The 227,914-nt window shown below is 71.5% G+C and carries 214 protein-coding genes and 3 riboswitches (1 of these 217 cut by a window edge); of the genes, 78 read left to right on the top strand and 136 right to left on the bottom strand.

Going from position 1 to position 227,914, the window contains the following annotated elements:
• On the bottom strand, positions 1-309 hold the 5' portion of the coding sequence (gene lspA, locus ABZX61_RS05525; RefSeq protein ID WP_350729231.1) for a signal peptidase II. It extends 219 nt beyond the left edge of the window; only the first 309 of its 528 coding nucleotides appear in the window; it begins with the start codon at positions 307-309; its stop codon lies off the left edge, out of view.
• Between the two features lie 35 nt (positions 310-344).
• Complete coding sequence (locus ABZX61_RS05520) at positions 345-734, bottom strand: TraR/DksA C4-type zinc finger protein (protein WP_350729195.1); 390 nt, start codon at positions 732-734, stop codon at positions 345-347.
• A 454-nt stretch (positions 735-1,188) separates the two neighbouring features.
• Here ABZX61_RS05520 and ileS point away from each other — a divergent pair, with 454 nt between their 5' ends.
• The gene (gene ileS, locus ABZX61_RS05515) at positions 1,189-4,335 is read left to right on the top strand and encodes an isoleucine--tRNA ligase (protein ID WP_355192694.1); all 3,147 of its coding nucleotides are present in this window, start codon (positions 1,189-1,191) and stop codon (positions 4,333-4,335) included.
• 480 nt (positions 4,336-4,815) lie between these two features.
• Here ileS and ABZX61_RS05510 read toward each other — a convergent pair whose 3' ends face one another.
• The 22 genes from ABZX61_RS05510 to mraZ form a co-directional block, all read right to left on the bottom strand.
• Entirely contained in the window at positions 4,816-5,142 is a 327-nt protein-coding gene (locus tag ABZX61_RS05510; RefSeq protein ID WP_355191745.1) for a DUF1048 domain-containing protein, read from the bottom strand.
• 1 nt (position 5,143) lies between these two features.
• The gene (locus ABZX61_RS05505) at positions 5,144-5,500 is read right to left on the bottom strand and encodes a DUF1048 domain-containing protein (RefSeq protein ID WP_355191743.1); all 357 of its coding nucleotides are present in this window, start codon (positions 5,498-5,500) and stop codon (positions 5,144-5,146) included.
• A complete protein-coding gene (locus ABZX61_RS05500; protein ID WP_350729188.1) occupies positions 5,497-5,823 on the bottom strand; it encodes a PadR family transcriptional regulator in 327 nt (108 codons plus the stop codon). Before ABZX61_RS05500 ends, ABZX61_RS05505 begins: the two co-directional genes overlap by 4 nt.
• 549 nt (positions 5,824-6,372) lie before the next feature.
• Positions 6,373-6,792 carry a hypothetical protein gene (locus ABZX61_RS05495; protein ID WP_355192692.1) on the bottom strand — a complete coding sequence of 140 codons (420 nt, stop codon included), beginning with the start codon at positions 6,790-6,792 and terminating at the stop codon, positions 6,373-6,375.
• Between the two features lie 116 nt (positions 6,793-6,908).
• On the bottom strand, positions 6,909-8,903 hold the full coding sequence (locus ABZX61_RS05490; RefSeq protein WP_355191741.1) for a hypothetical protein: 1,995 nt from the start codon (positions 8,901-8,903) through the stop codon (positions 6,909-6,911).
• A 41-nt stretch (positions 8,904-8,944) separates the two neighbouring features.
• On the bottom strand, positions 8,945-9,814 hold the full coding sequence (locus ABZX61_RS05485; RefSeq protein ID WP_350729183.1) for a DivIVA domain-containing protein: 870 nt from the start codon (positions 9,812-9,814) through the stop codon (positions 8,945-8,947).
• A 106-nt stretch (positions 9,815-9,920) separates the two neighbouring features.
• Positions 9,921-10,208 carry a YggT family protein gene (locus ABZX61_RS05480; protein WP_350729181.1) on the bottom strand — a complete coding sequence of 96 codons (288 nt, stop codon included), beginning with the start codon at positions 10,206-10,208 and terminating at the stop codon, positions 9,921-9,923.
• 80 nt (positions 10,209-10,288) lie between these two features.
• Positions 10,289-10,789: a cell division protein SepF gene (sepF, locus tag ABZX61_RS05475; RefSeq protein WP_350729179.1), complete on the bottom strand. Its 501-nt coding sequence runs from the start codon at positions 10,787-10,789 to the stop codon at positions 10,289-10,291.
• A 139-nt stretch (positions 10,790-10,928) separates the two neighbouring features.
• The gene (locus tag ABZX61_RS05470; protein WP_355191738.1) at positions 10,929-11,621 is read right to left on the bottom strand and encodes a YggS family pyridoxal phosphate-dependent enzyme; all 693 of its coding nucleotides are present in this window, start codon (positions 11,619-11,621) and stop codon (positions 10,929-10,931) included.
• 96 nt (positions 11,622-11,717) lie between these two features.
• Positions 11,718-13,205 (bottom strand): cell division protein FtsZ, encoded by a 1,488-nt coding sequence (gene ftsZ, locus ABZX61_RS05465; RefSeq protein ID WP_355191736.1) that lies wholly within the window; start codon positions 13,203-13,205, stop codon positions 11,718-11,720.
• Positions 13,206-13,529: 324 nt separating this feature from the next.
• A complete protein-coding gene (locus tag ABZX61_RS05460; protein ID WP_350729174.1) occupies positions 13,530-14,195 on the bottom strand; it encodes an FtsQ-type POTRA domain-containing protein in 666 nt (221 codons plus the stop codon).
• Between the two features lie 157 nt (positions 14,196-14,352).
• The gene (murC, locus tag ABZX61_RS05455; protein WP_355191734.1) at positions 14,353-15,750 is read right to left on the bottom strand and encodes a UDP-N-acetylmuramate--L-alanine ligase; all 1,398 of its coding nucleotides are present in this window, start codon (positions 15,748-15,750) and stop codon (positions 14,353-14,355) included.
• Entirely contained in the window at positions 15,747-16,823 is a 1,077-nt protein-coding gene (gene murG / locus ABZX61_RS05450; RefSeq protein WP_350729170.1) for an undecaprenyldiphospho-muramoylpentapeptide beta-N-acetylglucosaminyltransferase, read from the bottom strand. Before murG ends, murC begins: the two co-directional genes overlap by 4 nt.
• A gap of 12 nt (positions 16,824-16,835) precedes the next feature.
• Positions 16,836-18,110 carry a putative lipid II flippase FtsW gene (gene ftsW / locus ABZX61_RS05445; RefSeq protein WP_350729169.1) on the bottom strand — a complete coding sequence of 425 codons (1,275 nt, stop codon included), beginning with the start codon at positions 18,108-18,110 and terminating at the stop codon, positions 16,836-16,838.
• Positions 18,094-19,470 carry a UDP-N-acetylmuramoyl-L-alanine--D-glutamate ligase gene (gene murD, locus ABZX61_RS05440; RefSeq protein ID WP_355191731.1) on the bottom strand — a complete coding sequence of 459 codons (1,377 nt, stop codon included), beginning with the start codon at positions 19,468-19,470 and terminating at the stop codon, positions 18,094-18,096. The genes ftsW and murD overlap by 17 nt, the downstream gene beginning before the upstream one ends.
• A complete protein-coding gene (gene mraY / locus ABZX61_RS05435; protein WP_350729166.1) occupies positions 19,467-20,525 on the bottom strand; it encodes a phospho-N-acetylmuramoyl-pentapeptide-transferase in 1,059 nt (352 codons plus the stop codon). Before mraY ends, murD begins: the two co-directional genes overlap by 4 nt.
• On the bottom strand, positions 20,522-22,375 hold the full coding sequence (gene murF, locus ABZX61_RS05430) for a UDP-N-acetylmuramoyl-tripeptide--D-alanyl-D-alanine ligase (protein ID WP_355191729.1): 1,854 nt from the start codon (positions 22,373-22,375) through the stop codon (positions 20,522-20,524). The genes mraY and murF overlap by 4 nt, the downstream gene beginning before the upstream one ends.
• Positions 22,375-23,913, bottom strand: coding sequence for a UDP-N-acetylmuramoyl-L-alanyl-D-glutamate--2,6-diaminopimelate ligase (locus ABZX61_RS05425; protein WP_355191727.1), 1,539 nt, complete (start codon positions 23,911-23,913; stop codon positions 22,375-22,377). Before ABZX61_RS05425 ends, murF begins: the two co-directional genes overlap by 1 nt.
• 40 nt (positions 23,914-23,953) lie before the next feature.
• Entirely contained in the window at positions 23,954-26,677 is a 2,724-nt protein-coding gene (locus ABZX61_RS05420) for a penicillin-binding transpeptidase domain-containing protein (RefSeq protein ID WP_355191725.1), read from the bottom strand.
• Complete coding sequence (locus ABZX61_RS05415; protein WP_350729160.1) at positions 26,674-27,288, bottom strand: hypothetical protein; 615 nt, start codon at positions 27,286-27,288, stop codon at positions 26,674-26,676. Before ABZX61_RS05415 ends, ABZX61_RS05420 begins: the two co-directional genes overlap by 4 nt.
• Positions 27,278-28,243 carry a 16S rRNA (cytosine(1402)-N(4))-methyltransferase RsmH gene (gene rsmH / locus ABZX61_RS05410; protein WP_355191723.1) on the bottom strand — a complete coding sequence of 322 codons (966 nt, stop codon included), beginning with the start codon at positions 28,241-28,243 and terminating at the stop codon, positions 27,278-27,280. The genes ABZX61_RS05415 and rsmH overlap by 11 nt, the downstream gene beginning before the upstream one ends.
• A 219-nt stretch (positions 28,244-28,462) precedes the next feature.
• A complete protein-coding gene (gene mraZ / locus ABZX61_RS05405; RefSeq protein ID WP_090930667.1) occupies positions 28,463-28,894 on the bottom strand; it encodes a division/cell wall cluster transcriptional repressor MraZ in 432 nt (143 codons plus the stop codon).
• Positions 28,895-29,365: 471 nt separating this feature from the next.
• Here mraZ and ABZX61_RS05400 point away from each other — a divergent pair, with 471 nt between their 5' ends.
• Genes ABZX61_RS05400 through ABZX61_RS05390 form a run of 3 tightly spaced genes read left to right on the top strand, consistent with a single transcriptional unit; the run spans position 29,366 to position 34,028 of the window.
• Entirely contained in the window at positions 29,366-30,343 is a 978-nt protein-coding gene (locus ABZX61_RS05400) for a MoxR family ATPase (RefSeq protein WP_350729156.1), read from the top strand.
• Positions 30,340-31,602: a DUF58 domain-containing protein gene (locus tag ABZX61_RS05395; protein WP_350729155.1), complete on the top strand. Its 1,263-nt coding sequence runs from the start codon at positions 30,340-30,342 to the stop codon at positions 31,600-31,602. The genes ABZX61_RS05400 and ABZX61_RS05395 overlap by 4 nt, the downstream gene beginning before the upstream one ends.
• Positions 31,599-34,028 carry a DUF3488 and transglutaminase-like domain-containing protein gene (locus ABZX61_RS05390; RefSeq protein ID WP_355191720.1) on the top strand — a complete coding sequence of 810 codons (2,430 nt, stop codon included), beginning with the start codon at positions 31,599-31,601 and terminating at the stop codon, positions 34,026-34,028. The genes ABZX61_RS05395 and ABZX61_RS05390 overlap by 4 nt, the downstream gene beginning before the upstream one ends.
• Before the next feature lie 228 nt (positions 34,029-34,256).
• Here the strand turns inward: ABZX61_RS05390 and ABZX61_RS05385 are convergent, their stop codons facing one another.
• The 11 genes from ABZX61_RS05385 to ABZX61_RS05335 form a co-directional block, all read right to left on the bottom strand.
• On the bottom strand, positions 34,257-34,664 hold the full coding sequence (locus ABZX61_RS05385) for a DUF3040 domain-containing protein (protein ID WP_350729151.1): 408 nt from the start codon (positions 34,662-34,664) through the stop codon (positions 34,257-34,259).
• Between the two features lie 229 nt (positions 34,665-34,893).
• Complete coding sequence (dinB, locus tag ABZX61_RS05380; protein ID WP_355191718.1) at positions 34,894-36,135, bottom strand: DNA polymerase IV; 1,242 nt, start codon at positions 36,133-36,135, stop codon at positions 34,894-34,896.
• Between the two features lie 47 nt (positions 36,136-36,182).
• Entirely contained in the window at positions 36,183-36,935 is a 753-nt protein-coding gene (locus tag ABZX61_RS05375) for a methyltransferase domain-containing protein (protein WP_355191716.1), read from the bottom strand.
• 253 nt (positions 36,936-37,188) lie between these two features.
• Positions 37,189-37,527: an MmcQ/YjbR family DNA-binding protein gene (locus ABZX61_RS05370; RefSeq protein WP_355191714.1), complete on the bottom strand. Its 339-nt coding sequence runs from the start codon at positions 37,525-37,527 to the stop codon at positions 37,189-37,191.
• A gap of 269 nt (positions 37,528-37,796) precedes the next feature.
• On the bottom strand, positions 37,797-38,207 hold the full coding sequence (gene nusB / locus ABZX61_RS05365; RefSeq protein ID WP_350729145.1) for a transcription antitermination factor NusB: 411 nt from the start codon (positions 38,205-38,207) through the stop codon (positions 37,797-37,799).
• A gap of 1 nt (position 38,208) precedes the next feature.
• On the bottom strand, positions 38,209-38,769 hold the full coding sequence (gene efp, locus ABZX61_RS05360) for an elongation factor P (protein ID WP_350729143.1): 561 nt from the start codon (positions 38,767-38,769) through the stop codon (positions 38,209-38,211).
• Between the two features lie 26 nt (positions 38,770-38,795).
• Positions 38,796-39,833 (bottom strand): aminopeptidase P family protein, encoded by a 1,038-nt coding sequence (locus tag ABZX61_RS05355; protein WP_355191712.1) that lies wholly within the window; start codon positions 39,831-39,833, stop codon positions 38,796-38,798.
• A 70-nt stretch (positions 39,834-39,903) separates the two neighbouring features.
• A complete protein-coding gene (locus tag ABZX61_RS05350; RefSeq protein ID WP_355191710.1) occupies positions 39,904-41,604 on the bottom strand; it encodes a serine/threonine-protein kinase in 1,701 nt (566 codons plus the stop codon).
• Positions 41,605-41,728: 124 nt separating this feature from the next.
• Entirely contained in the window at positions 41,729-43,018 is a 1,290-nt protein-coding gene (locus tag ABZX61_RS05345; protein WP_355191708.1) for a dicarboxylate/amino acid:cation symporter, read from the bottom strand.
• Between the two features lie 91 nt (positions 43,019-43,109).
• A complete protein-coding gene (locus ABZX61_RS05340; protein ID WP_350729229.1) occupies positions 43,110-43,172 on the bottom strand; it encodes a putative leader peptide in 63 nt (20 codons plus the stop codon).
• Between the two features lie 72 nt (positions 43,173-43,244).
• A complete protein-coding gene (locus ABZX61_RS05335) occupies positions 43,245-44,285 on the bottom strand; it encodes an LLM class F420-dependent oxidoreductase (RefSeq protein WP_350729135.1) in 1,041 nt (346 codons plus the stop codon).
• Between the two features lie 94 nt (positions 44,286-44,379).
• On the opposite strand from ABZX61_RS05335, the gene ABZX61_RS05330 reads away from it, so the two are divergent.
• Complete coding sequence (locus ABZX61_RS05330; protein ID WP_355191706.1) at positions 44,380-45,267, top strand: endonuclease/exonuclease/phosphatase family protein; 888 nt, start codon at positions 44,380-44,382, stop codon at positions 45,265-45,267.
• Here the strand turns inward: ABZX61_RS05330 and ABZX61_RS05325 are convergent.
• The 32 genes from ABZX61_RS05325 to pyrR all read right to left on the bottom strand — a co-directional run bounded on the left by ABZX61_RS05325 (position 45,253) and on the right by pyrR (position 78,934).
• Positions 45,253-45,831, bottom strand: coding sequence for a nucleotidyltransferase family protein (locus ABZX61_RS05325; protein WP_355191704.1), 579 nt, complete (start codon positions 45,829-45,831; stop codon positions 45,253-45,255). The genes ABZX61_RS05330 and ABZX61_RS05325 overlap by 15 nt on opposite strands.
• Positions 45,828-46,919 (bottom strand): XdhC/CoxI family protein, encoded by a 1,092-nt coding sequence (locus ABZX61_RS05320; protein WP_355191702.1) that lies wholly within the window; start codon positions 46,917-46,919, stop codon positions 45,828-45,830. Before ABZX61_RS05320 ends, ABZX61_RS05325 begins: the two co-directional genes overlap by 4 nt.
• The gene (locus ABZX61_RS05315) at positions 46,912-47,988 is read right to left on the bottom strand and encodes a VWA domain-containing protein (protein WP_355191700.1); all 1,077 of its coding nucleotides are present in this window, start codon (positions 47,986-47,988) and stop codon (positions 46,912-46,914) included. The genes ABZX61_RS05320 and ABZX61_RS05315 overlap by 8 nt, the downstream gene beginning before the upstream one ends.
• Positions 47,981-48,847 (bottom strand): MoxR family ATPase, encoded by an 867-nt coding sequence (locus ABZX61_RS05310; protein WP_355191698.1) that lies wholly within the window; start codon positions 48,845-48,847, stop codon positions 47,981-47,983. The genes ABZX61_RS05315 and ABZX61_RS05310 overlap by 8 nt, the downstream gene beginning before the upstream one ends.
• 95 nt (positions 48,848-48,942) lie before the next feature.
• The gene (locus ABZX61_RS05305; protein ID WP_355191696.1) at positions 48,943-49,395 is read right to left on the bottom strand and encodes a PH domain-containing protein; all 453 of its coding nucleotides are present in this window, start codon (positions 49,393-49,395) and stop codon (positions 48,943-48,945) included.
• Positions 49,396-49,414: 19 nt separating this feature from the next.
• Positions 49,415-49,882, bottom strand: coding sequence for a 6,7-dimethyl-8-ribityllumazine synthase (gene ribH / locus ABZX61_RS05300; RefSeq protein ID WP_192792225.1), 468 nt, complete (start codon positions 49,880-49,882; stop codon positions 49,415-49,417).
• A 67-nt stretch (positions 49,883-49,949) separates the two neighbouring features.
• Complete coding sequence (locus tag ABZX61_RS05295) at positions 49,950-51,167, bottom strand: bifunctional 3,4-dihydroxy-2-butanone-4-phosphate synthase/GTP cyclohydrolase II (RefSeq protein ID WP_355191694.1); 1,218 nt, start codon at positions 51,165-51,167, stop codon at positions 49,950-49,952.
• Positions 51,164-51,823 (bottom strand): nicotinamide mononucleotide transporter family protein, encoded by a 660-nt coding sequence (locus ABZX61_RS05290; RefSeq protein ID WP_350729123.1) that lies wholly within the window; start codon positions 51,821-51,823, stop codon positions 51,164-51,166. Before ABZX61_RS05290 ends, ABZX61_RS05295 begins: the two co-directional genes overlap by 4 nt.
• Positions 51,820-52,410 carry a riboflavin synthase gene (locus tag ABZX61_RS05285; protein ID WP_355191692.1) on the bottom strand — a complete coding sequence of 197 codons (591 nt, stop codon included), beginning with the start codon at positions 52,408-52,410 and terminating at the stop codon, positions 51,820-51,822. Before ABZX61_RS05285 ends, ABZX61_RS05290 begins: the two co-directional genes overlap by 4 nt.
• On the bottom strand, positions 52,410-53,711 hold the full coding sequence (gene ribD, locus ABZX61_RS05280; RefSeq protein ID WP_355191690.1) for a bifunctional diaminohydroxyphosphoribosylaminopyrimidine deaminase/5-amino-6-(5-phosphoribosylamino)uracil reductase RibD: 1,302 nt from the start codon (positions 53,709-53,711) through the stop codon (positions 52,410-52,412). The genes ABZX61_RS05285 and ribD overlap by 1 nt, the downstream gene beginning before the upstream one ends.
• Before the next feature lie 111 nt (positions 53,712-53,822).
• Positions 53,823-53,953, bottom strand: a riboswitch (FMN riboswitch).
• A 75-nt stretch (positions 53,954-54,028) separates the two neighbouring features.
• Positions 54,029-54,838 carry an oxygenase MpaB family protein gene (locus ABZX61_RS05275; protein ID WP_355191688.1) on the bottom strand — a complete coding sequence of 270 codons (810 nt, stop codon included), beginning with the start codon at positions 54,836-54,838 and terminating at the stop codon, positions 54,029-54,031.
• 30 nt (positions 54,839-54,868) lie between these two features.
• Entirely contained in the window at positions 54,869-55,531 is a 663-nt protein-coding gene (gene rpe, locus ABZX61_RS05270; protein WP_355191686.1) for a ribulose-phosphate 3-epimerase, read from the bottom strand.
• 62 nt (positions 55,532-55,593) lie between these two features.
• Positions 55,594-57,072, bottom strand: coding sequence for a transcription antitermination factor NusB (locus ABZX61_RS05265; RefSeq protein WP_355191685.1), 1,479 nt, complete (start codon positions 57,070-57,072; stop codon positions 55,594-55,596).
• 42 nt (positions 57,073-57,114) lie between these two features.
• A complete protein-coding gene (fmt, locus tag ABZX61_RS05260; protein WP_355191683.1) occupies positions 57,115-58,041 on the bottom strand; it encodes a methionyl-tRNA formyltransferase in 927 nt (308 codons plus the stop codon).
• A 4-nt stretch (positions 58,042-58,045) separates the two neighbouring features.
• Positions 58,046-58,594, bottom strand: a complete 549-nt coding sequence (gene def / locus ABZX61_RS05255) for a peptide deformylase (RefSeq protein ID WP_350729109.1) — start codon at positions 58,592-58,594, stop codon at positions 58,046-58,048.
• 28 nt (positions 58,595-58,622) lie between these two features.
• On the bottom strand, positions 58,623-59,957 hold the full coding sequence (locus ABZX61_RS05250) for a hypothetical protein (RefSeq protein WP_355191681.1): 1,335 nt from the start codon (positions 59,955-59,957) through the stop codon (positions 58,623-58,625).
• A 37-nt stretch (positions 59,958-59,994) separates the two neighbouring features.
• Positions 59,995-61,428, bottom strand: a complete 1,434-nt coding sequence (locus ABZX61_RS05245; protein WP_355191679.1) for a hypothetical protein — start codon at positions 61,426-61,428, stop codon at positions 59,995-59,997.
• Between the two features lie 49 nt (positions 61,429-61,477).
• The gene (locus tag ABZX61_RS05240; protein WP_355191677.1) at positions 61,478-63,601 is read right to left on the bottom strand and encodes a primosomal protein N'; all 2,124 of its coding nucleotides are present in this window, start codon (positions 63,599-63,601) and stop codon (positions 61,478-61,480) included.
• 256 nt (positions 63,602-63,857) lie between these two features.
• Entirely contained in the window at positions 63,858-65,045 is a 1,188-nt protein-coding gene (gene metK, locus ABZX61_RS05235; protein ID WP_350729101.1) for a methionine adenosyltransferase, read from the bottom strand.
• A 128-nt stretch (positions 65,046-65,173) separates the two neighbouring features.
• A complete protein-coding gene (locus tag ABZX61_RS05230) occupies positions 65,174-65,497 on the bottom strand; it encodes a hypothetical protein (protein ID WP_350729099.1) in 324 nt (107 codons plus the stop codon).
• A gap of 180 nt (positions 65,498-65,677) precedes the next feature.
• Entirely contained in the window at positions 65,678-66,985 is a 1,308-nt protein-coding gene (gene coaBC, locus ABZX61_RS05225; protein WP_355191674.1) for a bifunctional phosphopantothenoylcysteine decarboxylase/phosphopantothenate--cysteine ligase CoaBC, read from the bottom strand.
• 8 nt (positions 66,986-66,993) lie between these two features.
• Positions 66,994-67,263, bottom strand: coding sequence for a DNA-directed RNA polymerase subunit omega (gene rpoZ / locus ABZX61_RS05220; protein WP_043638590.1), 270 nt, complete (start codon positions 67,261-67,263; stop codon positions 66,994-66,996).
• Between the two features lie 5 nt (positions 67,264-67,268).
• Positions 67,269-67,862 (bottom strand): guanylate kinase, encoded by a 594-nt coding sequence (gene gmk / locus ABZX61_RS05215; protein ID WP_185072975.1) that lies wholly within the window; start codon positions 67,860-67,862, stop codon positions 67,269-67,271.
• 116 nt (positions 67,863-67,978) lie between these two features.
• Positions 67,979-68,302 (bottom strand): integration host factor, actinobacterial type, encoded by a 324-nt coding sequence (gene mihF, locus ABZX61_RS05210; RefSeq protein WP_020541698.1) that lies wholly within the window; start codon positions 68,300-68,302, stop codon positions 67,979-67,981.
• A gap of 910 nt (positions 68,303-69,212) precedes the next feature.
• A complete protein-coding gene (gene pyrF, locus ABZX61_RS05205) occupies positions 69,213-69,908 on the bottom strand; it encodes an orotidine-5'-phosphate decarboxylase (protein ID WP_350729227.1) in 696 nt (231 codons plus the stop codon).
• A gap of 49 nt (positions 69,909-69,957) precedes the next feature.
• Positions 69,958-70,935 (bottom strand): dihydroorotate dehydrogenase, encoded by a 978-nt coding sequence (locus tag ABZX61_RS05200; RefSeq protein ID WP_355191671.1) that lies wholly within the window; start codon positions 70,933-70,935, stop codon positions 69,958-69,960.
• Positions 70,925-71,791 carry a dihydroorotate dehydrogenase electron transfer subunit gene (locus tag ABZX61_RS05195; RefSeq protein WP_355192689.1) on the bottom strand — a complete coding sequence of 289 codons (867 nt, stop codon included), beginning with the start codon at positions 71,789-71,791 and terminating at the stop codon, positions 70,925-70,927. The genes ABZX61_RS05200 and ABZX61_RS05195 overlap by 11 nt, the downstream gene beginning before the upstream one ends.
• Positions 71,792-71,814: 23 nt before the next feature.
• Positions 71,815-75,102, bottom strand: coding sequence for a carbamoyl-phosphate synthase large subunit (gene carB, locus ABZX61_RS05190; protein WP_355191669.1), 3,288 nt, complete (start codon positions 75,100-75,102; stop codon positions 71,815-71,817).
• Complete coding sequence (carA, locus tag ABZX61_RS05185) at positions 75,089-76,195, bottom strand: glutamine-hydrolyzing carbamoyl-phosphate synthase small subunit (RefSeq protein ID WP_355191667.1); 1,107 nt, start codon at positions 76,193-76,195, stop codon at positions 75,089-75,091. The genes carB and carA overlap by 14 nt, the downstream gene beginning before the upstream one ends.
• Entirely contained in the window at positions 76,192-77,478 is a 1,287-nt protein-coding gene (locus ABZX61_RS05180; protein ID WP_350729085.1) for a dihydroorotase, read from the bottom strand. Before ABZX61_RS05180 ends, carA begins: the two co-directional genes overlap by 4 nt.
• Entirely contained in the window at positions 77,475-78,392 is a 918-nt protein-coding gene (locus ABZX61_RS05175) for an aspartate carbamoyltransferase catalytic subunit (RefSeq protein WP_350729083.1), read from the bottom strand. Before ABZX61_RS05175 ends, ABZX61_RS05180 begins: the two co-directional genes overlap by 4 nt.
• Positions 78,389-78,934: a bifunctional pyr operon transcriptional regulator/uracil phosphoribosyltransferase PyrR gene (gene pyrR / locus ABZX61_RS05170; RefSeq protein ID WP_185072969.1), complete on the bottom strand. Its 546-nt coding sequence runs from the start codon at positions 78,932-78,934 to the stop codon at positions 78,389-78,391. The genes ABZX61_RS05175 and pyrR overlap by 4 nt, the downstream gene beginning before the upstream one ends.
• Before the next feature lie 205 nt (positions 78,935-79,139).
• Between pyrR and ABZX61_RS05165 the strand changes: the two genes are divergently transcribed.
• From ABZX61_RS05165 to ABZX61_RS05145, 5 genes are all read left to right on the top strand, one after another.
• Positions 79,140-80,384 (top strand): arginine deiminase, encoded by a 1,245-nt coding sequence (locus ABZX61_RS05165; RefSeq protein WP_355191664.1) that lies wholly within the window; start codon positions 79,140-79,142, stop codon positions 80,382-80,384.
• Between the two features lie 11 nt (positions 80,385-80,395).
• Positions 80,396-81,331: a carbamate kinase gene (arcC, locus tag ABZX61_RS05160; protein ID WP_355191662.1), complete on the top strand. Its 936-nt coding sequence runs from the start codon at positions 80,396-80,398 to the stop codon at positions 81,329-81,331.
• Positions 81,332-81,341: 10 nt separating this feature from the next.
• Positions 81,342-82,763: an amino acid permease gene (locus tag ABZX61_RS05155; protein ID WP_355191660.1), complete on the top strand. Its 1,422-nt coding sequence runs from the start codon at positions 81,342-81,344 to the stop codon at positions 82,761-82,763.
• Entirely contained in the window at positions 82,764-83,621 is an 858-nt protein-coding gene (locus ABZX61_RS05150) for a universal stress protein (protein ID WP_355191658.1), read from the top strand.
• A 299-nt stretch (positions 83,622-83,920) separates the two neighbouring features.
• Complete coding sequence (locus tag ABZX61_RS05145) at positions 83,921-84,415, top strand: transcriptional regulator (protein ID WP_026214021.1); 495 nt, start codon at positions 83,921-83,923, stop codon at positions 84,413-84,415.
• Positions 84,416-85,293: 878 nt separating this feature from the next.
• On the opposite strand, the gene ABZX61_RS05140 is transcribed toward ABZX61_RS05145, so the two are convergent.
• The 3 genes from ABZX61_RS05140 to ABZX61_RS05130 form a co-directional block, all read right to left on the bottom strand.
• The gene (locus ABZX61_RS05140) at positions 85,294-85,680 is read right to left on the bottom strand and encodes an SAV_6107 family HEPN domain-containing protein (RefSeq protein ID WP_355191656.1); all 387 of its coding nucleotides are present in this window, start codon (positions 85,678-85,680) and stop codon (positions 85,294-85,296) included.
• Between the two features lie 473 nt (positions 85,681-86,153).
• Positions 86,154-86,345, bottom strand: coding sequence for a ferredoxin (locus ABZX61_RS05135; protein WP_185072964.1), 192 nt, complete (start codon positions 86,343-86,345; stop codon positions 86,154-86,156).
• A gap of 6 nt (positions 86,346-86,351) precedes the next feature.
• A complete protein-coding gene (locus ABZX61_RS05130; RefSeq protein WP_350729073.1) occupies positions 86,352-87,545 on the bottom strand; it encodes a cytochrome P450 in 1,194 nt (397 codons plus the stop codon).
• A 96-nt stretch (positions 87,546-87,641) separates the two neighbouring features.
• Here ABZX61_RS05130 and ABZX61_RS05125 point away from each other — a divergent pair, with 96 nt between their 5' ends.
• On the top strand, positions 87,642-88,259 hold the full coding sequence (locus ABZX61_RS05125) for a TetR family transcriptional regulator (RefSeq protein WP_350729071.1): 618 nt from the start codon (positions 87,642-87,644) through the stop codon (positions 88,257-88,259).
• Between the two features lie 50 nt (positions 88,260-88,309).
• Positions 88,310-88,828 (top strand): hypothetical protein, encoded by a 519-nt coding sequence (locus tag ABZX61_RS05120; RefSeq protein WP_355191654.1) that lies wholly within the window; start codon positions 88,310-88,312, stop codon positions 88,826-88,828.
• 66 nt (positions 88,829-88,894) lie between these two features.
• On the opposite strand, the gene ABZX61_RS05115 is transcribed toward ABZX61_RS05120, so the two are convergent.
• Together ABZX61_RS05115 and ABZX61_RS05110 are read right to left on the bottom strand one after the other, a co-directional pair.
• The gene (locus tag ABZX61_RS05115; protein WP_355191652.1) at positions 88,895-90,628 is read right to left on the bottom strand and encodes a hypothetical protein; all 1,734 of its coding nucleotides are present in this window, start codon (positions 90,626-90,628) and stop codon (positions 88,895-88,897) included.
• Between the two features lie 123 nt (positions 90,629-90,751).
• Entirely contained in the window at positions 90,752-91,480 is a 729-nt protein-coding gene (locus ABZX61_RS05110) for a L,D-transpeptidase family protein (protein WP_355191650.1), read from the bottom strand.
• A gap of 199 nt (positions 91,481-91,679) precedes the next feature.
• On the opposite strand from ABZX61_RS05110, the gene ABZX61_RS05105 reads away from it, so the two are divergent.
• Positions 91,680-92,156, top strand: a complete 477-nt coding sequence (locus tag ABZX61_RS05105; protein WP_350729065.1) for a YbaK/EbsC family protein — start codon at positions 91,680-91,682, stop codon at positions 92,154-92,156.
• A gap of 10 nt (positions 92,157-92,166) precedes the next feature.
• Entirely contained in the window at positions 92,167-92,727 is a 561-nt protein-coding gene (locus ABZX61_RS05100) for a GNAT family N-acetyltransferase (protein ID WP_355191648.1), read from the top strand.
• 754 nt (positions 92,728-93,481) lie between these two features.
• On the opposite strand, the gene metF is transcribed toward ABZX61_RS05100, so the two are convergent.
• On the bottom strand, positions 93,482-94,402 hold the full coding sequence (metF, locus tag ABZX61_RS05095; protein WP_355191646.1) for a methylenetetrahydrofolate reductase [NAD(P)H]: 921 nt from the start codon (positions 94,400-94,402) through the stop codon (positions 93,482-93,484).
• 169 nt (positions 94,403-94,571) lie between these two features.
• Between metF and ABZX61_RS05090 the strand changes: the two genes are divergently transcribed.
• A complete protein-coding gene (locus tag ABZX61_RS05090; protein ID WP_350729061.1) occupies positions 94,572-95,639 on the top strand; it encodes a polyprenyl synthetase family protein in 1,068 nt (355 codons plus the stop codon).
• Positions 95,640-95,822: 183 nt separating this feature from the next.
• Here ABZX61_RS05090 and thiE read toward each other — a convergent pair whose 3' ends face one another.
• Genes thiE through ABZX61_RS05075 form a run of 3 tightly spaced genes read right to left on the bottom strand, consistent with a single transcriptional unit; the run spans position 95,823 to position 98,013 of the window.
• Positions 95,823-96,461 (bottom strand): thiamine phosphate synthase, encoded by a 639-nt coding sequence (thiE, locus tag ABZX61_RS05085; protein WP_350729060.1) that lies wholly within the window; start codon positions 96,459-96,461, stop codon positions 95,823-95,825.
• Positions 96,439-96,813 carry an Rv2175c family DNA-binding protein gene (locus ABZX61_RS05080; RefSeq protein WP_355191643.1) on the bottom strand — a complete coding sequence of 125 codons (375 nt, stop codon included), beginning with the start codon at positions 96,811-96,813 and terminating at the stop codon, positions 96,439-96,441. The genes thiE and ABZX61_RS05080 overlap by 23 nt, the downstream gene beginning before the upstream one ends.
• Positions 96,814-96,843: 30 nt before the next feature.
• A complete protein-coding gene (locus tag ABZX61_RS05075; protein ID WP_355191641.1) occupies positions 96,844-98,013 on the bottom strand; it encodes an FAD-dependent oxidoreductase in 1,170 nt (389 codons plus the stop codon).
• Positions 98,014-98,066: 53 nt separating this feature from the next.
• A riboswitch (TPP riboswitch) is annotated at positions 98,067-98,184 on the top strand.
• On the opposite strand from ABZX61_RS05075, the gene thiO reads away from it, so the two are divergent.
• The 4 genes from thiO (at position 98,174) to pknB (ending at position 102,357) form a co-directional block, all read left to right on the top strand.
• Positions 98,174-99,289, top strand: a complete 1,116-nt coding sequence (gene thiO, locus ABZX61_RS05070) for a glycine oxidase ThiO (protein ID WP_355191639.1) — start codon at positions 98,174-98,176, stop codon at positions 99,287-99,289. (Overlaps the previous riboswitch by 11 nt.)
• The gene (thiS, locus tag ABZX61_RS05065) at positions 99,286-99,486 is read left to right on the top strand and encodes a sulfur carrier protein ThiS (protein ID WP_350729053.1); all 201 of its coding nucleotides are present in this window, start codon (positions 99,286-99,288) and stop codon (positions 99,484-99,486) included. Before thiO ends, thiS begins: the two co-directional genes overlap by 4 nt.
• Entirely contained in the window at positions 99,479-100,234 is a 756-nt protein-coding gene (locus ABZX61_RS05060) for a thiazole synthase (protein ID WP_355191637.1), read from the top strand. Before thiS ends, ABZX61_RS05060 begins: the two co-directional genes overlap by 8 nt.
• 218 nt (positions 100,235-100,452) lie before the next feature.
• Positions 100,453-102,357 (top strand): Stk1 family PASTA domain-containing Ser/Thr kinase, encoded by a 1,905-nt coding sequence (pknB, locus tag ABZX61_RS05055; protein ID WP_355191635.1) that lies wholly within the window; start codon positions 100,453-100,455, stop codon positions 102,355-102,357.
• Positions 102,358-102,489: 132 nt separating this feature from the next.
• Here the strand turns inward: pknB and alc are convergent, their stop codons facing one another.
• Genes alc through ABZX61_RS05040 form a run of 3 tightly spaced genes read right to left on the bottom strand, consistent with a single transcriptional unit; the run spans position 102,490 to position 105,901 of the window.
• Positions 102,490-103,440: an allantoicase gene (gene alc, locus ABZX61_RS05050; RefSeq protein ID WP_350729049.1), complete on the bottom strand. Its 951-nt coding sequence runs from the start codon at positions 103,438-103,440 to the stop codon at positions 102,490-102,492.
• 1 nt (position 103,441) lies between these two features.
• Positions 103,442-104,746, bottom strand: a complete 1,305-nt coding sequence (gene allB / locus ABZX61_RS05045) for an allantoinase AllB (RefSeq protein WP_355191633.1) — start codon at positions 104,744-104,746, stop codon at positions 103,442-103,444.
• On the bottom strand, positions 104,747-105,901 hold the full coding sequence (locus ABZX61_RS05040; protein WP_355191631.1) for a glycerate kinase: 1,155 nt from the start codon (positions 105,899-105,901) through the stop codon (positions 104,747-104,749).
• Between the two features lie 290 nt (positions 105,902-106,191).
• Here ABZX61_RS05040 and ppk2 point away from each other — a divergent pair, with 290 nt between their 5' ends.
• On the top strand, positions 106,192-107,076 hold the full coding sequence (gene ppk2, locus ABZX61_RS05035; protein WP_355191629.1) for a polyphosphate kinase 2: 885 nt from the start codon (positions 106,192-106,194) through the stop codon (positions 107,074-107,076).
• A 56-nt stretch (positions 107,077-107,132) separates the two neighbouring features.
• On the opposite strand, the gene ABZX61_RS05030 is transcribed toward ppk2, so the two are convergent.
• The 7 genes from ABZX61_RS05030 to uraD are packed head-to-tail and all read right to left on the bottom strand — an operon-like array spanning position 107,133 to position 111,766.
• The gene (locus ABZX61_RS05030) at positions 107,133-107,345 is read right to left on the bottom strand and encodes an EF-hand domain-containing protein (RefSeq protein WP_350729043.1); all 213 of its coding nucleotides are present in this window, start codon (positions 107,343-107,345) and stop codon (positions 107,133-107,135) included.
• A 48-nt stretch (positions 107,346-107,393) separates the two neighbouring features.
• On the bottom strand, positions 107,394-108,773 hold the full coding sequence (locus tag ABZX61_RS05025) for an 8-oxoguanine deaminase (protein ID WP_355191627.1): 1,380 nt from the start codon (positions 108,771-108,773) through the stop codon (positions 107,394-107,396).
• A complete protein-coding gene (locus ABZX61_RS05020; protein WP_350729040.1) occupies positions 108,770-109,243 on the bottom strand; it encodes a (2Fe-2S)-binding protein in 474 nt (157 codons plus the stop codon). Before ABZX61_RS05020 ends, ABZX61_RS05025 begins: the two co-directional genes overlap by 4 nt.
• On the bottom strand, positions 109,243-110,103 hold the full coding sequence (locus ABZX61_RS05015) for a xanthine dehydrogenase family protein subunit M (protein WP_350729038.1): 861 nt from the start codon (positions 110,101-110,103) through the stop codon (positions 109,243-109,245). Before ABZX61_RS05015 ends, ABZX61_RS05020 begins: the two co-directional genes overlap by 1 nt.
• Before the next feature lie 5 nt (positions 110,104-110,108).
• Entirely contained in the window at positions 110,109-110,969 is an 861-nt protein-coding gene (gene pucL, locus ABZX61_RS05010; protein ID WP_355191624.1) for a factor-independent urate hydroxylase, read from the bottom strand.
• The gene (uraH, locus tag ABZX61_RS05005) at positions 110,970-111,269 is read right to left on the bottom strand and encodes a hydroxyisourate hydrolase (protein WP_185072939.1); all 300 of its coding nucleotides are present in this window, start codon (positions 111,267-111,269) and stop codon (positions 110,970-110,972) included.
• Positions 111,266-111,766: a 2-oxo-4-hydroxy-4-carboxy-5-ureidoimidazoline decarboxylase gene (gene uraD / locus ABZX61_RS05000; protein ID WP_355191621.1), complete on the bottom strand. Its 501-nt coding sequence runs from the start codon at positions 111,764-111,766 to the stop codon at positions 111,266-111,268. The genes uraH and uraD overlap by 4 nt, the downstream gene beginning before the upstream one ends.
• Before the next feature lie 167 nt (positions 111,767-111,933).
• Between uraD and ABZX61_RS04995 the strand changes: the two genes are divergently transcribed.
• Entirely contained in the window at positions 111,934-112,773 is an 840-nt protein-coding gene (locus ABZX61_RS04995; protein ID WP_350729033.1) for a deoxyribonuclease IV, read from the top strand.
• Between the two features lie 338 nt (positions 112,774-113,111).
• Here ABZX61_RS04995 and ABZX61_RS04990 read toward each other — a convergent pair whose 3' ends face one another.
• The 5 genes from ABZX61_RS04990 to ABZX61_RS04970 form a co-directional block, all read right to left on the bottom strand.
• Positions 113,112-114,602: a cation acetate symporter gene (locus ABZX61_RS04990; protein WP_355191619.1), complete on the bottom strand. Its 1,491-nt coding sequence runs from the start codon at positions 114,600-114,602 to the stop codon at positions 113,112-113,114.
• Positions 114,603-114,662: 60 nt separating this feature from the next.
• Entirely contained in the window at positions 114,663-114,956 is a 294-nt protein-coding gene (locus tag ABZX61_RS04985) for a hypothetical protein (RefSeq protein ID WP_350729031.1), read from the bottom strand.
• Complete coding sequence (locus tag ABZX61_RS04980) at positions 114,953-115,693, bottom strand: LytTR family DNA-binding domain-containing protein (protein ID WP_350729030.1); 741 nt, start codon at positions 115,691-115,693, stop codon at positions 114,953-114,955. Before ABZX61_RS04980 ends, ABZX61_RS04985 begins: the two co-directional genes overlap by 4 nt.
• 66 nt (positions 115,694-115,759) lie before the next feature.
• Entirely contained in the window at positions 115,760-116,917 is a 1,158-nt protein-coding gene (locus tag ABZX61_RS04975; RefSeq protein ID WP_355191617.1) for a histidine kinase, read from the bottom strand.
• Positions 116,918-116,971: 54 nt separating this feature from the next.
• Positions 116,972-117,568 carry a molybdopterin-dependent oxidoreductase gene (locus ABZX61_RS04970; protein ID WP_355191615.1) on the bottom strand — a complete coding sequence of 199 codons (597 nt, stop codon included), beginning with the start codon at positions 117,566-117,568 and terminating at the stop codon, positions 116,972-116,974.
• A 239-nt stretch (positions 117,569-117,807) separates the two neighbouring features.
• Here ABZX61_RS04970 and aroF point away from each other — a divergent pair, with 239 nt between their 5' ends.
• Entirely contained in the window at positions 117,808-118,839 is a 1,032-nt protein-coding gene (gene aroF / locus ABZX61_RS04965; protein WP_350729024.1) for a 3-deoxy-7-phosphoheptulonate synthase, read from the top strand.
• A 156-nt stretch (positions 118,840-118,995) separates the two neighbouring features.
• The gene (locus ABZX61_RS04960; RefSeq protein ID WP_350729023.1) at positions 118,996-119,283 is read left to right on the top strand and encodes a YiaA/YiaB family inner membrane protein; all 288 of its coding nucleotides are present in this window, start codon (positions 118,996-118,998) and stop codon (positions 119,281-119,283) included.
• Between the two features lie 6 nt (positions 119,284-119,289).
• On the opposite strand, the gene thiI is transcribed toward ABZX61_RS04960, so the two are convergent.
• The 3 genes from thiI to ABZX61_RS04945 all read right to left on the bottom strand — a co-directional run bounded on the left by thiI (position 119,290) and on the right by ABZX61_RS04945 (position 122,349).
• Positions 119,290-120,489, bottom strand: coding sequence for a tRNA uracil 4-sulfurtransferase ThiI (gene thiI, locus ABZX61_RS04955; RefSeq protein WP_350729021.1), 1,200 nt, complete (start codon positions 120,487-120,489; stop codon positions 119,290-119,292).
• Between the two features lie 63 nt (positions 120,490-120,552).
• Complete coding sequence (locus tag ABZX61_RS04950; protein WP_319710515.1) at positions 120,553-121,194, bottom strand: response regulator transcription factor; 642 nt, start codon at positions 121,192-121,194, stop codon at positions 120,553-120,555.
• Between the two features lie 9 nt (positions 121,195-121,203).
• Positions 121,204-122,349 carry a DUF5931 domain-containing protein gene (locus ABZX61_RS04945; RefSeq protein ID WP_355191612.1) on the bottom strand — a complete coding sequence of 382 codons (1,146 nt, stop codon included), beginning with the start codon at positions 122,347-122,349 and terminating at the stop codon, positions 121,204-121,206.
• 111 nt (positions 122,350-122,460) lie between these two features.
• On the opposite strand from ABZX61_RS04945, the gene ABZX61_RS04940 reads away from it, so the two are divergent.
• Together ABZX61_RS04940 and ABZX61_RS04935 are read left to right on the top strand one after the other, a co-directional pair.
• Entirely contained in the window at positions 122,461-123,327 is an 867-nt protein-coding gene (locus ABZX61_RS04940; RefSeq protein WP_350729018.1) for an MHYT domain-containing protein, read from the top strand.
• A gap of 107 nt (positions 123,328-123,434) precedes the next feature.
• Positions 123,435-124,208 carry an MHYT domain-containing protein gene (locus ABZX61_RS04935; RefSeq protein ID WP_355191610.1) on the top strand — a complete coding sequence of 258 codons (774 nt, stop codon included), beginning with the start codon at positions 123,435-123,437 and terminating at the stop codon, positions 124,206-124,208.
• Between the two features lie 142 nt (positions 124,209-124,350).
• Here ABZX61_RS04935 and ABZX61_RS04930 read toward each other — a convergent pair whose 3' ends face one another.
• Positions 124,351-125,376, bottom strand: coding sequence for a 6-phosphofructokinase (locus tag ABZX61_RS04930; RefSeq protein WP_355191608.1), 1,026 nt, complete (start codon positions 125,374-125,376; stop codon positions 124,351-124,353).
• A 111-nt stretch (positions 125,377-125,487) separates the two neighbouring features.
• On the opposite strand from ABZX61_RS04930, the gene ABZX61_RS04925 reads away from it, so the two are divergent.
• A complete protein-coding gene (locus ABZX61_RS04925; RefSeq protein WP_350729013.1) occupies positions 125,488-126,945 on the top strand; it encodes a glycerol kinase in 1,458 nt (485 codons plus the stop codon).
• Between the two features lie 32 nt (positions 126,946-126,977).
• The gene (locus tag ABZX61_RS04920; RefSeq protein WP_355191606.1) at positions 126,978-127,151 is read left to right on the top strand and encodes a hypothetical protein; all 174 of its coding nucleotides are present in this window, start codon (positions 126,978-126,980) and stop codon (positions 127,149-127,151) included.
• 29 nt (positions 127,152-127,180) lie between these two features.
• Here the strand turns inward: ABZX61_RS04920 and ABZX61_RS04915 are convergent, their stop codons facing one another.
• Together ABZX61_RS04915 and ABZX61_RS04910 are read right to left on the bottom strand one after the other, a co-directional pair.
• Positions 127,181-128,530: a N,N-dimethylformamidase beta subunit family domain-containing protein gene (locus tag ABZX61_RS04915; protein ID WP_355191604.1), complete on the bottom strand. Its 1,350-nt coding sequence runs from the start codon at positions 128,528-128,530 to the stop codon at positions 127,181-127,183.
• Positions 128,531-128,582: 52 nt separating this feature from the next.
• Entirely contained in the window at positions 128,583-129,488 is a 906-nt protein-coding gene (locus ABZX61_RS04910) for a beta-propeller fold lactonase family protein (RefSeq protein ID WP_355191603.1), read from the bottom strand.
• A gap of 94 nt (positions 129,489-129,582) precedes the next feature.
• Here ABZX61_RS04910 and ABZX61_RS04905 point away from each other — a divergent pair, with 94 nt between their 5' ends.
• Entirely contained in the window at positions 129,583-130,431 is an 849-nt protein-coding gene (locus ABZX61_RS04905) for a helix-turn-helix domain-containing GNAT family N-acetyltransferase (protein WP_355191601.1), read from the top strand.
• On the opposite strand, the gene ABZX61_RS04900 is transcribed toward ABZX61_RS04905, so the two are convergent.
• A complete protein-coding gene (locus ABZX61_RS04900) occupies positions 130,400-132,583 on the bottom strand; it encodes an MMPL family transporter (protein WP_355191599.1) in 2,184 nt (727 codons plus the stop codon). The two genes, ABZX61_RS04905 and ABZX61_RS04900, sit on opposite strands and share 32 nt — an antisense overlap.
• A 97-nt stretch (positions 132,584-132,680) precedes the next feature.
• Here ABZX61_RS04900 and ABZX61_RS04895 point away from each other — a divergent pair, with 97 nt between their 5' ends.
• Positions 132,681-133,274, top strand: a complete 594-nt coding sequence (locus tag ABZX61_RS04895; RefSeq protein WP_355191597.1) for a TetR/AcrR family transcriptional regulator — start codon at positions 132,681-132,683, stop codon at positions 133,272-133,274.
• Between the two features lie 98 nt (positions 133,275-133,372).
• On the opposite strand, the gene ABZX61_RS04890 is transcribed toward ABZX61_RS04895, so the two are convergent.
• Both ABZX61_RS04890 and ABZX61_RS04885 read right to left on the bottom strand, forming a co-directional pair.
• Positions 133,373-134,395: an alkaline phosphatase PhoX gene (locus ABZX61_RS04890; RefSeq protein ID WP_355191596.1), complete on the bottom strand. Its 1,023-nt coding sequence runs from the start codon at positions 134,393-134,395 to the stop codon at positions 133,373-133,375.
• A gap of 235 nt (positions 134,396-134,630) precedes the next feature.
• Positions 134,631-135,098: a DNA starvation/stationary phase protection protein gene (locus ABZX61_RS04885; RefSeq protein WP_350728998.1), complete on the bottom strand. Its 468-nt coding sequence runs from the start codon at positions 135,096-135,098 to the stop codon at positions 134,631-134,633.
• A 108-nt stretch (positions 135,099-135,206) separates the two neighbouring features.
• Here ABZX61_RS04885 and ABZX61_RS04880 point away from each other — a divergent pair, with 108 nt between their 5' ends.
• The 4 genes from ABZX61_RS04880 (at position 135,207) to mmuM (ending at position 140,540) form a co-directional block, all read left to right on the top strand.
• Complete coding sequence (locus ABZX61_RS04880) at positions 135,207-136,199, top strand: MerR family transcriptional regulator (protein WP_355191594.1); 993 nt, start codon at positions 135,207-135,209, stop codon at positions 136,197-136,199.
• On the top strand, positions 136,196-138,544 hold the full coding sequence (locus ABZX61_RS04875; RefSeq protein ID WP_355191592.1) for a VIT domain-containing protein: 2,349 nt from the start codon (positions 136,196-136,198) through the stop codon (positions 138,542-138,544). Before ABZX61_RS04880 ends, ABZX61_RS04875 begins: the two co-directional genes overlap by 4 nt.
• 250 nt (positions 138,545-138,794) lie before the next feature.
• On the top strand, positions 138,795-139,634 hold the full coding sequence (otsB, locus tag ABZX61_RS04870; protein ID WP_355191591.1) for a trehalose-phosphatase: 840 nt from the start codon (positions 138,795-138,797) through the stop codon (positions 139,632-139,634).
• Between the two features lie 39 nt (positions 139,635-139,673).
• Positions 139,674-140,540 (top strand): homocysteine S-methyltransferase, encoded by an 867-nt coding sequence (gene mmuM / locus ABZX61_RS04865; RefSeq protein WP_350728992.1) that lies wholly within the window; start codon positions 139,674-139,676, stop codon positions 140,538-140,540.
• A gap of 88 nt (positions 140,541-140,628) precedes the next feature.
• On the opposite strand, the gene ABZX61_RS04860 is transcribed toward mmuM, so the two are convergent.
• Complete coding sequence (locus tag ABZX61_RS04860) at positions 140,629-141,054, bottom strand: DoxX family protein (protein ID WP_350728991.1); 426 nt, start codon at positions 141,052-141,054, stop codon at positions 140,629-140,631.
• 82 nt (positions 141,055-141,136) lie between these two features.
• Here ABZX61_RS04860 and ABZX61_RS04855 point away from each other — a divergent pair, with 82 nt between their 5' ends.
• Positions 141,137-141,598, top strand: a complete 462-nt coding sequence (locus ABZX61_RS04855) for a MarR family transcriptional regulator (protein WP_350728989.1) — start codon at positions 141,137-141,139, stop codon at positions 141,596-141,598.
• 2 nt (positions 141,599-141,600) lie between these two features.
• Here the strand turns inward: ABZX61_RS04855 and ABZX61_RS04850 are convergent, their stop codons facing one another.
• Positions 141,601-142,305, bottom strand: coding sequence for a lysophospholipid acyltransferase family protein (locus ABZX61_RS04850; protein WP_350728988.1), 705 nt, complete (start codon positions 142,303-142,305; stop codon positions 141,601-141,603).
• Between the two features lie 162 nt (positions 142,306-142,467).
• On the opposite strand from ABZX61_RS04850, the gene ABZX61_RS04845 reads away from it, so the two are divergent.
• A complete protein-coding gene (locus ABZX61_RS04845) occupies positions 142,468-143,226 on the top strand; it encodes an alpha/beta fold hydrolase (protein WP_350728987.1) in 759 nt (252 codons plus the stop codon).
• Between the two features lie 46 nt (positions 143,227-143,272).
• Positions 143,273-143,731, top strand: a complete 459-nt coding sequence (locus ABZX61_RS04840; RefSeq protein WP_350728985.1) for a hypothetical protein — start codon at positions 143,273-143,275, stop codon at positions 143,729-143,731.
• Between the two features lie 10 nt (positions 143,732-143,741).
• Here ABZX61_RS04840 and ABZX61_RS04835 read toward each other — a convergent pair whose 3' ends face one another.
• The 7 genes from ABZX61_RS04835 to ABZX61_RS04805 all read right to left on the bottom strand — a co-directional run bounded on the left by ABZX61_RS04835 (position 143,742) and on the right by ABZX61_RS04805 (position 149,465).
• On the bottom strand, positions 143,742-144,887 hold the full coding sequence (locus tag ABZX61_RS04835; RefSeq protein WP_355191586.1) for a hypothetical protein: 1,146 nt from the start codon (positions 144,885-144,887) through the stop codon (positions 143,742-143,744).
• 37 nt (positions 144,888-144,924) lie between these two features.
• Positions 144,925-145,572 carry an endonuclease/exonuclease/phosphatase family protein gene (locus ABZX61_RS04830; RefSeq protein ID WP_355191584.1) on the bottom strand — a complete coding sequence of 216 codons (648 nt, stop codon included), beginning with the start codon at positions 145,570-145,572 and terminating at the stop codon, positions 144,925-144,927.
• A gap of 44 nt (positions 145,573-145,616) precedes the next feature.
• A complete protein-coding gene (locus tag ABZX61_RS04825; protein ID WP_355191582.1) occupies positions 145,617-146,549 on the bottom strand; it encodes an ROK family glucokinase in 933 nt (310 codons plus the stop codon).
• 15 nt (positions 146,550-146,564) lie between these two features.
• Positions 146,565-146,990 (bottom strand): DUF5304 family protein, encoded by a 426-nt coding sequence (locus ABZX61_RS04820; protein ID WP_350728979.1) that lies wholly within the window; start codon positions 146,988-146,990, stop codon positions 146,565-146,567.
• A gap of 42 nt (positions 146,991-147,032) precedes the next feature.
• Positions 147,033-148,193 carry an ArsA family ATPase gene (locus ABZX61_RS04815; RefSeq protein ID WP_350728977.1) on the bottom strand — a complete coding sequence of 387 codons (1,161 nt, stop codon included), beginning with the start codon at positions 148,191-148,193 and terminating at the stop codon, positions 147,033-147,035.
• Between the two features lies 1 nt (position 148,194).
• Positions 148,195-148,629 carry an SRPBCC family protein gene (locus ABZX61_RS04810; RefSeq protein ID WP_350728975.1) on the bottom strand — a complete coding sequence of 145 codons (435 nt, stop codon included), beginning with the start codon at positions 148,627-148,629 and terminating at the stop codon, positions 148,195-148,197.
• A 68-nt stretch (positions 148,630-148,697) separates the two neighbouring features.
• Entirely contained in the window at positions 148,698-149,465 is a 768-nt protein-coding gene (locus ABZX61_RS04805) for a metallophosphoesterase (RefSeq protein WP_350728974.1), read from the bottom strand.
• A 103-nt stretch (positions 149,466-149,568) separates the two neighbouring features.
• Here ABZX61_RS04805 and ABZX61_RS04800 point away from each other — a divergent pair, with 103 nt between their 5' ends.
• Positions 149,569-151,317: an AMP-dependent synthetase/ligase gene (locus tag ABZX61_RS04800; protein WP_355191579.1), complete on the top strand. Its 1,749-nt coding sequence runs from the start codon at positions 149,569-149,571 to the stop codon at positions 151,315-151,317.
• Positions 151,318-151,337: 20 nt separating this feature from the next.
• On the opposite strand, the gene ABZX61_RS04795 is transcribed toward ABZX61_RS04800, so the two are convergent.
• Entirely contained in the window at positions 151,338-152,117 is a 780-nt protein-coding gene (locus ABZX61_RS04795) for a DeoR/GlpR family DNA-binding transcription regulator (RefSeq protein WP_355191577.1), read from the bottom strand.
• A 174-nt stretch (positions 152,118-152,291) separates the two neighbouring features.
• Here ABZX61_RS04795 and ABZX61_RS04790 point away from each other — a divergent pair, with 174 nt between their 5' ends.
• From ABZX61_RS04790 to ABZX61_RS04780, 3 genes are read left to right on the top strand one after another with little or no spacing between them, the layout of a single operon-like run.
• A complete protein-coding gene (locus ABZX61_RS04790) occupies positions 152,292-153,578 on the top strand; it encodes an ABC transporter substrate-binding protein (protein ID WP_355191575.1) in 1,287 nt (428 codons plus the stop codon).
• The gene (locus ABZX61_RS04785) at positions 153,578-154,450 is read left to right on the top strand and encodes a sugar ABC transporter permease (RefSeq protein ID WP_355191573.1); all 873 of its coding nucleotides are present in this window, start codon (positions 153,578-153,580) and stop codon (positions 154,448-154,450) included. The genes ABZX61_RS04790 and ABZX61_RS04785 overlap by 1 nt, the downstream gene beginning before the upstream one ends.
• Positions 154,447-155,364, top strand: a complete 918-nt coding sequence (locus ABZX61_RS04780) for a carbohydrate ABC transporter permease (protein ID WP_355191571.1) — start codon at positions 154,447-154,449, stop codon at positions 155,362-155,364. The genes ABZX61_RS04785 and ABZX61_RS04780 overlap by 4 nt, the downstream gene beginning before the upstream one ends.
• Here ABZX61_RS04780 and ABZX61_RS04775 read toward each other — a convergent pair.
• The 6 genes from ABZX61_RS04775 to ABZX61_RS04750 all read right to left on the bottom strand — a co-directional run bounded on the left by ABZX61_RS04775 (position 155,361) and on the right by ABZX61_RS04750 (position 162,854).
• Positions 155,361-156,470: a glycosyltransferase family 4 protein gene (locus ABZX61_RS04775; RefSeq protein WP_355191569.1), complete on the bottom strand. Its 1,110-nt coding sequence runs from the start codon at positions 156,468-156,470 to the stop codon at positions 155,361-155,363. The two genes, ABZX61_RS04780 and ABZX61_RS04775, sit on opposite strands and share 4 nt — an antisense overlap.
• 20 nt (positions 156,471-156,490) lie before the next feature.
• Positions 156,491-157,762 (bottom strand): M48 family metallopeptidase, encoded by a 1,272-nt coding sequence (locus tag ABZX61_RS04770; protein ID WP_355191568.1) that lies wholly within the window; start codon positions 157,760-157,762, stop codon positions 156,491-156,493.
• Between the two features lie 314 nt (positions 157,763-158,076).
• Positions 158,077-158,895 (bottom strand): hypothetical protein, encoded by an 819-nt coding sequence (locus ABZX61_RS04765; RefSeq protein WP_355191566.1) that lies wholly within the window; start codon positions 158,893-158,895, stop codon positions 158,077-158,079.
• A 382-nt stretch (positions 158,896-159,277) separates the two neighbouring features.
• Positions 159,278-159,793, bottom strand: coding sequence for a C40 family peptidase (locus ABZX61_RS04760; RefSeq protein ID WP_355191565.1), 516 nt, complete (start codon positions 159,791-159,793; stop codon positions 159,278-159,280).
• A 73-nt stretch (positions 159,794-159,866) separates the two neighbouring features.
• A riboswitch (cyclic di-AMP (ydaO/yuaA leader) is annotated at positions 159,867-160,031 on the bottom strand.
• Positions 160,032-160,425: 394 nt separating this feature from the next.
• On the bottom strand, positions 160,426-161,400 hold the full coding sequence (locus ABZX61_RS04755; RefSeq protein ID WP_355191563.1) for an NlpC/P60 family protein: 975 nt from the start codon (positions 161,398-161,400) through the stop codon (positions 160,426-160,428).
• A 131-nt stretch (positions 161,401-161,531) separates the two neighbouring features.
• Positions 161,532-162,854, bottom strand: a complete 1,323-nt coding sequence (locus tag ABZX61_RS04750) for an NYN domain-containing protein (protein ID WP_355191561.1) — start codon at positions 162,852-162,854, stop codon at positions 161,532-161,534.
• Between the two features lie 144 nt (positions 162,855-162,998).
• On the opposite strand from ABZX61_RS04750, the gene ABZX61_RS04745 reads away from it, so the two are divergent.
• A complete protein-coding gene (locus ABZX61_RS04745; RefSeq protein WP_355191559.1) occupies positions 162,999-164,060 on the top strand; it encodes a phosphotransferase family protein in 1,062 nt (353 codons plus the stop codon).
• Here ABZX61_RS04745 and ABZX61_RS04740 read toward each other — a convergent pair whose 3' ends face one another.
• Together ABZX61_RS04740 and ABZX61_RS04735 are read right to left on the bottom strand one after the other, a co-directional pair.
• Positions 164,061-164,708 (bottom strand): response regulator transcription factor, encoded by a 648-nt coding sequence (locus ABZX61_RS04740; RefSeq protein ID WP_355191557.1) that lies wholly within the window; start codon positions 164,706-164,708, stop codon positions 164,061-164,063.
• Complete coding sequence (locus ABZX61_RS04735; RefSeq protein WP_355191555.1) at positions 164,705-165,910, bottom strand: histidine kinase; 1,206 nt, start codon at positions 165,908-165,910, stop codon at positions 164,705-164,707. Before ABZX61_RS04735 ends, ABZX61_RS04740 begins: the two co-directional genes overlap by 4 nt.
• A 111-nt stretch (positions 165,911-166,021) precedes the next feature.
• Here ABZX61_RS04735 and ABZX61_RS04730 point away from each other — a divergent pair, with 111 nt between their 5' ends.
• The 3 genes from ABZX61_RS04730 to ABZX61_RS04720 are packed head-to-tail and all read left to right on the top strand — an operon-like array spanning position 166,022 to position 168,386.
• A complete protein-coding gene (locus ABZX61_RS04730; protein ID WP_355191553.1) occupies positions 166,022-166,249 on the top strand; it encodes a hypothetical protein in 228 nt (75 codons plus the stop codon).
• On the top strand, positions 166,246-166,746 hold the full coding sequence (locus tag ABZX61_RS04725; protein WP_355191551.1) for a PH domain-containing protein: 501 nt from the start codon (positions 166,246-166,248) through the stop codon (positions 166,744-166,746). The genes ABZX61_RS04730 and ABZX61_RS04725 overlap by 4 nt, the downstream gene beginning before the upstream one ends.
• Positions 166,743-168,386 carry a PH domain-containing protein gene (locus ABZX61_RS04720; RefSeq protein WP_355191550.1) on the top strand — a complete coding sequence of 548 codons (1,644 nt, stop codon included), beginning with the start codon at positions 166,743-166,745 and terminating at the stop codon, positions 168,384-168,386. The genes ABZX61_RS04725 and ABZX61_RS04720 overlap by 4 nt, the downstream gene beginning before the upstream one ends.
• Positions 168,387-168,596: 210 nt before the next feature.
• Here the strand turns inward: ABZX61_RS04720 and ABZX61_RS04715 are convergent, their stop codons facing one another.
• The 3 genes from ABZX61_RS04715 to ABZX61_RS04705 form a co-directional block, all read right to left on the bottom strand.
• On the bottom strand, positions 168,597-170,159 hold the full coding sequence (locus ABZX61_RS04715; protein WP_355191548.1) for a hypothetical protein: 1,563 nt from the start codon (positions 170,157-170,159) through the stop codon (positions 168,597-168,599).
• Between the two features lie 141 nt (positions 170,160-170,300).
• Positions 170,301-171,740 (bottom strand): serine/threonine-protein kinase, encoded by a 1,440-nt coding sequence (locus ABZX61_RS04710; RefSeq protein ID WP_355191546.1) that lies wholly within the window; start codon positions 171,738-171,740, stop codon positions 170,301-170,303.
• A complete protein-coding gene (locus ABZX61_RS04705; RefSeq protein ID WP_355191544.1) occupies positions 171,730-173,235 on the bottom strand; it encodes a serine/threonine-protein kinase in 1,506 nt (501 codons plus the stop codon). The genes ABZX61_RS04710 and ABZX61_RS04705 overlap by 11 nt, the downstream gene beginning before the upstream one ends.
• A 75-nt stretch (positions 173,236-173,310) precedes the next feature.
• Here ABZX61_RS04705 and ABZX61_RS04700 point away from each other — a divergent pair, with 75 nt between their 5' ends.
• Both ABZX61_RS04700 and ABZX61_RS04695 read left to right on the top strand, forming a co-directional pair.
• Entirely contained in the window at positions 173,311-175,035 is a 1,725-nt protein-coding gene (locus tag ABZX61_RS04700; RefSeq protein WP_355191542.1) for a DEDD exonuclease domain-containing protein, read from the top strand.
• A 17-nt stretch (positions 175,036-175,052) separates the two neighbouring features.
• A complete protein-coding gene (locus tag ABZX61_RS04695) occupies positions 175,053-175,340 on the top strand; it encodes an Lrp/AsnC ligand binding domain-containing protein (RefSeq protein WP_080041188.1) in 288 nt (95 codons plus the stop codon).
• 451 nt (positions 175,341-175,791) lie between these two features.
• Here the strand turns inward: ABZX61_RS04695 and ABZX61_RS04690 are convergent, their stop codons facing one another.
• Genes ABZX61_RS04690 through ABZX61_RS04675 form a run of 4 tightly spaced genes read right to left on the bottom strand, consistent with a single transcriptional unit; the run spans position 175,792 to position 180,033 of the window.
• Positions 175,792-177,450, bottom strand: a complete 1,659-nt coding sequence (locus ABZX61_RS04690) for a ubiquinol-cytochrome c reductase cytochrome b subunit (protein WP_355191541.1) — start codon at positions 177,448-177,450, stop codon at positions 175,792-175,794.
• A complete protein-coding gene (locus tag ABZX61_RS04685) occupies positions 177,447-178,559 on the bottom strand; it encodes a Rieske 2Fe-2S domain-containing protein (protein ID WP_350728937.1) in 1,113 nt (370 codons plus the stop codon). The genes ABZX61_RS04690 and ABZX61_RS04685 overlap by 4 nt, the downstream gene beginning before the upstream one ends.
• Positions 178,556-179,365, bottom strand: coding sequence for a c-type cytochrome (locus tag ABZX61_RS04680; RefSeq protein ID WP_350728936.1), 810 nt, complete (start codon positions 179,363-179,365; stop codon positions 178,556-178,558). Before ABZX61_RS04680 ends, ABZX61_RS04685 begins: the two co-directional genes overlap by 4 nt.
• A gap of 14 nt (positions 179,366-179,379) precedes the next feature.
• Positions 179,380-180,033 (bottom strand): heme-copper oxidase subunit III, encoded by a 654-nt coding sequence (locus ABZX61_RS04675; protein WP_350728934.1) that lies wholly within the window; start codon positions 180,031-180,033, stop codon positions 179,380-179,382.
• 210 nt (positions 180,034-180,243) lie between these two features.
• Between ABZX61_RS04675 and ABZX61_RS04670 the strand changes: the two genes are divergently transcribed.
• Both ABZX61_RS04670 and trpD read left to right on the top strand, forming a co-directional pair.
• Positions 180,244-180,642 carry a hypothetical protein gene (locus tag ABZX61_RS04670; RefSeq protein ID WP_355192687.1) on the top strand — a complete coding sequence of 133 codons (399 nt, stop codon included), beginning with the start codon at positions 180,244-180,246 and terminating at the stop codon, positions 180,640-180,642.
• A gap of 6 nt (positions 180,643-180,648) precedes the next feature.
• Complete coding sequence (gene trpD / locus ABZX61_RS04665) at positions 180,649-181,695, top strand: anthranilate phosphoribosyltransferase (protein WP_355191538.1); 1,047 nt, start codon at positions 180,649-180,651, stop codon at positions 181,693-181,695.
• 600 nt (positions 181,696-182,295) lie between these two features.
• Here trpD and ABZX61_RS04660 read toward each other — a convergent pair.
• From ABZX61_RS04660 to ABZX61_RS04645, 4 genes are all read right to left on the bottom strand, one after another.
• Positions 182,296-183,498: an Ig-like domain-containing protein gene (locus tag ABZX61_RS04660; RefSeq protein ID WP_355191537.1), complete on the bottom strand. Its 1,203-nt coding sequence runs from the start codon at positions 183,496-183,498 to the stop codon at positions 182,296-182,298.
• Positions 183,499-183,697: 199 nt separating this feature from the next.
• A complete protein-coding gene (locus ABZX61_RS04655; RefSeq protein WP_350728931.1) occupies positions 183,698-184,111 on the bottom strand; it encodes a cytochrome c oxidase subunit 4 in 414 nt (137 codons plus the stop codon).
• A complete protein-coding gene (gene ctaD, locus ABZX61_RS04650) occupies positions 184,111-185,775 on the bottom strand; it encodes a cytochrome c oxidase subunit I (RefSeq protein ID WP_350728929.1) in 1,665 nt (554 codons plus the stop codon). The genes ABZX61_RS04655 and ctaD overlap by 1 nt, the downstream gene beginning before the upstream one ends.
• On the bottom strand, positions 185,772-186,434 hold the full coding sequence (locus tag ABZX61_RS04645; protein WP_355191534.1) for a cytochrome c oxidase subunit II: 663 nt from the start codon (positions 186,432-186,434) through the stop codon (positions 185,772-185,774). The genes ctaD and ABZX61_RS04645 overlap by 4 nt, the downstream gene beginning before the upstream one ends.
• Positions 186,435-186,744: 310 nt before the next feature.
• Between ABZX61_RS04645 and ABZX61_RS04640 the strand changes: the two genes are divergently transcribed.
• The 3 genes from ABZX61_RS04640 to ABZX61_RS04630 all read left to right on the top strand — a co-directional run bounded on the left by ABZX61_RS04640 (position 186,745) and on the right by ABZX61_RS04630 (position 188,627).
• Positions 186,745-187,887, top strand: coding sequence for a cysteine desulfurase family protein (locus ABZX61_RS04640; RefSeq protein ID WP_355191532.1), 1,143 nt, complete (start codon positions 186,745-186,747; stop codon positions 187,885-187,887).
• Positions 187,884-188,129 carry a sulfurtransferase TusA family protein gene (locus ABZX61_RS04635; RefSeq protein WP_043638353.1) on the top strand — a complete coding sequence of 82 codons (246 nt, stop codon included), beginning with the start codon at positions 187,884-187,886 and terminating at the stop codon, positions 188,127-188,129. Before ABZX61_RS04640 ends, ABZX61_RS04635 begins: the two co-directional genes overlap by 4 nt.
• A 63-nt stretch (positions 188,130-188,192) precedes the next feature.
• A complete protein-coding gene (locus ABZX61_RS04630; RefSeq protein ID WP_350728925.1) occupies positions 188,193-188,627 on the top strand; it encodes a CBS domain-containing protein in 435 nt (144 codons plus the stop codon).
• A 55-nt stretch (positions 188,628-188,682) separates the two neighbouring features.
• On the opposite strand, the gene ABZX61_RS04625 is transcribed toward ABZX61_RS04630, so the two are convergent.
• Both ABZX61_RS04625 and erpA read right to left on the bottom strand, forming a co-directional pair.
• Positions 188,683-189,669 (bottom strand): carbohydrate kinase family protein, encoded by a 987-nt coding sequence (locus ABZX61_RS04625; protein WP_355191529.1) that lies wholly within the window; start codon positions 189,667-189,669, stop codon positions 188,683-188,685.
• Between the two features lie 98 nt (positions 189,670-189,767).
• Positions 189,768-190,121, bottom strand: a complete 354-nt coding sequence (erpA, locus tag ABZX61_RS04620; RefSeq protein WP_192792115.1) for an iron-sulfur cluster insertion protein ErpA — start codon at positions 190,119-190,121, stop codon at positions 189,768-189,770.
• Between the two features lie 166 nt (positions 190,122-190,287).
• Here erpA and nadA point away from each other — a divergent pair, with 166 nt between their 5' ends.
• Complete coding sequence (nadA, locus tag ABZX61_RS04615) at positions 190,288-191,439, top strand: quinolinate synthase NadA (protein ID WP_355191527.1); 1,152 nt, start codon at positions 190,288-190,290, stop codon at positions 191,437-191,439.
• Positions 191,440-191,446: 7 nt separating this feature from the next.
• Here the strand turns inward: nadA and ABZX61_RS04610 are convergent, their stop codons facing one another.
• Both ABZX61_RS04610 and ABZX61_RS04605 read right to left on the bottom strand, forming a co-directional pair.
• The gene (locus tag ABZX61_RS04610) at positions 191,447-192,292 is read right to left on the bottom strand and encodes an alpha/beta hydrolase (protein WP_355191525.1); all 846 of its coding nucleotides are present in this window, start codon (positions 192,290-192,292) and stop codon (positions 191,447-191,449) included.
• Between the two features lie 28 nt (positions 192,293-192,320).
• The gene (locus ABZX61_RS04605; protein WP_355191523.1) at positions 192,321-193,157 is read right to left on the bottom strand and encodes an NAD(P)H-binding protein; all 837 of its coding nucleotides are present in this window, start codon (positions 193,155-193,157) and stop codon (positions 192,321-192,323) included.
• An 80-nt stretch (positions 193,158-193,237) separates the two neighbouring features.
• Between ABZX61_RS04605 and ABZX61_RS04600 the strand changes: the two genes are divergently transcribed.
• From ABZX61_RS04600 to ABZX61_RS04570, 7 genes are all read left to right on the top strand, one after another.
• Complete coding sequence (locus ABZX61_RS04600; protein WP_355191521.1) at positions 193,238-193,840, top strand: TetR/AcrR family transcriptional regulator; 603 nt, start codon at positions 193,238-193,240, stop codon at positions 193,838-193,840.
• Between the two features lie 197 nt (positions 193,841-194,037).
• Positions 194,038-195,657 (top strand): BBE domain-containing protein, encoded by a 1,620-nt coding sequence (locus ABZX61_RS04595; protein WP_355191519.1) that lies wholly within the window; start codon positions 194,038-194,040, stop codon positions 195,655-195,657.
• A gap of 120 nt (positions 195,658-195,777) precedes the next feature.
• Positions 195,778-196,470, top strand: coding sequence for an EthD domain-containing protein (locus tag ABZX61_RS04590; protein ID WP_355191517.1), 693 nt, complete (start codon positions 195,778-195,780; stop codon positions 196,468-196,470).
• On the top strand, positions 196,470-197,981 hold the full coding sequence (locus tag ABZX61_RS04585; protein WP_355191515.1) for a GMC family oxidoreductase N-terminal domain-containing protein: 1,512 nt from the start codon (positions 196,470-196,472) through the stop codon (positions 197,979-197,981). The genes ABZX61_RS04590 and ABZX61_RS04585 overlap by 1 nt, the downstream gene beginning before the upstream one ends.
• 11 nt (positions 197,982-197,992) lie before the next feature.
• A complete protein-coding gene (locus tag ABZX61_RS04580) occupies positions 197,993-199,573 on the top strand; it encodes a GMC family oxidoreductase N-terminal domain-containing protein (protein WP_355191513.1) in 1,581 nt (526 codons plus the stop codon).
• 127 nt (positions 199,574-199,700) lie between these two features.
• Complete coding sequence (locus tag ABZX61_RS04575; RefSeq protein WP_355191511.1) at positions 199,701-200,789, top strand: transposase; 1,089 nt, start codon at positions 199,701-199,703, stop codon at positions 200,787-200,789.
• Positions 200,768-202,174, top strand: coding sequence for an ATP-binding protein (locus ABZX61_RS04570; RefSeq protein ID WP_355191509.1), 1,407 nt, complete (start codon positions 200,768-200,770; stop codon positions 202,172-202,174). Before ABZX61_RS04575 ends, ABZX61_RS04570 begins: the two co-directional genes overlap by 22 nt.
• A gap of 5 nt (positions 202,175-202,179) precedes the next feature.
• Here ABZX61_RS04570 and ABZX61_RS04565 read toward each other — a convergent pair whose 3' ends face one another.
• Positions 202,180-203,808, bottom strand: a complete 1,629-nt coding sequence (locus ABZX61_RS04565; RefSeq protein ID WP_355191507.1) for an FAD-dependent oxidoreductase — start codon at positions 203,806-203,808, stop codon at positions 202,180-202,182.
• A gap of 152 nt (positions 203,809-203,960) precedes the next feature.
• Between ABZX61_RS04565 and ABZX61_RS04560 the strand changes: the two genes are divergently transcribed.
• The 8 genes from ABZX61_RS04560 to ABZX61_RS04525 are packed head-to-tail and all read left to right on the top strand — an operon-like array spanning position 203,961 to position 213,126.
• Positions 203,961-204,785: a type 1 glutamine amidotransferase domain-containing protein gene (locus ABZX61_RS04560; RefSeq protein ID WP_350728903.1), complete on the top strand. Its 825-nt coding sequence runs from the start codon at positions 203,961-203,963 to the stop codon at positions 204,783-204,785.
• Positions 204,786-204,787: 2 nt separating this feature from the next.
• On the top strand, positions 204,788-206,389 hold the full coding sequence (locus ABZX61_RS04555; RefSeq protein WP_350728901.1) for a thiamine pyrophosphate-binding protein: 1,602 nt from the start codon (positions 204,788-204,790) through the stop codon (positions 206,387-206,389).
• Between the two features lie 10 nt (positions 206,390-206,399).
• On the top strand, positions 206,400-208,796 hold the full coding sequence (locus ABZX61_RS04550; RefSeq protein ID WP_355191504.1) for an AGE family epimerase/isomerase: 2,397 nt from the start codon (positions 206,400-206,402) through the stop codon (positions 208,794-208,796).
• A 7-nt stretch (positions 208,797-208,803) separates the two neighbouring features.
• Positions 208,804-209,139 carry an STAS domain-containing protein gene (locus ABZX61_RS04545; protein WP_355191502.1) on the top strand — a complete coding sequence of 112 codons (336 nt, stop codon included), beginning with the start codon at positions 208,804-208,806 and terminating at the stop codon, positions 209,137-209,139.
• Positions 209,136-211,151, top strand: a complete 2,016-nt coding sequence (locus ABZX61_RS04540; protein WP_350728895.1) for an alpha-amylase family glycosyl hydrolase — start codon at positions 209,136-209,138, stop codon at positions 211,149-211,151. Before ABZX61_RS04545 ends, ABZX61_RS04540 begins: the two co-directional genes overlap by 4 nt.
• 16 nt (positions 211,152-211,167) lie before the next feature.
• The gene (locus tag ABZX61_RS04535) at positions 211,168-211,473 is read left to right on the top strand and encodes an STAS domain-containing protein (RefSeq protein ID WP_350728893.1); all 306 of its coding nucleotides are present in this window, start codon (positions 211,168-211,170) and stop codon (positions 211,471-211,473) included.
• Positions 211,473-211,931 (top strand): ATP-binding protein, encoded by a 459-nt coding sequence (locus ABZX61_RS04530; RefSeq protein WP_355192685.1) that lies wholly within the window; start codon positions 211,473-211,475, stop codon positions 211,929-211,931. The genes ABZX61_RS04535 and ABZX61_RS04530 overlap by 1 nt, the downstream gene beginning before the upstream one ends.
• Positions 211,897-213,126, top strand: coding sequence for a SpoIIE family protein phosphatase (locus ABZX61_RS04525; RefSeq protein WP_355191500.1), 1,230 nt, complete (start codon positions 211,897-211,899; stop codon positions 213,124-213,126). The genes ABZX61_RS04530 and ABZX61_RS04525 overlap by 35 nt, the downstream gene beginning before the upstream one ends.
• Positions 213,127-213,170: 44 nt before the next feature.
• Here ABZX61_RS04525 and ABZX61_RS04520 read toward each other — a convergent pair whose 3' ends face one another.
• Positions 213,171-214,499 (bottom strand): hypothetical protein, encoded by a 1,329-nt coding sequence (locus tag ABZX61_RS04520; RefSeq protein WP_355191498.1) that lies wholly within the window; start codon positions 214,497-214,499, stop codon positions 213,171-213,173.
• Between the two features lie 173 nt (positions 214,500-214,672).
• Between ABZX61_RS04520 and ABZX61_RS04515 the strand changes: the two genes are divergently transcribed.
• From ABZX61_RS04515 to ABZX61_RS04505, 3 genes are all read left to right on the top strand, one after another.
• Positions 214,673-215,479: a helix-turn-helix transcriptional regulator gene (locus ABZX61_RS04515; protein ID WP_355191496.1), complete on the top strand. Its 807-nt coding sequence runs from the start codon at positions 214,673-214,675 to the stop codon at positions 215,477-215,479.
• A gap of 152 nt (positions 215,480-215,631) precedes the next feature.
• A complete protein-coding gene (locus ABZX61_RS04510) occupies positions 215,632-218,622 on the top strand; it encodes a type I polyketide synthase (protein ID WP_355191494.1) in 2,991 nt (996 codons plus the stop codon).
• Between the two features lie 134 nt (positions 218,623-218,756).
• Positions 218,757-219,692, top strand: a complete 936-nt coding sequence (locus ABZX61_RS04505; protein ID WP_355191492.1) for a hypothetical protein — start codon at positions 218,757-218,759, stop codon at positions 219,690-219,692.
• On the opposite strand, the gene ABZX61_RS04500 is transcribed toward ABZX61_RS04505, so the two are convergent.
• A complete protein-coding gene (locus tag ABZX61_RS04500) occupies positions 219,653-220,942 on the bottom strand; it encodes an NDP-sugar synthase (RefSeq protein ID WP_355191490.1) in 1,290 nt (429 codons plus the stop codon). The two genes, ABZX61_RS04505 and ABZX61_RS04500, sit on opposite strands and share 40 nt — an antisense overlap.
• A 202-nt stretch (positions 220,943-221,144) precedes the next feature.
• On the opposite strand from ABZX61_RS04500, the gene ABZX61_RS04495 reads away from it, so the two are divergent.
• From ABZX61_RS04495 to ABZX61_RS04460, 8 genes are all read left to right on the top strand, one after another.
• Positions 221,145-222,143 carry an alcohol dehydrogenase catalytic domain-containing protein gene (locus tag ABZX61_RS04495; protein ID WP_355191488.1) on the top strand — a complete coding sequence of 333 codons (999 nt, stop codon included), beginning with the start codon at positions 221,145-221,147 and terminating at the stop codon, positions 222,141-222,143.
• Positions 222,144-222,156: 13 nt separating this feature from the next.
• Complete coding sequence (locus tag ABZX61_RS04490) at positions 222,157-223,440, top strand: ferritin-like protein (protein WP_355191486.1); 1,284 nt, start codon at positions 222,157-222,159, stop codon at positions 223,438-223,440.
• A gap of 106 nt (positions 223,441-223,546) precedes the next feature.
• On the top strand, positions 223,547-224,206 hold the full coding sequence (locus tag ABZX61_RS04485) for a hypothetical protein (protein WP_355191484.1): 660 nt from the start codon (positions 223,547-223,549) through the stop codon (positions 224,204-224,206).
• Positions 224,203-225,312: an NAD(P)-dependent alcohol dehydrogenase gene (locus ABZX61_RS04480; RefSeq protein ID WP_355191482.1), complete on the top strand. Its 1,110-nt coding sequence runs from the start codon at positions 224,203-224,205 to the stop codon at positions 225,310-225,312. Before ABZX61_RS04485 ends, ABZX61_RS04480 begins: the two co-directional genes overlap by 4 nt.
• A gap of 19 nt (positions 225,313-225,331) precedes the next feature.
• Positions 225,332-226,327, top strand: coding sequence for an alpha/beta fold hydrolase (locus ABZX61_RS04475; protein WP_350728878.1), 996 nt, complete (start codon positions 225,332-225,334; stop codon positions 226,325-226,327).
• Between the two features lie 2 nt (positions 226,328-226,329).
• Positions 226,330-226,632: a Nif11-like leader peptide family natural product precursor gene (locus ABZX61_RS04470; RefSeq protein ID WP_350728876.1), complete on the top strand. Its 303-nt coding sequence runs from the start codon at positions 226,330-226,332 to the stop codon at positions 226,630-226,632.
• Entirely contained in the window at positions 226,629-226,949 is a 321-nt protein-coding gene (locus ABZX61_RS04465) for a Nif11 family protein (RefSeq protein WP_355191480.1), read from the top strand. Before ABZX61_RS04470 ends, ABZX61_RS04465 begins: the two co-directional genes overlap by 4 nt.
• On the top strand, positions 226,946-227,914 hold a 969-nt coding region (locus tag ABZX61_RS04460; protein WP_355191478.1), incomplete at its 3' end, for an alpha/beta hydrolase. The genes ABZX61_RS04465 and ABZX61_RS04460, both read left to right, overlap by 4 nt.

Raw genomic sequence — 227,914 nt, 5'->3', positions numbered from 1 at the left:
CGAGGGATAGCGCAGCAGCCGGTCGGTGAGGTTGCCGAGCGCGCCGCCGAGCAGCAGCCCCAGCGTGACCGCCCAGGCCCGGCTGCCGAGCTTGCGGGCGGTGCGCACGATGGCGACGACCACGCCCGCGGCGATGAAGGTGAAGACGAAGGTCATTCCGGTGCCGAGGCTGAACGCGGCACCGGAATTGAAGATCACCCGGAACTGCAGCACGTCCTGGAGGACGACGAGCGGCGCCTGACCCTCGAGCGTGCGAAGCACCACCGTCTTGGTGATGAGGTCGGCCGCGTAGACCACGGCCGCCAGCACGACGAGGACGGCGACCAGACGCCCGCGGGGGCGGCCTACCGGCGCTCCTCCTTCTGCTTGCAGGCCACGCACAGCGTCGCCCTCGGGAACGCCTGAAGGCGTTCCTTGCCGATCGGCTTGTGGCACGATTCGCACACTCCATAGGTCCCGGCGTCGATCCTGGCGATCGCACGTTCGTTCTGCGCGACCAGATCGCGCGCATTCAGGGTAAGGGCGATCTCGCGTTCGCGCTCGTACGTCTTCGCGCCGGCGTCCGCCTGGTCGTCGCCCGCCCCCTGAGTGACGTCTCCAGAGGCTATCTCCGTCTCGTGGCGGTGGATGTCCGCGTTGAGCTGGTCGATCTCGCTCTGGAGCCTGCCGCGTACCTCGGCCAGCTCCTCTTCCGACCACATCGAAGGTGTAGCGGTCTGCGTGACTGCCGCCATGGCTGCCTCCATTGCTGATCAAGGCCGTAAATGGTGCGGGCAGCTTAGGGATCCACATAACGGAACGGCAAACGACCCGCCGGACGGTTTACCTCCCCCGTACTATCCCGCCTCGCGCATTAAACTCCTCCACAGGGGCGTCCATTCCCGCAACTTTGTCGGTTGCGTACCGACGGCCCCTCGGGCGGCTCGCCCTGAGAAAGCAGGAAGCCTTCGGCCCCACTCTGCGTTATGGTTTGAGACTGCAAGGCGTTGATGGGGCCCGACTGTGAGGGATATCACCCCGGAGCCGCCGGAAGAACGGCTCGCGAGAGCTCATTAGACCCGGCCGCAGATCAAACGAAGAGGGCCTCGCCCGCGTGCGAGGTCAAGAAGGGTGGTACCGCGGGGCCGCATGGCTTCGTCCCTTCACGCTCGCCCTACCGGCCGATCAAGCGTGGAGGTCACACCCGAAATGTCTTCGCCATCTTTCCGCTCTCTTCCCGCGCAGGTTGACCTGCCCGCGCTCGAGCGCGAGGTCCTGGACCGCTGGCGGGACGGGAAGATCTTCGAGCGCTCCGTGGAGCAGAACTCCGGAAACCCGTCCTGGGTCTTCTACGAGGGCCCGCCCACCGCGAACGGCCTGCCCGGCGTGCACCACGTCGAGGCGCGGGTGTTCAAGGACCTGTTCCCGCGCTACAAGTCCATGCGCGGATTCAGCGTCCCGCGTAAGGCCGGATGGGACTGCCACGGCCTGCCCGTCGAGGTCGGCGTGGAGCGCGAGCTGGGCCTGACCGGCAAGAAGGACATCGAGGAATACGGCATCGCCGAGTTCAACGCCAAGTGCCGCGAGTCGGTGCTGCGCCACGTCGACGCCTTCGAGCAGCTGACCGAGCGCATGGGCTACTGGATCGACCTGTCCCAGGCGTACCGGACCATGGACCCCTCCTACATCGAGTCGGTCTGGTGGTCGCTGAAGGTCATCTGGGACAAGGGGCTGCTGTTCCGCGACTTCCGCATCACGCCGTACTGCCCGCGCTGCGGCACGGGGCTGTCCGACCACGAGCTGGGCCAGCCCGGCGGCTACGAGACCGTCTCCAGCCCGTCGGTCTACGTCCGCATGCCGGTGACCGCCGGGCCGCTGGCCGAGCTGGGCGCCGCGCTGCTCGTATGGACGACCACGCCGTGGACCCTCGTGTCCAACACGGCCGTCGCCGTGCACCCCGACGTGACGTACGTCGCGGCCCGCACCGCGGACGGCGAGGTCCTGGTGGTCGCCGAGCCGCTGCTGTCGGTCCTCGGCGAGGGCGCGACCGAGGTGGCCCGCTATACCGGTCGCGAGCTGGAGCACACCGCGTACTCCCGCCCGTTCGACCTGGTCGACATCCCCGGCGCCCACTACGTCGTGCTCGGCGAGTACGTCACGGTCGAGGACGGCACCGGCCTGGTCCACCAGGCGCCGGCCTTCGGCGCCGACGACATGGCCGTGATCAGGCAGTACGACATGCCCGTCGTCAACCCGATCGGCCCCGACGGCCGCTTCCTCGACGACGTGCCCATGGTCGGCGGCCGGTTCTTCAAGGACGCCGACGAGGAGCTGACCGAGGACCTGCGCGCCCGCGGGCTGCTTTACCGCGGCGGCCACTTCGAGCACAGCTACCCGCACTGCTGGCGCTGCCACACCCCGCTGCTCTACTACGCGCTCCCGTCCTGGTACATCCGCACCACCGCGGTCAAGGACAAGATGCTGTCCGAGAACGCCGGCACCAACTGGTACCCCGAGACGATCAAGTGGGGCCGGTTCGGCGAGTGGCTGCGCAACAACGTCGACTGGTCGCTGTCGCGCTCGCGCTACTGGGGCACGCCGCTGCCGCTGTGGGTGTGCTCGGCGGACGAGTCCCACGTGACGTGCGTCGGCTCGCTGGAGGAGCTGGGCGGGCTGGCGGGGCAGGACATCTCGGCGCTCGACCCGCACCGCCCGTTCGTGGACGACGTGACCTTCGACTGCCCGTCGTGCGGCGCCCTCGCGCGCCGCGTGCCGGACGTCATCGACGCCTGGTACGACTCCGGCTCCATGCCGTTCGCCCAGTGGGGCGAGCGCGGCAAGCCGGAGGGCGTCTACCCGGCGCAGTTCATCTGCGAGGCCACCGACCAGACGCGCGGCTGGTTCTACTCGCTGATGGCCGTCGGCACGCTGGTCTTCGGCCAATCCTCCTACGAGAACGTGCTCTGCCTCGGCCTCATCCTGGCCGAGGACGGCCGCAAGATGAGCAAGCACCTGGGCAACATCCTCGAGCCGATCCCGCTGATGGACCAGCACGGGGCCGACGCGCTGCGGTGGTTCATGGCCTGCTCGGGCTCGCCCTGGGCGTCGCGCCGGGTGGGGCACAACACCCTCGAGGAGATCGTCCGCAAGGTCCTGCTGACGCTCTGGAACACCTCGTCGTTCTTCACCCTCTACGCCAACGCCGAGTCCTGGTCGCCGGCCATGCTCGCGCAGGCCACGCCCGCGGCCGAGCGCCCGCTGCTCGACCGCTGGGTGCTGGCCGAGCTGCACAGAACGGTGGCCGACGTCACGGCGTCGCTGGACGAGTACGACACCCAGCGCGCCGGCCGCCGCCTGGCGGACTTCCTCGACGACCTGTCCAACTGGTACGTGCGCCGCTCGCGCCGCCGGTTCTGGCAGGGGTCGCCGGAGGCGTTCGCGACGCTCTACGAGTGCCTGGAGACGGTGACGCGGCTGATGGCCCCCGTCACGCCGTTCATCACCGACTACCTCTGGGACGTACTGCGCTCCTCCGACGCGCCCTCCTCGGTGCACCTGGCCGACTGGCCGGAGGTGCGCGAGGACCTGCTGGACCCGGTGCTGTCCGACCAGATGGCCCTCGTCCGCCGCCTGGTGGAGCTGGGCCGCTCGGCCCGCGCCTCGTCGGGCGTCAAGACCCGCCAGCCGCTCCGCCGCGCCCTGGTGGGGGCACACGGCTGGCCGTCGCTGCCCGGCGAGCTCCGGGGTCTGGTGGCGGACGAGCTGAACGTCCACACCCTCGAAGACATGTCCGGATTTAGCGCCGATCTCGTGACTTACTCGGTCAAGCCCAACTTCCGGGCCCTGGGCAAGCGCTTCGGCTCCCAGACCAAGCTCGTCGCGGCCGCCGTGGCCGCCGCCGACGCCACCCGCGTGGCCCGGGCCCTCCGCTCGGGATCCACGGTCATGGTGGAGGCGGACGAGCTGGGCGAGATCATGCTCGGCCCGGACGACGTGATCGTCAACGAGCAGCCCCGCTCGGGCTGGGCGGTGGAGACGGGCGCCATCGGCACCGGCACGGGCGAGACGGTGGCCCTGGACCTGGAGCTCACCGACGAGCTGCGCCGCGCCGGTCTCCTGCGCGAGGTCATCCGCCTGGTCCAGGACGCCCGCAAGTCGACCGGCCTGTCGATCACGGACCGCATCGACCTGTGGTGGACCACGTCCTCCCCCGAGCTCGCCACGGCCCTGCGCACCGAGGGGCATGTGGTGGCGGAGGAGGTCCTGGCGACGACGGTCACGGAGGGCACGGCGACAGACCTCCCGTCCCACACGGACGAGGACCTGTCCCTGACCTTCCACCTCCGCCGCGCCTGACACGCACTACGGCGGTGGGGCGCCCGCCCCACCGCCACCCACCCCTGTGCTGGAACGCCCCGCCCCCTGACACCCACCCCCGATGGGCCGCCTCATCGCAGCCCACCACCCTCCCCTGAAGCACGCCCCCGGCGCTGTCCGCGCGGGACCCGCAGCCGGGGCGTCGTCGCGCAGGGTTGCACCGTGGTTGCCGGGGATCTTCGCGTGATCTTGATGTTCGGATTGCGCTCGACCACCTGAGTGAGGCTGGTCGACGACGATGTCGCCGCTGGGCGAGTTCACCCGGCAGGTCGCCGGCGGCCTCGCCGATTGGGGGTATCCGCCGGAGTTCATCGATGGCCCCGCAGGCGCCGGTGGAGATATCGACGGGCCGCGCCGGTGAGCGGGCCGATGAGGGGCCGGCGTTCAGATCGAAGATGATCGAGGCCGCGCCGGAGGCACCGACCGAGCAGCTCGTGTTCAAGGCCGGGTCGACGGGTGCTACTTCTCGGCCGTGCCGGATTCCCCGCTGATGGACTCCTGATAGATGTCCGCGAAGGTGCGCGAGTCCTTGATCAGGTCGTCGCAGAAGGCAGCGACGTCGTCGCCGATGAGTTCCAGGACTCCCTTGCCGGCCGCGACACCCTCCTCGAAGAAGTCGACGATCCCTGAGAGCAGGGGCCCGTCAAGCAAGTCGATCGGTCCAACCTTGAAGAAGTACCTCTGAATCTCCTTGTAGACGATCTGGTAGTCCGGCGGGAGCGCCTTGACCCGCGCCACGTGCGCCCGCCACTGCTTCTTGCCCTCGATGATGTCCTGGATGCCCACGTCAGCCTCCTAGCCGGCCCAGTTTCCTTGCGACGTTCCTGTTCAACTGCTCGCGCCACCTGTCGCGATGGCTCCGGGCCCCTTTTCCGCCTGCCAGCGCCGCGCAGAAGCCCCCGATGTCGTCCCCCAGCACCTCGTGAATGCTCCGCCCATCGGCCGCCGTCCCTTCGAGCAGCCCCAGAGCGCCGTCGAGAATCGGCATCAGGTTCCGACCTGTGAAGTCCCCGTAGGGAAAAAGATGACCCTTGATCTCTTCCCACGCCGCCCGGTAGTCGGCCGGCAATGCCTCGGCCCGAGCTTCGAACGCCTTCCATTCCCTGGTGAGATCGCTGCCTGTCATGGTCTCCCAGAAGTTCATCTCCCGCCCTCCTTGAGCTTGTCGATCCGCGATGTGATGTACTCCCATTTCGCCCAGAACGTCGCGAGTTCTTCGCGCCCCGCGTCGTTGAGCTCATAGAACTTGCGCGGCGGACCCAGGCCGGACGGTCGTTTCGTCACCTGGACGAGCCCGTTCTTCTCCAGCCGCAACAGGATGGTGTAAACCGTCCCCTCGACGACGTCGGCGAAGCCCAGCTCGTTCAGCCGACGCGTGATGGCGTACCCGTAGGTCTCCTCGCTGCCGATGATTTCCAGCACGCAGCCCTCAAGCGTGCCCTTCAGCATCTCTGTCAGGCCGTCCATCGTGGGTCCTCTTCCGCCTTCCCCTGGTACTCGGTGCTACCGAGTACCAGTACACGGTAGCACGGAGTAGCGGACCATGCCGCGCACGCGGCGAGCACGGACCACGGAGGGGATTCGAATCATCGGCGCCGCGCTTACACGAGTGCTCGACCCCGCCAATGACCTTCCGGGAGCGCCTTGCAGGAGGAGGCGTCGGCGCAGGTGAGGGCGGTTTGCGCCGAAGGCGGTACGAGCCGGCCAAAGGTCGCGAAGGCGTCAGCGCGGCCGCGCCACGCCGAGGAGGAACTCCAACGTCCGACACGCCGCCCGGGGATGATCGAGCGTAAAGAAGACCGCGCCGCCAGTGCCGCCAGTGCCGCCAGTGCCGCCAGTGCCGCCAGTGCCGCCAGTGCCGCCGAGGACGGATACACCGAGGTCGGCCGCGCCCCGGAGGAAGCCCATCGCTCGCCTGGCGCGGGTTGTCGATGATGACGCCGTCCGGCCTGGGCCGCAGTGCCAGTACCTGCCGCGCCCCGAGATAGCCGCCCTGCTCGGTGGCCTCGACGTAGATCAGCATCTGCGGGTCGTCCCCGTCGATGCCGCGTTCACCAAGCGCGCGCGTGACCCCGAGCACGCGCTGCTGGATGAAGGAGTATCGCGGCGCACCCCGACACACGAGTGATTCTCCGGCGGCCATGCCCGGCCAGGTGGGAGGCGGCCGCCGCGCCTTCCTCGACGGCGAAGGGGCGATCCAGCACCAGCATGGGCACCCCGACGGCTGCGGCCCAGGAGGAATTGGAACGGCTCCACGCTGATCAGGATCACACCGCTTACCCGTCGTCGCGCAAGCTCGGCGACGTGCTCCCGCTCGACCTCCACATCGCCGTTGGACGTCGCCACGTTCACGCTCAGCTGGTGCCGGCGAGCCGCGTCGGTGATCTGTTGGGTCAGTCCCGCGAAATAGGACGGCGTGATCTCAGGCAACACCAGCCCGGCCGAGTCGGTACTGCCCGTCTTCCTGGCTCGCGCCGGTAACCGAGATCACGTCGAGCACCCGTTGCCGAGTAGCCGGTGCGGCCTGACCAGGAACGTCGGTCAGCGGGCTCTCAGCTGACCGTCTCGCGGTCGTGCTGGCACACCGAGCAGCTCGTCAGCCCGGCCGCCTCCGCCGCGGCGAGCGTCATCGTCTCCACGCCCGACTCCCCCGCGCCCCTGATCAACGGGCACGCGGTGCTGTGGTAGCGGCGGGTGCCGATGATGACCTTCACCGTGCCGGAACGCTCGTCCTTGCCCTCAGCGCCGCCCGAGGAGCCGGTGGACTTGTCAGTGGCTTTGGCGGAGCTGGAGGCCTCAGGCTTGGCGGTCGCAGCCGGGGTGCCGGGCTTGGGCGTCGAGCCGCTCCCCTCGCCCTTGAAGACATCTGGCTTGGTGGAAGTGGCGTCGTCCTTGGAGCCCGTACTGGGTGTGCCGGACTTCGCCCCCGAGCCGGCAGGCCCGCCGGTGCCGGAGGTCCCGGGCTTCGGGCTGGCGCCGCCGGACGTACCCGCCTTGGCCGGGCCACTCGCCGCAGAGGGCCGCCCAGACGCGGACGGGCGGTCAGAGGCAGACGGCCGATCCGAGGCTGACGGGCGGTCTGAGGCAGATGGCCGATCGGAGGCCGACGGGCGGTCGGGGCCGGACTTTTCCGTTGTCGAAGGCTTGGTGGCCGGGCTCGGGCCGGAAGGGCGTCCGGCGCTCGCGCCGGGGCCTGGGGGCAGCGGGCCCTTGGGCTTGGCCTCCGACTCGGCGGAGGACGCGGGCCGCTCCGGCACCGTCGCGCTCTCTCCCGCCGCAGCAGGCGTCTTGGCGGCCCCGGAAGGACGCTGTGACGGCCCGGAGGCCCCACCCGAGGGCCCAGGGCGGACCGGCGTCCCGGAAGAGGTCACGCGCGGCTGCGGTGCCGTGGCGGGTCCCGAGGAATCGTCCTCGTCGGTCGCCTTCGAAGGGGTCTCACCGGCGGGCTGTCCCAGCCGGGCACCGGTCGATCCCGGCTTCGACGACGGGCCGCCGGTCTGCCCCGGCTTGTCGCCAGGCCGGCCGGGCTTGGTGCCGGGTTGCTCGGGCGAGCCGGTGGACTGGCCGGGCTGGCCGGGCTTGGTGCCGGACGGACGGGGTGCGTCCGTGGAACCGCCGGGCTTGGGGCCGGGCTGTTCCGGTGAGCCGGTGCGCTGCGAAGGCTTGGCCGCGGGTGCTCCGGCCTTGCCGGGGGCTCCCGTGGCGGGACCTTCCGGAGTGGCGGAGGGCGAGCCGGGCCTGCGCGCGGAAGGCGGCGGCCGGAAATATGAAGTCTCCGCGTCCGCCTGATCGTCATCCGATTCGGCGGCGGAGGAGGTGGACGGGCGGCCGAACCACGCGGTGGCGCCTTCCTCGCGGGAGGCGGGCTCCGGGTCGGGGGTGGAAGCCTTCGCGGCAGGCTTCGGCGGGGCGACCGGCGGACGTACGTCGCGGGTCTCCGCGGCGTCTTCCGCCCGGCTCGCCGCCGTGACGGCGGTGCCGGGGGCGACGACGGGCTCGGGGTCGGCGGCAGGCGGCAGCTGCCGTCCGCCGAGCGCGGCGTCAGGCAGGCACGCCGTGCAGGGCGTGAAGCCCTCCTCGCGTGCCTCCTCGTACGTGAGCTCCTCGGTGTCCCGGCCGCTCAGCTGTCGGCAGCCGGACACGTGGTAGCGCTTGCGTCCGGGGATCACCAACACGATCGCATCCGGCGAGATGCCGCTCGCCGCGGGGCGGCGGGGTGCGGCGGCGGGAACGGTCGCCGTCCGCTGCGGTGTCTGCGGATGCGGATGGGGTCGCGGTGGGGGCTGGTGACCCATGGGGCCGGTCTGACTGTACGGCGAGCCGGGGCCCGGCGGCATGAGCCCTTTCGGGGGGGTGGCCGGCGCAGCGGCCTGCCCACCACCGGGAAAAAGCTCGTTTCGCCGCAGGAACGCCCCGATCACGAGGAACAGCGCGGACAGCACGCTGACCACGATGGACCACATGATCAGGAACGGCTTAGCCAGTACGAAGCCCGCGATCAGCAACACGACCGCCGCGAGCACCAAACCAGCACTGATAAGGATCACAGGGGGCTCTTTCGAGTGACAGGTCCTAGTGACCCGCTACTTTACCGGCGGTCGTTGTGGGGACCGTCACCGCCGGGGAAGACACCCTGGGGAGCCTCGCCGCCGAACGGGCTGGGACCACCGGGAAGCGGAGGCTGGCCCTGCGACACGGCGTGCGACATCGCGGGAGCCTGACCCGCCGGACCACCGGACATCACCGGGAACCCACCGCTGCCCTCAGCGGAGACGTTGAGCTCGGCGAGCTGGTTTTCCAGGTAGAGCTTGAGCCTGCTGCGGTATTCGCGCTCGAAGCTGCGCAGCTCCTCGACCTTGCGCTCGAGCTCGTCGCGGGTCTGCACCAGCGAGCCCATCGCCTGACGGTGGCGCTCCTGCGCGTCGCGCTCGAGCGTCTCGGCGCGGGCGCGGGCGTCGCCGATGACCTGCTCGGCCTGGCGGCGTGCCTTGGTGAGGATCTCGTCGGCCTCGCGGCGGGCGCGGGTGACCGTCTCGTCCGCCTCCCGGCGGGCGTCGGAGATCGCCTGGTCGGCGGTCTGCTGGGCGAGGGCGAGCACGCGGGCCGCCGTGTCCATGTTGTCCTCGGCGGGAGGCATGTTCATGACGGGGACCGGCTGCTGCACAGGCGGCGGCTCGGGGGCGCGCATGGGCTCCGGCTGGGGCGGCGGAGCCATCATCTCGGGCTTGGGCTGCTCCTGGACCGGGGCGGAGGCCATGGGCATGTTCATGCCGCCCGGCACCTTCCCCCGCAGGCACTCGGCCAGCTTGGCGCGGAGCTCTTCGTTCTCTTGGATCAGACGGTCGAGCTCAGCCTCCACCTCGTCGAGGAAGGCGTCGACCTCTTCCTCGTCGTAGCCCGGCCGCAGCCGGGTGGTACTGAACTGCTTGTTCCGCACATCAGCGGGCGTCAGCGGCATTTTTTGGTCTCCTTGGCGCGCTTTGGAGTCTGTCCGGAGGGACGGTAACCCGAATCACTTCAGCGCGGACACGAGTTGGATCACGACCTGCGCCACACCGCCCCCGTCATCGCAGCATCCCCACGATCTGGATCAGCAGCAGCACGGCGATGAACAGGACAGTGAAGCTTAGGTCAAAGGCCACCGTACCCAACCGGAGCGGGGGAATGAAACGGCGGAGGAACTTGAGAGGTGGGTCGGTTGCGGTGTAAGTGGCTTCGGCCAGCACCAGGACGATGCCGGAGGGGCGCCACTGACGGGCGAAAGCCTGCACCGTCTCGAAGATCATTCTGCCGATGAGCAGCACCAGGTAGAGAGACAGGACTACGACCAAGATCTGGCTTACGATCCCCACGGCCCGGCCGCGCCTCCACTCCCGATGTGCCCTCCCGGTCTCGGCGAGACCCGGTTGGGTGCGATAGACATACAGAGACTCTAACTCTGATTGAAGAACCCGCGTTCCGCGATTCGGGCCTTGTCCTCGGCGGTCACCTCGACATTGGCAGGGGACAACAGGAACACCTTGTTGGTAACACGTTCAATGCTGCCATGTAGGCCAAAGACCAGACCTGCCGCGAAATCGACTAGACGCTTGGCGTCACTGTCAACCATCTCCGTCAGGTTCATGATGACCGGGGTGCCGTCTCGGAAGTGCTCTCCGATGGTACGCGCCTCGTTGTACGTCCGGGGGTGGAGTGTCGTGATGCGGGCCAGATCGGTCGTGCGGCGCTCCAGGATCGTCGTGGCGGGCCTGGGCGCGGGCACCCCCGCCTCGGGCTCCTCGTCGCGTTCCTGGACGGCTACGGGCCGCTCGTCGCCGGGCCGCTGCACCTCGTCCTCGTAGGCGTAGTCGTCCGGGTAGGTTTCGTACCTCTCGTAGCGGTCGTCCTCCACGAGACCGAGGTAGACCGCCATCTTGCGCATCGCGCCGGCCATCGCTACGTCGTCCTCCTGCTCACGGTCGCACTCGCTCGAGCCCGACACCGGATCCCGAGGCGGTAGCCGTACCCCCTTGGAGCTCACCGCTGATCGACCTCTACTTGGTCATGGGCCTGAAGACCCACTTGAGGGGACATTACCTGACGAAGGGCTTGCGACGACCGAGCAACGCCGTACCGACCCGCACGTGTGTCGCGCCGTACGCGATGGCTTCGGCGAGGTCCTCGCTCATACCGGCCGAAATCATCGTGGCGCGCGGGTGCTGCTCCTCCAGGCGCGTGGCCACGTCACGCAACCTGGCGAACGCCTTGGCGGGCTCCTCCCCCAGCGGCGCCACGGCCATGATGCCGCCCAGCCACAGCCCCTCGGCCAGCGCCACCTCGTCGGCCAGCTCCAGCACGTCCGCGGCGCGGGCGCCGCCCCTTTCGGGGTCGTCGTCGAGCGCGACCTGGATGAGACAGCCGACCCTGCGGCCCTGGCGGACCGCCTCCTTGCTGATCGCCTCCACCAGCCGGAGCCGGTCGACGGAGTGGATCACGTCGGCGTACGCGACGACCGAGCGGACCTTGTTCGTCTGGAGCTGGCCGACGAAATGCCAGGTCAGCGCCAGGTCCTCAAGCTCGTGCGCCTTGGGCGCGGCCTCCTGGTCCCGGTTCTCGCCGACGTCGCGCACGCCCAGCTCGGCCAGAATGCGCACGTCCGCGGCCGGGCGGGTCTTGGTGACGGCGATCAGCGTGACCTCGCCCCGGTCACGACCCACCGCGCGGCAGGCCGCCGCGATGCGCGTGTCGACCTCGGCGAGCCCGGCCGCGATCTCGTCCCTTCTCACGTGGCCCTCCCTTTCACTACACGCCCGTGCGGTACGCCTCGCGCACGACGGCGCCGCTCCCGGATCCCTGCCGGGGAGCGGCGTCAGGCTACCGGGCTATTTGAGGAAGTCGGGGACGTCGAGCTCCTCTTCCTGTTCCTCGAAGATCACCCGAGGACGTTTGGCGGGCTCCGACATGCGGGAGGTGATGGGCGTGGGCGGGTTGGCGGGCTCGGGCGTGGGCCGGGGGATGGAGACGGGGCCGGACGGCTCGTCGGCCAGCGGCTCGTCGTCGACGGACCCGGGGATCTGCGCCGACTCCACCGGGCGCACCGGCTCCGGGCGCGACGGCTCGGGACGGGGCTCCGGGCGGGGATCCGCCCTGAACTCCGCGCGCGGCTCCGGCCGGGGGTCGGCCCTGAACTCGGCCCGCGGCTCCGGACGGGGCTCAGGACGGAACTCGGCCCGCGGCTCGGGCCGGAAGTCCGTACGCGGCTCCGGACGTGCCTCAGCGCGCGGCTCAGGGCGCAGCCCGGGCTGCTCCGACTTCACGCTGGGGGACGCGACGCTCGGCCGCACAGGGGACGACACGGGCGGCGCGGCCGGCGGGGCGGCGGGACGGCTCGCCGGGCGGGGCAGCGGCTTCTCCACCGGAGGCGGCACGTCGTCGAACCCGGCCGCGATCACCGTCACGCGGACCTCGTCGCCGAGCGCGTCGTCGATGACCGTACCGAAGATGATGTTGGCGTCCGGCGCGGCCGCCATGGACACGAGCTGCGCGGCCTCGTTGATCTCGAACAGACCGAGGTCGGAGCCGCCTGCGATCGACAGCAGCACGCCGTGGGCGCCGTCGATGCTGGCCTCCAGCAGCGGGCTGGAGACCGCCATCTCGGCCGCGGCCACCGAACGGTCGTCGCCGCGGGCGTGGCCGATGCCCATGAGGGCGGAACCGGCGCCCGACATGACCGACTTGACGTCGGCGAAGTCGAGGTTGATCAGACCAGGGGTGGTGATCAGGTCGGTGATGCCCTGGACACCGGACAGCAGCACCTGGTCCGCCGCCTTGAACGCGTCGAGCACGCTCACCTGCCGGTCGGAGATCGACAGCAGACGGTCGTTGGGGATCACGATCAGCGTGTCGACCTCGTCGCGCAGCGTCTCGATGCCGGCCTCGGCCTGCATGGCCCTGCGCCGTCCCTCGAAGCTGAACGGCCTGGTCACGACACCGATGGTGAGCGCGCCGAGCGACCGGGCGATGTTGGCCACGACGGGCGCGCCGCCCGTGCCGGTGCCACCACCCTCGCCGGCCGTGACGAAGACCATGTCGGCCCCCTTGAGGACCTCCTCGATCTCCTCGCGGTGGTCCTCGGCCGCCTTGCGCCCCACGTCGGGGTTGGCGCCCGCGCCCAGTCCGCGCGTGAGCTCACGGCCCACGTCGAGTTTCACATCGGCGTCACTCATCAGCAGCGCCTGGGCGTCGGTGTTTATCGCGATGAACTCGACGCCCTTGAGTCCCTCCTCGATCATCCGGTTGACGGCGTTGACTCCGCCGCCGCCGATGCCGACGACCTTGATGACCGCGAGGTAGTTCTGCGGTGCTGCCACGACGAGGGGCCTTTCCGCTCGTTGACTTGCCATTTCGGTGCGGATTGTCTCCGCTTTTTGTCACTTCGGGTAACTCTCAACCTCAGGTTGAGATTTAGATTTATGTCAACCTGAGGATTGATACGGACAGTAGGAGTCCCCTACCTGGCGGGTCAACTAACCGCGCCGCAAGCACGTCCGGCGTGTCGCGGGCTGTCCGTTTCGCTCCGAAGTCGCGCCTGGTCGGGGGCTCCTGGCCCGACGTACGACTTAAGGCTCTCACGCCGCGACCCCCACCTCGCACAAGCTGGGCGATGCCGTTGCCGCGCACTTGCCCAGTCTTGATCACTTCAGCGTCACCACGTCCGGGGAGCTGACGTCGTACACCGTGGCTTTTTCTCGTTTGAGCAGTGATGTAAGAATGCGCGCCTTCTCCTTGGGACGGTCGGCGCCGCCCCAGATGACGGTGCGCCCGTCGGACAGCAGCAGGGTCACGCCCTCGGCCGTGCCCGCGCGGACCTCCCGGACCTTGGGCGCCAGCACGCCCGGGACCGCCTGGATGACCTGCAGCGCCGCCATCATGGCCGGGTCACCGACGGCGGGGTTGTCGACCTTGAGCACCGGCAGCATGGGCGGCGCCGCGGACTTGACCTCGATCACCACGCCCTGCTTGTCGACGATCGCCACCTTGCCGCCCGCGGGGATCGCGGCGACGGGCTCGCGCTCGACCACTTCGATCTTGAGCGTGCCCGGCCAGATCCGGTCCACCTTCGCCTTGGCGAGCTGTCTGATGCCGAGCACGCGGGTCTCGACGTCGGCGAGGTTGACGGTGGCGAGGGGATGGAGGTCCGGCACGCCGGCCTGCTGTTTGATGCGCTCGCTCGGCACTGTGAGATTTCCCACGATCTCGATCGAGCGCACGCCCAGCACGGGTGAGAAGAACACCAGCCAGGCGGCCGTGCCCACCACTCCCGCCGTCAGCAGCCCCAGGAACGCGGTCCTCGCCTTCATCGCCCTCCCCATGTCGGCCCCCGGGGTTTCCGGCCCCCGAGCGTCGGCACAGAACCTACGCCGACACGCCCCACGGCACCGCGCGCCACGCCCAAACGCCCCCCAACGGGACGCACCGCGCTCCCGTCGGTGCTCGCGCGTCAGCCCGCAGGGGGTGTCAGGAGAGGCGGGCCACGATCTGGGGACCGAGCTCCGTGACGTCGCCCGCGCCCATGGTGAGCACGATGTCGCCGGGCCGCGCCCGCTCGGCCACCATCGCGGGCACCAGGGCCCGGTCGGGCGCGTACGCGACCCGCTCCGGAGGCAGCGGCACCTTCCCGGCCACCATCGCGCCCGAGACGCCCGGCTCGGGATCCTCGCGGGCCCCGTAGACGTCGAGCACGATGGCCTCGTCGGCCAGCGCGAGCGCCGCGCCGAACTCGTCGGCGAAGAACCGGGTGCGCGAGTAGAGGTGCGGCTGGAAGATCGCGATGACCCGGCCGTGGCCGGAGTAGGAGGCGACCACGTCGCGGGCGGCCTTCAGGTCGGCGGTGAGCTCGGTCGGGTGGTGCGCGTAGCTGTCGAAGACCGCGATGCCGCCGGCCTCGCCCTTGGCCTCGAAGCGCCGCTTGGCCCCCGTGAAAGCCCCCAGCCCCTCTCTGATCTCCTCGAAGGGCAGCCCCAGCTCGTCGGCCACGGCGATCACCGCGGTGGCGTTGAGCGCGTTGTGCGCCCCGGGGACGGCCAGCCGGACCTCGCCTCTGCCCTCGATGGCGAAGACCGTGCCGAACCCGTCGGGCCTGATCCCGCTCACGCGGTAGTCCTCGCCCTCGGCCCCGTACGTCTTGACCCGCAGCCCCCGCTCGCGCGCCCGGAGCGCCAGCTCGGCCGCGCCCGGGTCGTCGGCGCACGCGATCAGCAGCGAGCCCACCCGCTCGGCGAAGCGGGCGAAGCTGGCGTGCACGGCCCCCGGGTCGCCGTAGTTGTCGAGGTGGTCGGCCTCGACGTTGGTCACCACGGCGATGTCGGGAGCGAGCATGAGGAAGGAGCCGTCGCTCTCGTCGGCCTCGGCCACGAACACCTGGCCCTGCCCCTCGTCGGCGCCGAGCCCGGTGGTGACGAGCTGCCCGCCCACGCAGTAGGACGGGTCGGCGCCGCACTTCTGCAGGGCCACGGTCAGCATCGAGCTGGTGGTGGTCTTGCCGTGGGTGCCCGCGATGGCCACGGCGGTGCGCCCGGCCATGACGGAGGCCAGCGCGGCGGCCCGCGGGATGATCCGCAGCCCCTGCTTGAGCGCCTCGCCCAGCTCGGGGTTGGAGTCACGGATGGCGGTGGAGACGACCACGGTGTCGACGTCCTTGATGTGCGAGGCGGCGTGGCCGATGTGGACCGTGGCGCCCAGCTCGCGCAGCTCGGTGATCAGCTCGGAGCTGCGCGCGTCGCTGCCGGACACCCGCACGCCGCGCTTGAGGAGGATGCGGGCGATGCCCGACATGCCCGCGCCGCCGATGCCGATGAAGTGCACCCGCCCCAGATCCGCTACGGCAATGGGATCGACCAGCTTGACGAGACTCATCGGGCTATCTCCAACACTTTCCGGGCAAGCATGATATCGGCGTCCTTCCGGCCAAGTCTGGAGGCGGCCTCCGACATGGCCGCGACCCGCTCGGGGTCACGGAGGATGGGCAGCACGTTGTGGATGATCCATTCGGGTGTCAGTTGGGCGTCGTCGACCATCAGGCCGCCGCCGCCCCGGGCGATGCGCCCGGCGTTGATGGCCTGCTCGCCGTTGCCGTGCGGCAGCGGCACGTACGCGGCCGGCAGCCCCACCGCGGTCAGCTCCGCGCACGACAGCGCGCCGGCGCGGCACAGCGCGAAGTCGGCAGCCGCGTAGGCGACGTCCATGCGGTCGACGTAGGGCAGCAGCACGTACTGCGGGTCGCCCGGCGGCGGCTCGCGGTCGACGGTGTTGTTCGGGCCGAGCACGTGGAGCACCTGCACGCCCGCGCTGCGCAGCACGGGCGCGGCGGCGAGCGCGGCCTGGTTGAGCGACCTGGCGCCCTGCGAGCCGCCGAAGACCAGCAGCGTCGGCCGGTCGTTCTCCAGCCCGAACCAGGAGCGCGCCTTGTCGCCCGCCGACAGCCGGTCGAGCGTGACGATCTCGCGGCGCAGCGGGGTGCCGATGTATTCGGCCTTGGGCATCGCGGCCTCGGGGAAGCCGGTGAAGACGTGCTCGGTGAGCCGGGCTCCCAGCCGGTTGGCCAGGCCGGGGCGCGGATTGGCCTCGTGCACGACGATCGGCACGCCGCGCCGCTTGGCCGCCAGGTAGGCGGGGGTCGCGACGTAGCCGCCGAAGCCCACGAGGACGTCGGCCTGGACCCGGTCGAGTATGCCGGCCGCGGCGTTGATCGCCCCGGCCAGCCGGCCCGGCACGGTGAGCAGGCTCGGAGTGATCGCCCTTGGCAGCGGCACGGCCGGCACCAGCGCCAGCTCGTAGCCCCTGGCGGGCACCAGCCTCGTCTCCAAACCGCGCTCGGTGCCCATGCAGGTGATGCCGACGCTCCGGTCAAGATGGCGCAGCGCGTCCGCAAGGGCGAGCGCGGGCTCGATGTGCCCGGCCGTCCCACCACCGGCGAGGACCACCCTCATCTCGGTCACTCCCTAACGTGTCGCTCGGCCTCTGGTCGTACCCCCCAGGCCAAGCCAGCTTAGGGCCCGGGCGGCCGGTCCGGGGCCACGAGCTTTCAAGGCCTCCCTCGCGCCGGGCTCGCGTTTGGCGAACGACAGCAGCATGCCGAGCGCGGCGAGCGTGGGCAGCAACGAGGAGCCGCCGTACGAGACCAGCGGCAGGGGGATGCCGGTGATCGGCAGGACGCCGAGCACGGCGCCCATGTTGACGGTCGCCTGCCCGACGATCCAGGCCACCATGGCGGCGGCGGCGAGCCTGGTGAAGGCGTCGTTGACGCGGACGGCGACGCGCAGCCCGGCGTACCCGAGCAGCCCGAACAGCGCCACCACCATCAGCGTGCCCATCAGCCCGAGCTCCTCGCCGAGGATGGCGAAGATGAAGTCGCTCTCGCCGTGGGGCAGCCAGTTCCACTTCTGCCGGCTGCTGCCGAGCCCGAGCCCGAACCAGCTGCCCGAGCCCATCGCGATCTGGCCCTGCACGGCCTGGTATCCGTCGCCCTGCGCGTCGGCCCACGGGTTGAGATAGGCCCCGATGCGCGCCATCCGGTACGGCTCCACCTTGATCATGATGACCGCGGCGAGCACCGCCAGCGACAGGATGCCGCCGAACAGCTTGATCGGCGCCCCCACCACCCACAGCAGCGCCAGGAAGATCATGAACAGCACCAGCGTGGTGCCCAGGTCGCGGCCGAGCATGACCATGACGGCCAGGATCGCGGTGCCGGGCATGAGCGGGATCAGCAGCTGCCGCCACTCGATGCGGCCCTGCCGCGCCCGCCTGGACAGCAGGTCGGCCCCCCACAGCACGAGCCCGAGCTTGGCCGGTTCGGACGGCTGGAGGGTGAACGGGCCGATGTAGATCCACCGCTGCGCGCCCAGCTCGGACGAGCCGATGAACAGCACCATGACCAGCGCCAGGATCGACAGCGCCATCATGGGATAGCCGGCCCAGCGGAAGAACTTGGCCGGCAGCCGTGAGCAGGCCCACATCACCGGCAGGCCCACCGCGGCCGACAGCGACTGCTTGAAGAACCACGAGAACGGGCTGCCGGTCTTCTGCAGCGCCTCGACGCTGGAGGCCGACAGCACCATCATCAGGCCGAGCGCGAGCAGCAGCGCGCTGCACATGATGATCAGGTAGTACGTCGTCAGCGGCTTGTCGAGCAGCTCCTTCAGCGACCCGAGCTGCTCCCGCGCCCAGCCGCCCGGCCCCTCGACGGCGCGCGGCTCCTCAGCGCTCGCGCTCACGTCGCAGCCTCAGCCCGCGTACGGCGCGCGCGAAGGCCTCCCCCCGCGCCGGGTAGTTGGCGAACATGTCGAGCGAGGCCCCCGCCGGGGAGAGCAGCACGGTGTCCCCGGGCGAGGCCAGCCGGGCGGCTTCGGTGACGACTCTTTCCATCGCACCAGTGTCCCGATCAGCGATGTCCACGACGGGGACATTCGGCGCGTGTCGCGCGATGGCTTCGGCGATCCTGTCCCGATCTGCCCCGAGCAGCACCGCTCCGCGCAGTCTGGGGGCCGCCTGGCGCACCAGGTCGTCGACGTCCGCGCCCTTGAGCTGCCCGCCCGCGACCCACACGATCGAGGGGTACGAGGCCAGCGCCGCGGCGGCGGCGTGCGGGTTGGTCGCCTTGGAATCGTCGATGTAGTCGACCTCGCCGACCCGGTCGACGTGGGCGAGGCGGTGAGGGTCGGGCACGAAGTCGCGCAGCCCCTGGCGCACCGCCTCCGACGGCACGCCGAGCGAGCGGGCCAGGGCGGCGGCGGCCAGCGCGTTGGCCACGTTGTGCGGTGCGAAGGGCCGGACGTCCTCCAGCGTCGCCAGCTCCTCGGCCGCCTCCACGGGATCGGCCACGAACGCCCGGTCGACCAGCAGGTCCTCCACGACGCCGATCTCGCCGCGCCTGGGCACCCGCAGCGTGAACCCGACCGCTCCCGGATAGGGCGCGGCCAGCCTCGTGGCCTCGGGATCGTCGGCGTTGTAGATCACGTGCGCGGCCCGCTCGAAGATGCGGCCCTTGGCGGCGGCGTACTCCTCCATGGAGCCGTGCCAGTCGAGGTGGTCGGGGGCCACGTTGAGGATGGCCGCGGCGTGCGGGGCCAGCGTGCTGGACCAGTGGAGCTGGAAGCTGGACAGCTCGACGGCCAGCGCGTCGTACGGCTCGGCGACGGCCCGCACCACGGGGACGCCCACGTTCCCGACGGCCAGGGCCTTGTGCCCGGCGGCCAGCAGGATCGAGGTCAGCATGCGTACGGCGGTGGTCTTGCCGTTGGTGCCGGTCAGCGCGAGCCACGGGGCCGCCTGCGCCGGACGCAGCCGCCAGGCCAGCTCCACCTCCCCCACGACCTCGACGCCCGCCTCGAGTGCGGCGGCGATCAGCGGGTGGTGCGGCGCCCAGCCGGTGGTGACCAGGCGGGTCACGCCCTCCGGGATCTCCATGGCGCCGAAGCGGGTCTCCACGCCGGCCGCGGCCAGCTCGGCGGCGGCGGCGAGCTGGCGCTCGCCCTCCACCGCCTCCACGACCACGACGCGCTCGCCGCGCTCGGCCAGCACCCGTGCCACGGCGGTGCCGGACACGCCGAGCCCGGCCACGCACGTGACACTCATGGCTTGGGCATCCACTCGACGTAGAACAGCCCGAGCCCGAGGGCCGAGCAGAGCATCGCGACCAGCCAGAACCTGACCACGATCGTGGTCTCGGCCCAGCCCTTCAGCTCGAAGTGGTGCTGCAACGGCGCCATCCTGAACACCCGTTTCCCGGTCATCTTGAAGAACCCGACCTGGATGATGACCGACAGGGTGATGATCACGCACAGGCCGGCCAGGATGATCAGCAGGAGCTGGGTGCGGGTGGCGATGGCCAGGCCGGCCAGCACGCCGCCCAGGGCCAGCGAGCCGGTGTCGCCCATGAAGATGCGGGCGGGCGGGGCGTTCCACCACAGGAACCCGATCAGCGCCCCGAGCACGGCCGCGGCCACCACGGCCAGGTCGAGCGGGTCGCGCACCCAGTAGCAGTTGGGGCCGAGCTGGTCGATGCAGTTGTTGCGCAGCTGCCAGTTGCCGATCAGCACGTACGCGGCCAGCACGACGCCGGTCGCGCCACTGGCCAGGCCGTCGAGGCCGTCGGTGAGGTTCACCGCGTTGGAGAACCCGACGATCATGAAGAGCACCCAGATGGTGAACCCGACGATGCCGATCGACGGGCCGATGTCCCGCAGGAACGACACCCGGGTCTCGGCGGGGGTGATGCCGTAGATGTTCGGCTGGCGGACCACCAGGAACGCGAAGACCGCGCCGACGACGAGCTGGCCGAGCGCCTTGGCGCCGCTGCGGAGGCCGAGGCTGCGCTGCTTGTAGATCTTGATGAAGTCGTCGAGGAACCCGACCGCGCCGAGCCCCGTCATCAGGAACAGCACCAGCATGCCCGACACGGTGGGCGCGGCGAAGGTGGCCAGGTGGGAGGCGCCGTAGGCGAGCAGCGAGGCCAGCACGAACACGATGCCGCCCATCGTGGGGGTACCCCGCTTGCCGAGGTGGGCCTGCACGCCGTCCTCACGGATCTCCTGGCCGTAGCCGCGCCGCGACAACAGCCGGATCGCCAGCGGGGTGCCCAGCATCGAGAGGATCAGGCCCACCGCACCGGCGATGATGATTTCGGTCACTGAGCGGCACCTCCGAGCACGAGCTCGGCCGTCCGTTCCAGACCCATGGCTCTCGGTCCCTTCACCAGCACCGCGTCACCCGGCCGCAGCCATCCGGCCAGCTCGGCCGCGGCCGCCTCGGCATCGGGCACGTGCACAATTCGCATCGCCTGCGCAGGATACGCGGCCCCGCCACCGGGCGGCGCCCCGGCCACCGGTCCGCCCAGGTGAGGCCCGCCCGCGGGCGGGCCGGCGGGCACTCCGCCGAAGGGAGCCGCGCCCATGGGAGGCCCGCCCACCGGCGGCTGTCCTGGCATGGGTCCACCCGCCGGAGGCGCCTGCCATCCCTGCGGCGGTACGCCACCGGCGTCCGGCGCCTGCCAGCCGGGCTGCGGGACCCCCTGCTCGGGGGACGGCCCGTGCCAGCCCTGGTCCTGAGCGGGTCCGTGCCAGCCTTGGTCCTGAGCGGGTCCGTGCCAGCCCTGGTCCTGGGCAGGTCCATGCCAGCCCTGGTCGGGGGAAGGCCCGTGCCAGCCCTGAGGCGCGTCCTGATGAGGGACGGGCGCCTGCGGGACCCCGGCCGCGGCGTGGGCCGCCGCCTGGGCGTCCAGGGCCGCCTGAGCGGCCGCCTGGGCCTCCGCCGCGGCGGCGCTCGCCCCTTCCAGCACCGGGCCCGCGTCGGGGCCGGCCACGATGAGCCCGGCCAGGCCGGAGCCGCCGGCCAGCCGGCCCAGCTCCGCGTTGAGCGCGGGGCCCTCCTCGCCCAGCTCGCGCAGCGCCGCGATGACGGCGAAGCGCCGCCGTCCCCGGCCCAGCACCTCGAACGCCGCGAACGCCGCCCGCATCGAGTCGGGATTGGCGTTGTACGCGTCGTTGACGACCGTCACCCCGTCGGCCCGGTCCGTGACCTCCATCCGCCACCGGCTGAGCGGCGTGGCCTGCGACAGCTCGGCGGCGATGGTCGCCACCGGCAGGCCCAGCTCGTAACCGGCCGCGGCGGCGGCCAGGGCGTTCTCGACGGCGTGCTCCCCGAACAGCTGGAGCGACACGGGCGCGGACCCCGAGGGCGTGCGCAGCGTGAAGGAGGCCCGCCCGCGGGCGTCGACCGTGACGCCCTCGGCCCGGATGGAGGCGGACTCGCCCCGGCCGAAGAACGTGACCCGCGCGTCCGTGCGCGAGGCCATGGCCCGCACCAGCGGGTCGTCGGCGTTCAGGACGGCCACGCCAGTGCGCGGCAGCGCCTCGACCAGCTCGCCCTTGGCCTTGGCGATGGCCTCCTTGCCGCCGAAGACGCCGAGGTGCGCGGTGCCGACGTTGAGCACCACGCCGATCTCCGGCGGCGCGATGCGGGTCAGGTCCTTGATGTGGCCGATGTTGCGAGCGGCCAGCTCCAGCACCATGAAGCGGGTGTCGAGGTCGGCCCGCAGCACGGTCAGCGGGTGTCCGAGCTCGTTGTTGAAGCTGCCGACGGGGGCGATCGTGGGCCCGACGCGGGCGGTGAGCCGCGCCAGCAGGTCCTTGGTGCTGGTCTTGCCCGCCGAGCCGGTCACGCCGATCACGGTGACCTTGGGCAGCGCGGCCGCCTGGGCGGTGGCCAGCTCGGCCAGCGCGGCGGCGGCGTCGGGCACGATCACCGCGGGTCCCTCGACCGGCCTGGTGGCCAGCACGGCGACGGCTCCGGCCCTGATCGCCTGCGCGGCGTAGTCGTGGCCGTCGACGCGCGCGCCCTTGATGGCCACGAACAGCGATCCCGGTTCTACGGCCCGCGAGTCGATCACGACGGGCCCGCGGACGACCGCGCGGGGATCGGCCATGCCCGTCAGGGCGCCCGAGGTTATCTCGGCGATCCTGGCCAGAGGCAAGGGGATCATCAGTGCTTCCTGCTTTCCGTGCTTTCCTCGCGTGCGGCGATCGCCTCCGCGACCACCTCACGGTCGTCGAAGGGGATCACTTCGCCTGAAATGTACTGACCCTGCTCATGACCCTTGCCGGCCACGACGATCACGTCGCCTTGCCCGGCCCGGGCGATCGCCAGGCCGATGGCGGCCGCGCGGTCGGGCTCAATGATCACATGAGCGCGGTCGTGCTGCGGAACGCGGAGCGCTCCCTCCATCATCGTCACGAGAATGGCCAGCGGATCCTCCGAGCGCGGATTGTCGCTCGTGAAAATGGCCACATCCGCCAGCTGGGCGGCGAGCTCGCCCATGACGGGCCGTTTGCCCTTGTCGCGGTCGCCGCCGCAGCCGAGCACGATCGTCAGCGTGCCCGCCGTGACGGACCGCAGCGAGCGCAGCACCGACTCCACGGCGCCGGGTTTGTGGGAGTAGTCCACGACGGCCTGGAACTCGTCTCCCGCGGCCGTGATCCGCTGCATGCGCCCCGGAACCCCGGTGAGCGTGCCCACGCCGTGCACGGCGGTGTGCAGTGGCACCCCGGCCTCGACGAGCGTGACGATGGAGCCGAGCGCGTTGGCGACGTTGAACGGCCCCGGCAGCGCGATCTGCGCGTCCGCCTCGACCCCGCCGGGCCCCACGACCCTGAACGCGCTGCCGTCGGCGCCCAGCCGGGCGTCCAGCGCCCGCCACTCGGCCTCCGGGTCGCCCAGCGCCGAGTACGTGGTCATCGGCACCTTCGCCAGGTCGAGCAGCTCCCGCCCGTAGCGGTCGTCGATGTTGGTCACGCCGACCCGGCTCAGCTCCGGCTGGAACAGCCGCACCTTGGTCGCGAAGTAGTCCTCGAAGTCCTTATGGAAGTCGAGGTGGTCCTGGGAGAGGTTGGTGAACAGGGCGACGTCGTAGAAGATCCCGTCGACCCGGCCGAGCGCCAGGGCGTGGCTGGAGACCTCCATGACGGCCGCGCTGACGCCTTCCTCGCGCATCAGGGCGAACAGGCCGTGCAGCTGCGGCGCCTCGGGCGTGGTGAGCGTGGGCTGGAAGCGCGCCTCGCCGGCGCGGATCTCGACGCCGCCCACCAGGCCGGCCCGGTGCCCGGCCGCCCGCAGGCCGGCCTCGATCATGAACGTGGTGGTGGACTTGCCGCTGGTGCCGGTGACTCCGAGGATCTGGATGTCGTGGGCCGGCTGCCCGTACACCCAGGAGGAGATCTGCCCGAGCAGGGCGCGCGGGTCGGGCACGATCAGCACCGGCAGCCCGGTCGCGACGGCCTCGTCGCGGCCGGCGCGGTCGGTGAGCACCGCCACCGCTCCCTTCGCCATCGCCTCGGCGGCGAAGGCGGCTCCGTGGGCCTGTTTGCCGGGCAACGCCACGTAGAGATCTCCGCGACTGACGTCGCGCGAGTCGATGGTGACGCCGGTCAGGGCGGCATGAGGCGACCGCGACGTGCCTGAGTCGGCGTCGAGCATGGTCGCGAGCCCGGTCAGCGGGCGGGGCGGGCTGGTCGTAGGACGCATAGACGACGGGGGACGCACGGCGAGAGCGTACCTTCCCTGGTCACTGTCCCGCGCGCATCCGCACCGGCGGCGCGGCGGAGCCTGTGGGAGGAATCTTCTTGCTCTTGATGGCGAACGTCATCACATCCTTGAACACGGGGGCCGCCAACTGCCCGCCGAAGTGGCCGTTCTTCGGGTTCTGCAGCACCGACAGCACCACCAGCCGGGGCTTGTCGGCGGGCGCGAACCCGACGAACGAGGCCGTGTAGCCCTCGTACCGGCCGAGCTTCGCATCGTAGCGGTTGGCCGTGCCCGTCTTGCCCGCCACCCGGTAGCCGGGGATGGCCGCGAGCTCTCCCGTGCCCTCCGCGCTCACCGCGGTCTCCAGCATCGTCGTGATCTCCTTCGCCGTCGTCGCGCTCACCACTCTGGTCTGCTTACCTGCGGGAGCGGGAACGAACCTGCCGGACGTGTCCGTCGTGCCGGCCACGATCCGCGGCTCGATCTTGACGCCGCCGTTGGCGATGGTCTGGTAGACGCTGGCCATCTGCAGCGCGGTCACCGAAACGCCCTGCCCGTAGGCGACGGTGCAGCTCTGGCTGCCCGACCAGTTCTTGTAGTCGGGCAGCAGCCCGGCCTCCGCGCTCGGCACGCCGCCACCCGGCCGCGTGCCGAACCCGAACGCCTTCAGCATCCGGAAGAGGCGCTCGCTGCCGACCTTGCGGGCGGCCATGATCGTGGCCACGTTGCTGGACTCGGCCACGGCCTGGCGGAACGTCATCGACTCGGCCTTGTGCGGGTGCGCGTCGCGCAGCACCTGGTCGGCGCACTTGATCCGGTCGGGGACCTGGAACACCGTGTCGGGCGTCACCGCGCCGGCCTCGATCGCGGCGGCGGCCGTGATCACCTTGTTGGTGCTGCCGGGCTCGAACACGTCGGCGGCGGCCTTGTTGACGTACGCGGACGCGGGGGCCTTGCGCCAGTTGTTCAGGTCGAGCTCGGGGGCGTTGGCCATGGCGATGATCTGGGCGCTCTGCACGTCCATGACGATCACGGTGCCGCTGTCGGCGCCGGCCTTCTCGACCTGCTCGGCGATCGACTCCTGGGCGGCCCACTGGATGTCGCGGTCGATCGTCAGCCGCACGTCCTGGCCGTTGACGGGGGCGGTGTGCTGGCTGCTGGTCATCGGGATGCGCAGGCCGTCGCGGCCCGTCTCGACGCGCTGCTCGCCGTCCTGGCCGGCCAGCAGGGTGTTCCTGGCCTGCTCGATGCCGCCCAGCCCGGCTCCCTCGTCACCGACGAACCCGATGAGGCTGCCCGCCAGGTCGCCCGCCGGGTAGAGCCTGCGGTAGGTCTTCTTCGCCGCCAGCGCGGGCACCCCGGCCTGCTGCAGGCGGGTGGCCACGACCGGGTCGACGTCCGTGGCCAGGCGCTGGTAGCGGGTGTTGGTCCTGGCCAGCTTGGCGGAGATCTCCTGCTCGCTCTTGCCGAGCTGCTGGGCCAGGAGGGCGGCCCACTTGGCCCGGGTCTGGGGGGTGACCTTGGACGGGTCGATGGACAGCTCGCGCGCCTCGACGGTGATGGCCAGGCCGTGGCCGTTGACGTCGGTGATCGAGCCGCGCTCGGCGGGGATCTGCTCGGTGTGTGTGCGCTGGCCCACCGCCGCGGCCTCGTACACCTTGGAGTCGAGGCCCTGCATCTGGATCAGCCGCCCGGCGAAGATCGACAGCACGAACGTCATGCCGATCAGGCCGATGTTGATGCGCCTGCGCGGGTTGCCCAGCCGCAGCACCAGCGGCGGCCTGGGCGGGCGCGGCGGCGGACGGCGCGGCCCTCTGGGCGGGGGCACCTCCCCGCCGCGGCGCGCCGCCACCCGCTCGCTGCCCCGTGCCGCCTCCGGCCTGGCGGCCTGCGGCCTCGGGCCACCCGCCTGGGGACGCCGCAGCGCGCCGTCCTCCCTGGCCCGGCTCCGGAGGTCGTCCTCCTGCCGGCCGCGGCGCGGCGCGTCGTCCTCCTGCCGGCCTCGGGCTCGCTCGTCGCCGCCCTGGACGCGCCCGCGGAGCCGGTCGGCCTCGTCGCGTCCCTGGGGAGCGCGCCCTCTGGGCCGGTCGCCCTCGTCGCGGCCCCGCCCCGCGCTGTTCCTCGGGCGGTCGTCGTCATCGCGGCCGCGCCCGGCACCGCCCCTCGGGCGGTCGTCCTCGTCACGGCCTCGTCCCGCGCCACCCCTCGGCCGGTCGTCGTCATCGCGACTCCGTCCCGTGCCGCTCCGGGGGCGGTCGTCCTCGTCGCGCGGGCGCCTGCGGGTGCCGTCCGCGGCGTCGCCGCGCGAGCGGCCGCGCCCCGAACCGCCCGAACGGCCGCGGTCCGGGCCGCTCTGGCGGGTGCCGTCGCGGCGGGCACGGTCGGGGCCGCTCTGGCGGCTGCCGCCGGAGCGGGGACGGCCGGTCTCACCCGGGTCGGCGCGGTCGGCGTCGTCGCGGCGGGAACGGCCGCGCGGCTCGTCGCCGGACTCGCTCGGCGGACGGCCCCGTGGCGGGTCGCCCGGGCCGAACGGCAGGTCGAGCGGGTCCGGCGGGCGCTTGCGCGGCTGGCGTGGCGGGTTCTCCGGCGACGCCGGGCGGCCCGACCCGTCGGAACGGCCCCCGTCAGAACGTGCGGAGCCGCCCTGCCGCCCCGCCCGTCCCGGACCTCCCGGCGTACGACGAGCGGCGCCGGGCCCTCCTTGAGAGCCGGCGCCGCCAGCGCCGCGGCCGGGTCCCTGCCCCCTGCCGCCTGAGTTGCTCACCGTTCCCTGTCCGCCTGACCGCTCTGGCCGTCGGTGCCCGCGCCGCTCCAGCTGTCGACGTTGTCCCAGTTGCGGTGCTCGCCCTGGTTCTCGGCCATCGTGGCGAGGACGTCGGGCTGCGTCTTGAGCTGGTATTCCAGCTCGATCTTCTCCTTCTCCTGACGCGCCACCGCGATCTCGTCGCGCAGGTCGGCGTCGGTGATGGCGTCCTTGGCCAGCATGGTGTTGAGCAGCAGCAGGCTCACCAGGCCGCCGCAGAGCAGCCCGACGACGAGCAGCACGAACGGCGCGCGCTGGCTGCGCGCGGGCCGGCGCCGCGCCATCGGCCGCCTGATCTGCGCGCTCACCGAGGCGATCCGCTTGCCGGCGGTGCCGGCGCCCGTACGGGTGCCCGGACGCACGCGGGTGGCGCCGTCGGCGCGCTCCCGCTCGGCGCCGGGCCGCTTGCCGTCGAGGTCGAGGCGTGCCCGCTCGGCCGCCGACAGCTTGCTCTCGACGTCAGGACGGGGCCGCGGCTTGGACTGGTGCGGCGCCCCGAGCCGGCGCGTGCCCGTCTTGGGGGTCGCGCGGCGGACGGGCGCTCCCCGGCCGGTCTCCTGCTCAGTCGTCAACACGGATCCTCTCTGCCGCCCGTAGCCGGGCCGAGGCCGCCCGCGGGTTGCGGGCGAGCTCTTCTTCGCTTGGGAGCTCGGCTCCCCTCGTCAGGAGGCGGAACCTCGGCTGGTGAGCCGGCAGGGGGACGGGCAGCCCGGGGGGGCTGGTGTCCCTGGTTCGCGCCGTGAGGGCCTGCTTGGTGAGCCGGTCCTCGAGCGAGTGGTACGAGAGCACGACGACTCGCCCACCCAGCGCCAGCGCGTCGAGTGCCGCGGGCAACGCCGCCTCCAGGGCGGACAGCTCCGCGTTCACCTCGATGCGCAGCGCTTGGAAAGTCCTCTTGGCGGGGTTTCCCCCGGTGCGCCGGGTCGCGGCGGGAATCGCCTCACGCACGATGTCCGCAAGCCGCTTAGTCGAGGTTATGGCCTCTTTGGCCCGTTCCTTGATGATCAGGCCCGCGACACGCGGAGCGAATCGTTCTTCTCCGTAATCGCGCAGAATGCGGATCAGCTCCGGGGCGGAGTAGGTGTTGACCACCAGCTCCGCCGTCAGCTCCTGGTCGGTGTCCATCCGCATGTCGAGCGGCGCGTCGTAGGAATAGGCGAACCCGCGCTCCGCCTCGTCGAGCTGCGGCGAGGAGACCCCCAGGTCGAACAGGGCTCCGTTGATCGTGGTGCGCCCCGCGCGGGCGAGCACCTCGGCCAGGTCACCGGAGGAGGCGTGGACCAGGGTGATCCGGTCCGCGTACGGGCTCAGCCGGCGGGTCGAGAAGTCGATCGCGAAAGGGTCGCGGTCGATCCCGATCAGATGAAGTGAAGGATAGGCGGCGAGCAGGGCCTCCGAGTGGCCACCGAGGCCGAGGTTGGCGTCGACGACGACCGGCTCGCTGCCGGCCAGCGAAGGCCCGAGCAGCTCCAGAACGCGTTCGAGCATCACCGGAACGTGACCGCCCGTGCCAGCGTTGTCCTGCATCTCCAACCCCCCTCTCGCGCCCTTGCCCGCGGATGACGCGTATAGATCGATCGTCGGCCACCTCTGAGTCCCCACCCGGCGCCGCCCGGCCAGGTCCCCATCCGCACCCTCTTCGTGGACGCCTGTCATCTGACACCGGGGAAGGTGCATCAGCTGACCGGCAGTGGTTGCGGGTGGAGACCTCGCCGAACGACAACACCGACGGATCGACCGTGGTCACTACAAGATCCCTGGCAGCACCTCCTCCGACAGATCGGCGAACGCCTGCTCCTGCGCGCTGAGATAGGTGTCCCAGGCCTGCGCGTCCCAGATCTCCAGCCGGGTGTTGGCCCCGATGACGACGCAGTCACGCTCCAAACCCGCGTACTGACGCAGGCTCTGCGGGATCGTGATACGCCCTTGCTTGTCTGGCTTCTCGTCGGACGCACTGGCGAAGAAGACGCGGCTGTAGTCGCGCACCGCCTTGGCGGTGACCGGGGCGGTGCTGAGAGCCTCGGTAATGCGCTGGAACTCCTCCACGGGAAAGACGTAGAGGCATCGCTCCTGGCCTTTGGTGATCACAAGACCCTCCGCCAGCTCCTCACGGTACTTAGCCGGCAGGAACAGCCGTCCCTTGTCGTCCAGACGCGGTTGATGGGTGCCGAGGAACACCGGCCCCACCTCCCGTGCCTCGTGAAGCGCTCAGCGCTGGTGCACCGGGCCCTCCACTGCGCACCACCATACTCCACTTCTCCCCACCGTCAACTGATTCGAACCGTCTTCATCATCGGTTTCCGTTGCGTTACCGCAGGTCAGAGCGATGGAGCGGGGTGGAGGGGGGTGACCGGGCGGTCAACCCTCATGGGCGTGTCGAGGGTTCAAAAGGCCGCGGAAATAGGGGCTCGGCTCGTTCGGGAAGCCCTCAGTGGAGGAAAGTGGAGCGCCCGGTGGGGTGTCGTGTCACGGGATTCGTACTGCTATGCGACAAGAACAGGAACATCACCGGTGTTCCCTGGAATATCCACAAATGTCGCCCGAGAACCCACAGCGTCGTAGGGTCGTACACACAATGGAAAAGGAATGGCATGGCTCCCGCAAAGGCACCCTACGGGACAGCCGTCGCACTTCTCTCATGGAGGCCCGGTGGCAGTAACCCATGATGTCCCTCCCCAGCTCGACGAGCTGGTCTCCACCGCGCATCGGATTCGGAACGCCATCGAATCGGTGATCGAGGGCAAGGGCGACGCCGTCCGCATCATGCTCACCGTCCTGCTCGCGGAGGGCCACCTCCTGATCGAGGACGTTCCAGGGGTCGGCAAGACCATGCTGGCCAAGGCGCTGGCGCGCTCCATCGACTGTCCGGTGCGCCGCGTGCAGTTCACTCCTGACCTGCTGCCCAGTGACATCACCGGGGTCAGCGCGTACAACCAGCAGACCCGGGAGTTCGAGTTCAAGCCCGGCCCGGTGTTCGCGAACATCGTGGTCGGCGACGAGATCAACCGCGCCTCTCCGAAGACGCAGTCCGCGCTGCTGGAGTGCATGGAAGAGCAGCAGGTGACGGTGGACGGCGAGACGTACCAGCTGGACACGCCGTTCATGGTGATCGCCACCCAGAACCCCATCGAGATGGAAGGCACCTATCCCCTTCCCGAGGCGCAGCGCGACCGTTTCACCGCGCGCATCGCGATGGGCTACCCCGAGCCGCACGCCGAGCTGGAGATGCTCGACGTGCACGGCCAGACCTCGCCGCTGGACAAGCTGGAGCCGGTGGCGACGACGGCCGAGGTGCGCGCCCTCATCGAGGCCGTACGCGGCGTCTACGTCTCGCAGGCGGTCAAGAAGTACGCCATCGACCTCGTCGTGGCCACCCGCCACTCCCCCGACCTGCGGCTGGGCGCGTCGCCCCGGTCCACGCTGCAGCTCGTACGGGCCGCCAGGGCGCACGCCGCGCTGGCCGGTCGCGACTACGTCATCCCCGACGACCTGCAGGACCTGGCCATCCCCGTGCTGGCGCACCGGCTGCTGCCCAGCGTCGAGGCCCAGGGTCAGCGCCGCCTGCCCGAGCAGGTGGTGACCGATCTGATCAGGCGCGTACCGGTGCCGGAGGCCAGGGCGTCGTGAGGGCCGGACTGCGGGCGCTGACCTCCAGGGGCAGGTCGTTCCTCGCCTCCGGCATCGCGGCGCTGCTGATGGCCGTCATCCTGGGCGAGAACGACCTGTTCAGGATCGGCGTCCTGGTGACGGCGCTGCCGCTGCTGGCGGCCATGGTGGTGGCGCGCACGCGCTACCGGCTGAGCTGCGCCAGACGCCTCGACCCGCCGCGGGCGGAGGTCGGCGGCGAGGCCACCGTGACCCTGCGGCTGGAGAACGTCACCAGGCTCCCGACCGGGCTGCTGCTCATCGAGGACACCGTTCCTTATGCGCTGGGCGTGCGGCCCCGGTTCGTGCTGGACCGGGTCGAGTCGCGGGGCGTTCGGGAGATCGACTACCGGGTGCGCTCGGACCTGCGCGGCCGTTACACGATCGGCCCGCTGTCGGTCCGCATCGCCGACCCGTTCGGGCTCGTCGAGCTGACCCGCTCGTTCACGATCAGCGACACGCTCGTGGTGACGCCGCACGTCGCGGCGCTCCCCCACGTGCGGCTGTCGGGTGAGTGGACGGGCGGCGGCGACAGCCGTACCAGGAGCGTGGCCGCGGCCGGCGACGACGACGTGGCGCCACGCGAATACCGGCAGGGCGACGACCTGCGCCGGGTGCACTGGCGCTCGACGGCCCGCCGCGGCGAGCTGATGGTGCGCCGCGAGGAGCAGCAGTGGCAGAGCCGTGGCGCGCTCCTGCTGGACACCCGCAGGTATGCGCACCGCGGCGAGGGCCCGCGCTCGTCGTTCGAGGTGGCGGTCTCGGCCGCGGCCTCGATCGGCGTGCACCTGGCCCGCGAGGGCCTCGGCCTGCGACTGGTGACCGACCAGGGCGCCGAGCACCTGACCGACACCGGACTGAGCTGGTCGCTGCTCGACACCCTCGCCGTGGTGCGCCACAGCCCGGCCCGCTCCCTGGAGATGGGCGTCTCGGCCCTGCGCCAGGGCGGGGGCGACGGGCTGATCGTGGCCGTGCTCGGCGACCTCGACCCGGAGGAGGCGAGAGAGCTGGCCAGGCTGAGGCACAGCGGCATCACCGCGGTGGCGGTGATGCTGGACGTGAGCACGTGGGACGGCGGGGACCGCGCGGCCGCCGAGAACCACCAGGCCGTGCAGACGGTCCTGGCCGGGTACGGCTGGCGCATCGTGCGCCTGCCCGCGGGCACCTCGATCGCCTCCGTCTGGCAGAACGCCGCCAACCGCGACAGATACGCGCTCAACCCGGCGGGAGGCGCGGCATGAGGCTGACCGTCGCCTCCGGCGTGGCCGCGTTCGCCGCGGCGTTCCTGCTCTACCCGCTCTTCCAGGGCGGCTCCTGGTTCTGGTCGTCGCTGGGCGCCGTGCTCGCCGTGATGGCCGCGGGCCTGCTGAGCAGCCGCCTGTCGCTGCCCGCGTGGGCGGCGCCGCTGGTCGCGCTGCTCGCGGTGTGGGTCTACCTGACCGCGGCGTTCGCCTCCGCCAAGGCGTGGGCGCTGGTGGTGCCGACCCGCGGGTCGGTGGTGGAACTGGGCAGGCTGCTGGGGGTCGGCTGGGCCGACATCCAGCGCTTCGCCGCTCCCGTGCCGGAGACCGAGGGCATCACGCTGCTGACCGCCGGCGGCGTGGCGCTGATCGCGATCGCCGTCGACCTGCTGGCCGCGCGGCTGCGCAAGGCGGCGCTGGCCGGGCTGCCGCTGCTGGCGCTGGCCACCGTGCCGGCGACGATCCTGCCCGACCCGATCAGCTGGCCGGCGTTCATCCTGGCCGCGCTCGGGTTCATCGGCCTGCTGATCGCCGACGGGCGCGAGCGGGTGGGCCACTGGGGCAGGGCGGTGCTGGTACGGCGGACGACCCGCGCCACGTCCTCCCGGCCCGAGGCCCGCACCTCGGCGGACACCAGCGGGCTGCGGCTGTCGGGCAAGCGCATCGGGTTCGCCGCGATCGTGCTGGCGGTGCTGGTGCCCGCCCTGCTGCCGGCCATGGAGCCGGTGTCGTTCTTCACGTTCGGCGTGGGCGGCAGCGGCTCGGGCCGGGGCAACTCGATCAGCATCCCCAGCCCCATCGCGAGCCTGAAGGGCCAGCTGGAGCTGCCGGAACGGCGCGTGGTCCTCACTTACGCCAACAACGACGACAAACCCCGCTATCTGCGGATCTACGCGCTCGACACGTTCGACGGCCAGCAGTTCGGCATGACGGAGCCCAAGGGGGCCCCGCAGAACCGGACGGACAACGGCCCCCTCCCGGCGCCGCCCGGTCTCGGCTCCGAGCCGAAGGTCAAGACCGTGACCACGGACATCCGGATCAGCGACGAGATCACGAAGCTGCAGTTCCTGCCGCTGCCGTACCCGCCGCGACAGATCCAGATCGACGGCGACTGGCGGGCGGACGTGGACACGCTCATGGTCTTCTCCACCCGCGACGAGGCCTCCGGCGCCGAGTACGAGGTGACCACGAGCGAGCCGGAGCCCACGCCGGACCTGCTGGACTCGCTCAGCGAGACCCGGCCCAGCGTCGATCCCCGCTTCCTGAGGCTGCCGGACAACCTCCCGCCCGAGATCGCCGAACTGGCGACCACGCTGACCGCGAACGCCAAGACGGACTACGACGCGGCGGTGAAGCTGCAGGAGTTCTTCACCGGCGGCGACTTCACCTACACCCTGAGCACGCAGGGGCACGGCAACTCGGCGCTGCGGGACTTCCTGCTGCGCGACCGTGCGGGCTACTGCGAGCAGTTCGCCGCGTCGATGGCGGTGCTGGCCAGGCTGGTGGGCATCCCGTCGCGGGTGGCCATCGGCTACACGGGCGGCACGAAGGTCGGCGACCGGTGGCAGGTCGGCACGAACGACTCCCACTCCTGGCCCGAGCTGTATTTCGAGGGTGTGGGCTGGCTGCCGTTCGAGCCGACTCCCGCGGGCTCGGCCGGCCAGGGCAGCGCGCGGGTGCCCGAGTACACCCAGCCCCGGCCGGAGGCGACCGGGGAGGCGTCGACGCCGACGCCGGGTTCGACGAGTTCGTCCGCTGACGAGCCGGTCGACCCGCAGGCCCGGCGCAACCCTCGCGAGCTGGACCGCGAGGGCGTGGTCGCCACCGGCGGGCTGCCGACGGACGACTCGATGCCGCTGATCGGCCAGATCGGCATCGGCGCGGCGGCGCTGCTGCTGGTGCTGCTGATCCCCGCGGGCCTGCGTCTGATCACCAGGAACCGGCGCGTGCGCACCCTGGGCTGGAAGGTCTCGGAGCCGTCCGACGATCTGACGGCCCGGATCGCGTCGAAGTCGGGGGGCGGCCATCCGTCGGTCGCCGCCGCGTGGGCGGAGCTGGACGACGTGCTGTACGACTACGGCATGGCCCGCCAGCTCAGCGAGACCCCGCGGGCGCTGGCACGGCGGCTGACCCAGCAGTACGAGTTCGACGCCGACTCGGCGGCGGCCATCACGGCCATCGCGTCCGCGGTGGAGCGGGTGCTGTTCGCCAGGGATCCGGGACAGATCGGGCCACTGCGCAAGGACCTGCGTCAGGTGCGCCAGGCGCTGGCGGCCACGGTGTCACGCGGGCGCCGGCTGCGGGCGGTGCTGCTGCCGCCGTCCACGCTGCGGCGGCTGCGGGGGCTGGGCGAGCGCCTGCTCGACGGGTTCGATCTGCTGGAGAACATCAGGCTGCGGCGGACGTCCGCCCAGAAGGGCTCCTGACCGACCGACGCGACCGGCCGTCCCCCTCGTCGAGGGGGACGGCCGGTTTCGTCTTCGGCAGCGGGAACGCCGGCGCCTGGCCGGGCTCACCTTGGGGGCAGGGGACGGGCGGCCACCGGTTGCGCCGTCGCGCGCCTGGGCGGACGAGCGCACGACGGGACCCGGAAGGGCCGCCTCCCACACGAGGGCCGCCCGGACGCGTGTCCGGGCGGCTCCGCAGGTCAGCGGTCAGCGCTCATCGTTGCGGCGGCGCCAGCGCTCTTCCATGCGCTCCATGAACGTCCCCCGGCGCGGCCGACGGGCTTGCTTGCCCGGAGGAGGGGCCGAGCCCGAGGCGGGCGCGGAGTCACCGAACCCGTTCATGCGTTTCCAACTGGACAGGCCCCACAGACACGCGGCGAGCATGACCACGAAACCGCCGACGCCGAGAGGGATCAGGGCACTGCCACTCATCACCACGCCGACCATCATGATGACGACGCCGAGAGCAAAGCCGATGGAGGCCTTGATCAGACGACGCTTGTAATGGCTGCGCGGGTCACTGATCCTTACGGTGTTGGCCCACTTCGGGTCCTCGGCGTAGAGGGCCTGCTCGATCTGGTCGAGCAAGCGCTGCTCGTGCTCAGAGAGCGGCACGGCGCCTCCCAAGGACAGCCCCAGGACGGGGAAGACGGCAACGGACGACACGGGGTGTCCGAACCTCGCGGTCGGTTATCCCCAGAATACGAGGCTGTAGACGTAGGCGAAAGCAAACGTCCAACGCAGACCAAACCGGAGGTGTCGTCATGGCTCCATTGTGGCCCATCTCGCCCCCCTTCCCCCAAAATCGCGACACCGATGCCCCATAAAAATCCGGACATCTGCGTCATGTCTCTACATCATCAAGCTTGCCACGTACGAGCGATGCTGGGAGCACCGCATCGGGACCGAATCGCCGGATCGCCTTGTCCATGGCCTGTTCGGCCTCGCGCCAGCCGGTCTCCCGCTCTCCGATGCCGAGTTGGTGGGTGGCCTCGCCTGCGGGGCGCAGGTTTTCCATCCGCACGCCGACCAGGCGCAGCCGCACGCGCTGGAGGCCGGCCGCCTCGAACAGCTCGCAGGCTGTGGCATAGATCACCTGGGCCACGTCGGTCGCCTCGCGCAGTGTGCGCGAGCGGTTGATCGTCGTGAAATCAGCGCGGCGGAGCTTCACACTTACAGTCCTTCCCACGTATCCGCCCTTACGCATCCTGGCGGCCACCCGCTCGGAAAGACGCAGCAACTCCCGCTTGATCACCTCGGGATCGTCCACGTCGGCCGCGAACGTCTCCTCGTTGCCGATGCTCTTGTCGGGCACGTGGGCGCTCACCGCCCGCTCGTCACGGCCCCAGGCCAGCGCCGCCAGGTGGCCGCCCACGGCCTGCCCGAGCTCGCGCTGGAGGGTGGCGGGCGGCACCCTGGCCAGGTCGCCGACCGTGCGGATGCCGAGGCGTACGAGAGACTGCTCGGTGCGCTCGCCGACGCCCCACAGCGCCGAGACCGGCAGCGGGTGGAGGAAGTCGACGACCTGGTCGGCGGGCACCACCAGCAGCCCGTCGGGCTTGCACTGCTTGCTGGCCAGCTTCGCCACGAACTTGCTGCTCGCCACACCGACCGAGCACGTGATGCCGTAGCGGTCGAGGACCTGCTCCCTGATCATGGCGGCGATGACGGCGGGCGGGCCGAGTCGGCGCCTGGCGCCCCCGACGTCGAGGAACGCCTCGTCGGACGCGATGGGCTCGACCATCGGGGTGATCGTGTGGAAGATCTCCATGACGCCCTTGGAGACCTCGGAGTATTTGCCGTGGCTGGGCGGGATGATCGTGGCCTGCGGGCAGAGCCGGCGCGCCCTGCTCATCGGCATGGCGGAGTGCACGCCGTGGGCCCTGGCCTCGTACGTGGCGCTGAGCACGACGCCGCGCCCCGCGGGCGAGCCCACGATCACCGGGCGGCCGCGCAGCTCGGGACGCTCGAGCAGCTCGACGCTGGCGAAGAAGGCGTCCATGTCGACGTGCAGGATCGGGCAGCCGCTGTCGTCGGCCCCGGTGCGTGGAGCGGGGCCGATGCCGGTGATCTGCTTGCGAGACACGCCGCCGATTCTATCCGAACATGCGTTCTATACCCAGTGCCGGCGCCTCATGACCTGTGCGCGAGCACGTGCAGCTGAGTAGCGATGTCGCGCAGCACGGGGTGGGTGGCGGCGACCTGCTCGAGGGCGACGAGCGCCTCGGCGGCGCCGGGCTCGCCGTCGACGAGCCTGCTCGGGACCAGGTCGGCGAAGACCCGCACGCCGTGGACGGCGCCGACGGCAAACCCGGTCGCGGCCAGCAGCTCGGAGAGCGTCTCGGCGCCGAAGCGCCTCGGGGTGGGGTCGCGGTCGCCCCAGGTGCCCCGCGGGTCGTCGAGCACGGCCCGCGCCTCGTCGAACTGCCCCGCGAGCGCCCGGTGGATGGCGCTGCCGACGGGGTTGGCGGTCAGCACGCTCACCGCGCCGCCCCTGCGCAGCACGCCCGCGACGGCGGTCAGCGCGCTGATCGGGTCTTCGACGTATTCGAGCACGCTGTGGCAGAGCACCAGGTCGGCGCTGTCGCGGCTGAGCAGCTCGCCCAGGTCGGCGGCGTCGCCCTGCAGGGACCGCACGCGCACGCCCTTCTCCTTGGTGCGGCGCTCGAGCGCGGCCAGCGAGTCGGGGCTCGGATCCACGACGGTCACGGCGTGACCCAGCGCCGCCAGCGGCACGGCGAACCCGCCGGTGCCGCCCCCGGCATCGACGATGTCGAGTCCCTCCCGGCCGGTCGCCGCCGTCCGTTCGGCCAGCGCGGACCGCAACGCGTCCCAGACGACGGCGGTCCGCACCGCCGGGGTCCTCGTGACGCCTTCAGCACGCAACGTCGGCTCGCCTCCCTCTCCCCTCGCGACGGCCCGCGCTCCGGGCCCTCGCGATCGCGCACATCGTGAACTGCGCTTCTTCGCGGTCGGGCCCCAGCCTACGCCGTGCGCCGGTCCCCCGCTCGCCGTCACCGGCACCAGCCCGCTCCCGGGTCGCGCACGCCGCCCGGGCGGATCGTCGTCGATGCCGGGGTAGCGGGGCCAGGTGGCGGGGCCAAGTCGCGGGGCCAGGTGGCGAGGCCAGGTGGCGGGGTCAGGCGTCGAAGCCGGCGGCCGGCCGCTTGGGCGCCCGCAGCCGCCAGGCGTCGGTCAGCAGCTCGCCCATCTCCTCGGCGTCCACGACCCCGAGCCGCACCAGCACGGCGGCGGACCCGTCGTAGTGCGGGGTCGTGAAGAACGTGGCCGGTTCGGCCGCGATCAGCCCCGCCTTCTCCTCCTCGGAGCCCACCGGCAGCACCAGCACGTCGCCCTCCTCACGCACCCGGGCGAACCACTTGCCGCGGACGTAGAAGGCGGGCGTGCCGTACATGGTCTTCTCGACGGTCCCGGGCAGCGCCAGGGCGAGCCGGCGTACGTCGTCCTCGGTCACCATGCCCACACGATACGCACCGCCGGACGAGCGGCAAGGGGCGCGTCGCGGCTGGTGACGCGCCACTTGTCCGCACGCCCCTGGCCACACGTCAGGCTTGCGCGCATAGGCGCCCGGCCGTGTGACAACGCACGGCCCTCGTCTCGGCGAGCCGTGCGGGCAGGCGTCGTTTGTGTCTTCGGACCCTTGTTTTTGGAAGGTACGCCTTATTTCTTTGGAAGGTACGCCTTGTTGCTTTGGAACGTACCCCGAACTCACCCTTTTGACGGTGTCTAAAGGGTGAGGCTTGGCTTGAGCTGCTTGAAGCGGGCCAGCAGCCCGTTCACGAACTGCGGCGACTCGTCCGTGGACAGCTCAGCCGCCAGGTGCACCCACTCGCTGATCACCACGCCCTCGGGCACGCCGGGCATCCAGAGCAGCTCGTACGTGCCCCCGCGCAGCAGGTTGCGGTCGACGGCGGGCATCCGGTCGAGGGTCCAGCCCTCGGCGTAGGTGGTGATCAGCTCGTCGATGCGCGCGTGGTGTCTGGCGACGCCCTCGACGATGGTCGAGGTGTATTCGTTCACCGGGGGCTCCTGCCGCTCCACGCGTTCGGCGAGGATCTTCAGCGGATCCTCGCTGCGCAGCTCGGCCTCGAAGAGGATGTCAAGCGCCCGCCGGCGTGCTTTGCCGCGTGCCGACACCTCAGGCCCGGCCGAGGTAATCGCCGCTGCGGGTGTCGACCTTGACCTTCTCGCCGGTGGTGATGAACAGCGGCACCTTGATCTCGGCGCCGGTCTCCAGCGTGGCGGGCTTGGTGCCGCCGGTGGAGCGGTCGCCCTGCAGGCCGGGCTCGGTTTCGGCGATGGTCAGCTCGACCGCGGCGGGCAGGTCGACGTAGAGGGCCGAGCCCTCGTTGAACGCGACCGTGGCCAGAGTGTTCTCCAGCATGTAGTTGGCGGCGGTGCCGACGGTGTTGTTGGGCACGTTGACCATGTCGTAGGTCTCGGTGTCCATGAACACGAAGTCGTCGCCGTCCTTGTACGAGTACTGCATCTCGCGCTTGTCGACGTTGGCCACGTCGACCTTCACGCCGGCGTTGAAGGTCTTGTCGACGACCTTGCCGGAGAGGACGTTCTTGAGCTTGGTGCGCACGAACGCGCCACCCTTGCCCGGCTTGACGTGCTGGAACTCGACCACGGCCCAGAGCTCACCGCCCTCGAGCTTCAGCACCATGCCGTTCTTGAGGTCGTTGGTCGTCGCCACTCGTTCTTCTCCCGGGTGCGGCCGCTCTAAAGGACGAGCAGCTCCTTGGTCGTCTTCGTGAAAAGTTCCGGCCCGCCCTCACGTGTCACCAGGGTGTCCTCGATGCGAACCCCGCCCCGGCCCGGGAGATAGACCCCGGGCTCGACGGTGATCGGAACTCGATCCTCTAGTCTACCGGTCCGCGAAGGGCCGAGGAACGGCTCCTCGTGGATCTCCAGGCCGACTCCGTGTCCCAGCCCGTGCCGGAAGCGGCTCCCGTACCCCGCGTCCTCGATGACGGTACGGGCCGCCGCGTCCACCTCCCTGGCCCCCGCGCCCGGCGCGAGCGCATGCCGGCCGGCCCGCTGCGCCTCGGCGACCAGGTCGTAGATCTCGCGCTGCCAGTCCGTCGGCGGGCCCAGGCAGACCGTCCTGGTCATGTCGGCGTGGTAGCCCTGGTAGCGGGCGCCGAAGTCGATGGTGACCAGGTCGCCGGAGCGCAGCTCCCTGCCGGAGGGGGCGTGGTGCGGGATCGCGCCGTTCTCGCCTGCGGCCACGATCGTGTCGAACGCGGGCTTGTCGGCGCCCAGCTCGGTCATGCGGTTGTCGAGGAGGCGGGCGAGGTCGCGCTCGGTGATCCCCGGGACGATTTTCCCTGAAATATCGGCAAATGCCTGGTCGGTGATCTCGCAGGCCGTACGGAGGAGCTCCAGCTCCCCGTCGTCCTTGACCGCCCGCAGCCGCTCCACCACCGGCTCCAGCGGCACCAGCCCCCCGCCCAGGCGCCGGTACGTGGCCACGCTCATCCACGCCGCCTCGATCCCGGCCCCCGGCTCCACCAGCGCGCTCTCCACGTCGTACGCCTCGACCGACGGCACGTCCAGCGTGCGGGCCACCTCGATGTAGCGGTTGTCGGTGGCCAGCAGCGCGGTGCCGTCGGCCCTGACCAGGACGGCGGCGTTCGAGCTGACCAGCCCGGTGAGGTAGCGGACGTTCACGGGCGAGGTGACGAGCAGGGCGGTCACCTCACGGGCGGGCAGCAACCCGGCGAGGCGGGCCCGGCGTGCCACGTAGTCGACGCTCATGGCGCCAATGTACGTGTTCCGCCCCTGGCGTCACTATCGCCCGCCACCCGGCCGAGCCCGCCCGGAGCTCCTAGTCGTCGGGCAGCCGCCAGTCGTTCATGACCTGCGCCGCCGGACCGGCGCCCATGTCGCCCTTCTCCTGCGCCCGCCTCAGGTCGTGGTAGACGCCGGCGATCTGGTCGATCCCCGAGTCGATGCGGCCCTCCTCGAACTTCCTGGCCGCCTTCCTGATCTTGTCGCGGGCCTTGCCGGCGACCTTGGGGTCGATCGCGCCCATGGCCTGCTGGGCCATCAGCGCCTCGTCGAACTCCGACAGCCACTTGCGCCAGCCGCCCGGCGGCATCGCCTCGCCCAGGGTGGCCTTGGGCTGGACCGTCTCGCGCAGCGAGGTCGGTCCCAGGGTGCTCACCAGGCCGGGCGTGGCGTCCGGCGTGGGCTCCTCGGTGGGGAGCGTGGTCGGCAGCGTGCTCGGCAGCGTGCTCGGTTCGGCGGTCGGGGTGGAGGCGGTCAGCGGCTCCTCCTTCCTCGCGCCCGCCCACATCACCATGACGACGGTCACCACCGCGATGACCACCACGGCGGCGCCGAGCTGGAGGATGAGCTTGCGGTTCGACGCCGGGGCGGGCTCGAGGTCGCCCGCCTGGTAGACGGCGGTGTCACCGGCCCTCGGAGGAGGCCCGCCGTGCCCGGGGACCTGGAAGACCTCGGTCGATCCGTCGCCCCCGAACGTCCCGGCCCCGGGCGCGCCACCCGGCCCACTGGACGGCCCACTGGACGGCACGCCGCCGTCCCGGAAGGAAACGCCCGTCACGGGCATGGCCGCCCCAGGCGGAGGTGACCCGGCGGGAGCCGCCCCAGGGTGGGGCGCCCCGGGGTGGGTCGCCCCAGGGTGAAGCGACCCGGCGGGAGCCTGCCCGGGCCCGGGCGGCATGGGTGGCGCCCCGGTGGGCGGTGCGGTGGGCGGTGCGGCCGGGTTGGCGCGCGGCCGCGCGATGGCGGCCAGCGCCCGCCGGATCGCCTCACCGCTGCCGGGCCGCTGCGCGGGATCCTCGGCGATCATGGCCAGCACGAGCCGATCCAGCTCCGCGGACACCTCGGCCCTAGACGCGCTCGGCGGAGCGGGCACACCCCGCCCGGAAGCGCCCCCGGAATCATCCCCCGCCTCGTCGCCGAAGGGCGGGCGGCCGCACAGGAGCTCGTAGCAGACGCACCCCAGCGCGTACAGGTCCCCGGCGGCCGCGGCCTCCTGCCCCGCCGCCCGCTCGGGCGCCACGTACCGCGGGTCCCCCGGCACCCGGTCGTCCATCCCGAACCCGACGACCTTCAGCACCCCGCTCCCGGCCATCCGGAAGCTGTGCGGGGCGACGTGCCCGTGCACGACCCCCGCCCGGTGCGCGGCGTCGAGCCCGGCCGCGGCCTGCCCGATGAGGTCGCACACCTCGACGATCGGCAGCGGACCGCGCGCGGCCAGCTCCTCGCCCAGGCTGGGGCCGGTGAGGAACTCCATCACCAGGAACGGCGCCCCGTCGTGGTCGCCGACGTCCAGCACCATGGCCACGTTCGGATGGATGACCCGGGCCACGGCCTGGGCGTGCTGCCTGAGCACCTCCCGGGTCGCGCCCCCCGCCACCCGGGCGCCGAGCACCTTCACGGCCACGACCCAGTCGGCCCGCGTGTCGTACCCTCGCCACACCTCACCCATCGGCCCGCTGCTGATGCGCTCGTCGAGCCGATACCGGTCAGCGACCAAGGACGGCGTCGCGTCGGACATATCCCCGCCAATTACTCGAAAATCAGGATTTCCGACCACCATAGGGCCCCGCAGACACTGCCGCCCCATCATCCCGCCGGGCGGGATGATGGGGCGGGATGATGGGGCGGGCCGGGCGGTGAGGTCAGGCCGCCGCGGGCTGCGGCACGCGGCCCACCGGCGCGGCGACGTCCAGCGGCTGGGGCGGCGCGTTGAAGACGGCCTCGTCCAGACGGCCCTCCGAGCGCGCCACCAGGACGGGGACGACGAGCTGCCCCGCGACGTTGGTGGCGGTGCGGATCATGTCGAGGATCGGGTCGATGGCCAGCAGCAGGCCGACGCCCTCAAGGGGCAGCCCCAGCGTGCTGAGCGTGAGCGTCAGCATGACGGTCGCGCCGGTCAGGCCCGCCGTGGCGGCCGAGCCGACCACCGACACGAACGCGATCAGCAGGTAGTCGCCGAACCCGAGGGGCACGCCGAACACCTGGGCCACGAAGATCGCGGCCAGCGCCGGGTAGACCGAGGCGCACCCGTCCATCTTGGTGGTGGCGCCGAACGGCACGGCGAAGGAGGCGTAGTCGCGGTCCACGCCGTTGCGCTCGACGGTGACCCGCTGCGTCAGCGGCAGCGTGCCGACGGACGAGCGGGAGACGAAGGCCAGCTCGATCGCGGGCCACGCGTTGCGGAAGAACTGGACGGGGTTGACCTTGCCCCACACGGCCAGCACCGTCGGGTAGACGGCCAGCAGCACGATGAAGCAGCCGATGTACACCCCGGCGCTGAACTTGGCCAGCGGCGCCAGCAGGTCCCACCCGTACGTGGACACGGCCTTGCCGATCAGGCCCGCGGTGCCGAGGGGAGCCAGGCGGATGACCCACCACAGCGCCTTCTGGACCAGCTCCAGGACGGAGCGGGCGAGGTTCAGGAACGGTTCGGCCTTCTCGCCGGCCGCCAGGGCCGCCGCGCCGAGCACGACCCCCAGGAAGACGATCTGCAGGACCTTCACCTCGGTGAAGGCGGTGACGATGTTGGTGGGCAGGATGCCGGTGACGAAGTCGAGCCAGGTGCCCGCGCCCTCGGTGTCCACGGCCTTGGCGGCGGCGGTGTCGAGGGTGACGCCCTGGCCGGGGTTGATGAGCAGGCCGAGGCCGATCGCGAGCGCCACCGAGACGAACGCGGTGACGAGGAACCACAGCAGCGTCTTGGAGGCGAGCCTGGCCGCGCCGTTGACGTTGCGCAGGTTGGCCACGCTGACCAGCACGGCGGTGAAGACCAGGGGCGGCACGGCGAGCTTGAGCAGCTGGACGAAGATCTGCCCGATCCGGGTCAGCGTCTCGGCCAGCCAGGCCACGTCCCAGATCTTGGCGACGAAGCCCAGCGCGATGCCGGCCGCGAGGCCGGCCAGCAGTTGCAGGGAGAAGGAGAATCTCTTCATGGGTGGGGGAAGCTCCCGGGGAAAGGGCATGCCGGCCCGCCGCGCGAGCGGGCATGCCAGGTGAGGAAGGGGTGATCGAGGCTGACGCGGTTCAGCGACAGAGCGATCCGTGCAACCGGCACAGATCGATGTGCAGCCGCTCGACGAGCCACACGAACACCAGGGAGAACCTCACGAGCTCCCACAACACCCGTTAAAACGGACGTATTCCACTAAAGAGTGTGACTCACCCCACAATGTCCTTGATCAGCTCAATCAGCCGCACCCGCTCCTCGTGCGTCCTGCCGAGCGGCGCCACGTTCAGCGTGGTCACCCCGGACTCCTTCATCGCCTGGACGCGGTCGCGCACGAACCCCTCGCTGCCGATCAGCGACATGCTCTCCAGCAGCTCGCCGGGCACCAGGGCGGCCGCCTCGTCCTTCTTGCCCTCGAGGTAGAGGTCCTGGATCCGCTCGGCCTCCTTCTCGTAGCCGTAGCGCCTGGCCAGGTCGTTGTAGAAGTTGCGGCCCTTGGCGCCCATGCCGCCGATGTAGAGGGCCGCCATCGGCCGCCCGAACTCCAGCAGCCCGGCCACGTCGTCGCCGATCGCCAGGGACGCCTGCGCGATCACGTCCAGCTCGCCCAGCTCGGGGTCGCGCTTCTCCTTGCCGGCGGCCAGCGACCGGCCCCACACGTCGGCGGCCTTCTCGGGCACGTAGAAGATCGGCTCCCAGCCCTCGGCCAGCTCGGCCGCGAGCTCGACGTTCTTGGGCCCGATGGCGGCGATCACGATCGGGATGCGGGGCCGTACCGGGTGGTTGATGAGCTTCAGCGCCTTGCCCAGGCCCGTGCCCTGGTCGGGCGGGAGCGGCAGCGTGTAGTGCTTGCCCTCGTGCACCAGGCGCTCGCGCCGCCACACCTGGCGGCAGATCTCGATGACCTCCCTGGTACGCCCGAGCGGCGCCGTGTACGGCACCCCGTGGAAGCCCTCGATCACCTGCGGCCCCGACGCGCCGAGGCCGAGCGTGAAGCGCCCGTCGGAGACGTAGTCCAGGCCCGCGGCCGTCATGGCCAGCAGCGTCGGCGTGCGGGAGTAGATCGGCAGGATGCCGGAGGCGATCTCCAGCCGCTCGGTCCTGGCCGCGATGTACCCCATCTGGCTGACGGCGTCGAAGCTGTAGGCCTCGGCCACGAAGACGATGTCGAGCCCGGCCTTCTCGTAGTCCGCCAGCTCGGCCACCGTCTCCTTGAAGCCGCCCGAGTAGTTGAGTGCCATACCGATGCGCATGCCGGGCTCCCGATGAAACCGAATGATATTCCGTTGCGACGCGAACAGGCTATCGCGTCGGCGTGGCGGGCAGGGAGCCACTAGCCTGGATCAGGTGCTGAGTCGGCTGGTCGTCATCGTGTCCGCCGTGGTCGCCGTGGCCATGGCCGGACACCAGCTGATTCCTGCGCTCGGCGGGTTCACGCCGGTGATGGAGAGCCTGCTGCCCTGGCTGGGGGTGACCGTCCCGCTGCTGCTCCTGGCCGCCGCGCTGGCACGCTCCAGGGCGGCCGTGATCGCGGCGCTGGTGCCCGGGGTGGTGTGGGCGGCGATGTTCGGCTCCACGCTGCTGCGCACGCCGCCGGGCGGCCCGAGCGACCTGGCCGTCGGCACGGTCAACGTGGGCGTGACCAACAACGCCTCGGGCGAGGCCGTCCGCATGATCGCCAAGGACCTCGACCTGCTGGCCGCCCAGGAGCTGACCAGCGGCGGCCCCGCGGCCAAGCAGCTCAACAAGATGTTCAAGTACCACTATCCGGTCAGCACGGTCGGCCTGTGGAGCCGCTACCCGATCAGCGAGACCAAGCCGCTCGACATCGGCCTGGGCTGGCCGCGGGCGCTGCGCGCGGTGGTCGCCACCCCCAAGGGCAAGGTGACCGTCTACGTCATGCACCTGGCCTCGGCCCGGCCCGGGGAGACCGCCTCGCGCGACGTCTCTCTCGCGCACGCGCGACGGCTCATCGACGACGACCCGAGCAAGCGCATCCTGCTGCTCGGCGACCTCAACACCGCCACCACCGACCGGGGCATGCGGGGGCTGACCCCGCCGCTGAGCGACGCGCAGATCGTGGCGGGCGACGGGTTCGGGTTCACCTGGCCGTCCGAGTTCCCGATCACCCGGCCCGACCACATCCTGTTCAAGGGCATGACGGCGACCAAGGCGGGCGTCGCCCCCGCGACCGGCAGCGACCACCGCGCCGCGATCGCCTCACTGCGACTCTAGGTGCGGCTCCAGCAGCCGCAGGTCCTGGGGCGTGTCGATGTCGGCCGGGTCCCCGTGCTCGTCGCACGGCACCTCGGTGACCAGCTCGGGGTGCGCCTTCATGAACGGCCGCGCCCCCACGTCCCCCACGGCCAGCTCCGCCACCTCGGCGAAGTGCTCGCGGGCGATCAGCACCGGGTTCCTGCGCCTCCCCTCGTAGGTGGCGACCGCCAGCCCGGCGCCCGAGGCGATCAGCGCCCGTACCGCGCCCGGGCCGATGAACGGCTGGTCGACCAGCGCGATCACCACGGACTCGGCCTCCTGCGGCAGCGCGGCGAGCCCGACCCGCAGGGACGAGCCCATGCCGGACGCCCAGTCCGGGTTGCGCACGGTCACCGCGCCGCGCACCTGCACGGTGGCCGCGCCGAGCACGACCACGACGGGATGGCAGCCGCCCTCCTCCAGCAGCCGCACGCCGCGGTCGACCAGGCGCTCGCCCGCGTACTCGACCAGCGCCTTGGGCGTGCCCAGCCGGGCGCCCTCCCCCGCGGCCAGCAGCAGCCCGGCCACCTTCGCGCTCTTCATGCGCCCTCGTGATGAATGCGGCCCTCGGTGCTGGACAGCGGGCGGCCCGAGCCGCCCCAGCGGAGCTGGATCAGCTCGGCGGCGATCGACACGGCCGTCTCCTCGGGGGTGCGCGCGCCGAGGTCGAGCCCGATGGGCGAGCGCAGCCTGGCCAGCTCCGCGTCGGTGAGCCCGGACTCGCGCAGCCGGGCGAGCCGGTCCTCGTGGGTGCGGCGCGAGCCCATGGCGCCCACATACCCGGCGTCGGTGCGCAGGGCCACCTCCAGCAGCGGCACGTCGAACTTGGGGTCGTGGGTGAGCACGCAGATCACCGTGCGCTGGTCCACCTGGACGGAGGCCAGGTAGTCGTGGGGCCACTTGACCACGACCTCGTCGGCGTCGGGGAAGCGCTTGGCGGTGGCGAAGATCGGGCGCGCGTCGCAGACCGTGACGTGGTAGCCGAGGAACTTGCCCACCCTGGCCACCGCCGCCGCGAAGTCGATCGCCCCGAACACCAGCATGCGCGGCGGCGGCGCGAACGACTGCACGAACACCGCCAGGTCGTCCAGGCGCCGCTCCCCCTCGCCGCCGTAGTGCCTGATGCCGGTCAGGCCCTGGGCGAGCATGCCGCGCGCGTCGTCGTCCACGGCCTCGTCGAGCCGGTCGAGCCCGAGCGTGCCGGACGAGCGGTCCGGCCAGATGACCCGGCGGGCGCCGATCTGCCCGGGGCCGGAGACGATGGTGGCGACGGCCACCGGCTCGTGCGCGTCCACGGACATCGCGATCTCCCCCAGTTCGGGGAAGGTCTCGATCGAGATCGGCTCGACGAGGATGTCGATGATGCCGCCGCAGGTGAGCCCGACCGCGAACGCGTCGTCGTCGCTCACGCCGTACCGCTGCAGGACGGCCTCGTCGACCTCGGCGGCCAGCTCGAACACCGCGCCCTCGACGCACCCGCCGGACACGCTGCCGACCACCTCGTCGCCGCGCACCGCCATGGCCGCGCCCGGCGGCCTGGGCGCGCTGCTGAACGTGCTCACCACCGTCGCCAGCCCGAACTTGAGCCCCGACCTCCACCACCTCATGATCTCCGGCAGCACGTCACGCATGGGCCAGCCTTTCGCTGAGTCGCTCGTAGGCGGCCAGGCTGTGCCCGGCCACCAGGTCGTCCACGTACGGCAGGGCGGCCCGCATACCGCCCGTGAGAGGCTGGTAGTCCTCATACCCCTTGTGCGGGTTGACCCAGATCACCCGGTGCGCCTGCCTGGCCAGCCTGGCCATCTGCGCCCCCAGCAGAGCGGGGTCGCCGCGCTCCCACCCGTCCGAGGCGATCACGGCGGTCGCCCCGCGCGCGCTGTAGCGGGACAGGTACTCCTTGAGCTCGTCGCCCAGCCGGGTCCCGCCGCTCCAGTCGGGGATGGCCTTGGAGACCTCGTTCAGGGCGGTGCCGGGGTCGCGGTGGCGCAGCTCGGCGGTGATCGAGGTGAGCCTGGTGCCGACCGAGTAGACCTTGGTGGCCCGGGGCTCGCTCCTGACCAGCGCGTGGGCGAAGCGCAGCAGGGTCTCGGCGTACGGGGCCATCGAGCCGCTGACGTCCACGAACAGGACGACGGTGCGCGGACGGGTGGTGTGCCTCTTGTGCCGGAGCCGGGCGATGTCGCCCTTCCTGAGCGCGTCGCGGATGGTGCGGCGCGGGTCGAGCACGCCCCGGTGGGCGCCCTCGAAGCGGCGCGAGCGCCGTCGCTCGCGGCCGCACCTCAGCATGGCCAGCATCCGGTGCACCTCGGCCCGCTCGGCCTCGGTCAGCCGGGCCACGTCGCGGTGCCGCAGCACCTCGGCCCGGCTCGCCGTCGCGGGCGCGGCCGTCCCCTCGTCGCCGCCGTCCGCCTCGCCGCGCGTCTCGGCCGCCAGGTGCCGGGTGACGCTGGTCGTGCTCGTACGGGCGACGCTCGCCCGTACGCCGCCGAAATACGCGGCGAAGCACCGGTCGTAGCGGGGCAGGTCGTCGGGTGTGGCGCAGAGCGTGAGCCGCCCGGCCCAGTAGACCTCGCCGGAGTCGGCCACGTCGAGGTGGTCGAGCGCCCTGAGCATGTTCTGGGTCCGCTCGTGGTCGGCGGCCACCCCGGCCGCACGCAGCGTCCTGGCGAACGCCGTCATCGTGGCGACCAGCTCATCCATGGGGCAGCAGCCCGTTGCCGAGCACGTTCGAGACGTCCTCCCGGTATTTCAGGGCCGCCCCCAGGGTCGCCGCGGCCAGGGCGGGATCGAGCTCCTTGGCCCCCAGCGTCAGCAGCGCCTCGGTCCAGTCGAGCGTCTCGGCCACGCCCGGCGGCTTGACCAGGTCCGCCTGCCGTAGCCGCTCGGCCGCCCGCGCCACCTGCACGGCCAGCGTCTCGGTGCAGTCGGGCAGCCGGCGCAGCAGGATGGCGACCTCGCGGTCGAAGCTGGGGTGTTCGAGCCAGTGGTAGAGGCAGCGCCGCTTGAGCGCGTCGTGCACCTCGCGCGTCCTGTTGGAGGTGACCACGACCACCGGCGGCTTCGTGGCCTTGACGGTACCGAGCTCGGGGATGGAGATCGTGAAGTCGGAGAGCACTTCGAGCAGGAACGCCTCGAACTCGTCGTCGGCCCGGTCGATCTCGTCCACGAGCAGCACGCTCGGCTGCGTCTCGATGGCCTTGAGCAGGGGCCGCGCGATCAGGAACCGCCTGTCGTAGATCTCCCCCTCCAGCCGGCCCACGTCGGTGACGCCCGCGGCCTCCGCGGCCTTCAGGTGGAGCAGCTGGCGCGCGAAGTCCCAGTCGTACAGCGCCTGGGCGGCGTCCAGCCCCTCGTAGCACTGGAGCCTGATGAGGGGCGCCTTGAGCAGCGTCGCCAGCGCCTTGGCGAGCTCGGTCTTGCCGACTCCCGCCTCTCCTTCGAGGAAGAGCGGCCGGCCCATCCTCAGCGCCAGGAAGGCCGCCGTGGCCAGCCCTTCGTCCGCCAGGTAGGCATGCCGGTCGAGGAGCTCGATGAGCTTGGCCGGCGACTCGATGTCCATTGCCCTGATTGTCCGCCGCAGCACTCCTTCAGGCTACGTCGACACCCGGTCCGGCGATATTCGCCCGCCGACCATGACACGGGGTCATCGACCGGCTACTTCTCGCGAGCCTCGCCGCGCTCCCGGATCAGGGCCTCCAGCTCGGCCGTGGCCCGGATGGCGCGGGCCTTCTCCGAGCCCTGGATGCCCATGGCCCCGATGGTGCGCCCGTCGGAGGTGTCGATCTTCGGCCAGGGGTCGCCCACCAGCAGCGTGACCTCCAGGATCTCCGGCCACGAGTAGCGGTGGGTGCGGGCGGCGTTGACGATGGTGACACCCTCGTCGTCCGCCTCCACCCGCACCCGCCCCAGCATGTGCAGCACGAACGCCACCGCGCACCCGAACGCCACGATCGCCAGCCGGTCGGGCAGCTTGAACGGCTCGGCGATGAAGACCGCCATGATCACCGACCCGAGCACGATCACGGCGGCGGAGCCGTACGCGACGATCCGCGGTCTGCTGGGACGCCAGGTGACGGGTAGGGATGGTGGAGTGATCGGCTCGGGCACGAAGGAAACCTACCGCAGGCTAGTGGAGGTCCCGCAGGAGGAGGGCGGTCTCCAGCGCGGCGACGGCCGACTCGTATCCCTTGTCCTCCTTGCTGCCCGGCAGGCCCGACCGATCGAGGGCCTGGTCCAGGGTCTCGCAGGTGAGGACGCCGTTGCCGACGGGCGTCTCCTCGTCCAGCGAGATCCGGGTCAGGCCCGCGGTCACCGAGTCGCAGACGTAGTCGAAATGGGCGGTCTCACCCTTGATGACCGCACCCAGCGCCACCACCGCGTCGCAGCGGCGGGCCAGCGCCTGGGCGACCACCGGGATCTCCAGCGAGCCCGGCACCCGCACCACGGTCGCCGTGGCGCCGCTGTCGTCGCAGGCCTGCAGGGCCCGCGCCACCAGCTGATCGGTGATCTTGGCGTGCCAGCTGGCCGCCACCACCCCCACGCTCAGCCCCGAGGCGTCGGGCGCCGCGACGCCCGGCCTACCTTCGCCGCTCATGCGGCCTCCTCCGTCGGCCGCATGAGCGGCACCCGGCTGTGTCTGATTGGTCGCTCGCTACGCTCGCTCACGATGCCTCCGAGATGTGATGGCCGAGGCGGTCGCGCTTGGCCGTGAGGTAACGCTCGTTGTGCGGGTTCATGGCCACGGGCAGGGGCTCGCGGCCGAGGACCTTGATGCCGTACCCGTCCATGCCCTTGAGCTTGGCCGGGTTGTTGGTGAGCAGCCGCACCGACCTGACGCCGAGGTCGGCCAGGATCTGCCCCGCGTTGGAGAACTCCCGCGCGTCCACCGGCAGCCCCAGCTCCACGTTGGCGTCGACGGTGTCGCTGCCGTTGTCCTGCAGGTTGTACGCCTTGAGCTTGGCCAGCAGGCCGATGCCCCGGCCCTCGTGGCCGCGCAGGTAGACGACCACGCCGCGGCCCTCCTGGGCGATGGCCGACATCGCGTTGCCGAGCTGCACCCCGCAGTCGCAGCGCAGCGAGCCGAACACGTCGCCGGTCAGGCACTCGGAGTGGGCCCGGACCAGGATGTTCTCGCCGTCGGACAGGTCGCCGAAGACGAGCGCGACGTGCTCGCCGCCGTCGAGCGCGCTGGCGTAGCCGTAGACCCGCCACATCCCGTACGCGTTCGGCAGCCGCGTCTCGGCCACCCGCGTGACCATGCTCTCGGCCCGGCGGCGGTAGTCGACGAGATCCTCGATGGAAACCAGCGCCAGGTCGTGCTCGTCGGCGAAGCGGCGCAGCTCGGGCAGCCTGGCCATGGTGCCGTCGTCGTTGACCACCTCGGCCAGCGCGCCCGCGGCCGACAGGCCCGCGAGCCGGGCCAGGTCCACGGCCGCCTCGGTGTGGCCGCGCCTGGCCAGCACGCCGCCCTCGTGGTAGCGCAGCGGGAAGACGTGCCCGGGGCGCACCAGCTCGTTGGGCTCGGTCGCGGAGTCGGCGAGCGTGCGGATGGTCTGCGCCCGGTCGGCCGCGGAGATGCCCGTGGTGACGCCGTCGCGGGCGTCCACGGTGATCGTGTACGCCGTGCGCATGCGCTCCTTGTTGTGCACCACCATGAGGGGCAGCCCGAGCCGGTCGAGCTCCTTGCCCTCCATGGCCACGCAGATCATCCCGCTGGTGTGCCTGATCGTGAACGTGCACAGGTCCACCGTGGCCTTGGCCGCGGCGAAGATGAGGTCGCCCTCGTTCTCCCTGCTCTCGTCGTCGACCACGACGACGGGCCGGCCGTTGCGGATGTCGTCGATGGCCCGCTCGATGGGGTCCAGCTTGATGTCGCTCATCGCGCCACCGCCACGCCGACCTCGGCCGCCCGGTATTCACGCAGCCACTTCACGAACCCGATCACCACCAGAACGAAGAAGATGCCGTACACCCACCCGGAGACCACCAGCCCCGAGCTGAACGCCAGCGGCACGCCCACCAGGTCGACGGCCACCCACACGATCCAGAAGTCCACCAGCGCCCGGCCCTGCGCCCAGGTGGCCATCGCGCTGCCGACGAAGATGTAGGCGTCGGCGGCCACCAGGAAGGCGCCCTTCGGCAGCGGCACCTGCGCGCCCCACGACAGGCCGGTGACGAAGAACAGCAGGCCGACCAGGGCCGTGCCCAGCAGCATCCCGCCGATCAGCAGCGACCGCTCCCACCACGCGGCGGGGCGGACGCGCAACTGCTTGCCGTCCTGCGTGCCGCGCCGCCACGCCCACCACCCGTAGACCGCCAGGCCCGCGAACAGGGCCTGCTTGAGCGCGTTCCCGGTGATGTGCGCGTTGATCGAGGCGATGAACAACAGCACCGAACCGGCGAACTGCACCGGCCAGGTCCACATCGACTTGCGCATGGCGAGCAGGACCGTCGACAGGGCGGCGATGTTGCCGATCAGGTCCGTCCAGAGCACATGGGTGCCGAATACATCGAATCCGGCGTCGGCCCAGTTCACTGCCTGACCACCAGCCTTTCCACATACTTCGCGATCACGTCGACCTCGATGTTCACGGTGTCGCCCACCTGGCGCTCGCCCATGGTCGTGAGCTTGAGCGTGGTGGGGATCAGGCTCACACCGAAGCTGTCGTCATCAACCGTGGTCACCGTCAGGCTGATTCCGTCGATCGCGATCGAGCCCTTCTCCGCCACGTACGGGCTCAGCGCCTCGGGGAGCGAGAACCGCACGTCGTCCCAGCTCTCGCCGGGTTCCCTGGACAGCAGCACGGCGGTGCCGTCCACGTGGCCCTGCACGATGTGGCCGCCGAGGCGCTGGTCGGCGCGTATGGCCCGCTCCAGGTTCACGGGGGAGCCCTGCTTCAGCCCGCCGAGGGAGCTGCGGTCGAGCGACTCCCTCATCACGTCCACGGTGAACACGCCGTCCTCGACCTCGACGACGGTGAGGCACACGCCGTTGACCGCGATCGAGTCGCCGTGCTTGGCGTCGGAGGTGACGACCGGGCCGCGCACCGACAGCACGGCCCCGCCGCCCGCCTGGTCGATGGCCACCACTTCGCCCTTTTCCTCAATGATTCCGGTGAACATCACTGCTCCCTGCCTGGTTGGGTGGCAGGCCGGGCGATCAATCGCACATCCGGCCCTATGGGGGAAATTTCGTCAAAAGTCAGGCGGTGCATCTCGCCGATCGTCCCCACCCCGGCCGCGCCGAGCGCGGCCCTCCCGGAGCCGAGCAACGCGGGGGCCAGGTACGCGACCACGCGATCCACCAGGCCCCGCCGCAGGAACTCCCCGGCGAGCGTGGGGCCGCCCTCCAGGAACACGCTGACGACCTCGCGCGCGGCCAGCTCCTTGAGGAGGGCTTCGAGGTCGAGACCGCGGCCGTCGCGGGGCAGGCGGAGGAGGTCGGCCTTGAGCCCGGTGTCGGCGTCCTCGGCGACGGCGACGAGCGTGGGGGCGCTGTCGTCGAGCACCCGGGCGTCCTGCGGCGTCCTGCCCCGCGTGTCGACCACGACCCGCAACGGCCGCCGCCTGCCCGCTTCCCCACCTCCCGCCCCGCTGCCGGGACGCGTCTCCGATGCGGGGGCCACCCGGCCGACGCGCGCCTCCGAACCGCGACCGGCCGACGCGGGAACGGCCGACGCGGGAACGACCGACGCGGGAACGACCGACGCGGGAACGACCGACGCGGGAACGGCCGACGCGGGAACGGCCGACGCGGGAACGACCGACGCGGGGTCGTTCGGGGGGCCGGGGCGGGCCGTGAGGTGGGGGTCGTCGGCGAGGACGGTGCCGATCCCGGCGACGATCGCGTCCGCGGCGGCCCGCAGCCGGTGCACGTCCGCCCTGGCCGCGGGCGAGGTGATCCACTGGCTGGTCCCGTCCTCGGCCGCCGACCGCCCGTCGAGCGTGGCCGCGAACTTCCAGGTCACGTGCGATCGCCCGAGCCGCGCGTACGTCAGCCACTCCTCGTTGACCCGCTCCGCCTCGGCGCCCAGCACCCCGGACGTCACCGAGACCCCGTGCGCCCGCAGCCGGGCAGCGCCGCCGGCCGCCTTGAGGTTCGGGTCCGGCACCGCGATCACCACCCGCGCGACCCCCGCCGCCAGCAGCGCCAGGCTGCACGGCCCCGTCCGGCCGGTGTGGTCGCAGGGCTCGAGGGTCACGTACGCGGTGCCGCCCCGCGCCCGCTCCCCCGCCTGCGCCAGCGCCACGACCTCGGCGTGCGGCCCGCCCGCGTACGCGTGGAAGCCCTCGCCCGCCACCTGGCCGCCGGCGTCGAGCACGACGCAGCCCACGACGGGGTTGGGGCTGGTGGTGCCGTGTCCGTGCCCGGCCAGTTCGACGGCGCGCGCCATGTGCGCGGCGTCCTGCGCGGGTATCTCCACCCCGGGGTACTCCTACTCGCCAGTAGCTCCAAGCCACGGCGGGCCCCGGGGGATTTCGGCCCTGATCCTGCTGTGCATCAGGGCAGGCGCCCGGCTGGGACACCGGACACCTCGCGCGCTTCCTCCCATCCGGACTTTAACCGTCGGTCCCGGAATTTCACCAGGTCAACCGGCCGATGGCATCGGCCGGGTCGCGGACTATAACCGCCGGTTCGGAATTACACCGACCCCGGAGCACGCTAGCTCTCTTGGCTACCAGTGTGCCATGCCCGAATTGCCCTGCGCGACCGGCCCGGCATATTTGACCAAGCGCTAGGTCAAGCGGCCATGAGCCGGCGCGCCCGCCGGGCGGCGGGGCTGTAGAGGACGTCCCCCGGGACCAGGCCGATCCCGGTCTGCAGGGTGCGCAGGGTCGCCGTGGCCCACAGATCGCCGACCGGAGTGGCGGGCAGCCCGTACAGCCGTCTCGCCCAGCGCGGCAGCGTGGCGAACGACAGCAGCGTCAGCGCGGGCAGCGCGGGCTTGAGCGGGGTCAGCATGCGCGGGAGCGGGGCGTTCAGCGACAGGCGCAGCGGGTGGGCCGCCTCGGGGACGAACCGCAGCCCCGGCCGCGCGGCGTCGATGTAGTCGCGCAACTCGGCCACCGACCCCGGAACGTCCTCCGCCTTCAGCCCCACCACCTCGGCCGCCCGCCGCCACTCCGCCACGAACGCGTCGGCCTCGGCGTCCGTCAGCCGCACCCCGGCCCGCCGGGCGACCGACAGGTAGGAGTCGACCTCGCCGACGTGGACCCAGCGCAGGGCGTCCGGCTCGTCCAGGTGGAAGGTGACGCCGGTGTCGGGGTCGTAGGCGGTCAGGTTGGTGTGGATCTTGCGGACGCGCCGCCCCGCCCGTTCGACCTCGGCATCGGTCCCGTACGTACGCACGCGTACGAACTCGGTGGTCCGCACGAACCGCGACCAGGCCTCATGGGGATCCATGAGCGCGGAGTTCTGCAGCACCCCGCGCATCGCCCGCGGATGCAGGCCCTGCATCAGCAGCGCCCGGATGCCGCCCACCAGCAGGATCGGCTCGCCCATCACCCGCCACGTCACCGAGCGGGGCCCGAAGATCCCATGGTCGCCCATAAGTGAATGGTTACCCAGGCGATGGGTGATTTATGCGCTTTTGAGGGTGGCGGCGGCCCGGAGAGCGTCAACGGCGGCGCTCGGGTCGGAGGCGCCGTAGACGGCGCTGCCCGCCACGAACACGTCGGCGCCCGCATCCGCGCACCGCTCGATCGTGCCCGCGTCGACTCCCCCGTCGACCTGCAGCCAGACCCGCCCGCCGTGCCGCTCGATCAGCTGCCGCGCCCGCCGGACCTTGGACAGCACCCCGTCGAGGAACTTCTGCCCGCCGAACCCCGGCTCCACGGTCATCAGCAGCAGCATGTCGACCTCGGCCAGCAGGTCTTCGTACGGCTCGACGGGCGTGGCCGGGTTGAGCGCGAGACCGGCCCTGGCGCCGAGCGAGCGGATCTCGCGCAGCGTCCTGATCGGCCCCTTGGCCGCCTCGGCGTGGATGGTCACGCTGCCCGCCCCCGCCTCCGCGTACTGCGGCGCCCAGCGGTCGGGGTCGTCGATCATGAGATGGCAGTCGAGCGGCGTCGGGGTCGCCTTGCGCAACGCCTCGACCACGGGCAACCCGATGGTGAGGTTGGGCACGAAGTGGTAGTCCATGACGTCGACGTGCAGCCAGTCGGCATTGGGCACGGCGGCGGCCTCGTCGGCGAGCCTGGCGAAGTCGGCGGCGAGGATGCTGGGCGAGATCTGTACGGCCATGATTCGGTAAGTCTAGTGAACGGCCCGCGCCCTGCTCCCATCAGTCCGGCGGGCCGATCGGATCACGCCTGGGGCCGCTTGCGGAGCAGGGCCAGGAACATGGCGTCGGTGCCGTGCCGGTGCGGCCAGAACTGGACGTGCGGGCCGTCGCCCAGGTCGTCGGCCTCGGGCAGGTAGGCGCGGGCGTCGAGCTGTTCGACGTCGTCCCGGCGCGCCACCACGTCTCCGACCACGACCCGGGTCTCGGCCAGATGCGGGGAGCACGTGACGTACGCCACGACACCGCCGGGGCGTACGGCGTCCAGCGCGGTGCCGAGCAGCCGCCGCTGCAGCTTGCCCAGCTCGGCGATCCCGTGCGGATCCCGCCGCCAGCGCGCCTCCGGCCGCCGCCGCAGCGCTCCCAGACCGGTGCAGGGGGCGTCGAGCATCACGCGGTCGAACACCCCTGGCCGCCACGCGGGCTCGGTGCCGTCCGCCGTGAGCACGGTCGCGTCCCTGGTCGTCTGCCAGACCAGCCGCGCCCGGTGCTGCTGCAGGTCGGCCGCCACCAGCCGGGCGCCCCCGGGGAAGGCCGTCGGGCCGGTGCCGGCGGCCGGGGCGTGGGCGCGGTCCCTGGCCTCCTTGCTCAGCCCCGCGAGGTCCCCATGGGTGGCGATGGCGTCGAGCAGGCCCGCCTTGCCGCCGGGACCCGCGCACATGTCGAGCCACAGCTCGTCGCCGTCCCCCTCCAGGGGGACGCGGGTCAGGGCGAGCGCCACCAGCTGGCTGGCCTCGTCCTGGACGGCGGCGCGGGTCTCCGCCACGGCCTCGATCTGGCCGGGATCGCCCTCGCGCAGATAGGCCGCGTACGGCGAATAACGGGCGGGGAGGGCGCCCACGGCCTCGAGCTCCTCCACCGAGCTGCGCCCCGGCCGCGCCACCAGCGTCACCAGGGGGCGGGCGTTGTCGGCGTCGAGCAGGTCAGGCATCTCGTCGGGCCCGCCGAGCGCGTCGCGGAAGGCGGAGACGATCCAGCGGGGGTGGCCGTAGGCGATCGCCAGATGGCCGACCGGGTCGTCGGCCGGGTCGGGCGCGACGATGGGCACCCACTCTTCGATCGTCCTGGAGCCGATCTTGCGGAGCACCGCGTTGACGAACTTGGCCGCCCCGGCGCCGATGCGCAGGCGTACGAGATCGACGGTGGTGCCGACGGCCGCGTGCGGCGGGACGCGCATGCGCAGCAGCTGGTGCGCGCCCAGCCGCAGCGCGTCGCGCACGTCCGGGTCGGGCACGCGGTCGCTGCACATCTCGATGACGGCGTCGTAGGTGCCGAGCCCGCGCAGCGTCCCGTAGGCGAGCTCGGTCGCCAGCGCCGCGTCGCGCCCCCTGATGCCACGATCGCGCAGGAGCCGTGGCAGCAGCAGGTTGGCGTACGCGTCGCGCTCGTCGACCGCGCGTACGACGTCGAAGGCCGCATTGCGGGCGTGGTCGCGCGTCGGCCTCGGCGGCCTGCGCGTCCCGCCGCCCCTGCCTCCGGCGCCCTGGTCCCCCCTCGTCCTCATCCCCTCAGACTTCCCTCACGCCTCGTGCGCCGGCCCGCCGGATCACTTGAAGATCTCTTTACTCTCCGGGCGAACCCCGCGGGCCCACTCCACGGCCCCCATGAGCCGCTTGCCCTGCGGCTGCACCTCACCCAGCTCCACCGCGTCGGTGGCCGTCCCGACCAGCACCCTCGCCTTGGAGGCGGCGATCTCGCCCTCGGGCAGCCGCTCGCCGGGCACCATCCGCACGGGCCCCAGCTTCACCCGCTGCCCCCGGAACTCGCTCCACGCCCCGGGCGCCGGGCTGCAGGCCCGGATCCGGCGATCGACGTGCATGGCGGGCTTGGTCCAGTCGATCCGGGCGTCGACCACAGTGATCTTGGGGGCGACGGTCACGCCTTCGGCGGGCTGCGGCCGGGCCTCCAGGCTGCCGTCCTCGACGCCGTCGAGGGTGGCGGCCAGCAGCCCCGCCCCCGACACCGACAGCCGCTCCAGCAGCGACCCGCTGGTGTCGTCCGGGCGGATCTCCTCGGTCACCACGCCGTAGACGGGCCCGGCGTCCAACTCCTTGACGATCTGGAACGTCGTGGCCCCGCCGATCTCGTCGCCGTGCAGGATCGAGTGCTGCACGGGGGCGGCCCCGCGCCAGGCGGGCAGGATCGAGAAGTGCAGGTTGATCCACCCTTGGCGAGGGATGTCCAGCGCCGACTGCGGCAGCAGGGCCCCGTACGCGACCACCGGGCAGCAGTCGGGCTCCAGCGCGCGCAGCCGGTCGAGGAACTCCGGGTCGCCGACCTTGGCCGGGCGGAGCACCTCGATGCCCGCCTCTTCCGCGAGCTCGGCCACCGGCGAGGGATGGACCTTGCGCCCGCGCCCGGACTGGGCGTCGGGGCGGGTGACGACCGCGACGACTTCGTGGCGCGGCGAGTCGATCAGGGCGCGCAGCGACGGCAGCGCCGTCTCCGGCGTGCCCGCGAAGACGAGACGCATGCTCTCAGAGCGCCCTTCCGCCGGTGGCGTGCGGCGAGACCTTGATCACAGGGGCGGACAGGCCGCTCCACTCGGCCTCGCGCACGGCCTTCATGGCCAGCTTGCGCTGCTTGGGGTCCATGCGGTCGATGAACAGGATGCCGTCGAGGTGGTCGGTCTCGTGCTGGAAGCAGCGGGCCATCAGGTCGGTGCCCTCCAGCGTGACGGGCTCGCCGTGCATGTTGAAGCCCTTGGCGACGGCGCGGATGGCGCGCGGCGTCGGGTAGGACAGGCCGGGGAAGGACAGGCAGCCCTCCTCGCCCTCCTCGTCCAGCTCCGAGGACAGGTCGAGGTCGGGGTTGATCACGTGGCCGAGCTGCTCGTCCACGTAGTAGGTGAACACCCGCAGCCCGACCCCGATCTGCGGGGCCGCCAGGCCGGCGCCCGGCGCGTCCATCATCGTGTCGGTGAGGTCTTTGACCAGCTTGCGGAGCTCCTTGTCGAAGTCGACGACCGGGGCCGCCGGGGTGCGCAGCACCGGGTCTCCGAACAGCCGGATCGACTGGATCGCCAAGGGGGTTACTCCGTTTCTCGTCTGTGGATCAACCCAGTTTAGTGCTCTCCAGGGAGCGCGCCTTCATCGCCGCCTTGCGCGCCGCCTTGACCACGGCCTGGTCGTCGTGGGCGGAGGCCAGCATGTCGAGCACGGCGATCGTGTCGGGGTGGTCCACCGCGGTCATCTCGCCGACCAGCTTGATCAGGTCCTCACCCGGCTCGGGCGTGTCGAGCCGGCCCGCGGCCGGGCCCGACAGGTGCATGAGGGCGGCCAGGGAGTCGACCGCGATCCAGGTGTGGTCCTCGGGGCTGAGCGTGGGCGCCTCGAGGTCGCGGATGTGCAGCCAGGAGGCGGCGTAGCGGCGCATCAGCGGATTTCCGAGCGCCTGCCTGACGGGCCCCTCGGCCTCCGGCCCCAGCTCCTCGAGGATGGCGCCGACCGCGCCGCGCTGCCCGGCGGTGCCGGACGCGGCGATCTCGATCAGGTCGCGGGCCGCGGCCTCCGGCTCGCGGCGCTCCAGCCACCCGGCGACGGCGCTCTGCGTGGCCGAACCCTTGACCAGCTCCGCCACCAGCTCGGCCGCCGACAGGTCGGCGAACACCTCCACCTCGGCCGCCGTCGGCGCGTCGTGGCCCTCGCGCAGCAGGTCGCGGCGGATGGCCCAGACGCCGAGCGGGGTGAGCGCGGTGCGGCCGGCCGCGGTCTGCTCGACGAGCCCGCAGTACGTCAGCAGCGACAGCGCCTCCAGCAGCTCGGCGGGCAGCGCCGCGGCCAGCCGGCGCATCTCGACCGGGCCGGGCGCGCAGGCGACCTCGTGGGACTGGAGGATGCCCCTGGCGAGGTTGGCGGTCGCCACGCCGGAGCGCACGGAGTAGATCGTGGCGAGCATCTCGGCCAGGTGGCCGTCGACCACGGCGGAGCCCGTCAGGCCCTCGTCGGCGCGGTCGAGCACGTCCATGACCACGCCGTCCCAGAACTCCAGGATGGCCTCCACCGTGAGCTGCATCGACAGCGGCCCTCGCGAAACGCGGCCGCCGAGGATCTGCAGCAGCCCGGTGTTGACGGCGACGATCCAGATCAGGCGCAGCCGGGCGGCGGGCAGGCCGAGCTCCTGGGCGGCCGCCTCGGCGTCCGACTCGCTCAGGTGCCCCTGCGGGGTGACCTGGCGGCTGCCCGTCCACGTGGTGAGCCTGATGGCGTCGGCGACGATCGGCACCCCGGGCACCGCCGCGGCCAGCTCGGCGTCGGGCGCGAGCAGGACCGGCGGGAACGTCAGCGCTTCGTGCTCCACGGGAGTCTCCTCAGGAGGCCGTGGGGGCACGGCGGCCTGCTCATCGATCAGCTTGCGCAGCTCGGCGAGGTCGAAGACGTTGTTTGCCACCCACGAAACTTACTGCACAGGAGTCACATGGGCGTACTCAACGGATGGCGCGGGACCGGGCTTTGAAGGCCGCCTTGCGTGCCGCCTTCGCGACCGTGCCGTCGGGGATGGAGCGTCCCAGCAGCTCCAGGACCTCGACGACGTCGGGGTGGTCGACCCGCCACATCTCCTCGATCATATGGGCGGGCGGGCCCGAGGCGGCCATGTTCTCGGCGAAGATCTCGGGATCCTCCTCGGCCGCGGGCATCGCGAGCGCCAGCATGTCGACGCTGACCCAGAGCAGCTCCTCCTGGGTGAGCTGGGGCGCGGGCAGCCCTCTGGCGGCCAGCCAGTGGATGGCGTGCGGGCGCAGCTCCTGGTCGTCGAGGTGGTCGCGGACCTGGCTCTCGGCCTCGGCGCCCAGCCGGTCGACGATGGTGATCGCGATGCCGCGGGCCACGGCGGGCGCGCCGGAGGCGGCGGCCAGCAGCTCGGCGGCGGCCTCGCCGGAGGCCCGGCCGCTCAGCCAGCGGTTGATGTCCTGCTCGGCGAGCTCGGCGGGCACGCCGTCGAGCAGCCCTTCGATGAGCCCGAGCGCGTCGGCCTCGGCCAGGTCGGGGGCCTCGGGCGCGTCGAGGTCGAGCGACAGGTAGTGCTCGCGCAGCCCCCAGACGGCCAGCGGGGTGAGCTCCGCGGTGTCGTCCGTGACCTGGATCATGCCGCACCACGACAGCCGGTCGAGCGTGCCGGCCAGGTCGGCCTCGCCGTCCTCGGCGATCTCGTCGAGGTAGTCGCCGATCACGGTGACGGGCACCCGCATCTGAAGCCGGTAGAGCATGTCGAACAGGTCGTAATGGCCCTCGTGCCGCTCGACCAGGTCGGCGACGCGCGCCGCCCAGGTCTCCAGCGGGTCGCCGGTGTCGGGCAGCGGGTCCTCGGCCAGCAGGGGCACGCTCTCCAGCGCCGCGACGAGGTCCTCCCGCGCGGCCAGCCGGGCCGCGGGCAGCGGGGTGCACCCGGGACAGTCGCAGGGCGCCTCGCCCAGGTCGGGCACCTCGCCGGAGGGGATGGCGACCGCCTGCTCGAGCGACTCGGGGCCGATGGAGCTGAAGAGGCTCTTGGCCATGCCGAAGTTCGCGGGGTCGGCGAGGGCCTCGGGCATGCGCGGCGCGATGTCGTCGAGCCTGTCGCGCATGAGCACCGCCGTCGGCTCGGGGACCGCGCCCGCCTCGCTGAGGTAGTCGACGAAGGTGCGGGCGGCGGCGACGGTCTCCGGAGCGCTCTCCGGCGGGGCGATGACCTTGCGCGGGTAGATGGACAGCAGCAGCTCGTCGAAGGTCTCCGGGCTGAAGTCGCCCAGTTCGTTGACGTTGAGATAGTCGCTGGCGTAGTCGCAGAGCAGGCGGACCTCGTCCGCGTCCACCTCGACTTCCCGCGCGTGTCCCCAAGCGCGCAGGTCGTCGATGGCCTGGTTCACCCATTCGATCGACACATGGGCACGCTAACGGCTGGCCTTCAGATGAGCGAATCGGGGAAATGGTCTAAATCAGGTCGAGCGGGTCGACACTCACCTTCACGACATCGGGCGTCTTACGCGCCGCACGCACCCCACTGGCCCCTTTGAGCGCGGCTGCCAGGGCCGCCCCACCGGACCTCCGTACCCGGATCATGGCGCGTTCCTGGCCGGCCTCGTCCACGGGGACGGGGCCGAGCACCTCGGCGTCGGGCGGCAGGCGTACCTCGTCGAGCATCTGCCTGACCGCGCTCGCCACGCCGGTGAGCGTGGCCATCCGCACCGCCGGCGGGAAGCCCAGCTCGGCGCGGTCGCCCAGCTCGCGCTCGGCGTGGGTGACGGGGTCCCACCTCAGCAGGGCCTGAACGGCGGGCAGCGCGGCGTCGCCGAGCACCACCAGCTCGGCGGCGGGGCGGAGCAGGGCGGCGGCGTTCATCCACCTGCGCACCGCCTCCTCGCCCGCCCTCAGATCGGCCCTGCCCAGGAGCGCCCAGCCGTCGAGCAGCACGGCCGCCGCGTAGCCGCCCTCCGCCACGGGCTCCGCGCCCGGCGTGGCGACGACCAGCGCACGGGTGGCGGGGACGGTGGCCAGGACGCCGTCGCGGCCCGACGTGCGCACCGGCACGGAGGGGAAGGCCCTGCCGAGCTCCTCCGCGGTGCGCCGGGCGCCGGTGACCACGGCGCGGAGCCTGGGGCTGCCGCAGGACGAGCAGCGCCAGTCGGCGTCCACCCGGCCGCACCAGCGGCAGTAGGGGGCCGCGTGGCCGCCTCGGAGGGCGAGCGGCCCGTGGCACAGGTGACCGGCCTCCGCCGGGGCCTCCGGCATCGGGAAGGCCGTGCCGGCGTGCGGGTCCGGCGGCACCGCCGTCCTCCGCGTGGGGGGCCGTGTGGGGGGCAGGGCGCAACGGGCGGGAGTACGGCAGTGCCGGCAGGCCAGGGCGGGCAGATAGCCGCGCCTGGGCACCTGTACCAGCACGGGCCCGCTGTCCAGGCCGTGGCGCAGGGCCCGCCAGGCGAGGCTGGGCAGCCTGGCCTGGCGGGCCGCCTGGTCCTTGGCCAGCTCGGCGTCCTCGCCCGCGGGGCGCACCCGGGGGCCCAGGCCCCTGATCATCGTGCGGGCGGCCACGATCGGCCTGGCCCAGCCGGAGGCGACGAGCTGGGTGGCCTCGGCGGTGCGCGCGTATCCGCCGATGAGCATCGCGGCGCCGGTCCTGTGGGCGCGCAGGCCGAGAACCTCGCGGGCGTGCGGATACGGCGCCAGGCGCTCGGCGTGAAGGTCGTCACCGTCGTCCCAGATGGCCACCAGGCCGAGATCGGCGACGGGGGCGAACATCGCGGCCCTGGTGCCGACGACGGCCCGCACCTGGCCTCTCAGCAGCTTCAGCCACCGGCGGTAGCGCTCGGCCGGGCCGAGGTCGGCGGTGAGCGCCACGTGCCTGCCCGGCCCCAGCACCCGGGTGAACTCGCCGTCGGCCAGCGCCACGTCCTTCCCGTCGGGCACCACGACGACCGCTCCCCTGCCACCGTCCAGCGTCGCCCGCACGGCCTCGGCCGTCGCCCCCGCCCATCCCCTGGCGCCCGGCAGGGCGGACCACACGGCGCGGGGCGCGCGCCCGTCGCGCAGCGCGCCGAGGAAGGAGGGGCCGGTCGGGTACGCGTTCCATGCGCTTTCGGTCTGGGACGGCTCCGCGGGCGGCAGGTCCTGCTTGGCGGGCTCCTCCGACTCGGCCTTGGCGTGGCGGGGCGGGACGGCCAGGCGAAGCACGTCGGTCAGGGTGCCCGCGTACCGGTCGGCGACCGCCCTGGCCAGCCCGGCGATCTCGGGGGTGAGCACGCGTTCGGGGGACACCACGCGTTCGAGCGGCATGAGCCTGCCATCGTGGTCGCTCTCGTCCGCCCGTTCCAGCAGGAACCCGTCGACCAGCTTGCCCGCGAACCGCACCCGCACCCGCACGCCCGGCCCGGCCGTCTCATGCATGGAGTCGGGCACCAGGTAGTCGAAGGGGCGGTCGAGGTGCGGCAGCGGGCTGTCCACCACGACCCTCGCCACGGGGCGCTCAGGGGCGGGCGCGGGGGCCCCTTTGGTGTCCTTCGACGACGCTGGGGGCCGCACGGCGTCGAGCGGCAGAAGGGCGTCGTCGGAGTCGGTCACGCATAACGTCTACCAGACCGTTCGCCGTGACCGAGCGAGAGCGGAACGGTTGCCGGGGCCACTTGCCCCCAGCGGTGACGGGCACGCAGGAAGGCCGCGTCAACCCAGGTGGGCCGGTCGCCGAGCACGCCGCGCGTCCCCGGACCTCAAGGCCGCGAGGGCCGCCTTCCGGAGCCGCGCCGGCTCCGGGGCGCGCCTGACACGCCCAGGGGCGCCGCACACCAAGGCGGCGCCCCTGGAGCTCGGACGGCGTGGGTCAGAGGCCGGCGGCGGTGCGCAGGGCCTCGGCGCGGTCCGTGGACTCCCAGGAGAAGCCCTCACGGCCGAAGTGGCCGTAGGCGGCGGTCTCCGAGTAGATCGGGCGCAGCAGGTCGAGGTCGCGGATGATGGCGGCCGGGCGCAGGTCGAAGACCTGGAGGACGGCATCCTGGATCTTCTCGACCGGTAGCTTCTCGGTGCCGAAGCACTCCACGAACAGACCCACCGGCTGCGCCTTGCCGATCGCGTACGCGACCTGGACCTCGCACCGGTCGGCCAGGCCGGCGGCGACGACGTTCTTGGCCACCCAGCGCATGGCGTAAGCCGCCGAGCGGTCGACCTTGGACGGGTCCTTGCCGGAGAAGGCGCCGCCACCGTGGCGGGCCATGCCGCCGTAGGTGTCGATGATGATCTTGCGGCCGGTCAGGCCGGCGTCGCCCATGGGGCCGCCGATCTCGAAGCGACCGGTCGGGTTGACCAGCAGGCGGTAGCCCTCGGTGTCGAGGTCGAGGCCGGCCAGCACGGGGTCGACCACGTGCTCCTTGATGTCCGGCGTCAGCATCTCCTTGAGGTCGATCTCCGCCGCGTGCTGCGTGGAGACCACCACGGTGTCGAGGCGGACGGGCGTGTCGCCGTCGTACTCGATCGTCACCTGCGTCTTGCCGTCGGGACGGAGGTAGGGCACCGTGCCGCTCTTGCGCACCTCCGACAGCCGCTGCGCCAGCCGGTGGGCCAGGGTGATCGGCAGCGGCATGAGCTCGGGGGTCTCGCGGCAGGCATAGCCGAACATGAGGCCCTGGTCGCCCGCGCCCTGGCGGTCCAGCTCGTCCTCGGCCTGGTCGACCCGGCTCTCGTAGGCGTCGTTGACGCCCTGGGCGATGTCGGGGGACTGGGCGCCGATGGACACCGACACACCGCACGAAGCGCCGTCGAAGCCCTTGTGGGAGGCGTCGTAGCCGATCTCGAGGATCTTCTCCCGGATGAGGGCCGGGATGTCGATGTAGGTCTCGGTGGTGACCTCGCCTGCGACATGGACCTGGCCGGTAGTGATCAGCGTCTCGACCGCGACCCGGCTCTTGGGGTCGTCCTTGAGCATGGCGTCGAGAATCGCGTCACTGATCTGGTCAGCGATCTTGTCCGGGTGGCCTTCGGTGACCGACTCGGAGGTGAACAGGCGACGTGACAACTCAGTGGCTCCTCATGCAGCGGCTGCTGACGGATTTAAGGCCCGGGACGCATGGGCATACCTGGGCCTCGCCGAAGTCTAGCCCCACCCGGCGCCAGGGCGCGAAACCGTCCACGCTCCCGTTTCCGTCACAGCTCGGGCAGGGGGTCGGGCGGCAGGGTCTCCGGCGCGAAGATCTCCGCGTCGGCGGCCGCCACCACCGCGGCGTACTCCTCATCGAACTCGAACACCATGGAGTCCAGCTCGATGACCGGTCCAGGCAGGATGGGGCCGAGCCTGGTGTGTCGCGGGAACTCCGCGAACACCGCGACCGGCCGATCGCTCCTGAGCGTCCTGGTGGCCAGCACCGATATCGAGGAAGCGGTGACCACGATCAGGAAATTCCCCGTCCCGCCCGGTCCCGCCGACACCGCCGGAAAGACGTAGCGGATCTCCCCCTGGTCGCCGAGCAATGTTCTACAACGGTCTCTGACAGCAGAACCCACCGGCATTCCATCCCCCTTCGCCCCAAGTATCCGCAGGCGATAGGGGTGGAGCAATAGGTGATCGGGTAATCGCTCTTGCACGATTCGAACGGTCCAACGCCGGGTACGAGCACCGGATACGCACATCCCGGAAGGGGCGGGGCCACGCTAGGGAAGGCGGGCCGCCACGAGGTCCCACACGACGTCGGCGAGGGCCTCCTTGGGCCCGAACGGCACCTCGACCGGGTCGCCGCCCGCCACCAGCACGGTGGCCGCGTTGTCGGGCGTGCCGAACGCCAGCCCCTCCCCCACCTGGTTGACGACCAGCAGGTCGCACCCCTTGCGGGCGAGTTTGGCCTGACCGTTGGCGAGCACGTCGTGCGTCTCGGCGGCGAACCCGACGATCACCTCGGGGTAGGCCCCACGCTCCCGGCGCGGCACGACACCACCCGGCTCAAGCCCGGCGACGACAGGATCCGGATCCGCGGCGGCCGGGAGGGGCTGGGCCGCGGCTGCGGGGCGCGTGTGCGCGGCGCGGGCCTCGCGGCGGAGGGTGCCGAGCTCGGCGAGGATGTCGGGATTCTTGGCCAGGAAGATCGGCTCCGGCTCGCCGTCCGTCTTCTTGATCTTCGCCTCGTGCCGCGTGGCGGGCCGGAAGTCGGCCACCGCGGCGGCCATGACCACCGCGTCGGCGTCGGCCGCGGCGGCGAGCACCGCATCGCGCAGCTCGGACGCCGACTCCACCCGTACGACCTTGGCCCCGGCGGGGTCGGGCAGCGTGACATTGGCCGCCACCAGCGTCACCTCGGCCCCCCGGGCGACGGCCGTGCGCGCCAGCGCGTAGCCCTGCCGCCCCGAGGAGCGGTTGCCGAGGTAGCGGACCGGGTCGATCGCCTCCCGCGTGCCTCCGGCGGAGACGACGACCTTGCGCCCGGCCAGGTCGCGGGGCCGGCCGCGCAGCACCCGCAGGCAGACCTCGAAGATCTCCGCGGGGTCGGGCAGGCGCCCGGGGCCGGTGTCGGCGCCGGTGAGGCGCCCGACGGCGGGGTCGATCACGACGGCGCCCCGCTCGCGCAGCGTCTCGACGTTGGCGCGGGTGGCGGGGTGCTGCCACATCTCGGTGTGCATCGCGGGCGCGAACACGACCGGACAGGTGGCCGTCAGCAGCGTGTTGGTGAGCAGGTCGCCGGCCAGCCCGTGGGCCGCCCTGGCGAGCACGTCGGCGGTCGCGGGCGCCACCACGACGAGATCGGCCTGCTTGCCGATCCGCACGTGGGGCACCTCGTGAACGTCGTCCCAGACCTCGGCGGACACGGGGTTGCCGGACAGGGCGGCCCAGGTGGGCGCGCCCACGAACTTCAGCGCCTCGCGGGTCGGCACGACCCGCACCTCGTGCCCCGACTCGGTGAACAGGCGCAGCAGCTCGCACGCCTTGTACGCGGCGATGCCGCCGCTGACGCCCAGGACGACCTTCATCGAAGGAGTCAGACCGCGCCTTCGATGGGCTCGGCGTTGAGCAGGCCCTCGGAGACCTCGCGCAGCGCGATGGACAGCGGCTTTTCCTGCGCGTGCGTCTCGACCAGCGGGCCGACGTACTCCAGCAGGCCCTCGCCGAGCTGGGAGTAGTAAGCGTTGATCTGGCGGGCGCGCTTGGCGCCCATGATCACCAGGGAGTATTTGCTGTCGACGATGTCGAGCAGCGCGTCGATCGGCGGGTTGGTGATGCCCTCCGCGGCCGGGGTGGTGCCTGCCACGATTGTCAGACCTCTCGGTTGGTGGTTGTCGTGACCCCCTGAGGGTCAGTCATCAAGGCTATCAGCCGGCGGCACACGTCTTGGACGCTTGTGTTCACGAGTGTCAAGTCGAACTCCTGCTCCGCGGCCATCTCGACCCGCCCCGCCTCCAGGCGGCGCGCGATGACGTCCTCGGGCTCGGTGCCACGGCCACGCAGCCGCTTCTCCAGCTCCTCCCAGGTGGGCGGGGCCAGGAACACCAGCAGGGCCTCGGGCATGCTCCTGCGCACCTGCCTGGCGCCTTCGAGGTCGATCTCGAGCAGGGTGGGGACCCCGTCGGCGAGCTTCTTCAGCACCGGCTCGCGCGGCGTGCCGTAGCGGTTTCCCGCGAACTCCGCCCACTCGAGCAGCTCCCCGGCCGTCACCAGCCGGTCGAACTCCTCGCCGTCGACGAAGTAGTAGTGGACCCCGTTCACCTCACCGGGACGGGGCCTCCTGGTGGTCACCGAGACCGACAGCCACACCGCTGGGTGTGCCCGCCGGAGCTCGGCGACGACCGTGGACTTTCCGACGCCCGACGGCCCTGAAAGGACCGTCAGCCGCCGTTCGCTCAAGGGCAAGAATCCGACCTCCGCGCCGGGCCCGAATGCCTCGTAGGCACTGACTTCGCCGGACCAGGACCTGTCGGTCACTTTCCTACCCCCCGTTGAACCTGCGCTTTCTTGTGGAACAGAGATTAGCTCTCGTTGCCACCGAACTCGCGCTCGAGGGAGGCCCTCTGGTTCGCGCCGAGACCCCGCACGCGGCGGGACTCGGCGATGGCAAGCCGCTCCATGAGCTGCTTGGCGCGGACCTTGCCGACGCCAGGGAGCGATTCCAACAGAGCCGACACCTTCATCTTGCCGATGACGTCGTCGGTCTGCCCATCCTTGAGCACCTCAGCCAGAGAAACCGCGCCATGCTTGAGCCGGTTCTTGACCTCGGCACGCTCTTTACGGGCCTTGGCAGCCTTCTCCAGGGCTGCGGCGCGCTGCTCAGGGGTCAGTGGAGGAAGAGCCACGCCGGGTCACCTCGAATTTCTGTCGATGTACTCGGACGGGAAGGGAAACTAGCTGGTCATCGCCCCCTAAGCAACGTCAAGCGCCGTTTCTCTCCTCACAAAATCCACTTCATCACTCTGCGTGATCGTAAAATCACATTGTGCTGATCAAATCGCCCTCACTTCCCGGTTCGCGCGTCGGCCCGCGACGGTGTCGCGAAACGCAACGATGATCGCATTCCAGCCACCCACCGATGTCCGAAATCCCGCCCAGACCAGGGCCGAAACCCATTCCGAAGATCGCGTGCGCAGGCCCCGCGGATGCATTACGATCTTGCCAGGCGCCCCGGCACGGCATGATCCACAATCCCCGCCGCCCACCCCACGGACGGCACCCCGCGCCAAGGGACCCACCACCCGGATCCGAGCCCGCGGATCACCCACCCACCGCGCCACGCGATCACCCGCGTCGCGCACCCGGCCGCGCCACGTCGAGCACCGTGACGGCGAGCCTGAAGGGCGATCGGCCCCCAGGCGGGGCTGGGATGCTGGCGGGCGATCGACTACCGGCCGGGGCGGAGAGGCCGGGCTGGGCCAAGCTGAGAGGCTGGGCTAAGGGACCGGTCGCCCACCCGATCGGGGCGATCGCTCAGGCGGGCGGAACGGCAGGCGTCGGCCGGCTGAGGGGGCCGGCTAGCTGAGGGTGCGGGCGCGATGGGCCGGCGATTCGCCACGGAGCCGGTCAAGAGTGCGCGTCGTCACGGCGACCGGCCCGTGAGCCTTCACGACCGGCCATGACAGACGGCCACGGGCGTCGGCGCGTGCGGCCCACCATGCGCAGCCGTAAAGGATGGGCTTGAAGATCGGCGCGCGGCCCACCGTGCGCAGCCGTAAAAGATGGGCTTGAACGGCGCGCAGCCGCAGAAGTGGGTTAAGAGGCGCGGCGGAGAGAAGAGGCTATGGCGGCGGCGGCTGCGCCCGGGTCGGGGGAGGCGGTGATGGGGCGGCCGATGACGAGGAGGTCGGCGCCGTCGGCGAGGGCCTGTTCGGGCGTGGCGACCCGCGCCTGGTCCTGCGTGTCGGCCCCCGCGGGCCGCACCCCCGGCGTGATGAGCGTGATCCCCTCCCCCACCTCCGCCCGCACCGCGGACACCTCGTTGGGCGAGCACACCAGCCCCTTGGCGCCCGACTCCACCGACAGGGCGGCCAGGCGGCGCACGGCGTCGTCGGCGGGCCCCTCGAGCCCGATGCGCGCCAGGTCGGCCTCCGACAGCGAGGTGAGGATCGTCACCGCGGCGATCTGGGTCTGCGGGTCGGCGGCCTCCACGGCGGCGCGGATCATGGCGGGGCCCCCGGCGGCGTGCACGGTGAGGATGGCCGGGCGCAGCCGGGAGACGGCGCGGGAGGCGCCGGCGACGGTGTTGGGGATGTCGTGGAGCTTGAGGTCGAGGAACACCTGCACGCCGCTGGCTCCCCGCACCGAGGCGATCACGTCGGGGCCGTAGCGGAGGTAGAGCTCCAGGCCCACCTTGACCGTGCTGACGTGCGGCGTCACCAGGGCCGCCCACTGGGCGGCGGTCTCCAGGTCCGGGGCGTCCAGGGCGACGGCGATGGGCGCGGGAGTCAGGAGCGGGGCGGGACTCAAGACGAACTCTCCTCGATACGGCAGCTGATGATCATGATGTGCTCTCTTCGGAGTCGACGAGCAGGTGGCGGGGGGCGCTCCCCGGCGGGCGGTGGGCGAGGCCGACGGCGTCGGCCAGGCGCTGGAAACCGCGGGCCCTCAGAAGGTCCTCAAGCTCGCGTTCGATGCGCAGGCAGGCGTAGGGGTCGTGGAACAGCGCCGTGCCCACTCCGACCACACAGGCGCCCGCCAGGACCAGCTGGAAGGCGTCCCTGCCGCTCATCACGCCACCGATGCCGATGAGGGGCACCCCGGGCAGGGCGGCGTGGACCTGCCACACGCACCGTACGGCGAGCGGCAGGATCGCGGGCCCCGACAGCCCTCCGGTCACGGCGGCGAGCGAGGGCCGCAGCGCCTCGGTGTCGATGGCCATGCCCAGCGGGTTGTTGATCATGGACAGCGCGTCGGCCCCCGCGTCCACGCAGGCCCGCGCGACCGACACGATGTCGGCGACGTCGGGGGCCAGCTTGGCCACGACCGGCACGTCGTAGCGCATGATCGAGCGGACCGAGGCGATCACCTCGGCCGCGGCGCTGCCCTCGCGGGCGAAGACGCGGCCGCGGTCCTCCATGTTCGGGCAGGAGAGATTGACCTCGAGAGCGGTGACCCCGGGCGCGTCGGCGAGCCTGCGGGCCAGCTCGGAGTATTCGGCGACGGTGCCGCCGCCGATCGAGACGATGGTCTTGATGCCCCGCTGCGCGAGCCAGGGCAGCTCGCGCTCCAGGAACGCGTCGATGCCCGGCCCCTGCAGGCCGACCGCGTTGAGCATGCCCGAGGGCGTCTCGGCCATGCGCGGCGTGGGCCGCCCGGCGCGCGGGGCCATGGTGATCGAGCGGGTGGTCAGCGCCCCGAGCCGGTGCAGGTCGAAGAACTGGGCCAGCTCCCGCCCGGACGCGGCGCATCCGGCGGCCGTGGTGATCGGGTTCGCGAGCTCCACATGCGCCAGAAATGTCCGCATATCAACTGACATGTCGTGCACCGCCTCCGGGGGCGCCGAGCGCGTCGAACGGGATCGTTCCCACGTCCTCGAAGCGCACCCGCTCCCCCCGGAACACCGGTCCTTCCGCGCATGCCCGCACCATCCTGGTCACCCCGTCATCCCCGATGACGGGCAGCACGCACGTCATGCACACCCCGATGCCGCAGGCCATCGACTCCTCGACGGCCACCTGCACCGGGATGTCGAACTCCATCGACACCGCCGTCACGGCCCGCAGCGTCTCCATCGGAGCGCAGGCGTAGACCGCGTCGGCCCGCGTGTCGGCGATCACCGAGGGTAGCGCGTCGGTGACCTTGCCGCGAAGCCCGAGCGAGCCGTCCTCGGTGGTCAGCGTGGTGGTCTCGGCGATGCGGCGGGCCCGCATGGCACCGAACACCCGCTCGGCCCCGGCCCCGCCCAGCACGAAGTCGACCCGGCAGCCCCGCGCCAACAGCGCGTCGGCCAGCGGGAACAGCAACGCGGAGCCGTACTCGGCGCCGACCAGCACGCAGTGCACCGGGTCGCGCGGCAGCGGAAAGGGCCGGCCGAGCGGCCCGACCAGGTCGAGCGTGTCGCGGGCGCGCCGCTCGGCCAGCCAGGCCGTGCCGGGGCCACGGGCGGTGAAGACCAGCTCGACCGTGCCGCCGTAGTCGGACTTGACGTCATGGATGGACAGCGCGCGGCGCGTCACCATCGACGTCTGGCCCCCGCCGACCGCGACAGAGACGAAGTGACCGGGGCGGTAGCGCTCGGCTATGCCGGGCGCCACCACCGTCAGCGCATGGTAGGCGTCGACCCGGCGCGTGGTCAGCACCGTGCCCGTCACCTGCACCGGAGTGCCGGCCAGTCGTCTTCACCTCCCGTGCGGGGTCAGCCCCGGAGTGCCTGTGCGTGCTCCTGGAGCGACCGTACGCCGACATCGCCGCGCACGATCGCCTGGATGCCCGCCGCCGCCGCGGCGAGCCCTGAGACCGTGGTGATGCACGGGATGCCGCGCAGCACCGCGGCGGTGCGGATCTCGTAGCCGTCGAGCCGCGGCCCCGACTGCCCGGGGCTGCCGAACGGCGTGTTGACGATCAGGTCGACCTCGCCGTCGAGAATGGCCTGCACGCTCGTGCGCTCACCTCCGGGACCGGGACCCTCGCTCTGCTTGCGCACGATCTTGGCATGGACGCCGTTGCGGCGCAGCACCTCGGCGGTCCCCTCGGTGGCCAGGATCTCGAATCCGAGATCCGCGAGCGCCTTCACAGGGAAGATCATGGCACGCTTGTCCCGGTTGGCCACCGACACGAACGCGCGTCCCTTGGTCGGCAGCTCGCCGTAGGCGCCCGCCTGGGACTTGGCGTACGCGATCCCGAAGAACTCGTCGATGCCCATGACCTCGCCCGTGGAGCGCATCTCGGGCCCCAGCACGATGTCCACGCCCCGGAAGCGGTTGAACGGCAGCACCGCCTCCTTGACCGCGATCGAGGCGTCCAGCGGCAGCGTCCCGCCGTCGCCGGTCGCGGGCAGCATGCCCTCCTCGCGCAGCGAGGCGATCGACGCGCCGAGCATCACCCGGGCCGCCGCCTTGGCCAGCGGCGCCGCCGTGGCCTTGGACACGAACGGCACGGTGCGGCTGGCCCGCGGGTTGGCCTCCAGGACGTAGAGGACGCCGGCCGACATCGCGTACTGGACGTTCAGCAGCCCGCGCACGCCCACCCCGGCGGCGATGGCCTCGGTGGCGGCGCGGATGCGCTTGATGTCGTGGCTGCCGAGCGTGATGGGCGGCAGCGCGCACGCCGAGTCGCCGGAGTGGATCCCGGCCTCCTCGATGTGCTCCATGACACCGCCGAGATAGAGCTCCGAGCCGTCGTAGAGGGCGTCGACGTCGATCTCGATGGCCTCGTCCAGGAACTTGTCCACCAGCACCGGATGGCCGCCCTCCTGGGCCGCCATGTACGTCGTCAGCGTCTCGTCGTCGTACACGATGGCCATGCCGGCGCCGCCGAGCACGTAGGACGGCCGGACGAGCACGGGGTAGCCGATCTCCTCGGCGATCTCCCGGGCCTCGGCGACGGTGAGCGCGGTGCCGTGCTTGGGCGCGGGCAGCCCCGCCTCGGCCAGCACCCGCCCGAACGCGCCGCGCTCCTCGGCCAGGTGGATCGACTCCGGCGAGGTGCCGACCACGGGCACGCCCGCGTCCTTGAGCGCCTGCGCCAGCCCCAGCGGCGTCTGGCCGCCGAGCTGCACGATCACGCCCGCGACCGGGCCGGTCTGCTGCTCGGCGTGGACGACCTCCAGCACGTCCTCCAGGGTGAGCGGCTCGAAGTAGAGCCGGTCGGAGGTGTCGTAGTCGGTCGAAACGGTCTCCGGGTTGCAGTTGACCATGACGGTCTCGAACCCGGCCCTGGACAGCTCGAACGAGGCGTGCACGCACGCGTAGTCGAACTCGATGCCCTGCCCGATGCGGTTGGGCCCGGAGCCGAGGATGATGACCTTCTCGCGCTCGCCGTAGGGGACCTCGTTCTCCTCGTCGTAGGTGGAGTAGAGGTACGGCGTCTTCGCGGCGAACTCGGCGGCGCAGGTGTCGACGGTGTTGTAGACCGGGCGCAGCCCCAGCGCGTGGCGCAGGTCGCGGACCCGGGCCTCGTCGATGCCGCGGATCTCGCCGATCTGCGCGTCGCTGAACCCGTGCCGCTTGGCCCGCTCGAGCACCTCGGAGGTCAGCTCGGCGGCGGCGGCGACCTCCCCGGCCTCCTCGTGGAGCAGGAAGAGCTGGTCGACGAACCACGGGTCGACGCTGGTCGCCTCGAACACCTCCTCGGGCGTGGCGCCCGCCCTGATGGCCTGCTGCATCGTGCGCAGCCGCCCGTCGTGCGGGGTGCGGCAGCGCTCGAGCAGCTCGGCCTTGTCGCCGCTCTCGCCTGCCCAGGTGAAGGCGGACTCCTTCTTCTCCAGCGACCGCAGCGCCTTCTGCAGCGCCTCGGGGAAGGAGCGGCCGATGGCCATGGCCTCGCCCACGGACTTCATGTGCGTGGTGAGCGTCTGGTCGGCGCCCTTGAACTTCTCGAACGCGAACCTCGGCACCTTCACCACGATGTAGTCGAGCGTCGGCTCGAAGGAGGCCGGGGTCTCCTTGGTGATGTCGTTGGGGATCTCGTCGAGGGTGTAGCCGATGGCCAGCTTGGCCGCGATCTTCGCGATCGGGAACCCGGTGGCCTTGGAGGCCAGGGCGCTCGATCGGGACACGCGCGGGTTCATCTCGATGACGATCATGCGGCCGGTGCGCGGGTCGACCGCGAACTGGATGTTGCAGCCGCCGGTGTCGACGCCGACCTCGCGGATGACGGCGATGGCGACGTCGCGCATGTTCTGGTATTCGCGGTCGGTCAGGGTCAGCGCGGGCGCGACGGTGACGCTGTCGCCGGTGTGGACGCCCATCGGGTCGATGTTCTCGATGGAGCAGACGATGACGACGTTGTCGTGCTTGTCGCGCATGACCTCCAGCTCGTACTCCTTCCAGCCGAGGATCGACTCCTCCAGGAGCACCTCGGTGGTCGGAGAGGCGTCGAGCCCGGCGCCGCCGATGCGGCGCAGGTCGGTCTCGTCGTAGGCGAAGCCGGAGCCGGCCCCGCCCATGGTGAACGACGGCCTGACCACGACCGGGTAGCCCAGCTCGCCCGCGGCGGCCAGGCACTCCTCCATCGTGTGGCAGATGGCCGACCTGGCCGACTCGGCGTTGAGCCCGCGCTCGCGGGCGACCTTGGCGACGATCTCCTTGAACCGCTCGCGGTTCTCCCCCGCCTGGATCGCGTCGAAGTCGGCGCCGATCAGCTCGACGCCGTACTTCTCCAGCACGCCCGACTCGTGCAGCGCGACCGCGGTGTTGAGCGCGGTCTGCCCGCCCAGGGTCGGCAGCAGCGCGTCGGGCCGCTCCTTGGCGATGATCTTCTCGACGAACTCGGGGGTGATCGGCTCGACGTACGTGGCGTCGGCGAACTCGGGGTCCGTCATGATCGTCGCCGGGTTGCTGTTGACCAGGACGACGCGGAACCCCTCGGCCCGCAGCACGCGGCACGCCTGGGTGCCGGAGTAGTCGAACTCGCACGCCTGGCCGATCACGATCGGCCCCGAGCCGATCACCAGGACGGACCTGATGTCCTCACGCTTGGGCACGGCTCATGACCTCACAGAACTCGTCGAAAAGGTAGGCGGCGTCGTGGGGGCCCGCGGCGGCCTCCGGGTGGTACTGGACGCTGAAGGCCCGCCCGTCGAGCAGGCGCAGCCCCTCCACGCAGCGGTCGTTGAGGTTGACGTGGCTGACCTCGGCCTGACCGTACGGGGTCTCGAACGGCGCGTCGAGCGGTGCCCGCACGGCGAACCCGTGGTTGTGCGCCGAGATCTCGACCTTGCCGGTGCGCACGTCCTGGACGGGCTGGTTGACGCCCCGGTGCCCGTAACGCAGCTTGTAGGTGGAAAGGCCCAGGGCCCGCCCGAAGAGCTGGTTGCCGAAGCAGATCCCGAAGAACGGGACCCTGGCCTCCAGGACCCCCCGCAGCGCGCTCACGTCCGCCGTGGCGGGGTCGCCGGGCCCGTTGGAGAAGAAGACCCCGTCCGGCTCGACCGCCATGATCTGCTCGTACGTGGCCGTCGCGGACAGCACGTGCACCTCGCAGCCGCGCTCGGCCATCCGGTGCGGCGTCATGCCCTTGATGCCGAGGTCGACGGCCGCGACCGTGAACCTCTTCTCGCCGATCGCCGGCACGACGTACGGCTCGTCGGTGGCCACCTCGGCGGCCAGGTCGGCGCCCTCCATGCGGGGCGACTGCCGCACGCGCTCGACCAGCTCCTCGACCGGCACGGTGGGCGCGGTGAAGATGCCGGCGCGCATGGCGCCGCGCTCGCGCAGATGGCGGGTGAGCGCGCGGGTGCCGGAGATGGCGATCCCGACGACGCCCTGCTCCTTGAGGTAGTCGTCGAGCGAGCGGTTGGCCCGCCAGTTGGAGACGACCCTGGACGGCTCGCGCACGACGTAGCCGGCGACCCAGACGCGCCCGGACTCGGGGTCCTCGTCGTTGACGCCGGTGTTGCCGATGTGGGGCGCCGTCATGGCGACGATCTGCCGATGGTAGGACGGATCCGTGAGGGTCTCCTGGTAGCCGGTCATGCCGGTGTTGAAGACCATCTCGCCGAACGTCTCGCCCTCGGCGCCGTACGGACGTCCCTGGAAGACGCGGCCGTCTTCCAGGACGAGCACCGATGTGTTCAAACCAGCTTCCCTTCGAGAACGGTCGCCCTGCCGCGCAGGAACGTGGCCACCACCCGGCCGGGCAGCGTCATCCCCTCGTACGGGGTGTTCCTGCTCTTCGACGCGAATGCGGACGGATCCACCTCGGTGCGCACGGACGGGTCGTACAGCGTGATGTTGGCCGGGGCGCCCACTTCCAGCGGCTGCCCCTGGCCGCCGAGCCGGCCGATGCGGGCCGGGACGGCGGACATGCGCTGGGCGACGCCCGCCCAGTCGAGCAGCCCGGTCTCGACCATGGCCTCCTGGACCACGCTGAGCGCCGTCTCCAGGCCCACCATGCCCATGGCCGCGGCCGACCACTCGGTCTCCTTGTCCTCGACCGGATGGGGGGCGTGGTCGGTGGCGACGATGTCGATCGTGCCGTCGGCCAGCGCGGCCCGCAGCGCCTCGACGTCCGCGCGGGTGCGCAGCGGCGGGTTGACCTTGTAGATCGGGTTGTAGGCGCCCACCGGGGACTCCTCGACCAGGTCGTCGGTGAGCAGGAGGTGGTGCGGGGTGACCTCGCAGGTGACGTTCCAGCCCTTGGACTTGGCCCAGCGGATGATCTCGACCGAGCCGGCCGTGGAGACGTGGCAGATGTGCAGCCTGGAACCGACGTGGGCGGCCAGGAGGCAGTCGCGGGCGATGATCGCCTCTTCGGCGACCGCGGGCCAGCCGGTCAGGCCGAGCCTGCCGGAGATCACACCCTCGTTCATCTGGGCCCCGGAGGTGAGCCTGGGCTCCTGGGCGTGCTGGGCGATGACGCCGTCGAACGCCTTGACGTACTCCAGGGCACGGCGCATCAGCACGGCGTCGTCCACGCACTTGCCGTCGTCGGAGAAGACCCGCACGCGGGCGGCCGAGTCGGCCATCGCGCCCAGCTCGGCGAGCTGCTTGCCCTCCAGGCCGACGGTGACGGCGCCGACGGGGTGGACGTCGCAGTGCGCGAACTCGCGCCCGAGCCGCCACACCTGCTCGACGACCCCCGCGGTGTCGGCGACCGGCGAGGTGTTGGCCATGGCGTGCACTGCGGTGTAACCGCCCCGGGCGGCCGACTGGGTGCCGGTCTGCACGGTCTCGGCGTCCTCGCGGCCGGGCTCGCGCAGGTGGGTGTGCAGGTCCACGAGGCCGGGCAGCGCGATCGCGCCGCCGCCGTCGACGGTCTCGGGCCCCTCCAGGCCCGGCCCGATCTCGGCGATCATCCCGTCGGCGACGCGGATGTCGACGGGCTCGCCACCCAGAATCCTGACATTGCGAATAATCACGCGCTCTCTCCCCCCAGCAGCAGGTACAGCACCGCCATGCGAATGGTCACACCGTTGGCGACCTGCTCGACGATCGTGGAGCGCGCCGAGTCGGCCACCTCCGCGGCGATCTCCATGCCCCGGTTCATCGGCCCGGGGTGCATCACGATGGCGTCTTCGGGCATCTTGGCGAACCGGTCCCGGTCCAGGCCGTACCGGCGTGAGTACTCCCGCTCGCTGGGGAAGTAGGCGGCGTTCATCCGCTCCTTCTGCACCCGCAGCATCATCACCACGTCCGACTTCGGCAGCACCGCGTCCAGGTCGTAGGAGACCTCGCACGGCCAGGAGCCGACGGAGACGGGCAGCAGCGTCGGCGGCGCCACCAGCGTGACGTCGGCGCCGAGCGTGTCGAGCAGCAGCACGTTGGAGCGGGCGACCCGGCTGTGCAGCACGTCGCCGACGATCGTGACCTTGCGCCCTTCGAGGCTGCCCAGACGGCGGCGCATCGAGAAGGCGTCGAGCAGCGCCTGCGTGGGGTGCTCGTGGGTGCCGTCGCCGGCGTTGACGACGCTGCCGCGCACCCAGTTGGCCAGGCGGTGCGGCGCGCCGGAGGCGCCGTGGCGGATGACGACCGCGTCGGCGCCCATGGCCTCGAGGGTGAGCGCGGTGTCCTTGAGCGACTCGCCCTTGGACACGCTCGACCCCTTGGCCGAGAAGTTGATCACGTCGGCGGACAGCCGCTTGGCCGCCGCCTCGAACGAGATGCGCGTGCGGGTGGAGTCCTCGAAGAACAGGTTGACCACGGTGCGCCCGCGCAGCGTGGGCAGCTTCTTGATGGAACGTTCCGAGACCCTCGCCAGCTCCTCGGCGGTGTCGAGGATGAGGAGCGCGTCGTCCTTGGTGAGGTCGCCCGCGGAGATCAGGTGGCGGTTCACTTGGCGTCCCCCTTCATGAGGAGCACGGCGTCGCGGCCGTCGATCTCCTGCAGGTAGACCTTGACCTTCTCGCTCTTGGCCGTCGGGAGGTTCTTGCCGACGTAGTCGGCGCGGATGGGCAGCTCGCGGTGGCCGCGGTCGACCAGCGTGGCCAGCTGCACCGCGGTGGGCCGGCCGAGGTCGTTGAGCGCGTCGAGCGCGGCGCGCACGGTGCGGCCGGAGTAGAGGACGTCGTCCACGAGCACGACGACCCTGCCGTCGATGCCGTCCGGCGGCAGCTCGGTGCGGCCGAGCGGCCTGGCGGGCTTGAGCCGCAGGTCGTCGCGGTACATCGTGATGTCGATGGAGCCGACCGGGATCTTGACGCCTTCGAACTGCTCGATGCGGTCGCCGAGCCTGCGGGCCAGCGTGGCGCCGCGGGTCGGGATGCCGAGGAGCACGACGTCGTCGGCGCCCTTGGTGCGCTCGAGGATCTCGTGCGCTATGCGGGTAAGGGCCCGGTGGATGTCAGGGGCCTCGAGGACAGCCCTGGAATCGGACATGGCGAATCTCACCACCTTTCCCGCCTCACGGGACGGGTCTTAAAAGGGTGTTGGTCGGCACACACAGTACCAGGGGCTACCAGGAACAACGCGAGAGGGCTCCCGTGGCGTCACGAAGCTTCATCGGGGTACGGATGGCGTACCGGCTTCCTCGGGGAGACGCTGATACTGCCCGGGGAAGCCGCCAGGAGGGGATGCTGCGAAGATGGCCTTTCACGTCGATTCCGAGGTCGGACGCCTGCGCCAGGTGCTCGTTCACGGGCCGGACCGGGCGCTCAGACGGCTGACCCCGTCCAACAAGGACGCGTTCCTCTTCGACGACGTGCTGTGGGTCCAGCGCGCGATGGAGGAGCACGCGGAGTTCCAGCGGGTGCTGACCGGCCGCGGCATCACGGTCCACCTGCTGGCCGACCTGCTCAGGGAGACCGTCGACATCCCCGAGGCGCGCAAGCACATCCTCGACGCCGTCATCGACGAGCGCTGGCTCGGCCCCGGCGCCACCGACGACGTCCGCAACATCCTCGACGGCATGGACTCCGCGACGCTGCAGGTCTACCTGACCGGCGGCATCACCAAGGGCGAGCTGCTCGAGAGGGGCTGCGGCCCCGGCTCCGTGACCTTCCACACCATGCGCGACGACGACTTCATCCTGCCGCCGCTGCCCAACCACCTCTTCACCCGCGACACGTCCTGCTGGATCTACGACGGCGTGTCGATCAACGCGATGAAGAAGAAGGCCCGCATGCGCGAGACGGTCAACATGGAGGCCGTCTACATGTACCACCCGACGTTCGCCGACGGCTTCAACCGGCCGGGGCAGGGCGGCTTCCACTGCTGGATGCCGGGCCAGCCGGTCGCGCCGGCGACCATCGAGGGCGGCGACGTGCTGGTCCTCGGCAGGGGCGCGGTGCTGATCGGCATGAGCGAGCGCACCCAGCCGCAGGCGGTGGAGATGCTGGCGCAGCGGCTGTTCGCGGCCGGCTCCGCGCGGAGGATCGTGGCGCTCGACATGCCGAAGGCGCGGGCGTTCATGCACCTCGACACCGTGATGACGATGCTGGACGTGGGCGTGTTCACCCAGTACGCGGGTCTCGGGATGCTGCCCGCGTACACCATCGAGCCCGGCGAGACGCGCAAGGAGCTCAAGGTCACCGACCACCCGCCGCAGGACATGCACCGGGCCATCGCCCACGCCATCGACCTGCCCGCCATCACGGTCCTGACGCCCACGCAGGACCTCCACGCGGCCGAACGGGAGCAGTGGGACGACGGCTGCAACGGGCTGGCGCTGGAGCCCGGCGTGGTCGTCGCCTACGAGCGCAACACCACCACCAACGCCTACCTGCGCGACAACGGCATCGAGGTCATCACGATCAGGGGCAGCGAGCTCGGCCGGGGGCGCGGCGGCCCGCGCTGCATGAGCTGCCCGCTCGAACGCGACGGAGTCTGAGGAGGGGCCGGATGCGGGTCATCGTCGCTCTGGGCGGCAACGCGGTGCTCAGGCGCGGCCAGGCGCCGGACGCGGACGTCCAGCGGGCCAACGTCCGCACGGCCGTCAAGACGCTCGCCCGGCTCGCCGACCGGCACGAGCTGGTCATCACCCACGGGAACGGCCCGCAGGTCGGCCTGCTGGCCCTGGAGAGCGCCGCGGACCCCAACCTGACCAGGCCGTACCCGTTCGACACGCTCGGCGCGCAGACGCAGGGCATGATCGGCTACTGGATGCAGCAGGCCCTGCAGAACGCCCTGCCCGGCCGTCAGGTCCTGGCCATGGTCACACAGACGCTGGTGACGGCCGTCGATCCCGCGTTCGAGCACCCGACCAAGTTCGTCGGCCAGGTCTACGAGCGCGAGGAGGCCGAGAAGCTGGCCGCCGAGTACGGCTGGACGGTCCGGCGGGACGGCGACCACTGGCGGCGCGTCGTGCCGTCGCCGACCCCGCGCCGCATCGTCGAGACCCGGCTGATCCACCAGATGATCCGCGAGGGCGTCATCGTGGTGTGCGCGGGCGGGGGCGGCATCCCGGTCGTCCGCGACGAGCGCGGCCGGCTCACCGGCGTGGAGGCGGTCATCGACAAGGACCTCACCGCGTCGATGCTGGCCGAGGCCCTGGAGTGCGACGCGTTCCTCATTCTCACCGACGTGCCGCGCGTCATGCGGGGCTTCGGCACGCCGCACCAGACGGAGATCGCCCACACCACGCCGCACGAGCTGCGCGCCCTGGAGTTCCCCGCGGGGTCGATGGGGCCGAAGGTGGAGGCGGTGTGCCGGTTCGTGGAGACGACCGGCGACATGGCCGCGATCGGAAAACTCGACGAGGCCGAGCGCATACTCGACGGCACAGCGGGAACGATCGTGACACCCAACGGCAGGTGGCCGCTGACGAGCACGCTGTAGGGGGTGTCCCGTGACAGTGGCCCAACGGCTCTTCCGCACCAAGCCCACGGAGCGCATCATCGCGGAGGGCGGTCACGGCGAGGGGGGCGAGCTGCGGCGCACCATGTCGCTCTGGCAGCTGACACTGTTCAGCGTGGGCGCCACGCTCGGCACCGGCATCTTCGTCATCCTGGGGCAGGCGGTGCCCAAGGCGGGGCCGGCGGTGGTGGTGTCGTTCGTGCTGGCGGCGATCACGGCGCTGTTCTCGGCGCTGTCGTACGCCGAGCTGGCCGGGACGATCCCGGTGTCCGGCTCGTCCTACTCCTACGCGTACGCGACGCTGGGCGAGCTCGTGGCGTGGATCTGCGGCTGGTGCCTCATGCTGGAGTACGCCGTGTCCGTGGCGGCGGTGGCCGTCGGCTGGGGCGAATACCTCAACTCGTTCCTGCGCTCCCTGTTCGGCTTCACGCTGCCCGCGGCGATCACCCGCTCCCCCGGCCAGGACGGCGGCGTGATCAACATCACCGCGATCGTCATCGTCCTGCTCGCCACGTGGCTGCTGCTGTACGGGGCCTCGGAGAGCGCCACGGCGAACGCGATCTTCGTGATGATCAAGGTCGTGGTGCTGCTCTTCTTCTGCGTGGTGGCGTTCACCGCCTTCCAGGCCAAGAACTTCACGCCCTTCGCCCCCCTGGGGGTGGCCGGCATCACCGCGGCGGCCTCGCAGGTGTTCTTCTCCTACATCGGCTTCGACGCCGCCTCCACCGCGGGCGAGGAGGCCAAGAACCCCAAGCGCGACCTGCCCCTGGCGATCCTCCTGTCACTGGTCATCGTGACGGCCATCTACGTGCTCGTCGCGATGGCCGCCATCGGCGCGATGCCGTGGACGCAGTTCGACGCCAAGCACACCGAGGCGAGCCTGTCCTACATCGCCGACCTGGCCGTCGGCGCCACCTGGCCGGGCCTCATCGTCTCGTTCGGGGCGGTCATCGCCATCGCCAGCGTCGTGCTCACCGTCATCTTCGGCCAGACCCGCATCCTGTTCGCCATGTCCCGCGACGGGCTGATCCCGCGCGTCTTCCAGCGGGTGGACATGCGCCACCAGGTCCCCGTCGCGAACACCCTCATCGTCGCCGCGTTCATCTCCGTGCTGGCCGGCCTGGTGCCGCTCGGCCAGCTCGCCGAGGCGACCAGCATCGGCACCCTGTTCGCCTTCGCCATCGTGAACGTCGGCGTGCTCGTCCTGCGCTACCGCAGCCCCGAGCTGCCGCGCACCTTCCGCACGCCGCTGTTCCCCGCCACGCCGGTGCTCGGCGCCGTCTTCTGCCTCATCGTGATGGCGGGCCTGGCCGGGGTCACCTGGGTGGCGTTCGGGCTGTGGATGCTGGTGGGGCTGATCTGCTACTTCCTGTACGGCTACGGCCACTCGCGGCTGAATGCCGAGGTGGGCTGAATGAAGCTCGAGAACGTGCTGGCCGGCTACATCCCGGAGCCCAGGGGCAGGGACGGGCTGGCGCTGGGCGCGCTGGTCAAGGAACAGGTGCACGGGCATCTGACGGTGGCCTACGTGCAGCCGCCCGCGTGGTCCGCGCCCGGCCCGGCCAGGGCCGAGGAGAGCGCGTGGCGCGCCTACCTGATGGAGCAGGCCGACGCGACCCTCTGGCAGGCGCGCGAGCTGGCCGGCGACGACGCCGACTACGTGGTCCACACCCACAAGGGCAGCGGGCGCGGGCTGGTGGAGCTGGCGCGCAGGCGCGGCGCCGACGTCGTGGTGATCGGCTCGGCCGCCGGCGGCGGCAAGGGCCGCATCACCGTCGGCAGCACCGCCGACCAGCTCCTGCACTCGTCCTCCGTTCCCGTGCTGCTCGCCCCGCGCGGCTACGGCGACAAGCCCCCCGCCGCCTTCGAACGCCTCACCGTCGCCTACCGGCGCAGCCCCGGCTGCGACGCGGCGGTCAAGGACGCGGCGGCGGTGGCCGCGTCGCTGGACGTGCCCCTGCGGCTGGTCACGCTGGTGATCAGCAACGGCAGGCGCGCCAGGATCGAGGAGGAGATGCTCGTCCGCCTGCGCGACGAGGCGGCCTCCAACCTGCGGGCGGCGGCCCACGGACGGCCACGCGTGGAGGTGGAGGTGCTGGAGGGCCGCAACGTCGCGCAGGCACTCGGCGCGACCTCGTGGCTCCCCGGCGAGATGATCATATGCGCTTCCAGCGCCACCGGGCCACTCAGGCGGGTCTTCCTCGGAGACACCTCGATCAAGATCGTACGGGCCGCGACCTGCCCTGTCATGATTCTCACGCGGCAGACCTAGCGCGGGGAAATTTCTCGTCAAACTCTGACGAAGTAGCGTTACCACTGGGACATGAGGGGCGATTGCGGCGATCCCTACCGGATCGGATTCGGCATCTTTTTTCCAATCAGCTTGACCTCAGGCGTCCGCCCCTTTACCGTCACTGTGCGTAACCACACCTCGCGGCGTTCTGGGGTAAACCTGGGGCCATGGCTACCGATGGTGCCGGGCTTGGCACCAGACCCCCCGGTGGCTAGGGCATACGCCGCAAGGGAGCACAATCTACTGAGAGCGATACATACAAGACCGGGGGCCACACAATGCCGTCTGAGTACGCAAAGTCGCTGGGCGCACGACTCCGCGCCATACGCACCCAGCAGGGCCTGTCCCTGCATGGAGTCGAGGAAAAGTCGCGTGGCAGGTGGAAAGCCGTGGTCGTGGGCTCGTACGAGCGTGGCGACCGTGCGGTGACCGTACAGAAGCTTGCCGAGCTTGCCGACTTCTACGGGGTGCCCGTATCCGAGCTGCTGCCGGGCGGAGCCGCGCCCAGCCCGCTCGGACCGACACCCAAGCTTGTGATCGACCTGGAGCGCCTGGCCACGCTGCCGAAGGAGAAGGCGGGGGCACTCGCCCGCTACGCCGCCACCATCCAGAGCCAGCGCGGTGACTACAACGGCAAGGTGCTGTCGATCCGCCAGGAGGACCTGCGCTCGCTTGCCGTGATCTACGACAAGTCGCCCAGTGAGCTGACCGAGGAGCTGATCAGCTGGGGCGTTCTCGACGCCGAGGCCCGCCGCGCCGTCGAGTCGTTCTGAGGCCGTCCCTCTCCCCTGAGGTCGCCCCCTCCCTCCGAGGCCGTCTCACCCCGCTCTGAGGCCGCCTCGCGCGCCTGAGGGCTCGCCACCGCCACGCGGCCGGCGAGCCACCCGGCATCGAGCGCCCTTCCCTGGCCCGCCGCGCTTTCCGAGCTGCATGGAGCCTGGTTTCGCGCCACCGTGGACACATTCCGCCCCCGCACAGGGCGGCCGTCCCGGAAAGCGCTTACTGGCGTGTGGGGGTCCACGTCGGAGCACCACCGAGCGAGCGGGATCGGTGGTGTGCGCCGATGTACGTCCCGGTCAAGGGCGCACATCGGCGCTCAGCCGCACGGAAGCCCCGCTCCGGCACGACCGCCAGGGCGGGGCGAACCGAGGCCGGCCCGCCGAAGGGGCGGACGCGCGAACTGAGGTCCACTCGCTGAGCGACGACCCGCCGGGCTGAGGTCCACTCACTGAGGGACCACCCGCCGGGCTGAGGTCCGCCTGCTGGGGCGCCCACCGGGACAGGACGGGCCGAGGTCAGCCGTCAGGGGACGCCCGCCGGGGCTGGGTCGGGCGGGCACGCCGCGCAGGCGCGCGGCTGCGGCTCGGCCGGAAGCTCGTCGGCGGCCGGCCGCGTCACGGCGCGGCAAGAGCCGATGGGCCGCCAAGGGGACATCCACCGGGGCCGTATCGTCGGTGCCCGGCCGCGCGAAAGCCGCGTTCGAGCGCGGTGCAGCGACCTCGGAACCCGGCGTACCCGGACGCCGCGGTCAGCCCGGCGCATCCAGGGCTGGGACCAGCCCGGTGCACCAAGGGCTGGGATCGGCCCGGTGACGGGAACGTCCACCCGGACCATGAAGGTGAGATCAGCCCGGTGAAGGGACGTCGGAGGGTCAGCCTGCCAGCGGGACGTTGACCGGCAGTTGGGGCTGGGCCGGCATGCCGAGCAGGTCCTCCACCGTGGTGACGAACGTCTCCGCCTCGGCCAGGAGCTCGTCGGCGTCGGCCGCGCTGACCCGGCTGACCATGCCCGCCTCGGCGGCGGCGCGCTTGGCGGCGCTCACCGAGAAGTAGGCGGCCCACTCGGCCAGGCGCGGCTCTGCCTCGGGCAGCAGCTCCCAGGCGCTCCGCAGGCGGCGCCTGCGGCCTTCCATGGGACGGGGACGGGCGGCCAGGATCGCCGCCGCCGCCCGAAGAGCTGCCAGGTGGGCGGCCACGTATCGGGATGCCGGAGTGCGAGCGCCGGTCGCCTCCGCCAGGCAGGAACGAGAATCGGTCAAGTGTGCCCGAACCGCAGGCGACAGCCGGGGCCCGGGCGTTTCTCTAGGCCGTGGTGCCATCTTGCGCGCCTCCTTGGAGTCGTGGGCGGCCGCCGGCGTCTCCGCCGGTGGTGCCAACAATCGCAGACCCCACCGACATTTCCACCGGGCTGGCCGGACGTGGAGCTTCCCCACTCCCCGTCCGGCCAGGGCACGCCCACTCGTCTCCGCCGACGACGAGGACGTGCCCTTCGCCCATGGAGCCTGGCCGCGGGGGAACGCTTGGGGAAGCGAACGGCCCGCGACCAGGTCCTGGTGACGTTGAGCCGCGAGCCCCACCGTCACTACGTCGAACATAATTTCGATCACGCTCGGTGTCAACTGATTCCACGAACATAGGTTCGAGCAGCATGAGTCCGAGGGCGCGAAAAAGCCGTCGCCGCGGGGAGCTTGCGGCGACGGCCGGGTGGTTCAGGAGGACGAAAGGACGGTCGTCAGACGACCGAGATGGCGCCCGACGGGCAGAGGGTCACGGCGCGACGGACGCCGTCCTCCAGCTCCGCGGGAGGCACCTTCTGCAGGAGCACCACCGTGCCCTCGTCCTCGCTCTGGTCGAACACTTCCGGCACCGTCAGCGCGCACATGCCCGCCCCGATGCACACCGTCGTATCTGCCTTGATTTCCATGGTGACCTACCAAGTGACTGGGAGGCGGTGCACTCCATAGATGCTCATGTCCGAGCGCATCGGCACCTCCTCGGGTGTTACGGCCAAGCGTAGACCTGGGAAGCGGCGCAGCAGCGCAGGGTACCCGATGCGCATCTCGATGCGGGCGAGCTGCTGCCCCAGGCACTGGTGGATGCCGTGGCCGAAGGTCAGGTGCCCGCCCGCGGGCCTGGCGACGTCGAGCCGGTCGCCGTCGGGGAAGCGGGACGAGTCGCGGTTGACGGTGGGCAGGTGGAGCGCCACGCACTCGCCCGCCTTGATGAGGTTGCCCTCGATCTCGACGTCCTCCAGCGCGGTGCGCATCGGGCCGAGGTGGATGATCGTGAGGTAGCGCAGCAGCTCCTCGACCCCGTTCTCCACCACCGACGGGTCGTCGCGCATGGCGGCGAGCTGCGCGGGGTTGGTGAGCAGGGCGTACGTGCCGAGCCCCAGCATGTTGGCGGTCGTCTCGTGCCCGGCCACCAGCAGCAGCAGGGACACCCCGGCGAGCTCCTCGTCGTTCAGCTCCCCGCCCTCGATGAGCCCGCTGATCAGGTCGTCGGCCGGCTCCTTGCGCTTGCGCTGGACGAGCCCGTACATGAACGCCGTGATCCGGCCGAGCGCGGCCATCGCGTCCTCGGCCTTGGACTCCAGGTTGACCAGGAGCTTGGTGTCCTCCTGGAACTGCCCGCGGTCCTCGTACGGCACCCCGAGCAGCTCGCAGATCACCAGCGACGGGATCGGCAGCGCGAACTTCTCGACGAGGTCCACGGGCCCGCCGGCGGCGGCCATGTCGTCCAGGCAGGCGTTGGCGATCTCCTCGACCCTGGGTTCGAGCATCTTCATCCTGCGCACGGTGAACTGGCCGGTCAGCAGCCTGCGGAAGCGCGCGTGCTCGGGCTCGTCCATGCGCAGGAAGAACCCGGGCGGCGTCTTCGCGTCCTTCTGCATCCTCATCCGGAGCAGAGAACCCTCGATCGGCGGGTGCGCGAGCTCTGAGCGGTTGCTGAAGCGCGGGTGCGCGAGCACCGCGCGGGCGGCGGAGTAGCCGGTCACCAGCCAGCCCCGGTGGCCGTCGGCGAAGGTCATACGGTGCATGTTCGCCCGTTCTCGCAGCTCAGTGGCTTCGTCGGGCGGATCGAACGGGCGCTGCCGGTCGGTGGGAAACGTCACGTCGGACATGTTTCGGCTCCTTTCCGAGCTTCACCTCCAGAAAACCTCATCCATTGCAAAATTTCAATGCATGAAAATCATATATGCATGCAGTATAGTTCCGTCATGGTAGATAGCGGCGGCGTGGGACTGCGGGAGCGCAAGAAGCAGCGCACGCGCCGGGCACTGGTCGAGGCCGCGCTCCGGTTGTTCGACGAGAAGGGCTTCGACGAGACCACACTGGCGGAGATCGCCGCGGAGGCCGACGTGTCGACGCGCACGTTCTTCAGCTACTTCGCGAGCAAGGAGGACGTGGTCTTCTACGACTCCGCCCGCAAGATGGAGCTGGCCGCCGCGGCGATGGCCGACAGGGCTCCCGGCGAGTCGCCGGGCGACGTCCTCCTGCGGATCGTGGAGGAGAGCCTGACCTGGCTGACCACGTACGAGGAGCTCACGTTCGAGGACGCGGAGCTGCGGATCCGGCTCGTGCTCAAGGAGCCCACGCTGCGGGCGCGGGCGCTGGTGATGCTGCTCGAGAGCCAGACCACGCTGGCCCGGGCGCTGCGGGAGGCCTACCCCGAGCTGGACCCGGTGGAGGCGGCCGCCGCGGTGGGCGCGATGTTCGGGGCGGTGAAGCTGGCGATCGTCGCCGACCTCGGCCACGACCTGTCCGCGGAGCAGATGTCGAGCACGGCGCGCCGGGCGGCCGAGATCACGCTCGCCGGCCTGCGCTCCCTCGGATAGCTCCGGATGCCCGCTTTCTGAGAAGCTGTCCGGAGCGGAGAGGGGGGCGGATGGCGGGCAAGAGGTGGCTGATCGATTTCGTCCTGCCGGCGCTGGGGCCGGTCCTGGCGGCGGCGTACGCGGGGGTCAACCACGTGGCCATCGAGGCGGCCGTCAAGGCGCAGATCACGGGCCCGGAGTGGGCGGGCGGCCGGCTCGCCGCCGACGGGATGACGGGGCTGGGCAGGGACTCCTGGCGGCTGGTCCTGGCCACCGCCGTGGTCGTGGGGGTCCTGGGAGTGGTGTACGCCGTCATCGGCGTGCTCCTGCGGCGGGGCGGCCGGGGCCGCACGCCCCTGCTCGTGCTGTCGGGCGTCCTGATCGTCCCGTACGCCCTCGCGGTCCTCGTCGCGCTGGTCAACCCCGCCCGGGCGCTGGCGGGGCTCTACGACACCCCAGACTTCGCCGGCGGCCTTCCCGGGTGGCAGTCGGCCACCGTACTCGTCCTGGTGGCGGCCGGGCTGGCACAGGCCGCGGGGGTGGCGATGGCCGCCGCGGAGGGCAGGCGGACCGCGAGCGCCCGAGCCTGAACGCGGGCGGACCGCGGGCGCCCGGACTTCAGGGCAGGCGGGCCACGGGCGCCCGGGCCTGAGGGCTCAGCGGCAGCCGTCGTTCGACCAGGTCGTCCAGCCCATCTGGGCACCGCCACGTCCCGTGGCGGCCCAGCCCGCCGGCGGAGCCGTCCCGTACGGGACCACGGCCGTGCACGCGCCCGCCGGTGGCCGGCCGTTGTAGAACTCGATCCGGGTCCACGACACCCGGTACGACAGCGGCACCCAGATGTTCCACCGCACCCGCCGGTCCACCGCCACGCGCCCGGGAGGCGGCGCGGGCAGCCAGTCCACGCCGCCCGACGGTCGGGCGGGCGCCTGCCCGGCCGTGAACGCGATGTCGATCAGCGCCAGCACGCCCACCACCAGCAGCAGCCTGGCCCGGCGCGCGGTCAGGAAGGCCGCCCCGGTCAGGCAGGCCAGCAGGATCAGGGCGGGCACGGAGGCCTCGACCAGGTTCAGCGCGTCGTTCTCACCCGTGAGAAAGATCACTTCGGGAAAGTCGAACGCGATGAACGCGTACCGCTCCAGCCGGTCCCCCGCGTACCAGGCGGCCACCCCGCCGGTCACCGCCATCAGCCCGGCGGCGGCCAGCGCGTGCCGCACCACGGCCAGGCGCCCACCCTTGATCAGGACGATCAGGCCGGCGAGCGTCCAGGCCACGGCGACGCAGGCCAGGTAGCGCCCGTAGACGTAGTTGCCGACGCGGTGCTCGTCCGGGAGGGCGGCCGAGGAGGCGTACGCGATGCCCAGGGTCGTCAGCAGCAGCGTGCCCGCCAGGACGCGGTGCGCGTACGGCGCGGACCGCCGTACCAGTGTGGCCGCCGCGCCCGCCAGGCCGACGCCCGCGAGTCCCCAGGTGCCGGCGACGAGGTACCAGAGCTGCCCGACCGCCCCCGACAGCGCCCACGCCTGGCCTTCGAGGCTCGTGAGCCTGGACACCAGCAGCCCCGACAGGTCGCGGGGCCCGCCCGGATACAGCGCGGCACTCAGCGCCCCGTTGAGCGCCTTGCCCGCCACCGCGACCACGGCCGCACTCACCAGCGCCGCGACCGCCGGACCCACCGCCCTCGCCGGACCCACCGCATCCGCCGGACCCACCGCCCTGCCGCGGCCCGGCACCACCGCCCTTCTGCGGACCCACACCACCACGACGACCAGGACGCAGACCGCCAGGATCACGGTCCCCCGCAGATGGGCCGCCATCGCGAACGCCGCCAGCGCGCCCGCCACCGCCCCGGCCCGCGCCGACCCGTACGCGACCAGGTCGTGCAGCGCGAGCAGCCAGGCCAGCACGAGCACGGGCAGGATCGCGTCGGTCAGCGCCAGCCCGGAGAACACCACCAGCGCCGGCGACAGCGCCGCGACGAACGCCGTGATCAGCGCCGCCCGCCTGCCCAGGCCCATCCGCCGCAGCAGCAGGTACGCCAGCGGGTACGCGCTCGCCGCCGCCATCGACCCCACCCCGGCCACCAGCCGGTACGCCAGGACGGGGTCAGAGGTCAGCCAGAAGACCGGGACCAGCAGCAGCGGATAGCCGCCCTGGTAGAACGTCGAGCCGGTGAGGTCGGCGCCCGGTCCGCCGGCCAGCCAGCGGGCGGCGAGGAGATATCCGGTCTCGTCCGGGTTCGCCACCGGTCCCGCGTGATACCGGTACAGCCACAGCCGTAACACCACGTGGGCGACCCACCCGGCCGCCAGCAGCCACCACAGGCGGGCCCGTCCCGTATGCCGCGCCGCCGCGTGAACGGGCGCCGGCGTCATGAACGCAGTCGTCATGCTCTCCCCCCAAGAAAGTCAGGAGGGAGTCCAGCAAAAGCGGCATAACGGGCCCGTCACCGCTTCTGGTTATGCGGGCGTTATGCCGCCGGCGGCGCGGCGGGCGCGCTCAGAACGCGCGTCTCAGAGCCGCTTGAACCTGCCCCGGACGTGCACCGGAACGCCCTTGCCCAGCATCCCGGGCAGGACCTCGGCCACGTTCATCGGCATGCGCACGCACCCGTGCGAAGCCGGATACAGCGGCACCGACAGCGCGCCGTGGAAGGCGATGCCGCCGTTGAAGAAGATCGGGTTGTAGAGCTGCCCCAGGTACGACTTGTGCCAGCCGCGAGCGCGCCACGTCGTCGCGTAGTCGCCCGTCGGCGTGGTGGCCGAGCCGCAGAACCGCTGCTGCTTGCCCTGCCACGCGGCGGTCTCGCAGTAGGGGACGCCGCTGCCGGAGGACACGTGGGTGATCAGCTTCACCTCGCCGTCCACGTACAGGACCATGATCTGCTTGGTGAGGTTGACCTCGGCGCGGGTCGGCTTGCCGTTCCTGACCAGGACCTGCGGCGACCTGGGTGTCTCCAGGGCGTCCCACGTGCGCCTGGCGACGGTGCTGGTCGGCTTGATGCCGTTCACCTTCTGGAACGCCCACACGGCCGCCAGCGTCGCGCCCCCGTACCGGCCGTCGGCCCTGCCGGGGCGGTAGCCGAGCTGGACCAGGCGCCTCTGCAGCCACTGGACGGACTTGCCCTTGGCGCCGAGCCTGAGCGTCTTGCGCGGCGCGGTGACCGTGGCGGGGGTGATGGCGGCGGGACCGGATCGGGCTCCCGCAGAAGTATGTGTGGCGGGCGGGGACGCCGTCCTCATGGACGCCGTCGAACGATGCAATCCATGCGCGCCGCAGCCCGAGAGTGCGACGGCGCCTGCCGTCAGGAGAGCAGCCACTCCGGGCAGCCGTCGAGCCCCCACCAGTACCACCTCGCATACCATGAGCAAACGATCAGTTGACCTTATACCACTCATCATGAATCGGTAATGAAGCGGTCAACCTGTTTAGAGTGTGTCCATGTCTGAGAAGTTGCCGTCCAACGCGGTCGTCGTTCAATCCGCCCTGCGCGAACTGGGGGCGGACGGTGAGGTCATCGTCCTGCCCGAGAAGGCGCCCACGGCGGCGACCGCCGCGGCCCAGGTCGGGTGCGAGGTCGGGGCCATCGCCAACAGCCTGATCTTCGACGCGGACGGCGCGCCGCTGCTCGTGCTGACCAGCGGGGCGCACCGCGTGGACGTGGAGCTGATCGCCCGCACCGCGGGAGTCGGGAAGGTACGCCGGGCGACGCCGGAGTTCGTGAGGGCGGCGACCGGCCAGCCCATCGGCGGCGTGGCCCCGGTCGGGCACCCGGCGCCCGTGCGGACCCTGGTGGACAACTGGCTGAGCAAGCACGAGGTGGTGTGGGCGGCCGGGGGGCATCCGCTGACCGTGTTCCCGACGACGTTTGACGAGCTCGTGCGGATCACCGGCGGTACGGCGGTGGACGTCGAGTAGTGTGCGACGGGTGATCGAGTTTCGCGGGGCGGGGCCGGCCGAGTTCGTCGAGCGGCTGGACACGGTGATCGACGTCTACGCGGCTGCCATGAACCCGCCCGCGGACCAGATCAACGGGCGCAAAACCATCATGCGAAATCACGCGACTTATCCCCATTTTCAGTGTTATTTCGCAGAATTGCGTGATCCGTCCCTTTCCACCCCTCTCACCGTCGGCTTCGCCTACGGCTTCCGCGGCACCCCCGGGCAGTGGTGGCACGACGTGGTCTTCCGCGCCCTGACGGACCGGATCGGCCAGGAGGCCGCCAACGCCTGGCTCGGCTACGCGCTGGAGCTGGCCGAGATCCACGTCCACCCGGACTTCCAGAGCAAGGGCATCGGCCGCGCCATGATCCGCACCCTCTGCGCGGGCCGCCCCGAGCGCTCGGCCGTCCTGTCCACCCACGACCAGCCCACGGCCGCCCGCCACCTCTACGCCAGCATGGGCTTCACGGACCTGCTCACGAGGTTCATCTTCCCGGGCGGCTACGAGGACTACGCCATCATGGGCCGCCCCCTGCCCTTGACGTGAGGATCACGTCCCTGACGAACCCGTGACCATTGGGTTTGTCTGCCGACCCCTTGGGGCACCATCCATTACGCAAGGTAGCCACCCCTTTACCGACCGTCTACTGCCCCCTGCCCGTCACCCGCCCGGTCCCCCTGCGGGCGGGTGACGGGCCCCTTCCTCCCCATCGCACTCACCACCCCGACGAACCCCACGGCAACCGACGACCGACGGTCTCGGCACGGCGGGCGACGACCTGGGTGGACCGGCACCACGAGGCGACGGTCCCGGACCCAGCCGTGCGGGCGACGACCCGATGGTCCCGACGTAGCAGGCGACGACCCGGTAAAGCCACAGGGCAACGGTCCCGTGGACCCAGCACTACGAGGTGAAGCCCTCTGGACCCAGCGCTGCGAGCGACGAGATCGGGCCCGGTCCCACGGCGTGGCGACGGAAGGACGGCCAGCGGAACGCGAAGCGACGCGCCCAACCCCAGCGCGCCTCCCCCACCCGGAGTCCGACTCCGCCCAGCGCGCCTCCCACCCGGCGTGCGGCCCAGGTCCGCACAACCCCTCTCCGGCGCAATGCGTGCCGCGGGAAGATGGGCGGCGGGGGCGGCGCAATGCGTGCGGCGGGTGGGCGGTGGCCCACGTTGCGCCGTTGCGGCGGCTGGCCACGTGCGGGTCAGCGGGCGTCTTCCTGGAGGCCATCGGCCACGGGCGGCGGGTGGCGCCGCCCGTGCTCCGCCGTAAAGAACGAAAGGTTTTCAGGCGGGTTTTCAGGCGGAAAGGGGCACCGCGTCGAGGCGTTCGAAGACCTCGCGCGACGCGCTGGAGCGGTTGAAAGTGATGAAGTGGATGCCCGGCGCGCCCTCGTCGAGCAGCCGCCGGCACAGCTCGGCCCCGTGCTCGATGCCCAGCCGCCGCACCGCCGCCGGGTCGTCGGCGACCTCCTCGAAGCGGGCCGCCACCTCCGCCGGGAACGGCGCTCCCGACAGCTGCTCCGAGCGCGCGATCGTGCTCATCTGCGTCACCGGCATGATGCAGGGGATGATCGGCGTGTCGCACCCCCTGGCCGCCACCCGGTCGCGCAACCTCAGGTAGTCGTCCGCGCGGAAGAACATCTGCGTGATCGCGTAGTCGGCCCCCGCCTCGCACTTGCGTACGAAGAACTCGGTGTCGCTCTCGATGGACGGCGAGCGCGGGTGCTTGTACGGGAAGGCGGCGACGCCGACGCAGAAGTCGCCCGCCTGCCTGATCAGCCGCACCAGCTCCTCGGCGTAGAGGACGCCTTCGGGGTGCTGCAACCACTCGGCCGTTGGGTCGCCAGGGGGGTCGCCGCGGACGGCCAGGATGTTGCGCACCCCGGCGTCGGCGAAGCGCCCCACCAGGTGACGCAGCTCGCGGATCGAGTGGTTGACCGCCGTGAAGTGCGCCACGGGCGTGAGCGTCGTGTCGTGGGCGATCCGCTCGACGATGTCGACCGTGCGGTCACGCGTGGAGCCGCCCGCGCCATAGGTCACCGACACGAACGTCGGCCGCAGCGACTCCAGCTCCCTGATCGCCTTCCAGAGCTGCCGCTCTCCCTCGTCGGTCTTCGGCGGGAAGAACTCGAAGGAGAACGACCGGCCACCGGCGGCGAGCATGTCGCGGACGGTGGGAACACGATCGGGCAGGATGGAGGGTCGACCAAGCGCCATGTGCCAAGGTTACAGGGAGCTCACCGACTCAAGGTCACGGCCGTGTCACCCCTGCCGCCACAGCCATGTCACCGGCACGAGCGGCACATCGCCGTCCACGCCACCCCAGATGCCCCTATTGGGACACCTGCACATCCGCTCCCCCGCACGCGGCCACTAGTCTCAAGGCATGACCACTGACGCCGTTGGCATGAACACCCTGCGCACACAGGTGGAGCGTGCCCTCGGAGAGTTCGTCGAACGACAGCTGCCCGCCCCCGGTGACCCCGAGCTCGAGCCGCTGCGCACAGCCGCCGACGAGTTGCTGGCCGGCGGCAAACGGCTGCGTCCGGCGTTCTGCTACTGGGGCTGGCGCGGCGCGGGCGGCACGGACGTGCCCGCGATCTTCACCGCGGCGGCCTCGCTGGAGCTGCTGCAGGCCAGCGCGCTGGTGCACGACGACGTGATGGACAAGAGCGACCTGCGCAGGGGCATGCCGTCCGCGCACCGCCGGTTCCAGGCGCTGCACGAGAAGTCCGCCTGGTACGGGTCCGCGGAGCAGTTCGGCGAGGGTGCGGCGATCCTGCTGGGCAACCTGCTGCTGATCTGGTCGGGCGAGATGTGGCGCACCAGCGGCCTGCCGCCCGAGTCCCTGGCGGCGGCCCAGCCCGTGCACGACCACATGCGTACGGAGCTGATGTGCGGCCAGTACCTCGACCTGCTGGAGCAGGCGCACGGCGAGAACACGTTCGAGTCGGCGCTGCGGGTAGCGCTGTTCAAGAGCGGCAAATACTCGGTGGAACAACCGCTCAGGCTCGGGCTGGTGCTCGCCGGCGGCAAGCTCGCGCCCTGGATGGACGAGCTGTGCACGGGCTACGGCAGGCGGGTCGGGATCGCGTTCCAGCTGCGTGACGACATCCTGGGGGTGTTCGGCGACCCGGCGCAGACGGGCAAGCCCGCCGGAGACGACCTGCGGGAGGGCAAGCGGACGATGCTCGTGGCCCGCACGCTGGCTGCCGCGTCCCCGGGTGCGGCGCAGACCGTCCGGCGGCTGCTGGGGGATCCCGGGCTGGACGAGCACGGGGTGGAGACGCTGCGGCAGATCATCGACGAGACGGGCGCGCTGCAGGAGTGCGAGGACCTGATCGGCGACTATCTGGGGGACGCGCTGTCCGCGCTGGACGAGGCGCCGATCACGGTGGAGGCGCGCGCGGCTCTGACGGAGCTGGCCATCGCCGCCACCTCCCGCAAGACCTGACCTGACCTGACCTGCCCGGGGTCGCCGCCGTGGGCCCGGCCGCCGACTCGGAGGCGCCCGTGTGGTGGCGGGCGCCTCGTGGGTCACAGGGCCCCGTACGGCCGGGCGGCCTCCTGTGGTCAGGTGGCCGCCGCGGTCAGGGGCTCATGTCGGTCAGGGGCTTGTCGGTCAAGGGCTTGTCGGTCAGGCGGAGGACAGGCGCTTGGCGAACTCCGCCGCCGCCGCGCCCGGGTCCTCCGCGTCCGTGATCGCGCGTACGACCACCACGCGGCGCACGCCGTACGACATCACCTCGTCCAGGTTCGCGAGGTCGATGCCGCCGATCCCGAACCACGGCCGCGAGGTCTCCAGCGCCGCCGCGTGCCGGAGCAGCGGCGGGCCGGGGGCCGGGCGGCCGGGCTTGGTGGGCGTGGGCCAGATGGGGCCGCAGCAGAAGTAGTCGACGCCCGGCTCCGCTGCCGCGGCGGAAGCCTCGGCCGCGGAGTGGGTGGACCGTCCGATGACGATGTCGTCGCCGAGTATCTCTCGCGCGACCGTCACAGGAAGGTCGTCCTGCCCCAGGTGGAGCACGTCGGACCGGGCGGCGTAGGCGACGTCCGCCCGGTCGTTGACGGCCAGCAGTTTGCCGTGCCGGTCGCAGGCGTCGCGGAAGACTTCGAGGAGCGCGAGTTCTTCGCGGGCCTCCAGACCCTTCTCCCGCAGCTGGATGATGTCCACGCCGCCGGCCAGCACCGAGTCGAGGAACTCCGCCAGGTCGCCGCGGTCGCGGCGGCCGTCGGTGCAGAGATAGAGGCGGGCTTCAGAAACCGAGGGCTTGGGCACGCCGCTTGACCTCAGTATGACGGCCGGCCTTGATCGCCTCGATGGGCGATCCGGGCAGGGACTCGTCAGGGGTGAAGAGCCAGCGCAGCGACTCGACCTCGTCGTAGCCGGCGTCCAGCAACACGGTCAGCGTGCCGGGCAGGCCCTTCATCACATCCTTTCCATCGAGGAACACAGCGGGCACTTGTGGCCCGCCGCCCCCCCGGCGTACGCCGAGCAGCTTGTGGTCCTTGAGGAGTTGCTTGGCCCGCCCGATCGGAAGGTCTAGGCGCGAGGCCACTTCGGGGAGCGTGAGCCACTCGTCGACGAGTTGGTCGGTCTCCCGGTCGATCTGTGCAACAGAAAGCGTCACGAAACCACAACTACCACATGCCGTGCTTGCTCAAACAACACAATCCCGTAGAGGGACTTCTGGATCTACCAGGCGTTCCGCGTCGAGACGGTGTCCCGCGTCGATGATTCTGCGCCCCTGTACGAGGTCTCGCGGCCGGTCCACGGCGAGCACCGCGGCGAGGGCGTCGTCGGCCGTGAGCCAGACGGCCGACCACTTGCCCTCCGGCTCGCCCCGGTAGATCAGGCGCTCGCCTGCCAAATGATGACCGGCGTATTGCACCATGTGCCCGAACTGCTCCGACCAGAAGTACGGAACGGGATCGTACGGGACGTCCTCGCCCAGCAAGCTCGCGGCGGCCACCTCGGGGGCGTTGAGCGCGGTGTCCCAGTGCTCGACCCTGAGCCTGGTCTGCCAGCGGCGCGACCACCAGGCGGCGCAGTCGCCGACGGCGACCGTGTTCGGGAGGGAGGCGCGCAGGTGCTCGTCCACGACGACGCCGTTGTGGAGGTCGATGTCGGCGCCGGTGAGCCATTCGACGGCGGGGCGCACGCCGATGCCCGTGACCACCACGTGGGCGTCCACGAACTCGCCGCCCACCAGCCGCACGCCGCCCTCGTCCACGGAGTCGACCATGGTGTCGAGCCGCAGGTCGATGCCGTCGTACCAGCGCTCGGTGCGGGCCCCGATCTCGGCGCCGACGGCCGTCGCGAGCGGCGCCGGGCCGGCCTCGATCACGGTCACCGCGCACCCGGCGCGGCGGGCGGCGGTGGCCACCTCCGCGCCGATCCAGCCGGCGCCGATGATCGAGACGCGGGCGCCGGGGACGAGCATGGCCCTGAGCTCGTGGGCGTCGTCGAGCGTGCGCAGCACGTGTTGCGGGCCGTCGCCGGGCAGCCTGATCGGCTCGGCGCCGGTGGCGATGACCAGCCCGTCGTAGCCGAGCTCGCCCTCGGTGGTCTCCACGACCCCCTCGCGCAGCGCCTTGGCGCTGACCCCCGGCTGGAACACCACGTCGAGCGAGGCCAGGTCGGTGTCGACGTAGCTGGTGTCGGCGTCGCCGAACAGCACGGCCTTGGACAGGGGTGGACGGTCGTAGGGGCGATGCCGCTCCTCGCCGACCAGCGTGATCCGCCCGCCGAACCCGCGTGCGCGCAGCGCCTCCACGGTGCGCACTCCGGCCAGGCCCGCTCCCACCACCACGACTTCGTTCACGTTCATGACCCTAACGTGGGCCGGTGTCCGGGCGTCGCAGCGAGGCCGTAGGCTGGGGGCGTAAGACGCGCGGGAGTCCGGCCGTGACCGGGCTGAGAGGAAGGCTGCCATCGGGCCTTCGACCGCAAGACACCTGATCCGGATCATGCCGGCGAAGGGAGCGCGAATGGATGTGATCGTGGGCGGCGGGGTCGTCGGCCTCTCGCTGGCCTGGCGGCTTGCCCGCGAAGGGCGGCCCGTCACCCTGGTGGACCCGGCCCCCGCCTCGGGGGCCTCACACGCGGCGGCGGGGATGCTGGCGCCGGTCAGCGAGGTCACCTACACGGAGGTGCCGCTGCTGCGGCTCGGCGTGGCGTCGCTGCGTCGCTGGCCCGCCTTCGCCGCCGAGCTGGCCGCCGACGCGGGGCTGGCCGGCCCCGAGGCCCTGGACCTGCGCTCCGAGGGAACTCTCGACGTGGCGTTCGGGGCGGACGACCTGGCCGCGCTGGACGAGCTGGCCGCGTACCTGGAGAATCTGGAGCTCCCCGTCCGGCGGCTGACCGGCCGCGAGTGCCGCCGCCTGGAGCCCATGCTGGCTCCCTCGGTGCGGGGCGGGCTGCTGGCCGTCGGCGATTCCTGGGTGGACCCGCGCCGCGTGACGGCGGCGCTGCTCGCCGCGCTCGACCGGCGGGGAGTCCAGCTCGTACGGGCGCGCGTCGGCGAGCTGCTGCGCGACGGCGGCCGGGTCACAGGGGTACGCCTGGAGCCGCCCGGCGGCGACGACCGGCGAGCCGAGCTGCGGGCGGAGCGGGTGATCCTGGCGGCCGGGGCGTGGAGCGCCGGGCTGGCCGAGGTGCCGGTCCGGCCGGTCAAGGGGCAGATCATGCGGTTGCGTTCGCCGCAGCCGCTGCTCACCCGGTGCGTCCGCGGCACCGTGCACGGCACGCCGGTCTACCTCGTCCCCCGGGGTGACGGCGAGCTGGTGGTCGGGGCCACGCAGGAGGAGATGGGCTTCGACACCAGGGTGACCGCGGGCGGGCTCTACGAGCTGCTGCGCGACGCCAGGGAGCTGGTGCCGGGCATCACCGAGCTGGAGGTCTCCGACGTGGTGGCCGGGCTGCGGCCGGGCACGCCGGACAACCTGCCGCTCATCGGCCCGAGCGGCACCCCGGGGCTGGCGCTGGCCACCGGCCATCACCGCGGCGGCGTGCTCCTGGCGCCGCTCACTGCGGACATCCTGCTGGGCGAGGAGGGCGAGCTCGCGGCAATGTGCTCGCCCGGGAGATTTCGGGATATTTCATGATTGTGATGATCAACGGGGCCTCGCACGAGGTGGCCGACGGCACGACCGTGGCGCAGGCCGTACGCACATTGACCACGGCCACCACCGGAGTGGCCGTGGCCGTCAACGACGAGGTGGTCACGCGGAGCTCGTGGGAGACGACGGCGCTCAGCGACCGTGACCGGGTGGAGGTTCTGACGGCGGTGCAAGGTGGATGATCTGATCATCGCCGGGGAGAGCTTCTCCTCCCGGCTCATCATGGGCACCGGCGGCGCGCCCTCGCTGGACGTGCTCGACCAGGCGCTGGCCGCGTCCGGCACCGAGCTGACCACGGTGGCGATCCGGCGGCTCGACCCGAACGCCCGCGGCTCGGTCCTGGACGTGCTGCGCAAGCGGGACATCAAGGTGCTCCCCAACACCGCGGGCTGCTTCACGGCCGGCGAGGCCGTGCTGACGGCGCGGCTGGCCAGGGAGGCCCTCGGCACGAACTGGATCAAGGTCGAGGTCATCTCCGACGAGCGGACCCTGCTGCCCGACCCGATCGAGACGTTCGACGCGGCCGAGCGACTGGTGGCCGACGGGTTCGTGGTGCTGCCGTACATCGGGGACGACCCGGCGCTGGCCCGGCGGCTGGAGCAGGCGGGCTGCTCGGCCGTCATGCCGCTGGGCGGGCCGATCGGCTCGGGCCTCGGCATCCGCAACCCGCACAGCATCGAGCTGATCGTGGAGGCCGTTTCCGTGCCGGTGGTGCTCGACGCGGGCATCGGCACGGCCAGCGACGCCGCGCTGGCGATGGAGCTGGGCTGCGCCGCCGTGATGCTGGCCACGGCGGTCACCAGGGCCCAGCGGCCCGATCTCATGGCGCTCGCCATGAAGCAGGCCGTGGAGGCCGGACGGCTGGCGCGGCTGGCGGGCCGCATCCCGCGCAGGCGCTACGCCGAGGCCTCCTCACCGATGACTCCCTGACCGGAGTGCCGATGCCCCCCTCCCCCGAGTGCCGACGACTCCCCGGCCCGAGTGCCGGTGGCCCCCGGCCCGAGTGCCGGTGGCCCCCGGCCCGAGTGACGATGACTCGCTGACCCGAGGGACACGTGGGGAGCTGGGACGTTCCAACGGGAACGTCTCAGCATCGGTTTCGGGCGGCGAGGCCCTCCCAGTGGCAAAACGCCCGTAAACTCAGCGGGGTGGATACGACGACTGCGGACCCCCTGGTCGGGCGGCTCCTCGATGGGCGCTACCGCATCGAGAGCCGGATCGCCCGGGGCGGTATGGCGACCGTCTACCTCGCGCTGGACGTCCGCCTGGACCGGACGGTGGCGCTGAAGGTCATGCACGGCTCACTGGCCGAGGACCCCGCGTTCGTGCGGAGGTTCATCGGCGAGGCCAAGTCGGTTGCCCGCCTCTCACACCCCAACGTGGTGCACGTCTTCGACCAGGGCACGGACAACGACGTCGTCTACCTGTCGATGGAGTACGTGCCCGGCAAGACGCTGCGCGACATCCTTCGTGAGCGCGGCAGGCTGCCCGCCCGCGAGGCGCTCGAGATCATGATCCCGGTGCTCGCCGCCCTCGGCGCGGCCCACCAGGCCGGGATGGTCCACCGCGACGTGAAGCCGGAGAACGTCCTGATGACCGACGACGGCCGGGTCAAGGTCGTCGACTTCGGCCTGGCCCGGGCCATCGAGGCCACCAACCAGACCCGCACCGGCGTGATGATCGGCACCATCGGCTACATGGCGCCCGAGCAGGTCACCACCGGCGCCGCCGACGTGCGCAGCGACGTCTACGCCGCGGGCATCATGCTGTTCGAGCTGGTCACCGGCCAGCAGCCGTACGACGGCGCGACGCCCATGTCGGTGGCCTACCGCCACGTCCACGACACCGTGCCCGCGCCGTCCTCGGTGTTCCCCGACGTGCCGCCGCTGATCGACACGCTGGTGACCCAGGCGACGGCCCGCGAGCCGGACCAGCGCCCCGCCGACGCGACCGCGATGCTCGTGGCCGCCGTCGACGCGCACCGGATGCTGCCGCGGCTGACCAACCCGCCGGCCTCCCACGCTCAGACGCAGGTGTTCAACGCCTCCGGCGCCGCCTCGATGCCCCAGCCCGCCCCCGCCCACACCTTGATCCAGCCGCGGGCGGAGGTGCCGCCGCAGCGGCAGCGGGCGGGGTTCAAGCCCAACTGGTTCCTGGTGCTGCTGGCCGGGGTGATGGTGGTCGCGGTCGGGCTGACCGGCTGGTACTTCGCGCAGCCCGAGATGGTCTCCGTCCCCGACCTGGTCGGCAAGAACCTGGCGCTGGCCAAGAGCAGCGCCGCCGCGGCCGGTTTCAAGGTCCAGGAGGCCGACGGCGTCAACAACGAGAAGATGGCCGCGGGCCTGGTCCTCAGCACCGACCCGGCGGCCGCCACCGAGGTGGAGAAGGGCACCACGATCACGCTGGTCCCCTCGCTCGGGCCCAAGCGCGTCGCCGTGCCCAACACCGAGGGCATGACCGGCGACCAGGCCCGGGCCAAGATCGCCGATGCCGGGCTGACCGTGGGCGTCGTCAAGCGGCTGGCCAACCAGGAGGTCGAGCGCGACAAGGTCATCCGCACCTCGCCGCAGGTCGGCGAGAAGGTGCGGGAGGGCGCCAAGGTCGACATCTACGTCAGCGCCGGCATGGTGATGCCCGACGTCAACAGCATGCCCAAGGACGAGGCCGCCCAATATCTCGGCGGTCTGGGCTTCCAGGTGCAGGTCAACGAGGTCGACGACGACGCCGAGCCGTGCACGGTCATCGCGCAGACGCCCAAGGCGAAGTCCGAGGTGGACAAGGGCGCGCAGGTCATGGTCACGGTGGCCCGGTGCCAGACGGACTTCTGGGACTGGTTCAACGGCGACAGGGACGACGAGGCCCGCGACGACCAGCAGTTCGCCCTGGTGCCGGCGGTGATCGGCAAGGAGGTCAGGGACGCCAAGGCGGAGTTAGAGGCGCTGGGGTTCAAGGTGCGGGTGCAGCGGCTGGGCAACCGCGGGGTGGTCCAGTTCCAGCGGCCGTTGCCCAACAGCGAGCGGCCGCAGGGGGCCACGGTCGTCCTCTGGCAGTGAGGTCCCTTCGGCGACACACGGGCGATCACCGGAACGCCCGCGCCGCCGGCAGGGAGCCGTCGCACGGGTGAGGCGGCGCTGAGGCTTGGGCGGCCGCCACGGCCTGGGGTTGGCGAGGCGGACGCGGGTTGGTCAGGGCGTCGCGAGGTGGCCGTGGAGGCGGACGCGGGCGAGGCCGCCGTCCGGGTAGATGTCCACCCGTACATGCGTGACCGGGTCAGGGTGGGCCAGGCGGAAGCGGTGCGGGGTGTCGGGCTGCAGGCGGGTCCTCGGGAGGAGCTCCACCTCCCGGTCACCGTCCAGGCCCGTCAGCGAGACCGCGCCCGGCGCGTTGAACAGCAGGTTCGTGGTGTCGATCTCGGCCAGACCGATCACGCCGCGCCCGGCCAGCCGGATGACCAGCCAGTCGTTCCCGTCGCCGCGGCGGCGGGCGGTCTCCCAGCCCTCCGCCTGGTGGCGGGCCAGGCCGGGGGCGATGGCGTTGTTGGGGGCCGAGTAGAACTCGTTGGAGCAGGCGGTGACCAGCGCACCGTTCGCGAGCGCGGCCAGGTCGAGGCCGAGCCCGTCGTACACGGACAGGTCGGGCCGGGCCTCCCCGTGCACCCGGAGGCGGGCGACGCCGCCGTCGGGGAAGATGCTCAGCCGCACGTGGGTGAACCGGCGCTCGTCGGTGACGGCGAAGTGGTGCTCGCTGTCGCCGGTGAGCTCGGCCCGGGGCACGATCTCCGTCCACGCAGCGGCCTCGAGCTCGGCCGGGGAGGGGTGGCCCTCGACCGAGGCCGCCTCGACGCGGGCGTGGGGCGGGTAGTTGCCCTTGAACCAGGCCGTGTCGATCACCACGCCGCGGATCACGCCGGGGACGCCGAGCCGTACCAGGGCCCAGTCGTGGCCGGGCGAGCGGCGGCGGCGGGTCTCCCACCCGTCGTAGACCTGCCCCTTGCTCCCGAACGTCTCCGCCTGGAAACCGGGCCGCCCCGGCCGGATCAGGCTCTCCTTCTCGGCGAACGACTCGTCGCTGGCCGCCACGACCGAGCCGCCGAGCGTGCGCAGGGCGAGGTCCGGCAGGGTGCTGAAACCTGGCAAACTACTGCTCTCCCAACAGGAATCGTCCGTGCGGCACGTCGTCCACGGGCCGCCCGCGCAGCCAGGTGGTCAGTACGGCGCCCTTGAGCACCTGGCCGTGGTACGGGGTGACCGGGTTCTTGTGGTGCAGGCGCGCGGCGTCCACGGGGTTGTCGGCGGCCGGGTCGAAGGCCACCAGATCGGCATCATTACCCGGCTTTATCCCGCCTTTTCCGGGAATGTCGGCCATCGCCGCCGGATTGCCCGACATCCAGCGCACCACGTCCCCCAGCCCGTGCCCCCTCCTCGTCGCCTCCGTCCAGACCGCGGGCAGCCCGAGCTGGAGCGAGGCGATGCCGCCCCAGGCGGCGGCGAAGTCGGGCACCTTGAGGTCGGCGGGCGAGGGCGAGTGGTCGGACACGACGCAGCTCAGCACGCCCCTGGCCAGCCCGTCCCACAGCAGGTCGCGGTTGGCCTCGGAGCGGATGGGCGGGCAACACTTGTACGCGGTCGCCCCCTCGGGCACCTGCTCGGCCGCCAGCGTCAGGTAGTGGGGGCACGTCTCCGCCGTGACCGCCACGCCCTCGGCCTGGGCCGACTCCAGCACTTCCAGGCAGGAGGCACTGGAGACGTGCAGGATGTGCACCCGGGCGCCGGTCCGCGCCGCCAGCCCCACCACCCGCGCGACGGCGCTGCGCTCCGACTCCCCCGGCCGCGACTCCAGGAACTCCCGGTACGTCGGCCCGGCCGGCTCCCCGAGCAGCGCCGGGTCCTCGGCGTGCACCACCATCACCCCGCCGACCGCGGCGACCTCGGTCAGCGCCTCCCGCAGCTCGGAGTCGCCGAGCGGCGGGAACTCCTCCACCCCCGACGGCGACATGAAGCACTTGAACCCGAAGACCCCGCGCTCGCGCAGGGGCGCGAGGTCCTTGACGTTGCCCGGCACGGCCCCGCCCCAGAAGCCCACGTCCACGTGGCACTGCCCCTCGGCGGCCCGCAGCTTGGCCTCGAAGGCGGCCACGTTCACGGTGGGCGGGAGGGAGTTGAGCGGCATGTCGAGGATCGTGGTGACGCCTCCGGCGGCGGCCGCCCTGGTCGCCGAGCCGAACCCCTCCCAGTGCGTCCGCCCCGGTTCGTTGACGTGCACGTGGGTGTCGACCAGGCCGGGGAGCAGGGCCAGGTCGCGCAGGTCGATGTCCTCGGCGGCGTCGAGCGGGGCGTCGTAGTCGTACAGGCCCGCGATCTTCTCGCCCCGCACGGCCACCGCCGCCGCCCGCTCCCCCTCGGGGGTGACGGTGCGGCGGGATCGGATCACCAGATCGATCATCTAGTCCTCTTGGAGATGGACGGCGGCCAGCCGCGCGGCCAGGCGTTCGAGCAGGGGTCCGGCCTCGGCCATGCAGCGCTCGGGGTCGGGTTCGAGGTCGATGAGGGCGTAGGCGGCCTCGATGCCGGCGGCCCGCAGCTCGTCGTCGGTGAGCGTACGGCGCCCGCAGACGGCCACCACGGGGACGCCCGCCTCGGCCGCGGCCCGCGCCACGCCGACGGGGGCCTTGCCGCGCAGGGACTGCTCATCGAGCGACCCCTCGCCGGTGATCACCAGCCGCGCGTCCTTGACCAGCTCGCCGAACCCGAGCAGGTCGAGCAGGTAGCCGATGCCGGGCCGGATCTCGGCGTGCAGGAACGCCAGCGCGGCGAACCCCACCCCGCCGGCCGCCCCCGCCCCCGGCGCGCCCGCCACGCCCATCGCGCGCGGCGTGTCGTCGTGCTCGACCGCGCCCATCAGCCCGTGAGTGGCGGTCGCGACGGCGGCCAGCCGGGTCAGACCGGCCTCCAGCGTCTTGACGTCGTCCGGGGTGGCGCCCTTCTGGGGCCCGTAGACGGCGGCGGCGCCGTGCGGGCCGAGGAGCGGGTTGTCCACGTCGCTGGCCACCACGAACTCCACGCCGGAGACGTCCGTGAACCCCGACAGGTCGATCCGGGCGAGCTCCTTCAGCGCGGCCCCGCCCCGGGGGAGGTCGCCGCCGTCGGCGTCCAGCAGGCGCGCGCCGAGCGCCTGCGCCATGCCCGCTCCCCCATCGGTGCAGGCGCTCCCGCCCAGCCCCAGGACCACGCGCTTGGCGCCCCGGCGCACGGCGTCCGCGATCAGCTCGCCCGTGCCGTGGCTGGTGGCGGTCAGCGGCTCGTGCCCGCCGGGGAGGCGGCGCAGCCCCGACGCCTCCGCCAGCTCCACCACCGCCGTCGCGTCGGCGTCCTGCCAGGCATACGAGGCGGAGATCCGCTCGCCGGTGGGCCCGGTGACCTCGATCGTGACCCGGCTGAACCCGCCGGCCACGGCCGCGTCCACGGTGCCGTCGCCCCCGTCGGCCACCGGCAGCTCCACCGTGGGCACGCCGAGCCCGGCCGAGACCCGGGCGGCCACCTCGGCCGCCGTCAGCGACCCCTTGAACTTGTCGGGGGCGACCAGAACCTGCTGAACCACTACGAACCCCTACAGGATGGTGAACAATGTCCTGACACGCCTTCCTGCCCGGTGCGAGCGGGCAGGAAGGCGTGGCCCATCATCTTGACACTGGTGTGTTCCAAGGAACCACACCGGTTCGCCGGCGGCCAGGGCGACCGCACGGTGCTGGTGATGCCGTATGGCATTAACCCGATCGTCCCGAATTGTTCCCCTGATGGCTTGGCGGGTACGGGAAGCTGATGCGAGGCGGAAACGACGAGGCGGTGGGCGTGAAGCAGGTTGCCCTTCCGGACACGGAGCAGGTTCGCTTGCTGGATTCGACGCCGGGCCTGATCGTGGACGACAGTGACGATGACGATCCGGTACTGCTGCGGCCTGACGGCAGCCCGTTCGACACCTGGCGCGAGCACTATCCGTATCCCGAGCGAATGCAGCGGCAGGAGTACGAGCGCGTCAAGCGGCTGCTGCAGATCGAGCTGCTCAAGCTGCAGTACTGGGTCAAGGCGAACGGGGAGCGGCTGGTCATCCTGTTCGAGGGCCGGGACGCGGCGGGCAAGGGCGGCACCATCAAGCGGTTCATGGAACACCTCAACCCCCGCGGCGCCACGGTGGTCGCGTTGGAGAAGCCGTCGGAGCGCGAGCGCACCCAGTGGTACTTCCAGCGCTACATCGCCCACCTGCCCGCCGCCGGGGAGATCGTCCTGTTCGACCGCTCCTGGTACAACCGTGCCGGGGTCGAGCGCGTGATGGGCTTCTGCACCGAGGCCCAGTGCCGCGAGTTCATGCAGCAGGCGCCGCAGTTCGAGGGGGCCCTGGTACGCGACGGCATCCGTCTGATCAAGCTCTGGTTCTCGGTGACCCGCTCCGAGCAGCGCACCCGCTTCATCATCCGCCAGGTCGACCCCGTGAGGCAGTGGAAGTTGTCGCCGATGGACCTGGCCTCGCTCGACAGGTGGGACGACTACACCGTCGCCAAGGAGGAGATGTTCCTCCACACCGACATCGCCGAGGCTCCCTGGACGGTCATCAAGAGCAACGACAAGAAGCGCGGCCGGGTGGAGGCCATGCGTCACGTGCTGAGCCTGTTCCACTACGACAACAAGGACTACGAGGTGGTCGGCGCCCCGGACCCGCTCATCGTCCGGTCGGCGGCCGACATCTTCGAGGAGGACCACACCGGCCTGCCCGCCTGACCGACGGGCGTCGCGGCCGGTTCTTCGACGCGGATGCGCCAGGTGACCCGGAAAGGTCAGGAGACCGTGCGGATGAACTCCTCCAGCGAGTAGCGGCCGTCCTGGTCGGAGTCGGCGGCCTGGCTCATCGCCCCCAGCGCCTCCGCCGGGAGACCCGGGAAGTGCTTCGTCAGCTCGGCCTCGCTGATGTAGCCGTCGCCGTCCGTGTCGATCGACGCGAAAGTGCTCTTGAGCTGCGCCAGCCGCTCGTCGGGGAGTTCCTCGGGCATGGGATCGCCTTCCTGCTCGTTCGGGACATTCCCACCCTAGTCTCCCGGTCAGTGGAGCTCCTTGGCGGCGGTCAGGCCACGTTCGTCCGCCAGCCGCATCAGCCGGCGGTGGGCCTCGGCGCCCGCGCGCCCGGCGGCGTCCTGGGGGACGGTCCGCAGCTCGCCGTCCTCGACCACGACCCGGCCGCCGACCAGCACCCGCGCCAGCGGCGGCGGGGGGCCGAAGACGAGCGCGCAGACCGGGTCGGCCACCGCCGAGGTGAAGGGGCCGTCGACGCGCCAGAGGGCGAGGTCGGCCAGCTTGCCGGGTTCGAGGGTGCCGAGTTCGTGCTCGCGGCCGAGGTTGCGGGCCCCGCCGAGCGTGGCGATCTCGAGGGCCTGGCGGGCGGTGAGCGCCTGGGGGCCGTACCTGGCGCGCTGGAAGAGCAGGGCCTGCCGCAACTCTCCCACGAGCGGCGTCAGCTCGGAGGAGGCGCTGCCGTCCACGCCGAGGCCCACGTTCGCGCCGCGGCGCAGCATCTCGGAGACGCGGGCGATGCCGGCGCCGAGCCGGCCGTTCGACGAGGGGCAGTGCGCCGAGCCCGTGCCGGTGGCGGCGAGCTTGCCGATGTCGTCGTCACTCAGGTGTACGGAGTGCGCGAACCACACGTCGGGCCCCAGCCAGCCCAGCTTCTCCATGTAGTCCACGGGGCGAAGGCCGAACTGGGCCAGGCAGTGCTCGTCCTCGTCCGAGGTCTCGGCGACGTGCGTGTGCAGGCGTACGCCCTTGGCCCTGGCCAGGGCGGCGGACTCGGTCATCAGCTCGGCGCTGGAGGAGAACGGCGAGCACGGCGCGACCGCGATCCGCAGCATCGAGGAGAACGACGGGTCGTGGTAGGCGTCCACGACCTCCGACGTGGCGGTCAGGATCTCGTCCAGCTCCTCGACCACGACGTCCGGCGGCAGCCCGCCCTGCGACTCGCCCCGGTCCATCGAGCCGCGGGCGGGGTGGAAGCGGATGCCCACCTCGCGGGCGGCCTCGATCTCGGCCGCGAACAGGTCGCCCCTGCCCTTGGGGAAGATGTAGTGGTGGTCGCTGGAGGTGGTGCAGCCCGACAGCGCCAGCCAGCCGAGGCCCGCCGTGGCCGCCCCGTTGACCACTTCGGCGTCCATGGCGGCCCACACCCGGTAGAGCGCGACCAGCCACTCGAACAGCGTCGCGTCCTGGGCCAGGCCCTGCGAGGCCCACTGGTAGAGGTGGTGGTGGGTGTTGACCAGGCCGGGGGTGGCCAGGCAGCCGGTGCCGTCGACCCTGGCCGCACCCGGAGCAGCAGGCGCGGGCCCGGGGCCGAGCTCCGCGATCCGGTCCCCCTCGATCCTGATATATCCGGATTGGATCTCCGGGCCGGCGACCGGCGCGATGTGGACGTTCTCGATGAGCAGGCTCACTCGGCGGCCGCCTTCCGCGACGCCGCCAGCCGTACCGCTTCGATGATCTTCTCGTAGCCCGTGCACCGGCACAGGTTCCCGGCCAGCGCCTCCCTGATCTCCGCGTCGGAGGGCCGCTCCACCCGCGCGATCAGGTCGTGCGCCTGCACCAGCAGCCCCGGCGTGCAGAACCCGCACTGCACGGCCCCGCACTCCACGAACGCCTGCTGGACCGGGTCGAGCCGGTCCTCCTCGGCCAGCCCTTCGACGGTGCGCACCTGACGCCCCTCGGCCTGCCCGGCGGCGACCAGGCAGGAGCAGACCGGCAGGCCGTCGAGATAGACGGTGCAGGATCCGCATTCGCCCTGCTCGCAGGCGTTCTTGGAGCCGGGGAGCCCGACGCGCTCGCGCAGCACGTACAGGAGGCTCTCGCCTTCCCAGACGTCGTCGGCGATCTCTTCCCGGCCGTTGACGGTGAAGGTGACGCGCATCAGGCGGCCCTCTTTCCCAGATGGTCGTTCCAGGCCCAGGCCAGCGTGCGGCGGGCCATCACGCCGATGGCGTGCACCCGGTAGGCGGCCTTGCCCCGTACGTCGTCGATCGGCGCCGCGGCCGCCGCGCACAGCTCGCCGAATCGCCTGGTCAGCGCCGGATCGAGCGGCGCCGTCCAGTCTAGTTCGCGGGCCAGCAGTTCTTCCGCCTCCAGCGCCCGGCGCGGCGTGGGCGCCGCGGAGCCGATCCCCGTGCCGACCCGCCGCTCGTCCGGGTGCAGCGCGATCGCGAACGAGCACACCGCGATCACCATGGCGTTGCGCGTGCCGACCTTGGAGAAGTATTGAGGCCCGGTCGCGGGCCTGACGTGCACGGCCCTGATCAGCTCGTCCGGCTCCAGCGCGCTGCGCTTGACCCCCAGGTAGAAGTCGTCGGCCGGGATCATCCTGACGCCGCGCTCGCGCGACTCCGCCTCGACCACCGCGCCGGCCGCCAGCAGCGGCGGGTGGCTGTCGCCGGCGGGCGAGGCAGCGCCGAGGTTGCCGCCGACGGAGCCGCGGTTGCGGATCTGCGGCGAGCCGACCGTGCGCGCGGCCTGGGCGAGCCCCGGCAGCGGCCCGGCCAGCTCCTCGATGATCCGCGCGTACGGCACCGCGGCCCCGAGCCGGCACATGCCGCCCACCATGGCCCACTCCCGCAGCTCGGCCACCTGGTTGAGGTCGAGCAGCGCGGCGGGCCTGCGCACGTCCATGTTGATCTCCACCATCACGTCGGTGCCGCCCTGGATGGGCACCGCGTCGGGCCGGTCCGCCTTGGCGGCCAGCGCCTCCTCCCACGTCGTGGGTCGCAAGAAGTCCATGTCTCCTACTCCCAGGCGAATCCGGCGCCGGGTGCGTCCTCCCGCAGCACGCTGCCCTCGATCAGGCCGTAAGGGCGGTCGGCGGCGTGGAAGACCTCGTTCTCGTTGGCCAGGCCGAACGGCGACAGGTCCACGGCGAAGTGGTGCCTGTTCGGCATCGCGAGCCGGATCTCGCAGATCTCGGGACAGGTGTTCAGGGCGCGCTCGCCCATGGCGTAAAGGGTCTGCTGGAGCGACAGGCTGTGGGTGTCGGCGAACGCGTCCAGCAGGCACTGCCGCACCTGCTCGTACGACTTGCCGTACGCGGGCGTCTCCCCCGCGTGCCGCCAGCGCGCGGCGACGGCGGTGGCCAGGACGCGGTCGGTGGTGGGCGGCAGCGTGGTGTACTCGTCCACGATGTAGCCGTGGAACTCCGAGCCGGTCGTGTTCATCAGCACCAGGTCCTTGAGCCCGGACACCACGGTGGAGCGGCCGTCCCGGTCGTGGTGGACGACGCACGTGCGCACCTCGCCGCCGTCGCGGACGAACGAGTGCGGCCCGCGGCGGGTCCACGCGTACTCGTCGATCTCGACCCTGGCGTGGTGGACGGTCGGCTGCGCCTGCACGAAGTGCCTGGCCAGCAGGAGGGCGAACTCCTCGATCTGGCCGACGCCGTGCTTCTTCGCCAGCGCGTACGCGGTGTTCTTCTGCGTGTCGGTGGGCAGGACGGCGGCGTTGTCGCCGGTCAGGTGGACGGCCTCCATGTCGCCGGAGAGGGAGGTGCTGACGTTGAGGTCCTTGACGTGGTGGACGGGGCCGTCCCTGACCACGCGGACGAGCCTGGTCTCCGCCTTGCCGTAGCGGTTGGGTCCGAGCCTGATGGACATCTAGCTCCCTCGGTAGGTGGAGTAGGCGTACGGGCTGAGCAGCAGGGGCACGTGGTAGTGCCGTTCGGGGTCGGCGACGGTGAAGGTGACGACGACCTCGGGATAGAACGTCTCCTCCAGGTAGGCCCCGGTGTCGAAGACGACCCGGTGGACGCCGGCTCCCGGGTTCCAGCCCTTGATGCGCCCGTCGTCGTCGGTGCGCCCCTCCGCCACCACCCGGCCCTCGTGCTCCAGGCGGACGTGGACGCCCCGCGCGGGCAGCCCGGTGACCGCGTTCAGCACGTGCGTCGAGAAGCTCATGTCCCCTCCTTCATGAGCTTGCGCAGCCGCAGCGCGGTGATCGCGGCCAGCTCGCCCCGCACGGCCGCCCGCTCGCTCTCCTCGTCGTTGCCCAGCCGCTCGCGCAGCCTGGCCAGCATCTGGGCCCCGGTGAGCCCGGTGGCGCAGACCAGGTAGACGTGCCCGAACCGGTCCTCGTACGCCTTGTTGCCCGCGGCCAGCGCCTGGCGCGCCTCCTCCTCCACCCCGGACTGCTCCTGGCGCGACCACGACGCCTCCCTGGCCTCGCCCGCCGCCCGCTCCCCGATCCTCGGGTGCGCCCCGAGCGCCTCCATCACGTCGTCCCACCCCAGGTCCCGGACGGCCGCCTCGGCGGTCGCGACGAGCTCGTCGACGTCGTCGTACGGCCGCAGCGCCGCCACCTTCGCGGCGAAGGCGCGCGAGGCGCAGCAGGCCAGCAGCTCCTCCTCGGCGCCGGCCGGGGAGCCGGCGTTGAAGTCGCTCAGCGTGTCGGGCATGTCAGAAGTACACACACCCGCTACGTGCCCGGTCCATCCGCGAGAACTCCGAAGCTGCCACCCCCGCGGCCAGGACTTTTCGTGTCATCATCCAACCGGCGTTCCGACGCGCCCGGTCCGCGCCGGCCCCCGGGATGTCGGGGCGTGCGCCTACACTGAGACCCATCATGACCCCAACATCCCTGATCGGCGGGCACGTACTCGTCGCGGGCGGCCTCGCGACGGGCGGCCTGGCATACATGGCCGAGATCGGCGCCGAGATGATCCAGGTCTTCGTGACCAACCCGCGCGCCTGGGCGCTCGCCGAAGGCAAGCCCGCCGAGGACGCCAAGCTGGCCGAGTCGGGCGTCGAGGCGTTCGTCCACGTGCCCTATCTCGCCAACTTCGGCTCGCCCAGCCCGGAGACCCTGGCCAACTCCATCGCGCTGGTGCGCCACACGCTGCGGCGCGGCGCCGAGATCGGCGCCAAGGGAGTCGTGGTGCACACGGGCTCGGCGGTCACCCAATCGCGCGACGACGCGCTGCGCCAGGTGCGCGAAAACCTGCTGCCGCTGCTGGAGGAGATCCCCGACGGCGGCCCCGACCTGCTGCTGGAGCCGATGGCGGGGCAGGGCGCCATGCTCTGCGCCACCGTCCAGGACATCGAGCCCTACCTGGCCGCGCTCGACTGGCATCCGCGCGTCGGCATCTGCCTCGACACCTGCCACGCCTTCGCCGCCGGCCACGACCTCGCGGCGCCGGGCGGGGTGAAGGAGACGTTCGACGCGCTGCACGAGATAGCCCCCGGACGGCTCAAGCTGATCCACGCCAACGACTCCAAGGACGTGTGCGGCGCCAAGAAGGACCGGCACGAGAACATCGGGGCCGGCCACATCGGCGCGCAGCCGTTCGCCGACCTCATGCGCCACCCGGCCGTGGCGGGGGTGCCGATCTGCATCGAGACGCCGGGCAAGGCGCCCAAGCACGCCGAGGACATCGCCCTGCTGAAGAAGCTCCGCGACTCCTGACCCGGCCGGCTCGTCGTGAAAGGGGCGCCTGCTCGCGCGATCCGGCCGCCCCCGAAGGGCCGAATCACGGGGCCGGCTGAGGGCCTCAGCAGGCGCCCCTTCACCTGACCGGCGTGGCGGGCCCCACCCCCGGATGGGGGCCCGGCAGCCGTGGTGACCTGGGCGGTCACCGGTGAAGCCGGCGCATCAGGCCTGTTGTGAGCCCCCCGGCTCGTCCCCCCCGATGCGCCGGAGTGGCTTTCGTTGCCGAAACACTACGGTCGCGATCTTGCGGGCGATACCCTGTTTTCGGACAGCTCGTTGAACGGTCCGTAGTCATCGATATACGGAGAGTGCTGTTACGATGAGCGGTCGCCGTGCTGCGACGAGCGGTAGTCCCGTGGGCCCGCGAGATGCTCGGGCAGGTGCATCCTGGCCATCATCCGCCCCACCCCGCGCGGCATCCGACCCGGTGTGACCAGGGAAATCATCACCATCGCGGCAAACGCGACCGGCACCGCCACCGGCGCGGGGTTGGACGTGAGCACGCCCATCTTCACGCCCGCCTGCTCCTCGACCACCAGCACCGCCGTCACGCCCCCGCCGAGCGCGAACCCCGCCGCCACCCCGGCGTCCGTCAGCCGCCGCCACCAGATCCCGAGCACCAGCAGCGGGCAGAGCGTGGCCGCCGAGAGGCTGAAGCCGAGCAGGACGAGCGCCACCGACGCCTGCGGCCCGGTGAGCGCCGTCAGGGCGAGCGCGGCCAGCAGCACCAGGCACACGGCCGCGCGGAAGGCCCGCACCCCGGCCCTGGCCAGGCACGCCGACACCGCTCCCCCGACCGCCACCAGCACGCCCGCCGTGGTGGCCAGGAAGGCGGCGAAGGCCCCGGCGGCCAGCGCCCCGGTGAGCGCGTCCCCCACGGGCCCTGGGAGCAGCCTGGCGGGCAGCAGCAACACGATCTCGTCCGAGGGCCCCTCGTGCACGTGCCCGTGCCCCAGAAGCCCGTACAGCGGCGGCACGACGCAGAACACCGCCAGCATGACCTGCGTCGCCACGATCGACCGCCTGGCCTCGCGCCCGTCGCTGTTGGTGTAGACCCGGACGATCACGTGCGGCAGCCCCATCGTGCCCAGCGCGCAGGCCACCAGCACGGTCAGCACGCCGGGCAGCGACGGGTCGCCCACCCCCGCCAGCCCCGGCTCGGCCGCCCGGTACGCCCCCTCGAACCAGGTGACGGACCGCGCGCCCGCCGCCCACCAGCACACCGCCCCCACCCCGGCGAACACGACCAGCTTCAGCCAGAACTGCGCGGCCAGCACGCTCGTCACGCTCCCCAGCCCGCCCACGCAGGCCACGACCAGCGCCGCCGAGGCGATGGCCACCCACCCGAGCCACGGCGGGAGCCCGGTCAGCAGCCGCACCACCGCCCCGGCCGCGTGGAGCTGCGCGACCAAGAACGCCAGCCCGATCACCAGGACGAGGAACGTGGCGGAGCGCCGCAGCCTGACCGATCTCAGCCGCCACTCGGCGAAGTCGGGCAGCGTGTACGTCCCCGAGTGCCGCAAGGGTGCGACGACCAGGGCGAGGATGACGACGAACCCCGCCGTGGCCCCCAGCGGGTACCACAGCATCGGCCCGCCCCGGGTGGCGATGAGCCCGGCCAGGCCCAGGCAGGCCGCGGCCGAGGTGACCTCGGAGGCGATGGCGGCGCCGTTCCACCAGGGCGGAACGGCCCTGGCCGCCACGGAGAAGTCGGAGACGCCGCTGGAGCGGCGCGGTCGCGCGGAGCCCACCATGACGCCCAGAACCAGCACGAAGGCGATCCCGGTCAGCACCGCGACGGTCATCTCTCCCGCCCCAGCCCGCTCATCTCTCCAGCCGCCCCGCCCGCCCCAGCCGCAGCCCGCTCACCTTTCCAGCCGCTCCGCGCGCCTCAGCTGCAGCACGGCCAGCACGACCCAGACCCCCTGCACGGCCAGCGAGAGCGCGAACCAGGCCCAGGGAGCGGGCACCCACACGGCGATCACCGGGACGCCCGCCAGCAGCGCGGCCACGGCGCCCACGGTCAGCAGCGCCTGCCGTAACTGCCGCCCCACGATCGCCGGCACGTCGGGCCCGCCGTCGTCCGGGTCGAACCGGTCGCGGGAGCGCCCGAGCGCGGCCGGCCTGCGGGAGACGATCACCCGCCGCTCCGCCGTCACGAGATCACGCCCCGGTGGTGGCGTACGAGCTGCTCGCGCACCTGCCGGCTGTGCCGCCTGCTGACCTGCAGCGTCTCGGTGCCGACGGTGAGCGTCACCCGCCCGCCCTCGAAGCGCAGCTCGCTGACGTGCCGACCGGAGACCAGCGTGCTGCGGTGGATGCGGATGAACCCGGCGTCCGACCAGCGCCGCTCCAGCGCGGCCAGCGACATGCGCACGAGGTAGCTGCCGTCGGCGGTGTGCAGCCGCACGTAGTCGCCCTTGGCCTCGGCGAACCAGACCGCCTGCTGCGGCACGAACCGGGTGCGCCCGCCCAGCTCGACCGGGATCACCTCGTCCTGGCCGGGCTCGGGCGCGGGCAGGGAGGTGGCCTCCAGCCGGCGCACGGCCTCGGCCAGGCGCTCGGCCCTGACCGGCTTGAGCAGGTAGTCGACGGCCTCCAGCTCGAACGCCTGCACCGCGCACTCCTCGTGCGCCGTCACGAACACCAGCCGGGGCGGGCTGGGGAACCCGCCGACCAGCCGGGCCAGGTCGAGGCCGTCGAGCCCGGGCATGCGAATGTCGAGGAACACCCCGTCGAGCCGCTCGCCCCCGCCGATCATCTGCACCATGTCCTGCAGCGCCGTGACGCCGTCGGCGGCGGTCGCGACGTGTTCGATCCGTTCGTCCTGGCGCAGCAGGTAGGCGAGCTCCTCCAGAGCGGGCACCTCGTCGTCGACGGCCAGGACTCTCAGCATGTCCTCCACGCTGCCGTATGAAAGCAAAGGTCACAAGCGACACGCCAGCTCAGTGTAATGAAATGACTACAACGAGCTAAGCTGACTCTTGGGCACCCGCAGCCGCACCTTGGTGCCCGCGCCCAGCGCCGTCTCCACGACGAGCCCGTAGCCGTCGCCGTAGATCTGGCGCATCCGCAGGTCCACGTTGGCCAGCCCGATGCCGCTGCCCTCGCGGGCCGGATCCTCGTCGAGCATCCGCCGCGCGCACTCCGGGTCCATGCCCGCGCCGTCGTCCTCGACCGTGATGTGCGCCTCCGGGCCCGCGTCGCGCACCACGACCCGCACCTCGCCGCTGCCGCCGCGGCCGCGCATGCCGTGCTTGATGGCGTTCTCGACGAGCGGCTGCAGGCACAGGAACGGCACGGGCACGGGCAGCACCTCGGGCGCCACCTGCATGCTGAAGCGCAGCTTGTCGCCGAATCTGGCACGTTCCAAAAGCAGATAGCGGTCGACGCAGGTCAGCTCGTCGGCCAGGGTCGTGAAGTCGTGCGCCCGGCGCAGCGCGTACCGGGAGAAGTCGGCGAAGTCGAGCAGGAGCTCGCGGGCGCGCTTGGGGTTCGTGCGGACGAACGAGGCGATCGTCGTGAGCGCGTTGTAGACGAAGTGCGGCGAGATCTGCGCCCGCAGCGCGCGCATCTCCGCCTCCAGCGCGCGCCGCCGCGAGGCGTCGAGGTCGGCGAGCTCCAGCTGGCCCGACACCCAGCGGGCGACCTCCGAGACCGTACGCACGAGCGCGGCGCTCACCTCGTCGTCGAAGGCCGCCAGCGTGCCCACGACCGTGCCGTCCACGGTCAGCGGCACCACGACCGCGCCGTGCGGGTCGCCCGCGAACACCTGGGACCGCCCGGCGGCCAGGGTCGCCCGGGCATAGGTGAGCACGTCGTCGGTGCACGGCCCCTCCCAGGCCAGCGCGGCCTCGGTCGAGGTGATCGCGACGGCCCGGGTGCCGAGCAGCGTGCGCAGGTGCCGTACGGCCTTGCGGGCGGAGTCCCGGTTGAGCCCGGCCCGCAGGGCGGGGGCGGCCATCGCGGCGATGTGCAGCGTGGTGAACGTCGCCTCGTCCGATCTACGGCCCTCCGGCAGCGCCACCAGGCGCCACCGGGCGCGGGCGAGCCCGTAGCCGGCGACGAAGGCCAACGAGGCCAAGGAGGAGGACAGCGCCACGCACGCGGTGGTCAGCACGGGGAAAACCGTAGCCAATACAGAGCGTGTCCGGGGGAAAACCAGGAGTGAAGTCTAGGGGGGTCCCTCTCCGGGTTCTTCCTGGTAGGAGTAGCGCTGCTCGCGCCAGGGGTCGGCGACGTTGTGGTAGCCGCGCTCCTCCCAGAAGCCCCGTCGATCTTCGACGAGGTATTCGATGCTGCGCACCCACTTGACGCTCTTCCACGCGTACAGGTGGGGCACCACGATCCGCAGCGGGAAGCCGCGGTCGGGGCTGAGCGGCTTCTCGTCGAGCTCCATGGCGAACAGCGTGTCCGGGGCCGCGAAGTCGGCCATGCGCAGGTTGGCGCTGTAGCCGTACTCGGCCCAGATCATCACGTGGCGCACGCCGGGAGCGGGCGGGGCGGCCGCCATGATCGTGGCGGGGGTGACGCCGGTCCACTCGTTGGCCATGAGCGAGAACTTGGTGACGCAGTGGAAGTCCGCGATGCGGGTGACCCGCGGCAGCCCCTCGAACTCGCTCCAGGAGAACTGGTGCTCCGCCCCGGACGCGGTGGCGCCGAAGACCCGGAAGTCCCAGCTCTCCGGTTTGAACCGGGGCACCCTGCCGTAGTGGATCACGGGTCGGCCGCGCGGCACGTACTGGCCTGGAGGCAGGCGCGACTCCTCCACGATCACTCTCCTCACCTGACTCGCCGTGTGGGGCCATCCTGCCATCGGATCGATGATGCTTCGCGGCCGGGTTCGGTGCGCTATCCTTACGGCCTATGCGCAACGCGTTCCTGTTTTGGTATGGCGACGGACCCGAGTCCGTTCGCCATCTGACGCTGCGCTAGCAGACAGGCGAACGAAGGCCCCGGGTCCGACAGGACCCGGGGCCTTCTGTGTTTCCGGACAAAGGAGAAGCTCAAATGGTGATCGTGATGGGCCCCGAGGCCACCGCGGATGATCTTTCGGCGATCGTGTCGGTCGTCCAGGCGGCCGGGGTCGAGGCTTTCGTCAGCAAGGGCGTGAAACGGACGATCGTCGGGCTGGTCGGCGACGTGACCCAGCTCGACCCGGTCACGTTGCGGGGCATGGGCGGGGTGCGCGACGTCATGCGCGTGTCCACCCCGTACAAGCTGGTCAGCAGAGAGAACCACCCGGAACGCTCCACGGTCCACGTGGGCGGCGTGCCGATCGGCCCCGACACCGTGACGTTGATCGCGGGGCCGTGCGCGGTGGAGACGCACCAGCAGACGCTGGACGCGGCCAGGATGGCGCAGGCGGCCGGGGCGGTGCTGCTGCGCGGCGGGGCCTTCAAGCCGCGTACGTCGCCGTACGCCTTCCAGGGGCTGGGCGAGCAGGGCCTGCGCATCCTGGCCGACGTGCGCGAGGAGACCGGGCTGCCGATCGTGACCGAGGTCGTGAACGCCCAGGACGTCGAACTGGTGGCCTCCTACGCCGACATGCTGCAGGTCGGCACCCGCAACATGCAGAACTTCGCGCTGCTGCAGGCGGTCGGGGCGGCCGGCAGGCCGGTGATGCTCAAGCGCGGCATGACCGCCACGATCGAGGAGTGGCTCATGGCCGCCGAGTACATCGCCCAGCGCGGCAACCTGGACATCGTCCTGTGCGAGCGCGGCGTCAGGACGTTCGAGACGGCGACCCGCAACACGCTCGACGTCTCGGCCGTACCGGTGGCGCAGCGCCTGTCGCACCTGCCGGTGATCATCGACCCGTCCCACTCGGGCGGGCGGCGCGACCTGGTGCTGCCGCTGACCCGCGCGGCCATCGCGGTGGGCGCGGACGGCGTGATCATCGACGTGCACCCGCAGCCGGAGCAGGCGCTCTGCGACGGCCCGCAGGCCCTGGTCGACTCCGACCTGGGCGAGCTGGCCCAGGTCATGAACGACTTCCCGGCGCTGCTCGGCAAGTCCGCCGCGGTCGCGGTCGCCGTCTGACCCGCTGATCCGATGCCGTATTCCGGCCTGCCACGAGCGATCCCGCGCGGATGTACGGCCGGCCGCCGCCACGAGCTGAGCGGCCGGCCGTACTCAGAAGTAACTTGAGTACGTGACCCCATGCGGCGGGCTGTCGCGCGGCGCGACGATGGCCGCATGACGAAGCCCATCCAACCCACGCAGACCACCGCGTACTACGTCCAAACGCTCCTGTCGTTCGCCGTCTCGCTGTCCTCCGTGGTGATCGCCCTGGTCTACCTGCCCGTCGAGGGGTGGGTAAGGGCGTTCCTCGGGCTCGGCCTGCTGTACGTCGTCACCTCGACGATCACGCTGTGCAAGGTCGTACGGGACCGGCAGGAGCTGTCGGAGGTCAGCCAGCGCGTCGACCAGGCGCGGCTGGACAAGCTGCTGACCGAGCACGACCCCTTCAAGGTCAACGCCTGAGGGGCGCTAGTCGAGGGTGTACTCCTGGATCGAGTCGGCGAGCTGCACGCACAGCTCCTCGGCGTCGAGCCGCTTCTCGATCTGCTTCAGGTCCTCGATCTTGGCCCGGGTCTCGGCCCGCTTGGGCGCCAGCAGCGAGCAGCAGTCCTCGTCGGGCAGCTCGGAGATCTCCAGCGTGCCGATGCGCCGAGCCTCGGCCATGATCTCGGTCTTGTCCCAGCCCACCAGCGGCCGCAGGATCGGCAGCTCCACCGCGTTGTCCTGGGCGGTGATGTTGGTCAGGGTCTGGGAGGAGACCTGGCCGAGCGCGTCGCCGGTGACCAGCGCGGCGGCGCGGATGCGGTGGGCGACCTCCTCGGCCGTCTTGAGCATGAGCCGCCGCTGCGCGATCACCGCCAGGCGGTCCTGGCCGGAGGTGCGGATCGACTGCTGCGCCTTGCCGAACGGCACCACCCACAGCCGCGACCTGCCCTGGAACCGGTCGAGCTTCTTGACCAGCGCGTACGCCTTGTAGATCGACTCGGAGGTGGTGAACGGGATGCCGGAGAAGTGCAGGAAGTCGACGTGCAGGCCGCGCCGCATCATCCGGTAGGCCGCCACCGGCGAGTCGATGCCGCCCGACATGAGCACCAGGGCCCGGCCGCTGCTGCCGACCGGCAGGCCGCCCTGGCCGGGGATGCCGCCGGTGAAGACGAACACCTCGTCCCTGTCGACCTCGATGGACACCGTCAGCTCGGGGTTCTTCAGGTCGACCGGCAGGCCGTACTCGTCGTTGATCGCGCCGCCCACGAGGCGGTCGAGCTCGTTGGAGTGCAGCGGGAAGCGCTTGTCGCGACGGCGGGAGCGGACGGCGAAGCGGGCGCCCCGCTTGGCCTCCTCGGTCTCGCCGACCAGCTCGAGACCGGCCTTCAGCACGGCGTCGGGGTCTTTGGCGACCCGCCAGGCCCGGTGGATCCAGACCAGCCCGGGAACGTCGGCGACCCGCTGGGCCACGGCCTGCGCCTGCTCGACCGTGGCGCCCTGGGGCAGGAAGATCGCGATCACGCCGTGCCGCTTGCGCACGTCGAGCTTGAGGTCGAGCGACCGGAGCGCGTCACGGATGTTGCTGATCAGGCGGCGTTCGAACAGCTCGCGGTTCTTGCCTTTCAGGACGATCTCGCCCAGCTTGAGCAGAACACATGGCTCGCCCAGGGCGGACATCGTCATGGTGGAACCTCCGGGAAGACGGGGAAGGGCACGCGTCGAAGGCAACGCCGCGCGCCATCGAGTTTAGTCCGCGTCCAGCCCGTGCTCGATCGCATATCGGACCAGTTCGACCCGGCTGTGGAGCTGGAGCTTGCGCAGCGCGTTCTGGACGTGGTTCTGCACCGTGCGGTGGGAGAGCACGAGCCGCTCGGCGATCTGCCGGTAGGACAGGCCCTTGGCGACCAGCCTGAGCACCTCGGTCTCGCGTTCGGTCAGCCGCGGCCCCTCGGCGGGCGCCGGCTGCGCGGCCAGCCGCCGGTATTCGCCGAGCACGAGCCCGGCCAGGCCCGGGGTGAACACGGCGTCGCCGTCGGCGGTGCGGCGTACCGCGTCGAGGAACTCCTCCCGGCTGGCCGATTTCACCAGATATCCGGACGCGCCGGCCTTGACCGCCTCCAGCACGTCGTCCTGCTCGGCGCTGGCCGACAACACCAGCACCCTCGGCGGCGGCTCCACCGCGGCCAGCCTGGCGGCCACCTCCGCGCCCGACATATCCGGTAACCGCAGATCGAGCACCACGACGTCCGGCCGCGCCGCCCCGGCCGCCCGTACCGCCTGCCGCCCCTCCCCCACGGTGGCGACGACCTCATATCCGGCCTCGGCGAGATCCCTGGCGACGCCGTCACGCCACATCGGATGGTCGTCCACCACCATCACCCGCACCATGCCGCAACTCTAACCGCGCGCCCCGGCCCCGCCCTCCGGCCGCGGCGCCCCCGAGGCGGGCACACTGATCTCGACCTCCGTGCCCTCCCCCACGCCGCCGGCGAAGGCGACCGTGCCGCCGAGGTCTTCGATCCGGCCGCGGATGGACTGGGCGACTCCCAGGCGACCCGCCGCGGCGGCCGCGGCCAGGCGGCCCTCGGCGATACCCGGACCCTCGTCCCGCACCGTCACCGTGATCGCGCCGTCCGACGACTCGGCGAAGATCCAGGCGCGGGCGCCGGGCCCGCAGTGGTCCCGTACGTTGTCCAGCGCCGCCCGGACGGCGGCGGCCGTCTCCGCGGCCAACGGCGCGGGCAGGATCATCGGCGTGGCGGGCGTCGAGACCGTCACCTGGGGCGAGGCGTGCGCCAGGAGGAGGGCACGCAGGTCGGCGGACCCCACGGGGACGGGGGCGGAGGCCGGGGCGACGAGCCGGCGCAGCACGGCCTCCTGCTCGCCGGCCAGCCGCCCCAGCTCCGCCGCCTCGCCGCCGATCTGCCGGCCGCGCCGCTGGACCAGGGCCAGCACCTGCAGGACCGAGTCGTGGATGTCACGGGCCAGCCGGTCGCGCTCGCGCTGGGCGGCCTCCATCTCGATGGCCCGCTGCATGCGCTCCTCGGCCTGCCTGGCCAGCCGGGCCACGTGGCCGACCACGACGCCCGCCAGGAAGAGCAGGACCGCGCCGTTGATCAGGATGGGCGCCTGGCCGGTGCGGACGCGCAGCCACAGGTCGCCCGCCGCGACGACGGCCGCCGCCACCGCGCCCAGCCGCCTGCCCCCGTGCACGGCCCAGGCCAGCACGGGAGCGGCTATCCACGTCGCGGGCACGGGCATGGTGCCCTCCGCGCCCTGGCCGGCGCCCTCGACGTACGGAGAGACCAGCAGGCAGGCCACGGCGACCAGCAGGTCGATCGCCAGCAGCGGCCACCGGCGCACCGACCCGGCCGAATAGGCGAACGTCGCCCCCGCCGTCCACAGCGCCATCACCCCGATCACCAGCCAGCCGAGCACGGGCTGCTCGTAGCCGCGGTGCTGGGCCATCAGCGCGGCCGCGTACACCAGCGACGCCACCCGGTAGACCGCGATCGCTCGCCAGAACGGGCCTTCGATAGCCATGAGCCCTTCTCATGTTCCGACAGAGAGGTTGACAGATAGTGGTGATATCCATGCGAATGGGACATCCCGGATGGCACAATCCGGGAACCCCTAATTACCAAGGACCGATAGATGACCTCCGCTGTGAATCATTTCACCTACGGCCTGCTGACCCCTCTGCTCGCCTACGTGATGTCCTGCATCGGATCCATGCTCGGACTACGGCTCACCGCCCAGGCGCACGCCTCCCGCGGCGGTTCCCGGGTGCGCTGGCTGCTGGGCGCGGCCATCTCGATCGGCGGCACCGGCATTTGGGTCATGCACTTCATCGCCATGATGGGCTTCGAGGTGGAGGGCACCCAGATCAAGTACGACGTGTGGCTCACCGTCGCCTCCGCGATCGTGGCCATCGTCGTGGTGGGCACCGGCCTGCTGCTGGTCTCGTACGGTGGCGGACGGGTCCTGGCGCTCCTCGGCGGGGGCCTGCTCACCGGCCTGGGCGTGGCCTCCATGCACTACCTGGGCATGTACGCGATGAACATGTCCGCCCACGTCTCCTACGACCGCCTCACCGTGGCCGCCTCCGTGGCCATCGCGGTCGTGGCCGCGACGGTGGCGCTGTGGTTCACGCTGCGCGTCAAGAAGCCCATCTGGATCACCCTCGCCGCCCTGGTCATGGGCGTGGCGGTCTCGGGCATGCACTACACCGGCATCTACGCGATGCACGTCACGGTCGACGCCGAGCCCGGCGTGGTCGCTGGTGCCGACGCGCTCGACTTCCTCGTGCCCCTCATGACCGTGATCAGCCTGATCACGCTGACCATGCTCCTCATGGTGATCCTCTCGCCCTCGGAGGAGGAGCTGCACGAGGACGCCGAGCTGGTCGCCAAGCTGGAGCTGCGCCGGCGGACCACCCAGCAGGAGCAGCTCACCTACCCCGCGCCGCCGATGCCGATGCCGGTGCAGCGCCGCCAGGCCATGCAGGGCCGCAGAAGATAGTTGCGCGGTCGGCGACTCCCTGTTCATACTCCCTTATCGGTGCGTAGGGGTTTGGGGTGGGGGTCGTGTCGCCGATCGATCATTTTTCCTTTGGGCTCTCAACGCCCGTGCTCGCGTACGTCATGTCCAGCGTGGGCTCCATGCTGGGCCTGCTGCTGACCTCGAGAGCCCGCCTCGCCGGCGGGCGCGAGCGTCATTTATGGCTGGTGGGGGCCGCTTTCGCGATCGGCGGCACAGGCATCTGGACGATGCACTTCCTGGCCATGCTCGGCTTCTCCGTGACCGGCTCGGTGATCCGCTACGACGTGCCGCTCACCGCCCTGTCCGCGCTCATCGCGGTCGTCGTCGTGGGGATGGGCCTGTTCCTGGTCTCCTACGGCGGCGAGCGGCCGGCCTACCTGCTCGGCGGCGGCGTCCTGACCGGCCTCGGCGTGGCCGGCATGCACTACCTCGGCATGTACGCGATGAACATGTCGGCCCTCGTCTCCTTCGACCCGTTGATCGTCTCCGTGTCCGTGCTGATCGCGGTGGCGGCGGCGACGGTGGCGCTCTGGTTCACGGTGCGGGTCAGCGGCGCACTCAAGATCGGCGGTGCGGCGCTGGTCATGGGGGTGGCGGTCTCGGGCATGCACTACACGGGCATGTACTCGATGTCGGTGGCCGTGCACTCCGACATGGTGCCCGTGCCCGGCGTCAAGGCCGTCGACCTGCTGCTGCCGCTGATCGTCGGCATCAGCGTGATCACCGTCGGGCTGCTGCTCGCCGTCATCCTCTCCCCCTCGGAGAAGGAGCTGCGCAGCGAGGCGGAATACCGGGATCGGCTGCGCGGGAACGACGAGGGCGCGCCGGAAGTGGATCTCTTCGGCACGCCCCGCGGTTGAGCTATCTCCCAGGTACGGCTTGCGACGCGTGGTGGGCCGCCGACTCGCCGCGGCGCAAGCCGTACCCTGAGGCGGGGTTGTCGTCGGTGATTGCCCCCGCTGGTTCAGAAGGTACGGCCGCGCGCTTGCAAGCGGCTTTCACTCAGCCGAAGAACACCTCCGCCTCGGAGTAGCGCGAGGCGGGCACGGTCTTCAGCTCGGCCGTGGCCTCGTCGAGCCCGACGCGGACGATCTCGGTGCCGCGCAGGGCGACCATCTTGCCGTAGTCGCCCTCGTGGGCGGCGTCGATGGCCTGCAGCCCGAACCTGGTGGCCAGCACCCGGTCGTAGGCCGTCGGGGTGCCGCCGCGCTGGATGTGGCCGAGCACCGTGGTGCGGGCCTCCTTGCCGGTGCGCTTCTCGATCTCCTTGGCCAGCCTCTCGCCGATGCCGCCCAGCCGTACGTGCCCGAACGCGTCGAGCTCGCCCGTCTGCAGCTCCATCTGGCCCTCGATCGGGTGGGCGCCCTCGGCGACCACGATGATCGGCGAATAGCGGGTGCGGAAGCGGGACTCGACGTATTCGCAGACCCGGTCGATGTCGAACGGCCGCTCGGGGATGAGGATGACGTTCGCGCCGCCCGCCATGCCGGCGTGCAGCGCGATCCAGCCCGCGTGGCGGCCCATGACCTCGCAGATGAGCGCCCGGTGGTGGGACTCGGCGGTGGTGTGGAGGCGGTCGATGGCCTCGGTCGCGATGTTGACCGCGGTGTCGAAGCCGAAGGTGTAGTCGGTGCCCGACAGGTCGTTGTCGATGGTCTTGGGCACGCCCACCACATTGACGTGGCGGTCGTACAGCTGCTTGGCGACGCCCAGCGTGTCTTCGCCGCCGATGGCGATCAAGGCGTCGACGCCGGTGGTGGCGAGGTTCTCCTTGATCCGGTCGACCCCGCCCTCAATTTTGATGGGGTTCGTGCGGGAAGAACCCAGTATCGTTCCGCCGCGCGGCAGGATGCCCCGCACGGCCTGGATGTCGAGCGGCATCGTGTCGCCTTCAAGCGGGCCGCGCCAGCCGTCACGGAATCCGACGAACTCGTGACCGTAGACGCTCACCCCCTTACGCACCACGGCCCTGATCACGGCGTTGAGGCCGGGGCAGTCGCCGCCCCCGGTCAGCACTCCAATACGCATGGCGGGTTCCTCCCGATGGGGGTCACCTTGATGTCAGACTCGCATTCTGCCCGTCGTCGCGGGCAGTGGTCTAGACCAAACGCCAGTCTGCCCAGATTGCGGGGGTATTTCGTGAGTGTGTTGGCCATTGACGCCGGGACGACAGGCGTGACCGCTCTCGTAGTCACTGAAAACGGACAAATCGAGTCCAAGGGCTACGAGGAGTTCGCACAGCACTTTCCTTCCCCCGGATGGGTGGAGCACAATCCCGAAGAAATCTGGCAAGCCACGCTCTCCGCGTGCGGCACCGCGCTGAGCGGGGCCACCGGCTCCCCGTCCTGCGTCGGGATCACCACCCAGCGCGAGACCGCCGTGCTCTGGGACCGGCACACGCTGGCCGCGCCGTGCCGGGCCATCGTGTGGCAGGACCGGCGCACGGCCGGGATCTGCGACCGGCTGCGCGAGGCGGGCCACGAGCCGCGCGTGTCGGAGCTGACCGGGCTGCGGCTCGACCCGTACTTCACCGCGACCAAGCTGACCTGGCTCGCCGAGCACGACGAGACCACGTGGGCGGGCGTCCGGTCCGGGAACATCGCCATCGGCACGGTGGACTCCTACCTCATCGCCAGGCTCACGGCGGGCGCGCGGCACGTGACCGACCCGTCCAACGCCTCACGCACCCTCCTGTACGGCCTCGCCTCCGGCGACTGGGAGCCGGAGCTGTGCGAGCTGTTCGGGGTGCCCATGGAGGCCCTGCCCGACATCGTGCCCAACTACGGGCCGCTGGGGATCACGGAGCCGTCCGCCTTCCTCGGGCTGGAGCTGCCGATCAGCGGGGTGGCCGGCGACCAGCAGGCGGCGCTGTTCGGGCAGACGTGCTTCGACGTGGGGGACGTCAAGTGCACCTACGGCACGGGTTCGTTCGTGCTGGCCAACCTCGGCGGGGAGATCGTCCGCTCCGACAAGGGGCTGCTGACCACGGTGGCCTGGCAGACGCCGTCGGGCGAGCGCACGTTCGCGCTGGAGGGGTCGATCTTCGTGACCGGGGCCGCCGTGCAGTGGCTGCGCGACGGGCTGGGGCTGATCGGCACGGCGCCGGAGTCCGAGGCCGTGGCGCGCACGGTGCCCGACAGCGGGGGCGTGGTGTTCGTACCGGCTCTGACGGGGCTCGGGGCGCCGCACTGGGACCCCGGCGCGCGCGGGCTGATCACCGGCATCACGCGGGGCACAACGCGGGCGCACCTGGTCAGGGCCACGCTGGAGGCGATCGCGTTCGAGGTGCGGGACGTGGTGGAGGTGATGACCGGGGGCGCCGTACCGGTGCTCAAGGCCGACGGCGGGGCCGCCTCGAACGACCTGCTCATGCAGCTCCAGGCCGACCAGCTCGGGGCGGCGGTGGAGCGCCCGGCGATCCAGGAGACCACGGCCCTCGGCGCCGCCTTCCTGGCCGGGCTGGGAGCGGGCGTGTGGGCCTCGCGGGCCGAGCTGCGCCACACGTGGCAGCTCGAACGCCGCTTCGAGCCCGGCCCGCGGGACGACGCCGCCTACGAGCGCTGGCGGGCCGCCGTCGAGCTGGCCTCCCGGCGATAGGACGCGCCCGCGGTGCGTCACCGCCCTCGTGCGTGGAAGACGCGGGCCGTCCGCGCGTACCCGATGGAGGCGGCGACGCGGTCGGCGGTCGCGGTGCCCAGCTCGCGTTCGGTCGGGCGCTGGCCGAGCTGGGCGTGACCAAGGAGCCCGCCGAGCGTGAGATCGTCCGGACGCTCGGCGAGATCCTGCGGGACACCATGGCCTGATCGAGTCCTGGTGTCCCGGGAGGGGCGCGTCAGGGGGCGCCGGCCGGGCCCTGGGCGAAGCGGGTCAGGAGGTTGGTGGTCGCGCGGCGGGTGAAGGCCGCGGCGCGGTCGGAGACGCCGTGGCCGCACCTCTCTCCGCGCATCGCGCACACCCAGCGCATCGTCCCCGACGCGAACACCCCCGCCCCGCTCGGCGCCACGTAGTAGGTGCTGTCGGAGTGGGTCGCCCGCCCGCCGCCGCAGGAGTACGGCGACTCCGCCAGCACCTGGACGTTCCCCGGCGACCCGCGCGACACCTTGTCGGACTCGACGCCGACCATCCCCGGGAAGCGCCTCCCCTTGGTCCCGGCGAAGATCCAGTGGTGCGGCCGCGTCACCCGGTAGGCGCCTTCCGCCGGGAAGCAGTCGTACATCTGCCCCACCAGCGTGCTCTCCGGCTTGGAGTCCCGCCACAGCCGGCAGAGCCGCTCCTTGTCGCAGGCGATCGTCCGGTCGTGCATCGCGATCCGCCAGTAGACGGCGTTCGCGCCGAGGAAGGCCAGGTTCGTGCCGGCGTCCCTGGCCGTCGTGACGACCGTACGCATGCCGGGCGACCAGTACTCGTCGTGCCCCAGCGACACCACCGCGCGGGCGCCGTCGAGCACGCCGGGCTTGAGGTCCAGGTTCGTCAGGTACGCCAGCGGCACGTGGCTCTGCTCGGCCACGGCCAGCGCCTCCTTCTCGAAGTCCAGGAAGAGCCGGGCGCCGTCGTCGTCGTACGGGCGGTCGAAGGTCACGGCGCGGGAGCGGTCGGCGTACCCGCGCGGGCCCGTGTAGAGGCTGTGGCCGCCCCACCGGTTGTACGCCTGCCAGGTGGTGACCGCGTTCACCATCACCACCCGGCCGGCGGTGGAGGCCGAGCGCACGGTGATCGGGACGTACCGCTGGGCGCCGGTCGAGGCGTCGAGCCTGATCAGGTACGCGCCCTCGGGCCAGCCCGCGGTGTCCACGGCGAGCGAGGGCCGCCAGTGGGCAGCGCTCACCGTGCCGCCCACGAGCCGCATCGGCGCCTGCCGTACGCCCTGGACGGCGGGCGACTCCCATACCTTGACGGGGTTCGCGCCCATGCGGAAGGCGCGCGCCGAGAAGCGCGGAGCGGTCGTCGAGACCCGCAGCCCGAAGCGCTCACCCGGCAGGACGCTCACCCGGTCGGCGTAGCCCTCGATCTCGTGCTCCGCGCCGAGCCGTGTGATGCGCCACGACTCCTGCACCTCCGCGACGGACGGAGGCGTCCCGGCCGGGTCCGGGCGCTGGACCCGGTCCGGGGCGGGAGCCGGGGGCGAGCCGCCGCACCCGGCGACGACGACCAGCGACGACAGCATGACGAGGATCTTTCGCACCCGTCCATGGTCATGACCGAACGATCCGATGAGCCGTGATTTGGCGAACTCCTTACATGATCAGCACACAGGCCGGGCTTTCGACCTCGTACGACTCCCCCGAGGGCTCGGGCACGCCGTCCTCGAGCCGGAAGACGGTGACGGCGTCCGAGTGCTGGCCGGCCACATACATGGTGGTCCCGTCGATGGCGAAGTGCCTGGGCCAGTCGCCGCCCGTCGGCACCTCCGCCACGTGCGACAGGTCGGCGGCGCGCAGCACCGTGATGGTGTCGGGCCCGCGGTTGGCGACGTACACGAGGTCGCCGGCGAGCTGGAGGTGGGACGGGGCGTTCTTGCCCTGCGCGCGCGAGGCGGGGACGACCGTGTGGCGCCCGTCGTCCTCGATGAGGGTGACGGTGCCGGCCAGCTCGCCCGCCACGTAGAGGCGCGATCCGGAGAAGGCGAAGTGGCGCGGGCCCGTGCCGGGCTCGAGCTTGATCGGCTCCAGCGCGGTGCCGTCGTAGCGGTAGCGGCGGATCTCGTCGGTGCCGAGGTCGGAGACGTGCAGGATCCCGTCGTGGAAGACGGCCTCGTGGGCGTGCGGGCCCTCCTGGCGCTCCGGGTCCGGGCCCGAGCCCTGGTGGCGCAGCACGATCGGCTCGCCCTCGAACGCGCCGCGATCGTCGAGGCGGTAGACGACGGCGACGCCGTCGCCGTAGTTGGCCGCCGCGAGCACGCTGCCGGTCGGGTCCACGGCGACGTGGCAGGGCAGGGAGCCTTCGCTCGGCCGCTCGTCCAGCACGTCGAGGGTCTCGCCCACCTGGAACGCGGTGAGCCAGCCGCGTTCGAGCTCGCCCGCCGCGTACAGCACCGGCAGGGTGGGATGGGCGGCCAGGAACGACGGCGAGGCCACTCTGGTGAGCCCGCCGCCGACCGTGACGATGCCGGGGCCGTATCCGCCTATGTAGACGCGCTTCACAACAGGGATCCTCTCATGGTTGACTGTAGCAATGAGTTCGTTGACAGAGGCAAGGGTCTCTGAGGTCAGAGCCTTCAACCGGTTCTATACGAAAGTGATCGGCGTGCTGCAGGCGGGCATGCTCGACTCGCCGTACTCGCTGACCGAGGTGAGGGTGCTGTTCGAGCTGGCGCACGCCGCGCCGATGGAGACCGGGGCGCTGCGCTCCCTGCTCGACCTGGACGCGGGCTACCTCAGCCGCATCCTGGCGCGCTTCGAGACCGACGGGCTGATCTCGCGCGAGCGCTCCTCGTTGGACGCCCGCAAGCAGCTCGTACGGCTCACCTCCGGGGGCACGCAGACGTTCGCGGACCTCGACAGGCGCTCGGCCGAGGAGATCGAGCGGCTGCTGTCCGGGCTGCCGGACGAGAGCCAGGGGCGGCTGGTGGCCGGCATGGCCACGATCAGGGAGCTGCTGGGCGACGGGGGCGCCGGGCAGCCGTACGTGATCAGGCCCCCGCGCACCGGCGACCTGGGCTGGGTCGTGTACCGGCACGGCGACCTCTACAGCCGCGAGTACGGCTGGGGCACGGAGTTCGAGCAGCTCGTCGCCAGGATCGTCGGCGATCTGGACTTCTCCCGGGACGCCGGGTGGATCGCCGAGGTGGGCGGGGAGCGGGCCGGCTGCGTGTTCTGCGTGCGGCAGGACGAGACGACGGCCAAGCTGCGGATGCTGCTGGTGGAGCCGTCCGCCAGAGGGCTGGGGCTCGGGCGGCGGCTCGTGGAGGAGTGCCTGCGGCACGCGCGGGCCGAGGGGTACAAGCGGATCACGCTGTGGACCCGCGACTGCCTGGTGAGCGCGCGGCGGATCTACGAGGGGACCGGGTTCGCGCTGGACTCGGAGGAGAGGGGCGTGGAGAACGGGGTCGAGGTCACCGAGCAGATGTGGTCACGCGACCTCTAGGCCACCAGTTGAGCGGGCCCGCCAGGCGCATCAGGCTCGGCACCAGCACCGCCCTGATCACGGTCGCGTCGACCAGCACGGCCACCGCCATGCCGACGCCCAGCATCTGCACGAACATCACCTGCGCCGTGGCGTAGGCGGCGAACGTGAGCGCCAGGATCCCGCCGGCGGCCGTGATCAGCGGCGCGCCCCGCTGCAGGCCGGTGGCCACGGCCTCCTCTGTGTCGCCGGTCCGGTCGTACTCCTCCTTGATGCGGGAGAGCAGGAAGACCTCGTAGTCCATCGACAGGCCATATGCGACGCAGAGCATCAGGATCGGGATGCTGGGGTCGAGCGTGCCCGTCGGGGTGAAGCCGAGGAGGCCGGCGAGGTTGCCGTCCTGGAAGACCCAGACGATGGCGCCGAACATGACGCCCATGCTGAGCAGGTTCAGCAGGGACGCCTTGAGCGGGATGATCAGGCTCCTGGTCATCCCGAAGAGGACCAGGAACGTGACGCCGAGCATGAGGGCCAGCACCAGGGGGAGCCGGTCGACGATGGAGGCGCGGTAGTCGGCCAGCTCGGCCGGGTAGCCGCCGACCAGGACCTCGAAGGGTGGCTCGACGGCGCGTACGGACCGGACCAGCCGCACCGGGTCGTCGGCCAGCGCCTCGGCGGACGGGACCACGGACAGCCAGGTGTCCCGGACCGACCCGCGCCGGAACCTCTCGGGGTCGCCGTCGCCCACCCGGTCGCCGTCCGCGAACGAGCCGGCGGCGGAGTCGACCTGGGCGACCCCGGGGAGCCGGGACAACGCCACCGCATACTGCGAAATATCGCCTGACGTCTGCTTTTTGGCGATTATCTGGATGGCGTCGGTCTCCTCCGCCGGGAAAGACTGCCGGATGATCTCCTGCGTCTGCCGGGACGACGCCTCCAGGGGCAGGATGCGGTCGTCGGCCACGCCGAACCGCAGCCCCAGGAACGGCGAGGCGAGCAGCAGCAGCACCGCCGTGGCCAGCCCGCCGAAGACCAGCGGCCGCCGCATCACCCGGACGGCCAGCGCGTGCCAGAACCCCGCGTCCCGCTCCGGCCCGACCCGCTTGGGGAGCACACTGGCCCCGATCGAGACCAGCACGGCGGGCAGCACGATCACCGCCGCGAAGAGGCCGCCGGCGACGACGGCGATGCCCGCGTACGCGAAGGATCTCAGGAAGTCGAACGGCAGCGCGAACAGCACGGCCAGGGACGAGGCCACGGTGAGCCCGCTGAACAGCACCGTCCGCCCCGCGTGCTCCACGGCCCCGGCCACCGCGCTCGCCCGGTCAGCGCCGCGCCGCGTCTCCTCGCGGAAGCGCTGGATGACGAACAGGCAGTAGTCGATGCCGAGCCCGAGCCCCATCGCGAGGGTCAGGTTCAGGGCGAACGTGGAGATGCCGGTGAAGGCCAGGGGCACCCGCAGCAGCGCCAGCCCGATCACCATCGCGAACACCCCGGCCAGGATCGGCGCCAGGGCCGCCATGGCGCGCCGCTGGTAGAGCCAGAGCAGCGCGAACGCCAGCGGGAAGATGACCAGCTCGGCCCGTACGAAGTCCTGCCTGGACAGCGGCACGGCCTCCCTGAAGACCTCCTCCCCTCCCCCGGCCCGCACCTGGAGCAGGCCGGTGCCCTCGGTGACCTCGGGCACGAGCCCGGGCAGCACCCGCCCGCGCACGTGGTCGGCGTCCCCGGGGATGCGCACCACGATCAGCGCGTGCCTGCCGTCCTCGCTGCGCATGGTGGCGGGCCTGCCGCGGGTCCAGTACGAGGCGGACTCGGCGACCCCCTCCCGCCCGCCGATCCGCGCGGTCAGCGCCCTGCCCTCGGCCTCGACCGCGGGGTCGTCCACGGTGCCGGCCTTCGCGGTCACCAGGAAGATCATGTCGGGGCTGCCGGTCCCGAACCGCCGTACCAGCTCGGCCTGCGCCCGGTCCGACTCCGACCCCGGCGCTTCGAACCTGGCCAGCGACAACCGCGGCACCGCTCCGGCCGCCAGCGCCGCGGCGACGGCGAGCACGACCAGGGCCAGGACGAGCACGGCCCGGCGGCGCCGGACGATAAGGAAGCCCAGCCTGCGCAGCGGCGGCCCGGCCGTCTTCGTGTGGACCGGCCGTGGCCGCGTGTTCAGCGCCATGTAGGGTGCCCCCGCCTCAAAACTCGGTAAACTACTCGTGTTTGCTCTCCCAATCAGAAATACAAGTGAATGCTCGCATTTGTCAACGAGGAGACCCATGCCTGAACGCACGGTCCGCCGGCAGGCGCGCGGCCTGAAGCGCATGGCGGAGATCCTCGACGCCGCCGAGTCGGTGATCGCCGAGGTCGGATACCCGGACATGACGACGAACCACGTCGCCACGCGGGCGGGGATGTCGCCCGGGTCGCTCTACCAGTTCTTCCGCAACAAGGAGGAGATCCTCGACGGGCTCGTGGCCCGCTACACCGACGACCGGCAGGAGTTCTGGGCCGCCCGGCTGGCCGCCGTCACCCCGGAGGTGCCGCTGGAGGCGCTGGTGGGGCAGGTGGTGGACGAGAGCGTCAGGTTCAAGGGCGCGTCACCGGCGTACTGGTCGCTCCTGTACGGGTCGGCGACGGGCGACCAGCTGGCCTCGGCCTCGCGGCGGCTGCACGACGACATCGCCCGGCAGGTCGCGGCCATGCTCCGCCGCCGCTCCCCCGGCCTGGCGGAGGAGCGCGCCGCGCTCATGGGGACGATGGCGGTGGCCATGGTGAAGGCGGTGATGCCGCTGGTCACCACCGCGACGCCGGAGCGCGGCGCGGAGCTGGTGGCGGAGCTGAAGCTCGCCCTGGTGCGCTATCTGGGCTGAGCGCGGACCGAAGCTCGCCCTGGCCCGCCATCTGGGCTGAGCGCGGACTGAAGCTCGCCCTGGCCCGCCGTCTGAGCTGAGCGCGGACTGAAGCTCGCTCAGCCGCGGAAGGGACCCGACACCTCGAAGGTGTGGCCCTCGGTGCGGCCGCGCCGGGCCGAGAAGTAGAGCCGATCGCCCTCCGGCGAGAACGCCAGCCCGGTCAGCTCCGCCCCGGCGTGCCCCTCCAGCCTGAGGAACGGCGTGACCGCGCGGTCGGGGGTGATGACGTCGATCTCCGTCGTCTCCCTGGCCACGTACAGGTCGCCGGAGGGGGCGGCGGTGATGGCGCGCACGCCCTCGCACAGCCGCTCGAGCGCGGAGGTCTGCGCGTCGTAGGCCCACAGGCCCGTGTCGCCCTTGGTCGTGAAGTAGCACACCCCGCCCGCGTAGTGGCAGCCGTCGCCGCCGTCGAAGTGGCGGGCGCCCTCGACCTGGTGGCGGGCCTCCGTGCGCAGCGCCGCCGGCGAGGGCACCACCTGCCACTGGCCCGAGGAGCACAGCACCTCCAGCGTGCCCTCCGTCAGGTCGCCCCAGTCGCTCGGCCGGAACCGGTAGAAGCAGCCGTCGGGCTCGTCCTCGGTCATGTAGACGACGCGCCGCTCGGGGTCGCAGGCGGCGGCCTCGTGCTTGAAGCGGCCCATGGCCAGGCGGGGGCGGGCGGCGCGGGCGCCGTACGGGTCGCACTCGAAGACGCGGCCGCGGTGGCCCAGCTCGCACGACAGCCAGGAGTGCCACGGCGTGGCGCCGCCCGCGCAGTTGAGGTCGGTGCCCGACAGGATGCGGTAGGCGTCGCCGACGGTGCCGTCGGCGCGGAAGCGCAGCGCCGACGCGCCGCCGAGCAGGGGCAGCTCGGAGTTGGACACGTAGATCCAGCCGGCGCCGTCGGGGAAGCAGGCGCCGCCGTCGGGGGCCGCGTGCCAGGTCAGCCCGGCGACCTTGTGGCCCGAGCGGGCCACCACCCTGCCGGTGAAGCCTGAGGGCAGCGCGAGGCCGTCGGCGCCCGGCAGGCCGAGCGGTCCGTACGGGCTGATGCCGCCCCGCAAGAGCGGGCCCGTGCGGAGGAGAGTCTTGTGGGACATCGTGGGGCCTCCCTCTAGGTGCCACGCTAGTCGACCGCACCGACATGAATGGCAGGGACTCGCGACATCAAACTCTGCGCAAACCCCGAACTCCCACTGCGCGATCATCCGGCCAACTCGCGTCGGCGGGCCCCCTGCCAGGGGTCGCGGCCCCGTCGGCGGGCATGTCGGCGCGCATGTCGGCGGGCATGCCAAAGCCCGGGCTCCCGTGCGGGCTCCCGGGCTTTCTGGCAGGTCAGGCCTGGGCCTGGAACATCCAGTGCTGCTTGTCGATGTCCTGCGCCACCGCGATGAGCAGATCCTGGGTGACCGGGTCGGGCTCGTCGGTGGCCCGGACGCGCTCGTGCATCCGCTTGCTGACACCGTCCAGCAGGTCGGTGATCGTCGCCACGACCTTGCCGTCCTCGATCCAGCCGGACTCCGGCTGCTGGAGCTTCGTGGACCTGGCGACCGTGGTGGAACGTCCGTCCGGGTTGATCCCGACGGCGACGGCGCGTTCGGCGATGGTGTCCATGTGGGACCTGGCGAGGTCGGTGAGCTCGTCGAGCTGGAGGTGGATCGGGCGGAAGTGAGGGCCGATGAGGTTCCAGTGCGACTGCTTGGCGACCAGCGAGAGGTCGATGAGATCGACCAGGGCACCTTGCAGGGCCCGCGCGACGGTGTCCTTGGCCTCTCCCGAGAGTGGGCCGGTGATCATGGCCATGTCCTGTTCCTCCCCATCGATAGGAGTTTTCCCTCTTTAGAACGACATGGCGGCGGCCATTCTTCCGCAACGTTGACAGTGTAACAATGACAGTGTCATTGTGGAGGTATGAGCGACACCTCCGCCACCACCGAGCCCATCGGTTGGACCATCGGCGAGCTGGCCGAGCGCGCGGCGCTGGCGCTGCGCGCGAGCTCGGACGGCACATCCGCCGGCAACGGCCGGGTCCGCGATGTGCCCGGCGAGCGGCTGATCAGGTGGTATACGACGATCGGGCTGGTGGACCCGCCGCTGACCAGGCGCGGCCGCATCGCCCAGTACGGGCGGCGGCACCTGCTGCAACTCGTGGCCGTGAAACGGCTGCAGGCCGCCGGGCACTCGATCGCCCAGATCCAGGCGGCCCTGGCGGGCGCCACGGACCGCATGCTGGAAACCGCCGCGGGTGCGGGCACTCCCCCCATGACCGGTGCCGTGCGCGACCGGGTGGGCCCTGGCTCGAGCGAGGCACCCGACGGCGCGCACCCGGCAGCCGGCGCCCGCCCGAGCAGTGGCGCGGCCAAGCGCACGGCGCCTGAGCGCGGCCCGACCGGGCAGGAAGCGGCCGAGCGCGGAGCGACGGATGCCGGTGGCGATGCACGGGCCGGTGGCGATGCACGGGCCGGTGGCGATGCACGGGCCGGTGGCGATGCACGGGCCGGTGGCGATGCACGGGCCGGTGGCGATGAGGTGCCGGGCACGGCCGAAGCCGGGCATGATCGGCATGGCGGCGATCGGGAGTCGGTGCGGGGGCGGTTCTGGGCTGAGCGGCCGGGGAAGGGCAGCGTGCGGGCTTCAGGGGCGGCACATCAGCCGACCGGGCCGGCCGACGGGCACCGCAGCAGCCCGAGCGCGCCCGGCGCGCCAAGCGGGGCGCATTCGACCGCGCCGGGCGGCATGCCCGAAAACCGGCCGGGTGGGGCGGTTGTCGTGGGGGTCAGGTTGGGGGACGGGGTGCGGCTGGTGCTGGACGCCGGCCGGGTCCCGTCGGAGGAGGACGTCCAGGCGGTGCTGGCGGCGGCAGGACCGTTGCTCGCGGTGCTCGAAGAAAGGGAGCTGATATGAAGATCACTTCGCTGGAGCCCGCACGGTGCCTGCCGGTGCCGGACGCCGGGTTCGGCGCGCTGCGGACCGAGCGCGGCAACCTGCCGCTCGAGAGCGTTGACGTGAACGCCGGCATCTCCGGCCTCATCGCCGGGGTCGAGGTGACGCAGGGGTTCAGGAATCCGTTCGACGTCACCCTGGAGGCCACGTACGTCTTCCCGCTGCCCGACCGGGCGGCCGTCACCGGGTTCCGGATGGAGGCCGACGACCGGGTGATCGAGGGCCTGCTGAAGGAGCGCGCCCAGGCCAGGGCCGACTACGACCAGGCGTTGCGCGAGGGCAGGCGGGCGGCGATCGCCGAAGAGGACCGGCCCGACGTGTTCACGATCCGGGTGGGCAACATCCTGCCCGGCGAGCGCGTCTCGGTCCGGCTGACCATGAGCCAGCCCCTGCCGTACGAGGACGGGGCGGCCACGTTCCGGTTCCCGCTGGTCGTGGCCCCGCGCTACATCCCGGGCAACCCCGTCGACGGCCCCTCCGCGGGCGACGGCGTCGCGTCCGACACCGACGCGGTGCCGGACGCGTCCAGGATCAGCCCGCCGGTCCTGCTGCCCGGCTTCCCCGACCCGGTCCGCCTGTCGCTGAGCGCGACCGTGGACGCGGCCGGGCTGGAACTGCGCGAGCTGGCCTCCAGCCTGCACGTGGTGGAGGAGGAGGGCCACACGGTACGCCTGCGCCCCGGCGAGCGCCTCGACCGCGACTTCATTCTGCGGCTGTCGTTCGACGCGTCCACGTCCCTGCAGCTCGACAGCCGCTCCGATCAAGGGGGGACCTTCGCGCTCACGGTCGTGCCGCCGCCGCTCCAGTCCACGCGCCCGCCGCGCGACCTGGTGCTGGTGCTCGACCGTTCCGGCAGCATGGGCGGCTGGAAGATGGTCGCCGCGAGGAGGGCCGCCGCCCGCATCGTCGACACGCTGACGGCCCAGGACAGGTTCGCGGTGCTGACGTTCGACTCGGTGGTGGAGGAGGCGTTCGAGGGCCTGGTGGAGGCCTCCGACCGCAACCGCTACCGCGCCGTCGAGCACCTCGCGCGGGTGGACGCCCGCGGCGGCACCGAGCTGCTGGAGCCGCTGCGCCGGGCCGTCGCCCTGCTGGGCGGCCGCGACGAGCGCGAACGGGTCGTGGTCCTGGTCACCGACGGCCAGGTGGGCAACGAGGACCAGATCCTGGAGCAGGCGGGCGGCGCCCTGTCGGCGATGCGCGTGCACACGGTCGGCATCGACCGCGCCGTGAACGCCGGCTTCCTCGGCCGCCTGGCCGGGCTCGGCGCGGGCCGGTGCGAGCTGGTCGAGTCGGAGGACCGGCTGGACGCGGCCATGGAGCAGATCCACCGCAGGATCGGCGCTCCCCTGGTGACCGACCTCTCCCTCAAGGGGCTGGAACTCGAGCCGGACACCGTGACGCATCTCGGGTCGATCTTCCCGGGCGTGCCGCTGCGCGTGTACGGGCGCCACCGCGAGGGCTCCTCGCTGACCGTGCGCGGCCTGGCGGCCGGAGGGCCATGGGAGGAGCAGGTCACGGGAGTGGCGGTGGACAATCCGGCCATCCAGGCCGTGTGGGCCCGCGCGCACCTGCGGGAGCTGGAGGACCGCTACGCCATGGGCGAGCACGACCTGGAGCCGCGGATCGTGCGGACGTCGCTGGAGTACGGCGTGCTGTGCCGCTTCACCGCGTACGTGGCGGTCGACACCAGGCAGGTCGCCGACGGAGGGCCGGAGCATCGCGTCATCCAGCCGGTCGAGCCGCCGAGCGGGTGGGAGCTGCCGCAGAACCCGCCGATGATGGGCTTCATGGCGCAGGCGGCGGTGATGGCCGCCCCGCCGGCCGCCCCGCGGATGCGGATGCCGGACCCCGGTCTCGGTTCCGCCGACGCGTCACCGGACTTCCTGACCGGTGGGCCGGCGGGGGGCGGAAGAGGGTTCGCCGGGCCTCCGAGGCCGGCCCCCTTCGCGCCGGGCGGGCCCCGTAGTGGTAGGGCGCCGAAGTTCGCGCCGCGTCCCGGTCACCCGCTGGACTCGGTCCGGCCGCAGCTGGTGGCCGAGCTCGACCGGCTGAAGGCGCTGCCCATGGCCGACCTGCTCTACCTGGCGGACCTGGGCTCGCGGCTGGCGGCGCTGGCGGCGTACCTCGGGGGCAACGCGGAACTGGAGACGCTGGCCCGCGAGCTGGAGGCCGCCGAGCAACCGGGCGCCGACGCCCAGGCCCTGCACGACCGGGCGGTGGAGGTCCTCACCACCCTCGTGGGCGGCTCCGGCCCGGGCGGGTCCGGCGGCCCTCGCCGCGGACCCTTCTGGAAGCGCTCTTAGGCCTGCTCCGGGGGCCCGGCCGGGCCCCCGGAGCAACTGGGCCACCGGATCGAGGCCCGGTCCTGCTCGACGGGCAGGTCAAGGCCGGGCGGGTGAGCGCCGAGGGCAAGGAGGTGGTACTCCCGCCTGGCGGCCCTCCCGGCCCCGGACCAGGCGTCGTGATCATGAACGGCGGGTGGCGGGCAAGGGCCGGGAAATTCACGGGAAGGCGTCTGTCCGACCCGGTCGCGCTGTTCTATCGTCACTGAGCATGGCGACCTCTCGCGCCCCGCTCCGCTTCGCCGAAGCAGTGTCCGCCACCGTCTCGGAGAGCGCCGGATCCGGCTTCTTCTTCGACTACGACGGCACCATCGCCCCGATCATGCGCGACCCCGGCGCGGTGTTCCCCGTGGCCGGTGCGCTGGAACGGCTGCAGGTGCTGGCCAGGCTCGTGAGCAAGGTCGCGATCGTGTCCTCCCGCCCGGCCGCGTACCTGCGGGACCGCTTCTCGGGCGCTCCCCAGCTGCGCCTGTTCGGCCTGTACGGCATGCAGACCGTCGAGGACGGCCGCGTGCGCACGGACGCCGAGGCCGAGCCGTGGGCCCCGGTCATGCGGCGGGTGGCCGAGGAGGCCGCCCGCGACCTGCCGCGCGAGATCCTGATCGAGGACAAGGCGCTGATCGTGGCGCTGCACTACCGCTCGGCCCCGGCGCTGCGCGGCGCGGTCGAGCGGTGGTCGTCCCGCAAGGCGGCCGAGCTGGGGCTGCGGGAGCAGTACGGGCGCATGGTCGTCGAGCTCAGACCACCCGTCGAACGCGACAAGGGCACGGTCGTCGCCCGCGAGATCGAGACGCTGACCCGCGCCTGGTACTTCGGCGACGACCTGTCCGACGGCCGGGCCTTCGACGCGTTGCGCGGCAGGGAGGAGCGGGACCCGGCCTTCATGGGCGTCCGGGTCGCGGTGGCGAACACCGAGACGGGCGACGAGCTGGCCCGCGTGGCGGACTTCACGGTGGAGTCCCCCGAGAACACGCCGGCCCTGCTCGACCACGTGATCAGCGCCTTCCCCGGCCGCCCTCCGGTGGTGGGCGCGGGCTCACGCCACCGGTAGGCGGCCACGGGCCCGCCCACGTGCTCGTACCCTGGTGGAGTGACTGCACTTGTCCTGGACGGCGGCCTGTCCACCCAGCTCGAACGGCTCGGCGCCGACCTCGGCGACGAGCTCTGGTCGGCGCGGCTGCTGCTGGAGCGGCCCGAGGTGATCCGGCGCGCCCACGCCGACTACTTCGCCGCGGGCGCCGACGTGGCCACGACCGCCAGCTACCAGGCCACGATCGCCGGATTCGTCCGGCGCGGCCTGGACGTGGCGGCGGCCGAGCGGCTGATCAGGCTGTCGGTCGAGCTGGCCGCGCAGGCACGCGACGAGGCCGGGCACGGGCTGGTGGCGGCCTCGGTCGGCCCGTACGGCGCCTTCCTGGCCAACGGCGCCGAATACACCGGCGACTACGACCTCGACGAGGACGGCCTGTTCGACTGGCACCTGCCGCGCTGGGAGATCCTCGCCTCGGCCGGGGCCGACCTGCTGGCCTGCGAGACGATCCCGTCCTATCCCGAGGCCCGGGTGCTGGCCAGGCTGCTGGCCCGCACGCCCGAGGTGAAGGCGTGGGTGAGCTTCTCGTGCCGTGACGGCGAGCGGCTCAACGACGGCACGCCGATCACCGAGGCGGCCGCGCTGTTCGGCGGAAACCCGCAGGTGGTGGCCGTCGGGGCCAACTGCACCGCGCCGCGCCACATCCCCGGGCTGATCTCGTGCCTGGCGGGCGGGCTGCCCGTGGTGGTCTACCCCAACTCGGGCGAGACGTGGGACGCCGGGCACCGCCGGTGGCTGGGGCTGGCCGACCCGGTGGAGTTCGGGCAGGCGGCCAAGGAGTGGCAGTTGGCGGGCGCGTCGCTGATCGGCGGGTGCTGCCGTACGACGCCCGAGCACATCGCGCAGATCCGCGCCCACCTCTCCTGAGACCCTGAGACCCTGAGACGCGGCCCTCTCCTGAGACGCGGCGGGACCCCGCGCGGGCGCGGGGTCCCGGTTCCCGGAGGAGAAGCCGTCAGGCGAGCGCCGACTCGGGGCGGCGGCGGGCCAGGACGTTGTCCAGGGCCAGCGCGCCCCCGCCCGTGAAGCCGACGGCCAGGCTGGCCGCGGCCAGCGCCAGGACGAACTCGTAGCCGCCCTCGCCGGCGCTGAACCCGCTCGCGCCGTGCACGAACACGATGGCGCCCACCATGTCGAGGGCCAGCAACGTGCCGGCGATCGGCAGCGCGGCGCCCAGGATCAGCGCGAGCCCGCCGGCCACCTCCAGCACGGCGACGGCGGGAGCGGCCACGGAGGCCAGCGGGATGCCCGCGGACTCGAAGAACTTGGTCGTGCCCGCGATCCCCATGGTCGCGAACTTCTGGTAGCCGTGGACGAGGAAGATCACGCCGATGGCGATCCTCGCGAGCAGCAGGACGACGGGGCGCGCCTGGCCGATCATGCGATCTCCTTAAGAGTGGTTCAGATTTGAACAACGACCCTAGCATTGATTGTTCAAATCTGAACGACAGTAGACTGAACCGGTGACGGACCCCCGATGGCTTGACGCGACGGAGATGGCGGCGTGGCGCGCCTTCCTGTCCACCGCCCACCTGCTCGAACGGCGGATCGAGGAGCAGCTCAAGGCCGCGGCCGGGCTGACGCATCCGCAGTACGAAATTCTGACGCGGCTGTCGGACACGCCGGGCCATCAGATGCGCATGACCGAGCTGGCCAAGGGTGTCGTGGTGTCGAAAAGCGCGCTGACGTACCAGATCACCCAGCTCGAGAAGGCGGGCCTGGTGGAGCGCGCCACCTGCCCCGGCGACGAGCGCGGGGTGCTGGCGGTGCTCACCGACGCGGGCGTGCGCTGCCTGGAACGGGTGGCGCCGGGTCACCTGGAGGTCGTGCGCGCGTACCTGATCGACCGGATCAGCCGCGAGGAGCTGCACACCATGACCACGGCCATGCAGAAGACCGAGACGGTCTTACGCGCCTCCGGGTGAGCTCACCCCTTGGCGGCGGCGCGCGCGGCGCGCTCCAGCTCGACCTTGGCGCTCGCGGCGTACTTGTCGACGTATTCCTGCCCGGACAGCTCCATCAGGGCGTACATGATCTCGTCGGTCACGGCGCGCAGCACCAGCCGGTCGTCCTCCATCCCGTAGTAGCGGGAGAAGTCGAGCGGCTTGCCGAACTTGACGCCCGGCCGGATCCCGAACTTGGGCAGCGGCCGCCCCGGCGGCATCATCTCGTACGTGTTGATCACGGCCCACGGGATGACCGGCGCCCGTGACTCCAGGGCGAGCCTGGCCACGCCGGTCTTGCCCTTGTAGAGGCGGCCGTCGGGCGAACGGGTGCCCTCGGGGTAGATGCCGAGGATGTGGCCCTCACGCAGGATGCGCAGGCCGGTGCGGAGCGCCGCCTCGCTCGCCTTGCCGCCGGAGCGGTCGATCGGCACGGTGCCGACGCCGCTGAAGAACAGCCGGGTGAAGAAGCCCTTGACGCCGCGCCCGGTGAAGTAGTCGGCCTTGCCGAGCGAGATGACCTTGCGGCGGATCTGCAGCGGGCCGAAGAAGTGGTCGGCGAACGACAGGTGGTTGCCGGCCAGGATCGCGGGCCCCTGTTTGGGCACGTTTTCCGAGCCCTCCGTCCACGGCCTGAAGACGGCGAGGAGGAACGGACCCAAGATGGCCTTGACCACCCAGTAGAACACTCCGGCACCTCTTCTCCAGCGCGTTACGTGTGAGCAGAGTCATCTTCCCACCTTGAACACGATGCTCCTACACCAGCTCTCGCACAAACACCCCGGAACGTGCGACGATCGGGCCGTTCCCGGAGGAACCTGCCCGGAATGAAACTGCATGGAGGAGCTGTTATGCCGCTCATGCCAGGCGCGGAGCCCTACCACCATCGAGCAGGCCAGGTCGGTGTGCTGCTCTGCCATGGGTTCACCGGCTCGCCACAGTCGCTGCGGCCCTGGGGGGAGTTCCTGGCCGGACACGGGGTGAGCGTCTCGCTGCCCCGCCAGCCTGGGCACGGCACCACGTGGCAGGAGATGAACAGGACGCGCTGGGAGGACTGGTACGCCGAGGTCGAGAAGGCGTTCGCGGACCTCCAGGGGCGCTGCCCGGACGTGTTCGTGGCGGGGCTGTCGCTGGGCGGCTGCCTGGCGCTGCGGCTCGCCGAGGTGCACGGCCCGGCGATCGCCGGCGTGATCGCGGTCAACCCCTCGATCACGAACGACGTGCCGCTGCTCAAGCTCGCTCCGCTGCTCAAGTGGTTCGTGCCGTCGGTGCCCGGCGTCGCCAACGACGTCAAGAAACCCGGCGTGACCGAGCTGGCCTACGACCGCACCCCGGTGAAGGCGGCGGCGTCGCTGCCCTCGCTGTGGTCGCTGGTGCAGGCCGACCTGGCTAAAGTGACGCAACCACTGCTGGTCTTCCACAGCACGGAGGACCATGTGGTCAAGCCGACGAGTGTGGCGATCATCCGTGCGAAGGTCCCACAGGCCACGATCGAGGAGCTAAGCGATAGCTACCATGTTGCGACGCTTGACAACGATGCCGACAGGATCTTTGCCGGGAGCCTCGACTTCATCCGGACACATGCCTCGGTACCCTTGCAGAGGGACTGATCGCACCCAGGGGGAAGTCGCGATCGCTGTGGAGAGGCCCATCTAGGTGACGCCCCAGAGTGACGAGGACGAGGTCTGGCGGCAGATCGTCGCGTCCTTCAACGACACCGCCGAGCGCGACTCGGCCGACCAGCCATGGCCGGACAGCGAGAACGTCCCCGCCGAGCCCACCCGCCGAGTGGTGAAACCCTCGGAGGAGCCCGAGCTCGACGAGGAGCCGTACAAGGACCCGGCGGACGACGAGGAGGAGGCGGACGAGGGCCACTTCGAGCCGCCCCCGCCGCCCCCGCTGCCCAAGCTCGACCTGCCCACCAAGCTGGCGTGGGTGGCGCTGTTCGGCGGCCCCGCCTATCTCCTGGTGGCCGCGATGGCGAGCTGGCACATGGAGGGCTGGGCGCTGTTCACGGCCGTGGCGGCGTTCATCGGCGGGTTCGTGGCGCTGGTGGTGCGCATGGGTGACGGCCCGCCCAACGACTCCGGCTGGGACGACGGCGCCGTGCTGTAGGGGCCCGCCGCTAGGACTTCGCGGTGGTGGTCTTGGGCGCGAACGACTCGACCACGTCGGTGTAGCGGTCGCGGGTGTCGACCGCGTGCCCGACCGCCCACACCGTGGCCTTGCCGGGCAGGTAGGCCACCGCCTGGAGGCGTACGCTGCTGCGGCCCCGCATGGCCCCGCCGCGGATGGTCGCGCACTCGCCCTTCTCGCAGCGCAGCATGAACGGCTCGGCGGCCCGCGCCGGGTCGTAGCCGGTGATCCAGTAGCGGCCCTTGCCGTCACCGGTCACGCCGTAGAGGCGGGCGTCGGAGACGGGCGTCGGCTGCTCGCTCCAGCGCTTGCCGTTCCAGGTGAGCACGAGCGGCGAGACCTCGCCGGGCCCGCGGTAGACGCCGCCGACGGCCACCGCCCGCTTGGCGCTGTCGACCTGCAGGTCACGCAGGTAGCCGCCGGGGATCGAGGGCACCGGCATGGACTCCCACGAGCCGCCCGAGTAGTGCATGATCAGCGGCTCGGAGCCGGTGTCGCCGACGGCGAACCCACCGGCCACCGCGTAGAGCGCGCCCTTCTCCGTGGTCTGCTGCACGGTCCAGGAGTTGCCCTGGCCGGTGAGGATGAGGCCCTGCTGGTCGCGGCTGCCGACCGCCACCACCCGTCCCGGCTTGGCGTCCACGCCGCCCAGCCAGTCTCCCGCCCGCAAGAGCGGGGTGGGGCGGCCGTCGTCGCCGGGGATGCCCTGCGGCCTGATCCGGTCGAACCCGCTGACGTCGCCGTGGGCCAGGTACGGCAGCCCGTCGTGCCCGTCGCCGACCGCCCACACGTCGGACGGCCCGGCGACGGCCAGCCCGCGCAGATTGCCGGCGGCGGTGGCGTCGCGGATGGAGACCTCGGACCAGCCGCTGCCGTTCCAGTGGCGGACGGTGCCGCGGTTCTTCCAGACGTCCCAGATCTCCTGCTGGCCGACCGCCCACACGTCGTTGGAGGAGACGGCCAGCACGTCGGACAGTGAACCGTCGGCCTGCAGGCGCGCGCTTGTCGACTGCTGCCACGCCTCCATGGTGGCGGGGCGGCGGGGTTCGGCATGCGCGGCGGGCGTGACCTGCGTCAAGGCCACGGACGTCGCCAAGAAGAAGGAGAGCGCACGCCGCTGATGGCGACGGGTCATGAGCAAATGCTACGGGCTGGGGGGCCGGTCTTGCCCGTTAGTGCCCAACTCGCAACTCTGCGACAACAGGCAGATGGTCACTGGCCCCGGCCAGATCGGCGATCGGGGCGTCCACTCCCCCGCACGACACGACACGCGCCTCGCGCGCCGCGAACACGCCGTCGATGCGCACGGAGGGCCGCGCCGCGGTGAACGTCAGTCCGTCGCCCTTGGGCGCCACGGCGTGGCAGTCGGCCAGCCGTCCGGCCAGGTAGCGCCAGGCGGGCTGGTGCGCCTGCTCGTTGATGTCGCCGCCGAGCACGATGGTCGCGCCGAACCGGGTGGCCGCGCGCTCCATCAGCGCCATGGCCTCGGCGGCGTGGTGCACCCTGGCCGGGCCGTTGAGGTCGAGATGGAGCGAGCCGACGGCCAGGCGGACCTCCTCGATCTCCACCACGGCGAGCGCGAGCGCGCGCCGTTCCAGCCCCACGAAGGCCCGCAGCGCGCGGCTCTCGGCGTGCAGCACGGCGACGCGCGGCCCGGCGAGCACGGCCACGCCGCCGACCCGGCCGGGGGTGGCCACGCGCAGGCCCGCCGCGGCGGCCAGTGCCTCGCGCCTGGCCCGCCAGCGGACGACCTTGGGCGCCTCCTGCAGGCACAGCACGTCGGCGCGCATGGCGGCGATGACCCTGGCCAACGCGGGCACGCTGTCGCGCAGCCCGCGTACGTTGTACGTGCCGACCCTGATCGTCAGCGCTGCCTGGCCAGGTCGGCCGCGCCCACCACCCCCGCGGAGGCGCCCAGCTCGGCCAGCCGGATCTCGGCGAGCGGCCGGTGCCCGCGGCCGGTGAGCTTCTCGGCGAAGGCCTGGCGGGCCCGGTCGATGAACAGGTCGGCGGCCCGCGAGACGCCGCCGCCCACGATGAAGCAGCCGGGGTCGAGAACGGAGGCCAGGTCGGCCATTCCCTGGCCCAGCCACTCGGCCAGGCTGGCGAACGCCGCCAGCGAGGCCTCGTCGCCCAGCCGGGCCGCCTCGGTGATCTCCTCGCCCTCGATCTTGCCGCCGGCCAGGCCGAGGAGGATCTTCGCCTGCTCCGGGTGGGCCTCGGCGATCTCCCTGGCGTCCTTGACGAGGGCCTGGCCGCTGGCGTACTGCTCCCAGCAGCCGACGTTGCCGCAGCCGCACTGGCGCCCGCCCGGGAGCACCTGCATGTGGCCGAACTCGGCGCCCATGCCCCAGCGGCCGCGGTAGAGGGCGCCGTCGACGACCAGGCCGCCGCCGATGCCGGTGCCCAGCGTGATGCAGACCACGAAGGACTGGCCGCGCCCGGCGCCGAACCTGCTCTCGCCCCACGCCATGGCGTTGGCGTCGTTCTCGACCACGACCGGCAGGCCGACGAGGCCGCTGATCTTCTTCTGCAGCGGCTCCTCGCGCCAGGCGAGGTTGGGGGCGAAGCGCACAATCGAGCGGGTCTCGTCGACGAACCCCGCCGCGCCGACCCCGACGGCCTCGATCTGCCTGCCCGCGCTCAGCTCGCGAACGACATCGGCCACCGTCTCGGCCACCAGGTCGGGGCGGTCGGCGGCGGTGGGCCTGAGTGTGTGTTCGACGATCACGCCCTTGTCGTCGACCACACCGGCGGCCACCTTGGTCCCGCCGATATCGACACCGATCGTGAGCATTGGCCCCTTTTCTCCCTATCCCAGATCTATGTGTTCCACGTTGCCGCCACCCTCCGGCCGGGTGGCGCGGCGGTCCTGCGTGTCCTCGCGCGGCCCGCGGGGGGCGGGCCTGCTCAGCGAGTCGAGCGCGCCGCGGAACGCGGCGAACAGCTCCCCGCCCGCGGCCATCAGGTGCCCCGTCACATCGGCGCCCGACTCGCGCTGGGCCGCGATGGCCCTGCACCACGGGCAGGCCCGGCAGATGTACTCGTCGTGGGGCTCGGACACCGCCTCTTCCCACACGTCGCGCTCCCTGCGGGCACCCCCGCCGGTGAACGAGTTGAACACGCTCTTGCCGACCTGGCGGGTGGCCCGCCCCTGGATCGACTCGAACAGCTTGCGTGCCTCGTCGGCGACGGTCCCGATCGGGTCTCTGTCGTTGCCGGTGTTGCTCTCGGTCATCTCGCCCTCCCTACGTATGGGTCGCTCATCCTCCTCAACTCATCAGGATGCGGATTCGCTCCCCGGGCTGAAACCTACCCGCAGCACGCCGTCGCGGAGCGCGGCCCCGGTGATCTTCCTGCGGGCCAGGGCCGCCGGTAGGGCCAGGATCCTGCGGTAGGGCCCGGCCGTCACGATCAGCTCGTCGCCCTTGCGGGCCAGGTCGACGTCGCCGCGGTCGGCGCCGGGCAGGGCCAGGACCAGCTCGTCGGCGTCCATCCGCAGCGGCGGATCGACGGCGTGGGCGGCGAACGGGTCGGACTCGGCGTACATCGCCTCGCCGACCTCGGCCAGCGCGTCCTTGCCGACGGGCTCGGCGGGCAGGTAGGGGATGACGTGGATGGGCAGCGGCGCGAACGACTGCTCCGCCTCGGCCAGCAGCCTGGACTGCGCCGCCGCCCACTGGGCGCGCCACTCGTCGGCGCCGTCGGAGGGGAAGACGCGGTTGGCGATGACGGCGTCGACGCGGTAGCCGTACAGGTTGAGCGAGGTGAGGGTGCGCCTGGCCTCGGCGAGCACCACGGACTCGGGTGTGAGCACGAGCCGCACGGAGGCGTGGTCGCCGGTGAGCAGCTCGCGCACCTCCATGAGGCCGCGATGCAGGCGCTCGCCCGCGCTCATGACCTCCTCGCCGGGCGCGCTGACGTGGGCGACGCTGCGCACGAACGGCGAGACGAGCCTGACGAGCCTGCGGCCGACGGGCATGAGCTTGCTGACGTGCCAGTCGAGCGCCTCGGGCAGGGCCAGCAGCCGCAGTGTCTCGGCGGTGGGCGCGCAGTCGACGACGATCACGTCCCAGCGGCCCTCGCGGGCGTGCTCGCGCAGCTCCAGGAGGGCGATGACCTCCTCGGCGCCGGGCAGCACGGTGATCTCCTCGGAGGTGATCTCGTCGAGGCCCAGCTCGCTCAGCACGCCCCTGGCGTACTGCTGCAGCTCGCCCCAGTGGCGCTCCAGCGACTTCTGCGTGTCCACCTGGTGGAGGTGCAGGCCCGGCGCGATCTCGCCGGGCTCGACGTCGAGCGCGTCGGCCAGCGAGTGGGCGGTGTCGGTCGAGACGATCAGCGTCTTGAGCCCGCGCCTGGCGGCGAGCGTGGCCGTCGCGGCGGCGGCCGTGGTCTTGCCGACGCCGCCCTTTCCGGTGAAGAGCAGGACCCTCGGGCTCAACTCAGCTGCCTTCGACGCGCTTCTTGAGGCCCTTGAGCGCGGTGTCCACGATCACCTTCTCGGCCTTGCGCCTGATCATGCCGATCATGGGGACGCTCAGATCGACCGTGAGCTCGTACGTCACGTCCGTGCCCCTGCCCGTGTCGGCGAGCAGGTAACTCCCCCGCAGCTCGGAGACCATCTTGCCCGGCTCGACCACCTGCCAGCTCACGTGGTCGTCCTGCCAGGTGTAGCCGAGGGTGTAGGTGTCACTGATCATCCCGGCGTCGAGGACGAAGCGCACCGTCTCCGGCCTGCCCTGTCCGTCGGTGGTGAGGACCTCGGCGCTCTTGACCTGCCCGGCCCAGTCGGGGTACGAGGGGAAGTCGGCGATGACCGCCATGACCTCGGGCCGGCCTGCGCTGATGGTGGTGCTCGAAGTGGTGCGATCAGCCATGCGACCACCGTAATGCAGAATCCCCTCGTTGCGGTGGATCGCCCCCGGGCGGCCCACCGCAGGCCGGGTCACCATTCGAGGACGAAAGGCACACCCCTTCCCCTGAAGTGGCCCACGTTCACGCATTCGGTGCGCCCGATGCGCGTGCGCGCGTAGAGCGGGTTGTGCACGTGGCCGAAGAGCGCGTAGCGCGGCTGGGTCCGCTCGATGGCCGCCAGGGTGGCCTCGCTGCCGCGCTCGAACCGCCTGGCCACCACGTCGTAGAGGAGCTCGGGCACGGCCGGCGGGATGTGGCAGCACAGGACGTCCACCTCCCCGACCGCCTCGACCTTGGCCGCGTACTCCTCGTCGCTGATCTCGTACGGCGTGCGGTAGGGGGTCTGCAGCCCGCCGCCCACGAACCCGAACCGCAGGCCGCCGATCTCCGCCACCTGCCCGTCGAGCACCTGGAGGCCGGGCCTGAGGTAGTCGCCCCACAGGCGCGGCAGGTCGACGTTGCCGTAGGTGAGGTAGGCCGGGGTGGGCATGGCGGCGAAGAGGGTCTCGTACTGGGAGCGCACGTGGCGTTCGATGTGCTCGCGCGGGTCGCCGTCGAGCGTCGCCCACAGGCGCGCGGACATGGCTCTGGCCTCGTCGAACCGCTTGGCCGTGCGCAGCGCGATGAACTCGGCGGCCCGCTCGGCGCCGAACAGGGTGGGGAAGATGCCCTGCGCGTGGTCGTCGTAGTCGACGAAAAGGATCAGGTCGCCCAGGCAGACCAGCGCGTCCGCCCCGTCGCCCGCCCTGGCCAGCGCGTCGACCCTGCCATGGACATCGCTGACGACATGGACCCTCATGGGCAAATCCTACTGAGGGTGGCTGCTAGCGTGAGCTGTGACACTACCCGCCCGTAACTTGACGCGGTAACGTCCAGGCGGTCCCCGAAGAGGAGTTGATCCGTTGCGCGAGTACAGCGTTCCCGTCCTGGTCGATGTGCCTGCCTCCGCAGGCCTGTCCGACACCGTGTTCAAGCGGGCCGAGCAGGAGCCGGGCGCCGTGATCATGCGCCGCAAGACGGACTCCGGCTGGCCCGTGGTCACCGCCTCCGAGTTCCGCGACCAGGTGGTCGAGGTGGCCAAGGGGCTGATCGCGGCGGGGATCTCGCACGGCGACCGGGTCGCGCTGATGTCGCGCACCCGTTACGAGTGGACGCTGGTCGACTACGCCATCTGGACGGTCGGGGCGGTCACCGTGCCGATCTACGAGACGTCCTCGGTCGAGCAGGTCAGGTGGATCCTGACCGACAGCGAGGCGAAGGCGGTGTTCGTCGAGCTGGACGAGCACGAGGAGACCGTCAGGGAGGCCGCGCCCGAGCTGAAGCAGGTCTGGCGGCTGGACGGCGCCCTGGAGGTGGGTGACGTCTCCGACGCGGAGGTGGATCGGCGGCGCGAGCAGGTGGGCATCGCCGACCTCGCCACGGTCGTCTACACCTCGGGCACCACCGGACGGCCCAAGGGCTGCCGCATCACCCACGACAACCTGCTCTTCACCGCCCGCAACGTGCTGCGCGGGCCGCTGGAGCCGCTGTTCGCCACCAAGGACCCGGCGGCCCTGCTGTTCCTGCCCCTGGCGCACATCCTCGCCCGGATCATCCAGGTGGTGCTGATCGAGGCGGGCGCGGTCATCGCGCACACCCCCAACATGAAGAACGTCGCCCCCGACCTGCAGGACTTCAAGCCCACGTTCCTGCTGGGCGTGCCCCGCGTGTTCGAGAAGGTCTACAACGGCGCCGAGCAGAAGGCCATCTCGGGCGGCAAGGGCAAGATCTTCGCCGGCGCCGTGGACGTGGCGATGGCCTCGAGCCGCGCCTCCGCCGCCGGCGCGCCGCTCGGGCTCCGGCTGAAGCACCTGCTGTTCGACCGGCTGGTGTACACCAAGCTCCGCGCGGCCACGGGCGGCCGCCTGTCGGCCGCCGTCTCCGGCGGCGGCGCGCTGGGCGAGCGGCTCGGCCATTTCTTCAAGGGCGTCGGCATCGAGGTCTTCGAGGGCTACGGCCTGACGGAGACCACGGGGCCGTGCACGGTCAACATGCCGTACGGCAACAAGATCGGCACGGTCGGCAAGCCGCTGCCCGGCGTGAGCCTGCGCATCGGCGACGACGGGGAGATCCTGGCCAAGGGCCGGAACGTCTTCCCGGGCTACTGGAAGAACGACGAGGCCACGGCCGAGGTGATCGACGCCGAGGGCTGGTTCCACACGGGCGACGTCGGCGAGCTGGACGCCGACGGCTACCTGCGGATCACGGGCCGCAAGAAGGAGATCCTGGTGACGGCGGCGGGCAAGAACGTCGCCCCGGGGCCGCTGGAGGACGCGCTGCGCGCCCACCCGCTGGTCTCCCAGGCCGTGATCGTCGGCGACGGCCGGCCCTTCGTCGCCGCCCTGATCACCCTCGACCCCGAGGCCCTGCCCGACGGGGCCTCCGCCACCGAGCTGCGCACGGACCCGGCGGTGCTGGCGCAGGTCCAGGAGGCGGTCGACCGGGCCAACCTGCTGGTGTCGAAGGCCGAGCAGATCAAGAAGTTCACGATCCTGGACCGGGACATCACCGAGGACAGCGGGCACCTGACGCCCACGCTCAAGGTCAAGCGCAACCTCGTCATGCGCGACTTCGCCAAGGAGATCGACGGGCTCTACGACGGGAAGCACTGACGGCTCAGGCGCCGTCGTGGTCACGCGGGGCCGGGCGCCTCGGCGATGAGGAGCTCGCCCACGTGCCCGGCCAGCTCCTCCCTGGCCGGCTGCGGCAGGCCTGAGTCGCTGACGAGCACGTCCGCCTCGCGCAGCTCGGCGATGGTGCTGATGCCGACCGTGCCCCACTTGGTGTGGTCGGCGGGCACGACGAGCCGGCCCGCCGCCTCCACGAGGGCGCGGTCGGTCTCCGCCTCCATCATGTTCGGGGTGGTGAAGCCGGCCCTGACGGTCATGCCGTGCACGCCGAGGAACAGCAGGTCCACGTTGAGCCGGTGGATCGCGGCCACCGCCACCGGGCCGACCAGCGCGTCCGACGGGGTGCGCACGCCGCCGGTGAGCACGACCGTCTGGTCGCCCCTGCCGGCGTGCCGGAAGACCTCGGCGACGCGCACCGAGTTCGTCACGACGGTCAGGGCCGGGACGGCGGCCAGGCGGCGGGCGAGGGTCCAGGTGGTGGTGCCGGCCGAGAGCGCCACGGTGGCGCCGGGCCGTACGAGGGCGGCGGCGCGGCGGGCGATGGCCCGCTTCTCCCCCTCCTGGCGCACCGATTTGACCGCGAAGCCCGGCTCGTCCGTGGAGCCGACGCTGGTGGCGCCGCCGTGCACCTTGGCCAGCAGGCCGCGCCCGGCCAGCAGCTCCAGGTCGCGGCGGATGGTGATGTCGGAGACGCCGAGCGCGCGCACCAGCTCGACCACGCGGACGCCGCCGTTCTGCCTGACGAGCTCCAGAATCGCCTGCTGACGCTGCTTGGCGAGCATCGCATCACCAGATCCCGACAGGTTCCGACACCGGTTCGATCGCATCATGACACGGCGTGGCTGCTGGGCAAGGTCATAGAAATGTGCGTTGACAGTTGGAAATGTTGGGTTTTCGCTGAATGAAGGTGAGTGAAGTCGGGGGGATTTGAAGGGTCCGGCTAGGAGGAACCCATCATGGACCAACGTCTGCCGATCTCCCGTCGCCATCTCCTGCTCGGTGCCGCCGCGCTCGGCGTGCCGGCCGCCCTCGTCGGCTGCGGCTCCGACAACACCCCGGCCCCCGCCGGCGGCAAGACCGCCGGCAACCTGGGGACCGTCACGATCGGCTCCAACGCCTCCGACGAGATCCCGAAGAAGTCCCTGGATACCCAGGTGAAGGCCTTCACGCAGGCCGCAGTCAAGATCAACACGGTGGACCACAACACGTTCCAGGAGAACATCAACCGCTACCTGCGCGGCACGCCCGACGACGTGTTCACCTGGTTCGCGGGCTACCGGATGCAGTTCTTCGCCGCGCAGGGGCTGGCGACCGACGTCTCGGACGTGTGGCGGGAGATCGGCGGCGACTACACGCAGGCGTTCAAGGACCAGTCGACCGGGACCGACGGCAAGCAGTACTTCGTGCCGGCCACGTACTACCCCTGGGCGGTCTTCTACCGCAAGAGCGTCTGGCAGGAGAAGGGATACCAGCCGCCGGCCACGCTGGACCAGTTCACCGCGCTGGCCAGGAAGATGAAGGCCGACGGGCTCATCCCGATCGCGTTCGCCGACAAGGACGGCTGGCCGGCGATGGGCACGTTCGACATTCTCAACATGCGGATCAACGGCTACGACTTCCACGTCTCGCTCATGGCGGGCAAGGAGTCGTGGACCGACCCGAAGGTCAAGCAGGTCTTCGACACCTGGCGGGGCCTGATGGAGTACCACCAGCCGGCCGCGCTCGGCCGCACCTGGCAGGAGGCCGGGCAGTCGCTGGCGCAGAAGAAGACCGGGATGTACCTCCTGGGGATGTTCGTCGCCCAGCAGTTCCCCGAGGCCGACCGCGCGGACCTCGACTTCTTCACCTTCCCCGAGATCAACCCGGCGTACGGGACCGACTCGATCGACGCCCCCATCGACGGCTACATGATCTCCGCCAAGGCCAAGAACGTGGACGGCGCCAAGGCGCTGCTCAAGCAACTCGCCCAGGCCTCCTCGCAGAACATCGCCACGAAGCTGGACCCGGGCACGCTGGCCGCCAGCTCCAAGGCCGACACCTCCGGCTACAGCGCCCTGCAGAAGCGCGGCGCCGAGCTGGTGTCGAAGGCCACCCACATCGCGCAGTTCCTCGACCGCGACACGCGGCCGGACTTCGCCTCCACCGTGATGATCCCGTCGCTGCAGTCGTTCGTGAGCAAGCCCGGCGAGATCGACTCCCTGCTGGCGAGCATCGAGAAGCAGAAGGCCAACATCTTCCGCTGATGGCAGTCAAAACCCGCCGCTACTCCGCCCGCGACGTGACCATCCTGGTCATCGGGCTGGGGATGGCCATCGTCGTCAACGTGGGCCTCATCTGGGGGCCCACGCTGGCCTCCGTCGGGCTCTCCGCCACCGACTGGAACGGCATCGGGCCGATCGAGTGGGCGGGCGGGCAGAACTACCACGACCTGGCGGCCGAATACCCGCCGTTCTGGTCGGCCGTCCGCAACAACCTGCTGTGGCTGGGCTTCCTCGGGCTGGTCGCGACGCCGTTCGGCTTGTTCTGCGCGGTGCTGCTGGACCGGCGGCTGCGGCTGTCGCGCGTCTACCAGAGCGCGCTCTACATGCCGGTCGTGCTGTCGCTGGCCGTCGTGGGCTTCATCGCGCAGCTCGTCTACTCCTCCGACTACGGCGTGCTGAACGCGGTGACCGGGCTGACCGTGGACTGGCTGGGCGACAGCTCGATCAACATCTGGGTCGTCATGGTCGCGGCCGGGTGGCGGCACGTCGGCTACGTCATGATCATCTACCTGGCCGGGCTGAAGGCGGTCGATCCGGCGCTGAAGGAGGCGGCGGCCATCGACGGGGCCGACGAGCGGCAGGCGTTCTTTCGCGTGGTGTTCCCGACCCTGCGGCCGGTCAACGTGATCGTGCTGGTCATCACGGTGATCGAGGCGCTGCGGGCCTTCGACATCGTCTACGCCATCAACAAGGGCAGGAACGGGCTGGAGCTGCTGTCCGTGCTCGTCACCGAGAACATCGTGGGCGAGGCCAGCAGGATCGGGTTCGGCTCGGCGATCGCGGTGATCCTGCTGGTGATCTCGCTGGGGTTCATCGTCACCTACCTGTCGCAGATGTTCAGGGAGGAACGATGACGCTCACGGCCCCGCCCGCCGCTCCCCCGGCCCAGGAGCGGCGCGCGCCGTCCCGGCGTCCGGTGCGGCCGCTGCGGATCCTGCTGCACGCCTTCCTGATGCTGGTGGCCCTCGGGTGGCTGCTGCCGCTCGCGCTGGCCGTCTACGCGTCGCTGCGCCCGTACGAGGAGACCGCCCGCCTGGGCTACTTCTCGCTGCCCGAGCACCTCACGCTCGGCTACTACGGGCAGGCGTGGTCCCAGGCCGAGCTGCCCCGCTACTACCTCAACACGTTGATCATCGTCGTGCCCGGCGTGCTGATCACGTTGTTCATGGCCTCGTTCACGGCCTTCGCCATCGCGCGGCTGCGCATTCCCGGGCGCAAGGCGCTGCTGATCGTGTTCACCGCCGGGAACCTGCTGCCGCCGCAGGTCCTCATCACCCCGCTCTACACCCTCTACACCCTCGTCCCGCTGCCCGCGTGGCTGTCGGACTCGCAGTCGCTCTACGACTCCTACCTGGGGCTGATCCTCGTCCACGTGGCGTTCCAGTTCGGCTTCTGCGTGTTCGTCATGGCGAACTTCATGCGCACGATCCCCGAGGAGATCACCGAGGCGGCGCTGGTGGACGGGGCCTCGGTGTGGAAGCGGTACTGGCGGCTGACGCTGCCGCTGTGCCGTCCGGTGCTGGCGGCGCTGTCCACGCTGCAGTTCACCTGGATGTACAACGACTTCCTGTGGGCGCTGGTGCTGATGTCGTCGGGCGACAAGCTGCCGGTCACCTCCGCGCTGAACAACCTGCGCGGCCAGTTCTTCACCGACTACAACCTGCTGGCCGCCGGGTCGGTGCTGGTGGCGCTGCCCACGCTGATCGTCTTCCAGCTCCTGCACAAGCAGTTCGTCGCCGGTCTGACGCTGGGGGCCACCAAGGGCTAGAGGAGGGTGCGAAAGCGGGCGGCCACGTGCTCCCACGCCCAGTCGCGGGCGATCCAGTCGCGGCCGCCCGCGCCCATCTTGCGGGCCTTGTCGGGGTCGGTCAGCAGCTCGACGATCGCCTGGGCCACCTCGCCCGGGTCCTCTCCGTCCACGACCAGCCCCGTCTCGCCGGGCCGCACGGCGTCGGGCGCGCCGCCGGACGCGCCGGCCACCACCGGTAGCCCGGTGGCGGACGCCTCCAGGAACACGATCCCTAGCCCTTCCACGTCCACCCCCTTCCACCGGGTACGGCACGGCATCGCGAACACGTCGGCGGCGGCGTAGTAACCGGGCAGGCTCGCGGCCGGCACCGTGCCGGTGAACCTGATCGACTCCCGCCCCGCCGCCAGGCGTTCCAGCGTCCTGCGGTGGGGGCCGCCGCCGACCAGCAGCAGCACCGCCTCCGGCACCGAGTGCAGCACCCGGGGCCAGGCCCTGATGAGCTGGTCCTGGCCCTTCCTCGGCACCAGCCGCGACACGCACACGACCACCGGCCTGCCGTCCAGGCCCAGCTCCGCCTTGGGCGCGTCGGGGCGGAACTGGCCGACGTCCACGCCGGGCGCCAGCCGTACGAGCTTGCCCGGCGGGACGGCGGCGACCAGGCGGCCGCGCGTGTACTCGCCCAGGTACGTCACCACGTCGGCGTGCTCGCCGATCCTGCGCAACACGGCGCGGAAGCCCGGCGCGCTCGCCCACGACGCCTCGTGGCCGTGGGTGAGCATCACCACGCGCCGCGCGCCCGCCCGGCGCAGGCGGGGGGCGAGCAGCCCGAGCGGCGCCGCCGCCCCGAACACCACGGTCTGCGCGCCGTGCTCGGCCACCAGCCTCGCCGCCCTGCGGGCGACGGCCGGCGTCGGGAGCATGAGCCGCGTCGGATGCCGCACGATCGGGAACGGCTGGAGCTCGTCGAACTCCTCGCAGCCCGGCCAGGCGGGCGCGTAGACGACCACGCCCGGCGTGCGCAGCGCGAGGCCGTGCACGAACGACTGGATGCCGCCCGGCCTGGGCGGGAAGTCGTTCGTGACGACGAGCACCTTGGGCCCCGCACCCGGCGTCGCGCTTGTCACCGCACGGGTCGCCGCACGTGTCACTGCACGGGGACGCCGTTCAGCTTGGCCCATGCACGGGCCATCGCGATGCGCTCGGGGCTGGAAGGATGGGACGCATAGAGCACATATTCCACCGCATCCGGCGACAAGTCGGAAATATTGGTGACTGCCAGGCGTTTCTGCATGGCTATGAACGTGGCCGGGTCGTGCGTGAGGTCCAGCGCATGAAGGTCGGCCCTGGCCTCGATGTGGCGGCTGATCAGGTTCTCGGCGGGGCTCATGAGCAGCGAGCCGAAGGTCATCAGGCCGATGACCGCGCCGACCGCGCGGGGATCGCCCAGGCCTGTGACGCCGGTGCGGCGGCGTACCAGGTCGAACACCCAGAACAGCAGGATCGCGCCGAGCGCGGCGCCCAGGGCGCCGATGAACGTGCCGTAGAGCACGTCGTCTGTCTTGGCGTGGCCCAGCTCGTGCGCCACGACCAGCTCGACCTCGGCCTTCGGGGCCTTGAGCAGCGTGTCGTAGACGACGATGCGGCGCGTGGCGCCGAACCCGGACACGTAGGCGTTCAGCGCCGTCGTCCTGCGGGAGGCGTCGGCGACCAGCACGTCCTCGACCGGCACGCCGTCCCGCTTGGCCATGTCCAGGAGCTCGGTGCGGAGCTGGCCCTGCTGCATGGTCGTGAAGTCGTTGAACAGCGGCTCGAACACCACCGGGTAGACGAACGACGCCAGCACCGTCAGCGCGAACGCGCCCACGGCGGCCGGGATCCACCACCGCCTGAACTTGCGGGCCAGCGCCACGAGCACCAGCAGCATCAGGCTGAGCATGAACGCGTCGACGCCGATGTTCTTCAGCCGGTCGCTTGCCCAGGACCCCCAGGTCTGGATGGACAGGCCGTAGCCGCGCAGCAGCGTCTCGCCCCAGATGGCGATCGGCAGCTTGATCAGCTGGGTGAAGAGAGTGATGACCACGACGCCCAGCACCACGCGGACCCACCAGGGGCCTTTGAGCCACGCCACCAGCTTCACGCCGAGCGGGGTGGCGACGAGCAGCCCGGCGATGATCAGCGTGAGGGCCAGCGAGAGGTAGGCAGGCAGGGTGCTGGCCGCGTCGAACGCCTCGGACCTGGCGATCTGCGCGGCGGTGAAGTCGCGGGCCGGGTCGGGCGGTCCGGAGGTCAGGAGGTGCCAGGGGGTGCTGAAGGCGGCCACGGCCGCGATCACCAGGCCGAGCAGCACGGCCGCCACCGCCGCCTGCCGCCTCAGCCGGCGCTCGCCGTCGGACTCCGGCGGCCCTCCCCCGTTCACGGACACACCCTCACCATGCCCCCGCCTTCCGCCGCCGCTCTCCCCCTTCACGAACACACCACCGCCGGCCACCGGACCCGCGCTCTCCCCTTTCACGGACGCGCCACCCCCGGACACCGGGCTGACGCCCTCCCCTTTCACGGACGCGCCACCTCCTGGCACCGGGCTGACGCTGTCCCCCTTTACTGACGCGCTCTCACCGTGACCGCGCGCCTCGCCACTCAGAGCCGCGGCGCCTCCGGCCTCCTCACCCTCCTTCGACGCCTCTTGCGACGCGTCGTCCACGTTCCGCCGTTCGCTCATCTGCCTCCCCCTCACGCGAGCTGGTCTCGCACGTAGTCGCGCCACCGTGCCGTCAGCGTGGCCGCGGAGAGGCCGAGCGCGGCGAGTGCTCGGTCTACGCCGCCCGCGCGGGCGTCACGGTAGAGCCTCACCAGCGTCCTCTCACCGAACCGGTCAGCCAGGAAGCGACACGCCAGCCAAGCCTCCTGGTACGCCCGGGCGAGCCGGACGGGGTCCCGCCCGTCAGCCGCGAAGGCCGCAGGTCCGGGCAATTCCCTCGGCAGCCTCCCGGCCCGCACCTCGGCGGCGAGCTCGGCGGCCGCGGTCCTCACGGGGAGCCCGGAGTCGCGGTAGCCGACGTAGTCGGCGAACCCCTCATAGAGCCATGGGGGCAGGCGGTTGGTGCCGGCGACGACGTGGGTGAGCTCGTGGGTGAGTACGACGTCCTTGCCGGTGGAGTTCAGCCTGGCGAAGAACTCGGGGACGATGATCACACGCCCGCGATCGGCCACCGCCGCCAGCCCGTCGACCCGCCCCACCCCGGCCAGCCCGGCCGCCTCGGCGGCGGACGAGGGAACGACTACGAGCGGTCGTACTGACCTTCCGAGCACGGCCGACACCCGCTGCCCCGCCCGATCAGCCCTCCGTGCGACGTCGCCGAGCTCGGCGGGTGCGGTGTGCCGGCCGACGACCACGGACCGCGCCCCACGGGCCACGACCTCGCCGTCACCCCACAGGCCGCGGACTCCGGCGGGAAGGATGGGGGAATCGGGGGTGGGGGCGCTGCCGGGGGCGACGGCGAGAAGCAGGACGGAGACGATCGCGGCCCGCCGACTCACCTGCCCTGACACGATGCCCGATCGTAGCCGCCCGCCGACCCATGACCGGCCACTCCGCACCCCGAACCGCGCGCCCGTGAGAGCCGTCCACCCGCACCGCATGCGGTGGCTGCGCGCCAGAGGACGGGGAGCCTGGCCCGTGAGCCGTGACCCGTGAGCCGAGCGGCTGTGGGCCTGTGGGGCCACGTGCGCGAGGCCGGGAGGCGGGCGGTGTGGGTGGGTGGGGTGGCTGTTTTGAGGGGGCGCCGTGGCGGTGGGTGCGTTGTGCGGGTCAGCGGGCGTCTTCCTGGAGGCCCTCAGCCAGGTGCGGCGGGTGGTGCCGCCCGTGCTCCGCCGTAAAAAAATGAAAGTAACAATGGGAGAGCCCCGCCCGGAGGAGCCGGGCGGGGCTTCTTCACATGCCGGGACGAACAGCGCCGACGAACGACGCCCGCCGCCATTCACTCAGCTTGTCGATGCGTACCCGTTCGCCTGTCCGAGGCGAGTGGACCATCTTGCCCTTGCCGACGTACATGCCCACGTGGCCGAGCCCCCTGAAGAACATCAGGTCGCCGGGCCGGAGGTTCCGCCACGAGACCTTGTTCCTGGTGCGGGCGAACTGGCTGGCCGCCACGCGTGGGAGCTTCACCCCGGCCTTCTTCCAGGCGTACTGGACGAGGCCGGAGCAGTCGAACGAACCAGGGCCTGTGCCTCCGTACCGGTACGGGTCACCGACCTGGTTCTTGGCCACGGCGACGGCCTTGCTGGCCTTCGCCTTCTGACGGGCGACCTTGGCCGCCCTCAGCGCCGCGGCCGAGGTCGTCTTCGAGGTTCCGGCGGTTGCGGCCGCCTTGGTCGTCGAAGCCGAATCGGTCGTGGCCGCCTGAGCCGTTGGGGCATGGAGGATCGCACCTCCGGCCGTCACGGTCATCGTGAGCGCTACGCCACTCAGGGCAATGCGGGACAGACGGGGGTTATGCAGGGAGGTAGACAGGATTTCTCCTTGACTCTTCCACGAATGCCTACCGGGTTAGCTGACGGATTCGGGCCTGGAAGTCGCCCTACGGCGCGATGTGCGCGCCGATTCACCCCCTGATCCCTGGGGAACTGGGATCGCTGGGTCCCCGGCTCCGTGCCTCCTGGCTGCACGGATTCGGCAGGCCAACCGTCCCGACCAATGTGTTGATATGGGGACATTTGGGCGGTTGACCAGCGGATCTTTATCTGTCTCACACCGGGATAGACCGGTGCGGGTTCGCGGGGGACATGGCTTGTTCACCGCGACGTCGCCAGAAGCTACGCCGAAGGGTCAAGGATCGGCAAAGCGGAACACCGCTTGTAAAGATCAGATAGTGGAGTCAGTAAGGAGGGAAATCCCTGCTGGAACACCAGGTTCCGTTACCAAAATGTGACGCTGCTCACATTTGTTTTCGCGCCCGTTTGTCAGGCCCCAAATGTCGCGTTTGTCACACTTGTTGTGACTCGTCAGGCACGCTGGATCGTTCCCATCGCCCATCGGCCGAACCTCGTTCGGCTGATGCGATCAACGATCCGGCGTCGTAGCTACGGGCGGATGGCGCCCACGAGGCGGCCGCCGTACGCCGAGAGTTTGACGACCTTGACCACGTCGCCCGTCTGCGGCGCGTGAACGATTCTCCCGTCGCCGGCGTAGATACTGACGTGACCCAAGCTCGAGCTGAAGATGAGGTCCCCCGGCTGGAGGGCGCTCAGTGAGACCTTGCGGCTCGCACCCCAGGCCCACTGCTGCCAGGTCGTGCGCGGCAGCGACACGCCCGCGGCGCGCCACGACGCCTGGGTCAGGCCGGAGCAGTCCCAGCCGCCCGGACCCGTCCCGCCGAACACGTACGGCTTGCCCACCTGGGCGAAGGCGAAGCGCAGGACGGCGGCGGCGTTGCCCGAGGCCGGGCCCGTGTACTGGATGCCGACGCTGTTCGGGTTGCCGGGGTTGTAGGCGCCCAGCTTCTTCAGGAGCTTCTTCTGCTCGGAGATCAGCTTCATGATCTCCGAACGCTCCTTCTCGACCCCGTCCCGTTCCCGGTCGGCCGCCTCCAGCGCCTCTTCCGCCTTGTCGCGTTCGACCTTCAGCCCGCGGTTCTCCCGGTCGAACGCGGCCAGCTTCTCCGCCCGCTCCCGCGAGAGCTGCCCGGCCAGCGCCAGGCTCATCAGGAAGTCGTCGGGGCGGTCCGCGCTCACCAGGCCGGGCAGGGAGGTCACGTCGGTGCCGAGCTTGTAGCTGTCGACGGCCATGCCGATCACCTGGGCGCGCAGGTCCGCGACCGTCGCCAGCTTGGTCTTGTAGCGGTCGTTCAGCTTGGTGTAGGCGCCCTTGGCGGCCTTGTACCGCTCGGTGGCCGTGTTGAAGCGGTCGACGACCTTGTCGGCCTTGTCGTTGAGCTTGTCGAGCTTGGCCTTGGCCTGTCCGAGGGTGGGCCGGGGATCAGCGACGGCGGCTCCCATGGGGGACAGGACCAGCCCGAACGCGAGACCCGCGGCCACCGGCACCCTGCCAAACCTCACTGTGTCGCCTCCCAGGGATGATATCTGGGGCGAATAGTACAGAAGTGGCGGGTGAGGTCACACGTTATCCGCCCAATTCGTAATATCCCTGGCGCAGCGCGGCAAATCCGCACGTAAGGGGTGCAGGTAATCTAGGCCCGGCCCAGCCTGCGCAGCAGCAAACCAGACGGAACGGGTCTGGCTCCCATCCGCCTGACGGACTCGGCCACCTCGCGGTCCGACGACACCACGGCCATGGCCCGGCCGGGCGGCTCGGCGCGTACGAGCTGGCGGATCAGATCGTCGGCGATCTCCCCCGGCTGGCTGAACAGCACCCGCACCCCGCGCGGCGCCACGACCTGCACCGGGGAGTTGAGCTCGGCCCCGTCGAACACGACGGTGACCTCGACCCTGGTCTGCGCCACCAGCCCGCCGAGCCCGGTCATGAGCCGGGTGCGCTGGTCGGCGAGGGTGAGCGTGCCGTAGCCGGTCTTGGTCACGTTGTAGCCGTCGATGATCAGGTGGACCTGCGGCAGGGCCAGGAGCTGGTCGAGGAGCTGCGGGTCGTCGTCGGCCAGCGCCCGCGCGGGCACCCCCCGGACGCCGGGCCGCTCGCCGGTGACCGCGGCGACCGAGTCGGCGGGCCGGCTGATCATCGTGGGCAGGGCGAGCTCCCTGCGCAGCCCGGCCGAGGCGTCCTGCAGCGCGTCGAGCAGCACCCGGATGCGGGCGTCCTCGATGCTCCTGCCCTCGCGGGCGGCCCGGCGCGAGGCCTCCAGCTGCTTCTCCACGTCGGCCAGCCGCTCGCGCAGCCGCCGCAGCTCGGACTCGCCCGCGGTGCCCGCGGCCGTGGCGGCCGACCTGGCGTCCTCCGCCGCGTGTTCCATCTCCTCGGCCCGCTGCACCGCGCCCTTGGCCCGCTCGCGGGCGTCGTGGAGCTTGCGCCTCAAATCAGAATTTTCCGCCCGGGCCGCCCTGATCTGCTCGCGCAGCCGATCGGCCTCCTCCTTGGCGGCGGTCTTCTGCGCGGCGAGCTGCTCGCGGAGCCGGTTGACGACCTCCTCGCGCTCCGATCCCTCGGCCGCCACGGCCGACTGCACCAGGTCCGTACGGGCGACCTCGATCATCTCCGCCCAGCCGGGCGGACGGGTGAGGTAGGCGGCCGCGGCCACGAGCACGGGGTCGGCGGCCGGTGGGACATTTCCCTCGGCCAGGGACGCCACCAATTCGGGCCAGCCGGCCTCCACCGATTCGGCCACCAGCTCGCGGAACTTCTTGTCGTTCTCGAGCTGCGCCGCGATGGGCGCGCTGCCGAGTTTGGCGCGTTTTCGGGGGTCGAACTTGGCGATCCCGCGAAGGGGCGGCGGTATGGAGGCAGCGGGCATCGTCCCGAGGACCTGGGACGCCAGATCGACGACATTGAGCCGCACCTGCTCGGGAAGCGGGCGAGACAGGCCTTCACCCGCTGAACTCATCCCACTTGTCCCTTCGTGACATGCCCTTTCAGACAAGGGTACGGCTGCCGCGTACCTGACCGTAACGGCCACCTCTCTCTAGACAAGCGCTTGGTTGGGGATATACGACTGAGCCGGGACGGGTGTTCACCCAGGAGGCCGACCATGGCAGAAGAGATCCGCACCTCCACCCGTGACCTGGTGGAACTGCGCGACAGCCTGGCCCGCTGGCTGCGCGGGAGGGTCGGCGCGAGCGCCTCGGTGTCCGAGGTGTCCAGGCCCGCCGAGAACGGCATGTCCAGCGAGACCCTGTTCTTCACCGCGACCTGGGGCGAAGGGCGAACGCGCTGCGTAGCCAGGCTCGCACCTGCGGTAGAAGCCGTTCCCGTGTTCCCCTCGTACGATCTTGGGGCGCAGTTCGAGATCATGCGCCTGGCCAGGCAGAAAGCTGGGATCCCAGCGCCCAGGGCCCTCTGGTTCGAGCCGGACCCGGAACACCTGGGCACGCCGTTCCTCGTCATGGAGCGCGAGGACGGCGACGTGCCGCCGGACGTGATGCCGTACACGTTCGGGAGCTGGCTGCTCGACGCGGCGCCCGCGGACCAGCGCAGGCTGCAGGACGCCGGCGTGGCGGTCCTGGCGGCGCTGCACCGGGCGGAGTTCACGCCCGCGGAGCTGGCCCCGTTCGGGGCCGCCGGGTTGCGCGCGCACGTCGAGGCGCAGCGGGGCTACTACGACTGGGCCCACGGCGAGCGGCCGATCCCGGTGCTGGACCGGGCCTTCCGGTGGCTCGAGTCGCACTGGCCGCAGGAGCCCGGGCCGGACGTGCTGTGCTGGGGCGACGCCAGGATCGGGAACATGATGTTCAGGGACTTCACCCCGGTCGCGGTGCTCGACTGGGAGATGGCCGCGGTGGGGCCGCCCGAGCTGGACCTGTCCTGGATGATCTTCCTCCACCGCTTCTTCCAGGACATCACGGTCTCCGCAGGCTTTCCTGGCATGCCCGACTTCATGCGCAGCGAAGACGTTTGCAGGAAATATCGGGAAATCACGGGGTACGAGCCTCGCGACATGGACTTCTACGAGATGTACGCGGCGCTCCGGCACGGCATCGTCATGGCCAGGGTGTGGCAGCGCCGGATCCACTTCGGCGAGCAGCCCAGGCCCGACGACCCCGACGACCTGGTGCTGCACCGGGCCACGATCGAGGAGCTCCTGACCCGCTGACTACGTGCCGGCGTCGTAGACCAGCAGCGCGACCTGGACCCGGTTGTTGAGGCCGAGCTTGGACAGGATGCGCGAGACGTGCGCCTTGACCGTGGGCACGCTCATGTAGAGCTCCCGTGCGATCTCGGCGTTGGACCTGCCCTGCCCCACGGCCAGCGCCACCTCCCGCTCCCGCTCGCTGAGCCGGCCGAGCAGCTTCCTCGCCCGTGAGGTACGGTCTCCCGCGGCGCCGTCGGACACGTGCGTGATGAGCTGCCGCGTCACCGCGGGCGACAGGATCGGCTCGCCCGCGGCCACCTTCCTGATGGCCTGCACCAGGTCGCCCGGCGCGATGTCCTTCAGCAGGAACCCCGCCGCCCCCGCCCGCAGCGCCCGCAGCACCTGCGCGTCGGCGTGGAACGTGGTCAGCACCACCACCTCGGGCGGCGCGGACGTGCCGCGCAGCGCCTCGGTGGCGGTCAGCCCGTCGACGCCGGGCATGCGGATGTCCATCAGCACCACGTCGGGCCGGTGCTCGGCCACCAGCGGCGGCACCTCGGACCCGTCGCCGGCCTCGGCCACGATCACGATGTCGTCGGCGCCGCCCAGGATCATCGACAGCCCCGCCCGCACCATCGCGTCGTCGTCGACGATCAGCAGCCTGATCATGCGTCCTCCCGGGTCGTCTCCACCGGCCAGGGTAGCCACGCGCGCACCACGAACTCGCCGTCCTGCGTCGCGCCGTGCTCCAGCCGCCCGCCCGCCAGCTCGGCGCGTTCGGTCAGCCCGATGAGCCCGGCCCCGGCGCCCGGGATGTACGGGACGTGGCGCACCCCCACGGGATTGCGCACCTCCGCCGACAGCCCCTCGCCCCGCGTGCCCGAGACGGCGACCGCCACGGGCGCCCCGCCCGCGTGCTTGCGCGCGTTGGTGAGCGCCTCCTGGACGATGCGGTAGACGTTGCGGCCGAGCCCTTCCGGCGCGTCGCCGCGGGCGCGCAGGTCGAGCCGGACGTCCATGCCCGCGTGGCGGCACTCCTCGACCAGCGTGGGCAGGTCGGCCAGTGTGGGCTGCGGCCGGTCGGGCACCGGGTCGTCGTCGCCGCCCGGCCCCGCGTGCCGCAGCACGCCGATGACCTCGCGCAGATCCTGCAGTGCCAGGTGGGCGTTGGTCCTGATCGCCCCGGCCGCCCTGGCGATCTCCTCGGCGGGCGCGTCCGGCCGGAACTCCAGCGCGCCGGCGTGCAGGCTGAGCATGGAGATGCGGTGCGCGAGCACGTCGTGCATCTCCCGGGCGATGCGCTCGCGTTCGAGCCGCTTGGCCTCCTCCGCGGCGCTGTCGGCCCGCTGCCTGAGCGACCAGACGAGCTGCCGCCGGGCCCTGACCACGACGCCCCACGCGAACACGGTCAGCACCAGCGCCAGGGACAAGGCCACCATCTCGCCGCGCTCCGCGTCGGTGTGGTACCGCAGCAGGATGAACGGCACGAGCGTGACGAGGGAGAACAGCATGACCGGGCCGGAGACCTTGAACGGCCGGTGCACCGCCACGGTGAACAGCCCGACGACCGAGGCCCCGCCGGCGAGCTCCAGATAGGACGAGAGCAGGGTGGCCACCAGAGCGAACCCCACCGGCCAGCGCCGCCGCAGCCACACCGCCACGCACGACAGCGCGCCCACCACCTGCTCCAGCAGTTGCAGCGGCTCCGGCTCGTCCTGGAGCTCCGGCAGGGTCATGACCGTGATGCCGCACGCGAGCAGGAACATGACGATGTCGACGATCCAGTCGCGGGTCGAGCGGCGCACCCGGCCGCCCACCCTGCCGTCGCCGAGCAGCACCGACGGCAGCGCCCACCGGTATTCGTGCGTCACGTTCACCGAGATTAGGCCCTGCCGAGGGTACGACGACAGCGACCAAAGTAGCTGCCGCGCGAGACCTACGGCCGACGCGGCCCCCGTGACCCGTGGACGACGCTGGAGACCATGAAAATGGTGCTGACGCTGCTCGGCTGGCTGCTGCTCCTGCAGGGAGTGGGCAGCCTGCTGAACACCCTGTTCGGTTGGTGGCGGTGGGCGCACGACCTGCTCGTGGTCAACCGGCTGCCGTTCCTGGAGGGCTACGAGGTGTTCGCGGCCATCGTGATCGGCGTGCTCGGGTTCGTGCTGCTGGCCGTGGTCGACTCGGGCAAGAACGCGGAGAGCGGCAGATGAACGCGGGCACGCCGGCCGGGCTGCGGCCGCCGCGCAACCAGGCCGATCCGCGGGCGGTCGCCTGGTGGACGGTGCAGGGGCTGATCCTCTTGGTGCCCGTGGCCGCCGCCGCGGTGGCGGCGTACTGGATCCTCACCTCGCGGCCGGTCTGGCTGGGGGCGTGCGTGGCGCTCTTCGCGGCGGGCTGCGTGGCGCTGGCCGTCGTGGCGCCGCGGGCCACCTACCGGGTGGAGCGCTGGGAGGTCACCGACCAGGCGGTCTACACCCGCAAGGGGTGGCTGACCCACACCTGGCGGGTGGCGCCGATGTCGCGGATCCAGCGGGTCGACACCGCGCGGGGGCCGGTGCAGCGGATGTTCGGGCTGGCTGACGTCACGGTGACCACGGCCTCCTCCGCGGGGGCCATCAAGATCGAGGCGCTGGACCACGCGGTGGCGGCCGAGCTGGCCGAACGCCTCACCGCCCTCACCCAGGCCACGCCGGGCGACGCCACGTGAACGACGACCCCTTTCCTGAGGAGGGCTGGCGGCGGCTGGCGGGGCGGAGCCTCCTGGCCTCGGCGGTCAAGTCGCTGGCGATCGTCGCCGGCGTGGTGGCCGGTCTCCTGCGCTTCCTGACGAGCCGGGACTGGCCGATCGGCGGGATCGCGGCGGTCTGCGCGGCGGCCGCGATGCTGGTCGTCTCCGCCGTGGTGGCGTATGACGTGGCCAGGCTCCGTACGACGCGCTGGCGGCTCACCCGGGAACGCCTCGAACTGCGCTCGGGCATCACTCTCCGCCGGCACCGCTCGATCCCGCTCGACCGCGTCCGCAGCGTGAACCTGCGGGCCGACCCGGTGGCGCGGGTGTTCGGCCTGACCGTGGTCAAGGTGGGCACGGGCGAGCACGCGGCCGAGGGGACCGAGCTCGTGCTCGACCCGCTGACCAGGCACGAGGCGGAGTCGCTGCGCCGTACCCTGCTGCGCCAGGACGAGCGGCCCGCGGCCGGCGAGGGGCCGCTGGCGGAGCTGCGCTGGTCGTGGATCCGGTACGCGCCGCTGTCGCTGTGGTCGTTCACGGGGGCCGCGCTGGTGCTCGGGGCGCTCTACAAGGCGCTGGACTCGTTCGGGGCCAAGAGGCTCGCCACAGAGGCGGCCGACGGGCTGTGGGACTGGGTGACGGCGCGGCCGCTGGTGGCGGTCCCGCTGATCCTCGCGGTGAACCTGGCCGTCGGCGTCCTGGGCGCCGTCCTGCTGTTCGCCGAGTCGTGGGGACGTTACCGGCTGGAACGCGAGCCCGGCCGCCTCCGCCTCCACCGCGGCCTGCTGACCACCCGGTCCCTGACCCTGGAGGAGCGCAGGCTGCGCGGCGTGGAGATCAGCGAGCCGCTGCTGCTGAGGCTGGGCGGCGGGGCCCGCGTCAAGACCATCGCCACGGGGCTCGGCAAGGCGGACGAGCACGAGACCGAGGACACCGCCGCCCTCACCCCTCCCCTCCCCCGCGCCCTGGCCTGGTCCCTCGCCACCAAGATCGCCAACACCCCCGCCGCGCCACCGACTCCCGCCGCACCCCGGACGGATGCGCTCGGCCTGCCCGGCCACGGCGCGGCCCCGGGCCGGCACCGGGCGACCGAGCGTGACGCGGGCGAAGCCGCCGGGCCGGACGCCGGCGCGGGCGGGCTGGGGATGGGCGCGCTGGTGCCGCATCCGGCGGCGGCCGGGCGGCGGCGGATCGTGCGGGCGCTGGTGACGGTGGCCGTGCTGGCCGCGGCCGCCGGCCTGGCGTCCTGGCTGCTCCCGTGGCAGTGGTCGCGGGCCGCCGTCTGGGCGATCCCCGCGCTGGCGCTGCCGTTCGGGATGTGGCTGGCCGTGGAGAGCGCCAGAAGCCTCGGCCACGCGCTCGGCCGCCGCCACCTCCTCACGAGGCAGGGCGCGGTGGTACGCACGACGATCGCGCTCGACCGCAGAGGCGTCTCCGGCTGGACGGTCACCGAGTCGTACTTCCAGCGCCGCAGCGGCCTGCTGACCGTCTCCGCCGCCACCGCCGCGGGCAAGGGCCACTACGACGTGGTGGACGTGGACCGCGGCGACGGCCTGGAGCTGGCGGCGCGGGCGGTTCCGGGCCTGCTCGAACCGTTCCTGGTCCGGGAAAAGAAATGAGCCGCGTGATCCCCCTCGGTTTGCCCATGCCCCTGTACTGGACAAACGTGATCGCGCGGCTCAGGTCCTGCAAGACATAAAGGTATTTGTCGCGCTTGCAAGCGGGTTGCAGCTCCATTAACCGTTGACAGGATGATCCGTCAGGGGGACGTGTCCCGCGCGCGGCCGTCACCGAGGAGGGGCGCCACGCCCCTCCTCGACCGGGTCTGCTCAGCTGCCCGCGGGCTGCTTCGCCAGCTGGGCCATGAACGCCTCGGCCACGGTGACCACGCCGTCCATCGCCTCCTTCTGCGGCATGAACACGACCTTGGGCGAGGTGGCCGGCTCCTTCTCGGGCCGCTGGTGGCCGGAGAAGTCGATCCTGACGACCACCGGGCCCTTGCGCATCAGCACCGTGCCGGTGGACGCGGAGACCTCGCGGCTGTGCCGGTTCTGGATGAACTGCTGGTACGCCTGATCGCCCATTCCCTTGAGATCGGTGAGCTTGCCCCAGGAGATGCCGCCGATGGACGACTCCTCGAACTGCTTGTCGCCGCCCCGCTCGCTGGCGTAGTAGCTCACGGCCGCGCCCACGTCGGCGGCGCCCGCCCGGTTGGTGAACCGGTGCACGGTGATCAGGACGCTGCGGATCTTCCTGATCCCCTCGCCCGCGCCGGGCACGTCCAGGTTGAGCCAGCGGCACTCGGTCTGGGCGTCGGAGCCGGCCTCGGTGCCGCGCGCCCTGGTGGTGGGCTCGGGCACGAGCCGCGTGGCCACCTCGGTCACGGCCCCGCACTCTCCGGGGAAGGCCGCCAGGACGGTCGGCGAGGGCTCGGGGCTCGCGCTCGTACTCATACTCGTACTCGGCGAGGCGGGGGCCTGCGACGGCTCCGGCTCGGCCAGCACGTTCGGGTGCTGCGCCTGCCAGGCCGCCATGCCCTTGGCGAAGAAGCCGGCCAGCCGGCTCACCTCGCGGATCGCGTTGTCCTCGGTGATCGACTGCGTGGTCTCGCTGGTCAGGATCGCCGCGTCCTTGCGCTGCTGGCCCGCCTGGTACTTGATCTCGATCGTCATGTCGCCGACCCGGGCGTTGGCCTGGCCGTAGGAGTACCACAGCAGCTTGCCGCTGCGGCGCCAGGTGTACTGGGCGTGCGCGGCGTCACCGACGCCCTGGATCTCCTTGATCGGGGAGACGTACTCCTTCTCGTCGGGCTTGAGCGAGGGCTTGGCGGTCGCGGCGTACCTGTCGCCGCCGTAGTCGACCTCGTACGAGTTCTGCGCCATGGACCTGCCGGTCTTGGCGCCGTCGGCCTTGTGCTGTTCGATCCGGACGTCGATCTCCCTGCTGCGCCAGAACTCGCCGAACGAGATGCGCCGGTTCTCCCATTTGCAGGTGAAGGAGACCGTGTAGTCGCCTTCCCTGGAGTCCTTGGTGACGGTCGCGCCGGGCACGAGCCGGTCGGCCTCCTCCGCGGACAGCATGGCGCACACGTCCAGGCCGACGGGCGCCGAGGAGGCGGCCCGCGACGGCCGCTCGCTCTGCGCCGCGGGCGGCTGGGAGGGGCGCGAGACCTTGCTGACCACGAAGTACGCGCCCACCCCGCCCATCGCGACCAGCACCACGATGGCGGCGGCCAGCGTGGGCAGCAGCCAGGCGGGCCGCCGGGGCGGCGGTGGCGGTGGCATCGGAGGCAGGGTCGGTGGCTGGTTGGGCGGCTGGGTGGGCGGCTCGAAGCGCCTGCCCGGCACCTGGTAAGGGGTGGTGGACGGCTCCCACTCGCTGCCGGGGTTCACTGGGACTCCTGGGGTTGCCCTGACTTGCGGGGAAACATGCTAGTCATCCCCCTTGCAAGGTACTTGCAGCACTCCCGCCCATTCTGGCAGCGGCCCCTCCCCGACGGCGCCCACTTCGAACGGCACGGTGCTCCGACGGGCTCACTTCGACAGGGCGGCCGAGACCAGGCGGGCTACGGCGAGGGCGGGCTCCTTGTCCGCCGGGGCGCTGACCGGAACGTTCTCGCGATGCCAGACCACCTCGCCGAGCACGTTGCTCGTACGGAAGAGCACCGTGCTGTCGGACGAGCCCGTCGCGTCGCTGTTGATGTAGGCCTTGAAGCTGTTCTGGATGATCGCCGACTCCCCGACCCCCGGGACGTCGGAGACCGAGCCGCGGACCTCGCGCATCACGGTGCCCTCCGCGCCGGTGCGGCCGGTCTTCTCGCTGGCGAAACGGCGCTGCGCCACCTGGGGGCCGCCGAGATCGCCGTCGGGCCGCTCCGCCCAGGCGCGGACGACGATGCGGCGGCGGCCGTCCTCCCCGCCGTCACGCAGGATCCACTGGCACTCGCCCGGCCGGGTGGCCTCGCGCGACGGCTTGGCTTTCATGATCTGGGCTGCCTGCTCGTCGGTGAGCAGCTTGCAGGGATCGGGCGCCTTGGCGAACCTCCCGGTCTCAGGCCCCTTGCCCAGCGCGCCCGCGGCGTACCAGCCGCCCGCGCCCAGCACCACGGCGGCGGCCAGCACGACGGGCACCAGCCACCGGCGGCGCCGGGGCACGGGGGCGGGCCCGGCCAGGGCGCTCAGCGCCTGGCGGACCTGGGCCGCCGTGGGGCGGGCCGCCGGGTTCTTGGCGAGCATGGCCATGAGCAGGCCGCCGAAGTCGCGGCCCGCCCTGACCGGCAACGGCGGCTCGTGCAGCAGCACCGCCGCCGTCACCGCCGCGGGCAGCGCCCGCTCGAACGGCGCGCGCCCCTCCACCGCGGTGTAGAGGCTGGCGCCGAGCGACCACAGGTCGGACGCCGGGCTGGAGGGCTCCTCGTTGAGCCGCTCGGGCGCCATGTAGCCGGGCGAGCCCGCGCCGCCGAACCTGCCGCCCTGACCGCCCATCGGCGTCGCGATGCCGAAGTCGGTGAGCATGGCGGAGCCGTCGAAGTCGAGCAGGATGTTCGCGGGCTTGACGTCCTGGTGGAGCATCCCGTGGGCGTGGGCGACCTCCAGCGCCGACAGCACGCGCAGCCCGACCGCGGCCACGAACCCGGGCGGCAGCGGCCCCTGATCCTTGATCACTTTGTCCAGCGAGCGGCCGGTGACCAGGTCCATGATGATCCACGGCTGGCCGCCCTCCAGGACGACATCGTGCACCAGCACGATCGCCGGGTCGCGCAGCCGTCCGGCCGACCTGGCCTCGTGGATCGCCATGTCGGCGAACTCGGCCCGCTCCCGCGGGGTGAGCCCCTCCGGCACGCGTACCTGCTTGGCCGCGACCTGACGGTCGAGGATCTCGTCGATGGCCCGCCACACCGTGCCCGCGCCGCCCTGCCCGAGCCGCTCGATGAGACGGTAGCGGCCGGCCAGCAGATAGAGGTCATCCGGCATTGCGCAACGCCTGCTCGCTCGTCTGCGCCGCTTTCAGCGCCCGCTGCTTGATCTCCTCGTCGGTGGGTTTGTCCCCGAGGGTGGTGAACTGCACGGTGACCACCAGGTTGGCCAGGCGGTAGTAGATCTGGGAGGTGTGCACACGGCCCGTGGGGCCCTTCAGCTCGAAGCCGAACGCCTCCTCGCCGACGCCGGCGATCTCGCGGACCGGGGTGCGCGTGGCCCGCTGCGAGGTCTTCGCGCCGATCTCGTCCCAGGTCCAGTCGACCGTGCCGGTCCTCGTCCACCAGCTCTTCTGGCCCTTGAAGAGCGCGCCGGCCGTGGCCGGGGTCATCGACCACGGGTCGACGGTGTCGGAGTCCTTCTGCACCTGCAGGCCCACACCCGTGTTGGCGAGCGTCCAGCCGCACTTGGGGCCGTCGCCGTCGGAGCTCGCCTGCGCCTTGGGCGGGCTCTGCGTACGCAGCAGCGCGCCCACCTCCTCCTGGCTGATCAGCTTGCACACGTCCATGGGCACGGTGAACGCGGCCGGCACCGCGCCCGCCCGGTCCCTGAGGACGAGGAAGGCGGTCGCGCCGCCCGCGCCAAGCACGAGCGCCGTCGCCGCGGCGATCCAGATCGCGGCCCTGCCGGGCCGCTTGACCCTGGTCGGCGCGGTCATGTCCTGGTTGACGGGCAGGTGCGGGGCATGCCCGCCGGCGGCCACCTGCCGGAGCGCGGACACGATCACCCGGGGGTCGGGGCGGGCGGCCGGCTGGTGCGCCATCATGGCCGCCAGCAGCGGCCCCAGCGGCCCCGGAGCGGCCGGTACGGGCTCCGTCAGCGTGGCCCGCACCCGCTGGGCCGCCGACCCCCCGTAGGCCGGCGCGCCCGTCAGCGCGACGTAGAGCGTGGCGCCGAGCGACCACACGTCGCTGGCGGGCCCGCCCGGCTCGCCGGCCAGCCGCTCGGGCGCGATGAACCCGGGCGAGCCGATCATCAGCCCCTGCTCGGTGAGCGTGGCCTGGCCCTCCTGCCGGGCGATGCCGAAGTCGGTGAGGACCACCCGCCCGCTCTCGGTCAGGAACACGTTGCCCGGCTTGACGTCGCGGTGCTGCATCCCCAGCGCGTGTGCCGCGATCAACGCCTCCAGCACGTCGGCGCCGACCCGCGCGGCATGATCGGCCGGCATGGGTCCGAACTCGCGGACCGTCTCACCCAGCGTGCGGCCCCGCAGCAGCTCCATGACCAGCCAGGGCCGCTCCTGCTCGACGACCACGTCGTGCAGCGCCACGATGCCGGGATGGCGCAGCCGCGCCGTGGCCTGCGCCTCGCGCACGGCCCGCATCACCGAGTCGGAGCGCTCCTTGGGCGACATGCCCTCGGCCAGCGTGAGCTCCTTGACCGCCACCTCGCGGTCGAGCATCTCGTCCCTGGCCAGCCACACCTTCCCCATGCCGCCCGCGCCGAGCGGGCGCAACAGGGCATAGCGGCCGGCAAGTCTTCCCGAGGACATACAGGGAAGGGTAACTAAGGATCAAGAGCGGTGGTTATTCGTTCCTGTCGGTCTCCCTCTCTATGGTCTTGGAACGTGGACGCGGTTCAAGGCACTCTCGACGAGCTCGGCACTCCGCTGAGCGAGGTCACTTTCGTCGTTTTCGACCTCGAGACGACCGGCGGCGCCCCGTCCGACGACGCCATCACCGAGATCGGCGCGGTCAAGGTGCGGGCGGGCGAGGTGCTGGGCGAGTTCTCGACGCTGGTCGACCCAGGAGGGCCGATCCCGCCGTTCATCTCGGTGCTGACCGGCATCACCGACGCGATGGTCGTGGCCGCGCCGCGGATCGAGGCGGTGCTGCCGAGCTTCCTGGAGTTCATCCGCGGGGCCACGCTGGTGGCCCACAACGCCGGCTTCGACACCCGCTTCGTCAAGGCCGCCTGCGCCGCCCACGGCTATCCTCCGCCGGCCAATCCGGTCGTCGACACCGTCGACCTGGCCCGCCGCGTGCTGACCCGTGACGAGGTGCCCAACGCCAAGCTGGCGACGCTGGCGAGGTTCTTCCGCAGCTCCACCGAGCCGTGCCACCGTGCCCTGCAGGACGCCAGGGCCACCGTCGAGGTGCTGCACGGGCTGATCGAGCGGGCCGGCTCGTTCCAGGTGCACACGCTCGAGGAGCTCAAGTCGTTCGTCCGCGCCCCCACGCCGGAGCAGCAGCGCAAGCGCCACCTGGCCGACTCGGTGCCGCACGCCCCCGGCGTCTACTTCTTCGAGGACGAGCGCGGCGAGGTCCTCTACATCGGCAAGAGCACCAACCTGCGCAACCGCGTACGCTCCTACTTCACCGCGGGCGAGACCCGCCCGCGCATCCGCGAGATGATCGGCATCGCCGAGCGGGTGCGCCACGTCGTCTGCGCGACCGGCCTGGAGGCGGAGGTCAGGGAGCTGCGCCTGATCGGCGGCGCCAAGCCGCGCTACAACCGCCGTTCCCGCTTCCCCGAGAAGGTGGTCTGGCTCAAGCTCACCACCGAGGCGTTCCCGCGGCTGTCGATCGTCCGCGAGCTCAAGGACGACGGGGCCACCTACCTCGGCCCGTTCGGCAGTGCCCGGCTGGCCGACGAGGCCCGCATCGCCCTGCATGAGGCGGTCCCCCTGCGCCAGTGCACCCAGCCCGTCACGCTGCGCACCCGGCGGGCGGCCTGCGTGCTCCACGAGATGGGCCGCTGCGGCGCGCCCTGCGAGGGCAGGGAGAGCCAGGAGGAATACGCGCTCCACGCGGAGAGCGCGCGCCGGGCCATGACGCTCGACGCCTCGCTCGTGTTCAGCGCCGTGTCGGCGCGCATGGAGCGGCTGTCGGTGGAGCAGCGCTACGAGGAGGCGTCGGTCGATCGCGACCGGCTGGCGGCCTTCGTCCGTACGGCGGCCCGCATGCAGCGCCTGAGCGCCATCACGCGCATCCCGCAGCTGGTGGCCGCCAGCCCGGCGTTCGGCGGCGGCTGGGACATCCACGTCATCCGGTACGGGCGGCTGGCGGCGGCCGGGGTCATGCCGAAGGGCGCCCATCCGACCCCTTTCGTCGCCTCCCTCACGGCCACCGCCGAGGCGGTCATCCCGGGCGCCGGCCCGATCCACGCGGCCAGCGCCGAGGAGACCGAGTGCATCCTGCGCTGGCTGGAGTCGCCCGGGGTCCGGCTGGTGGAGGTGGAGGGCGAGTGGAGCCTGCCCGCCTGGGGCGCCGCCCGGCACAAGGCCCGCATCGACCTCGCGTACCGCCATCTTGATCAGCCCCGTAATCGGGAGGGGCGACCTTTGAGGTGAAACGATAGAGTTGATGCATGGTCACGGCTATCGTCCACATCAATGCAGAGGTAGACCGGATCCCGGAGGTCGCCCAGACGATCGCCGAGATCCAGGGGGTCAGCGAGGTCTACTCCATCACCGGCGAATACGACCTGCTGGCGATGGTGCGGGTGGCGGCGTACGAGGAGATCGCCGAGGTGGTCCCCGGGCGGATCAACAAGGTGGCCGGGGTGCTGCACACGGAGACGCACATCGCCTTCCGGGCCTACTCCAAGCACGACCTGGACGCTGCCTTCTCCATCGGCTTCCCCGAGGCCGACTGACCCACACGGGCCGACCCCCACACGGGCCGACCCCCACCGGCTGCCCCCCACCGGCTGCCCCACGCGGGCTGACCTCATCGGCTGCGGCGGCCTGACTGTCGATGCGCCGCTCGGGACCTCTCGGGCCGAGGGCCCGCGACCGGCGCGACTTCCGGCGCCCGACCGCGCCGTCTTCCGGCGAGCCCGCCCCTCGGCCGTGCCTTCGGCCGGGGTCCCCCACCGCGTGCGAGCGCCTGTGACGACACTCCCAGCCCTCCACCGGGCACGCCCGCGCATCCCAGGCACGGCCCGCTCGCCGGACACCGTGATCCCGCGGCGCGCTCCCCAGGCACGAGACCTCGCCGGGCGCCCGGCAACGCCCTCTTCCCCGGCAACGAGAACGGGATGAGACGGCGACGGGCCCGGACGAACGTGTCGTCCGGGCCCGGGCCGTATGTGGCGAGAGGTGATGTCAGTGCGTGAGGCTGCGGTCTTCCTCGCCACCGGAGCCGATGGCGGCGTGCTCTTCCTCGTGCCCGTGCCCGTGTCCCTCGTCCAGCGGGATCTTCTCCCCGCCGTACGCCTTCGACATGCGAGCGCGCAGCTTGCCGAGCGGACCGCGCATGCCCTTCGGCGGGATGCCCGCGGTGTCCTCGGCCACCGGCAGCATCGCCACCGGCTCCTTGCCCCGCATGTGGGCCTCGATGTCGTCCGCCGGCGGCGTGTGGACCTCGATGAACTCACCATGCGGCAGCCGCTTGATGACGCCCGACTCCACGCCGTGCGAGACGACCGCGGCGTCGGAACGCTGCAGGCCGAGGCAGATGCGGTAGGTGATGAGGTACGCCAGCGCCGGCGCGACGAAGACCAGCACCCGGCCGGCGTACGTCGTCACGTTGAGGCTGATGTGGAAGTTCGCCGAGATCTCGTCGTTGGCGCCCAGCAGCCACAGCACGCCGTAGAACGTGATGGCCGACATGCCGATCGAGGTGCGGTGCGGGTTGTTGCGCGGCCGGTCCGCGATGTGGTGCTCGCGGTGGTCGCCCGTCACCCAGCGTTCGAGGAACGGGTAGAGCGCCAGGCCCGTCATGACGATGCCCATCGGCACCAGCGCCGGGATGATCACGCTCAGCGGCAGGGTGCCGGCATGGGAGGTGCCGAAGAGGTTGATCTCCCACGGCACCATGATGCGCAGCGCGCCTTCGAGGAAGCCCATGTAGAAGTCGGGCTGCGAACCCGCTGACACGTCGGCGGGCGTGTAGGGGCCGAACAGCCAGATCGGGTTGATCTGGGTGAACGTCGCCAGACCCGCCACCGTGGCCAGCGTGAACAGGAAGTACGCCCCCGCCTTCGCCATGAAGGCCGGGTAGAACGGCGCGCCGACCACGTTGTGGTTGTTGCGCCCCTTGCCCGGCATCTGCGTGTGCTTCTGCACCCACATGAGCACCATGTGAGCCGAGATGAGCGCCAGCAGGATGCCCGGGATGAGCAGGATGTGCAGCGAGTAGAACCGGGCGACGACATCCCCACCCGGATATTCCCCGCCGAACAGGAAGAACGTGATGTACGTGCCGACCAGCGGCAGCGAGATCGCCACACCCTCGGTGATCCGCAGACCGGCGCCGGAGAGCAGGTCGTCGGGGAGCGAGTAGCCGGTCAGACCCTCGGCGAGCGCCAGCGTCAGCAGCAGCACGCCGATGATCCAGTTGAGCTCGCGCGGCTTGCGGTAGGCGCCCGTGAAGAACACCCGCAGCATGTGGACCATCATGCCGGCCACGAACATCAGGGCCGCCCAGTGGTGCATCTGCCGGATGAGCAGACCACCCCGGACGTCGAAGCTGATCTCCAGCGACGACGCGTAGGCCTCCGACATCATGACGCCCTTGAGCGGCGCGTACGAGCCGTCGTAGGCGACCTCCATCATGCTGGGCTTGAACCAGAACGTCAGGAACGTACCGGTCAGCAGCAGGATGACGAAGGAGTAGAGCGCGATCTCACCCAGCAGGAACGACCAGTGGTCCGGGAAGATCTTGCGCAGGTTGCGCTTGAGGAAATTGGCCCCGCCCAGGCGGTCGTCGAGGAATGTCGACGGCCCGGCGATGGCCTTGGGCACGGCGGTCAGATCGCTCATGCCTGGCCTCCCTTCTCCCTGGCCGCGCGCTCGGCGTCACCGCGTTCCCAGTAGCTCGGGCCGACCGGCACCTGGAAGTCGCCCTGGGCGATCAGGTAGCCCTCGGCGTCGACCGTGATCGGCAGCTGCGGCAGCGGCCTGGCGGCCGGACCGAAGATGACCTTCGCGCCGTCGGCCGCGTCGAACGTCGACTGGTGGCAGGGGCAGAGGATGTGGTGGGTGTTCTGCTCGTACAGGGCCGCGGGGCAGCCCACGTGCGTGCAGATCTTGGAGTACGCCACGATCCCGTCGTGCGTCCAGTTCTGCCGGACGCCGCTCTTGAGCTCCTCCGGGCGGAACTTGATCAGGATCAGCGTGGCCTTGGCGAGGGCGTTGAGGTCGTGCTGGTAGCCCTCGGGGACCACCGACAGGATGCCGCCGGGCGAGTTGAAGTCGGCGGCCCGGATGGGCTGGCCGGTGCCCTCGACGACGAGCCTGAGCGGCTTGCCCTCCTTGGTCTTCTCGCCCCAGACCGTGTGGCGCAGCAGCTTGTTGAACTTCGCGCCCGGCATCTTGCTGTTGTCGAGGTCGCGCAGCAGCACCACCGGCACGAGGCCGAGGGGCGCGGCGGCCAGCAGCAGCGTGCGGCGCATCAGCTTGCGCTTGACGAAGCCGCTCTCGTTGGCGCCCTGGACGAACGTGTCGGCGACCACCTCGCGGTCGTCCTCGGCGGAGGCCATCGGGTGGCGCTCCTGGACCAGGGAGTACTTCGGCATGATCATGCGTACCCAGATCACGATGCCGATCGCCAGTCCCAGGATCGCCACGGTCAGCGAGGTGCCCAGCGCGAAGTTGGACACTCCGGTCGCCTCGGGGCTGCCGACCTGGAAGACCACGTAGGAGATGATGAACGCGATCGCGGCCAGGAACGTGATCGTGAAGCAGAGCGCCACGATCTTCTCGGCCTTGCGGGCCTTGCTCTCGTCCGGCAGCGTGACGCCGGGGACGTCCTTCTCGACGTCCGGGGCCTCCGCGGTGCCGAGCATCGAGGTGCCCGGCGCGGGGGTGCCGATGACGCGCTTGGGTACGCGCTCATCGGGCTGCTCGATCTCGTGCTCGTTGTCTGTCATGACTTCTGTCGCTTCTTCGCGGTGATCCAGATGGCGGCGAGTGCGAGGACACTGAGGCCTGCGATCCACGCTACGAGACCTTCGGTCACCGGGCCAATGCGCCCGAGGCCGAAACCTCCCGGGTCCTTCTGCGCGCGGACCTGCGTGATGTAGGCGATCATGCTGCGCTTCTCTTCGGGCGTGATGGTCGAGTCGTTGAAGACCGGCATCGCCTGCGGGCCGGTGACCATCGCCTCGTAGATCTGGGTGGGGGTCGCCGAGTTGAGGTTGGGCGCGTACTTGCCCTGCGTCAGGGCCCCACCGGCGCCGACCCAGTTGTGACACTGGATGCAGTTGGCGCGGAACAGCTCGCCGCCCTTACCGGCGTCGCCGAGCTTGGCGTCGACCTGCTCCTGGCCCGGGACCTGCGGGCCGCCGCCGAGCGACTGCACGTAGGCGCCGATCTGCCTGATCTTGGTCTCGTCGACCCAGGGCGCCATCGGCTTGCGCGGCGCCTGCGGACCCGGGTTGGCGGCGGGCATGCGGCCGGTGCCCATCTGGAAGTCGACCGCCGCGGCGCCGACGCCGACGAGCGTGGGCGCCGTCTTGGTGCCCTCCGCGTTCATGCCGTGGCAGCTGGAGCAGTGCTTGACGAACAAGCTCCTGCCCTCGGCCACGTCATCGACCTTGCCTGCCGCCAGTGCCGCGTCGGCAGGCTTACCCGCCTGGACAAAGGCGGCGTATACCATCCCGACCAGCGCCAACGCCAAAATCAGGACGGCATATCTCGCGAGGGGATGCCGCCGCCAAGCGGTGATCCTAGTCACAGAGATCCCGTTCCTTAACGAATGATGTAGATGGTCGCGAAAAGACCAATCCAGACGACGTCTACGAAGTGCCAGTAGTAGGACACGACGATCGCGCTGGTGGCCTGCTCATGCGTGAAGCGCTTCGCGGCGTACGTGCGTCCCAGCATGAACAGGAACGCGAATAGGCCACCGGTCACGTGCAGGCCGTGGAAGCCCGTCGTCAGGTAGAACACCGAGGTGTAGGGGTTGGCGGACAAGGTCGCGCCCTCTGATGCCAGCTCGCCGTACTCGTACAGCTGCCCGGCCACGAAGACCGCGCCCATGAGGAAGCTGACGATGTACCAGAAGCGGAGCTTGCCGACCTGCCCCTTCTCCGCGGCCCACACGCCCAGCTGGCACGTCACACTCGACAGAACCAGGATGATCGTGTTGGCCGTCGCGAACGGGATGTTCAGGTGAGCGCCCTCGGCGGCCTCCAGGCCGACCTTGTGGAAGGCGGGGCCCCAATCGAAGCCGTTGCCCACGCTCACCGACCGGATGGTGAAGTACATCGCGAACAGCGCCGCGAAGAACATGAGCTCAGAGGACAGCCAGACGATCGTCCCGACACTGACCAGATTGGGTCTGCGGTACGACTGTGCTGTCGTCGTCGAAGTTATTGCGGATGCTGTCGCCACGGGCAGCATTATTGCGGCTTCGGTGGTCGGTCCCGCGCACGACCCCCCGGTTAGCAGGTACAAACCGGGAGGCAACCTGGGAGAATCGCCTCAAAACCCCCTGTCAGGCATGGTGGCCTGGGAATGCACACCGGCGCACCGGTACGATCCGAGGTGACCATACTGCTACAAGGGATAGCGAGCGCGACAGTGACCTCCACTGGGAGCACCGACGACACGATGAGGGTCCTCGTCTACAGCGACGACGCCGCCACCAGGGCCGAGGTGATCCAGGCCATCGGCAGGCGCCCCGCCGCCGACGTACCCCTCGTGGAGATCGTGGAATGCGCCACCGAGCCCAAGGTCCACCAGTGGCTGGGCTCGGGCGAGATCGACGTGGCCGTCCTCGACGGCGAGACGCAGCCCGCGGGCGGCATGGGCGTCTCCCGCCAGGCCAAGGACGAGGTCTACGACTGCCCGCCCGTCTGCCTGATCATCGCCAGGCGCGACGACCGCTGGCTGGCCGACTGGTCCAAGGCCGACGCCGTGGTGCCGCAGCCGCTGGAGCCCATGGTCCTGGCCGACACCGTGGCCGACCTCATGCGCCGCCGCTCCTCGACCCGACTCAACGCTAAGTAGGTGCCCATGGACTCCCGGACGACCTGGCCCACCCTGCTGTCCGCTCTCCTGTCCGGAGAGCACCTCACCTCCGACGAGTCGGCCTGGGCGATGCGGGAGATCATGTCCGGCGCCGCGACGCCGTCCCAGATCGCCGGCTTCGTGGTGGCGTTGCGCGCCAAGGGCGAGACGGTGGCCGAGGTCGTGGGCCTGGCCCGCACCATGCTGGATCTGGCCACGCCGCTGAGCGTGGAGGGGCCCGTGGTCGACGTGGTCGGCACGGGAGGCGACCGCGCCCACACGGTCAACGTCTCGACGATGGCCGCCATCGTGGCCGCCGCCGCGGGCGCCCGGGTGGTCAAGCACGGCAACCGCGCCGCCTCGTCCTCGTGCGGCGCCGCCGACGTCCTGGAGCACCTGGGCATCCGGCTCGACCTCACGCCGGAGCAGACGGCGCGGGTGGCCGAGCAGGCGGGCATCGCCTTCTGCTTCGCCCCGGTCTACCACCCCGCGCTGCGCTTCGCCGGGCCGACGCGCAAGGAGATCGGCGTACCCACGATCTTCAACTTCCTCGGCCCGCTCACCAACCCGGCCCGCCCGGCCGCCCAGGCCATCGGCGTCTTCGACGCCAAGATGCTGCCCGTGCTGGCGGGCGTCTTCGCCGAGCGCGGCGTCAGCGCGCTGGTGTTCCGCGGCGACGACGGGCTCGACGAGCTGACCATCGCGGACACCTCGACCGTCTGGGTGGTCAAGGAGGGCACGGCCACGCAGACGACCTTCGACCCGTCCGTGCTCGGTATCCCGCGCGCCGACGTGGGCGCGCTGCGGGGCGGGGACGTGGCCTTCAACGCCCAGGCCGTGCACGACCTGCTGCAGGGGAAGACGGGGCCGGTGCGCGACGCCGTCCTGCTCAACGCGGCCGCGGCCCTGGTGGCCCTCAACGGGCCGGGCGACGACCTCGACGCCGCCATGACCGACGGCTACGCCCGCGCGGTCCAGGCCGTCGACTCCGGCGCGGCCGCCGCCACCCTCGACCGCTGGATCGAGGTCAGCGCCACCGTCAACGGCGCCTGACCGCCCATTTCGAGGCGCGCCCCAGCTGAGGGGCGCGCCTCCCTCTGGAAGTACGCCCTCCGTCCGCTGCCGCTGAGGCGCGCACGCCGCCGCAGCGCCGGGGTCCGTACGACGGCGCGGGGAGCGGATCGGAGCAGCGGCCGGCCAGTGGCTTCACCCTCGCCAGGCTCTCCCCCGCGGGCGGCCGCCCCCGTCCCGTCCCTCAGCGCCACGCAGACGGCCTGGCCCCTCCCATCCCCGGGGGATGCACCACTTGGACGACGTCGCGACGCTGAGGCGCGCACAGCGGCGCGGAGAGCGGGCCGGAACGGCGGGCACACCTCCCCGGCGCGGCGACGGCTCGCGTCGGCCCAGGTCACGCAGGGCGCCGGACCCCGGTGCTTGCGAGCGCGCCGAGGCATCGCCGATCCGGGGCAGCGCCGAGCCGGAGCGCCGCTGAGCCCAGGGCGTGGCGAGCCCGGGCTGTGGCGAGCCCGGGGCGCGTTCAGCCTCGTGTGTGGCGATCCGGAGCGTGGCCGGCCCCGAGTGTGGCGGGTCGGGGCGGGCGTCGGCGGGTCGGAAGGCGGTGGCCTAGGCCGTGGTCGGCGGCGCGAATCGGTATCAGAACGTGATGGTCGGCCCGTCCTTAAGCACGCTCCACTTGAGCCACTCCTTCCAGTTCTCCTGCCAATGCCCCCACCCGTTCGTGGGCTCCAGCTTCCGCGGCGACCCCGTGATGATGATCGGATCCCCGATCAGCGTGTTCTTGACGAACCAGATCGCGTTCTCCGGGCTGATGTTCACGCAGCCGTGGCTGACGTTCGAGTTCCCCTGCGACCCCACCGACCAGGGAGCGCTGTGCACGTACTCGCCGCTGTTGGAGATGCGGACGGTGTGGTAGACCATCAGTGAGTAGTAGCCCGACTGGCCGGGCCCGATCCCGGGCGAGGTCATGAGCGTGGAGTCCTCGCGCGACATCGCCAGGTGGATGCCGCCGGTGGTGTAGTACTTCCACTGCCCGCCCTGCCCCGCGCTCATCGGCATCTCCCGGATCTTCTTGCCGTCGCGCCGGACGTACAGGACGTGCTCGTCGGTGCTGCCCTTGGTGATCTGCGAGCGGCCGATCTTGAAGTCGAGCCGTACGTCGCGCTTGCCGTACAGGCCGGGGCCCCCGCGCACGCCGGCCAGCTTCGCGTCCAGCCGCACCTTCGTGTGCGCGGGCCAGTACTCCAGCGGCCGGAAGTCCACGTGGCTGTCGTCGAACCAGTGCCAGGCGCCCTCCACGGGCCTGGAACTGCGAACCGTGAGGTTGCGCTCGACGGACACCCGGTCGGCGACCGGCTTGTCGAAGGCGATCATGATGGGCATGCCGACGCCGACCGTCAGTCCGGTGTCGTCCTTGTTCGGGGTGATGGTCTGGATGTCGAACGTCTTGTTGCCCTTGATCGTGGAGAACGTGCTGGTGGTCTGGGTCTGCTTGCCCGCGGCGTCCGCGGAGACGGCGGTGATCGTGTAGTTCGCCCCGGGGCGGGCGGTGACGGTGCTGCGCCAGTTGGTGCCGTCGGCGCTCAGGACGCCCTTGAGCGCCCCGGACTTGCCGCCGTCCACCCGTACGCTCTTGAGCGTGCCTCCACGGGCCGAGACGACCACGGGCTGGTCTGTGGCCACGTTCGCGGCCTTGTCCTGCGGAGAGAACGTCACAGCGGGCCCCTGGGCCCCGCCGGCCATGGCGACCCCCTCAGGCTTCGGGGCCGAGGCCCCCGAGCACGCCGCCAGCAGCGCCAGCGCCAGCAGGCCGGCCGATCCATTCGCTACGCGCCCCACGTATGACTCCCTCGTCCGACAACGAACCCCTTGCCCTGCTCACCACCCTGTGTGCCCGAAAAGGCCCTTAGCGGCGGTCCGCATAGCAGACTTCTCATTACTACCCTCAGTGATCGAATAACCACATCGGATCACCGTTAAAGAACACAAAAAAACGGGCGTCCCCCCTCAAGGGAGACGCCCGCTCAGGCAGCCCGGGTCAGTGCGAGAAGTTGCCCCGGTAGTACTGGAAGACGAAGCCGATCATGGCCATGATGACCAGGAAGATCCCGATCAGGAACATCCAGAAGCCGATCACGAACCCGGCGAAGGCGAAGGCCGCCGCCAGGCACAGGAACAGCGGCCACCAGCTGCTCGGGCTGAAGAACCCGATCTCGCCCGCGCCGTCGCTGATCTCGGCCTGCTTGTCGTCCTCCGGCTGGGCGCCGATGCGCCGCGCGGTGAACATCAGGTAGTAGCCGACCATGAACGCGAACCCGACCGAGATCGCCATGGCCGTGGTGCCGACCGGCTCACCGTGGCCCGTCGCCGCCTTGGTCCAGAACCAGTAGGCGACGTCGACACCGGCGAAGAACAGGCCGCACGCGAGGAACAGCCAACCCTGGACCTTCATCAGGCCTCGACCTCCGATGCCGTCGGCTTGGCGGACACGTGCGGGTAGTGCAGGTCGAACGCGGGACGCTCGGACCGGATGCGCGGCAGCGAGGTGAAGTTGTGCCGCGGCGGCGGGCAGGAGGTCGCCCATTCGAGCGAGCCGCCGTAACCCCAGGGGTCGTCGACGGTGACCTTCGGCGCGCTGCGCCAGGTCTTCCAGACGTTGTAGAAGAACGGCAGCGTCGAGGCGCCCAGCACGAACGCGCCCACCGACGAGATCATGTTGAGGTCGGTGAAGCCGTCGGCCGGGCTGTAGTCGGCGTAACGACGCGGGAAGCCGAGCATGCCCAGCCAGTGCTGGATGAGGAACGTCGTGTGGAAGCCGATGAACAGCAGCCAGAAGTGCAGCTTGCCCAGCTTGTCGTCGAGCATCTTGCCGGTGAACTTGGGCCACCAGAAGTAGAAGCCCGCGAACATGGCGAACACGACGGTGCCGAAGACCACGTAGTGGAAGTGGGCGACGACGAAGTAGGTGTCGCTGATGTGGAAGTCGAGCGGCGGCGAGGCCAGGATGACGCCCGTCAGGCCGCCCAGGAGGAACGTGACGAGGAAGCCGACCGAGAACAGCATCGGCGACTCGAAGGACAGATGCCCTCGCCACATCGTTCCGACCCAGTTGAAGAACTTCACACCGGTCGGCACCGCGATGAGGAACGTCATGAACGAGAAGAACGGCAGCAACACCTGCCCGGTCGGGAACATGTGGTGCGCCCAGACCGTGATGGACAGACCGGCGATCGAGATCGTCGCGACCACGAGGCTGATGTAACCGAAGACGGGCTTGCGGCTGAAGACCGGCAGGATCTCGCTCACGATGCCGAAGAACGGCAGCGCGATGATGTACACCTCAGGGTGTCCGAAGAACCAGAACAGGTGCTGCCAGAGCAGCGCGCCTCCGTTGTCGGGGGCGAAGACGTGCGTGCCGAGCTTGCGGTCCGACTCCAGCACGAGCAGCGCGGCGGCCAGCACCGGGAAGGCCATCAGCACGAGCATGCTGGTCAGCAGGACGTTCCAGACGAAGATCGGCATGCGGAACATGGTCATGCCGGGCGCGCGCATGCAGATGATCGTGGTGATGAAGTTCACCGAGCCGAGGATCGTGCCGAGGCCGGACAGGGCCAGGCCCATGATCCACAGGTCGCTGCCGATGCCGGGCGAGTTGATCGCGTTGGACAGCGGCGTGTAGGCGAACCAGCCGAACGAGGCCGCGCCGCCCGGCGTGAAGAAGCCGGACACGGCGATGAGGCTGCCGAACAGGTAGAGCCAGTAGCTGACCATGTTGAGGCGCGGGAACGCCACGTCGGGGGCGCCGATCTGCAGCGGCATCAGCTCGTTGGCGAAGCCGGCGAACAGCGGCGTCGCGAACATCAGCAGCATGATCGTGCCGTGCATGGTGAACAGCTGGTTGAACTGCTCGTTGCTGGTGAACTGCATGCCCGGCTGCGCCAGCTCGGCCCGCATGATCAGCGCCATGACGCCGCCGATCAGGAAGAAGGCGAAGGACGTGATCAGATAGAGGTGCCCGATGATCTTGTGATCAGTGGAGGACAGCCACTTGGCAATCACCTGGCCCTTGGTGACGGGCCTGGCCGGCGCGCGAAGGGGTTCGTGGATGGCGGTCACTGGGCACTCCCAGCCTGGTTCGAAGCGATGTACTGGTTCCACTCGTTCGAATCGACGAGCTTCACGTTGAACAGCATGCGGCTGTGGTCGACACCGCAGAGCTCGGCGCACCGGCCCGCGAAGATCCCCGTACGGCCCAGAGTGGTGATCTCGAACTTACGGCCCGGGTTGCCTTCCTTGATGCCGGGGATGACGTCCCGCTTGAACAGGAACTCCGGCACCCAGAACGAGTGGATGACGTCGTCGGTCGACAGGTCGAACTCGACCTTCGTGTTCGTCGGCAGCTTCAGCTGGGGCCCCTGGTGATAGTCGCTCACCGGCGTGCCGGCGACGGGGGCCAGCGTCTTGCCGTTGACCGTCGTGGTGAAGCGCCAGCTCCACTGGAAGGCCTCGACCTTGACCTTCACGGTCGCGTCGCCGTCCACCTTGGCCAGCACCTGGCTGTCACGCGCGGTGAAGAAGAAGAACACCGACACCATGACGAGCGGGATCAAGGTGTAGAGCATCTCGATCGGCAGGTTGTAGCGCACCTGCGGCGGCAGATCGGCCGAGGACTTGCGCTTGCGGTGGAAGATGGCCGCCCACACGATCAGAAAGATGACGACCGCACCCGTGGCGAGCGCGGCGATCCAGGCCCCGTTCCACAGAGTCTGGACCACGCCCGCCTGCTCGGTGACATGGTCGGGAAGAAGACCACGAGACCAGTCGGCCTTCGGAACGTCATTAGCACACGCCGTAGCAGTGGCCAGCAGCAACGCCAAAGCGGCGGCACGCGGCACCCTGCGCCGGGCCAACGAACGCCGCATCGTACGGCGAGTCGGACTCACGGATCGCCTACCCCACAGATGAAGCCCAAGAGTCTTTCTCTTGGGCGCTCTTATTTCCAGATGCACAGCTGATTGCAGACACATTAGCGTGCAGGTGCTTCGCCCTACCGCGCGACCCCTCGATGGCGCCGCAAGTGGGACGATGAGTCTCGTGGCGTATTTCGACGCGGCTTCGAGCGAGCCGCTCCACCCTCAGGCACGCGAGGCGCTGCTGGCGGCGATCGACGTCGGCTGGGCCGACCCCGCGAGACTGTACGGCCAGGCCCGCCGCGCACACCTGCTGCTGGAGCAGGCCCGCACGGAGGTGGCCGAGGCGCTCGGCGCGCGCCCGGACGAGGTGTCGTTCACATCGTCGGGCACGCAGGCCGTGCATCTCGGCGTGCTCGGCACCCTACACGGCAGACGCAGGGCCGGGCGCCACCTGATCACCAGCGCGGTCGAGCACTCCAGCGTGCTGCACGCCGGTGGCGTGCACGAACGCGACGGCGGCACGACCGAGACGGTGGGCGTGGACCTGACGGGGCGAGTGGATCTCGAGCGGTTCACCGAGGCGGTCGCCCGGCCCGGCACCGCGCTGGCCTGCCTGCAGACGGCCAACCACGAGGTCGGCACGGTCCAGCCGGTGGCGGAGGCGGCCGCGGCGTGCCGGTCCCACGGGGTTCCGCTGCTGGTGGACGCGGCGCAGACGGCCGGCAGGATGCCGATCCCGCCCGGCTGGTCGGTGCTGACGGCCAGCGCACACAAGTGGGGCGGGCCCGCGGGCGTGGGCGTGCTGGTGGTGCGCAAGGGCACGCGGTTCCGCTCGTTCCTGCCCGAGGACGAGCGGGAACGGCGGCGGGTGCCGGGGTTCGAGAACGTGCCCGGCATCGTCGCGGCGGCGGCCGCGCTGCGCGCGATGGCCGCGGACGCGGCGCAGGAGCAGGCGCGGCTGTCGGAGCTCGTGGCCAGGATCAGGGAGACGGTGCCGAAGATCGTCCCGGACGTCGAGGTGATCGGCGACCCGGTCGACCGGGCACCGCACATCGTGACCTTTTCGTGTCTGTACGTCGACGGCGAGGCCTTGCTGACCGAGCTGGACAAGGCTGGTTTCGCTGTTTCGTCAGGAAGCTCGTGCACCGCTAGTACGCTTCGTCCATCGCACGTTCTTGAAGCGATGGGCGTGCTGACGCATGGCAATGTCCGGGTGTCGCTGCCCAGGGGCGCCTCCGCGGCGGAGGTCGACAGATTCCTCGCCGTGCTGCCCGATCTGGTGCGCCGCATCCGGCAGGACGCAGGAGTCGCATGACCGAGGTTACCCAGCCGGCTTTGACGATCGACGCGCTCGGGAAGAAGTGCCCGATCCCGATCATCATGCTGGCGGAGCAGATCAACTACGTCCCACTCAACGCGGTGGTGGCCGTGCTGGCCGACGATCCGGCGGCCTACACGGACGTGCCGGCCTGGTGCAGGCTCAAGTCACACCGGCACGTCGGCTCGTACGAGCTGCCTGAGGGCGGCTGGGCCATCCACGTCCGGCGCAACTACTGACATTCCCCCCGAAAGTGGGGTAGAGGCTTCCCGTACGAAGTCACCGACTTTCGGGGGAAAGCCATGACCAGAGGACATCCGCACGAGACCGCCCGTGACGTGATGCATCCGGGGGCCGAGTGCATCGGCGCGCACGAGACGCTCGACCGGGCGGCCCAGCTGATGCGCAACATGAACGTGGGGGCACTGCCCGTGTGCGGCCCCGACGAGCGGGTGAAGGGGATCATCACCGACCGCGACATCGTCGTCAAGTGCATCGCCTCGGGGCACGACCCGTCGAGGACGACGGCGGGCGAGCTGGCCGGGGGCCTGGTCTTCGTCACCCCGGAGACGTCCGTGGACGAGACGCTCACGCTGATGGAGCAGCACCAGATCAAGCGGCTCCCCGTGCTGTCGGACAACCGCATCGTCGGCATGATCACCGAGGCGGACCTGGCCAAGCACCTGCCGGACGACAAGCTCGCCGAGTTCCTGCACCACGTCTACGCGAGGAGCTGAGCCGTGCGGGCCGCCCCGGGGCCGCTCACAGCGGGCCGGGGCGGCCGAGCGGCGCCTACGGGTGGTAGCAGCGCACGTGATCGGCGATGTCCGCCGTGGCCTCCTTGCCGTACGCGGCGCCGAACCGCTCGAGGAAGACCTGCTGCCCGAGCTCGTACTCCTGGCCGCCGACGCGCTCGAGCACGTGGGTGGCGGTCAGGTTGCCGACCTGGCCGCAGCGCTCCAGCGGCAGCCCCCAGGCCAGCCCCGACAGGAACCCGGCGCGGAAGGCGTCGCCGACGCCGGTGGGGTCGGCCTTGCCCAGCTCGGGGGCGGGGGCGACGTGGATGGACGGCTCGCCCCTGCGGTCGATGACGGCGCCCTTGGGGCCGAGCGTGGTGATCCGGACGCCGACCCGGTGCAGGATCTCCTCGTCGGACCAGCCGGTCTTCTGCTCGATGAGCCCCTTCTCGTAGTCGTTGGAGAAGAGGTAGGCGGCGCCGTCGACGAGCTGGCGGATCTGCTCGTCGGCCATGCGCGCGAGCTGCTGGGAGATGTCGGCGGCGAACGGGATGCCGCGCTGGCGGCACTCGTCGGTGTGGCGCAGCATCGCGTCGGGGTCGTTGGGGCTGATCAGCACCAGGTCGAGGCCGTCCAGACGGTCGGCGACGGGCTTCAGCTCGATCAGCCGGGCCTCTGCCATGGCCCCGGTGTAGAACGAGGCGATCTGGTTGTGGTGCTCGTCGGTCGTGCACAGGAAGCGCGCGGTGTGCTGGGTCTCCGAGATGTGCACGGAGTCGCAGTCGACGCCGTGGCGCTCCAGCCACGAGCGGTAGTCGGCGAAGTCGTTGCCGACGGCTCCCACGAGAACCGGCTTGAGGCCGAGGCAGGCCATGCCGAACGCGATGTTCGCGGCGCAGCCGCCACGACGGATCTGAAGGTCATCGACCAGGAACGAGAGTGACACCCGATCGAGCTGCTCGGCGATGAGCTGTTCGCCGAAGCTTCCTGGGAAGGTCATCAGGTGGTCTGTCGCGATTGAGCCGGTAACGGCGATGCGCACGGGATTCTTCTTCCTCGTTGTCAGCAGGCCTATGAGCCCCACGAGAATACGCGAAGGTCCCGCACGCACAAAGGCGAGCGGGACCCGGCGGCCACCGACTAGTTGAAGGAGTCACCACAGGCGCAGGAGCCCGTGGCGTTGGGGTTGTCGATGGTGAACCCCGACTTCTCGATCGTGTCGACGAAGTCGATCGAGGCCCCCATCAGGTAAGGAGCGCTCATGCGGTCGGTGACCACGCTGACGCCCCCGAAGTCCGACACCACGTCGCCGTCCATCGACCGGTCGTCGAAGAAGAGCTGGTAGCGCAGGCCGGAGCAACCACCCGGCTGCACGGCGACCCGCAGCTGCAGACCTTCCTCACCCTGCTGCTCAAGCAGGCTCTTGACCTTGGCGGCGGCCGCGTCAGTCAGGATCAGGCCCTGCGCCGTGGTCTCGCTGCTCTCAACCGTCATCTGCTGACTCCCTAACCCGGCTGTCTGTTTTCCGACGTCCTACTAATGACGCTACCAACACCTGGCCCATGCCACACATTCCCAGGGTCGCCGCCCCCCGGAATAAGTAGGTATCCCCCATATGTCATGATGAGTATCGTCACTTCGACGATAAGGGGGTTTGGCCATGGCCACCCAGACTGGGCTGCCGCTCTACGTCCTCGGCCAGGGCGCCGATCCGCACAGCGAGAAGGGGGTCGAGTGCCCGGGCGAGCTGCCGCCCGCCTCGGACCCCGACCTGGTGGAACGGGCCCGCAAGGCGAAGGAGGCGCTCGGCGACCGGCTGTTCGTGCTCGGGCACCACTACCAGCGCGACGAGGTCATCCAGTTCGCCGACGTCACGGGCGACTCGTTCAAGCTCGCCCGGCTCGCGGCGGCCAGGCCGGAGGCGGAGTTCATCGTCTTCTGCGGCGTGCACTTCATGGCCGAGTCGGCCGACATCCTGACCGGCGACCACCAGAGGGTGGTGCTGCCGGACCTGGCGGCCGGCTGCTCGATGGCGGACATGGCCACGTTCGACCAGGTCGAGGAGTGCTGGGAGGCCCTGGAGGACGCCGGCCTGGCCGATCAGGTGATTCCGGTCACGTACATGAACTCCAGCGCCGACATCAAGGCCTTCTGCGGCAGGAACGGCGGCGCGGTCTGCACCTCCTCCAACGCCCGCCGCGCCCTGGACTGGGCGTTCTCGCGCGGCGAGAAGGTCCTGTTCCTGCCCGACCAGCACCTGGGCCGCAACACGGCGGTGCTGGAGATGGGCATGTCCCTGGAGGACTGCGTCGTCTGGAACCCGCACCGCCCCAACGGCGGCCTCACCCAGGAGCAGCTGGAGCGGGCCAGGATGATCCTCTGGCGCGGCCACTGCTCGGTGCACGGCCGCTTCACGGCGGAGTCGGTCGACGACGTGCGCGCGCGCATCCCCGGCGTGAACGTCCTGGTGCACCCGGAGTGCCGGCACGAGGTCGTGCTCAAGGCGGACCACGTGGGCTCGACCGAGCACATCATCCAGACCCTGGAGGCGGCCCCCGCGGGCTCCAGCTGGGCGATCGGCACCGAGCTGAACCTGGTCAAGCGGCTGGCGCAGATGTTCCCCGACAAGAGCATCTCGTTCCTGGACAAGACGGTCTGCTACTGCTCGACCATGAACCGGATCGACCTGCCGCACCTGGTGTGGGCCCTGGAGTCCCTGGTGCTCGGGGAGGTCGTCAACCAGATCACGGTGGACGAGGACACCGCCCGCTGGGCCCGGGCGGCCCTGGACCGCATGCTCGCCCTCCCTTAACCCCCCTCTAATCCGTGCCGGCCACGAACGCCCCCACCGCGGCCCGGAAACCCTCCGGATCCTCGACCCAGGGCAGGTGACCGGCGCCCCGCAGGGTCACCCGTGAGGCGTCCGGCAGCGCCCGCTCCAGCGAGTCCACCGCCCGGCGGGGCCGGATGTCCTCGGCCCCGTCGACGATCAGCACCGGCACCGCCAGCGCCGCGCAGGCGTCCCGCAACGCGGGTGTGCCCCAGTCGCGCCTGCCCTCGGCGTTCAGGACGGCGTTGCACTCGAAGTTGACGCCGAGCCAGGGGGTCGCCATGCGTTCGGCGTGCTCCATGGACCGGCCGCGGTCGGCGAAGTCCGCCGTCCACTGCAGCACCGCGAACTCACGGTCCTCGGCGGCCGTGCGTTCGCGGCTCTCCAGCGCCGCCCAGCGCTCCACGTCCCCGCTCACCGCACCGCGCAGGCGGAGCCGGTACTCCTCGCGCCAGGTGTCGCTCGGGTCGATGCCCGTGCCGGAGACGTAGACCAGGCCGCGTACGCGCTCGGGGTGGTCCAGGGCGTACCGCAGGGCCAGCTGGGCGCCCCACGAGTGGCCGAGCAGCACCATCGACTCCAGGCCGAAGTGGCGGCGGACGGCGTCGAGGTCCGCCACCGTCCGGGCCGTCGAGTACGGGCCGACCCGCTGCGAGCGGCCGCAGCCGCGCTGGTCCCACCGGTGGACGGCCGCGACGCCGGACAGCAGCCCGGCCACGTCCTCGAAGGTGTCCCACAGGCCCGGCCCGCCATGACAGAAGACGACGGGACGGCCCTCGCCGCTCCGCACCGCCCAGAGCCGCACGCCGTCGTCGGTCAGCACCGTCTCGTCCATGGAGGGCATGATCCCGCGTGGGCGGGGCTCAACGGAAGGCGGCGGCGTTGCGCCGGGCCCAGGCGGCGAACGGCTGAGGGGCCCGGCCGAGCACGCGCTCGACGTCCGGGCTGATCCGCCGCTCGGCCTCGGTCGGCTCGCCGAGGATGTCCAGCGTGGTGTCCGCGACCGGCGGGGGCATGAACGCCAGCATCTGCGCGCGGGCCTCCTCGCGGGTCTGCTCGACGAACGCGACCGGCTCGCCGATCGCCTGGCCGATGGCCTCGGCGTTCTGCCGCGGGGTCACCGCCTCCGGCCCGGTGAGCTCGTAGGTCCGGCCGTCGTGGCCCGGCTCCCGCAGCACGGCGGCGGCCACCGCGGCGATGTCGTCGGGGTCGATGATCGGCAGCCCGACGTCTCCGAACGGCGCCGCGACCGTGCGGTCCGCGCGGATCGACCCGGCCCAGGCGTACCTGTTGGAGGCGAATCCGCCCGGCCGCAGGATCGTCCACCGCGCTCCCGAGTCGACGACCGCGCGTTCCACCTCCGCCCCGAAGCGGCCGTGGGACGCGCTGTCGGGGCGGGTCACCACGCCCTGCGAGGAGAGCAGGACGATCCTGCCGGGCCCGCTCACCGCGGCGACGATCTCCTTGGGCTCGACGGCGAACAGGTCGCCGCCCGTGAGGAGGAACACCGCGTCCGCGCCCTCCAGCGCCGCGCTCATGCTGCCGGAATCGGCCAGGTCGGCGGCGACCGCCCGCACGCCCTGCGGCACGTCGGCGTCGGTGATGCGGCGGGACACGGCGGTGACCTGCTCCCCCGCCTCGGCCAGCAGCCGGACCAGCGTCCGCCCGACGTTCCCCGTGGCTCCCGTGACAACGATCATGATCTCTCCCAGTTGTTAGTTAGTCGACTGACTCACTTGAGGGAGACCATAGCACGGCTCTGCCGCATATAGTTAGTCAGGTGACTGACTCAACGGGTTCGCGGGCGAGAACCGCGGCCGCCAAGCGCCAGCGGCTGATGGCCGCCGCCGCCCAGGTCGTGCACCGGCAGGGGGCGGAGCGCACCACCATCGCCGACATCGCCCACGCCGCCGACGTCCCCGTGGGCAACGTGTACTACTACTTCAAGACCAAGGACGACCTGGTCGCCGCCGCCCTCGCCGAGCACGCGCGGCAGCTGGAGCTCCTCACCGACCGCCTGGACGGGCTCGACGACCCGAGGGAGCGGCTGAAGGCCCTCGTGGAAGGGTGGGCCAGCCAGCGCGACCTCGCGGCCCGCTACGGCTGCCCGACCGGGACACTCGCCGCGGAGCTGGACAAACGCCCCGAGGGCGGCCTGGACGCGGAGGCCGGCCGCGTCATCCGGCTGCTGCTGGACTGGGTCGAGCGCCAGTTCCGCGAGCTCGGCCAGCCTGACCCCTGGGACCTCTCCCTGACGCTGGTGGGCGCCTACCAGGGCATGTCCCTGCTGGCCAACGCCCTGCGCGACCCCGACGTCATGACCCGCCAATGCGCCCGCCTGCTCGACTGGCTCGACTCCCTGCCCGAGGCCCCCGCCGCCTGACGGCCTCGACCCCGCCGAGCACGTACTTCGTGACGTCCGCCGCCCTCTTCGTGAGGTGGGCGGCCGGAGGTAACGGACTCCGATCCTTTTTCGCGGCATCCGCAGGAGGCCGGGACACCATGAGGATGTCCTGACGATCACCCTCCGCGGAGCCGCACGGAGGGCTCCCACGTGGAGAATCTCCAGAAGGAGCGATCATGGAACGTCCGTCGAGGCGGGGATTACTGGGTGGCGCCGCGCTGGTGGCGGGTGCCGTGACGTTGCCCGCGTCCCCCGCCGGAGCCGCCGTGTCATCCGGCGGGCCGGTCACGGGACCGGTCACCGTGTACCCGGCCGACCCCCGCTACCAGGAGCTGACCGTGGGCTACAACCAGCGCTGGGTCGGCGCGCCCGACTATGTGCGCGTGGTCAGCTCGACCGCCCAGGTCGTCGCCGCGGTGCAGGAGGCGGTCGACGCGGGCAAGCGGATCTCGGTGGTGTCCGGCGGCCACTGCCTGGCCCCGTTCGTGTTCAACTCCGACGTGGACGTCGTCATCGACCTGTCCGGGCTGGACGAGGTGTACTTCGACCAGCAGCGGGGCGCGTTCGCGGTCGAGGGCGGCGCCCGGCTGTCGGGCGTCTACGACACGTTGTTCAAGAAGTGGGGCGTGACCATCCCCGGCGGGATGTGCCCCACGGTCGGCATCGGCGGCCACGCCACCGGCGGCGGGTACGGCTTCCTGTCCCGGCAGCTCGGAGCCGTGATCGACCACCTGGCGGCGGTCGAGGTCGTGGTCGTGGACCGCTCGGGCACCGCCCGAGCCGTGACGGCCTCGCGCGATCCGGGCGACCCCAACCGCGACCTGTGGTGGGCGTGCGCCGGCGGCGGGGGCGGCAACTTCGGCATCGTCACCCGCTTCTGGTTCCGGACGCCGGGCACGACCGGCTCCAACCCGAGCCGCCTGCTCGTCAACCCGCCCAAGGACGTGCTGCTCAGCGCCGTCGGCATCCCGTGGAGCATGCTGGACCGCACGAAGTTCGCCACCCTGGTCACGAACTGGGGCGCCTGGTACGAGGGACACGCCGCGCCCGACTCCCCCGCCAGGATCCTGTCCGGCGTCGCGTCGCTGGCGCACCGCTCGAGCGGAAACGTCTTCCTGCTGACCCAGGTCGACGCCACCGCCCCCGACGCGGCGCGGATCCTCGGCGACTACCTGGGGGCCCTGACCGCCGGGCTCGGCGTCGACGCCGTGGTGGCGGCCCAGCCGGCGCAGCGGCTCCCGTGGTTGCGCGCGGTCAAGTTGATCGCCGCCAGCATCCCCTCGTTCATCAACCCGACGCTGCGCGGCTCCTCCAAGTCGGCCTACCTGCGGCGCTCGTACACGGCCGGGCAGGCGGGCGCGATGTACGACGCGCTCACCCGTACGGACTTCGCCAACCCGGCGGCCGCGGTGACCCTGGCCGGGTTCAGCGGCGGCGCGATCAACGCCGTCCCCGCCACGCGGACCGCTCTGGCGCACCGCGACGCCGCGTTCTGGACGCTGTTCGAGACCCAGTGGCAGGACCCGGCCGCCGACGCCGCCAACATCGGCTGGCTGCGCGACCTGTACGGCTCGGTGTGGGCGGCCACCGGCGGCTACCCGGTGCCCGGTGACCAGGCCGACGGCTGCTACATCAACAACCCCGACCCCGACATCACCGACCCCGCGTTCAACCGCTCGGGCGTGCCGTGGCAGACGCTGTACTACAAGGGCAACTACGCCAGGCTCCAGCAGGTCAAGGCGGCCTACGACCCCCGCAACGTCTTCCGGCACGCGCAGTCGGTCTCGCTGCCGTAGCGGCACCTGGCCAAGTGCCGCACCGTACTTGACTTTGTCAGCGCGGCGCCGCCGGGCCCGCTTCCCGGCGCGGATGCGCGCTCCTAGCGTCGGACACACCGAGTGACGAAGGAGAACACCGTGATCCATCAACTCATCTTCGCCGCGCCCAAGCCCGGGATGACGGAGGAGGAGTTCCAGCAGTACTGGCTGAACGTGCACGCCGTCCGGTACGCGAGCAAGATCCCGCAGATCAGGAAATACCTGATCGGCACCCGGATCCCGCTCCGGCCCGACGAGGGCGAGCCGCTGTGGAGCGGCGTCGCGGAGATCTGGCTGCGCGACGAGCGGGAGCAGCTCGAGTCGCTGCAGACGCCCGAGTTCCTGGAAGGCGCGCGGGCCGACGAGCCGCGCTGGGCGGCGTTCTGGCGCACGCTCGTGCTCGACACCGACGCGCACGAGACGGTGCCGGGGCCCGAGCTCGCCCCGCCGTCGGGCGTGAAGCTGATCGTGCTGGTCAAGCGGAAGGAAGGGCTGCCGCTGGCCGACTTCAGGAGCGCCGACCTCGGCCCGCACGCCGAACTGGTCGCGCAGGTGCCGGGGCTGCGCCGATACCTCCAGTGCCACGTCAGAGACGGCGCGTACGCCATCGGCGAGGCGGTGCTCGACGCCGCCCACCTCCTGTGGTTCGACGACCGGGACGCCATGGAGGCCGCGCTCGCCTCGCCCGAGTACGCCAAGGTCGTGGCCGACATGGAGACGCTGGTCGAGCCGAGGTACGTGCACCGGATGGCCGTCACCGAGCACTGGGTCATCGGGCCGGAGAGCCGCTGATGTCCGCCGGTGACCAGAAGAGGGAATACGACTACATCGTCGTGGGCGCCGGCGCGGCCGGGGCGGTCGTCGCCGCCAGGCTCGTCGAGCGGACCGAGGCACGCGTGCTCCTGCTGGAGTCCGGCGGCGACGCCGGCCTGGCGGCCATCCGCCAGACGGGCATCCCCGGCATGGCCTCGCTGTGGCAGGACCCCGCCGTCACCTGGCCGTACGTCACGGTCCCGCAGGCCGGGCTGGGCTGGCGGACGATCCCGCTGCCCCAGGGCAAGGTGCTGGGCGGCGGCAGCTCGGTCAACGCCATGCTGTACGTCCGGGGCAACCGCCGCGACTACGACGGCTGGGCCGCCCAGGGCAACGAGGGCTGGTCGTACGACGAGGTGCTGCCCTGCTTCAAACGGGCCGAGGACTACGAGGAGGGCGCCGGGCCGTACCACGGGGCGGACGGGCCGATGAAGGTGGCCCGCCTGTCGTCGATGTCGGAGGTGTCGCGCGCCTTCCTCCAGGCCGCCTCCGATCTCGGCTTCCCCGGCGGGGAGGACTGGGACTACAACGGCGCCGCGCAGGAGGGCGCCTTCGCCTACCAGTCCACCAGGACGAAGGACAACCAGCGATCGAGCACGGCGTCCGCCTACCTCGACCCGCTGCGCGGCCATCCCCGCCTCACCGTCGAGACCGGCGCGACGGCGACCCGCGTGCTGCTGGACGGCACGACGGCCACGGGCGTGGAGTACCTGCGCGACGGCGCGCTCCACCGCGCCGGGGCGAGCGCCGAGGTGATCGTCTCCTGCGGCGCGCTCGCCACGCCCAAGCTGCTGATGCTCTCCGGGATCGGCCCGGCCGAGGCCCTGCGCGAGCACGGGCTCGCGGTCGCCGCCGACCTGCCCGGCGTCGGCGCCAACCTGCACGACCACCTCATCCTCGGCGTGGCCTACGCCGCGCGGTCGATCCTGCCGCTGCCCGAGCTGCTGGCGGAGGCGGGGCTGTTCCCGCCGGACGACCCCGATCTCCAGATGCTGTTCGGCCCTGTGCAGTTCGTGGCCGACGAGTACCGCGTCGACGGGCCCGCCTTCACCTTCGCCCCCGTGCTCGCGCGGCCGCGCAGCAGGGGCAGGCTCGCCCTGCGGTCGGCGGACCCCGCCGACGCGCCCCTGGTCGACCCCCATTACCTTGAGGACCCGGCCGACCTGGCGGCGCTCGTGCGCGGGATCGAGCTGTCCAGGGAGCTGGCGCACAGCAGCTCGATGTGCTCGTTGCACGACCGCGAGAGCGCGCCCGGCCACGGCGCCGACCTGCCCGCCTACGTCCGCGCCACCGCGACCACCGTGTGGCATCCGGTGGGCACCTGCCGCATGGGTCGCGACCCGCTGGACGTGGTCGACGCGGCGCTGCGCGTGCACGGCGTCGAGCGGCTGCGCGTCGCCGACGCCTCGATCATGCCGTCCATCCCCGCGGGCAACACCGCCGCCGCCACCGTCATGATCGGGGAGCGTGCGGCCGACCTGCTCACATGAAGGAGCCGACCGTGCCAGACAGCTACAGGTACATCGTCATCGGCGCCGGCGCGGCCGGATCGGTGGTGGCCGCCCGGCTCAGCGAGGATCCCGACGCCTCCGTCCTCCTCCTCGAGGCGGGCGACGCACAGGTCACCGACGCGGTGACGACGCCGTGGCGGTGGAACGAGGTGCTGCTGACCGACCTGGACTGGGCGTACATGAGCGAGCCCCAGCCCGGCCTGGACGGCAACCGCGTCTACTCGGCCGCCGGCCGGGGCCTGGGCGGCACCTCGAACATCTACCACATGATGCACACCAGGGGCCGTCCCCAGGACTACGACGACTGGGCCTACCACGGGTGTCCCGGCTGGTCCTTCGACGACGTGCTGCCGTGGCTGCAGCGCCTGGAGGACCAGCGCGACGGGCACAACCCGCTGGCCGGCAAGGACGGTCCGATGACCGTGGCCGACGCGGGCGAGACGGGCAACCCGGTGTCGGAGACGTTCATCGAGGCCTGCGTGGAGCTCGGCCATCCGCGCCTGGACGACTTCAACGCGGGCCTGTTCGGCGCGGGCTGGCACCACGTGAACATCAAGGACGGCCGGCGCAGGGGCGCCCGCGAGTCGTACCTGGATCCCGCGCTCGACCGGCCCAACCTCACGGTGCTGACCGCGGCCCTCGCGGCACGGCTGCTCTTCGAGGGGACCCGCTGCGTCGGCGTGGAGTACCTGCGCGAGGGCCGCACGCACACGGCGCGGGCCGAGGCCGAGGTGGTGCTGTGCGCGGGCGCCATCCAGTCGCCCAAGCTGCTGCTGCTGTCGGGCCTGGGCCCGGCCGGCGACCTGGCCGAGCTCGGCATCCCGGTCGTGGCCGATCTGCCCGGGGTCGGGGCCAACTTCCACGACCACCCGCTGGTCATCGGGCCGATCGGTTACCTGGCCGAGCCGGGCGACGACCCGCGCGGCAACGTGACCGAGGTCGCGCTCTTCTGCGGGTCGCAGGACGGGCTGCCCGTCCCCGACCTGGAGGTCGCGCTGGTGCACCGCGCGCCGTTCGGCGAGAAGTTCTTCGCCAACGTCATCCGCCGCGTGCAGACCGGCCAGCCGGTCGCGCCGGTGCGGGAGCTGGTGGACCCGCACGTGATCCTCAGCCTGACCGGCCTGGTGTCGCCGGTCTCACGGGGATGGGTACGGCTGGCGGGCACCGACCCGACCGCCTACCCGCGGATCAACGCCAACTACTTCGGCGACCCGGTCGACCTGGAGCGCACGGTCACCGCCGTGGAGGTCGCCCGGGACATCTACCGCACCAAGGCGTTCACCGGCCGGTGGGGGCTGGCCGAGGTCGCCCCCGGGCCCGGCGTGACCACCCGCGAGGAACTGCGTGCCTGGGTGAAGGCCAACACCGGGTCGTACTACCACTTCGCCGGCTCCTGCCGGATGGGCACCGACGCCTCGGCCGTGGTCGACCCCCGGCTGCGGGTGCGCGGCGTGGAGGGGCTGCGCGTGGCCGACGCCTCCGTCATGCCCTCGCTGGTCAACGCGCATCCGCACACCACGGTCGTGATGATCGGCGAGCGCGCGGCCGACCTCGTCCGTACCTCTGGGTAGAAGTCCAACAGGTAGAAGTCCCATAGGTAGCAGCGAGAGTGCCAGCACAACCTCGTCCTGTCAGCCGGCCCGGAACATTTCAATAATTCGAGGAAAGGGGGATGTTCGATTTATAGGGGTTGGTCGCATGGCCATCTACTCGGATTTGCATTCGCGAGAGTTTTGGCTCTCTCCTTTCTGTGAGGACCTGTTCACGTCCTTCCTCCGCTCCGATCAGCGCCGATGGGGCGAGGTCTACGTCCACGGCCTGGTCTCCGTCCCGGGCCGCAAGTCGATCCGCCGGATCTCCAACCACGTCGTGGGGCGACCCGTCGACCAGTGCCTCCAGCAGTTCATCAACCAGAGCCCCTGGGACTGGGCGCCCGTACGGCAGCGCCTGGCCCAGCTGCTCGTCGAGGCGATCCGCCCGAAGGCGTGGGTGCTGGAGGAGGTCGTCTTCCCGAAGAACGGGTCCAAGTCGGTGGGCGTGGCACGGCAGTTCGCCAACTCCGCGGGCCGCCTCCTCAACTGCCAGATCGGCCTGGCGGTCGTGATGGTGGGAGAGGACGGCGGCTGCCCGGTCAACTGGCGGCTGCTGCTGCCCCGCTCGTGGGACGAGGACGACGGCCTGCGCAGCCGGGCCCGCGTACCGGCCCACGAGCACAGCCGGCCGCACTGGCGGCACCTGCTGCAGGCCGTCGACGAGATGGTGGTCGACTGGGGGCTGCCTCCGGCGCCCATCGTGGTGGACGGCAGGTCGATGCCCGGCGTGGAGCTCCTCCTCGCCGGGCTCGCCGAGCGCGGGCTGCCCTACCTCGTCCGCGTCTCCCCCGGCACGCTGCCGGCCGGCGGGTCCGGTCTGCCCGCCCGCCCGGTGCTGGAGCCGTTACGGCCCCGGCTGCAGGTGGTGCAGGGGCAGGCGGGCACGCGGCCCCTGTACCAACAGCAGGGGCAGGGCCACCGCTGGTACCCGCGCTCGGGGGCGCGGGCGATGTGGCTGACCGACCTGGGCCGCAACCGGGTGTCCGACCTGGCAGGACTGGTCGGGCTGCGCAACAGGGCGGCGTCCGTGCTCGCCTCGGTCGCCGCCGAGTCCGGCCTGCAGCACTTCGAGGGCCGCTCCTTCCAGGGCTGGCACCACCACGTCACGCTGGTGTCGGTGGCCCACGCGTACCGGCTGCTGGGCGGCCTGGACGGACGGGAATCGGAGGAACTGTGCCTGCGCCCGCATGGCTGACCGCCCGGCTCTCCGCGATCGAGCTGTTCGCCGGGCTGTCGGACGAGCAGCTCGACTGGCTCGCGTGCGCCGGGACCGTCAGGGAGCTCGGCGACGGGCAGGCGCTGTTCGTCGAGGGCGCGCCGGCCGACGGCTTCTACATCCTGCTGGACGGCGAGATCGTGGTCTCGAAGCTGGTCGGCGGGCGGGAGCAGGTGCTCACCCGGCACCTCGGCGACGCGCTGGAGCACCAGTTCATCGGCGAGCTCCCGCTGCTCACCAGCGACGAGTACCTGGCCACCGCGCTGGCCGTGGGGCCGGCGCGGGTCGTGGCCTACGGCAAGGACGCCTTCTTCGACATGCTGGAGCGCTGCCCGCAGGTCTGCCGGGTGCTGCTGCCGGTGCTGGCCGGGCGCATCAACGCCATGGAGCGCCAGGCCGGGCGCAGCCGCATGCTGGAAGGGCTGGGCATGCTGGCGGCCGGCCTGGCCCACGAGCTGAACAACCCGGCGGCGGCCGCGCTGCGGGCCGCGCGGGAGCTGCGCGACCTCGCGCCCCGGCTGGCCGCCACCGCGGTCGAGTGGGGGCGCACGGGCGAGGAGAGCGAGGTGCGGCTCGTCGCGCGGTTCCAGGACCGGGTGGGCTCCGGGGCCGCGCTGGACCCGCTGGAGGAGGCGGAGGCGGCCGACGACGTCGCCGACTGGCTCCGCGAGCAGGGCCTCGGCCCCGACCGGGCCGTCGAACTGGCCGACGACCTCGCCGAACACGGTGTGGACCGCGCCGCGCTCGACGAGCTGGCCGCCGGGCTGCGGCCGGACGCGCTCGCCGCGGCGCTGGCGTACCTGGTGCCGGTGCTGCGCATCCGGACGCTCGCCGGCGACGCGGCCGAGGCCGCCGAGCGGGTGGTGGAGCTGGTACGGCGCACCTCGGCGTACACGAACCTGGACCGCGCGCCCCAGCGGGACGCCGACCTGCGCGAGGGCCTGGAGGCCACGCTCGCCCTCATGGCGCCCAAGCTGCGCAACATCCGCGTACGCCGGGAGTACGGCGGCGTCCCCGACCTCCAGGCCTTCCCCAGCGAGCTCAACCAGGTCTGGACCAACCTCATCGACAACGCCGTGGACGCCATGGGCGGCGAGGGCGAGCTGACGATCAGCACCAGGCGGGAGGGCGACCACGCCGTGGTGGAGTTCCGCGACACGGGCCACGGCATCCCCGCCGAGGCGCTGCCGAACGTGTTCCAGCCCTTCTTCACCACCAAGGACCTGGGCAAGGGGACCGGTCTCGGGCTCCACGTCAGCATGGACATCGTGGCGCAGCGGCACGGCGGCACGATGGAGGTCGACTCGCGGCCGGGCGACACGCGGTTCGTGGTGCGGCTGCCGCTGGCCCGGGTCCCCGAGTAGGGGGGTCAGCTCTCCGAGTGGTAGCGGTGGATCATCGACACCGCCATGGCGCCCTCGCCGACACCCGAGGCCAGCCGCTTGACGGAGTTGGCGCGCACGTCGCCGGCCGCGAACACGCCCGGCACGCTCGTCTCCAGCAGCAGCGGCTGCCTCGGCAGGTCCCAGCTGGCCAGCCCCGCCACCGGACCGAGGTCGGGGCCGGTCAGCAGGAAGCCGTGGGCGTCCCTGCGCACGAGGTCGTCCAGCCACTCGGTACGCGGCCGGGCGCCGATGAACACGAAGACGTGCTCGGCCTCCCGCGTGGTCAGCTCGCCGCTGCGGGTGTCGCACAGCGTGATGCGCTCCAGCCGGTCCACGCCGCCGGTGGCGACCACGCGGGTGTTCGTCATGACCGTGACGTTGCCCGTCGCGGCGATCTCGTCCACCAGGTACGCGGACATGCCGCTGGCCAGGCTGTCCGCGCGCACCACCATGGTGACGTGGCAGGCGTGCCGGGAGAAGTGCAGCGCCGCCTGGCCGGCGGAGTTGGCGCCGCCCACGATCCACACCTGCCGCCCCACGCACGACTCGGTCTCCGTCAGGGCCGCGCCGTAGTAGATGCCGGCCCCCTCGAAGCGGGCCGCGTCCTCGGCGTCGAGACCGCGGTACGACAGGCCCGGCGACAGCAGCACGGTGGCCGCGGTGATCTCCTTGCCGTCGGACAGGTTCAGCACGCAGGCCCGGCCGGCCCGGCTCAGCCGCCTGGCCTCGACCGGGGCCAGCACGTCCACACCGAACCTGCGGGCCTGCGCCATCGCGCGGTTGGTCAGATCGACGCCGGAGATGCCGGACGGGAAGCCGAGGTAGTTCTCGATCCGGCTGGAGGTGCCGGCCTGGCCGCCCGGGACGTACGCCTCGATGAGCAGCGTCGCCATCCCCTCGGACGAGGCGTAGACCGACGCGGCCAGCCCGGTCGGGCCGCCTCCGACGATCGCCACGTCGTAGTGCGGGTGGCTGAGCTCCGTCGCCAGGCCCAGGGCCGCCACCACCTCGCCGTGCCCGGGGCGGGCCATCCGGCGCCCGTCGGGCAGCACGACCTCGGGGACCTCCGGGGCGCCCGGCTCCGCCTCCTCGAACCTGAACGGCAGGCGGTAGCGGGTCAGCAGGTCGCGCAGCCGGTGCGTGGCTGGCGCGAACCGGTGGCCGACCAGGCGGATCCCCTGGTACGGGGGCTCGTGGGCGGACTCCCAGTCCGACAGCAGGTCGTCGAGCACGGGGTAGAGCCGCTCCTCCGGCGGCTCCCACGGCTTGACGAGATAGTGGTCCAGCCGCACCTCGTTGATCGCCGAGATGGCGACGCTCGTGTCGGCGTAGGCCGTCAGCAGGACGCGGCGGGCGGCGGGGAAGCGCCGGCCGGCCTCCACCAGGAACTCGATCCCGGTCATCTCGGGCATGCGCTGGTCGGAGAGGATCAGCGCGACCTCCTCACGGCGCTCGCGCAGCCGGTCGAGGATGCGCATGGCCTCCACCGGCGACCTCGACGCCACCACCCGGTAGCGCTCCTGGTAGGCGCGGGACAGATCGCGCCGCACCGCGCGGAGCACGTGATCGTCGTCGTCCACGGCCAGCAGAACCGGCCGCCGCTGCTCGGGCATCACGAGCCTCCAGAATCGGCTACGGCCATTGTTCCGTCATTTTCCGCGCGGCCGCCCCCGGCACCTGACGAAGTGCCGGCGACTTTCACGGACTTGACGGAATAGGCGGGCCGGGCTTGTCCTGGAAAACCACATATTGTTTGAATCCACGCATGACGCGCACCATTCTTATTGTTCTCTCCGAGTACGGATATTGGGGAGAGGAACTCGTCGGCCCGCTGGCCGCCTTCGACCGGCAGGGCTACCGGAGCGTGTTCGCCACCCCCACCGGCAAGCGCGCGCGGGCACTGCCGCCCAGTCTCGACCCCGGGTACGTGGATCCGCCGCTGGGCCGCTCCGTGACCACGCCGGAGGTGGCCGTGGCCGCCAGGCAGCTCGACGAGTCGGACCGGCTGGACTCCCCGGTCAGCCTCGCCGAGTGGATCCCCGAACGCCCCTACAACAGCGAGGACGGATACCTCCGCAAGGTCGAGGCCTACTACCGGGAGCTCGGCCGGCTGGACCGGGACGTCGACAAGTACGACGCCCTGGTCCTCGTGGGCGGCAGCGGCCCGATCGTGGACCTGGCCAACAACGGCCGGGTGCACGACCTGATCCTCTCCTTCGTCCGGGCGGACAAGCCGGTGCTCGCCGAGTGCTACGGCGTCGCCTGCCTGGCCTTCGCCCGCGACTGGGAGGACCGTGCGAGCATCCTGCGCGGCAAGCACGTGACGGGCCACTGCAAGGAGTACGACTACAAGGACGGCACGGGCTTCCTGGGAGTGGACTTCAACATGGGGCCGCCGCCGTACCCGCTGGAGTACATCCTGCGCGACGCCACCGCGCCCGACGGCCGCTACCACGGCAACGTGGGCAAGGAGACGTCGGTCATCGTGGACCACCCGTTCGTGACGGGCCGCTCGACCCCCGACTCGTACCTGTCCGGCGAGAAGCTGGTCGAGGTGCTCGAGTCCGGCCTGCGCCGGTACGGCTGGTGACCATGGCGACCCGTCCCGCCAAAGAGGCGATCTTCGAGCAGTTCGCGGCCGACGGCATCTCGGTGATGTTCGGCAACCCGGGGACCGTGGAGCAGGGGTTCCTGGACGTGCTGGAGGAGACGCCGGGCTTCCGGTACGTGCTGGCGCTGCAGGAGTCGGCGGCGCTCGGCATCGCCGACGGCTACGCCCGCGCCACCGGCGGGCCCGCGCTGGTCCAGCTGCACAGCGGGGTCGGCCTCGGCAACGGGGTCGGCCTGCTCTACCAGGCCAAGCGCGGCCACTCGCCGCTGGTGGTGATCGCCGGCGAGGCAGGGGTGCGGTACGAGGCCCTGGACGGCCAGATGGCGGTGGACCTCGTGGCGATGGCCCGGCCGGTGACCAAGTACGCGACCAGGGTGACCCACCCGGGCTCGGTGCTGAGGGTGCTGCGGCGCGCGGTCAAGATCGCGATGACGCCGCCGCGCGGGCCAGTCTTCGTGGCACTGCCGATGGACGTGCTCGACGAGGACACCGGCGAGCCCGCCGTGGCCAGCACGATCCCCAGCCGGGCGACGGTGCCCGTGCCTGAGGAGCTGGAGCGGGCCGCGGCGGTGCTGCGCGCCGCCCGGCGGCCCGTGGTGCTGGCCGGGGACGGGGTCTCGGTGTCCGGCGCGCAGGAGGAGCTGGCCAGGGTGGCGGAGGCGCTCGGCGCCCCGGTGTGGACGGTGAACTCCTCGGAACTGACCATCGACACCACCCACCCGCTGCACCGGGGCGACCTCGGGCACATGTTCGGCGAGCACAGCGCCGCCGCGCTGGCCGGGGCCGACGCCGCGCTCGTCGTCGGGACGTACCTCTTCCCCGAGGTCTTCCCGCTGCTCACCAGCCCCTTCCCGGAGGCGGCGAAGATCGTCCACATCGACCTGGACGACTACGAGATCGCCAAGAACCTGCCGGCCGACGTCGCGCTCGTCGCCGATCCCAAGCCGACCCTGGCGGCGCTGGCCCGCCTGCTCGGCCCCGCCCGCCCCGAGTCCCCCCTCGAGTCGGCCCGCGAGCCGGCGGAGGTGTACGGCGAGACCATGATGGACCTGTTCGCCGGCGAGCTGGCCGCCCGGGCCGGTGACAGGCTGGTGGTCTTCGACGAGGCGCTGACCTCCGCCCCCGCGCTGCTCAGGCGGCTCCCGCCGCGCCGGCCCGGCACCTACTTCCAGACCAGGGGCGGCTCGCTCGGCGTCGGCATCCCCGGCGCGATCGGGATCAAGCTGGCCCGCCCCGAGGACGAGGTGGTGGCCTTCACCGGCGACGGCGGCAGCATGTACACCATCCAGGCCCTCTGGACCGCCGTCCGTTACGGCGTGGCCGCCCGCTTCGTGATCTGCGACAACCGCCGTTACCAGCTGCTCGACGACAACCTCGAACAGTACTGGCGCGAGCGCGGCATCGCCGCGCACCCCCACCCCCAGGGCTTCGACCTGTCCCATCCCCAGATCGACTTCGTGAAGCTGGCCGCGAGCCTGGGTGTCCCGGGCGTCAAGGTGAGCAAGCCCGCCCAGGTGGAGGCGGCGGTCCAGCGGATGCTGGCGACGCCGGGGCCGTTCCTCGTCGATCTGATTACCACCTGAGAGGTACACCGTGCGTGAGAAGCGATTGGCCGGGCGCACCGTCGCGATCCTCATGGAGAGCGACTACGTCGAGCAGGAGCTCCACTACTACCAGCGGCGTTTCACCGAGGAGGGGGCGCGGGTCGAGTTCCTCACGCGGTTGTGGGGACAGGACTCGCTGACCTTCCACGGCCATGAGTTCAAGGAGCCGTTCACGGTGAGCGGCGACCTGGAGAGCGCCGACCTGAGCCGGATCGACGTGCTGATCGTGCCGTCCGGCATGGTCTCGGACCGGCTGCGCTACACCGAGGACGTCCACGAGCTCGCCCCCGCCGTACGGCTGCTGAAGGAGGCCTTCGAGGACCACCGGATCGTCAAGGGCATCATCTGCCACGGCCTCTGGCTGGCGGCGCCCATCGCCGAGGCGGTCAAGGGCCGCCGCGTGACGTGTCACAACAACCTGGTCGGCGACGTGCGCAACATGGGCGCCGTCTACACCGACCAGGACGTCGTGGTGGACCGCGACCTGGTGACCGGCCGGACGGCCGAGCACTGCGCCGCCTTCGCCCGCATGATCATCGACCTGGTGGCCGCCGACCGCGGCTCCGAGACGGTCTACCGGCCCGACTTCACCTTCTCCGACCTGGTGGCCGGCTACGTCACCGGCTTCGAGCACGGCGAGATCAGCCTGCGCACCAACGACGGGCGGCCGGTGCGGGTGCGCCTGACCGGCACCACCTCCGCCGAGTTCGTGCGCAACCTCTCGGAGCCGTACCTCGACGCCTCGGCGCACCTGGAGCAGCTGCTCACGCCGGGCACCTACGTGTTCGTCAAGGGGATCTTCTACCACGAGAACGGCTCCTACACGATCGAGGCCAAGACGCTGATCTTCCTGGGCAGACAGCCGGGCCAGTACGCCTTCGAGCAGCCCGACTGGTGGGTCAAGCAGATCCGCGAGCTGGGCAGGTTCTACCGCAAGGCCCAGTTCGGGGCCGACGGCCCGATCGACTACTCCGCCTACCGGACCATGCTGCGGCTGGGCGGCGAGAAGGCCGGCCAGGACGTGCAGGAGACCGACACGATCTCCCGGATGATCTACGGGATGTCCTCGGCCTACATGCTCACGGGCGAGGAGGACTTCCTGGAGGTGGCCGAGCAGGGCACCGCCTACCTGCGCGAGCACATGCGCTTCGTGGACCGCGACGAGGACGTCGTGTACTGGTACCACGGCATCGACGTGCGCGACGGGGTCGAGCGCAAGCTGTTCACCTCCGAGTTCGGCGACGACTACGACGCGATCCCGATGTACGAGCAGATCTACGCCCTGGCCGGCCCGACCCAGCTCTACCGGCTCACCGGGGACCCGCGCATCGCCTCCGACATCGACGGCACGCTGCGGCTGTTCAAGAAGTTCTTCCACGACCCCGAGCGGGGCGGCTACTACTCGCACATCGACCCGATCCTGCTCAGCCCGCACCACGAGTCGCTGGGCCCGAACCGGTCGAGGAAGAACTGGAACTCCGTCGGCGACCACGCCCCCGCCTACCTCATCAACCTGTTCCTGGCCACCGGCGACGAGCGGCACGCCGACATGCTCGAGGAGACGTTCGACCTCATCGCCAAGCACATGCCCAGGAAGGACAGCCCGTACGTCCAGGAGCGCTTCCACGCCGACTGGACGCCGGACACCACCTGGCACTGGCAGCAGGACCGGGCGGTCGTCGGGCACAACCTCAAGATCGCCTGGAACCTCATGCGGATGATGTCGATCCGGCCCAAGGACGGCTACCGGACGCTGGCGACCGAGATCGGCGAGAAGATGCCGGGCTTCGGCAGCGACCCGCAGCGCGGCGGCTGGTACGACGTGGTCGAGCGCAGGCTCGGCCCCGGCCAGCACGTCCACCGGTTCGTCTGGCACGACAGGAAGGCCTGGTGGCAGCAGGAGCAGGCGATCCTCGCCTACCAGATCCTGGCGGGGCTGGTGGGCGAGGAGGAGTTCACGCGCAGGGCACGGGAGTCGGCCGCCTTCTACAGCGCCTTCTTCCTCGACCACGACGAGGGCGGGATCTACTTCAACGTGCTCGCCGACGGCCACCCGTACCTGCTCGGCAACGAGCGGTTCAAGGGCAGCCACTCGATGAGCATGTGCCACGCGGCCGAGCTGTGCTTCCTGGCGACCGTCTACCAGCGGCTGCTGATCGACAAGGAGCCGTTGACGCTGTGGTTCCGGCCGCGGCCCGACGGGTTCACCGACCGCGTCCTGCGGGTGGCGCCCGACGCGCTGCCGCCCGGCCGGGTCCGGCTGGAGTGGGTGGAGGTGGACGGCTCGCCGTACCAGCTCTTCGACGCCGCGGCGATGACGGTGAAGCTGCCCGACTCCGCCTCGCCGATGACGGTGCGCGCCCATCTCGCGCCCGTGGAGGAGTGACATGGCCATGCGACTGCGGAAAGAGCTGCGCGGCGGCGTGACCGTCATCAGCCTGGACGGCCAGCTGGACAGCGAGACCTCGCCCCAGGTCCAGCAGGACCTGCGGGCGCTCCTCCCCGAGGACGGGCTGGTGGTCCTGGACCTGTCCCGGACCCTGTACATGTCGAGCGCGGGGCTGCGGGTGCTCCTGCTGGTCTACCGGCAGGCCCAGCACGGCACGGTACGCCTCGCGCTGACGGGCCTGTCCCCCGACGTGCGCGCGATCATGGAGGCGACCGGCTTCCTCGGATTCTTCACCGTGGTCGAGTCGGTGGAGCAGGGCGTGGAGGCGTTGACTGTATGACCATCCTGGAGCCGATCGACGCTTACCCCACGCAGCGGATCGCCGGATACCCCGTGCGCGCTGGGCGGTCGCTGCCGTTCGGCGCCACGCGGGTGCCCGGGGGCGTCAACTTCTCGGTCTACTCCAACCACGCCACCTCGGTGACGCTGGTGCTCTATCGGGAGGGCGAGCCCGAGCCGATGGCCGAGCTACCCTTCCCGGAGACGTTCCGGGTGGGCAGCGTCTACGCGATGACCGTGTTCGGCCTCGACGTCGAGCGCCTGGAGTACGGCTATCGCGTGGACGGCCCCCGCCGGCCGTGGGAGGGCCACCGCTTCGACCCGGACCTCGTGCTCAGCGACCCGTACGCCAGGATGCTGACCGGTCACGGCCCCTACCGGCACAGGTCGCGGGTGACGCTCGACGACTTCGACTGGGAGGACGACCGCCCGCCGCACCTGCCGCACGAGGACCTGGTGATCTATGAGCTGCACGTGCGCGGTTTCACCAGGCACGACTCCTCCGGGGTCGCGGCGCCCGGCACGTACGCGGGGCTCGTGGAGAAGATCCCGTACCTGCTGGAGCTGGGGGTCAACTGCGTCGAGCTGATGCCGGTGTTCGAGTTCGACGAGACCGACAACGTGTTCACCGGCGTCAACTACTGGGGGTACAGCCCCATCGGGTTCTTCGCCCCCAAGGCGTCCTACGCGGCCACCGGCCGGGACCACATGCAGGTCGACGAGTTCAAGCACATGGTCAAGGAGCTGCACCGGGCGGGCATCGAGGTGCTGCTCGACGTGGTGTTCAACCACACCGCGGAGGGCGACGAGCGCGGCCCGGCGATCAGCTTCAAGGGACTGGACAACGCCACCTACTACATGCTCACCCCCGACGGGCATTACTACAACTTCAGCGGCACGGGCAACACGCTCAACTGCAACCATCCGGTGGTGCGCGGGTTCGTGCTGGACTGCCTGCGCTACTGGGCCGCCGAGTGCCATGTGGACGGCTTCAGGTTCGACCTGGCGGCGATCCTCGGGCGGGGGTCCGACGGCGAGCTGCTGCACAACCCGCCGCTGCTGGAGTCGCTGGCGTACGACCCGATCCTGCGCGACCGCAAGCTGATCGCGGAGGCGTGGGACGCCGCCGGGCTCTACCAGGTGGGCAGCTTCCCCCACTACAGCCGCTGGTCGGAGTGGAACGGCCGCTACCGCGACACGGTGCGCAGGTACGTCAAGGGCGATATCGGCGTCACCGGGGAGCTGGCCACCCGCATGGTCGGCTCGCCCGACATGTACAGCCGGAGGGGCGTCGCGGCCACGGTCAACTTCGTCACCTCACACGACGGGTTCACGCTGCGGGACCTGGTCTCGTACGACCACAAGCACAACGAGGGCAACGGCGAGGGCAACAGGGACGGCGACGACGCCAACAACTCCTGGAACTGCGGGCACGAGGGTGTGACCGACGACCCGGCGGTGCTGGCGCTCCGCGCCCGGCAGCAGCGCAACGCGCTGCTGCTCCTGCTGGCCAGCCGGGGCGTGCCGATGCTGCTGGCCGGCGACGAGCTCGGCCGCACGCAGCTCGGCAACAACAACGCCTACTGCCACGACGGGCCGATCACGTGGCTCGACTGGGGGCTGCGGGAGGAGAACGCCGACCTGTTCCGCTTCACGCGGCACGCCATCGCCTTCCGGCGGGCGCACCCGGTGCTGAGGGGCGGCTCTCCCGGATCGGTCCACTGGCACGGCGTGAGCGCCTGGTCACCGGACTGGTCGGCGCACTCGCGGGTGCTGGCCGCGCTGTTCGACGGGGGCGGGAACGACTGCGTCTACGTCGCCGCCAACTCCCACTGGGAGTCGCACACGCTCGAACTGCCGCCCGCGCCGCGCGGGCAGACCTGGCACCTGTTCGCCGACACCGCCGCCGCCCCGCCGATGGACGCCTTCGAGCCGGGCTCGGAACCGCCGCTGGCCAACCAGTCACAGTTGTCCATCGGCCCCAGAAGCGTCGCGATCTTGGTCACGCATTAGCGAAAGGAACCATGTCATGTCCTTCAGGATGAAGATGAGCGTGGAGGGCGACACCGCCACGATCCGGCTGGCCGGCGAGCTCGACGGCAGCTCCGCCCCCGAGCTCAACGAACTGGTGTCGCAGGCCGTGGGGCGGCAGGTGGGCAAGCTGGTGCTGCTCCTCGACGAGCTGACGTACATGTCGTCGGCGGGGGTGCGCTGCCTGGTGTTCGCGCACCAGAAGCTGCCGCGCGGCTCGGAGATCACCTTGGTGGGGACCAATCCGGAGGTGGCCGAGACGATCCGGCTCACCGGCTTCGACCGCAGCATCGTGATGCAGTGATGCTCGCCTGCCGGCTCAAGATCGATGTCCAGCACGTGTCCCTGCCGGGTGTGGTGGCCGATTTCATCGAGGCGCTGGCAGACGGGGCGGGGCTGACCTCCCGCCAGGCGTACTGGCTGCGACTGGCGACGGACGAGATCACCACGAACATCGCCCAGCACGGCTACCGGGGCGGGGCGGGCGTCGTGGAGCTGTCCGGGGAGATCGAGGACGACCGGCTGCGGGTGAGCATCGAGGACGACGCTCCGCCGTTCGATCCCGCCGGATACGATCCCGCGCCGCGGCTGGCGCTGCCGCCCGCGCTGCGCGAGGAAGGCGGCTACGGGCTGCTCCTCGCCATGGGCAAGGTGGACGAGTTCCGCTACGAGTACGTCGGCGGACGCAACCGCAACACCCTGATCATGCGACTGCTTGGAGGCGCGAATGCCGACGGCTCTGGTGGTTGCCGAACCGGCTAACCCCACGTCCACCGCGGTGCTCGAACTCAACGGGGCACTGCGCGAAGAGGGCTTCGACGTCCAGCTCGCCGTCCCGGACGACCTGGTCCTGCGCCACCCGCACCCCGATCTGCTGCTGATCTCGGCGGCGCTGGGGCTGCAGCGGATGGCGCTGGTCAGCCAGCGGTTCCTGGTCGACGGGCGGATGCCCACGATCGTGGCCTTCCCCGACGACGACATCGCCGCGCTGGAGGAGTGTGTGCGCGGCGGGTTCGACTACGTGACCCGCCCGTTCCTGCCCGGCCTGCTGCGCAGCAGGGCGAACTCCTGCTGGGAGCGCTATCAGCTCAGCACCACGGTGGAGGAGATGGCGGCGCTGGCCAGCCTGCGGGAGTACGAGCGCGAGCTGCGCATCGCCCGCGACATCCAGGCCGGGTTCCTGCCGGAGTCACTGCCGAGGCTGGACGGATGGGAGATCGCCGCCAGCTTCCGGCCGGCCCGGCAGGTGGCCGGCGACTTCTACGACGTGTTCACCCTCGTCAACGGGCGCCGGCTGGCGCTGGTGGTGGCCGACGTGTGCGACAAGGGCGTGGGGGCGGCGCTGTTCATGGCGCTGATCAGAACGCTGCTCCGGCACACGGCCGAGCACACCGGGTTCGTCCAGGACGTCAGCGACGACGCCGCCGTGGCGCTGGACGGCTCGCCGGGAGAGTCCGCGCTGCCCCTGCTGTCGCTGGGGGCGGGGCCGCTGATCCAGGCGGTGGTCGGGACCAACCGGTACATGGCCCGCAATCACATCAAGCAGGCGTATTTCGCGACGATGTTCTTCGGGGTGCTGGACCCGTACTCCGGGGACCTGGTCTACATCAACGGCGGGCACAATCCGCCCGTCGTGGTGCGGGCCGACGGCCGCCAGACGATGCTGCCGCCGACGGGGCCCGCGGTCGGGATCCTGGCCGACAGCTCCTACACCCTGGGTCACGTGCAACTGGGGCCCGGCGACGCGCTGTTCGCCTACACCGACGGGGTGGTCGAGGCCAGGAACTCCGCCCACGGCCTGTTCGGCACCCCCCGGCTCCAGGAGGTGCTGGGCGGGGCCGGGGGGCACGCCCCCGGTCTGCTCGCGGCGGTCGACACCTCGGTGCGCACGTTCGTGGGGGCCGCCGAGCAGTCCGACGACATCACCACTCTGGCGCTGAGCAGGAACCCCTCCTGAGGGGACAGGCCCGGACCACGGCCGCGGCACGTGGTCCGGGCCTCTCACGCGGCGACCATCGACATGGCGACGGCGACGTCCCAGCCGGAGGCAGGCTCCCCGCCGTGGAAGCCCTCCGCCAGCAGCGTCGCCTCATCCGCCCGCCCGGCCAGCAGCAGCGCGTCGATCAGGTACGCCGTCAGATGCGCCGCCAGCCAGGGCGGCCCCGCCTCCGCTCCCCCGGCGGTGAGCGCGAGCGCGCGCCGCAGGTGGAAGACCGCCTCTTCGGGCCGGGTCCGCAGGCGGGCCATGGCCTGCGCCGCGTGCACGAACAGGGCGGTCTCCCTGTCGGTACGCGTGATCGTGCCGACGTCGTCGGCGGAGCGGCCGTTCAACGCCATGATCCAGGCCCGGTAGGCGAGCAGCAGCGGCCGCTGCGCCGGCCCGGCGGCCACCGCCGCGCGCAGCAGGAACTCGGCGGCGGCCTCTGGCCGGCCCTGCCCGCAGGCCAGGTTGACCGCCCGGGCGAGCGCCAGGTGCGGCGTGCTCTCCACCATCCTCTCGGGCAGCGAGTCCAGGAACGACATGCTGTCGCGCCCCCTGCCGCGCAGCAGCAGCAGGTGCGCCAGCGGCACCGAGACAGTGTGCCCCTCGCCGCACCACGCCGCCGCCTTGCACAGCTCGAAGGCCCGGTCGAAGGCCAGCGCCGCCCACGCGTCCCAGGTGGCCTTCACCAGGTGCGGGGTGGCCGCGGACGGGTCCATCGGCGGCAGCCACTCGGTGGCGCACTGGAACTCCCACCCGGCGGCGCCCCGGGTCAGGCGTTCGGTGAGCCGGCGCCCGATCAGGAAGTCGTGCAGCAGGCGGGGGTTGCCGCCGGTCGCCGAGTGCAGGGCACCGGCGGTGGCCTGCCGTACGTGGCCGCCGGCCAGCTCGGCCAGCAGGGCGGCCACCTCCTCGACCGCGAGCGGCGGCACGTCGACCGTGTACGCGCCCGGCTCGAAGCGCAGGCAGTCCACCGGATCGGGGCGCCGTGCCGCGGGCCCGGACAGCGTCGTGACCAGCACCCTGGCCCCCGGGCTCCCGCCCGCGGCCGTGCGCAGCGCCATCAGGCTCTCGTCATCGCTCACCTGCGCGTCGTCCATGACGAGCAGCAGCGGACGGCCCCCGGCGGCCGCCTCGACGCGGGCGGCGACCTCACCGGGACCGTCCGCGGCACGCAGCCGGACGATGTCGTAACGCGCCGCCTCGGACGATTCGAGCGCGCGCTCCACCAGCCGGCTGCGGCCCGAGCCCGGCTCTCCGGCCAGGACAATCGGGCCTGCTCCGGCGGCCCCGAGGGCTGACCGAATCGCGGCGATCTGCTCGCTCCGGTCGATGAAATGCCACTTCATCTGGTTAATCCCCTCAATTGAATGGATTAAATTCATGCTTTGGGAACAATGCCGTAACGTCAATGCCGAAATGACGCAATCGGGCTAGAGGTGACAAATATTCCGTGAGGCTTCTAGACTCAGCCTTGCGATCCTGATCTGCTGACGCGGTGGAGGCACTCACGGGGGGTTCTGTGTCAGGCGACGGCTGGAGCCGGCAGGAGCTCGCGCGATTCCTGCGCAGCAGGCGCGCACGGGTCACGCCGGGGCAGGTGGGCTTCCCCGAAGGGGGGCGCAGGACGAAGGGGCTGCGGCGGGAGGAGGTGGCGGTGCTCGCCGGCCTCAGCCCGACCTGGTACACGTACCTCGAGCAGGGGCGTGACATCAGGCCCTCCATCCAGGTGCTCGACAGCCTGGCCCGGGTGCTCGACCTCAGCGAGGACGAGCGCCGCTACATGCACACGCTGGTGCACGGCCAGGTCACCAACCCGCAGCCGCTCGAGGGGCAGACGTGGTCGGGCGACGTGATGGGCCCGCTGGTCAGCCTCATGAGCGCCAGCGCCTATCCGGTCTACGCCACCGACATCCACTGCGACCTGACCGCCTGGAACGACGCCGCCGCCGAGTGGTACGACGACTGGGGCAGCTACACGCCGGAGCACCGCAACATGCTGCGCTGGCTGCTGGTCTCGCCCACGGCGAAGGAGCGGCTGCCCGACTGGGAGCGCGTCACCTGCGACGTCATCGCCCGGTGGCGCTCGGAGCTGGCCAGGTGGCCGCACGACGAGCGGCTGACCGCGAAGATCGCCGAGTTCTCCCAGCTGAGCCCGCTGTTCGCCGGCCTGTGGCGCAAGCACGAGGTGCAGGAGCACCGCAGCCTCACGCGCCGGTTCCGGCATCCTCGGCTGGGCCTGCAGACCCTGCGCATGGCGCTGATGATCACCCCGGACGAGCCGCTGGTCGGGCTCGTGATCCATTTTCCGATGCACGCGGGCGAATAACGCGGTTTTCACCGCCCCGGTATTTCGTCATCTGTTAATTGACACCCACGTGGGCGAGCCGGACCTTAGGTGATGTCGTTCGGCCAACCAACAAGGGCGCCCGGGCACCGTCGAATTCACGATGACCCGGGCGAGAACGGGAACGGGGCCCCATGTACAACAACAGCGGGCGAGATCCCATCGCCATCGTCGGCGCCGCCTGCCGGCTGCCCGGTGCGCAGAGCCCGACCGACCTCTGGCAGATCGTCAGCGGGGGCCGGGACATGATCGGCGTGATCCCTCCGGAAAGATTCGACATCGAAACCACCTCCGGCCGCCGCCGGCCCGATGTGCTGCGGGGGGCGGGCGGCTACCTGGACGACATCACCGGGTTCGACGCGCGCTTCTTCGGCGTCACGCCGTTCGAGGCCCTGCGGATGGACCCGCAGCAGCGGTTGCTGATGGAGGTCACCTGGGAGGCGCTCGACGACGCGGGCATCCCGGCCGAGAGCCTGGCCGGGAGCGACACCGGCGTCTACACGAGCCTGCTGTCCTCGGGGTACTGGGACCTGCTGCGCCGCTCGGGCATGTACGACATGCACGCCGCGCTCGGGGCGGCCGTCAGCGGCATCTTCCCCGGCCGCGTCTCCACCCAGCTCGACCTGCGCGGTCCCAGCATGGGCGTGGAGGCGGCCTGCGCGACGTCGCTGCTCGCGGTGCACATGGCCTGCCGGGCGCTGTGGTCGGGCGAGATCGACCTGGCCATCGTCGGCGGCGCGAACCTGCAGATCGTGCCGGACCTGTATTTCGCGCTCGCGGACGCCGGCGTGCTGTCCAGCTCGGGCCGGTGCAGGTTCGGCGACGTGTCGGGGGACGGGTACGTGCGCAGCGAGGGCGTGGTGGCCCTGATACTCAAGCCGCTCTCGCGGGCCCTCGCGGACGGGGAGCACCCCTACGCGACGATCCTGGGCAGCGCCGCCACCCACGACGGCCGCACCGGCGGCTCACTCGTCTCCCCCGGGCTGGAGGGGCACGAGACGATGCTGCGCAAGGCCTATCTCGACGCCGGGGTCTCCCCTGGCGAGGTCGACTACGTCGAGGCCCACGGGCCCGGCACCCCCGTCGGCGATCCGACCGAGCTGGCCGCGCTGGACCTGGTCATGCGGGAGGGGCGGGACCCTGAGCGGCGCTGCCTGGTCGGCTCGCTCAAGTCCAACATCGGCCACACCGAGTTCACCTCGGGGATGGCGGGGCTGCTCAAGACGGCCCTGGCGCTGCGGCACCGGACCATACCCGCGACGCTGCACGTGGTGGAGCCGCACGCCGTCCTGCGGCAGCCGACCGCGGCCGTCGAGCTCGCGCTGCTCACCCAGGACTGGCCGGACCGGGGGACGCCGGCCCTGGCGGGCGTCAACTCCTTCGGCATGTCGGGGACCAACGTCCACCTCGTGCTCTCCGAGGCGCCGCAGGCGGCGCGTCCCCGGCTCGGCCAGGGCCGGCCCAGCTACGTCCTGCCCCTGTCGGCGCGGGACCCAAGGGCGCTCGACGAGCTCGCGGGCGCGTACGCCGAGCTGCTCGACACGGTGACAGAGGGGACGGGGGCCGACGACGCGGGACCCGGCCTCCACGACGTGTGCTTCAGCGCGGGCGCCCGGCGCTCGCACCACGAGTACCGGCTGGCCGCGGTCGGCGACGACGCGCGCTCGCTGGCCGCGTCCCTGCGGGAGTTCCGCGCGAACGGGCGGGGTGACGGGCAGTCGGTGCACGCCGGCGAGCGCCGCGCGGCCCGGCGGCCGAAGGTGGTGTTCGTCTTCCCCGGCCAGGGCGGCCAGTGGGCGGGCATGGGCAGGCAGCTGCTGGCCGCCGAGCCGGCCTTCGCCCTGCGCCTGCACGAGTGCGCGCGGGCGGTGGCCGCCGAGCTCGGCTGGTCCCCCGTGGACGTGCTGCTGCGCGGCGAGCGGCTGTCGCGCGTGGACGAGGTGCAGCCGACCCTCTGGGCGATGCAGGTGGCGCTGGCCGCCGTGTGGCGCGAGTGGGGCGTGGAGCCCGACCTGCTCATCGGCCACAGCATGGGCGAGATCGCCGCGGCGGTCACCGCGGGCGCGCTGAGCGTGGCCGACGGCGCGGCCGTGGTCGCCAGGAGGAGCCGGCTGCTGCGCGAGCTGCGCACGCCCGGCGCCATGTGGGCCGTGGCGCTCGGTGCGGAGGCGGCCCAGGAGGCGATCGGTGAGCACTCCGGCCAGGTGAGCGTGGGGGTGGTCAACAGCCGTCACTCCACGGTCCTGTCCGGCGACCCCGCGAGGCTGGAGCGGATCGTCGCTCCGCTGCGCCGCGACGGCGTCTTCTGCCGTCAGGTGGACGTGGACTACGCCTCGCACGCGCCGCAGGTGGAGCCGGTGCGCGAGGCGCTGCTGGAGGCGCTGTCGAGCGTCAAGCCCGGCCCCTGCGCCGTGCCCATCCACTCCAGCGCCCGGGACCGGGTCGTCGACGGCACGGAGCTGGACGCCGGCTACTGGTTCGAGAACCTGCGGCTGCCCGTGCGCTTCGCCGCCGCCTGCCAGGCCGCGCTCGCCGACGCCCGGCCCACCGTGTTCATCGAGATGAGCCCGCATCCGGTGCTGCAGACGGCGCTGGAGGAGGAGGTCGAGGCGGCGGGCGCGACCGCGAGCGTGGTGCCCTGCCTGCGGAGGGACGTGCCGGACGCGGCGGCCCTCAGCGCGGCGCTCGGCCAGGCGTACGTGCTGGGCTGCCGTCCCCGATGGGACCGCGTCCATCCCGAGGGCGAGTACGTCCGGCTGCCCGGCTACCCCTGGCAGCGGCGGCGCTTCTGGCCCGGCTCGGCCACCTCCCCCATTCCTCCCGAGCCCGCCCGCGAACCGGCCCGCGAACCGGCGCCGGCCGGACGCCCGGATCTGGCGGCCCTCTCGGAGACGGAGTTGACCGCCGTGGTGACCGACCTGGCGTCCCAGGTTCTCGCGGTGCCCGGACACGAGATCGGGATGGACGTGCCGCTCACCCTGCTGGGGCTGGACTCCGTGCTGGCGACCAGGTTCCGCGAGCGGGTGCGGCGCGAGCTGGGCGTGGATGTGCCGGTCCGCAGCCTGCTCGGCCCGGGCACGCTGCTCGACCTCACCACCGAATTACGCTCGGCGGCCACCGTGTGAGGCGCGGCCGCCGCTGTCGAGACGGGGCTCCGGGTCGTCCGGAGCCTCGTCTCCGCTCTTTTGAAGGTGGCATTCCGACTGCTAGCACTAACTAATTCTTGGGCATTCCAGTCAAGAGCCGGAAGGATACGGGCATGGTGACAGCCGTGTTGGGAACGCTGGCCGGCGCCGCGCTCGTGGCGGCGGTGTGGCTGAGCGTCGTGCTGACCGTGTTCACCCCCCGGGGCAGGCCGACCCGGCTGGTCCGCGGCGTCCTGCGGGCCTTCGCCGGTCCCATGCTCGCGATGGCCGGCCGGGTCCCGCCCGTCCTGCGGGAGCCGCTGCTCGACCTGTGCGGGCCGCTGGCCGTCGTCACGGTGGCCGCGATCTGGCTCGGCGTGTCCTCGGCGGGGTTCGCGCTGCTGGAGGGCACGCCGCTGCGCGAGGCCGAGTGGGCGTCCAGGCTGCTGATGGTGGCGGCCATCACGACGTACCTGGGGCATTTCCTGGCCGCCTACTCCCGGCGGGAACGGCTGGTGGCCAGGCTGGCCGGCAGCGTGTGCAACCCGCGCGACGCCGACACCATGCTCGCGTCCTACCTCAAGACCGGCTCGCGCGACCACCTCGACACCATGTTCGCCGAGTGGACGGTGTGGATGGCCGAGGTGGAGCACTCCCACCTCGCCCATCCGGCGCTCACGTTCCGCCGCCCCGCGGGCGACCTCGACTGGCTCAAGGCCGCGGTCATCGTCCTTGACGTGGCCGCGCTCATCGAGGCGCTCGCGCCGAGCTGGGCTCCGGCGCACACGAAGGCCCTGCTCGCGACGGGGACGCGCTGCATGCACCGGCTGACCCACGGGCTGTGCATCACGCTGCCGCCCATCCCGGTCAGCCTGCAGGGGCGGGAGGAGCGCAACTTCTCCGACACGCTGCTGCTGGCCCACGAGGCGGGGCTGCCGGCCGAGCGCGACCCGATGGAGGCGTGGACCGTCTTCCAGGACCTGCGCACCGGGTACGCGCCGCACGCCTACGCCATCGAGACCCGGCTCCGTTACGACCGGGTCGAGGAGCCGGACGACGTCGGCGACTGACGCCCGCCGGAGTGCCCGGCCCCGGTCACGGTCTGTCCCGGATAGGCGATGACGCCGCTGAGACCGGCGCCCTCGGCGACGCGTACCTCGTGGCCGAGCGCGGTGAAGCCGTCGATGACGGCCGGGCGCTCCAGCGACGAGTCCACCCTCGCCATCACGCCCACGTACGCGTCGCTGAGCCGCGCGCCCGGCCCGATGATCGCGCCGTCCAGGCAGGCCACCCGTTCCAGGCGGCACCACGGGTGCAGGTCCGCCTCGTCGCCGACGTAGGAGTCGCGCAGCACCACGCCGGGGCCGATCTCGACGTCCCGGCCGATCCACGCGCCGGGACCCACGTGGACGAGCCCGGCGGCCAGCTTCTCCGCCAGCGTCAGCCCGCTGACCTCGTCGCGGCGCGCCAGCGAGGAGGGGTGGATCACGGGCGTGTCCGGCAGCCGCAGGCTCGGGAAGCCGCCGGCCAGGGCCTCGGCCATGGTGAGCAGGTAGTCGCGGGGGTTGCCCAGGTCGCCCACCTTGGCCAGGGGCGAGCACATGACCCGGTGGCCGCGCGACACCAGCCACGGCAGCAGGTCACCGCCCCAGTCGAGCCCCCGCCCGGCCAGCGCCGCCAGCTCGTCGGTGGCGCCCAGAGCGCGCAGCCTGGCGCAGTCCACCAGGTAGAGCCCGGCGTTGATGGGCACCCTGTCCAGGTCGGCGGTCACCGCCGCGATGGTCTCCAGGGGCGGCTTCTCGATGAACCGCTGGATCCGGCCGGCGCCGTCCGCGAGCACCAGCCCGTACGTGCCCGCCACCTCCGCCGCCGTCCGATGGACCAGGCCGACGGTCACCACCGCCCCGCTCGCCAGGTGGTCGCGCACCAGCGCCGCCAGGTCGAACTCGAACAGCGAATCGGTCGGCAGCACCAGAGCGTGGCCGAGCAGGCCGTGCTCCTCGATCACGCTGAGCGTCGCCTGCCCGGAGCCGGTGTTGAACCGGTCCGTACGCGGCCGCGAATAGCGCACCGAGACCCCGAGCCGCTCGCCGTACCCCAGCGCCTCCTTGACCTGATAACGATTCTCCCGGCCGTTGGCCGCCACGTGGAAACTCGTTATTCCCTGGTCGCGGAGGCCCGCGACGAGCCATTCGATGACCGGCCGCCCGAGAAAAGGGACGGCGGCCTTGCTCCTTATGTGACCGGAACCTTCGAGGGTGAGCGGGCGGGCGCGGAGGCCGCGGCCGCCGGCCAGTGCGATGGCGGCAATAGAAGGCATGGCAACCTCCAAGGACAACGGGCGGTGACTTATTCGTACCATTCGCTCCGGGAATATGGCCCGTTTCGGCCGCCGAACGCCGGGATTTCGTCAGGTCCGCGTCTGACAAAAGCACCGTGGTTTCCGTTAAGTCAGGGTGCCGCCGACGCGGGCCGGATATTTATCGTGGGCCTCCCTGACGTGTCTCGCCGAGGAGGAGACCGTGCGCGCAGCCGTCATCACGCAACTCAACTCTCCATGGGAGTTCCAGGACCTCGCCGATCCCGAGCCCGGGCCCGGCCAGGTCGTCGTACGCATCCAGGCGTGCGGCATGTGCTTCAGCGACGTACTGGTCCACCGCGGCCACTGGCCGGTGCGGCTGCCGATCGTGCCGGGGCACGAGCCGGTGGGCGAGGTGGTGGCGCTCGGCCCCGGCGCCACCACCCTGCGGGTGGGCGACCGGGTCGGCGTCTCGTGGATGCAGCGCGGCGAGGGGCGCTGCATCCAGTGCCAGAGCTGGCATCCGGTGGCCTGCTCGCACACCACGACCTGGATGGACATGGGCGGCGGCTACGCCGACCTGATGGTGGCCTGGGAGTCGGGGTGCACGCTGCTGCCCGACGGCCTGGACTACACCGACGCGGCGGTGGCCTTCTGCGCCGGCTTCACCTCGATGAGCGGCCTGCGCAACGCCGACCCCCGGCCGGGCGAGCGCGTCTGCGTGCTGGGCGTCGGCGGGCTCGGGCACATGGCGGTGCAGCTGGCCGCCGCCATCGGCCTGGAGACGGTCGTGCTCACCACCTCGCCCGACAAGGCGGAGTACGCCAAGGAACTGGGCGCGGCGGAGGGCGTCGTGGTCGGCGACGACCCCGGCAAGGCGCTGGCCGACGCCGGCGGCGCCGACATCATCCTGGCCACCACCACCTCGGCGGACCTGGTCGCCCGCGTGCTGTCCGGCCTGCGCTACGGCGGGCGGCTGGTCACGATGGGCGTCACCGGCCCGCTGAAGATCGACGACATGATGACGCTGCTGTTCAAGCAGTGCTCCATCAAGGGCAGCACCCACAACAACCGCTCCGACCTGGTCGAGGTGCTCACGCTGATGGCCGCGGGCAAGGTCAGGCCGCGCGTGGAGACCTACCCGTTCGCCGAGGTCAACGAGGTGCTCAAGCGGGTGGAGGCAGGCCAGGTGCGCTACCGCGCCGTACTCACCCCCAACTGAGGAGGATCCCCGCATGTCCGAGCCCCCGATCGTCATAGCGAACCGGGAGCACCTGTGGTGGCTGCTCAACGAGGCCTCACAGCTGGAACACATGATCCTGAGCCAGTACCTCTTCGCCGAGGCCAGCCTCAAGAACGGGACGGAGGACGGCCTGACGGCCGAGCAGGCGGACGCGGTCGCCCGCTGGCGCAGGGTCCTGCACTCCATCGCGGTCGAGGAGATGCTCCACCTGGCGCTGGTGTCCAACCTGCTGGCCGCCATCGGCGCGGCGCCGACCTTCACCCGCCCGAACTTCCCGCAGCGCTCGGGATACTTCCCGTCGGGCATCCAGCTCGATCTGCTGCCCTTCGGCGAGCAGGCGTTGCGCCACTTCCTGTACCTGGAGCGCCCCGAGGGCATGCAGTTGCAGGACGCCGAGGAGTTCGAGCCGGTGCCGCCCAGCCGCGTCCGGCTCGACCCCGCCGACCTCATGCCCAGGGGCCAGGAGTACGCGACGATCGGCCACCTGTACCGCGGGATCGAGGAAGGGCTGCGGGCGCTCTGCGCGGAGCTCGGGGAGCGCGCCGTGTTCGTCGGGTCCCCGCGCGCCCAGGCCACGCCGGAGCTGTTCCGCTGGCCCCAGCTCGTCGCGGTCACGGATCTGAAGTCCGCGTTCACCGCGATCGATCTCATCATCGAGCAGGGCGAGGGCGCGCGTGGCGACTGGCAGCAGGCCCACTACGGGCGCTTCCTCGCGGTGTGGCGGGAGTACGAGGAGCTGCGCGCGCTCGATCCGGGCTTCGACCCGGCGCGACCGGCGCTCGCCGCCTACCTCAAGCAGCCCTACGACATCGTGGAGCCCCAGCCGCTCATCACCGACCCCGGCACCCGCCGCGCGGCCGAGCTGGCGGCGGTGGCCTATGAGCTGGTGCTGCACCTGCTGACCAGGTTCTTCACGCACACCGACGAGAGCGAGGAGCAGCTGGGCCTGCTCGTCGGCACGTCGATCAGCATGATGGCCGAGGTGCTGCGGCCGCTGGCCACCGCCATGACCACCATGCCCGTCGGCCCCGAGCACCCCGGCCGAACGGCGGGCTTCGCGTTCGAGATGTACTACGCCATGAGCAACTTCGTGCCCTGGCGCGAACCCTCCTGGGCGCTGCTGCACGAGCGCATGAGAGTGCTCGTGGAGCGCTGCAGGGCCGCCGAGAAGGCCGGCGGACCGGCGTCCGCGGCCGCCGCGGCGGCCGGCGTCCGGGCGGCCGAGCTGGCCGAGCGGGTGCGCGCGCACGTGCCGCCGGCACTGCTCCCGTCGTAGGACTTCACGAATTACCTCGCGCCGCCCGGCCGACTTGCCAATGTACGACCCGGCTCTTTGACGTCGGCCGGGCCGCCGGAAAAAGAATTGACTCATGCGAGGTGTGATGGAAACCAGCGCCGAATTCACGGTCGCCGAACTCTCCGGCCGATGGCGCAGCCCGGTCGCCGCCGAAGTATTCCCGGGAATATTCGGGGTGGACGACTTCTGGCTGCACAGTCCTTTCTGGGCCATTCATTTCAATGCCTACAAGGACCCCGGCTGCGACAGCCGGCTCTTCGAGCTCATCATCACGGGCATGTTCGAGCTCCTCGGCCCCAGCGAACAAACGCCCGGCGCGCGCGACGCCGATTTCTCCCGGACCAAGGTCTGCCTGCGCCTGTTCGACACCGGGCTCGTCGCCGGCGCCGACGAGGTGAAGGCGGGCGACGGCAACTGGCAGCCCGGCGAGTGGCAGGACGTCTCCCACGGCGGCTGCTCGATCCTGGACCTGCCGGGGGTAGACGAGTGCCCGCGGGAGTACGACCTGCTCGGCCTGGCCCGCTCGCACGGCCGGGACGAGGATCGGCTCTACTTCGGCCAGCGCCACCACGACGAGCTCGGCTCGATCTGGACCCGCCGGGCCCCCGGTCTGCTCGACTACTACGTGGTCCGCGTGGTCGGAGCTCCGCCCCAGGTCGGGGATGGCGCGGAGTGGGGGCCGGCGGAGTGGACCCACGTCACGAGCTCGTACACCCTCACCCCCGACGATCGGAGACACTCGTGACCACCACCCAAGCCGCAGTCGTCGAATCGCCGGGAGCGGCGTTCACCCTCCGGGACGTCGAGCTGGACGCCCCGCGCCAGGGAGAGATCCTCGTCCGGATGAAGGCCGCCGGCATCTGCCACACCGACCTTACGGTGGCGGCGGGGCACATCCCGTTCCCGCTGCCGGGCGTGCTCGGGCACGAGGGGGCCGGCGTCGTGGAGGAGACGGGCCCGGGCGTGACCAAGGTCAAGCCGGGCGACCACGTCGTCCTCACCTTCACCTCGTGCGGGAGCTGCGCCTCCTGCCGGATCGGCCACCCCGCCTACTGCACCACGTGGATCCCGCAGAACCTCATCGGCGGCAAGCGGCGCGACGGCAGCTCGCCGATCAGCAGGGACGGCGTCGCGCTCGGCGGCCGGTTCTTCGGCCAGTCGTCGTTCGCCCGCCACTCCATCGCCGACGAGCGCAGCGTCGTCAAGGTCGACCCGGACCTGCCGTTCGAGCTGCTGGCCCCGCTGGCCTGCAGCGTCCAGACCGGCACCGGCGCGGTCTGGAACACGCTGCGCCCGGAGGCCGGCACGTCCATCGCGGTGATCGGCACGGGCGCGGTGGGCCTGGCCGCCATCATGGGCGCGGCGCTCACCCCGGTCAGCCAGATCATCGCCGTGGGCCGGCAGGCTGCGCAGCTCGAGCTGGCCGCCAAGATCGGCGCCACCCACACCGTCGACTCGACCGGCCTCGACCTGGCCGACGAGCTGCGGAAGATCACCGGTGGCGCCGGCGTCGACTACGTGGTCGAGGCGGTGGGCAACCCCGACGTGCTGCGCGCCGGCATCGAGGCGCTCGCACCGCGCGGCGCGGTGGCCGTCGTGGGCGCTCCGCCGTACGGGGTGGAGGTCTCGGTCGACGTGCACCGGCTGCTGCCGGGGCGGCGGATCCTGGGCGTCTGCGAGGGCGACAGCGACCCCGACCGGCTCATCCCGCTGCTGGCGCGGCTGATCCGCGGCGGCCGGCTGCCCGTGCAGCCGCTCATCAAGGAGTACGACTTCGCCGACATCCAGGCCGCGGCGGACGACTTCAGGTCCGGCAAGAACATCAAGACGATTCTGCGGTTCGACGCGTGAACGACGTTTGGAGCCAGGAATGAACACTTTCGAGCTCGGCGACTTCCCGCTCACCTCGGGTGACACGCTGCCCGGCGCCCGGCTGGCGTACCAGACCTTCGGTGAGCTCAACCAGGCCAAGGACAACGTGGTCGTGTTCCCGACCTTCCTCGGCGCCCCCGCCGAGGTGCTCAACGGCTGGATCGGCGAGAACCGCGCGCTCGATCCCCGCACCCACTTCATCGTGCTGCCCGGCCACTTCGGCCTCCCGCCGTCCTCCGCGCCGAGCAACACCCCGTCGCGGCCCTTCCCGGTCGTCTCCATCGCCGACGACGTCATCGCCCAGCAGCGGCTGCTGGAGGAGGTCTTCGGCGTCCGCGAGATCCGGCTGGCACTCGGCTGGTCGATCGGCGCGATCCAGGTGTACGAGTGGGCGCTGCGCTTCGGCGACCTCGTACGGAGCATCGCCCCCATCGCCGGGGCGCCCACCCCGCCGCCGTGGACCAAGCTCTGGCTGAAGACGGTGGTGGAGGAGCCCATCACCGCGGACCCCAACTACGCCGGGGGCGCCTACACGGACGCGGCGAGCGTCAGCGGCGGCCTGGCCCGGGTCGGGCACGGCTCGGCGCTGACCGCCCCGCCCCGCACGTTCTACTACGCCGGCGCCGACGTCTGGCGCACCCTGGGCTTCGACAGCGTGGACGCGTTCGTCGAGGGCTTCTGGGAGGGCTTCTGGCTCCCGCAGGACCCCAACGACGTGGTCACCCAGGCCCGCAAGGCCCGCGCCGCCTGGCCGGGGGCCGAGGGCGAGTCCCTGCGGGAGGTCCTGGGCCGGATCAAGGCCAAGACCACGATCGCCGGCTTGACCGGCGACGCGCTGTTCCCGCCGGACGAGCTCAGGCAGTACGCCGAGTGGATCCCCGGCGCGACGTTCCGCCAGATCGACAGCGTCTACGGCCATCTGGCCACGTTCGGGCTGGCCGAGCCGGACGTGAAGGCCATCGACGACGTCATCAGACACGCGCTGGAGAGCTAGCCGTGGCCGAGGCGGAGTTCGTCAGGTTCCTGGAGGCGGCCCGGTCGGATCCCGGTCTGCTGGCCCGCTACTCCCCCATGGACCTTCCCCGGGTCCTGTTCCACGCCCGCAACGACGGGTTCGCCTTCACCGAGGACGACGCCGAGCGGGTCATCGGCCGGCTGGAGGCGGACGTCGTCATCCACAAGGACGGGGAGCCGTTCGACGGGAGCAGCACCCTGTGGCGGCACATGTGGGGCGCGCGTTACCTCGACTACCTGGTCGACCACGTGGTCGCCCGCTACTCCCGCGAGGAGCTGGCATGAGCGAAGCCAACGTCATCGGGTTCCTGCGCGGTCTGGCCGAGCGGCCGGACCTGGTCGACCGGCTCAAGGACAAGTCCAAGGACGAGGTCATCGCGGCCGCCGCCGCGGCCGGGCAGCCGTTCACCGCGCAGGAGTTCAACTCGTTGATCTGGGAGCTGGAGGGGCGGCTGGCGCACGAGCGCGGCGAGGAGTTCAACGAGCGGTTCCCGCTCTGGGGCCTGCTGTGGGGCCGGTACTACCTGGAGTTCCTCGTCTTCGACCTCGTCCCCAGCCTCGACGAGACCGGCCTGCTGGTCGGATTGGAGCGCAAGCCATGATGCGAAACGCCCTCTACATCGGGCGCGAATGGAACGTCGAGCACAACCTGCGGGCGCCGGTGACCGGCGCCGAGCTCAGGTACACCGTGCTCGGCGAGGGCGAGCCCGTGCTGTGCATCCACGGCACCAGCATCGCCGACAGCCTCATCACCCCCATGCGGTTCTACCCCCCGCTGCTGCAGGACTACCAGCTCATCAGCTACTACCGGGCCGGCTACAACGGCAGCACGCTGGACAAGCCCGAGCTGAGCATCGAGGGCGGCGCGCAGCACGTCGCCGAGCTGCTCGACCACCTGGGCATCGAGAAGGCGCACATCATGGCCTTCTCGTTCGGCGGCGTGATCGCCTTCCAGTTCCTGCTGTCGTACCCGGAGCGGGCGCACAGCGCGATCCTGCTGGAGCCGTACCTGCCGCGTGAGGCGCCGGACGCGATCCAGGCCAACATCGACGCCTACATGAACGCGATGAAGCTGTACGAGACGGGCGACAAGCTCGGCGCGGCGCAGCTCTACATGGAGGCGGTGTGCGGGCCGAGCTTCCTGCCCGCGGTGGAGATGACCGGGCCACTCGACGTGTGGGACCGCGTCGAGGCGTGCGTCGACACGACCTTCACCGTCGACTTCCCGGCTATCTCGCAGTGGGGCTTCAAGCCGTCGGAGGCCGACCGGCTGGTCACGCGGAAGCCGGACATGCCGGTGCTGGCGGTGATGGGCCTCGACAGCGAGTCGGCGATGCCCGGGTTCCGCGACGCGCAGCGCTTCCTCATGAACTGGCTGCCGCAGGCGGAGCGGTGCGGCATCCCCAACGCCACGCACGGGCTGCAGAGCATGAACCCGGTGGCCGTCGGCGAGGCCGCCCACACCTTCCTCAAGCGCCAAGCCCGTCTTACGGCGCTCCGCGGCCAGATGTGCCACTCCCCACAACAAGGACGATGCCAGCGTCAGGGCCATGCTCGCCCCCAGGCC

The organism is Nonomuraea sp. NPDC003709 (assembly GCF_040610775.1).
In the GTDB taxonomy this organism is placed as follows: Bacteria; Actinomycetota; Actinomycetes; order Streptosporangiales; family Streptosporangiaceae; genus Nonomuraea; species Nonomuraea angiospora_A.
Note: the sequence above shows the minus strand (reverse complement) of the source record. Positions and strands in the feature narration are given on the sequence as shown.

Coding starts and splice junctions, on each gene's coding strand:
- ABZX61_RS05015 (WP_350729038.1), bottom strand. CDS start 110,103: ATGGACTTCTTGCGACCCACGACGTGGGAGGAGGCGCTGGCCGCCAAG.
- ABZX61_RS04605 (WP_355191523.1), bottom strand. CDS start 193,157: ATGATCGTTGTCACGGGAGCCACGGGGAACGTCGGGCGGACGCTGGTC.
- coaBC (WP_355191674.1), bottom strand. CDS start 66,985: ATGAAGGTCGTCCTGGGCGTCAGCGGCGGCATCGCCGCGTACAAGGCG.
- rsmH (WP_355191723.1), bottom strand. CDS start 28,243: ATGCAGGACAACGCTGGCACGGGCGGTCACGTTCCGGTGATGCTCGAA.
- ABZX61_RS04690 (WP_355191541.1), bottom strand. CDS start 177,450: ATGAGCGATCTGACCGCCGTGCCCAAGGCCATCGCCGGGCCGTCGACA.
- ABZX61_RS05135 (WP_185072964.1), bottom strand. CDS start 86,345: ATGGAAATCAAGGCAGATACGACGGTGTGCATCGGGGCGGGCATGTGC.
- ABZX61_RS05285 (WP_355191692.1), bottom strand. CDS start 52,410: ATGTTCACCGGAATCATTGAGGAAAAGGGCGAAGTGGTGGCCATCGAC.
- ABZX61_RS05125 (WP_350729071.1), top strand. CDS start 87,642: ATGGTAGATAGCGGCGGCGTGGGACTGCGGGAGCGCAAGAAGCAGCGC.
- ABZX61_RS04520 (WP_355191498.1), bottom strand. CDS start 214,499: ATGAAGTGGCATTTCATCGACCGGAGCGAGCAGATCGCCGCGATTCGG.
- allB (WP_355191633.1), bottom strand. CDS start 104,746: ATGATCGATCTGGTGATCCGATCCCGCCGCACCGTCACCCCCGAGGGG.
- ABZX61_RS05315 (WP_355191700.1), bottom strand. CDS start 47,988: ATGGATGAGCTGGTCGCCACGATGACGGCGTTCGCCAGGACGCTGCGT.
- ABZX61_RS04725 (WP_355191551.1), top strand. CDS start 166,246: ATGAACGCGGGCACGCCGGCCGGGCTGCGGCCGCCGCGCAACCAGGCC.
- ABZX61_RS04610 (WP_355191525.1), bottom strand. CDS start 192,292: ATGGACGAGACGGTGCTGACCGACGACGGCGTGCGGCTCTGGGCGGTG.
- ABZX61_RS04835 (WP_355191586.1), bottom strand. CDS start 144,887: ATGACCCGTCGCCATCAGCGGCGTGCGCTCTCCTTCTTCTTGGCGACG.
- ABZX61_RS05485 (WP_350729183.1), bottom strand. CDS start 9,814: ATGCCGCTGACGCCCGCTGATGTGCGGAACAAGCAGTTCAGTACCACC.
- ABZX61_RS05500 (WP_350729188.1), bottom strand. CDS start 5,823: ATGGACGGCCTGACAGAGATGCTGAAGGGCACGCTTGAGGGCTGCGTG.
- erpA (WP_192792115.1), bottom strand. CDS start 190,121: ATGACGGTTGAGAGCAGCGAGACCACGGCGCAGGGCCTGATCCTGACT.
- thiS (WP_350729053.1), top strand. CDS start 99,286: ATGATTGTGATGATCAACGGGGCCTCGCACGAGGTGGCCGACGGCACG.
- ABZX61_RS04710 (WP_355191546.1), bottom strand. CDS start 171,740: ATGCCGGATGACCTCTATCTGCTGGCCGGCCGCTACCGTCTCATCGAG.
- murC (WP_355191734.1), bottom strand. CDS start 15,750: ATGAGTCTCGTCAAGCTGGTCGATCCCATTGCCGTAGCGGATCTGGGG.
- ABZX61_RS05145 (WP_026214021.1), top strand. CDS start 83,921: ATGCCGTCTGAGTACGCAAAGTCGCTGGGCGCACGACTCCGCGCCATA.
- ABZX61_RS05090 (WP_350729061.1), top strand. CDS start 94,572: ATGACCACTGACGCCGTTGGCATGAACACCCTGCGCACACAGGTGGAG.
- ABZX61_RS04875 (WP_355191592.1), top strand. CDS start 136,196: ATGAAGATCACTTCGCTGGAGCCCGCACGGTGCCTGCCGGTGCCGGAC.
- ABZX61_RS04950 (WP_319710515.1), bottom strand. CDS start 121,194: ATGGTGCGGGTGATGGTGGTGGACGACCATCCGATGTGGCGTGACGGC.
- ABZX61_RS04940 (WP_350729018.1), top strand. CDS start 122,461: ATGACCTCCGCTGTGAATCATTTCACCTACGGCCTGCTGACCCCTCTG.
- ABZX61_RS04555 (WP_350728901.1), top strand. CDS start 204,788: ATGGCGACCCGTCCCGCCAAAGAGGCGATCTTCGAGCAGTTCGCGGCC.
- ABZX61_RS04635 (WP_043638353.1), top strand. CDS start 187,884: ATGACCGAGGTTACCCAGCCGGCTTTGACGATCGACGCGCTCGGGAAG.
- ABZX61_RS04785 (WP_355191573.1), top strand. CDS start 153,578: ATGGCAGTCAAAACCCGCCGCTACTCCGCCCGCGACGTGACCATCCTG.
- aroF (WP_350729024.1), top strand. CDS start 117,808: ATGGTGATCGTGATGGGCCCCGAGGCCACCGCGGATGATCTTTCGGCG.
- ABZX61_RS05370 (WP_355191714.1), bottom strand. CDS start 37,527: ATGGTGACCGAGGACGACGTACGCCGGCTCGCCCTGGCGCTGCCCGGG.
- ABZX61_RS04960 (WP_350729023.1), top strand. CDS start 118,996: ATGACGAAGCCCATCCAACCCACGCAGACCACCGCGTACTACGTCCAA.
- ABZX61_RS04685 (WP_350728937.1), bottom strand. CDS start 178,559: ATGACAGACAACGAGCACGAGATCGAGCAGCCCGATGAGCGCGTACCC.
- ABZX61_RS05030 (WP_350729043.1), bottom strand. CDS start 107,345: ATGCCCGAGGAACTCCCCGACGAGCGGCTGGCGCAGCTCAAGAGCACT.
- ABZX61_RS05460 (WP_350729174.1), bottom strand. CDS start 14,195: ATGAAGGCGAGGACCGCGTTCCTGGGGCTGCTGACGGCGGGAGTGGTG.
- murD (WP_355191731.1), bottom strand. CDS start 19,470: ATGAGTGTCACGTGCGTGGCCGGGCTCGGCGTGTCCGGCACCGCCGTG.
- ABZX61_RS05350 (WP_355191710.1), bottom strand. CDS start 41,604: ATGTCCGACGCGACGCCGTCCTTGGTCGCTGACCGGTATCGGCTCGAC.
- arcC (WP_355191662.1), top strand. CDS start 80,396: ATGCGGGTCATCGTCGCTCTGGGCGGCAACGCGGTGCTCAGGCGCGGC.
- ABZX61_RS05345 (WP_355191708.1), bottom strand. CDS start 43,018: ATGAAGAGATTCTCCTTCTCCCTGCAACTGCTGGCCGGCCTCGCGGCC.
- ABZX61_RS04805 (WP_350728974.1), bottom strand. CDS start 149,465: ATGAGGGTCCATGTCGTCAGCGATGTCCATGGCAGGGTCGACGCGCTG.
- ABZX61_RS04525 (WP_355191500.1), top strand. CDS start 211,897: ATGCCGACGGCTCTGGTGGTTGCCGAACCGGCTAACCCCACGTCCACC.
- ABZX61_RS04900 (WP_355191599.1), bottom strand. CDS start 132,583: ATGGCGCTGAACACGCGGCCACGGCCGGTCCACACGAAGACGGCCGGG.
- ABZX61_RS05295 (WP_355191694.1), bottom strand. CDS start 51,167: ATGAGCGACATCAAGCTGGACCCCATCGAGCGGGCCATCGACGACATC.
- ABZX61_RS04995 (WP_350729033.1), top strand. CDS start 111,934: ATGACCCCAACATCCCTGATCGGCGGGCACGTACTCGTCGCGGGCGGC.
- ABZX61_RS05110 (WP_355191650.1), bottom strand. CDS start 91,480: ATGAGGACGGCGTCCCCGCCCGCCACACATACTTCTGCGGGAGCCCGA.
- ABZX61_RS04945 (WP_355191612.1), bottom strand. CDS start 122,349: ATGGCTATCGAAGGCCCGTTCTGGCGAGCGATCGCGGTCTACCGGGTG.
- trpD (WP_355191538.1), top strand. CDS start 180,649: ATGGACTCCCGGACGACCTGGCCCACCCTGCTGTCCGCTCTCCTGTCC.
- ABZX61_RS04505 (WP_355191492.1), top strand. CDS start 218,757: ATGGTGACAGCCGTGTTGGGAACGCTGGCCGGCGCCGCGCTCGTGGCG.
- ABZX61_RS05265 (WP_355191685.1), bottom strand. CDS start 57,072: ATGAGGACGAGGGGGGACCAGGGCGCCGGAGGCAGGGGCGGCGGGACG.
- ABZX61_RS04885 (WP_350728998.1), bottom strand. CDS start 135,098: ATGGCCATGATCACCGGCCCACTCTCGGGAGAGGCCAAGGACACCGTC.
- ABZX61_RS05200 (WP_355191671.1), bottom strand. CDS start 70,935: ATGTCAGTTGATATGCGGACATTTCTGGCGCATGTGGAGCTCGCGAAC.
- ABZX61_RS04485 (WP_355191484.1), top strand. CDS start 223,547: ATGGAAACCAGCGCCGAATTCACGGTCGCCGAACTCTCCGGCCGATGG.
- ABZX61_RS04810 (WP_350728975.1), bottom strand. CDS start 148,629: ATGGCTGATCGCACCACTTCGAGCACCACCATCAGCGCAGGCCGGCCC.
- ABZX61_RS04560 (WP_350728903.1), top strand. CDS start 203,961: ATGACGCGCACCATTCTTATTGTTCTCTCCGAGTACGGATATTGGGGA.
- ABZX61_RS04790 (WP_355191575.1), top strand. CDS start 152,292: ATGGACCAACGTCTGCCGATCTCCCGTCGCCATCTCCTGCTCGGTGCC.
- ABZX61_RS04750 (WP_355191561.1), bottom strand. CDS start 162,854: ATGAGTTCAGCGGGTGAAGGCCTGTCTCGCCCGCTTCCCGAGCAGGTG.
- ABZX61_RS04535 (WP_350728893.1), top strand. CDS start 211,168: ATGTCCTTCAGGATGAAGATGAGCGTGGAGGGCGACACCGCCACGATC.
- ABZX61_RS05120 (WP_355191654.1), top strand. CDS start 88,310: ATGGCGGGCAAGAGGTGGCTGATCGATTTCGTCCTGCCGGCGCTGGGG.
- ABZX61_RS04860 (WP_350728991.1), bottom strand. CDS start 141,054: ATGATCGGCCAGGCGCGCCCCGTCGTCCTGCTGCTCGCGAGGATCGCC.
- thiI (WP_350729021.1), bottom strand. CDS start 120,489: ATGACGATGTCCGCCCTGGGCGAGCCATGTGTTCTGCTCAAGCTGGGC.
- ABZX61_RS05320 (WP_355191702.1), bottom strand. CDS start 46,919: ATGCGTGACGTGCTGCCGGAGATCATGAGGTGGTGGAGGTCGGGGCTC.
- ABZX61_RS05130 (WP_350729073.1), bottom strand. CDS start 87,545: ATGTCCGACGTGACGTTTCCCACCGACCGGCAGCGCCCGTTCGATCCG.
- ABZX61_RS04640 (WP_355191532.1), top strand. CDS start 186,745: ATGAGTCTCGTGGCGTATTTCGACGCGGCTTCGAGCGAGCCGCTCCAC.
- ABZX61_RS04545 (WP_355191502.1), top strand. CDS start 208,804: ATGCGACTGCGGAAAGAGCTGCGCGGCGGCGTGACCGTCATCAGCCTG.
- nadA (WP_355191527.1), top strand. CDS start 190,288: ATGGCCACCCAGACTGGGCTGCCGCTCTACGTCCTCGGCCAGGGCGCC.
- ABZX61_RS04500 (WP_355191490.1), bottom strand. CDS start 220,942: ATGCCTTCTATTGCCGCCATCGCACTGGCCGGCGGCCGCGGCCTCCGC.
- ABZX61_RS05425 (WP_355191727.1), bottom strand. CDS start 23,913: ATGCGTCCTACGACCAGCCCGCCCCGCCCGCTGACCGGGCTCGCGACC.
- ABZX61_RS04585 (WP_355191515.1), top strand. CDS start 196,470: ATGTCCGCCGGTGACCAGAAGAGGGAATACGACTACATCGTCGTGGGC.
- ABZX61_RS05520 (WP_350729195.1), bottom strand. CDS start 734: ATGGCGGCAGTCACGCAGACCGCTACACCTTCGATGTGGTCGGAAGAG.
- ABZX61_RS04820 (WP_350728979.1), bottom strand. CDS start 146,990: ATGACCGAGAGCAACACCGGCAACGACAGAGACCCGATCGGGACCGTC.
- ABZX61_RS04490 (WP_355191486.1), top strand. CDS start 222,157: ATGTCCGAGCCCCCGATCGTCATAGCGAACCGGGAGCACCTGTGGTGG.
- ABZX61_RS05165 (WP_355191664.1), top strand. CDS start 79,140: ATGGCCTTTCACGTCGATTCCGAGGTCGGACGCCTGCGCCAGGTGCTC.
- ABZX61_RS04465 (WP_355191480.1), top strand. CDS start 226,629: ATGAGCGAAGCCAACGTCATCGGGTTCCTGCGCGGTCTGGCCGAGCGG.
- otsB (WP_355191591.1), top strand. CDS start 138,795: ATGGCGACCTCTCGCGCCCCGCTCCGCTTCGCCGAAGCAGTGTCCGCC.
- ABZX61_RS05310 (WP_355191698.1), bottom strand. CDS start 48,847: ATGGACATCGAGTCGCCGGCCAAGCTCATCGAGCTCCTCGACCGGCAT.
- ABZX61_RS04845 (WP_350728987.1), top strand. CDS start 142,468: ATGCCGCTCATGCCAGGCGCGGAGCCCTACCACCATCGAGCAGGCCAG.
- ABZX61_RS04540 (WP_350728895.1), top strand. CDS start 209,136: ATGACCATCCTGGAGCCGATCGACGCTTACCCCACGCAGCGGATCGCC.
- ABZX61_RS05150 (WP_355191658.1), top strand. CDS start 82,764: ATGAAGCTCGAGAACGTGCTGGCCGGCTACATCCCGGAGCCCAGGGGC.
- thiO (WP_355191639.1), top strand. CDS start 98,174: ATGGATGTGATCGTGGGCGGCGGGGTCGTCGGCCTCTCGCTGGCCTGG.
- ABZX61_RS05105 (WP_350729065.1), top strand. CDS start 91,680: ATGTCTGAGAAGTTGCCGTCCAACGCGGTCGTCGTTCAATCCGCCCTG.
- uraD (WP_355191621.1), bottom strand. CDS start 111,766: ATGCCCGACACGCTGAGCGACTTCAACGCCGGCTCCCCGGCCGGCGCC.
- ABZX61_RS04990 (WP_355191619.1), bottom strand. CDS start 114,602: ATGACCGTCGCGGTGCTGACCGGGATCGCCTTCGTGCTGGTTCTGGGC.
- ABZX61_RS04780 (WP_355191571.1), top strand. CDS start 154,447: ATGACGCTCACGGCCCCGCCCGCCGCTCCCCCGGCCCAGGAGCGGCGC.
- ABZX61_RS04695 (WP_080041188.1), top strand. CDS start 175,053: ATGGTCACGGCTATCGTCCACATCAATGCAGAGGTAGACCGGATCCCG.
- murG (WP_350729170.1), bottom strand. CDS start 16,823: ATGAGGGTGGTCCTCGCCGGTGGTGGGACGGCCGGGCACATCGAGCCC.
- ABZX61_RS04745 (WP_355191559.1), top strand. CDS start 162,999: ATGGCAGAAGAGATCCGCACCTCCACCCGTGACCTGGTGGAACTGCGC.
- ABZX61_RS05075 (WP_355191641.1), bottom strand. CDS start 98,013: ATGAACGTGAACGAAGTCGTGGTGGTGGGAGCGGGCCTGGCCGGAGTG.
- ABZX61_RS04530 (WP_355192685.1), top strand. CDS start 211,473: ATGCTCGCCTGCCGGCTCAAGATCGATGTCCAGCACGTGTCCCTGCCG.
- ribH (WP_192792225.1), bottom strand. CDS start 49,882: ATGAGCGGCGAAGGTAGGCCGGGCGTCGCGGCGCCCGACGCCTCGGGG.
- fmt (WP_355191683.1), bottom strand. CDS start 58,041: ATGCGTCTCGTCTTCGCGGGCACGCCGGAGACGGCGCTGCCGTCGCTG.
- ileS (WP_355192694.1), top strand. CDS start 1,189: ATGTCTTCGCCATCTTTCCGCTCTCTTCCCGCGCAGGTTGACCTGCCC.
- ABZX61_RS04705 (WP_355191544.1), bottom strand. CDS start 173,235: ATGTCCTCGGGAAGACTTGCCGGCCGCTATGCCCTGTTGCGCCCGCTC.
- ABZX61_RS04980 (WP_350729030.1), bottom strand. CDS start 115,693: ATGCTGAGAGTCCTGGCCGTCGACGACGAGGTGCCCGCTCTGGAGGAG.
- rpe (WP_355191686.1), bottom strand. CDS start 55,531: ATGGCCGTACAGATCTCGCCCAGCATCCTCGCCGCCGACTTCGCCAGG.
- ABZX61_RS05020 (WP_350729040.1), bottom strand. CDS start 109,243: ATGCGCGTCACCTTCACCGTCAACGGCCGGGAAGAGATCGCCGACGAC.
- ABZX61_RS04825 (WP_355191582.1), bottom strand. CDS start 146,549: ATGCTCACGATCGGTGTCGATATCGGCGGGACCAAGGTGGCCGCCGGT.
- pyrR (WP_185072969.1), bottom strand. CDS start 78,934: ATGTCCGATTCCAGGGCTGTCCTCGAGGCCCCTGACATCCACCGGGCC.
- ABZX61_RS05335 (WP_350729135.1), bottom strand. CDS start 44,285: ATGCGCATCGGTATGGCACTCAACTACTCGGGCGGCTTCAAGGAGACG.
- ABZX61_RS04760 (WP_355191565.1), bottom strand. CDS start 159,793: ATGACCGTGACGGCCGGAGGTGCGATCCTCCATGCCCCAACGGCTCAG.
- sepF (WP_350729179.1), bottom strand. CDS start 10,789: ATGGCCGGCGCGATGCGCAAGATGGCGGTCTACCTCGGTCTCGTGGAG.
- ABZX61_RS04730 (WP_355191553.1), top strand. CDS start 166,022: ATGAAAATGGTGCTGACGCTGCTCGGCTGGCTGCTGCTCCTGCAGGGA.
- ABZX61_RS05505 (WP_355191743.1), bottom strand. CDS start 5,500: ATGAACTTCTGGGAGACCATGACAGGCAGCGATCTCACCAGGGAATGG.
- ABZX61_RS04740 (WP_355191557.1), bottom strand. CDS start 164,708: ATGATCAGGCTGCTGATCGTCGACGACGACGCGATGGTGCGGGCGGGG.
- ABZX61_RS05390 (WP_355191720.1), top strand. CDS start 31,599: ATGAGGCTGACCGTCGCCTCCGGCGTGGCCGCGTTCGCCGCGGCGTTC.
- ABZX61_RS04675 (WP_350728934.1), bottom strand. CDS start 180,033: ATGCTGCCCGTGGCGACAGCATCCGCAATAACTTCGACGACGACAGCA.
- ABZX61_RS04475 (WP_350728878.1), top strand. CDS start 225,332: ATGAACACTTTCGAGCTCGGCGACTTCCCGCTCACCTCGGGTGACACG.
- ABZX61_RS04670 (WP_355192687.1), top strand. CDS start 180,244: ATGAGGGTCCTCGTCTACAGCGACGACGCCGCCACCAGGGCCGAGGTG.
- ABZX61_RS04880 (WP_355191594.1), top strand. CDS start 135,207: ATGAGCGACACCTCCGCCACCACCGAGCCCATCGGTTGGACCATCGGC.
- metF (WP_355191646.1), bottom strand. CDS start 94,402: ATGGCGCTTGGTCGACCCTCCATCCTGCCCGATCGTGTTCCCACCGTC.
- ABZX61_RS05275 (WP_355191688.1), bottom strand. CDS start 54,838: ATGGGCGACCATGGGATCTTCGGGCCCCGCTCGGTGACGTGGCGGGTG.
- ABZX61_RS04630 (WP_350728925.1), top strand. CDS start 188,193: ATGACCAGAGGACATCCGCACGAGACCGCCCGTGACGTGATGCATCCG.
- ABZX61_RS04895 (WP_355191597.1), top strand. CDS start 132,681: ATGCCTGAACGCACGGTCCGCCGGCAGGCGCGCGGCCTGAAGCGCATG.
- ABZX61_RS04575 (WP_355191511.1), top strand. CDS start 199,701: ATGGCCATCTACTCGGATTTGCATTCGCGAGAGTTTTGGCTCTCTCCT.
- murF (WP_355191729.1), bottom strand. CDS start 22,375: ATGATCCCCTTGCCTCTGGCCAGGATCGCCGAGATAACCTCGGGCGCC.
- ABZX61_RS04595 (WP_355191519.1), top strand. CDS start 194,038: ATGGAACGTCCGTCGAGGCGGGGATTACTGGGTGGCGCCGCGCTGGTG.
- ABZX61_RS04655 (WP_350728931.1), bottom strand. CDS start 184,111: ATGAAGGTCCAGGGTTGGCTGTTCCTCGCGTGCGGCCTGTTCTTCGCC.
- pucL (WP_355191624.1), bottom strand. CDS start 110,969: ATGTCCATCAGGCTCGGACCCAACCGCTACGGCAAGGCGGAGACCAGG.
- ABZX61_RS05325 (WP_355191704.1), bottom strand. CDS start 45,831: ATGAAGAGCGCGAAGGTGGCCGGGCTGCTGCTGGCCGCGGGGGAGGGC.
- ABZX61_RS04795 (WP_355191577.1), bottom strand. CDS start 152,117: ATGCTCGCCAAGCAGCGTCAGCAGGCGATTCTGGAGCTCGTCAGGCAG.
- ABZX61_RS04565 (WP_355191507.1), bottom strand. CDS start 203,808: ATGCCCGAGCAGCGGCGGCCGGTTCTGCTGGCCGTGGACGACGACGAT.
- ABZX61_RS05115 (WP_355191652.1), bottom strand. CDS start 90,628: ATGACGACTGCGTTCATGACGCCGGCGCCCGTTCACGCGGCGGCGCGG.
- ABZX61_RS04510 (WP_355191494.1), top strand. CDS start 215,632: ATGTACAACAACAGCGGGCGAGATCCCATCGCCATCGTCGGCGCCGCC.
- uraH (WP_185072939.1), bottom strand. CDS start 111,269: ATGAGCTTCTCGACGCACGTGCTGAACGCGGTCACCGGGCTGCCCGCG.
- ABZX61_RS05355 (WP_355191712.1), bottom strand. CDS start 39,833: ATGAGCGTCGACTACGTGGCACGCCGGGCCCGCCTCGCCGGGTTGCTG.
- ABZX61_RS04930 (WP_355191608.1), bottom strand. CDS start 125,376: ATGCGTATTGGAGTGCTGACCGGGGGCGGCGACTGCCCCGGCCTCAAC.
- ABZX61_RS04890 (WP_355191596.1), bottom strand. CDS start 134,395: ATGTCCCACAAGACTCTCCTCCGCACGGGCCCGCTCTTGCGGGGCGGC.